The sequence below is a fragment of the Aeromonas sp. Marseille-Q5825 genome, from assembly GCF_946892685.1.
GTDB lineage: Bacteria > Pseudomonadota > Gammaproteobacteria > Enterobacterales > Aeromonadaceae > Aeromonas > Aeromonas rivipollensis.
Genome location: NZ_CAMPOU010000001.1, coordinates 230,687 through 458,242 on the forward strand (window position 1 = coordinate 230,687; position 227,556 = coordinate 458,242).

The 227,556-nt window shown below is 62.3% G+C and carries 211 protein-coding genes, 11 tRNA genes and 1 pseudogene (2 of these 223 only partly in view); 109 read left to right on the forward strand and 114 right to left on the reverse strand.

The window, feature by feature from the left end:
- On the reverse strand, positions 1-181 hold the 5' end (the start) of the coding sequence (locus tag OC537_RS01065; protein WP_163136389.1) for a PilZ domain-containing protein. Its footprint begins 413 nt before the window's first position; the window shows 181 of its 594 coding nt (coding positions 1-181); its start codon is at positions 179-181; the stop codon falls past the left edge of the window.
- A gap of 105 nt (positions 182-286) precedes the next feature.
- Positions 287-583 carry a ribosome assembly RNA-binding protein YhbY gene (yhbY, locus tag OC537_RS01070; RefSeq protein WP_025326057.1) on the reverse strand — a complete coding sequence of 99 codons (297 nt, stop codon included), beginning with the start codon at positions 581-583 and terminating at the stop codon, positions 287-289.
- Between the two features lie 97 nt (positions 584-680).
- Here yhbY and rlmE point away from each other — a divergent pair, with 97 nt between their 5' ends.
- From rlmE to OC537_RS01150, 16 genes are all read left to right on the forward strand, one after another.
- Positions 681-1,310 carry a 23S rRNA (uridine(2552)-2'-O)-methyltransferase RlmE gene (gene rlmE, locus OC537_RS01075; protein WP_262108602.1) on the forward strand — a complete coding sequence of 210 codons (630 nt, stop codon included), beginning with the start codon at positions 681-683 and terminating at the stop codon, positions 1,308-1,310.
- A gap of 45 nt (positions 1,311-1,355) precedes the next feature.
- A complete protein-coding gene (gene ftsH / locus OC537_RS01080; RefSeq protein ID WP_111910384.1) occupies positions 1,356-3,308 on the forward strand; it encodes an ATP-dependent zinc metalloprotease FtsH in 1,953 nt (650 codons plus the stop codon).
- An 83-nt stretch (positions 3,309-3,391) separates the two neighbouring features.
- The gene (folP, locus tag OC537_RS01085; protein ID WP_262108611.1) at positions 3,392-4,237 is read left to right on the forward strand and encodes a dihydropteroate synthase; all 846 of its coding nucleotides are present in this window, start codon (positions 3,392-3,394) and stop codon (positions 4,235-4,237) included.
- A 17-nt stretch (positions 4,238-4,254) separates the two neighbouring features.
- Positions 4,255-5,589: a phosphoglucosamine mutase gene (gene glmM / locus OC537_RS01090; RefSeq protein WP_262108613.1), complete on the forward strand. Its 1,335-nt coding sequence runs from the start codon at positions 4,255-4,257 to the stop codon at positions 5,587-5,589.
- Between the two features lie 131 nt (positions 5,590-5,720).
- The gene (gene tpiA / locus OC537_RS01095) at positions 5,721-6,485 is read left to right on the forward strand and encodes a triose-phosphate isomerase (RefSeq protein WP_262108614.1); all 765 of its coding nucleotides are present in this window, start codon (positions 5,721-5,723) and stop codon (positions 6,483-6,485) included.
- On the forward strand, positions 6,486-6,812 hold the full coding sequence (gene secG, locus OC537_RS01100) for a preprotein translocase subunit SecG (RefSeq protein ID WP_025326063.1): 327 nt from the start codon (positions 6,486-6,488) through the stop codon (positions 6,810-6,812).
- Positions 6,813-6,821: 9 nt separating this feature from the next.
- Positions 6,822-6,906: transfer RNA gene (locus OC537_RS01105), tRNA-Leu, on the forward strand.
- A 92-nt stretch (positions 6,907-6,998) separates the two neighbouring features.
- A tRNA-Met gene (locus OC537_RS01110) sits at positions 6,999-7,075 on the forward strand.
- Positions 7,076-7,241: 166 nt separating this feature from the next.
- Positions 7,242-7,700, forward strand: coding sequence for a ribosome maturation factor RimP (rimP, locus tag OC537_RS01115; RefSeq protein ID WP_106887615.1), 459 nt, complete (start codon positions 7,242-7,244; stop codon positions 7,698-7,700).
- A 14-nt stretch (positions 7,701-7,714) separates the two neighbouring features.
- Complete coding sequence (gene nusA, locus OC537_RS01120; RefSeq protein ID WP_106887614.1) at positions 7,715-9,217, forward strand: transcription termination factor NusA; 1,503 nt, start codon at positions 7,715-7,717, stop codon at positions 9,215-9,217.
- 20 nt (positions 9,218-9,237) lie between these two features.
- Complete coding sequence (infB, locus tag OC537_RS01125; RefSeq protein ID WP_106887613.1) at positions 9,238-11,934, forward strand: translation initiation factor IF-2; 2,697 nt, start codon at positions 9,238-9,240, stop codon at positions 11,932-11,934.
- A gap of 55 nt (positions 11,935-11,989) precedes the next feature.
- Positions 11,990-12,424 carry a 30S ribosome-binding factor RbfA gene (rbfA, locus tag OC537_RS01130; protein ID WP_005326642.1) on the forward strand — a complete coding sequence of 145 codons (435 nt, stop codon included), beginning with the start codon at positions 11,990-11,992 and terminating at the stop codon, positions 12,422-12,424.
- Between the two features lies 1 nt (position 12,425).
- Positions 12,426-13,385 (forward strand): tRNA pseudouridine(55) synthase TruB, encoded by a 960-nt coding sequence (truB, locus tag OC537_RS01135; protein ID WP_262108626.1) that lies wholly within the window; start codon positions 12,426-12,428, stop codon positions 13,383-13,385.
- A 160-nt stretch (positions 13,386-13,545) separates the two neighbouring features.
- Positions 13,546-13,815: a 30S ribosomal protein S15 gene (gene rpsO / locus OC537_RS01140; protein ID WP_005326646.1), complete on the forward strand. Its 270-nt coding sequence runs from the start codon at positions 13,546-13,548 to the stop codon at positions 13,813-13,815.
- 180 nt (positions 13,816-13,995) lie between these two features.
- Complete coding sequence (pnp, locus tag OC537_RS01145; RefSeq protein ID WP_106887611.1) at positions 13,996-16,137, forward strand: polyribonucleotide nucleotidyltransferase; 2,142 nt, start codon at positions 13,996-13,998, stop codon at positions 16,135-16,137.
- 147 nt (positions 16,138-16,284) lie between these two features.
- The gene (locus tag OC537_RS01150; protein WP_262108633.1) at positions 16,285-17,496 is read left to right on the forward strand and encodes an MDR family MFS transporter; all 1,212 of its coding nucleotides are present in this window, start codon (positions 16,285-16,287) and stop codon (positions 17,494-17,496) included.
- A 3-nt stretch (positions 17,497-17,499) separates the two neighbouring features.
- On the opposite strand, the gene OC537_RS01155 is transcribed toward OC537_RS01150, so the two are convergent.
- Positions 17,500-17,853 (reverse strand): DsrE/DsrF/TusD sulfur relay family protein, encoded by a 354-nt coding sequence (locus tag OC537_RS01155; protein ID WP_106887609.1) that lies wholly within the window; start codon positions 17,851-17,853, stop codon positions 17,500-17,502.
- A gap of 159 nt (positions 17,854-18,012) precedes the next feature.
- On the opposite strand from OC537_RS01155, the gene OC537_RS01160 reads away from it, so the two are divergent.
- The gene (locus tag OC537_RS01160; RefSeq protein ID WP_171275619.1) at positions 18,013-18,405 is read left to right on the forward strand and encodes a DUF1090 domain-containing protein; all 393 of its coding nucleotides are present in this window, start codon (positions 18,013-18,015) and stop codon (positions 18,403-18,405) included.
- 294 nt (positions 18,406-18,699) lie between these two features.
- On the opposite strand, the gene OC537_RS01165 is transcribed toward OC537_RS01160, so the two are convergent.
- Both OC537_RS01165 and yegQ read right to left on the reverse strand, forming a co-directional pair.
- Entirely contained in the window at positions 18,700-18,948 is a 249-nt protein-coding gene (locus tag OC537_RS01165; RefSeq protein WP_139745512.1) for a YfhL family 4Fe-4S dicluster ferredoxin, read from the reverse strand.
- 1 nt (position 18,949) lies between these two features.
- Entirely contained in the window at positions 18,950-20,311 is a 1,362-nt protein-coding gene (yegQ, locus tag OC537_RS01170; RefSeq protein ID WP_033130937.1) for a tRNA 5-hydroxyuridine modification protein YegQ, read from the reverse strand.
- A gap of 456 nt (positions 20,312-20,767) precedes the next feature.
- Between yegQ and OC537_RS01175 the strand changes: the two genes are divergently transcribed.
- Positions 20,768-21,694, forward strand: coding sequence for a L,D-transpeptidase family protein (locus OC537_RS01175; RefSeq protein ID WP_005326662.1), 927 nt, complete (start codon positions 20,768-20,770; stop codon positions 21,692-21,694).
- 66 nt (positions 21,695-21,760) lie between these two features.
- Here OC537_RS01175 and OC537_RS01180 read toward each other — a convergent pair whose 3' ends face one another.
- The 5 genes from OC537_RS01180 to fldB all read right to left on the reverse strand — a co-directional run bounded on the left by OC537_RS01180 (position 21,761) and on the right by fldB (position 26,189).
- Positions 21,761-22,156, reverse strand: coding sequence for a VOC family protein (locus OC537_RS01180; protein ID WP_162519240.1), 396 nt, complete (start codon positions 22,154-22,156; stop codon positions 21,761-21,763).
- A 350-nt stretch (positions 22,157-22,506) separates the two neighbouring features.
- A complete protein-coding gene (locus OC537_RS01185; protein WP_262108642.1) occupies positions 22,507-23,847 on the reverse strand; it encodes a TldD/PmbA family protein in 1,341 nt (446 codons plus the stop codon).
- Positions 23,847-25,247, reverse strand: coding sequence for a TldD/PmbA family protein (locus OC537_RS01190; RefSeq protein WP_262108644.1), 1,401 nt, complete (start codon positions 25,245-25,247; stop codon positions 23,847-23,849). Before OC537_RS01190 ends, OC537_RS01185 begins: the two co-directional genes overlap by 1 nt.
- A gap of 258 nt (positions 25,248-25,505) precedes the next feature.
- On the reverse strand, positions 25,506-25,637 hold the full coding sequence (locus tag OC537_RS01195) for a hypothetical protein (RefSeq protein ID WP_392418334.1): 132 nt from the start codon (positions 25,635-25,637) through the stop codon (positions 25,506-25,508).
- A 33-nt stretch (positions 25,638-25,670) separates the two neighbouring features.
- On the reverse strand, positions 25,671-26,189 hold the full coding sequence (fldB, locus tag OC537_RS01200; protein ID WP_025326077.1) for a flavodoxin FldB: 519 nt from the start codon (positions 26,187-26,189) through the stop codon (positions 25,671-25,673).
- Positions 26,190-26,386: 197 nt separating this feature from the next.
- Between fldB and xerD the strand changes: the two genes are divergently transcribed.
- Complete coding sequence (gene xerD / locus OC537_RS01205) at positions 26,387-27,298, forward strand: site-specific tyrosine recombinase XerD (RefSeq protein WP_262108646.1); 912 nt, start codon at positions 26,387-26,389, stop codon at positions 27,296-27,298.
- A 69-nt stretch (positions 27,299-27,367) separates the two neighbouring features.
- Here the strand turns inward: xerD and mscL are convergent, their stop codons facing one another.
- Positions 27,368-27,778: a large-conductance mechanosensitive channel protein MscL gene (gene mscL / locus OC537_RS01210; protein ID WP_025326079.1), complete on the reverse strand. Its 411-nt coding sequence runs from the start codon at positions 27,776-27,778 to the stop codon at positions 27,368-27,370.
- Positions 27,779-28,038: 260 nt separating this feature from the next.
- Here mscL and OC537_RS01215 point away from each other — a divergent pair, with 260 nt between their 5' ends.
- The 4 genes from OC537_RS01215 to nqrE all read left to right on the forward strand — a co-directional run bounded on the left by OC537_RS01215 (position 28,039) and on the right by nqrE (position 31,932).
- A complete protein-coding gene (locus OC537_RS01215; RefSeq protein ID WP_262108649.1) occupies positions 28,039-28,755 on the forward strand; it encodes a disulfide isomerase DsbC N-terminal domain-containing protein in 717 nt (238 codons plus the stop codon).
- On the forward strand, positions 28,721-30,451 hold the full coding sequence (recJ, locus tag OC537_RS01220) for a single-stranded-DNA-specific exonuclease RecJ (RefSeq protein ID WP_262108651.1): 1,731 nt from the start codon (positions 28,721-28,723) through the stop codon (positions 30,449-30,451). The genes OC537_RS01215 and recJ overlap by 35 nt, the downstream gene beginning before the upstream one ends.
- Before the next feature lie 310 nt (positions 30,452-30,761).
- Positions 30,762-31,154: a hypothetical protein gene (locus OC537_RS01225; RefSeq protein WP_262108653.1), complete on the forward strand. Its 393-nt coding sequence runs from the start codon at positions 30,762-30,764 to the stop codon at positions 31,152-31,154.
- A gap of 178 nt (positions 31,155-31,332) precedes the next feature.
- Positions 31,333-31,932 carry an NADH:ubiquinone reductase (Na(+)-transporting) subunit E gene (gene nqrE, locus OC537_RS01230; RefSeq protein WP_042649628.1) on the forward strand — a complete coding sequence of 200 codons (600 nt, stop codon included), beginning with the start codon at positions 31,333-31,335 and terminating at the stop codon, positions 31,930-31,932.
- 48 nt (positions 31,933-31,980) lie between these two features.
- On the opposite strand, the gene OC537_RS01235 is transcribed toward nqrE, so the two are convergent.
- The 16 genes from OC537_RS01235 to leuS form a co-directional block, all read right to left on the reverse strand.
- Positions 31,981-32,487 carry a GNAT family N-acetyltransferase gene (locus OC537_RS01235; protein ID WP_262108657.1) on the reverse strand — a complete coding sequence of 169 codons (507 nt, stop codon included), beginning with the start codon at positions 32,485-32,487 and terminating at the stop codon, positions 31,981-31,983.
- Between the two features lie 191 nt (positions 32,488-32,678).
- Entirely contained in the window at positions 32,679-33,644 is a 966-nt protein-coding gene (lipA, locus tag OC537_RS01240; RefSeq protein ID WP_025326085.1) for a lipoyl synthase, read from the reverse strand.
- An 85-nt stretch (positions 33,645-33,729) separates the two neighbouring features.
- Entirely contained in the window at positions 33,730-34,407 is a 678-nt protein-coding gene (gene lipB / locus OC537_RS01245; RefSeq protein WP_262108659.1) for a lipoyl(octanoyl) transferase LipB, read from the reverse strand.
- 82 nt (positions 34,408-34,489) lie between these two features.
- Entirely contained in the window at positions 34,490-34,753 is a 264-nt protein-coding gene (gene ybeD, locus OC537_RS01250; RefSeq protein WP_025326087.1) for a DUF493 family protein YbeD, read from the reverse strand.
- Positions 34,754-35,041: 288 nt separating this feature from the next.
- The gene (locus OC537_RS01255; protein WP_106887597.1) at positions 35,042-36,271 is read right to left on the reverse strand and encodes a D-alanyl-D-alanine carboxypeptidase family protein; all 1,230 of its coding nucleotides are present in this window, start codon (positions 36,269-36,271) and stop codon (positions 35,042-35,044) included.
- Between the two features lie 192 nt (positions 36,272-36,463).
- On the reverse strand, positions 36,464-37,396 hold the full coding sequence (locus OC537_RS01260) for a septal ring lytic transglycosylase RlpA family protein (protein ID WP_262108661.1): 933 nt from the start codon (positions 37,394-37,396) through the stop codon (positions 36,464-36,466).
- Positions 37,338-38,336, reverse strand: coding sequence for a lytic murein transglycosylase B (mltB, locus tag OC537_RS01265; RefSeq protein WP_262108663.1), 999 nt, complete (start codon positions 38,334-38,336; stop codon positions 37,338-37,340). Before mltB ends, OC537_RS01260 begins: the two co-directional genes overlap by 59 nt.
- Positions 38,336-38,473 (reverse strand): FtsW/RodA/SpoVE family cell cycle protein, encoded by a 138-nt coding sequence (locus OC537_RS01270; RefSeq protein ID WP_234675939.1) that lies wholly within the window; start codon positions 38,471-38,473, stop codon positions 38,336-38,338. The genes mltB and OC537_RS01270 overlap by 1 nt, the downstream gene beginning before the upstream one ends.
- On the reverse strand, positions 38,470-39,573 hold the full coding sequence (rodA, locus tag OC537_RS01275; protein WP_025326091.1) for a rod shape-determining protein RodA: 1,104 nt from the start codon (positions 39,571-39,573) through the stop codon (positions 38,470-38,472). Before rodA ends, OC537_RS01270 begins: the two co-directional genes overlap by 4 nt.
- A 68-nt stretch (positions 39,574-39,641) precedes the next feature.
- The gene (gene mrdA, locus OC537_RS01280) at positions 39,642-41,570 is read right to left on the reverse strand and encodes a penicillin-binding protein 2 (protein ID WP_262108667.1); all 1,929 of its coding nucleotides are present in this window, start codon (positions 41,568-41,570) and stop codon (positions 39,642-39,644) included.
- A gap of 101 nt (positions 41,571-41,671) precedes the next feature.
- Positions 41,672-42,139: a 23S rRNA (pseudouridine(1915)-N(3))-methyltransferase RlmH gene (gene rlmH / locus OC537_RS01285; protein WP_005329815.1), complete on the reverse strand. Its 468-nt coding sequence runs from the start codon at positions 42,137-42,139 to the stop codon at positions 41,672-41,674.
- A 6-nt stretch (positions 42,140-42,145) separates the two neighbouring features.
- Positions 42,146-42,481 (reverse strand): ribosome silencing factor, encoded by a 336-nt coding sequence (gene rsfS, locus OC537_RS01290; protein ID WP_025326094.1) that lies wholly within the window; start codon positions 42,479-42,481, stop codon positions 42,146-42,148.
- A gap of 213 nt (positions 42,482-42,694) precedes the next feature.
- Positions 42,695-43,348: a nicotinate-nucleotide adenylyltransferase gene (gene nadD / locus OC537_RS01295; protein WP_262108677.1), complete on the reverse strand. Its 654-nt coding sequence runs from the start codon at positions 43,346-43,348 to the stop codon at positions 42,695-42,697.
- A gap of 64 nt (positions 43,349-43,412) precedes the next feature.
- Entirely contained in the window at positions 43,413-44,447 is a 1,035-nt protein-coding gene (gene holA, locus OC537_RS01300) for a DNA polymerase III subunit delta (protein ID WP_139744187.1), read from the reverse strand.
- 135 nt (positions 44,448-44,582) lie between these two features.
- Complete coding sequence (lptE, locus tag OC537_RS01305; RefSeq protein WP_106887591.1) at positions 44,583-45,065, reverse strand: LPS assembly lipoprotein LptE; 483 nt, start codon at positions 45,063-45,065, stop codon at positions 44,583-44,585.
- 120 nt (positions 45,066-45,185) lie between these two features.
- Entirely contained in the window at positions 45,186-47,762 is a 2,577-nt protein-coding gene (leuS, locus tag OC537_RS01310; protein WP_262108682.1) for a leucine--tRNA ligase, read from the reverse strand.
- Between the two features lie 234 nt (positions 47,763-47,996).
- On the opposite strand from leuS, the gene OC537_RS01315 reads away from it, so the two are divergent.
- Positions 47,997-48,479: a zinc ribbon-containing protein gene (locus tag OC537_RS01315; protein ID WP_043129079.1), complete on the forward strand. Its 483-nt coding sequence runs from the start codon at positions 47,997-47,999 to the stop codon at positions 48,477-48,479.
- 214 nt (positions 48,480-48,693) lie between these two features.
- On the opposite strand, the gene lnt is transcribed toward OC537_RS01315, so the two are convergent.
- The 5 genes from lnt to miaB form a co-directional block, all read right to left on the reverse strand.
- Entirely contained in the window at positions 48,694-50,223 is a 1,530-nt protein-coding gene (gene lnt, locus OC537_RS01320; RefSeq protein ID WP_234675942.1) for an apolipoprotein N-acyltransferase, read from the reverse strand.
- Positions 50,224-50,421: 198 nt separating this feature from the next.
- Positions 50,422-51,303, reverse strand: coding sequence for a CNNM family magnesium/cobalt transport protein CorC (gene corC / locus OC537_RS01325; protein WP_005329827.1), 882 nt, complete (start codon positions 51,301-51,303; stop codon positions 50,422-50,424).
- 200 nt (positions 51,304-51,503) lie between these two features.
- Positions 51,504-51,974 (reverse strand): rRNA maturation RNase YbeY, encoded by a 471-nt coding sequence (gene ybeY, locus OC537_RS01330; RefSeq protein WP_111910363.1) that lies wholly within the window; start codon positions 51,972-51,974, stop codon positions 51,504-51,506.
- Positions 51,971-53,029: a PhoH family protein gene (locus tag OC537_RS01335; protein WP_106887586.1), complete on the reverse strand. Its 1,059-nt coding sequence runs from the start codon at positions 53,027-53,029 to the stop codon at positions 51,971-51,973. Before OC537_RS01335 ends, ybeY begins: the two co-directional genes overlap by 4 nt.
- Positions 53,030-53,078: 49 nt before the next feature.
- Entirely contained in the window at positions 53,079-54,512 is a 1,434-nt protein-coding gene (gene miaB, locus OC537_RS01340; RefSeq protein WP_106887585.1) for a tRNA (N6-isopentenyl adenosine(37)-C2)-methylthiotransferase MiaB, read from the reverse strand.
- A 225-nt stretch (positions 54,513-54,737) separates the two neighbouring features.
- Here miaB and OC537_RS01345 point away from each other — a divergent pair, with 225 nt between their 5' ends.
- Positions 54,738-55,901 carry an FAD-dependent monooxygenase gene (locus OC537_RS01345; RefSeq protein WP_168234543.1) on the forward strand — a complete coding sequence of 388 codons (1,164 nt, stop codon included), beginning with the start codon at positions 54,738-54,740 and terminating at the stop codon, positions 55,899-55,901.
- A gap of 33 nt (positions 55,902-55,934) precedes the next feature.
- The gene (locus OC537_RS01350; RefSeq protein ID WP_262108697.1) at positions 55,935-56,513 is read left to right on the forward strand and encodes a cysteine hydrolase family protein; all 579 of its coding nucleotides are present in this window, start codon (positions 55,935-55,937) and stop codon (positions 56,511-56,513) included.
- Between the two features lie 98 nt (positions 56,514-56,611).
- Here OC537_RS01350 and OC537_RS01355 read toward each other — a convergent pair whose 3' ends face one another.
- Positions 56,612-57,502 (reverse strand): LysR family transcriptional regulator, encoded by an 891-nt coding sequence (locus tag OC537_RS01355; protein ID WP_163136340.1) that lies wholly within the window; start codon positions 57,500-57,502, stop codon positions 56,612-56,614.
- Between the two features lie 113 nt (positions 57,503-57,615).
- On the opposite strand from OC537_RS01355, the gene OC537_RS01360 reads away from it, so the two are divergent.
- Both OC537_RS01360 and OC537_RS01365 read left to right on the forward strand, forming a co-directional pair.
- On the forward strand, positions 57,616-57,840 hold the full coding sequence (locus OC537_RS01360; RefSeq protein ID WP_262108699.1) for a hypothetical protein: 225 nt from the start codon (positions 57,616-57,618) through the stop codon (positions 57,838-57,840).
- The gene (locus OC537_RS01365) at positions 57,837-58,529 is read left to right on the forward strand and encodes an HAD-IA family hydrolase (RefSeq protein WP_262108701.1); all 693 of its coding nucleotides are present in this window, start codon (positions 57,837-57,839) and stop codon (positions 58,527-58,529) included. The genes OC537_RS01360 and OC537_RS01365 overlap by 4 nt, the downstream gene beginning before the upstream one ends.
- An 18-nt stretch (positions 58,530-58,547) precedes the next feature.
- Here the strand turns inward: OC537_RS01365 and OC537_RS01370 are convergent, their stop codons facing one another.
- Positions 58,548-59,150, reverse strand: a complete 603-nt coding sequence (locus OC537_RS01370) for a nitroreductase family protein (RefSeq protein ID WP_111910358.1) — start codon at positions 59,148-59,150, stop codon at positions 58,548-58,550.
- 281 nt (positions 59,151-59,431) lie between these two features.
- On the opposite strand from OC537_RS01370, the gene OC537_RS01375 reads away from it, so the two are divergent.
- A complete protein-coding gene (locus OC537_RS01375; RefSeq protein ID WP_262108704.1) occupies positions 59,432-60,979 on the forward strand; it encodes a sensor domain-containing diguanylate cyclase in 1,548 nt (515 codons plus the stop codon).
- A gap of 244 nt (positions 60,980-61,223) precedes the next feature.
- Positions 61,224-61,718, forward strand: a complete 495-nt coding sequence (locus OC537_RS01380) for a glycine zipper domain-containing protein (protein ID WP_025326112.1) — start codon at positions 61,224-61,226, stop codon at positions 61,716-61,718.
- A 56-nt stretch (positions 61,719-61,774) separates the two neighbouring features.
- On the opposite strand, the gene OC537_RS01385 is transcribed toward OC537_RS01380, so the two are convergent.
- The 7 genes from OC537_RS01385 to OC537_RS01415 form a co-directional block, all read right to left on the reverse strand.
- Positions 61,775-62,731, reverse strand: a complete 957-nt coding sequence (locus tag OC537_RS01385; RefSeq protein ID WP_025326113.1) for a D-2-hydroxyacid dehydrogenase — start codon at positions 62,729-62,731, stop codon at positions 61,775-61,777.
- 121 nt (positions 62,732-62,852) lie between these two features.
- On the reverse strand, positions 62,853-63,605 hold the full coding sequence (locus OC537_RS01390) for an alpha/beta hydrolase family protein (RefSeq protein WP_262108708.1): 753 nt from the start codon (positions 63,603-63,605) through the stop codon (positions 62,853-62,855).
- Between the two features lie 107 nt (positions 63,606-63,712).
- Complete coding sequence (locus OC537_RS01395) at positions 63,713-64,324, reverse strand: DUF2238 domain-containing protein (protein ID WP_262108710.1); 612 nt, start codon at positions 64,322-64,324, stop codon at positions 63,713-63,715.
- 198 nt (positions 64,325-64,522) lie between these two features.
- The gene (gene efp, locus OC537_RS01400; protein WP_011707002.1) at positions 64,523-65,089 is read right to left on the reverse strand and encodes an elongation factor P; all 567 of its coding nucleotides are present in this window, start codon (positions 65,087-65,089) and stop codon (positions 64,523-64,525) included.
- A gap of 43 nt (positions 65,090-65,132) precedes the next feature.
- Positions 65,133-66,308, reverse strand: a complete 1,176-nt coding sequence (earP, locus tag OC537_RS01405; RefSeq protein ID WP_262108713.1) for an elongation factor P maturation arginine rhamnosyltransferase EarP — start codon at positions 66,306-66,308, stop codon at positions 65,133-65,135.
- 96 nt (positions 66,309-66,404) lie between these two features.
- Positions 66,405-67,448 carry a GMP reductase gene (locus OC537_RS01410; protein ID WP_262108715.1) on the reverse strand — a complete coding sequence of 348 codons (1,044 nt, stop codon included), beginning with the start codon at positions 67,446-67,448 and terminating at the stop codon, positions 66,405-66,407.
- 10 nt (positions 67,449-67,458) lie between these two features.
- Positions 67,459-67,704, reverse strand: a complete 246-nt coding sequence (locus OC537_RS01415) for a hypothetical protein (RefSeq protein ID WP_262108717.1) — start codon at positions 67,702-67,704, stop codon at positions 67,459-67,461.
- A gap of 143 nt (positions 67,705-67,847) precedes the next feature.
- Here OC537_RS01415 and OC537_RS01420 point away from each other — a divergent pair, with 143 nt between their 5' ends.
- A complete protein-coding gene (locus OC537_RS01420; protein ID WP_410050452.1) occupies positions 67,848-68,348 on the forward strand; it encodes an ATP-dependent zinc protease in 501 nt (166 codons plus the stop codon).
- 77 nt (positions 68,349-68,425) lie between these two features.
- On the opposite strand, the gene OC537_RS01425 is transcribed toward OC537_RS01420, so the two are convergent.
- The 7 genes from OC537_RS01425 to OC537_RS01455 all read right to left on the reverse strand — a co-directional run bounded on the left by OC537_RS01425 (position 68,426) and on the right by OC537_RS01455 (position 74,953).
- A complete protein-coding gene (locus OC537_RS01425) occupies positions 68,426-69,868 on the reverse strand; it encodes an ATP-binding protein (protein WP_111910351.1) in 1,443 nt (480 codons plus the stop codon).
- Positions 69,865-70,557: a response regulator gene (locus tag OC537_RS01430; protein ID WP_106887569.1), complete on the reverse strand. Its 693-nt coding sequence runs from the start codon at positions 70,555-70,557 to the stop codon at positions 69,865-69,867. The genes OC537_RS01425 and OC537_RS01430 overlap by 4 nt, the downstream gene beginning before the upstream one ends.
- 81 nt (positions 70,558-70,638) lie before the next feature.
- Complete coding sequence (locus tag OC537_RS01435) at positions 70,639-71,286, reverse strand: tetratricopeptide repeat protein (protein ID WP_262108721.1); 648 nt, start codon at positions 71,284-71,286, stop codon at positions 70,639-70,641.
- Between the two features lies 1 nt (position 71,287).
- A complete protein-coding gene (locus tag OC537_RS01440; protein WP_106887567.1) occupies positions 71,288-72,136 on the reverse strand; it encodes an SDR family oxidoreductase in 849 nt (282 codons plus the stop codon).
- Positions 72,133-72,789, reverse strand: coding sequence for a TenA family transcriptional regulator (locus tag OC537_RS01445; protein ID WP_139744263.1), 657 nt, complete (start codon positions 72,787-72,789; stop codon positions 72,133-72,135). Before OC537_RS01445 ends, OC537_RS01440 begins: the two co-directional genes overlap by 4 nt.
- The gene (locus tag OC537_RS01450; protein ID WP_262108724.1) at positions 72,786-74,291 is read right to left on the reverse strand and encodes an AMP-dependent synthetase/ligase; all 1,506 of its coding nucleotides are present in this window, start codon (positions 74,289-74,291) and stop codon (positions 72,786-72,788) included. Before OC537_RS01450 ends, OC537_RS01445 begins: the two co-directional genes overlap by 4 nt.
- A complete protein-coding gene (locus tag OC537_RS01455) occupies positions 74,288-74,953 on the reverse strand; it encodes a thermostable hemolysin (RefSeq protein ID WP_262108726.1) in 666 nt (221 codons plus the stop codon). Before OC537_RS01455 ends, OC537_RS01450 begins: the two co-directional genes overlap by 4 nt.
- Before the next feature lie 130 nt (positions 74,954-75,083).
- Between OC537_RS01455 and OC537_RS01460 the strand changes: the two genes are divergently transcribed.
- Both OC537_RS01460 and OC537_RS01465 read left to right on the forward strand, forming a co-directional pair.
- Positions 75,084-75,725, forward strand: coding sequence for a class I SAM-dependent methyltransferase (locus OC537_RS01460; RefSeq protein WP_262108728.1), 642 nt, complete (start codon positions 75,084-75,086; stop codon positions 75,723-75,725).
- A 74-nt stretch (positions 75,726-75,799) separates the two neighbouring features.
- A complete protein-coding gene (locus OC537_RS01465; RefSeq protein WP_262108730.1) occupies positions 75,800-77,020 on the forward strand; it encodes a winged helix-turn-helix domain-containing protein in 1,221 nt (406 codons plus the stop codon).
- Between the two features lie 77 nt (positions 77,021-77,097).
- Here OC537_RS01465 and frdD read toward each other — a convergent pair whose 3' ends face one another.
- The 7 genes from frdD to mscM form a co-directional block, all read right to left on the reverse strand.
- Positions 77,098-77,454 (reverse strand): fumarate reductase subunit FrdD, encoded by a 357-nt coding sequence (gene frdD / locus OC537_RS01470; protein ID WP_033130989.1) that lies wholly within the window; start codon positions 77,452-77,454, stop codon positions 77,098-77,100.
- A gap of 11 nt (positions 77,455-77,465) precedes the next feature.
- Entirely contained in the window at positions 77,466-77,864 is a 399-nt protein-coding gene (locus OC537_RS01475) for a fumarate reductase subunit C (RefSeq protein ID WP_106887562.1), read from the reverse strand.
- Between the two features lie 16 nt (positions 77,865-77,880).
- Positions 77,881-78,615, reverse strand: coding sequence for a succinate dehydrogenase/fumarate reductase iron-sulfur subunit (locus OC537_RS01480; RefSeq protein WP_025326130.1), 735 nt, complete (start codon positions 78,613-78,615; stop codon positions 77,881-77,883).
- Positions 78,608-80,392: a fumarate reductase (quinol) flavoprotein subunit gene (gene frdA / locus OC537_RS01485; RefSeq protein WP_262108733.1), complete on the reverse strand. Its 1,785-nt coding sequence runs from the start codon at positions 80,390-80,392 to the stop codon at positions 78,608-78,610. The genes OC537_RS01480 and frdA overlap by 8 nt, the downstream gene beginning before the upstream one ends.
- 515 nt (positions 80,393-80,907) lie before the next feature.
- Entirely contained in the window at positions 80,908-82,785 is a 1,878-nt protein-coding gene (locus tag OC537_RS01490) for a methyl-accepting chemotaxis protein (RefSeq protein ID WP_106887561.1), read from the reverse strand.
- Positions 82,786-82,944: 159 nt separating this feature from the next.
- Positions 82,945-83,622 (reverse strand): glycerophosphodiester phosphodiesterase, encoded by a 678-nt coding sequence (locus OC537_RS01495; protein ID WP_262108736.1) that lies wholly within the window; start codon positions 83,620-83,622, stop codon positions 82,945-82,947.
- A 67-nt stretch (positions 83,623-83,689) separates the two neighbouring features.
- Entirely contained in the window at positions 83,690-86,965 is a 3,276-nt protein-coding gene (mscM, locus tag OC537_RS01500; RefSeq protein WP_262108738.1) for a miniconductance mechanosensitive channel MscM, read from the reverse strand.
- Positions 86,966-87,118: 153 nt separating this feature from the next.
- Here mscM and OC537_RS01505 point away from each other — a divergent pair, with 153 nt between their 5' ends.
- Positions 87,119-88,456, forward strand: coding sequence for an MATE family efflux transporter (locus OC537_RS01505; RefSeq protein WP_262108740.1), 1,338 nt, complete (start codon positions 87,119-87,121; stop codon positions 88,454-88,456).
- Between the two features lie 67 nt (positions 88,457-88,523).
- On the opposite strand, the gene OC537_RS01510 is transcribed toward OC537_RS01505, so the two are convergent.
- Positions 88,524-89,351 carry a peptidoglycan DD-metalloendopeptidase family protein gene (locus tag OC537_RS01510; protein ID WP_262108742.1) on the reverse strand — a complete coding sequence of 276 codons (828 nt, stop codon included), beginning with the start codon at positions 89,349-89,351 and terminating at the stop codon, positions 88,524-88,526.
- A gap of 249 nt (positions 89,352-89,600) precedes the next feature.
- Here OC537_RS01510 and OC537_RS01515 point away from each other — a divergent pair, with 249 nt between their 5' ends.
- The 6 genes from OC537_RS01515 to OC537_RS01540 all read left to right on the forward strand — a co-directional run bounded on the left by OC537_RS01515 (position 89,601) and on the right by OC537_RS01540 (position 96,158).
- Complete coding sequence (locus tag OC537_RS01515; RefSeq protein WP_025326137.1) at positions 89,601-90,140, forward strand: fimbrial protein; 540 nt, start codon at positions 89,601-89,603, stop codon at positions 90,138-90,140.
- Between the two features lie 58 nt (positions 90,141-90,198).
- Positions 90,199-90,912, forward strand: a complete 714-nt coding sequence (locus OC537_RS01520; RefSeq protein ID WP_262108746.1) for a fimbria/pilus periplasmic chaperone — start codon at positions 90,199-90,201, stop codon at positions 90,910-90,912.
- Positions 90,913-90,989: 77 nt separating this feature from the next.
- Complete coding sequence (locus tag OC537_RS01525; RefSeq protein WP_262108748.1) at positions 90,990-93,542, forward strand: fimbria/pilus outer membrane usher protein; 2,553 nt, start codon at positions 90,990-90,992, stop codon at positions 93,540-93,542.
- Positions 93,539-94,306: a molecular chaperone gene (locus OC537_RS01530; RefSeq protein ID WP_262108750.1), complete on the forward strand. Its 768-nt coding sequence runs from the start codon at positions 93,539-93,541 to the stop codon at positions 94,304-94,306. Before OC537_RS01525 ends, OC537_RS01530 begins: the two co-directional genes overlap by 4 nt.
- Complete coding sequence (locus OC537_RS01535; protein ID WP_262108752.1) at positions 94,299-95,336, forward strand: fimbrial protein; 1,038 nt, start codon at positions 94,299-94,301, stop codon at positions 95,334-95,336. Before OC537_RS01530 ends, OC537_RS01535 begins: the two co-directional genes overlap by 8 nt.
- Positions 95,337-95,375: 39 nt before the next feature.
- A complete protein-coding gene (locus OC537_RS01540; RefSeq protein WP_106887556.1) occupies positions 95,376-96,158 on the forward strand; it encodes a BPSS1780 family membrane protein in 783 nt (260 codons plus the stop codon).
- 48 nt (positions 96,159-96,206) lie between these two features.
- On the opposite strand, the gene OC537_RS01545 is transcribed toward OC537_RS01540, so the two are convergent.
- A complete protein-coding gene (locus OC537_RS01545; RefSeq protein WP_171275653.1) occupies positions 96,207-97,109 on the reverse strand; it encodes a LysR family transcriptional regulator in 903 nt (300 codons plus the stop codon).
- Between the two features lie 121 nt (positions 97,110-97,230).
- Between OC537_RS01545 and OC537_RS01550 the strand changes: the two genes are divergently transcribed.
- The 3 genes from OC537_RS01550 (at position 97,231) to oxyR (ending at position 99,867) form a co-directional block, all read left to right on the forward strand.
- A complete protein-coding gene (locus OC537_RS01550) occupies positions 97,231-98,088 on the forward strand; it encodes a Vmh family MBL fold metallo-hydrolase (RefSeq protein ID WP_262108756.1) in 858 nt (285 codons plus the stop codon).
- An 80-nt stretch (positions 98,089-98,168) separates the two neighbouring features.
- Positions 98,169-98,804 carry a DsbA family protein gene (locus OC537_RS01555; RefSeq protein ID WP_262108758.1) on the forward strand — a complete coding sequence of 212 codons (636 nt, stop codon included), beginning with the start codon at positions 98,169-98,171 and terminating at the stop codon, positions 98,802-98,804.
- Between the two features lie 166 nt (positions 98,805-98,970).
- Positions 98,971-99,867: a DNA-binding transcriptional regulator OxyR gene (gene oxyR / locus OC537_RS01560; protein ID WP_262108763.1), complete on the forward strand. Its 897-nt coding sequence runs from the start codon at positions 98,971-98,973 to the stop codon at positions 99,865-99,867.
- 57 nt (positions 99,868-99,924) lie between these two features.
- Here oxyR and OC537_RS01565 read toward each other — a convergent pair whose 3' ends face one another.
- Complete coding sequence (locus tag OC537_RS01565) at positions 99,925-102,414, reverse strand: penicillin-binding protein 1A (RefSeq protein ID WP_262108765.1); 2,490 nt, start codon at positions 102,412-102,414, stop codon at positions 99,925-99,927.
- 297 nt (positions 102,415-102,711) lie between these two features.
- Here OC537_RS01565 and tapM point away from each other — a divergent pair, with 297 nt between their 5' ends.
- From tapM to OC537_RS01660, 19 genes are all read left to right on the forward strand, one after another.
- Positions 102,712-103,773: a PilM family type IVa pilus assembly protein TapM gene (tapM, locus tag OC537_RS01570; protein WP_316044139.1), complete on the forward strand. Its 1,062-nt coding sequence runs from the start codon at positions 102,712-102,714 to the stop codon at positions 103,771-103,773.
- Positions 103,761-104,330, forward strand: a complete 570-nt coding sequence (gene tapN, locus OC537_RS01575; RefSeq protein ID WP_106887549.1) for a PilN family type IV pilus biogenesis protein TapN — start codon at positions 103,761-103,763, stop codon at positions 104,328-104,330. Before tapM ends, tapN begins: the two co-directional genes overlap by 13 nt.
- Positions 104,327-104,926: a PilO family type IV pilus biogenesis protein TapO gene (gene tapO, locus OC537_RS01580; RefSeq protein ID WP_163157433.1), complete on the forward strand. Its 600-nt coding sequence runs from the start codon at positions 104,327-104,329 to the stop codon at positions 104,924-104,926. Before tapN ends, tapO begins: the two co-directional genes overlap by 4 nt.
- A gap of 2 nt (positions 104,927-104,928) precedes the next feature.
- Positions 104,929-105,456: a pilus assembly protein PilP gene (locus OC537_RS01585; protein ID WP_025326151.1), complete on the forward strand. Its 528-nt coding sequence runs from the start codon at positions 104,929-104,931 to the stop codon at positions 105,454-105,456.
- Between the two features lie 16 nt (positions 105,457-105,472).
- Positions 105,473-107,692, forward strand: coding sequence for a type IV pilus secretin PilQ (locus OC537_RS01590; protein WP_262108771.1), 2,220 nt, complete (start codon positions 105,473-105,475; stop codon positions 107,690-107,692).
- 191 nt (positions 107,693-107,883) lie between these two features.
- Positions 107,884-108,402 carry a shikimate kinase AroK gene (aroK, locus tag OC537_RS01595; RefSeq protein WP_005329951.1) on the forward strand — a complete coding sequence of 173 codons (519 nt, stop codon included), beginning with the start codon at positions 107,884-107,886 and terminating at the stop codon, positions 108,400-108,402.
- A 16-nt stretch (positions 108,403-108,418) separates the two neighbouring features.
- Positions 108,419-109,501, forward strand: coding sequence for a 3-dehydroquinate synthase (aroB, locus tag OC537_RS01600; protein ID WP_139745816.1), 1,083 nt, complete (start codon positions 108,419-108,421; stop codon positions 109,499-109,501).
- On the forward strand, positions 109,491-111,020 hold the full coding sequence (locus OC537_RS01605) for an SPOR domain-containing protein (RefSeq protein WP_262108777.1): 1,530 nt from the start codon (positions 109,491-109,493) through the stop codon (positions 111,018-111,020). The genes aroB and OC537_RS01605 overlap by 11 nt, the downstream gene beginning before the upstream one ends.
- 70 nt (positions 111,021-111,090) lie before the next feature.
- Complete coding sequence (locus OC537_RS01610; RefSeq protein ID WP_139745818.1) at positions 111,091-111,963, forward strand: Dam family site-specific DNA-(adenine-N6)-methyltransferase; 873 nt, start codon at positions 111,091-111,093, stop codon at positions 111,961-111,963.
- 247 nt (positions 111,964-112,210) lie between these two features.
- Complete coding sequence (gene rpe / locus OC537_RS01615) at positions 112,211-112,882, forward strand: ribulose-phosphate 3-epimerase (protein WP_106887543.1); 672 nt, start codon at positions 112,211-112,213, stop codon at positions 112,880-112,882.
- A complete protein-coding gene (locus OC537_RS01620; protein WP_111910328.1) occupies positions 112,872-113,537 on the forward strand; it encodes a phosphoglycolate phosphatase in 666 nt (221 codons plus the stop codon). The genes rpe and OC537_RS01620 overlap by 11 nt, the downstream gene beginning before the upstream one ends.
- Positions 113,538-113,554: 17 nt before the next feature.
- On the forward strand, positions 113,555-114,559 hold the full coding sequence (gene trpS / locus OC537_RS01625) for a tryptophan--tRNA ligase (protein WP_025326158.1): 1,005 nt from the start codon (positions 113,555-113,557) through the stop codon (positions 114,557-114,559).
- A gap of 123 nt (positions 114,560-114,682) precedes the next feature.
- Positions 114,683-114,898 (forward strand): hypothetical protein, encoded by a 216-nt coding sequence (locus OC537_RS01630; RefSeq protein WP_106887541.1) that lies wholly within the window; start codon positions 114,683-114,685, stop codon positions 114,896-114,898.
- Between the two features lie 351 nt (positions 114,899-115,249).
- The gene (locus OC537_RS01635) at positions 115,250-115,831 is read left to right on the forward strand and encodes an aminodeoxychorismate synthase component II (protein WP_171268669.1); all 582 of its coding nucleotides are present in this window, start codon (positions 115,250-115,252) and stop codon (positions 115,829-115,831) included.
- 278 nt (positions 115,832-116,109) lie between these two features.
- Complete coding sequence (locus OC537_RS01640) at positions 116,110-117,327, forward strand: aspartate aminotransferase family protein (protein ID WP_163147804.1); 1,218 nt, start codon at positions 116,110-116,112, stop codon at positions 117,325-117,327.
- 75 nt (positions 117,328-117,402) lie between these two features.
- Entirely contained in the window at positions 117,403-118,422 is a 1,020-nt protein-coding gene (astA, locus tag OC537_RS01645; RefSeq protein WP_025326162.1) for an arginine N-succinyltransferase, read from the forward strand.
- Positions 118,423-118,487: 65 nt separating this feature from the next.
- Positions 118,488-119,957: a succinylglutamate-semialdehyde dehydrogenase gene (gene astD / locus OC537_RS01650; RefSeq protein WP_262108790.1), complete on the forward strand. Its 1,470-nt coding sequence runs from the start codon at positions 118,488-118,490 to the stop codon at positions 119,955-119,957.
- Between the two features lie 58 nt (positions 119,958-120,015).
- Entirely contained in the window at positions 120,016-120,813 is a 798-nt protein-coding gene (locus tag OC537_RS01655) for a DUF1338 domain-containing protein (RefSeq protein ID WP_262108791.1), read from the forward strand.
- Positions 120,814-120,923: 110 nt separating this feature from the next.
- Entirely contained in the window at positions 120,924-121,886 is a 963-nt protein-coding gene (locus tag OC537_RS01660) for an IS1595 family transposase (protein ID WP_262108792.1), read from the forward strand.
- A gap of 226 nt (positions 121,887-122,112) precedes the next feature.
- Here the strand turns inward: OC537_RS01660 and OC537_RS01665 are convergent, their stop codons facing one another.
- The gene (locus tag OC537_RS01665) at positions 122,113-122,709 is read right to left on the reverse strand and encodes an HAD family hydrolase (RefSeq protein WP_262108794.1); all 597 of its coding nucleotides are present in this window, start codon (positions 122,707-122,709) and stop codon (positions 122,113-122,115) included.
- A 171-nt stretch (positions 122,710-122,880) separates the two neighbouring features.
- Between OC537_RS01665 and OC537_RS01670 the strand changes: the two genes are divergently transcribed.
- Complete coding sequence (locus tag OC537_RS01670; protein WP_262108796.1) at positions 122,881-124,245, forward strand: MDR family MFS transporter; 1,365 nt, start codon at positions 122,881-122,883, stop codon at positions 124,243-124,245.
- Between the two features lie 70 nt (positions 124,246-124,315).
- Here the strand turns inward: OC537_RS01670 and OC537_RS01675 are convergent, their stop codons facing one another.
- The 6 genes from OC537_RS01675 to yqfB form a co-directional block, all read right to left on the reverse strand.
- Positions 124,316-125,455, reverse strand: coding sequence for an MFS transporter (locus OC537_RS01675; protein ID WP_262108798.1), 1,140 nt, complete (start codon positions 125,453-125,455; stop codon positions 124,316-124,318).
- A 10-nt stretch (positions 125,456-125,465) separates the two neighbouring features.
- Positions 125,466-127,025, reverse strand: coding sequence for an ABC-F family ATP-binding cassette domain-containing protein (locus tag OC537_RS01680; protein ID WP_262108800.1), 1,560 nt, complete (start codon positions 127,023-127,025; stop codon positions 125,466-125,468).
- Between the two features lie 337 nt (positions 127,026-127,362).
- Positions 127,363-128,997 carry an alpha-glucosidase gene (locus OC537_RS01685; protein WP_410050453.1) on the reverse strand — a complete coding sequence of 545 codons (1,635 nt, stop codon included), beginning with the start codon at positions 128,995-128,997 and terminating at the stop codon, positions 127,363-127,365.
- 249 nt (positions 128,998-129,246) lie between these two features.
- Complete coding sequence (locus tag OC537_RS01690; protein WP_234569260.1) at positions 129,247-129,627, reverse strand: DUF1622 domain-containing protein; 381 nt, start codon at positions 129,625-129,627, stop codon at positions 129,247-129,249.
- 61 nt (positions 129,628-129,688) lie between these two features.
- The gene (locus OC537_RS01695; protein ID WP_262108805.1) at positions 129,689-130,609 is read right to left on the reverse strand and encodes an alpha/beta hydrolase; all 921 of its coding nucleotides are present in this window, start codon (positions 130,607-130,609) and stop codon (positions 129,689-129,691) included.
- Positions 130,610-130,696: 87 nt separating this feature from the next.
- Complete coding sequence (yqfB, locus tag OC537_RS01700) at positions 130,697-131,029, reverse strand: N(4)-acetylcytidine aminohydrolase (protein WP_262108807.1); 333 nt, start codon at positions 131,027-131,029, stop codon at positions 130,697-130,699.
- 280 nt (positions 131,030-131,309) lie between these two features.
- Here yqfB and OC537_RS01705 point away from each other — a divergent pair, with 280 nt between their 5' ends.
- On the forward strand, positions 131,310-133,142 hold the full coding sequence (locus tag OC537_RS01705) for an SLC13 family permease (protein ID WP_262108810.1): 1,833 nt from the start codon (positions 131,310-131,312) through the stop codon (positions 133,140-133,142).
- Positions 133,143-133,339: 197 nt separating this feature from the next.
- On the opposite strand, the gene OC537_RS01710 is transcribed toward OC537_RS01705, so the two are convergent.
- From OC537_RS01710 to lolB, 15 genes are all read right to left on the reverse strand, one after another.
- A tRNA-Leu gene (locus tag OC537_RS01710) sits at positions 133,340-133,423 on the reverse strand.
- Between the two features lie 8 nt (positions 133,424-133,431).
- Positions 133,432-133,508 (reverse strand) — tRNA-Met (locus tag OC537_RS01715).
- 132 nt (positions 133,509-133,640) lie between these two features.
- Positions 133,641-133,715, reverse strand: a tRNA-Gln gene (locus OC537_RS01720).
- Between the two features lie 47 nt (positions 133,716-133,762).
- Positions 133,763-133,837 (reverse strand) — tRNA-Gln (locus OC537_RS01725).
- Positions 133,838-133,854: 17 nt separating this feature from the next.
- A tRNA-Met gene (locus OC537_RS01730) sits at positions 133,855-133,931 on the reverse strand.
- 35 nt (positions 133,932-133,966) lie between these two features.
- Positions 133,967-134,041, reverse strand: a tRNA-Gln gene (locus tag OC537_RS01735).
- 40 nt (positions 134,042-134,081) lie between these two features.
- Positions 134,082-134,156: transfer RNA gene (locus OC537_RS01740), tRNA-Gln, on the reverse strand.
- A gap of 13 nt (positions 134,157-134,169) precedes the next feature.
- Positions 134,170-134,246 (reverse strand) — tRNA-Met (locus OC537_RS01745).
- A gap of 235 nt (positions 134,247-134,481) precedes the next feature.
- Positions 134,482-135,573, reverse strand: a complete 1,092-nt coding sequence (gene ychF, locus OC537_RS01750) for a redox-regulated ATPase YchF (protein ID WP_213345072.1) — start codon at positions 135,571-135,573, stop codon at positions 134,482-134,484.
- A 94-nt stretch (positions 135,574-135,667) separates the two neighbouring features.
- The gene (gene pth, locus OC537_RS01755) at positions 135,668-136,264 is read right to left on the reverse strand and encodes an aminoacyl-tRNA hydrolase (RefSeq protein WP_025326175.1); all 597 of its coding nucleotides are present in this window, start codon (positions 136,262-136,264) and stop codon (positions 135,668-135,670) included.
- Positions 136,265-136,446: 182 nt separating this feature from the next.
- On the reverse strand, positions 136,447-138,465 hold the full coding sequence (locus tag OC537_RS01760; RefSeq protein WP_262108817.1) for a bifunctional metallophosphatase/5'-nucleotidase: 2,019 nt from the start codon (positions 138,463-138,465) through the stop codon (positions 136,447-136,449).
- Between the two features lie 96 nt (positions 138,466-138,561).
- Positions 138,562-139,509: a ribose-phosphate pyrophosphokinase gene (locus OC537_RS01765; RefSeq protein WP_025326177.1), complete on the reverse strand. Its 948-nt coding sequence runs from the start codon at positions 139,507-139,509 to the stop codon at positions 138,562-138,564.
- A gap of 172 nt (positions 139,510-139,681) precedes the next feature.
- Positions 139,682-139,756, reverse strand: a tRNA-Gln gene (locus OC537_RS01770).
- Entirely contained in the window at positions 139,736-140,626 is an 891-nt protein-coding gene (gene ispE / locus OC537_RS01775) for a 4-(cytidine 5'-diphospho)-2-C-methyl-D-erythritol kinase (RefSeq protein ID WP_262108820.1), read from the reverse strand. The genes OC537_RS01770 and ispE overlap by 21 nt, the downstream gene beginning before the upstream one ends.
- Positions 140,623-141,201 carry a lipoprotein insertase outer membrane protein LolB gene (gene lolB, locus OC537_RS01780; RefSeq protein WP_162520188.1) on the reverse strand — a complete coding sequence of 193 codons (579 nt, stop codon included), beginning with the start codon at positions 141,199-141,201 and terminating at the stop codon, positions 140,623-140,625. The genes ispE and lolB overlap by 4 nt, the downstream gene beginning before the upstream one ends.
- A gap of 125 nt (positions 141,202-141,326) precedes the next feature.
- On the opposite strand from lolB, the gene hemA reads away from it, so the two are divergent.
- The 7 genes from hemA to OC537_RS01815 all read left to right on the forward strand — a co-directional run bounded on the left by hemA (position 141,327) and on the right by OC537_RS01815 (position 148,284).
- Positions 141,327-142,586: a glutamyl-tRNA reductase gene (gene hemA, locus OC537_RS01785; protein WP_106887525.1), complete on the forward strand. Its 1,260-nt coding sequence runs from the start codon at positions 141,327-141,329 to the stop codon at positions 142,584-142,586.
- A 51-nt stretch (positions 142,587-142,637) separates the two neighbouring features.
- The gene (gene prfA, locus OC537_RS01790; protein WP_041205238.1) at positions 142,638-143,726 is read left to right on the forward strand and encodes a peptide chain release factor 1; all 1,089 of its coding nucleotides are present in this window, start codon (positions 142,638-142,640) and stop codon (positions 143,724-143,726) included.
- A 5-nt stretch (positions 143,727-143,731) separates the two neighbouring features.
- Positions 143,732-144,565: a peptide chain release factor N(5)-glutamine methyltransferase gene (prmC, locus tag OC537_RS01795; RefSeq protein ID WP_262110539.1), complete on the forward strand. Its 834-nt coding sequence runs from the start codon at positions 143,732-143,734 to the stop codon at positions 144,563-144,565.
- Between the two features lie 42 nt (positions 144,566-144,607).
- Positions 144,608-144,991 (forward strand): SirB2 family protein, encoded by a 384-nt coding sequence (locus tag OC537_RS01800; protein WP_043133018.1) that lies wholly within the window; start codon positions 144,608-144,610, stop codon positions 144,989-144,991.
- Between the two features lie 11 nt (positions 144,992-145,002).
- Positions 145,003-145,803, forward strand: coding sequence for a SirB1 family protein (locus tag OC537_RS01805; RefSeq protein ID WP_234678165.1), 801 nt, complete (start codon positions 145,003-145,005; stop codon positions 145,801-145,803).
- Positions 145,804-145,841: 38 nt separating this feature from the next.
- Complete coding sequence (kdsA, locus tag OC537_RS01810; RefSeq protein ID WP_106887521.1) at positions 145,842-146,696, forward strand: 3-deoxy-8-phosphooctulonate synthase; 855 nt, start codon at positions 145,842-145,844, stop codon at positions 146,694-146,696.
- 304 nt (positions 146,697-147,000) lie between these two features.
- Positions 147,001-148,284, forward strand: a complete 1,284-nt coding sequence (locus tag OC537_RS01815; RefSeq protein WP_111910312.1) for a dicarboxylate/amino acid:cation symporter — start codon at positions 147,001-147,003, stop codon at positions 148,282-148,284.
- A 106-nt stretch (positions 148,285-148,390) separates the two neighbouring features.
- Here the strand turns inward: OC537_RS01815 and grcA are convergent, their stop codons facing one another.
- The gene (gene grcA, locus OC537_RS01820; RefSeq protein ID WP_025326187.1) at positions 148,391-148,771 is read right to left on the reverse strand and encodes an autonomous glycyl radical cofactor GrcA; all 381 of its coding nucleotides are present in this window, start codon (positions 148,769-148,771) and stop codon (positions 148,391-148,393) included.
- A 597-nt stretch (positions 148,772-149,368) separates the two neighbouring features.
- On the opposite strand from grcA, the gene ung reads away from it, so the two are divergent.
- Complete coding sequence (gene ung, locus OC537_RS01825) at positions 149,369-150,055, forward strand: uracil-DNA glycosylase (RefSeq protein ID WP_262108832.1); 687 nt, start codon at positions 149,369-149,371, stop codon at positions 150,053-150,055.
- 165 nt (positions 150,056-150,220) lie between these two features.
- Positions 150,221-150,769 carry a hemerythrin domain-containing protein gene (locus tag OC537_RS01830; protein WP_106887518.1) on the forward strand — a complete coding sequence of 183 codons (549 nt, stop codon included), beginning with the start codon at positions 150,221-150,223 and terminating at the stop codon, positions 150,767-150,769.
- A gap of 98 nt (positions 150,770-150,867) precedes the next feature.
- Here the strand turns inward: OC537_RS01830 and OC537_RS01835 are convergent, their stop codons facing one another.
- On the reverse strand, positions 150,868-151,047 hold the full coding sequence (locus OC537_RS01835) for a DUF3545 family protein (RefSeq protein ID WP_043762059.1): 180 nt from the start codon (positions 151,045-151,047) through the stop codon (positions 150,868-150,870).
- 193 nt (positions 151,048-151,240) lie between these two features.
- Entirely contained in the window at positions 151,241-152,191 is a 951-nt protein-coding gene (gene tal / locus OC537_RS01840; RefSeq protein WP_139745836.1) for a transaldolase, read from the reverse strand.
- Positions 152,192-152,915: 724 nt separating this feature from the next.
- Here tal and OC537_RS01845 point away from each other — a divergent pair.
- The 4 genes from OC537_RS01845 (at position 152,916) to yidZ (ending at position 158,242) form a co-directional block, all read left to right on the forward strand.
- The gene (locus OC537_RS01845; RefSeq protein WP_106887516.1) at positions 152,916-154,355 is read left to right on the forward strand and encodes an alanine/glycine:cation symporter family protein; all 1,440 of its coding nucleotides are present in this window, start codon (positions 152,916-152,918) and stop codon (positions 154,353-154,355) included.
- A 248-nt stretch (positions 154,356-154,603) separates the two neighbouring features.
- Positions 154,604-155,761 carry an FOX/MOX family class C beta-lactamase gene (gene ampC, locus OC537_RS01850; RefSeq protein WP_262110540.1) on the forward strand — a complete coding sequence of 386 codons (1,158 nt, stop codon included), beginning with the start codon at positions 154,604-154,606 and terminating at the stop codon, positions 155,759-155,761.
- A gap of 273 nt (positions 155,762-156,034) precedes the next feature.
- Entirely contained in the window at positions 156,035-157,204 is a 1,170-nt protein-coding gene (locus tag OC537_RS01855; RefSeq protein WP_262108843.1) for an MdtL family multidrug efflux MFS transporter, read from the forward strand.
- Positions 157,205-157,222: 18 nt separating this feature from the next.
- Positions 157,223-158,242, forward strand: a complete 1,020-nt coding sequence (gene yidZ / locus OC537_RS01860; RefSeq protein ID WP_262110542.1) for an HTH-type transcriptional regulator YidZ — start codon at positions 157,223-157,225, stop codon at positions 158,240-158,242.
- 30 nt (positions 158,243-158,272) lie between these two features.
- Here the strand turns inward: yidZ and ruvX are convergent, their stop codons facing one another.
- From ruvX to metK, 7 genes are all read right to left on the reverse strand, one after another.
- Positions 158,273-158,695 (reverse strand): Holliday junction resolvase RuvX, encoded by a 423-nt coding sequence (gene ruvX, locus OC537_RS01865; protein ID WP_025326196.1) that lies wholly within the window; start codon positions 158,693-158,695, stop codon positions 158,273-158,275.
- Positions 158,696-158,939: 244 nt separating this feature from the next.
- Positions 158,940-159,494 carry a YqgE/AlgH family protein gene (locus tag OC537_RS01870; protein WP_163147787.1) on the reverse strand — a complete coding sequence of 185 codons (555 nt, stop codon included), beginning with the start codon at positions 159,492-159,494 and terminating at the stop codon, positions 158,940-158,942.
- A gap of 195 nt (positions 159,495-159,689) precedes the next feature.
- Positions 159,690-160,640, reverse strand: a complete 951-nt coding sequence (gshB, locus tag OC537_RS01875; RefSeq protein WP_025326198.1) for a glutathione synthase — start codon at positions 160,638-160,640, stop codon at positions 159,690-159,692.
- A 138-nt stretch (positions 160,641-160,778) separates the two neighbouring features.
- Positions 160,779-161,510 (reverse strand): 16S rRNA (uracil(1498)-N(3))-methyltransferase, encoded by a 732-nt coding sequence (gene rsmE, locus OC537_RS01880; protein WP_163155550.1) that lies wholly within the window; start codon positions 161,508-161,510, stop codon positions 160,779-160,781.
- A 72-nt stretch (positions 161,511-161,582) separates the two neighbouring features.
- Complete coding sequence (locus OC537_RS01885; protein ID WP_111910305.1) at positions 161,583-162,281, reverse strand: endonuclease; 699 nt, start codon at positions 162,279-162,281, stop codon at positions 161,583-161,585.
- Between the two features lie 73 nt (positions 162,282-162,354).
- On the reverse strand, positions 162,355-162,894 hold the full coding sequence (locus tag OC537_RS01890; protein WP_163136242.1) for a SprT family zinc-dependent metalloprotease: 540 nt from the start codon (positions 162,892-162,894) through the stop codon (positions 162,355-162,357).
- Positions 162,895-162,962: 68 nt separating this feature from the next.
- Positions 162,963-164,114 (reverse strand): methionine adenosyltransferase, encoded by a 1,152-nt coding sequence (gene metK, locus OC537_RS01895; RefSeq protein ID WP_025326202.1) that lies wholly within the window; start codon positions 164,112-164,114, stop codon positions 162,963-162,965.
- A gap of 341 nt (positions 164,115-164,455) precedes the next feature.
- Between metK and tkt the strand changes: the two genes are divergently transcribed.
- Complete coding sequence (tkt, locus tag OC537_RS01900) at positions 164,456-166,447, forward strand: transketolase (RefSeq protein WP_171275680.1); 1,992 nt, start codon at positions 164,456-164,458, stop codon at positions 166,445-166,447.
- A gap of 580 nt (positions 166,448-167,027) precedes the next feature.
- Positions 167,028-167,231 (forward strand): hypothetical protein, encoded by a 204-nt coding sequence (locus OC537_RS01905; protein ID WP_234677077.1) that lies wholly within the window; start codon positions 167,028-167,030, stop codon positions 167,229-167,231.
- Between the two features lie 94 nt (positions 167,232-167,325).
- Here the strand turns inward: OC537_RS01905 and OC537_RS01910 are convergent, their stop codons facing one another.
- Positions 167,326-168,591, reverse strand: coding sequence for a RidA family protein (locus OC537_RS01910; protein WP_262108860.1), 1,266 nt, complete (start codon positions 168,589-168,591; stop codon positions 167,326-167,328).
- Between the two features lie 502 nt (positions 168,592-169,093).
- On the opposite strand from OC537_RS01910, the gene OC537_RS01915 reads away from it, so the two are divergent.
- The 3 genes from OC537_RS01915 (at position 169,094) to OC537_RS01925 (ending at position 170,316) form a co-directional block, all read left to right on the forward strand.
- Entirely contained in the window at positions 169,094-169,294 is a 201-nt protein-coding gene (locus OC537_RS01915) for a hypothetical protein (RefSeq protein WP_163147780.1), read from the forward strand.
- Between the two features lie 92 nt (positions 169,295-169,386).
- On the forward strand, positions 169,387-169,866 hold the full coding sequence (locus OC537_RS01920; RefSeq protein ID WP_262108863.1) for a GNAT family N-acetyltransferase: 480 nt from the start codon (positions 169,387-169,389) through the stop codon (positions 169,864-169,866).
- A 54-nt stretch (positions 169,867-169,920) separates the two neighbouring features.
- Complete coding sequence (locus OC537_RS01925) at positions 169,921-170,316, forward strand: nuclear transport factor 2 family protein (RefSeq protein ID WP_262108865.1); 396 nt, start codon at positions 169,921-169,923, stop codon at positions 170,314-170,316.
- A gap of 97 nt (positions 170,317-170,413) precedes the next feature.
- Here the strand turns inward: OC537_RS01925 and OC537_RS01930 are convergent, their stop codons facing one another.
- Complete coding sequence (locus OC537_RS01930) at positions 170,414-171,523, reverse strand: anhydro-N-acetylmuramic acid kinase (protein ID WP_262108867.1); 1,110 nt, start codon at positions 171,521-171,523, stop codon at positions 170,414-170,416.
- 375 nt (positions 171,524-171,898) lie between these two features.
- Positions 171,899-173,218: a peptidoglycan DD-metalloendopeptidase family protein gene (locus OC537_RS01935; RefSeq protein ID WP_025326208.1), complete on the reverse strand. Its 1,320-nt coding sequence runs from the start codon at positions 173,216-173,218 to the stop codon at positions 171,899-171,901.
- Between the two features lie 114 nt (positions 173,219-173,332).
- On the opposite strand from OC537_RS01935, the gene tyrS reads away from it, so the two are divergent.
- Positions 173,333-174,532: a tyrosine--tRNA ligase gene (gene tyrS, locus OC537_RS01940; RefSeq protein WP_139744202.1), complete on the forward strand. Its 1,200-nt coding sequence runs from the start codon at positions 173,333-173,335 to the stop codon at positions 174,530-174,532.
- 68 nt (positions 174,533-174,600) lie between these two features.
- Here tyrS and ygjK read toward each other — a convergent pair whose 3' ends face one another.
- From ygjK to OC537_RS01960, 4 genes are all read right to left on the reverse strand, one after another.
- A complete protein-coding gene (ygjK, locus tag OC537_RS01945) occupies positions 174,601-177,081 on the reverse strand; it encodes an alpha-glucosidase (protein WP_262108872.1) in 2,481 nt (826 codons plus the stop codon).
- 183 nt (positions 177,082-177,264) lie between these two features.
- On the reverse strand, positions 177,265-178,068 hold the full coding sequence (locus OC537_RS01950; protein ID WP_262108875.1) for a helix-turn-helix transcriptional regulator: 804 nt from the start codon (positions 178,066-178,068) through the stop codon (positions 177,265-177,267).
- An 11-nt stretch (positions 178,069-178,079) separates the two neighbouring features.
- Positions 178,080-178,616, reverse strand: coding sequence for a YbhB/YbcL family Raf kinase inhibitor-like protein (locus OC537_RS01955; protein ID WP_262108877.1), 537 nt, complete (start codon positions 178,614-178,616; stop codon positions 178,080-178,082).
- 270 nt (positions 178,617-178,886) lie between these two features.
- A complete protein-coding gene (locus OC537_RS01960) occupies positions 178,887-180,143 on the reverse strand; it encodes an adenylosuccinate synthetase (RefSeq protein ID WP_025326213.1) in 1,257 nt (418 codons plus the stop codon).
- A gap of 170 nt (positions 180,144-180,313) precedes the next feature.
- On the opposite strand from OC537_RS01960, the gene OC537_RS01965 reads away from it, so the two are divergent.
- Complete coding sequence (locus OC537_RS01965; protein WP_106887999.1) at positions 180,314-181,222, forward strand: LysR family transcriptional regulator; 909 nt, start codon at positions 180,314-180,316, stop codon at positions 181,220-181,222.
- A gap of 78 nt (positions 181,223-181,300) precedes the next feature.
- Here OC537_RS01965 and OC537_RS01970 read toward each other — a convergent pair whose 3' ends face one another.
- Together OC537_RS01970 and OC537_RS01975 are read right to left on the reverse strand one after the other, a co-directional pair.
- Positions 181,301-182,623 (reverse strand): TAXI family TRAP transporter solute-binding subunit, encoded by a 1,323-nt coding sequence (locus OC537_RS01970; protein WP_111910293.1) that lies wholly within the window; start codon positions 182,621-182,623, stop codon positions 181,301-181,303.
- Positions 182,624-182,785: 162 nt separating this feature from the next.
- Positions 182,786-183,928 (reverse strand): MalY/PatB family protein, encoded by a 1,143-nt coding sequence (locus OC537_RS01975; protein WP_262108883.1) that lies wholly within the window; start codon positions 183,926-183,928, stop codon positions 182,786-182,788.
- Between the two features lie 162 nt (positions 183,929-184,090).
- Here OC537_RS01975 and OC537_RS01980 point away from each other — a divergent pair, with 162 nt between their 5' ends.
- Positions 184,091-185,263 (forward strand): MFS transporter, encoded by a 1,173-nt coding sequence (locus OC537_RS01980; RefSeq protein ID WP_025326217.1) that lies wholly within the window; start codon positions 184,091-184,093, stop codon positions 185,261-185,263.
- A 74-nt stretch (positions 185,264-185,337) separates the two neighbouring features.
- On the opposite strand, the gene OC537_RS01985 is transcribed toward OC537_RS01980, so the two are convergent.
- Positions 185,338-186,222: a LysR family transcriptional regulator gene (locus OC537_RS01985; RefSeq protein ID WP_111910290.1), complete on the reverse strand. Its 885-nt coding sequence runs from the start codon at positions 186,220-186,222 to the stop codon at positions 185,338-185,340.
- A gap of 87 nt (positions 186,223-186,309) precedes the next feature.
- Positions 186,310-187,065, reverse strand: coding sequence for a YciK family oxidoreductase (locus OC537_RS01990; RefSeq protein ID WP_262108886.1), 756 nt, complete (start codon positions 187,063-187,065; stop codon positions 186,310-186,312).
- Between the two features lie 224 nt (positions 187,066-187,289).
- Between OC537_RS01990 and sohB the strand changes: the two genes are divergently transcribed.
- Positions 187,290-188,297: a protease SohB gene (gene sohB, locus OC537_RS01995; protein WP_262108888.1), complete on the forward strand. Its 1,008-nt coding sequence runs from the start codon at positions 187,290-187,292 to the stop codon at positions 188,295-188,297.
- Positions 188,298-188,386: 89 nt separating this feature from the next.
- Here the strand turns inward: sohB and astB are convergent, their stop codons facing one another.
- On the reverse strand, positions 188,387-189,724 hold the full coding sequence (gene astB, locus OC537_RS02000) for an N-succinylarginine dihydrolase (RefSeq protein ID WP_262108890.1): 1,338 nt from the start codon (positions 189,722-189,724) through the stop codon (positions 188,387-188,389).
- Between the two features lie 360 nt (positions 189,725-190,084).
- On the opposite strand from astB, the gene topA reads away from it, so the two are divergent.
- Positions 190,085-192,706 carry a type I DNA topoisomerase gene (topA, locus tag OC537_RS02005; protein WP_262108893.1) on the forward strand — a complete coding sequence of 874 codons (2,622 nt, stop codon included), beginning with the start codon at positions 190,085-190,087 and terminating at the stop codon, positions 192,704-192,706.
- Positions 192,707-192,822: 116 nt separating this feature from the next.
- Complete coding sequence (locus OC537_RS02010) at positions 192,823-192,993, forward strand: hypothetical protein (protein WP_162852227.1); 171 nt, start codon at positions 192,823-192,825, stop codon at positions 192,991-192,993.
- A gap of 21 nt (positions 192,994-193,014) precedes the next feature.
- Here the strand turns inward: OC537_RS02010 and OC537_RS02015 are convergent, their stop codons facing one another.
- The 11 genes and pseudogenes from OC537_RS02015 to OC537_RS02065 all read right to left on the reverse strand — a co-directional run.
- Entirely contained in the window at positions 193,015-193,371 is a 357-nt protein-coding gene (locus OC537_RS02015; RefSeq protein ID WP_106887491.1) for an MGMT family protein, read from the reverse strand.
- Positions 193,372-193,448: 77 nt separating this feature from the next.
- Complete coding sequence (locus OC537_RS02020; RefSeq protein ID WP_111910285.1) at positions 193,449-195,002, reverse strand: methyl-accepting chemotaxis protein; 1,554 nt, start codon at positions 195,000-195,002, stop codon at positions 193,449-193,451.
- 200 nt (positions 195,003-195,202) lie between these two features.
- Positions 195,203-197,068: a beta-N-acetylhexosaminidase gene (locus OC537_RS02025; RefSeq protein ID WP_262108899.1), complete on the reverse strand. Its 1,866-nt coding sequence runs from the start codon at positions 197,066-197,068 to the stop codon at positions 195,203-195,205.
- A gap of 157 nt (positions 197,069-197,225) precedes the next feature.
- A complete protein-coding gene (locus OC537_RS02030) occupies positions 197,226-198,098 on the reverse strand; it encodes a BadF/BadG/BcrA/BcrD ATPase family protein (protein ID WP_262108902.1) in 873 nt (290 codons plus the stop codon).
- A 236-nt stretch (positions 198,099-198,334) separates the two neighbouring features.
- Positions 198,335-200,050, reverse strand: coding sequence for a glycoside hydrolase family 9 protein (locus OC537_RS02035; protein WP_262108904.1), 1,716 nt, complete (start codon positions 200,048-200,050; stop codon positions 198,335-198,337).
- Between the two features lie 102 nt (positions 200,051-200,152).
- Positions 200,153-201,145, reverse strand: a complete 993-nt coding sequence (locus OC537_RS02040; protein WP_111910281.1) for an ABC transporter ATP-binding protein — start codon at positions 201,143-201,145, stop codon at positions 200,153-200,155.
- An 11-nt stretch (positions 201,146-201,156) separates the two neighbouring features.
- Positions 201,157-202,179: an ABC transporter ATP-binding protein gene (locus OC537_RS02045; protein WP_262108906.1), complete on the reverse strand. Its 1,023-nt coding sequence runs from the start codon at positions 202,177-202,179 to the stop codon at positions 201,157-201,159.
- Entirely contained in the window at positions 202,176-203,090 is a 915-nt protein-coding gene (locus tag OC537_RS02050) for an ABC transporter permease (RefSeq protein WP_163147766.1), read from the reverse strand. The genes OC537_RS02045 and OC537_RS02050 overlap by 4 nt, the downstream gene beginning before the upstream one ends.
- 1 nt (position 203,091) lies before the next feature.
- On the reverse strand, positions 203,092-204,075 hold the full coding sequence (locus OC537_RS02055) for an ABC transporter permease (protein WP_042648440.1): 984 nt from the start codon (positions 204,073-204,075) through the stop codon (positions 203,092-203,094).
- A 117-nt stretch (positions 204,076-204,192) separates the two neighbouring features.
- On the reverse strand, positions 204,193-205,875 hold the full coding sequence (locus OC537_RS02060; protein ID WP_106887484.1) for an ABC transporter substrate-binding protein: 1,683 nt from the start codon (positions 205,873-205,875) through the stop codon (positions 204,193-204,195).
- Positions 205,876-206,516: 641 nt separating this feature from the next.
- A pseudogene (locus OC537_RS02065) lies at positions 206,517-206,696 on the reverse strand (hypothetical protein); the annotation flags it as partial.
- A 49-nt stretch (positions 206,697-206,745) separates the two neighbouring features.
- Here OC537_RS02065 and OC537_RS02070 point away from each other — a divergent pair.
- Positions 206,746-207,009, forward strand: a complete 264-nt coding sequence (locus tag OC537_RS02070; RefSeq protein ID WP_262108914.1) for a hypothetical protein — start codon at positions 206,746-206,748, stop codon at positions 207,007-207,009.
- 146 nt (positions 207,010-207,155) lie between these two features.
- Positions 207,156-207,623, forward strand: a complete 468-nt coding sequence (locus OC537_RS02075; RefSeq protein WP_111910278.1) for a GNAT family N-acetyltransferase — start codon at positions 207,156-207,158, stop codon at positions 207,621-207,623.
- 162 nt (positions 207,624-207,785) lie between these two features.
- Here the strand turns inward: OC537_RS02075 and rimO are convergent, their stop codons facing one another.
- Positions 207,786-209,114 carry a 30S ribosomal protein S12 methylthiotransferase RimO gene (rimO, locus tag OC537_RS02080; protein WP_171275699.1) on the reverse strand — a complete coding sequence of 443 codons (1,329 nt, stop codon included), beginning with the start codon at positions 209,112-209,114 and terminating at the stop codon, positions 207,786-207,788.
- A 295-nt stretch (positions 209,115-209,409) separates the two neighbouring features.
- Between rimO and OC537_RS02085 the strand changes: the two genes are divergently transcribed.
- The 19 genes from OC537_RS02085 to flhF all read left to right on the forward strand — a co-directional run.
- Positions 209,410-210,186 carry a hypothetical protein gene (locus OC537_RS02085; protein ID WP_106887482.1) on the forward strand — a complete coding sequence of 259 codons (777 nt, stop codon included), beginning with the start codon at positions 209,410-209,412 and terminating at the stop codon, positions 210,184-210,186.
- A gap of 149 nt (positions 210,187-210,335) precedes the next feature.
- Positions 210,336-210,686 (forward strand): hypothetical protein, encoded by a 351-nt coding sequence (locus OC537_RS02090; RefSeq protein ID WP_262108918.1) that lies wholly within the window; start codon positions 210,336-210,338, stop codon positions 210,684-210,686.
- A 126-nt stretch (positions 210,687-210,812) separates the two neighbouring features.
- Positions 210,813-211,130, forward strand: coding sequence for a flagellar hook-basal body complex protein FliE (gene fliE / locus OC537_RS02095; RefSeq protein ID WP_106887480.1), 318 nt, complete (start codon positions 210,813-210,815; stop codon positions 211,128-211,130).
- A 131-nt stretch (positions 211,131-211,261) separates the two neighbouring features.
- Entirely contained in the window at positions 211,262-212,968 is a 1,707-nt protein-coding gene (gene fliF, locus OC537_RS02100; RefSeq protein ID WP_162520110.1) for a flagellar basal-body MS-ring/collar protein FliF, read from the forward strand.
- Positions 212,961-214,022 carry a flagellar motor switch protein FliG gene (gene fliG / locus OC537_RS02105; RefSeq protein WP_025326240.1) on the forward strand — a complete coding sequence of 354 codons (1,062 nt, stop codon included), beginning with the start codon at positions 212,961-212,963 and terminating at the stop codon, positions 214,020-214,022. Before fliF ends, fliG begins: the two co-directional genes overlap by 8 nt.
- A gap of 68 nt (positions 214,023-214,090) precedes the next feature.
- Complete coding sequence (fliH, locus tag OC537_RS02110; RefSeq protein ID WP_168235549.1) at positions 214,091-214,894, forward strand: flagellar assembly protein FliH; 804 nt, start codon at positions 214,091-214,093, stop codon at positions 214,892-214,894.
- Between the two features lie 117 nt (positions 214,895-215,011).
- Positions 215,012-216,343 (forward strand): flagellar protein export ATPase FliI, encoded by a 1,332-nt coding sequence (gene fliI / locus OC537_RS02115; protein WP_025326242.1) that lies wholly within the window; start codon positions 215,012-215,014, stop codon positions 216,341-216,343.
- A gap of 16 nt (positions 216,344-216,359) precedes the next feature.
- A complete protein-coding gene (gene fliJ, locus OC537_RS02120; protein WP_106887478.1) occupies positions 216,360-216,800 on the forward strand; it encodes a flagellar export protein FliJ in 441 nt (146 codons plus the stop codon).
- A gap of 88 nt (positions 216,801-216,888) precedes the next feature.
- Complete coding sequence (locus OC537_RS02125) at positions 216,889-218,691, forward strand: flagellar hook-length control protein FliK (RefSeq protein WP_262108931.1); 1,803 nt, start codon at positions 216,889-216,891, stop codon at positions 218,689-218,691.
- Positions 218,692-218,748: 57 nt separating this feature from the next.
- On the forward strand, positions 218,749-219,255 hold the full coding sequence (gene fliL, locus OC537_RS02130; RefSeq protein ID WP_163148318.1) for a flagellar basal body-associated protein FliL: 507 nt from the start codon (positions 218,749-218,751) through the stop codon (positions 219,253-219,255).
- A gap of 10 nt (positions 219,256-219,265) precedes the next feature.
- A complete protein-coding gene (fliM, locus tag OC537_RS02135; protein ID WP_106887475.1) occupies positions 219,266-220,336 on the forward strand; it encodes a flagellar motor switch protein FliM in 1,071 nt (356 codons plus the stop codon).
- A gap of 50 nt (positions 220,337-220,386) precedes the next feature.
- On the forward strand, positions 220,387-220,782 hold the full coding sequence (fliN, locus tag OC537_RS02140) for a flagellar motor switch protein FliN (protein WP_042650085.1): 396 nt from the start codon (positions 220,387-220,389) through the stop codon (positions 220,780-220,782).
- Positions 220,779-221,162: a flagellar biosynthetic protein FliO gene (gene fliO, locus OC537_RS02145; protein ID WP_106887474.1), complete on the forward strand. Its 384-nt coding sequence runs from the start codon at positions 220,779-220,781 to the stop codon at positions 221,160-221,162. The genes fliN and fliO overlap by 4 nt, the downstream gene beginning before the upstream one ends.
- Positions 221,149-221,916, forward strand: coding sequence for a flagellar type III secretion system pore protein FliP (gene fliP / locus OC537_RS02150; protein WP_262108942.1), 768 nt, complete (start codon positions 221,149-221,151; stop codon positions 221,914-221,916). Before fliO ends, fliP begins: the two co-directional genes overlap by 14 nt.
- Positions 221,917-221,943: 27 nt before the next feature.
- On the forward strand, positions 221,944-222,213 hold the full coding sequence (gene fliQ, locus OC537_RS02155) for a flagellar biosynthesis protein FliQ (RefSeq protein ID WP_010673927.1): 270 nt from the start codon (positions 221,944-221,946) through the stop codon (positions 222,211-222,213).
- A 70-nt stretch (positions 222,214-222,283) separates the two neighbouring features.
- The gene (fliR, locus tag OC537_RS02160) at positions 222,284-223,081 is read left to right on the forward strand and encodes a flagellar biosynthetic protein FliR (protein WP_106887472.1); all 798 of its coding nucleotides are present in this window, start codon (positions 222,284-222,286) and stop codon (positions 223,079-223,081) included.
- 89 nt (positions 223,082-223,170) lie between these two features.
- A complete protein-coding gene (gene flhB, locus OC537_RS02165; RefSeq protein ID WP_106887471.1) occupies positions 223,171-224,301 on the forward strand; it encodes a flagellar biosynthesis protein FlhB in 1,131 nt (376 codons plus the stop codon).
- Between the two features lie 297 nt (positions 224,302-224,598).
- Complete coding sequence (gene flhA / locus OC537_RS02170; protein ID WP_262108946.1) at positions 224,599-226,701, forward strand: flagellar biosynthesis protein FlhA; 2,103 nt, start codon at positions 224,599-224,601, stop codon at positions 226,699-226,701.
- 16 nt (positions 226,702-226,717) lie between these two features.
- On the forward strand, positions 226,718-227,556 hold the 5' portion of the coding sequence (gene flhF / locus OC537_RS02175) for a flagellar biosynthesis protein FlhF (protein ID WP_262108949.1). 664 nt of this gene lie beyond the right edge of the window; 839 of the gene's 1,503 nt are visible here — the first part of the coding sequence; the start codon lies at positions 226,718-226,720; its stop codon lies off the right edge, out of view.

The window sequence follows — 227,556 nt, forward strand, 5'->3', positions numbered from 1 at the left end:
AACGCAGTTGATGGCCGGCGATACGGGCCTCGATCGTCAAGGGGCTGGCCCGTTGCAGCAAGCTCTGTAGGGGAAGACTCAGGTTGCCTCGCAGGAACTGGCCGGCGGCCATGTCCTCTGCGTCTCCCAAGTCCTGCAGCATGGCCAGCTCCTCGTCGGTGAGAATCTGATGCTTGTCCATAGTGGGTGTCCGCAAGTATTCATCGCAGGTTAAGGGCCTGACGACTATTTTGGCAAGCGACTTGGGAAGAAGAGAAATGAAGGAAAGAGCGAACGCTCTTTCCTGTTACTTGCGGGGCAACTGGATCTTGGGTTCTGTGGCCTGACGATAGATGGTCAGTACATGGCCCATGCTCTGTACCTTGATGGCGCCTGTCTCACGGACGATGGCTTCCATCACCAGCTGTTTCATCTCACGATCTTCAGACGACACCTTAACCTTGATCAGCTCGTGGTGGTTCAGCGCCAGATCGATCTCGGCCAGCACCCCTTCGGTCAGGCCGTGTTGTCCCAGCAGGACGACCGGCTTCAGGCTGTGGGCTAGGCCCTTGAGGTACTGTTTCTGTTTATTGTTGAGAATCATGGCAATTTCTTCATAAGTCAGGGTTGAAAGGGGCGTATTCTACCCCCACTTAGCCCTTAATACTAATAACCCTTGTGGTTTTTTAAAGTCGACAATCATGACCCAGAAAAAACATTCCCCCAGTTCAACCCGCTGGTTAAAAGAACATTTTGACGATCATTACGTCAAAAAAGCCCAGAAGTTGGGACTGCGTTCCCGTGCCGTGTTCAAGATCGATGAGATCCAGGGCAAGGACAAACTGCTCAAGCCGGGCATGACGGTGGTGGATCTGGGGGCGGCCCCCGGTGGCTGGTCCCAGTTTGCCATCGATCAGGTGGGTGACAAGGGGCGAGTGATTGCTTGCGATATTCTGCCGATGGATTCCATTGCCGGTGTCGATTTCCTGCAAGGGGACTTTCGGGAGGAAACTGTGCTTGCCACCTTGCTGGCACGAGTTGGCCCGGACAAGGTTGATGTGGTCATGTCTGACATGGCGCCCAACATGAGCGGGACCCAGCAGGTGGATCAGGCTCGCTCCATGTATCTGATCGAGCTGGCGCTGGACATGTGCAATCAGGTCCTGCGCAGTAATGGCAGTTTCGTGGTCAAGGTATTCCAGGGGGAGGGGTTTGATGCCTATCTCAATGAAATTCGTAGACTTTTCTCTGTCGTCAAGATTCGTAAACCAGACTCCTCCCGTGCCCGTTCACGAGAAGTCTACATTGTGGCTACCGGTTTTAAACTGTAGTACCCTAACCCTCATCGTTAACTGTCAGTCTGCGAGGTCATTGATTTGAGTGACATGGCGAAAAACCTAATCCTGTGGCTGGTCATCGCCGTCGTGTTGATGTCGGTGTTCAATAGCTTCAGCCCCAGCGATACCACCAGTCGCCAGCTGGACTATTCCAGCTTCGTGAAAGAAGTGACCCAAGAGCAGATCCGTGAAGTGCGGATGGATGGCAAGGTCATTAATGGCGTCAAGCGCACCGGTGAACGTTTCACCACCATCATCCCTGCGCCGGATCCCCAACTGCTCAACGACATGCTCAACCACAACGTGAAGGTGATGGGTGAGAAGCCGGAAGAGCCGTCTCTGATCACGTCCATCTTCATCTCCTGGTTCCCGATGCTGTTGCTGATCGGTGTCTGGGTCTTCTTCATGCGTCAGATGCAGGGCGGCGGTGGCAAGGGTGCCATGTCGTTCGGCAAGAGCAAGGCTCGCCTGATGAGTGAAGATCAGATCAAGACCACCTTCGTCGACGTGGCGGGTTGTGACGAGGCAAAGGAAGAGGTCAAAGAGCTGGTCGACTATCTGCGTGATCCGACCAAGTTCCAGAAACTGGGCGGCAAGATCCCCACCGGCGTGCTGCTGGTCGGCCCGCCCGGTACAGGTAAGACCCTGCTGGCCAAGGCCATCGCGGGTGAGGCCAAGGTGCCCTTCTTCACCATCTCGGGTTCCGACTTCGTCGAAATGTTCGTGGGTGTCGGTGCCTCCCGGGTGCGCGACATGTTCGAGCAGGCCAAGAAGTCTTCCCCCTGCATCATCTTCATCGATGAAATCGATGCGGTCGGTCGTCAGCGTGGCGCCGGTCTGGGTGGTGGTCACGATGAGCGTGAGCAGACCCTGAACCAGATGCTGGTCGAGATGGATGGCTTCGAAGGCAATGAAGGCGTCATCGTCATCGCCGCGACCAACCGTCCAGACGTGCTGGATCCCGCTCTGCTGCGTCCGGGTCGTTTCGACCGTCAGGTCGTGGTCGGTCTGCCGGATGTCCGCGGTCGTGAGCAGATCCTGAAAGTACACATGCGCAAGGTTCCGTTGGCGGATGACGTCAATGCCGCTGTGATTGCTCGTGGTACCCCGGGCTTCTCCGGCGCCGATCTCGCCAACCTGGTCAACGAAGCCGCCCTGTTCTCCGCCCGTGAGAGCCGTCGTGTGGTCTCCATGCTGGAGTTCGAGAAGGCCAAGGACAAGATCATGATGGGTGCGGAGCGTCGCTCCATGGTGATGAGAGACTCCGAGAAGGAGATGACCGCTTATCATGAAGCCGGTCATGCCATCATCGGCCGTGTAGTACCGGATCATGATCCCGTCTACAAGGTCTCCATCATCCCCCGTGGCCGTGCCCTTGGGGTGACCATGTACCTGCCGGAGCAGGATCGCTGGAGCCACTCCAAGCAGCATCTGGAGTCCATGATCTCCAGCCTGTATGGCGGTCGTCTGGCGGAAGAGCTGATCTACGGTGCCGAGAAGGTATCGACCGGTGCTTCCAACGACATCGAGCGTGCCACCGACATCGCCCGCAAGATGGTCACCCAGTGGGGCATGTCCGAGCGTCTGGGCCCCATGCTCTATGCCGAAGAAGACGGTGAAGTCTTCCTTGGTCGCAGCATGGCCAAGGCCAAGCACATGTCCGACGACACCGCGCGCGTCATCGATGCCGAGGTCAAGCAGGTCATCGATCGCAACTATGCTCGTGCCAAGCAGATCCTGCAGGACAACATGGATGTGCTGCACACCATGAAGGATGCCTTGATGAAGTACGAGACCATAGATGCCAAGCAGATCGACGATCTGATGGCCCGTCGTGAGGTCCGTGCTCCCAGCAACTGGCACGATGAGCACGGTGACACCCCGCAAGGCGGCGCCAGCGTGAGCAGCGAGCCCGAGGTCAAGGCGCAGGCCGATGACAACAGCGCACCGCGCAATGACATCGACAAGGCGAACGATGTGCCGGCCAAATAAGCTTTCATGATCCAGACCCCGGGCTTGCCCGGGGTTTTTCTTTATGCGATACCCAGATTTTCTTGTGACAGGTAGATGTAAAGATGCAACTAATCAGCAAGGGGCGCAGCCTCTCCCTGGATCGTCCCCACGTCATGGGGATCCTCAACGTGACGCCGGACTCCTTCTCCGATGGCGGCCGCTTCAAGCCGCTTGAACTGGCCCTGTCCCATGCCCGCCAGATGATGGAGGAGGGGGCCACCCTCATCGACATCGGCGGCGAGTCGACCCGCCCTGGCGCCCCCGACGTGAGTGAGCAGGAGGAGCTGGACAGGGTCATCCCCGTGGTCGAGCGGATGGTCCAGGAGCTGGATGTGATGATCTCCCTCGATACTTCCAAGGCTGCCGTGATGAGGGCGGGCTGCGCGGCAGGTGCCCACCTCATCAATGACGTGAGGGCCCTGCTCGAGCCCGGTGCCCTGGCTGCCGCGGCAGAGGCTGACGTGCCCGTGTGCCTGATGCACATGCAGGGACAGCCAAGAACCATGCAGGCAGAACCCCATTACGACGACTTGCTGGGGGAGGTGAGGGCCTTCTTCGACGAGCGGATAGCCGCTTGCCTGGATGCCGGGATCCGGCGCCAGCACCTGCTGCTGGATCCGGGTTATGGCTTTGGCAAGACGGTGGCACACAACTATCAGTTGCTGGCCGAGCAGCAGAAGTTGCTGGATTACGGTCTGCCGCTCTTGGTGGGGATGTCGCGAAAGTCTATGATAGGCAATCTGCTTGGCCGCCCCGTTGATGAGCGGCTGGCCGGCAGCCTGGCCTGCGCCCTGATCGGGTTGCAACATGGCGCCAGGATCATTCGGGTGCACGACGTGCGAGCCACCATGGACGCGCTGCGCGTAGGCTGGATGACCATGACGGGACAAGATTTCGTATCCAGATAAAATAACGAGAACAGACAATGACCAGAAAGTACTTCGGCACAGACGGTGTGCGCGGCAAGGTGGGTGAATACCCGATCACTCCGGATTTCGTGATGAAGCTGGGCTGGGCCGCCGGCAAGGTGCTCTCCAAGAAGGGCACCAAGAAGGTGCTGATCGGCAAGGACACCCGGATCTCCGGCTACATGCTGGAATCGGCGCTGGAAGCGGGCCTCTCCGCTGCGGGCCTCAAGGCCATATTGATGGGCCCCATGCCGACGCCGGCGGTGGCCTACCTGACTCGCACCTTCCGTGCCGAGGCTGGCATCGTCATCAGCGCCTCCCACAACCCCTATTACGACAACGGCATCAAGTTCTTCTCCGCCGACGGCACCAAGCTGCCCGATGAGGTGGAGCTGGCCATCGAAGCCGAACTGGATCACGAGCTCAAGTGCGTGGAGTCCGCCGAACTTGGCAAGGCGCAGCGCATCGACGATGCCGCCGGCCGTTACATCGAGTTCTGCAAGAGCACCTTCCCCACCCATCTGAGCCTGGAAGGGGTGAAGATGGTGGTGGATTGCGGCCATGGCGCGACTTATCACATCGCACCCTCAGTGTTCCGCGAGCTGGGCGCCGAGGTGATTGCCATCGGTTGCAGCCCGGATGGCCTCAACATCAACGATGGGGTGGGCTCTACCGCACCTGAGGCGCTGGCCGCCAAGGTGCTGGAGTGCAAGGCCGATCTCGGTGTCGCCTTCGACGGTGACGGCGATCGCCTGGTGATGGTAGACAGCACTGGCTACATCATCGACGGGGACGAGATCCTCTACATCATCGCCCGCGATGCCCTGCGCAACGGTCGCCTCAAGGGCGGCGTAGTCGGTACCCTGATGGCCAACATGGGCCTGGAGCTGGCATTGCAGACGCTCGGTATTCCGTTTGCCCGTGCCAAGGTGGGTGACCGCTATGTGCTCGAGATGATGAACGAGAAGGGCTGGCGCATAGGTGGCGAGAATTCGGGTCACATCATCTGCCTGGATCAGACCACCACAGGGGATGGCATAGTCGCCGCCCTGCAGGTGCTGACGGCGGTGTGCTCTGCGGAGATGCCGCTGGCCAAGCTGCGCTCCGGTATGAGCAAGTTCCCCCAGGTACTGGTGAACGTACGTTTTGCCGAGGGCAAGGATCCGCTGGCGGCCGACGCCGTGCAGCAGGAAGTGGCCAAGGTGGAACAGGAACTGGGTGGCCGTGGCCGTGTCCTGCTGCGCAAATCCGGCACCGAGCCCCTGATCCGGGTGATGGTGGAAGGAGAGCATGAGCAACAGGTGCGTGACATGGCACAACGCATCGCCCAACAGGTCGAATCGGCGTTTTAATGAGCAACCAGGGCGGTTTTTTAACCGCCCTGGTTGTATCTTGTTCAAACGATTCGAAAATTTGAAAATAGCACTTGTCAGCTGATCATCCTCTGGATATTATCAGCCCCGCTTTCGCAAGGGAGTTGCCGATGGGACATCGCAAGCCGTTTGTAGCAGCCAACTGGAAGTTACACGGTAGTAGGTCGCAGTTAGAGCAGTTTACGAGTCAATGCCTGAAGGGTGTTGGTGATCATGTAGATGTTGTTCTCTGTCCTTCCCATGTGCATCTCGACTTTACCGCACGACTGCTCGATGAGCAGAAGGCGATAAGGTTGGGGGCTCAGAATGTGAGCCAGCACCGACAAGGCGCTTATACGGGTGAAATCTCGTGTGAGATGCTGGTCGAGGCAGGGTGCCGATACGTACTGGTTGGGCACTCCGAGCGCAGGCGTCTCTTTGGTGAGACCAGCTTTATCGTCGCAGAGAAGTTTGCGGCAGTCAGAGCGGCAGGTTTGATTCCCATCCTTTGTCTGGGGGAGTCAGGTGCGGCGAGGCAGGCGAGAAGAACCTTCGAGGTGATCGCCGAAGAGCTGGATATCGTCATAGAGAAAAATGGCGCGATGGCTTTCGATAATGCTATCATCGCCTACGAGCCGATTTGGGCTGTAGGTACAGGTAAATGCGCCACACCCGAGCAGGCACAAGAGGTTCATTCCTTTATACGTGGTCGCTTGGCGGAGGATACTCCGGTAATAGGTGAGAAAGTCAGAATCATCTATGGTGGGAGCGTGACGCCGACCAACGCGAGAGATTTGTTTGCCCAGCCCGACATTGATGGCGGACTGATAGGTGGAGCAAGCCTCGATAGCGATGCGTTTTTAGGAATTGTTGAAGCGGCAAAGGGTGCAAGTTAAATGTACGAGATTCTTTTAGTCGTTTATCTGCTGGTGTCACTGGCTCTGATCGGTCTGGTGATGATTCAGCAAGGTAAAGGGGCTGATATGGGCGCCTCCTTCGGCGCAGGGGCATCGAATACTGTATTCGGCTCCGGTGGTTCAGGCAGTTTCCTGACCCGCACAACTGCAATTTTGGCCACTCTGTTCTTTTTGATCAGCCTGGTGCTCGGCTCCATGTCAAGCAACAAGGTAAAACAGGGTAGCGAATGGGAAAATCTGCAACAGACTCAGCAAGTTGAGCAGACCAAAGCGCCAGTAAAGAAAGACACTGACGTTCCCGAGTAAAGAGTTTTTGCCGTGGTGGTGGAATTGGTAGACACGCTATCTTGAGGGGGTAGTGCTCTAGGGTGTGCGGGTTCGAGTCCCGCCCACGGCACCAATTAAGCAGTGAGCCCGGGTAACCGGGTGTATTATAGCCACTCAGTCTTGTATGAAGAGAATGATCTGGCTATAATCTCGCACGATTTCGGACGCGGGGTGGAGCAGCATGGTAGCTCGTCGGGCTCATAACCCGAAGGTCGTCGGTTCAAATCCGGCCCCCGCAACCAAATTTCACGCATTTCCTACGCTCAGGAAGGCGGTCGCTGCGAGGCGACAATCAGGGTAAAGCGCCAAGCCCCGATTTGACATCGGGGCTTTTTGTTATGTGCGATTTACTCTGAATCGATATCTATCTGGGCTATATGCCCTTTTTTTGTTTTTCGGAGGGTGACTTTGGCTACGTTGGAACAACGTTTGACCGATCTGCTCGAGGCTCCGGTCGTTGCCTTGGGTTTTGAACTTTGGGGTGTCGAGTTTATCCGTGCGGGTAAGCACTCGACCTTGCGCGTCTTCATCGACTCAGAGCAAGGCGTGACGGTGGAAGACTGTGCCGAGGTGAGCCGCCAGGTTGGCGCCATCATGGACGTTGAAGATCCCATCACCGAGGAGTATTACCTCGAGGTTTCCTCCCCGGGCCTGGATCGTCCGCTGTTCAAGGTTGCCCAGTTCGAAAAATACGTTGGCCAAGAGGCGGCGGTTTCGCTTCGGATGGCAACAAACAACCGCCGCAAGTTCAAAGGCGTAATCAAAGCTGTGCAGGGGGACATGGTCACCCTGACAGTAGATGGTAAGGACGAGGTGTTGGCTTTCACCAATATCCAAAAAGCGAACATAGTGCCGAACTTTGGTTAACGAGGCTATCGGATATGAATAAAGAGATTTTGCTGGTCGTTGACGCAGTGTCCAACGAGAAGGCTGTCCCCCGCGAGAAGATTTTCCAGGCTCTGGAGACTGCGCTGGCGACTGCGACCAAGAAAAAATACGAAGGCGAGATTGAAGTTCGGGTCGAGATCGATCGCAAGACCGGTGACTACGACACCTATCGCCGTTGGGTCGTGGTGGCCGATCAGGCTTCCATGGAGAACCCGTACGGGGAAATCACCCTCGAAGCCGCTCAGATCGAGCAGCCGGATATCCAGATCGGCGACTATGTTGAAGACCAGATTGACTCTGTGACCTTCGACCGCATCACCACCCAGACCGCCAAGCAGGTCATCGTGCAGAAAGTGCGCGAGGCCGAGCGTTCTCAAGTCGTTGACCAGTTCAAGGACAAGGAAGGCACCATCATCAGCGGCGTGGTCAAGAAGAGCAACCGCGACAACGTGATCCTGGATCTGGGCAGCAATGCCGAGGCCGTGATCTTCCGCGACGACATGCTGCCCCGTGAGACCTTCCGTCCCGGTGACCGCATCCGTGGCCTGCTCTATGCCGTCCGCCCGGAAGCCCGTGGTTCCCAGCTGTTCGTCAGCCGCTCCAGCCCGGACTTCCTGAAAGAGCTGTTCCGCATCGAAGTGCCGGAAATCGGTGAAGAGATGATCGAAATCATGGGCGCCGCCCGTGATCCGGGTTCCCGCGCCAAGATCGCGGTCAAGACCAACGATCGTCGTATCGACCCGATCGGTGCCTGTATCGGCATGCGCGGTGCCCGCGTTCAGGCCGTCTCCGCCGAGCTGAGTGGTGAGCGTGCCGACATCGTGCTGTACGATGACAACCCGGCCCAATACGTGATCAATGCCATGGCGCCTGCCGATGTGGCCTCCATCATCGTTGATGAAGACAACCACACCATGGACATCGCCGTGGAAGCCGCCAACCTGGCCCAGGCCATCGGTCGCAACGGTCAGAACGTGCGTCTGGCCTCCCAGCTGACCGGTTGGGAGCTGAACGTCATGACCGTCGAGGACATGCGTGCCAAGCACCAGGCCGAGAACGATCGCATCCTGACCCTGTTCACCAGCGCCCTGGACATCGACGACGATTTCGCCGGTCTGCTGATGGAAGAAGGTTTCTCCACCCTGGAAGAGATCGCCTTCGTACCCGTCAATGAGCTGCTGGCCATCGACGGTCTGGACGAAGACATGGTGGAAGAGCTGCGCAAGCGTGCCAAGGATGTCCTGACCACCAAGGCCCTGGCCAAAGAAGAATCCTTCGACGGCGTAGAGCCTTCCGAAGAACTGCTCAATCTCAACGGCCTTGGCCGTGAAATGGCGTATGCCCTGGCCGCTCGCGGCGTCGGCACCCTGGAAGATTTGGCAGAGCAAGGTATCGACGACCTTGCCGACATTGAAGAGCTGACCGCTGAGAAAGCCGGTGAGCTGATTATGGCTGCTCGCAATATCTGTTGGTTCGGAGAAGAGCAGTCTGAATAAGATCAAACGGAGGAAAATGAATGGCAGAAGTATCAGTCAAACAACTTGCCACTGACATCGACACGCCGGTTGATCGTCTTCTCCAGCAGTTTGTCGATGCCGGTATCAGCAAGAGCAAGGCCGACGACCTCGTCAGCGAGTCTGAGAAACAGACTCTGCTGGCTCACTTGAAAAAACAGCATGGAGGTGACGAGATCACCGCACCAGCCCGCATGACTTTGCAGCGCAAGACCAAGAGCACCCTGAGTGTTCAAGGGACTGGCGGCAAGAACAAGGAAGTGCAGGTTGAAGTGCGCAAGACTCGCACCTATGTAAAACGCTCGGCGCTGGAAGATGAACAGCGTCAGGCGGAAGCCGAGGAAAAAGCGCGTTTGGAAGCAGAAGAAAAAGCTCGTCACGAGGCCGAAAACAAGGCCCGTCTCGATGCTGAAGAGAAGGCTCGCCGTGAGGCTGAGCAGGCTCGTCGTGAAGCTGAGGAAAAGGCGCGGATCGAGGCACAATCAAAGGCTCGACAGGCTCCACAGCCCGCCAAAGTAGCCGCTAGCACAGCTCAGCAAGAGGCAGAAAAGATGGCCAAGCGCGAAGCAGAAGAACTGAAGCGCCAACAGGAACAAACCGCTTTGCAAAAAGCAGAAGAACTCGCCGCGAAGAAAGCCGAAGAGGCTCGCGTCATGGCGGAACAGAACGGCCCTCGCTGGGCTGAAGAAGAAGCTGCTCGTGCCAAAGAGAGCAGTGACTACCATCTGACCACCAACAAGCATGCGCAAGCCGCAGAAGACGAGTTGGACCGGAAGGAAGAGACCAGTCGTCGCACGGCTGCTGCAGCTGTCAAGGCCCCGAAAAAGGCCACTCGCCGCGAAGACGACCGTGACTCCCGCAACCCCCGTGCTCGCAAAGGCAAGCGCGGCAAGGTCGCCATGCCCAACGCCATGAAGCACGGCTTCAACAAGCCTGCCGCCGTGGTGAACCGTGACGTCGTCATCGGCGAGACCATCACAGTGGCCGAGCTGGCCAACAAGATGGCCGTCAAGGGTGTCGAAGTCATCAAGGCGATGATGAAGATGGGCGCCATGGCGACCATCAACCAGGTGATCGATCAGGAGACCGCTCAGCTGGTCGCCGAGGAGATGGGTCACAAGGTATTGCTGCGTCGTGAGAACGAGCTGGAAGAGGCGGTACTGTCCGATCGTGACGAGACCTCCGAAGCCAAGCCGCGCGCGCCAGTCGTGACCATCATGGGTCACGTCGACCACGGCAAGACCTCGCTGCTGGATTACATCCGTAAAGCCAAGGTTGCCGCTGGCGAAGCCGGTGGTATTACCCAGCACATCGGTGCCTACCACGTCGAGACCGACAGTGGCATGATCACCTTCCTGGATACCCCGGGTCACGCTGCGTTTACCTCCATGCGTGCTCGTGGTGCCAAGTCGACCGATATCGTCGTTCTGGTTGTTGCTGCCGATGACGGCGTCATGCCGCAGACCATCGAAGCCATCCAGCACGCCAAGGCGGCAGAAGTGCCCATCGTGGTTGCGGTCAACAAGATCGACAAGCCTGAAGCGGATCCGGATCGCGTCAAAACCGAGCTGGCCCGTTACAACGTCATGTCCGAAGACTGGGGTGGCGACAGCCAGTTCGTTCACGTCTCCGCCAAGTCTGGCGAAGGCATCGATGACCTGCTGGAAGCCATCCTGATCCAGTCCGAAGTGCTGGAGTTGAAAGCGGTTGTCGATGGCATGGCCAGCGGCGTCGTGATCGAATCCTTCCTGGACAAGGGTCGTGGTCCGGTTGCTACCGTGCTGGTACAAGAAGGTACTCTGCGCCAGGGCGACATCGTACTCTGTGGTCTGGAATACGGTCGTATCCGTGCCATGCGTGACGAGCTGGGTCGCGAAATCAAGGAAGCGGGTCCGTCCCTGCCGGTGGAAATCCTGGGTCTGTCCGGGGTGCCGTCTGCTGGTGATGAAGCCACCGTTGTACGTGACGAGAAGAAGGCCCGTGAAGTGGCACTCTATCGTCAGGGCAAGTTCCGCGACGTCAAGCTGGCTCGCCAGCAGAAGGCCAAGCTGGAAAACATGTTCGCCAACATGACCGAGGGCGAAGTGTCCGAAGTGAACGTGGTGATCAAGGCCGACGTACAGGGTTCGGTGCAAGCTATCTGCGATGCGCTGGTGCAGCTCTCTACCGACGAAGTTAAGGTCAAGATCGTGGGCTCGGGTGTCGGTGGCATCACCGAAACCGATGCTACCCTGGCGGCTGCTTCCAGCGCCATCCTGGTGGGCTTCAACGTCCGTGCCGACGCTTCTGCGCGCAAGGTCATCGAGTCCGAGAGCCTGGATCTGCGTTACTACTCCGTCATCTATGATTTGATCGACGAAGTGAAGCAGGCCATGAGCGGCAAGCTGGCCCCTGAGTATCGTCAGGAGATCATCGGTCTGGCTGAAGTCCGTAGCGTCTTCAAGTCACCGAAGTTCGGCGCCGTTGCCGGCTGTATGGTCACCGAAGGTGTGGTCAAGCGTTCCAACCGTATTCGCGTTCTGCGTGACAACGTGGTTATCTATGAAGGCGAGCTGGAATCCCTGCGTCGCTTCAAGGATGACGTCAACGAGGTCCGCAACGGTTACGAGTGTGGTATCGCGGTCAAGAACTACAACGACGTACGCGAAGGCGACCAGATCGAAGTTTACGAGACCATTGAAATTCAACGGACTCTGTAAGCCGACAGTTAGACAAAATAGGGGGCTGCGGCCCCCTTTTATCGCAGGATAGAATATGGCCAGAGAATTCAGCCGGACCCGTCGGGTCGGGCAGCAGATCCAGCGTGAAATCGCGCTGATCCTGCAGCGCGAGGTGAAAGACCCGCGCATCGGCATGGTGACCGTCTCCGACGTGGAAGTGTCCAAGGACCTCAACTATGCCAAGATTTACGTCACCTTCCTGCAGCTGGAGAATGACGCCGAGCGCATCGCGGAAGGGCTCAAGGGCCTGACCGAGGCGGCCGGTTACATTCGCAGCCTGCTTGGCAGCGCCATGCGTCTGCGGGTGGTGCCTGAGCTGCGTTTCTACTACGACCAGACCCTGGTCGAGGGGATGCGCCTCTCCAACCTGGTGACCAACACTGTGCGTGAAGACAAGCGTCGCATGACCGAAGCCGGTCGTGAAGAAGACGAAGCCGCACCGGATGATACTACTGAGGACAAAGCCTGAGATGTCTCGAAGACGTCGTTTCAAGGGCCGTGACGTACACGGTATCCTGCTGCTGGACAAGCCGACCGGTCTGACTTCCAACGATGTGTTGCAGAAGGTCAAGCGGATATACAACGCGGCCAAGGCCGGCCACACCGGCGCCCTGGATCCCCTGGCGACCGGCATGTTGCCGATCTGCCTCGGTGAGGCCACCAAGTTCTCCCAGTATCTGCTGGAGGCGGACAAGCGCTATGAGGTGACCGCCAAGCTGGGCGAGCGCACCAACACCAGCGACTCCGACGGCGAGGTGGTCTCCACCCGTCCGGTGAACGTGGCCGTGGGTACCCTGATCGAGGCGCTGGACCAGTTCCGTGGCCCCATCATGCAGGTGCCGTCCATGTACTCTGCCCTCAAGCACAACGGTCGTCCGCTCTACGAGTACGCCCGTGAAGGCATCGAGATCGAGCGGGAAGCCCGCCCCATCACCGTATTCGAGCTCAAACTGCTGAGTTTCGAAGGGGATGAGGTGCGCCTCGAGGTGCATTGCAGCAAGGGCACCTACATCCGCTCCCTGGTGGACGATCTCGGCGAAGTGCTGGGCTGTGGCGCCCACGTCACCCAGCTGCGTCGCACCCAGGTGGCCAGCTACCCCTACGAGCGGATGCTGACCCTGGATCAACTCGAGTGTATCTTCGAGCAGGCCAAGGCCGAGAGCATCCCGCCGCGGGAGCAGCTGGATCCCCTGCTGCTGCCGATGGATACCGCAGTGGCGTCCCTGCCCGAGGTGAACATGCTGACGGCCGTGGCCGCCTATGTGAACCAGGGCCAGGCCGTGCAGGTGGCAGGTGCGCCGCAAAGCGGCCAGGTCCGCATGACGGTCGGTCCTGAGCGCGAGTTCATCGGCGTCGGCGAGATCGACGACGAAGGGCGGGTCGCCCCCAAGCGGCTGGTGCGTTATCACGACGATAACAACGAGGAGTGATCCTCTGGCGGTATCGCCCTGGCTCACCGGCCGGGGCGCGTGCAGCTCGTTCCTCTTTATCGTTGCGAAAAGGGGCGGCTGCGATTATGATACCGCCCTCATTTCACGGCTGAATTAGAGATTGGCTGTGAACCTTTAAACACTCTACTGGAGTAATACCATGTCTCTAAATGCTGAGATCAAAGCTTCCATCGTTGCTGACAACGCTCGTTGCGCCAACGACACCGGTTCCCCCGAAGTGCAGGTTGCCCTGCTGACTGCCCAGATCAACCATCTGCAAGGTCACTTCAAGGAGCACTCCAAGGATCACCACGGTCGTCGCGGTCTGCTGCGCATGGTTTCCCAGCGTCGTAAGCTGCTGGACTACCTGAAGCGTAAAGACGTTCAGCGTTACGCTGCTCTGATCGCCAAGCTGGGTCTGCGTCGTTAATCGACCATCAGATTTCGCGAAAAAGGGGAACCGTGAGGTTCCCCTTTTTTATGGATCATTTTTATCGCGCGGCAAACCGTTGCCTGCCTCACAGAATGCGCGCCACCGCTTACCTTTTGATGCGAATCAAGTATACTTGCACGCGAATTTAAAGCGCCAAATTGTAAAAAGGAAATTCACGTGAATCCTATTGTAAAGTCATTCCAGTACGGTCAACACACCGTCACCCTGGAAACCGGTGTGATGGCCCGTCAAGCCACTGCGGCCGTCATGGTCAGCATGGACGATACCTGCGTATTTGTGACCGTCGTCGGCAAGAAAGAGGCCGATCACGGCCGTGATTTCTTCCCGCTGACCGTCAACTACCAGGAGCGTACCTATGCTGCTGGTCGTATCCCGGGTGGTTTCTTCCGTCGTGAAGGCCGTCCGAGCGAAGGTGAGACCCTCATCTCCCGCCTGATCGACCGTCCTATTCGTCCGCTGTTCCCGGAAGGCTTCCTCAATGAGGTTCAGGTGGTTGCCACCGTCATGTCCGTGAACCCGGCCGTGTCCCCCGACATCGTTGCCATGATCGGTGCCTCTGCTGCCCTGGCCATCTCTGGTATCCCGTTCGGCGGCCCGATTGCTGCTGCCCGCGTGGGTTACATGAACGGCCAGTACGTGCTGAACCCGACCACCACCGAACTGCCCCAGAGCGATCTGGATCTGGTGGTTGCCGGTACAGCCAACGCCGTGCTGATGGTGGAATCCGAAGCGGCCATCCTCTCCGAAGAGGTGATGCTGGGCGCCGTGGTCTATGGCCACGAGCAGATGCAGGTGGTGATCAACGCCATCAACGAATTCGCCGCCGACGTGGGTACCCAGCCGTGGGACTGGACCCCGCCTGCCGTCAACGAAGCGCTGAAAGCCAAGGTTGCCGAGCTGGCCACCGCCGAACTGGGTGAAGCCTACCGCATCACCGAGAAGGCCGTGCGTTACGCCGCCATCGGTGCCATCAAGTCCCGTGTGGTCGAGCAGGTCATCGCCTCCGGCGTGGAAGAAGATGCCAAGAAGATCGGCGAAGAGTTCCACAGCCTGGAAAGCCGCATCGTCCGTGGCCGTGTGGTCCGTGGCGAGCCGCGCATCGATGGTCGCGATCCGGAAATGATCCGCGCCCTGTCCGTTGGCACCGGCATCCTGCCCCGTGCTCACGGCTCCGCCCTGTTCACTCGTGGTGAGACTCAGGCCATCGTGGTTGCGACCCTGGGTACCGAGCGTGACGCCCAGAACATCGACGAGCTGGCCGGCCACCGTGCCGACCGCTTCATGCTGCACTACAACTTCCCGCCGTACTGCGTCGGCGAGACCGGCATGATGGGTAGCCCCAAGCGTCGTGAAATCGGTCACGGTCGTCTGGCCAAGCGCGGCGTTGCTGCCGTGATGCCGAGCGCCGCCGAGTTCCCGTACGTGGTGCGCGTGGTGTCTGAAATCACCGAATCCAACGGTTCCTCCTCCATGGCCTCCGTCTGTGGTTCCTCCCTGGCGCTGATGGACGCGGGTGTGCCGATCAAGGCCTCCGTTGCCGGTATCGCCATGGGTCTGGTGAAGGAAGAAGAAGGTTTCGTCGTGCTGTCCGACATCCTGGGTGACGAAGATCACCTGGGCGACATGGACTTCAAGGTAGCCGGTACTACCCAGGGTATCACCGCGCTGCAGATGGACATCAAGATCGAAGGCATCACCAAAGAGATCATGGAGATTGCCCTCAAGCAAGCCCGTGGCGCTCGCCTGCACATCCTGAAAGTGATGGACGAAGCCATCCAGGCGCCCCGTGCCGAGATCTCCGATTTCGCCCCGCGCATCCACACCATCAAGATCAATCCTGAGAAGATCAAGGATGTCATCGGCAAGGGCGGTTCCGTGATCCGTGCCCTGACCGAAGAGACCGGCACCAACATCGAGCTGGATGATGACGGTACAGTCCGCATCTCCGCCGTTGCCAACGAAGCCGCCATGGAAGCCATCCGTCGCATCGAGGCCATCACCGCCGAGATCGAAGTGAACCGCATCTATGAAGGCAAGGTTGTGCGTCTGGCCGATTTCGGCGCCTTCGTCAATATCCTGCCGGGTAAAGACGGTCTGGTACACATCTCCCAGATCACCGATGCCCGCGTGCAGAACGTGGCCGACTTCCTGAAGATCGGTGACGTTGTGAAGGTGAAGGTACTGGAAGTGGACCGTCAGGGCCGCGTGCGTCTCTCCATCAAGGAAGCGAATGCACCGACCGAAGCCGCCGCCCCGGTTGCCGACGTGGCCGTTGCCGAAGAGCCGGCTGCCGAATAAGGCATCCGCTCTGTGAAAAGCCGACCTCAGGGTCGGCTTTTTTGTGCCTGTCTGCCTGAGGGGACCAGGGAGAAGAGGCCTTGTTCCTTTTGGCGCCAGTTGCTATAAGGGACGACTCGCCGTCACGTTGTCAAAAGGAAGTGCAGCATGTCATGGGCCTATCTCAGGCAGTTTCCCCCGCTAGTCTGGATCGTCATCCTGGGCACCTTCATGGTGCGCACCACCTTCTTCATGGTCTGGCCCTTTCTCTCCATCCTGCTCTACCGCGACTATGGCCTCTCGGCGACCCTGATCGGCCTCATCCTGGGGGCCACGGCGGCCCTCTCCACCCTGGTCAGCTTCTACGGCGGCTGGCTGTCGGACAAGTGGGGGAGGCGCAACATACTGCTGTTTGGTTGCCTGGTGTCCGCCCTGAGCGTCGCCCTGCTCGGCCTCTCCCATCAGGTGATCTGGCTGGCGATGGGGGTGATCGGCAGCGGGCTCTCCTACGGGCTCATCGACTCGCCGGGCAAGGCGCTGATGGCCGATAGCCTGGCCGAGCCCAAAGCCCGCGAGTTGGCACTGCACCTGCGCTATTTTCTGCTCAACCTGGGGGCGGCCATAGGTCCCCTGCTCGGGGTCAGCTACGGCCTGAGCGCACGCCAAGAGACCTTCCTGCTGCTCAGTGTCAGCTATCTGCTGCTCGGCTTCATCTTCTTCGTCGGTTTTCGACTGGCCGCCTGTCAGCCAAGCCATGCCGCCGGTCCGGGCATGCGCGCCGTGCTGCGGGTGCTTTGGCAGGACAGGGGCTTCTTGCTGCTGACCCTGGCGAACGTGCTGCTGATGCTGGTCTATGTCCAGTTCGAGTCACCGCTCATCCAGTATCTGACCCGAGCCGGTACCCCTGAGGTGGAGCGGCTCATCGGCTGGCTGGTGAGCATCAATGCGCTGACCATAGTGATACTGCAGTTCCCCTTGCTGCACCTGACGGCCCGCTGGCCCACCAAGCGCCGGCTGCAACTCGGGGTGGCGCTCTTTCTCGGTGCCCAGTTGCTGTTTGCCCTCGGAAACACCGCCATCTGGTGGCACTGGATAGTGGCGGTGATCCTGCTGAGCGTCGGCGAGTGCATCCTGTTCCCCTTGCTCAACGTGCTGATCGATCAGATGGCCCCGAGTCATCTGAAGGGGAGCTATTTCGGGGCGGCCTCCATGTCCGGGCTCGGGGTCGCCATCGGCGCCCTGCTGGGGGGCTGGATCCTGGCCAACTGGGGAGGTGGCTGGCTCTATGCCCTCATGGCTCTGCTCTGCCTGGTGATCCTGATGCTCTATGGCTTGAGCACCCGGATCCCGCGCCCGGCGCTGGCCCGGGCCGAGCCCTGATCCCTAGAAGGTCAGCACCTTGTCGGCCGCCAGGGTCCACTGGGCCAGCAGGGGCAGGGTGCCTATCTCTATGCCCTCGATAAGTGGCAGGGAGCTGATGCCCCGGGCGTCCGTGCAGCTCTTGCAAAGCCGGATGACGGTGCCCTGTGCCAGCAGGATCTCCAGCATCTGGCGCAGGTTGTAACCCTCGGCGGGGGATTGGCCCGCCAGGGCGGCGCCGACGGCATCGGACATCAGGAATATCTTCAGGATGACGCCTTCCTGCTCGTTGAGGGCTATCCCCAGACGCAGGGCATTGAACAGGGACTCGCTGCCATAGGGGGCGCCGTTGGCGATGATGAGGATCTCTTGTTTCATGGGACTCTCCGGGTTGAAAGGGGCATTGTAGCGTCGCCAGCTTGGCGGCGGCATGACCCAGTGCAAACTCTGTCGTAGCCCTTTCCCTGTGCCTTGACCTCGGGAGATGAGTCAGGTTTCATAGGCGGCCATCCAGTATGACAGAGCAAAGAGGTCGTTATGTGGAAGATTGCCGGAATAGGATTATTGCTGTTGGCCGGACAGGCTTATGGCAGTGAAAACGTCGGCTGCAAGGCCAGGCATCAGGCGGTGACCGAGCAGCTGAGCTTCGCCCGGGCGCACGATAACGCGCAGCAGGTGGCGGGCCTGGAGCAGGCCCTGCGCAACATCGAGACCCATTGCACCGATGCCGGGCTCGTCGAGGAGCAGCAAGAGAAGGTCGCCAAGCAGAAGCAAGAGGTGGAGGAGCGCCTGGCGGATCTGCAGAGCGCCCGGGTCTCGGGCAAGCCGGACAAGATCGCCAAGAAGCAGGCCAAGCTGGAGGCATCCCAGGCCGAGCTGCTGGAGGCCCAGCGCGAGCTTGAGGCGCTGCAGAAACTGATCAAGCCCTGACCGGGCTGCAGCGCAATAGAAAAAGCCGGGCATGCCCGGCTTTTTCTATTTCTGGATGACCCGCAGGTCCGGCATTACTGCCTGTGCATCAGCACAAACTTGTCCATCAGCTGCTCTTCGGTCTCCACCATATGGACAGGATCCCGGAGGATACAGTCAGTGAGTCGAAGACGCTGATGCCGGTTTACTGCCTGTGCATCAGCACAAACTTGTCCATCAGCTGCTCTTCGGTCTCCACCATATGGACAGGATCCCGGAGGATACGGTCAGTGAGTCGAAGACGCTGATGCCGGTTTACTGCCTGTGCATCAGCACAAACTTGTCCATCAGTTGCTCTTCGGTCTCCACGTGGGCGGGATCCCAGATGATGCAATCGATGGGGCAGACGCTGATGCAGGTGGGCTTCTCATAGTGGCCGACGCACTCGGTGCAGCGACTGGGATCTATCTCGTAGATCTTGTCCCCCAGGCTGATGGCCTGGTTCGGACACTCGGGATCGCACATGTCACAGTTGATGCACTTGTCGGTGATGAGCAGCGCCATCTCAGGCCGCCGAGTGCGGCTGGCGGGTGTCCTGACGATCGCCCAGATTGCGCAGCAGTATGCCGTAGTTGATGTCGATCTCTTTCGGGACAGGCACATAGACCACGTGGCCGTTGCCCGGCGCCGTGTCGATGAGCTCCCCCTTGCGGTTCTGCATCTGCTCCAGGTTGAAGCTGACATTGCCCTGCGGCGTCATCAGCTCCAGGCTGTTGCCCACCAGGAACTTGTTCTTCACTTCCACTTCCACCATGTCGCCCTGGCGACCGGTGATCTCGCCGACGAACTGCTGGGTGTCGGAGACGGAGTAGCCGTAGTCGTAGTTCTGGTACTCGCTGTGGTTGTGGCGGCGCAGGAAGCCCTCGGTGTAGCCACGGTGGGCCAGGTTCTCGAGGGTGCCCATCAGGGTCGGATCGAACGGGCGACCGGCGACCGCATCGTCGATGGCCTTGCGATAGACCTGGGCGGTGCGGGCGCAGTAGTAGAAGGACTTGGTGCGGCCTTCAATTTTCAGCGAATGCACGCCCATCTTGGTCAGGCGCTCCACGTGCTCGACGGCGCGCAGGTCCTTGGAGTTCATGATGTAGGTGCCGTGCTCGTCCTCGAACGCCGTCATGTACTCGCCGGGACGGTTGGACTCTTCCAGCAGCACCAGGGCATCGCTCGGCTTGCCGAGCCCCAGGGTGTTGTCCGGGCGCACGGCGATGGGCTCCTGACGGTGCACAATCTGGCCCACGTCATCTTCCTTGCCCTCGTGCACCTTGTACTCCCAGCGGCAGGAGTTGGTGCAGGTACCCTGGTTGGGGTCGCGCTTGTTGATGTAGCCGGAGAGCAGGCAGCGGCCCGAGTAGGCCATGCACAGCGCCCCGTGGACGAAGACTTCCAGCTCCATTTCCGGCACCTGCATGCGGATCTCTTCGATCTCGTCTAGAGATAGCTCGCGCGACAGGATGGCGCGGGTCAGGCCCATCTGATGCCAGAACTTCACCGTGGCCCAGTTGACCGCGTTGGCCTGTACCGAGAGGTGGATGGGCATATCCGGGAAGGCTTCGCGCATCATCATGATGAGACCGGGGTCTGACATGATGAGCGCATCCGGCTTCATGTCCACCACGGGGCGCATGTCGCGGATGAAGGTCTTGAGCTTGGAGTTGTGGGGCTGGATGTTGGCCACCACATAGAACTGCTTGCCCAGTGCATGGGCCTCGTTGATGCCGAGCTGCAGATTCTCGTGATCGAATTCATTGTTGCGCACCCGCAGGCTGTAGCGCGGCTGGCCCGCATAGACGGCGTCGGCGCCATAGGCATAGGCGTAACGCATATTCTTGAGGGTCCCGGCGGGGGAGAGCAATTCTGGTCTGAACATGTTGGACTCTTTCTGTCTGATTGCAAATCAGGACGGCGCCACCTGATGGCGCCGTATAGGGTCATCGGCATGGTGCGACCGTACTCGACGCACGGCCACCCGATGAGGTACACCCAGAGCACGAGATGACTCGATACTCCTGATAAAAGGGGTGCGAGATTGTACTCGTGACGGCGCCATCATGCAATTTGGGGCTAGGGTGGCGGGCCGGATGCATGTTCATTTTGCGCTCAGATTGGCGATGTTAGGCTGACAGGCACCCGATACGGTCGATTGTTGGGGGGGAGAATGGATCTTTTCCGCGAAAAAGCCCCCTCTTCAAGTTGAAATTTTGTCCGACTCGGGAAAGAATGCGCGCTCGGTATTGGCCTCGGGCGAGCGCTACTCGTGACAAGGGACAGACCGAGGATGAACCGGCTTCAGGCCAACAGGTACAGGAAACCATACAGGAATTTTATGAATCCCCTTCGCATTGCCGCTTCGGCCCTTTTTTGCACTCTGACCCTGGTCAGCCAGCAGGCCGCCGCCGTTGAATACGCGCTGCCAGCCGCCAACAGCCGTCTGATCGGTGAGAACCAGGAATACGTGGTGCCCGCCGACAACCGTCCGCTGGAGCAGATCGCCGCCGACTTCCAGCTGGGCCTGACCAACATCATGGAAGCGAACCCGGGCGTCGACCCCTATCTGCCAACGCCGGGCAGCAAGCTGACCATTCCGCATCAGCTGATCCTGCCGAATGCACCGCGCGAGGGGATCGTCATCAACGTGGCCGAGATGCGTCTCTACTACTACCCGAAAGGCAAGAACGTGGTGCAGGTGCTGCCCATCGGCATCGGCCAGCTGGGGGTCAACACCCCGGAGAACTGGATCACCAAGGTGGAGCGCAAGCGCGCCAACCCGACCTGGACCCCGACCGAGAACATCCGTCGCCGCTACGCCGCCCAGGGCAAGACACTGCCTGCGGTCTGGCCGGCCGGTCCGGACAACCCCATGGGCCTGCACGCCCTCTATATCGGCAACCTCTATGCCATCCACGGCACCAACGCCACCTTCGGCATAGGTCTGCGGGTGAGCAGCGGTTGCGTGCGTCTGCGCGCCGATGACATCAAGTACCTGTTCGACAACGTGCCGGTCGGTACCCGCGTCCAGTTCGTCAACCAGCCGGTCAAGACCACGGTCGAGCCGGATGGCGGTCGTTACATGGAAGTGCACGAGCCGCTGTCGCGCACCGAGGAGGAGTTCAACTCCACCGCCTCTGTGCCGCTCCCGATGACTCCGGCCACCACCCGCTTCATCGCCCACATGGACAGCGACTCCAATGTGGTCAAGCAGGTGCTGGAACAGCGTACCGGCATGCCGACTCGCCTCAATCCTGAAGCCTGATCGCTTCTGATAGGTGTCAGGTAACAATAACGGCGACCCCAGGGTCGCCGTTATTGTTTATGTGGCTCAAGGGGCGGGCGGGGCATAGAGGGCCAGCCAGTTGCCTTCGGTATCCTCTATGATGACCCGGGAGCCGTGGCCGCTGCCGATGGAGTGCAGGGGTTCGAGCACCCGTCCGCCGAGCCGGGGAACCAGCTGCTCAGCCTCCTGCAACCTGTCACCCAGGGAGAGATAGATGAGGGGACCGGCGCCACCGGGCTGGTGGTATTTGTCCATGGGGCCGAGACAGGCCGCCGCGTTGCTGCCATCGTAGCGCAGCATGGCAAAACGCATCTCCTCCTCCTGTATGGGGGTGACCTGCACATCGAGCAGGGCCGAGTAGAAGTCCATGGCGCGATCCAGATCCCGTGTCGGAATGTCGGCCCAGACCAGGGTGTTGTCCATCTTCGTATTCTCCAGCAATATCCGGCCGATGCGACCGGCGGCTCTTGGAACCAATCTACGATCTTGCTGCGAGACCGTGATCAAGGCTCATGCGCTGCTCGGAATCCTCACGTATATCTATACGCTCCGGTTCCTGCGCTGCTCTTTACCTTGCTGACGGCCTCTCGCGACAGGTCTTAGACAGGTTCTTAGAGGTTAGGAGTGGTCGAACAGGGGCGCCATCAATGAAAAAACGGCGCCTGATGGCGCCGCTTTTGGATGGGGAAGATAACTGCTTTTCCCACTAGATACAGTCACTTGCCTGCGACATTCAAGCCACCGAAACGGATGGATGGAGGAGCATGGCACTCCTTGTCATCCCTTGATTGTCACTTGCCAGCGATATTCAGGCCACCGAAACGGATCAGGGGGGTATAGAAGCCCTTGCCATCGCTGTGGTGCAGCACATTGCCGACCGCTTCCAGCTCCCCGAGCAGGCGGTAGAAGTTACCCGCCACCGTGATGCCGCGCACCGGCTGGAGCCGCACCCCATCGCGGCAGAGGAACCCTGACGCGCCAAAGGAGAAGTCACCGCTCACCGCATCGGCCCCGGAATGCAGGCCGTCGAGCTTGACCAGCTCCAGATAGTCGCCGCTCTGCACCTCGCCCTCGATGTGAGGACCTGTGCCAAACACCAGGTGGCGGGCGGTCACATCGAGGGCGCTGCGGGCACTGCGGGCCGCCGAGCCGTTGCTGGCCAGGCCGAAGTGGTGAGCGGTGGCGCTGTTGTGGAGCAGGGTCTTGAGCTCTCCCTCGCCAATCAGCAACAGATCCGAGGTGGGGGCCCCTTCGCCATCGAACGCCTTGATGTTCATTCCCCCCGGCATATAGGCCCGGCTCTCCAGGGTGAGCCAGCGGGAGGCAACAGACTGACCCACCTTGTCCCGCCAGGGGTTGATACCCTGCTGGGCCCACTTGCCGGACAGTGCCCCCTGGAAGCAGCCAAACAGGCTGGCGAAGCAGTTGGTGCTGAAGAGAACGCTGTAGCGACCGCTCGGTACCGCTTCCCCCGGCAGCAGGTCATGGGCCACGGCATGGATCTGTTCGATAAGGGTCTGGCTATCCAGCTCGTCGAAGCGGCGGCCATACTGCCCTTGCGAGTGCATCGACTGGCGGCCATCCCGCTCCACCAGCGCCGAGGTATAGCAGCCGACGCTGAATTCACTGTGCTGGCAGAGGCTGCCCAGGCTGTTGGCGAGCCAGAGGCGGCTCTCCCCCTCGAAGAAGCTGTTGTAGGGGGCACCGGTCACATCAGGTTGCGCCAGCATATCCGCCTCGAGGCGCAGGGCCAGGGCTATCTTCTCCTCCACCGCCGTGGTATCGGGCTGGTTTATCTCGGCGCAGTCGGTGCTGATCCGGCTGCCCGCCACCGAGATGCGCTGATCCGGGTCCACCTTGGCAAAGCGGCTGGCATCGAGAGCATCCTGCAGCATGGCATCCAGCGCCAGCTCATCGAGGGACTCCGAGTAGGCGATGCCGACCCGACCCTCCTTGATCAGGCGAATGCCGAGCTGCTGGCTGCTGGTGACCTTGTATTCGCCGAGTTCCCCCTTGTCGGCCTTGAGGGAGAAGGCCTTGTCCTGATTGGCGATGATGTCCGCCTCGGCATCGAGGTCGGCGACCTTCTCCAGCAGGCGGCTGAGCAGTTGATTCATATCGAGTGCGCTCATCAGGCGTTCCCTCCTACCAGGATCTTGTCAACTTTCAAGGCGGGTTGGCCGACAGAGGTGGGCACCGAGCCCGAGACTGAGCCGCACATACCTGCGGCCAGGGCCAGATTGCGCCCCACCATGGAGATCTCTTTGAGCACTTGCGGGCCTGTACCGATCAGGGTCGCCGACTTGAGCGGCCGGGTTATCTTGCCATGCTCGATGAGGTAGGCCTCCTGCACGTTGAAGTTGAACTCGCCTGTGCCCGGCTGCACCGAGCCGCCCCCCATCTTCTTGGCGTAGATGCCGTGCTCGACGGTGGCCAGCATATCGTCCAGGCTGTGGCTGCCCGGCTCTATGTAGGTGTTGCGCATGCGGGAGGTGGGGGCGAACTTGTAGGACTCGCGCCTTCCTGAGCCGGTGCGGGCATGGCCGGTCTTGATGGCGCCCATTCTGTCCACCAGGAAGCCGGTCAGCACCCCATCCTTGATGAGCTGGGTGTGCTGGGTCGCCATCCCTTCGTCATCGACGTTGATGGAGCCCCAGGCGTTGCTCTGCAAGCCTTCATCCACGGCGCTGACCGCCGGATTGGCGATGAGCTGCCCCATCTTGTCGTGGAACACCGAGGCCTTCTTGGCCACCGAGGTGGTCTCCAGCAGGTGGCCGCAGGCCTCGTGGAAGATGACGCCGCCAAAGCCGCTCTCCATGATGACCGGCAGGGTGCCGCTCGGACAGGGGGCTGCGCCCAGCTTCACCAGCGCCTGACGGGTGGCGGTGAGGGCCAGCTCCCGCGGGTCTATGCGCTCGGCATGTTCCCAGCCCATCAGGGCGCCGGGGGCCTCGTAGCCCACGCTCTGCTCGCTCCCTTCCACCGCTATGGTCTGGGCCATGATGCGGTTGTAGTGGCGGCGATCGCTCACCTGCAGCCCTTCGCTGTTGAAGATCTCCACCTCCTGCTCCCAGCCCAGCACGTTGCCGGAGAACTGGCTCACCTTGCCGCTCTCGGCGCGGGCCACCGCATCCATGGCATGCAGGTAGGCAATCTTCTGCTCCAGCTGCTTGTCGGCCGAGAGCGGCAGGGCCACCGGATTGCGGTCTGTGATGGGGGTGAAATCGAAGGCAGTGGCGGTGACCACGGGGTCACGCTTGTCCTTGGCCGCCAGCAGGCTGACGATGCGCAGCAGCTCGTCGCGGCTGGCCAGGTTGGTGTAGCCGTAGAGCACCTTGTGGCCGTAGCACAGGCGCACGCCTATGCCAAAATCGAGGCCGCCGCTGATGTTCTCTATCTGGCTGGAGAGCAGGCTGAGCTGGCTGTGGCGCTTGCGCTCCACAAACAGCTCGGCGAAGTCGGCACCCAGCCGCAGGGCGTGATCGAGCACGTCGCGGGCTATGGTGGGGGCCAACAGGGAGAATGAGGTCATAGAATTTCCTTTTCTGGTCTGTTTCCTGTTTGCTTCCGACACCCGTTCTGATTGTGTTATGGGGTGTCGGTTGCATTGTTGCAGACCAGCAGCAAAAAGTCGCTATAGCGTCAGGCGATGATACCGAACGAGAAAATCGGTGCGATAACTGCGCCCGGCAGCCTGTGTGGCCGGCTGCCGGCAGGGGAGATCAACGCCGCTTTCGAGGGGCGATGAGGGAGCCGGTCCGTCGATGCTCTGTGGCGCCGCCAGGCGGGATCACAACAGCTCGTGGATCTCATTCAGGATCTGGTCGACCCACTGCTCGATGCGGGATTCGGTCTGGTCGTACTGGTTGGCGTCATCAAGGGCCAGGCCGACGACAAGATGATGGCCATCGTCACTCCGCATCCAAGGGATCATCGAACATGCAAGCTACCTGGATCACAGCAGCTCGTGGATCTCATTCAGGATCTGATCGACCCACTGCTCGATGCGGGATTCGGTCTGGTCGTACTGGTTGGCGTCATCGAGAGCCAGGCCGACGAAGTGGCGGCCATCGTCGATCAGCGCCTTGGAGGCATCGAACTCGTACCCCTCGTTGGGCCAGTAACCCACCAGCCTGACCCCCTTGGGCACCAGCTGATCGTGCAACAGGCCGAGGGCATCCTGATACCACTCGCCGTACCCCAGCTGATCGCCCATGCCGAACAGGGCGATGATGCGTCCTTCCAGAGGCACATCCTTGATGTCTTCCCAGCGGGATTCCCAATCTTCCTGCAGCTCGCCGAAGTCCCAGGTGGAGATGCCGAGGATCAGGATGTCGTACTCCTGCATGCGGGCCAGGGGCACATCCTTGATGTTGTGGAGATCAACCAGCTCGGGGCCAATGAGGGCGCGGATCTTCTCGGCGGCCATCTCGGTGTAGCAGGTGGTTGAGCCGTAAAACAAACCTATCTTCATCGCTCTTCTCTTGATCGCAGTAGGCAAGGGGGCTCGGGCAACCATGGGGCCCGGCCGCCCGAGTGAGGGCGCCAGTCTAGCAGATTGCCCCTCGCGCTTCACCGCCTGGTATGCCTGCCGGGGAAGCGCAAGCCCCTGATGTGCGCGCCGTCCTGGCAGGCTACAATGGGCCACCGTTTGCCCAAGACCGACACCCCATGACCAAGCCAGCCCCTGCCGTGCACAACCATCCCCTTATCGAGCCCTTCCTCGATGCCCTCTGGCTGGAGCGGGGGCTGTCCGACAATACGGTCAGCTCCTATCGCACGGATCTGGAAAAGTTTGCCCTCTGGCTCGACGGCCAGGGGGGATCCCTGCTGCTGGCGGGGATGGATGACATCCAGCACTACCTCGCCTGGCGGGTGGACAAGCAGTTTGCGGCCAGCAGCACGGCCCGCTTCCTCTCGGCCCTGCGCCGCTTCTATCAGTATCTCAATCGGGAAAAATTGCGCGGCGACGACCCGACAGTGCTGCTGGAGGGCCCCAAGCTGCCCAAGAAGCTGCCCTCGGATCTCAGCGAGGCCGAGGTGGATGCACTGCTGACGGCGCCCCTGGTGGATGACCCGCTGGAGCTGAGGGACAAGGCGATGCTCGAGCTGCTCTATGCCACCGGACTGCGGGTCTCCGAGCTGGTGGGGCTCACCGCCGAGCATGTCAGCCTGCGCCAGGGGCTGGTGCGGGTGGTGGGCAAGGGCAACAAGGAGCGGCTGGTGCCCATGGGGGAGGAGGCGGTCCACTGGCTGGAGCGTTACTACCGGGAGGCCCGCCCCCTGCTGCTGGGAGGCACCAGCTCGGATGTGGTCTTCCCCTCCAAGCAGGCCAGGATGATGACCCGCCAGACCTTCTGGCATCGCATCAAGCTCTATGCCCAGCGGGCCGGGATCCGTGGAGAGCTCTCCCCCCACACCCTGCGCCACGCCTTCGCCACCCATCTGCTCAACCACGGCGCCGATCTGCGGGTGGTGCAGATGCTGCTGGGGCACGCGGATCTCTCCACCACCCAGATCTACACCCACGTGGCCAACGAGCGTCTCAAGGCACTCCATGGGGAGCACCATCCCCGGGCCTGACCCGTGCCGCCGCCAATAAAAAACCGCCAAATGGCGGTTTTTTCATCACTGCACGACAGGAGCTGGCGTCTATTTCCCCTGCTGGGATTTCAGCAAATCGCGGATCTCGGTCAGCAGCTCCTGATCCTTGGTGGGGCCGGCCGGGGCAGGGGCTTCCTCTGCCTGCTTCTTCTGCAGGGTGTTGACTGCCTTGAGCCCCATGAAGATGGCGAAGGCGATGATCAGGAAGTCGATGATGGTCTGGATGAACTTGCCGTAGGCGATGACCACGGCAGGGATGTCACCTTCGGCGGCCTTCAGGGTGACGGCCAGATCGCTGAAGTCCACCCCCCCCAGGATGAGGCCGATGGGCGGCATGATGACGTCGCCCACGAAGGAGGAGACTATCTTGCCGAAGGCGGCACCTATGATGATACCGACCGCCATGTCGATGACGTTGCCTCTGGCCGCAAAGGCCTTGAACTCTTTAATCAGACTCATTTTTCCCCCTAAAAAATGGACAGGATGCGGTGCGACCACATCGCTGTTTGGACGATAAAACATCAATAAAACAGAGGGATGACCATGGTGTCTCCCGTCGTCCTGATTAGCTTGCTGGGCCTTAGCCCAATTGGCAACCTGTCAGATCGGGATTTTTTTGCGATCCACGCTATTAATCAATCGCTAATTAAGAGGTTGGGGCAAGGATGTGCACTGAGTTACCTTATGAATCCATTCAATCATGCCAGGTGAGTCATCAAGTGCGACATTTACTGCTGGGAATGATGCTGCTGTGCACCTTTGCTGCCAGCGCGGGGATGGATCCCCAGCTGTTGAAACAGACCATAGGGCAGCGCCTCGGGGTGCAGGTCTTCCTGGTGGACGAGACCCCGGTGCCCGGGCTCTATCTGCTGGGCACAGCCCAGGGGCTGCTCTATAGCGATGCCAGGGGAAACTATGTGCTGCAGGGCTCCATGCTGGATCTGGCCCACGACATGCAAAACCTCACCCGCCTGAGCCAGCAGCAACAACGTCGGCTGGCGCTGGCGCAGGTAGGCGAGGCGCGACTCTGGCTCAAGGCGCCGAACGAGCGCTACCGGGTTACCCTGTTTACCGATCTCGGCTGTCGCCGCTGTCACGCCGTGCTGGACGATCTGCCCCAGTTGCAGGCCAGGGGGGTGAGCGTGCAGTTGCTGCCCCTGGTGGCCCCCTTCGTCGAGCTGGCCGAGACGCAGGCGCTCTGGTGCGATCCCGCCCTGCTGGGTGAACTCAGTCTCAGTGATCGTTTGCCTGCGGCCGGATGTAATGAGATCCTTGCCCATCATATCGGCCTGAGCCAGTGGCTCGGGATCAAGGCGTCACCGAGCTGGGTCCTGCCAAACGGGGATCTGGTGCGGGGATATCAGAGCCCTGAACAACTGCTCAAGATACTGGATTACATCAATGCCCCTGCAAATCCGTCGTCGTCCGCGAGTTGATGATTCCCATCTGCCCGCCACCCTGCATCCCCTGCTTCGTCAAATCTTCGCCAGTCGCGGCGTGGAGGATCCCGCCCTGCTGGAGCGCAGCGCCAGCCAGCTGCTGCCGCCCCAGCGGCTGTTCGGCATGGAGCAGGCGGTGCCCCTGCTGGCGGATGCCCTGACGGCGCAGCAGCGCATCCTCATCGTCGGCGACTTCGACTGCGACGGCGCCACCAGCTCGGCCCTGTGCGTGCTGGCCCTGCGGGCCATGGGGGGCCATCACGTCGATTTTCTGGTGCCCAACCGCTTCGAGTTCGGCTACGGCCTCACCCCCGAAATCGTCGAGTTGGCGGTGGCCCGGGGCGCCGAGTTTCTCATCACAGTGGATAACGGCATCTCCAGCATTGCCGGGGTGGCGGCGGCCAAGGCGGCCGGGATGCGGGTACTGGTTACCGATCACCACTTGCCGGGCCAGGATCTGCCTGATGCCGATGCGATAGTGAACCCTAACCAGCGTGGCTGCGACTTCCCCTCCAAATCCCTGGCCGGGGTCGGGGTGGCCTTCTATCTGATGGCGGCCCTCAACACCCATCTGCGCCAGAGCGGCTGGTATGAGCGCCAGGGCATTCGCGCCCCCAATGTGGCGGACTATCTCGATCTGGTGGCCCTCGGCACAGTCGCCGACGTGGTGGCGCTGGATGGCAACAACCGCATCCTGGTCCATCAGGGGCTGCAGCGGATCCGGGCCGGTCGCTGCCGTCCCGGCATCCAGGCGCTGGTGGACGTGTCGGGCCGCGACGGTCGCCGCCTGTGCGCCGCCGATCTCGGCTTTGCCCTGGGGCCCCGCCTCAATGCGGTGGGCCGGCTCGATGACATGTCCCTCGGGGTCGCCTGTCTGCTGAGCGATGATCTCAACCTGGCGCGCCAGCTTGCGGCCGAGATGGACAGCCTCAATCAGGAGCGCAAGGAGATAGAGCAGGGGATGCAGCAGGAGGCCCTCGCCACCCTGGAGCAGATCCGGTTTCGCGACGGCGAGGTGCCCTCCGGCATAGTGCTGCACAGAGACGAGTGGCATCAGGGGGTGGTGGGGCTGGTGGCCTCCAAGATCAAGGAGAAGTACTACAGACCCGTGATTGCGTTTGCGCAGAGCAGCGAGACTGAGCTCAAGGGCTCCGGCCGCTCCATCCCCGGGGTGCACCTGCGCGATGCGCTGGAACTGCTCGACACCCGCCACCCCGGCCTGATGGGCAAGTTTGGCGGCCACGCCATGGCGGCGGGGCTGACCCTGCCCAAGGCCAATATCGAAGCCTTCGGCCGGGCCTTCGAGGCGGTCATCAGTGAGCTGGTAACCCCCGAGCTGCTGACTGGGGTGCTGCTCACCGATGGCGAGCTGCTGCCGGACGAGCTCACCCTCGAGCTGGCGGAGCTGATCCGCGCCTCCGGTCCCTGGGGCCAGGCCTTCCCCGAGCCACTGTTCGATGGCGAGTTCGTGCTGGTGCAGCAGCGGCTGGTGGGGGAGAAGCACCTCAAGATGATGCTGACCACCGATTCCGGCCATGCGGTGGATGCCATCGCCTTCGGGGTGGATCTCAAGCGCTGGCCGGATGCCTCGGTGAAACGGGTGCGGCTGGTCTACCGGCTCGACGTCAACGAGTGGCGCGGCAACCGCAGCGTCCAGCTGCTGGTGGAGCATCTGGAGGCCGCCGGTCTCTAGTGCGTCAGGCGCCATGCTCGGCAATGAAAACGGTCACCCTGGGGTGGCCGTTTTTGTTGCAAGAGCGGTAATGCCCCCACTGAATGGGGCTCAAGGGGCGAGGATGGGAGTCGTTCTCCGCTGTTTTCATTGAGGGTGTTAAATGTCCGCTTTGTGGGGAAAGCAGGTTGTTTGTATCGAATTTTTCCGGTTACTGGATGCCAAAATTCAATATAAGGAGGGATTGTGATATATTCGGCCCCGTTCAACCCCTTGCCTTTTCAAGGAGCCTGTCCCCTTGCCACCCCTTGGCCGACCATTGTGCTGGCCGATGGCGCTCGCCGTCGCCTGCCTGCTGTGGCTTGCCGCCTCTGCCGCGGCAGGGCTCGGTGCGCCCGCGCTGTCGGCCCAGGGAACATCGACATCCTCGATGCAGTTGCACGAGCCCCCCGCGCCTGGGTTGGCCGACAACCTCAGTCTGCCCCCGGCCTCCCAGTGGCGGCTCAGCTTCGAGCAGGGGCGGCGGCTGGAAGGGGCCAGGGATCCGGATCTCTACCAGATGCTGCTGGCCTGGTTTCAGCACGAGATCCTCGGTCTGCTCTGCGGCCTGCTGTTCTTCCTGCCCCTCATCTACCTCAGGCAGTGGCCAAACTGTCTCGGTCATCTGCACCAGCGGCAACTGCTCTGTCATCACCTGCAATTTCGCTTCTGCCAGGGCGACTAGTGTCGCTCCCCTCGCCGGGCACACGCCGACGCCGTCTCTGCCGCTGATCCCTGTCTGTTGATCCGCCGACCCCTGTCGTCTGCGTTCGCGCCCGTGCTGACTGTCATCCCGTTCCTGCCGCTGGCCCCTGGTCAGGGGCGGACCCTCTCTTTGCACAATCAAGTGGTGAGCAGCCTTCATGGACTATTACGTCAATTTGTTTATTCAGTCGATCTTTGTGGAAAACCTGGCCCTGGCCTTCTTTCTCGGCATGTGTACCTTCCTCGCGGTGTCGAAGAACATCAACACCGCCTTCGGCCTTGGCATGACGGTGCTGGTGGTCATGGTGATCGCCATTCCCCTCAACAACCTGATCTACCGCCATATACTGCGCCCGGACAGCACCTTCCTCGGGGAATTTGACCTCAGTTTTCTCGATTTCATCATCTACATAGGTGTGCTGGCGGCCCTGGTGCAGGTGATGGAGATGGTGCTGGACAAGCATTTCCCGGCGCTCCACCAGGCCCTGGGGATCTACCTGCCGCTGTTGACTGTGCACTGCGCCATCTTCGGCGGCGTCATGTTCATGGCCCAGCGGGACTACGACTTCATCGAATCCGTGGTCTATGGGGCGGGCTCCGGGCTTGGCTGGCTGCTGGCAATCGTCGCCATTGCCGGCCTGCGCCAGAAGATGAAGTATTCGGACGTGCCAGAGGGGCTGCGCGGTATCGGCATCACCTTCATTGTGGCGGGGCTGATGTCGCTCGGCTTTATGTCGTTTTCCGGCATCTCGCTGTGAGCGTCGGCTCGCCATGGCATGACGGAAGAGGCTTGATGACGGGGGCCATCAAGCCAGCATCTTGGCCATGTTGTAGCCCGTGATGTGAAAGCCGATCTCTTCGTAGAGCGCCCTGGCCCTCGGATTGTCATAGGCGACTCTCAGCTTGATCTGGCTGACGCCAAGGCACTTCAAGTCGGCCTCCAGCACCGCCATGGCGGCCTTGCCATATCCCAGTCCACGATGGGTCGGGAGTGTGTAGAAGTCATAGATAAAGGTGGTGTGGGCGGCGCTGTCGATGCTGTGCCAGAGATAGCCGGCAATGCCCGCCGTCGTCGCGACTGCGCTCCCGACATTGTCACTCACAGGGATGATGCAGAGCAGGCTCTGGCCCGGCGTGGCGGCTCCTTGGGGCAGGTGTTGCAGCAAGGAAGCCTCGGCTTGTTGGCGGGCATTGGCCAGGGTCAGCCCGTGATTGCTGGCAAGATCCTGGGCGTAGTCGTCGATGAAGTAGTCGCGATAGGCGGGGAAAGCCGCCTCATCCATGAGGATCAGACGAACGATAGGGGTTGGCATCGGAGCTTCACTCAAGGAAAGGGAGTCGCCACCTTAACCCCGGAACTAGGTATTAGCCAAGGGGTTGGCCGGGAGTGTCGAGTCCGACATGTTCAACAAGAAGAGCGCCCTTGGGCGCTCTTCTTTTAGCAGGAGAGGTTATCTGACCCCTCTTTCGGGCGAGATCATTTGACCTCTCTTTTCGGGCGAGGTTATTTGACCTCTTCGCCCTTGGCCTGCAGATCCGCGTGGTAGGAGGAGCGCACGAAGGGACCGCAGGCGGCGTGGCTGAAGCCCAGCCCCATGGCGACGTCTTTCAGCTCGTCAAACTCTGCGGGCGGCACGTAGCGCTTCACCGGCAGGTGGTGGCGGCTCGGCTGCAGATACTGACCCAGGGTCAGCATGTTGACGCCGTGCTCGCGCAGATCCTTGAGCACCTGGACTATCTCTTCGTTGGTCTCGCCCAGACCCATCATGACGCCGGACTTGGTCGGCACATGGGGGTGCATCTCCTTGATGCGGCGCAGCAGCTCCAGGGACCACTTGTAGTCGGCACCCGGGCGGGCGACCCGGTACATGCGCGGTGCGGTTTCCAGGTTGTGGTTGAACACATCCGGCGGGGTCTCGCGAAACACCTCCAGCGCCTGCTCCATGCGGCCGCGGAAGTCCGGGGTCAGGATCTCGATGCGGGTCTGGGGGCTGTGCTCGCGGATCTGCTTGATGCAGTCGGCGAAGTGCTGGGCACCGCCGTCGCGCAGATCGTCGCGGTCCACCGAGGTGATGACCACGTATTTCAGCCCCATCTCCTTGATGGTGAGCGCCAGCTTCTTCGGCTCTTCGGGATCCAGTGCCAGCGGGCGGCCGTGGGCCACGTCGCAGAAGGGGCAACGGCGGGTGCAGATGGCGCCCATGATCATGAAGGTGGCCGTGCCGTGGTTGAAGCACTCCGCCAGGTTGGGGCAGGAGGCCTCTTCACAGACCGAGTGCAGCTTGTTCTTGCGCAGGGTGCTCTTGATGTGCTCGATCTTCTGGCTCGACGGCGGCAGCTTGATCCGCATCCAGTCCGGCTTGCGCAGCACTTCCTCGTTGGGATCCGGCATGAATTTCACCGGGATCAGGGCCATCTTGTCGCCATCGCGCAGCTTGACGCCCGGCTCCATACGAACGGGTTTGCTCATGATTCACTCTCGGTGTTTGTTATTGTCTGATTGATAGCCATCAAGGTCCTCTCGGGACCCTCATGGCCACGCGGCATGGGCTTGCTCATGCTGCCTCTTCGGTATTCGTGATCGTTTCATAGCCAATCAGGCTGGCCAGCTCCATCACCAGGATGGATTGCGCCTCGGCCACGCTCTGCGGGCCGCCCAGGGCGCTGGTCTGGGCCATGGCCATGCCTGCATAACCGCACGGATTGATGCGCAGGAAGGGGGTCATGTCCATGTTGATATTGAGGGCCAGTCCGTGGAAGGAGCAGCCCTTGCGGATCCGCAGTCCCAGGGAGGCGAGCTTGGCCTCGATGCCGAGATCGTTCTTCACGTAGACGCCAGGGGCATCGGCCTTGGCATAAGCCTCAATACCGCTCTTCGCCAGGGTATTGATGATGGCGGTTTCCAGACAGGTCACCAGCTCGCGCACCGAGAGCTTGCTGCGGCGCACGTCCACCAGCACATAGAGCACCAGCTGGCCGGGGCCGTGATAGGTCACCTGGCCTCCGCGATCGCTTTGCACCACAGGGATGTCACCGGGGGCGAGCAGATGCTCGGCCTTGCCGGCCTGGCCCTGGGTGTAGACGGGATCGTGCTCCACCACCCAGAACTCGTCAGGCGTCTCGCTGGTGCGGCTGTCGGTGAAGGCCTTCATGGCGTCCCATACCGGCTGGTAGGGGCGACGACCCAGGTGTCTGACGAGCAGTTGTGGCTGGGCGGGGATCTGGGGTGACATCTTTTCCTCACAGGCAGGCGCTTGCGTCGGCAAAACAGAATGGCAAATAATCGCTCGCCCCGATGGCGGGGCGAGAGAGAAATTACAGTACGTATTTCACCAGCTCGATCTTGCCAAGGGCGTGATACATCGCTTCGATGTGCTCTTTGCTCTGGGCAGTCACGGTTACGCGGACCGAGTGGTAGTTGCCCTTGGAGCTGGGCTGAACGGTCGGGCTGTAAGTACCTGGGGCATGTTGCTGCAGCACTTCAACCACTTGATCCGGCAGGGCGGGATCGGCCACCCCAAGCACCTTGAACGGGAACTTGCAGGGGAACTCCAGCAGCTCATCAAACTTGGTATTCATCTCACTCACCTTTAGCGTCGTCACGAAACGACTTCATCTTGCATCTTGTCTGGCCGAAGGACTCGGGCCGCCAGTCGCGTCAACCATGGGCACGGCTCCATCTTATATGGGCATTGCCCGGCACGGGATCAAGGCCCGCCAGGTCGACAGGACGTGGGAATGCTGCTTTTTACCACAAATGGAGCGTCGGCGGAACCTGCAGATTGCAGGGTTATTCACTGCCCCGGCGCGGCAAAGACAGCAGCGGCGCCTGTTGGCGCCGCTGCTTGCTCGGGATTGTGCGGTAGATTACTTGAACCAGCTGGCGACCAGCATCACCAGGTAATCCCACAGACGGCTCATCAGGCCACCTTCCTGCACCTCTTCCAGGGCGACCAGCGGAACCTGCTTGATCTCCTTGTCACCCTGCTTGAGGAACACGGTGCCGACGCGCTGACCCTTGGCCAGCGGGGCCTTCAGCTCGCTCTCGAGCTGGAAGTCCGCCTTCAGGTTGTTGCCCTGGCCACGGGTGACCAGCACGGAGACATCCTGATCGACCCCGAGTTTCACTTCGGACTTGTCGCCCATCCAGATCTTCTGGGTCACCAGCTCGGTACCCGCCTTGTAGGGGGTCAGGCTCTGGAAGAAGCGGAAACCGTAGGTGAGCAGCTTCTTGCTCTCGGCGGCGCGGGAGCCTTCGCTGCTGGCGCCCAGCACCACGGCGATCAGGCGCATGCCCTCGTTGTTGGTGGCGGAGGAGACCAGGTTGTAGCCGACCTGGCTGACGTGGCCTGTCTTGATGCCATCCACTTGCAGGGACTGATCCCACAGCAGGCGGTTGCGGTTGTGCTGGGTGATGCCGTTGAACACGAAGGATTTCTGGGAGTAGATCTTGTACTCCTCAGGCTGATCGTGGATCAGGGCCTGACCCAGGCGGGCCATGTCGCGGGCGGTACTGTAGTGACCTTCCGCATCCAGACCGTGGGGGTTCTTGAACTGGGAGTCTTTCATGCCGAGCTTGGCGGCCCAGGCGTTCATCAGGCTGGCGAAGGAGTCGGTGCTGCCCGCCAGGTGTTCGGCCATGGCGACGCAGGCGTCGTTGCCGGACTGGATGATGATGCCCTTGTTGAGGTCATCGACGGAGACCTGCTTGCCCACCTCGATGAACATCTTGGAGGAGTCGGAGTAGTTCTTGGACCAGGCGTTCTGGCTGATGGTCACCATGTCGGTGCCCTTGATGTTCCCCTTGAGCAGCTCATTGCCGACTATGTAGGAGGTCATCATCTTGGTCAGGCTGGCGGGGGGCAGGCGCTCGTCGGCGTTCTGCTCGGCCAGCACCTGACCGGAGAAGTAGTCGATCAGAATATGGGCTTTGGCGGAGATCTCCGGCGCGGCAGGCACCACCATGGGGGCGCTGTTCAGGGTGGGGACCGGCTGGGCAGTCGGCAGAGCCGAATCCGGCGTCGGTACCGGCTGGTTGGCCTGGGCGGTCGCGCTTAGCAGGGAGGCCAGAATAACGGAACGGGCAAATTTGGACATCTTGAAATTCCTGGTGCCTGGATGGGGATTACCCAAGTTGAAAAAAAGCGGGCTCCACTATACCAGATGTGCCGGTCGGTCATAGTCCGGCGTGCCATCTGGTCTGGTTTTTTATCCATCGGTTGTCGGCGTTACGCCGGGAAACGACGTGACGCCGGGGGAGAGTGACGATTCACTCTGTGAGCCCTGCCATCAGGGAACGATGAAGGCCTGCTCCAGCCCCCCCTGCCGGATCTGTTCCAGCAGGCTTGCCTGTTGATCGGCGGCGACCGGTCCCAGCAGCACCCGGAAGATGGCGTCGTGGGCCACCACCTGGTAGGGCACGCCGTAGCGCTGGGTCATCACCTTGCCCATGGCCTCGGCCCTGGGTTGGGAGCCGCTGGCCAGCACCTGGATCATCTTGCCCTGGCCGCTGGCAGCCTTGGGGGTGGAGAGGGTGCTGGTCGCCGTGGCCGCCGCCGCGGGAGCGGCCTTGGCCGGGGTGACGGTGGTAGCCGCCGCAGGCTGGGCCTCACCCAGGAAGGCGGCCTCCTGGGCAGCCGGCTGCATGGGCGCCATTGGCGTCATGGGCACCATCTCGACCATCTGATCCGGCTGATCGGTGATGAGCTCCAGCCGCACCCTGGCCTCACCCCCGTCGACCATCTCCAGCTGTTTGGCCGCGGCATGGGAGAGATCGATCAGGCGCTCGCTGCCGAAGGGGCCGCGATCGTTGATCCGCACTATGGTCTCCAGCCCGTTGTCCAGGTTGGTGACCCGCACATAGCTTGGCAGCGGCAGGTTGCGGTGGGCGGCGCTGAACAGGGTGCTGTCCTGCACGTCGCCGTTGGCGGTCTTGTTGCCATCGAGATCCTGGGACAGCCAGCTGGCGGTGCCCTCCTCGCTGTAGTGCTTGATGTCGCGCCACACCTCGTACTTCTGCTTGCCGATCCAGTAGTCCCGGTTGCCGCTCTCGCTCATGGGCTCGGGCCGCGGTATGGCACCGGTCGCCTGAGGGATTTCGATCACCTGGGGTTTTTCCGGCTGCACCGGGACCGGCGGCGGGGGCGCCTGCTCAGGTTGGCTGCTACAGGCGGCCAGCAACAAGGTCAGCGTGAGGGGGAGAAGTTTGTGGCTGTAATGCATAAGCGTCCTGGATTGCTTGACTGAGTTGATGCACCGCCATCGCATAGAGAGGGCTGCGGTTGTAGCGGGTGATCACATAAAAATTGTGGCGCGCGACCCAGTATTCCGGTCCATCGGCCTGCTCCAATGCCAGCAGTTTCACCGGCGTGTCCGGTGCCAGCGGGGTGGCTAGTTCAATCCCGGCGGCGGCCAGTTCGGCCCAGCGCTGCTTGAGCTCGGGCTCGGGCCCCAGCAGGGTACCTACTGGCGCCAATCCGATCAAGGCGGGTTCCACCACAGACTCCCCCCAGCGCCAGCTGTGCTCGGCAAAGTAGTTGGCCACGCTGCCGATGGCGTCCGCCGGGTTGGCAAACAGATCCCGCTTGCCATCCCCGTCAAAATCGACGGCGTAGTGGCGATAGCTGGAGGGCATGAACTGGCCCATGCCCATGGCGCCGGCATAGGAGCCCTTGAGAGATGTGAGTGGCCACTTCTCCTCCCGGGCAAGCAGCACCAGTTGGGCGAACTCCTTGGCGAAGAACTCCTCACGGGCGGGGTAGTGGAATCCCAGGGTGTAGAGGCTGTCGAGCACCGGATGGCGGCCCATCTGGCGGCCATAGAAGGTCTCTATGCCTATGATGGCGACGATGAGGGAGGCGGGCACCCGGTAGTGTTGCTCGGCTCTGGCCAGGATGGCGGCGTGGCGTTGCCAGAAGCCGACCCCGTCCCGGACCCGCTCCGGGGTGACGAACAGCGGTCGGTAGCTGTGCCAGGGCTTGGCCTCCCAGGGGCGGCTGATGGTGTCGAGCACCTCCTGACGCAGTCGCGCCTGGGCGGCGGCGGCCTGCAACTCGGCCAGCGGCACCGAGTGTTGCTCGGCAAGCTGGATCAGCCGATCTGGCGCCACTGCGGCGGTGGCCACCGAGGCGACGAGAGAGAGCAGCAATCCAACCCGTCTCATCAGGCGAGCAGTCGTCTGCGAGTCTGGATGGACATCAGTATTCCGAAGCCTGCCATCAGGGTCACCATGGAGGTACCGCCATAGCTCACCAGCGGCAGGGGCACCCCAGCACCGGCAGAATATATCCACCTCATCATGCCAGCAGCCTTCTGTGGGTCTGAATGGACATCAGGATGCCGAAGCCTGCCATCAGGGTCACCATGGAGGTGCCGCCATAGCTCACCAGGGGCAGGGGTACCCCCACCACAGGCAATATGCCGCTCACCATGCCCATGTTGACGAACACATAGACGAAGAAGGTGAGGGTCAGGGCGCCGCCAAGCAGGCGTTCGAAGCTGTTCTGGGCCTGCATGGAGATGAAGAGGCAGCGGCTGATGATGTAGAGATAGATGACCAGCAGCAGGGCCACGCCCACCAGACCGAACTCCTCGCTGAACACCGCAAAGATGAAGTCGGTGTGGCGCTCCGGCAGGAACTCCAGCTGGGACTGGGTGCCCTGCAGCCAACCCTTGCCGAACACGCCGCCGGAGCCGATGGCTATCTTGGACTGGATGATGTGGTAGCCGCGCCCGAGGGGATCCTTCTCAGGATCGAGCAGCATCAGCACCCGCTGGCGCTGGTAGTCGTGCATCAGAAAGAACCAGAGCACCGGCATGAAGGCGCAGATCAGCAAGACCGCCAGCCCGATCAGCCACCAGCTGATCCCCGCCAGGAAGATGACGAAGAAGCCGGAGGCCGCCACCAGGATGGAGGTGCCGAGATCGGGCTGGGCGGCGATCAGCAGGGTGGGCAAGAGCACCATCACCAGGGCGATCAGCACATGGCTGAACTTGGGGGGCAGGGAGTGCCGGCTGAGCCAGGCGGCCACCATGATGGGCATGGAGAGCTTCATCACCTCCGAGGGCTGGAACTTCATAAAGCCGAGATCCAGCCAGCGCTGGGCCCCCTTGCCGATATGGCCGAACACGTCCACCGCGATGAGCAGCAGCACCACCAGGGTGAACAGGGGCACGGACCAGCGCGCATAGAGGGAGGGGGGCAGCTGGGCCAGGCCTATCATCAGGCCGAAGGCGAGGCCGCCACGCACCAGCTGGCGTACTATGGAGTCAAAGTCCTGGCCCGAGGCGGAGTAGAGCACCACCATGGAGAGGGTCATCAGCGCCAGCAGGCCGAGCAGCAGCGGCAGGTCGATGTGCAGCTTGTACCAGATACTCTGCTGACGGGCGGAGTTACTCATGAGAGAAGACCTCGTTCTGCATGGATGGCCTCGGGAGGAGAGGCAAGGTGCGCAGCAGGCGTGCGGCGTTATTCATTGGTCACGGCCTCGCGCTGATCCGGGCCTGGGGTGGACGGCTTGTCGGGCGCCGGCGGCAGCTGGGGCTCTGGCGGCAGCAGGTAGGCATCCAGCATGTGGCGGGCGACCGGCGCCCCCATGGCACTGCCGCCACCGGCGTTTTCCAGCACCAGGGCCACCACGGCCTTGGGGGCCTCGAAGGGGGCGAAGGCGACGAAGAGGGCGTTGTCGCGGTGCTCCACCTTGGTGGTGGCCGCATTGTAGACCTGGTTCTCCTTGAGACCCACTACCTGGGCGGTACCTGATTTGCCCGCTGCCTTGTAGGGAGTGCCCGCAAAGGCGCGGCGTCCCGTCCCCTCATGGCCGTTGATGACGCGCCACATGCCGTCCTTGGCCACCTGCCAGTAGGTGTCGCTCTTGGCGGCGATGGCCACGTTCGGGTTGATGGGGGCGTTGACCACGCCGTCCACCGAGGCGGTGCTCTTGAGCAGGTGCGGCGTCACGTCGTGACCGTTCTGGGTCAGTATGCTGATCGCCTTGGCGAGCTGGATGGGGGTGGAGCTCCAGTAGCCCTGGCCGATGCCGATGGAGATGGTGTCCCCCTGATACCAGGGCTGACGCCAGCGCGCCATCTTCCAGTCGCGGGACGGCATGACCCCCTTGGTCTCTTCATAGAGATCGACGCCACTGTACTGACCGAAGCCGAACTTGGTCATGTAGGCGTGGATCTTGTCGATGCCGACCCGGTAGGCGAGATCGTAGAAGTAGGTGTCCGCCGACACCTCGATGGCGCGATAGACGTCGAGCCAGCCATGGCCCCAGCGGCGCCAGTCACGAAACTTCTTGGTGGTGCCCGGGATGGAGAAGCTGGGACCGCCGAAGTAGCGATAGTTGGGGGTGATGGCCCCCTCGTTCAGCCCCATCACCGCCATCATGGGCTTGACGGTGGAGGCGGGGGCATAGATGCCCTGGGTGGTGCGGTTCACCAGCGGGCGCGCCGGATCGTTGAGCAGCGCCGAGTAGTTGGTATTGGAGATGCCGGTCACGAACAGGTTGGGGTCGTAGCTCGGGCTCGACTCCATGGCCAGGATGGCGCCGGTATTGGGATCCATCATGACGATGGCACCCCGGCGGCCGGCCAGCAGCTCCTGCGCCTTCAACTGCAGGCGGATGTCGATGTTGAGGTAGATGTCCTTGCCGGGCTCCGGCGGCTGGAACTTGAGGGTGCGCACCACCCGGCCGCGGTTGTTGACCTCGACCTCCTGGTAGCCCGCCACGCCGTGCAGCTGATCCTCGTAGAACTTCTCCACCCCCTGCTTGCCGATATCCTTGGTGGCGGCATAGTTGGCTAGCTTGTCCTCCTTGTCGAGGCGCTCCACGTCACGGGTGTTGATCTTGGCCACATAGCCCAGCGCATGGGTCAGGGTATCGCCAAAGGGGTAGTAGCGCTTGAGATAGGCCTCTATGCTGGCGCCCGGGTAGTTGTGCTGGTTGACCGAGAAGAGGGCGACCTGGTACTCGGTCAGCTTCTCGAACAGGGGCACCGGCTTGAAGCGGCGCTGGCGTTTCACCTCGGCCAGGAACCGCTCCTTGGTCCCCTCCGGCAGGGCCAGCAGGGTGATCAGCTCGTCGGCCGTCTTCTCCAGATCCTCGGTCTCTTCCGGCACTATCTCCAGGCTGTAGACGGGGCGGTTCTCCGCCAGCAGCACGCCGTTGGCGTCATAGATGAGGCCCCGTGGCGGTGCCACCGGCACGACCCGGATCCGGTTGTCGTTGGAACGGGTCTGATAGGTTTCGTAAGACTCTACCTGCAGATAGTAGAGATTACCCAGCAGCACCAGCATGAGGACGACCATGCCGATGTAGGCTACCAGGGTGCGCCGGAAGAACAGACGTCCCTCGGCACTGTGATCGCGCATTTCGATGCGATTCTTCAGCATGCCGTTACCTTATGGCTGACGGGGAGCAAGGGCGGGTACCACATGGACTATTCCCTGTGGCACTGGGTGTATGAGGGAGTGATGTTCCAAGGGGTCATGGCTCATTCCCTGTGATACGGATGATTGGTGGTAATGCTCCAGGCGCGGTAGAGGCTCTCGGCCACCAGCACCCGCACCAGCGGATGGGGCAGGGTCAGGGGTGACAGGGACCAGCTCTGTTCGGCGGCGGCCTTGCACTCGGGGGACAAGCCTTCAGGCCCGCCCACCAGCAGCGCCACATCCCGGCCATCGAGCTTCCAGGCCTCCAGCGACACGGCGAGTTGCTCCGTGGTCCAGGGCTTGCCGGGAATGTCCAGGGTGACGATGCGCGAGCGGCCGGCGGCGGCCAGCATGGCTTCCCCCTCCTTTTGCAGGATGCGGGGAATGTCGGCATTCTTGCCCCGTTTGCCCGCGCCTATCTCGACGAGTTCGAACGGCATGTCTTTCGGGAAACGGCGACGGTACTCTTCGAAGCCATGCTCTACCCAGGCAGGCATCTTGGTGCCCACCGCAATCAACTGGATCTTCATCGTTCGTTACGCTTGCACCTGGGTGCCACCCCAGAGTTTCTCCAGTTGGTAGAAGTCGCGGTACTCATCCTGCATCACGTGGACGATGACGGAACCCATGTCCACCAGCACCCATTCACCTGTGAGCTGGCCTTCCACGCTGAGCAGGTCGAGCCCCGCATGGCGGGCCTCACTGGCCAGGTTGTGGGCAATGGCGCTGACGTGGCGATTGGAGTTGCCGGAGCAGATGATCATGGTGTCCGTGATGCTGGATTTGCCGCGTACATCCAGGGTGATGATGTCGCGGCCTTTCATGTCATCGATCTTGTCGACGATAAAGGCGAGCAGTTCTTGGCCTTGCAATGTCTTCTCCTATCTTCCGGCGCCAGAGGGCGGCGGATTATATCATGGTCACTCCCGTTTCCCAGTCTGGCAAAGGGGAATGGAACCGGGGCCGCCACCCATGGGCAAGGCAGGCCCCTGTTGATCACTATAGTGCGCAACCGGGCGGGACAATAGTCAAGCCCGTGCCGGGTGCGCCTCAGGGTGTCGGCTGACAAACCCGCGTGGCGCCGCTCACCGGCTTGGCAATGGCTGATAGAGCCGGTGCCGCCGGATGTAGTCGGCGACCGGGGCCGGCAGCAGGTATCTGGGATCCTGCCCGGCCGCCAGCAGGGCCCGCAGCCGGGTGGCCGACAGCTCTATGGGCAGGTTGTCGGCGATCCAGACATGACCCTGACGGTGTCGATGAAGATCCTGCACATCCCGGGTCTGGTGGCGGGCCAGCAGGCTGGCCACCTCGGCAGGGTAATCCGGTTGCCAGCCCGGGCGCTTGCTCACCACCAGGTGGGCATGTTCGAGCAGCTCCTGCCAGCGATGCCAGCTCGGCAGGCCGAGCAGGGAGTCCATGCCCATCAGGAAACAGACAGGGGTATCCGGCAGCTCCTGCTTGAGCTCGATGAGGGTGTCTATGGTCCAGGAGGGGGTGTCCCGTTGCAGCTCCCGCTCATCTACCACGAAGCCCGGGTTCTCCGCCGCCGCCAGCGCGACCATGGCGAGCCGCTGCTCGCTGGAGCAGAAGGGATTGGCGCGATGGGGCGGGATATGGTTCGGGAGCAGGCGCACCTCGGCCAGGCCCAGGGCGTCGCGGGCCTCGATGGCGGGCCTCAGATGACCTATGTGGATGGGGTCGAAGGTGCCGCCCAGGATGCCGATAGGGGCCTTCAGCATGAGGCTCCCCCTGTCAGATCATGGAGGGGGGCCAAGGGGCCGGCCTGGCGTTCGATGGGGGCGCTCAGCATGGATCCGCCTCCAGCAGGGGCAGCGGCGTGCCATCGCGAAAACCCAGGGCTATGGTCTGCAACATCAGCCAGGCCTGCTCGGTGTCGAACCTGCGCTGGGCGTCATCCAGCCGGGCCATCAGTTGCCACAGCTGCTGTATCTTGCCAACGGGCAGCCGGGTCAGGGCTTGCTGAATGAGCTGCTGGCGGCTCTGCCAGATGCGCAACCGGCTGAAGTGTTCCACCAGCGGCTGACCGGCACGGGCGGCCAGGGCCAGCTCGGTGAGCTGCTCCAGCTCCCGGCACAGGGTCCAGGCCAGCATGCCGGGCTCGGTACCCTCGGCCCGCAGTGCCAGCAGTATGCGCTGGGCCCGGTTCACCTTGCCCTCCAGCAGGGTATCGACGAGCTGGAAGGGGGTAAAGTGGGCGTGGCGTATGATGGTCTCTTGCAGATAGGCGACGCTGATGGGCTGGGGCGGGCCGAGCAGGGTCAGCTTCTCTATCTCCTGGCTTGCGGCCAGCAGGTTGCCCTCAAAGGCGTGACACATGAAGTTGACCGCATCCGGCAGCGCCTTGAGGCCGAAGCGTTGAAACCTTGCACTCATCCAGCGCGGGAAGAAGCGGGGTTCGGGGTGATTGACCGGCACATAGGTGCCGCTCTGGCTCAGCTTGTCGAACCAGGCTGCCTTCATCTGGGTCTGATTGAGGCGCCCCCCCGAGAGCACCAGCAGCAGGTCGGGATGCAGCTGTTTGCCGATTTCGGTGATGCGGGCGGCCAGATCCTTGTCGACCTTGGCGGGCAGCTCCAACTCGATGATCTGGCGGGCCGAGAAGAGACTCATGGCCTGGCAGGCGTCATAGACCTGGTTCCAGTCCAGCCCGGCTTCCACCACGAAGCTGTGGCGCTCATCGAACCCCTGTTTGCGGGCCACCTGACGCACGGCGTCTATGGCCTCGAGCTTGAGCAGCGGCTCGTCACCAAAAACGAGATAGCAGGGCTTGAGCCCTGCCTTGAGATGGTCCGCAAACTGCTCGGGATAGATCCGCATCAGCACTTGCCCTGGTTGAGTTGGTGTTCCGCAGACTGCTTTGGGCAGACTCGCATCAGAACTTGACCTGGCTCAGGTTGATGGATCACCAGGTCGGCGACCTGCTCGGGGTAGGTTCTCATCAGGATACCCGCATCAGAACTTGACCTGGCTCAGCTGGCGGATCACCAGGTTTGCGGCCTGCTCCTGCATCTCCTTGCCAAGCTGTTCCTGCTCGCGGGAGGAGGCCAGCGCCGCATCCGGCTTGTTCAGGAAGCTGCGGTTGAAGGTGATGGGGAAGACCTGGGTCGGCTTGCCCGGCATGGAGACGGTGAACTGGGTGCTGTAACCCAGCAGGTACTCGCGGTCCTGGCCGATGGAGTCGACGGAGGCAACCTGGCTGCTGCTGCTCACCCCGGACAGGGTCAGCACCGGAATGCCCTCCTTGTCCGCCAGGGTCACCCCGGAGGCCTTGAGGCGGGTGGTCACCAGCCGATAGAAGTCGCTCTTGTTGTCACCGACCACCTTCATGGTCATCAGCTCGGGGGGGATGGCGGTTCCCCTCATCTGAAAACCGCAGGCCTGCAGCAGCAGGCCCGTCAGCATGATGGCAATCCAGCGAGTGAGGGACATGCCCATGTGAATTCCTCTTTGCATCAAGTGAAGAACGGCGGGCGCTTGCCCGCCGTTACATATGGATTCAGACTCCTGCAGCTCTCCTCCCCCGACAGGGGAGGAGGCCGGGAGTGCTGGTTATCCTCAGTTTGCGACTATGTTGAGCAGCTTGCCCGGTACATAGACCACCTTGCGCACTGTCAGGCCTTCGGTGAACTTCTGCACCGAGGCATCGGCCATGGCCAGCTTCTCGACGTCGGCCTGGCTTATCTCGGCCGGCACTGTCAGCTTGCCGCGCATCTTGCCGTTGATCTGTACCACCACCAGCTTCTCGGTCTCGACCATGGCGGCTTCATCGGCCACCGGCCAGCTGGCTACGTCTATGTCCCCTTCCTTGCCCAGCATCTTCCACAGCTCGAAGCCGATGTGCGGGGTGATGGGGTAGAGCATGACGACGACGGCTTCCAGCGCTTCCTGCATCAGGGCGCGGTCCTGCTCGTCAGAGCCCAGCTTGGCCAGGTTGTTCATCAGCTCCATGATGGCGGCGATGGCGGTGTTGAAGGTCTGACGGCGACCCACGTCGTCGCTCACCTTGGCGATGGTCTTGTGCAACTCGCGGCGCACCGCCTTCTGCTCGTTGGAGAGGGCGGCCACATCCAGCGCGGCAACGGCGCCACCGGAGACGTGCTCGAAGGTGGTGCGCCACAGGCGACGCAGGAAGCGCTGGGCCCCCTCTACGCCGGAGTCGGACCACTCCAGGGTCATGTCGGCCGGGGAGGCGAACATCATGAACAGACGGACGGTATCGGCGCCGTAACGCTCCACCATCAGTTGAGGGTCTATGCCGTTGTTCTTGGACTTGGACATCTTGGTCATGCCGGAGTGGATCACCTCGCGGCCCTCAAGATCCACGGCCTTGGTGATGCGCCCCTTGTCGTCACGCTCTACCTTGACGTCGGTCGGGCTGACCCAGACGTTGCCACCCTTCTCGTCCTTGTAGTAGAAAGCGTCGGCCAGCACCATGCCCTGGCAGAGCAGGCGCTTGAACGGCTCGTCGCTGTTGACCAGACCGGCGTCACGCAGCAGCTTGTGGAAGAAGCGGGCGTAGAGCAGGTGCATACAGGCGTGCTCTATGCCGCCGATGTATTGGTCGACCGGCAGCCAGTGGTTGGCAGCAGCCGGGTCCAGCATGCCCTTGTCGTAGTCTGGGGAGCAGTAGCGGGCGTAGTACCAGGAAGACTCCATGAAGGTGTCGAAGGTATCGGTCTCGCGGAAGGCTTCCTGGCCGTTGTAAGTGGTCTTGGCCCACTCGGGATCGGCCTTGATCGGGCTCTGGATGCCGTCCATCACCACATCTTCCGGCAGCAGCACCGGCAGTTGATCTTCCGGGGTCGGCACCACAGTGCCGTCAGCCAGGGTCAGCATGGGGATGGGGGCACCCCAGTAACGCTGACGGGAGACGCCCCAGTCACGCAGACGGAAGTTGACAGTACGCTTGCCGTGGCCGAGGGCTTCCAGCTTGTTGGCGATGGCGTCGAAGGCGCCCTGGAAGTCGAGACCGTCAAACTCGCCGGAGTTGAACAGTACGCCCTTCTCGGTGTAGGCGGCTTCGCTCACGTCCACTTCACCATCGGCTGGCTTGATCACCGCCTTGATGTCGAGGCCATATTTGGTGGCGAATTCGAAGTCACGCTGATCGTGACCCGGCACCGCCATCACTGCGCCGGTGCCGTAGTTCATCAGCACGAAGTTGGCGACCCAGACCGGCACCTTGCGGCCATTGAGCGGGTGAATGGCGTAGAGGCCGGTGGCCATGCCCTTCTTCTCCATGGTCGCCATGTCAGCCTCGGCGACCTTGGTGTGCTTGCACTCCTCGATAAAGGCAGCAAGCTCGGGATTGGTTGCGGCAGCCTGGGCGGCCAGCGGGTGACCGGCGGCAATGCCCACATAGGTCACGCCCATGAAGGTATCAGGACGGGTGGTGTAGACCTCCAGCTGCTCATCCTGACCGTCGATATTGAAGCTGATGTTGACCCCTTCGGAGCGACCAATCCAGTTGCGCTGCATGGTCTTGACCATCTCCGGCCAGCCTTCCAGATTGTCGATGTCGTTGAGCAGCTCTTCGGCATAGTCGGTGATCTTGATGAACCACTGGGGGATCTCTTTCTGCTCCACCGGGGTGTCACAGCGCCAGCAGCAGTTGTCGATCACCTGCTCGTTTGCCAGCACCGTCATGTCGTTCGGGCACCAGTTGACGGAGGAGGTCTTCTTGTAGACCAGACCCTTCTCGTAGAGCTTGGTGAAGAACCACTGCTCCCAGCGGTAGTAATCCGGCTTGCAGGTGGCCAGCTCTCTGTCCCAGTCATAACCCAGACCCAGCATCTTGAGCTGGTTCTTCATGTATTCGATGTTTTCGTAGGTCCAGGGGGCCGGTGCCGTGCTGTTCTTGATGGCGGCGTTTTCCGCCGGCAGACCGAAGGCATCCCAGCCGATGGGTTGCAGCACATTCTTGCCATTGAGCCGTTGATAACGGGAGATCACATCACCTATGGTGTAGTTACGCACGTGCCCCATGTGTAGACGACCAGACGGATAAGGGAACATGGAGAGGCAGTAGAACTTTTCCTTGTCTACTTTCTCCACGGCCTTGAAGGTTTTCTTGGCATCCCAGTGCTTTTGCACTGCTGGTTCTATGGATTGGGGAACGTATTGCTCTTGCATTGGTTACATCCGGATCTGTGAAATGAATAGATAAATCAGCTGGGAAATCCCGATAGAATACCCATATCCTGCGGCGGCAACAACCGCCAGCATCCGCCCAGTCTCAGGCCGACCCGGGCAGCATCGAGGTTTCGCGGAGCAGCAAGGGTGACAGAGGGCGGCAACCACCGCCAGCACGGCTCAGTCTCTGGCTCAGGCCGGGCACGATCAGGGTTCAGCAAAGGAGTAATGGCCATGGACAAACGTCGACAAGGGTATGAAGCCTTCATCGCCCAGCTCAAGAAGCAGTGGGAGGAGACCGAAGAGTTTCAGGGGGAACGCCTCAACCGGATGATCGCCAAGGTACAGGCCTATCTGGAGGCGGCCGGCGATCTGACCCAGGACGAGCTGGCGCTGATCGCAGAATACGTGAAGCGGGATCTCGGCAACTATGACGAGAGTCGCGCCGAGGTGCCCGAGTCCGCCTTTATGCTGGCATTGAAAGACACAGTGTGGTCCTGGCTGGCGGACGTGACAGACCGCGCCCAGGTGGAGTGGAGCGAGCTGGCGGACGAGCTGGAACACAAGGGGGTCTATCGGGCCGGCGACTGGGTGGGGCTGGGGGTGCTGGTGTGCGATCACTGCGAGTGGCGCCACACTGTGCTGCACCCGCAGCAGCTTGGCACCTGCCCGGAGTGTGGGGCCGACGAGTATCACCGGGAGCCGCTCTCCCCTTGAGAACCTGCCCACGATCTTACTGCGAGGCCGTGATCAAGGCTCATGTGCTGCTCAGAATCCTCATGTATTCACATACACTCCGGTTCCTGCGCTGCTCTTTACCTTGCTGACGACCTCTCGTCACAGCTCGTGAACAGATTCGGAGAGAGTGTCAGATCGCTATATTGAGAAGAGGCGCCCCATGGGGCGCCTCTTTTATATGAGCCAGGCTGGCTTAACGCTGGCGAGCCCAGGGGTGGGCGCGGGGCCGCAGCACCAGTGCCAGCCCAAGCAGCAGGGCGGCCAGCGCGTACATGGGCCAGCTGCCAAAACGCAGATAGGGGGTCGAGCCGTGGGCAGGGCGCACCTCGGCACGCAATACCCCGGCCTCGAACTGGGGGATCTGGCCTATGATGCTGCCGTCTATCTCGGTGACTATGGTGATGCCGGTGTTGGTGTCGCGCAGCAGCGGGCGAGCCAGCTCCAGGGCGCGCATCCGGGCAATTTCCATGTGCTGCCAGGGGCCGATACTGGTGCCGAACCAGGCGTCGTTGGAGACCGTCAGCAGGAAGTCGGTGTCCGGCTGCACGTTGCGGCGCACCTCGTCCGGGAAGATGATCTCGTAGCAGATGGCGGCGGCAAACTTGAGCCCCTTGGCGATCAGGTTCGGCTGCACCTCGTCACCCCGGCTGAAGGAGGACATGGGCAGGTTGAAGAAGGGGGCTATGGGGCGCAGCAGATCTTCAAAGGGCACGAACTCGCCGATGGGCAGCAGGTGGTACTTGTAGTAGCGGTTCTTGTGCTCGTAGTGATAGGACTCCTTGCCGTCCAGATCCTGCACCCCCATGCCGAGCACTGTATTGTAGAAGCGCTGCTGCTTCAGATCGTAATGGATGATCCCCGCCAGCAGGCCGGTGTCGTTCACCTTCATCGCCTTGTCCAGGCTCTCCAGATAGGTGCCCATCTCCTTCTCTATGGCCGGGATCGCCGATTCCGGCCAGATGATGATGTCGGCGTCCTGGTTCTCGCGACTGAGATCCTGATAGGTGCGCACCGTGGGGATCAGGGCCTCGGGATCCCATTTGAGGGACTGGGCTATGTTGCCCTGCACCAGGGCCACCTTGACCGGCTCACCCCGGGTCACCCAGTTGAGCTGCATCAGCCCCTGGGCGGCGCCGACCAGCACGACCGGCAGCAGCAGCCAGGCCGGTTTGCGACTCTGCCAGGTGAGCCAGAGGGCGGAGGTGGTGAGCAGCAGGGCGAGGGTGATGCCCTGCACCCCGAGAATGGGAGCGAAGCCCTTGAGCGGGCCGTCTATCTGGGTGTAGCCAAACCAGAGCCAGGGATAACCGGTCATCACCCAGCCCCGCAGCCAGTCGGCCATCAGCCAGAGTGCCGGGAAGGCGAGCAGCCAGCGGCTCCAGTGGCGACCGCCAAAGAAGCGGGCGAAGGCCCAGCAGGCCAGGGTCGGATAGAGGGAGAGATAGGCGCAGAGGCCGGCCAGCAGCACGAAGGCGGCGGGCAGCGGAATGCCGCCAAACTCCGTCATGCTGACATGGATCCACCACTGTCCCGGCAAAAACAGCCCCATGGCATAGCCGAAGCCGCGCCAGGCCGCCTGCTTGGGGTTGGCCTTCTCCAGCAGGGCATAGAGGCCGAGCAGGGAGAGGATCACCAGAGGCCAGTAGCCGAAAGGGGAGAAGGCCAGCACGGCGATGGCGCCAGAGGCCAGGGCGAACAGGCTTGTCAGAAGTTTCGATTTCACGGGGGATCGGGGCTCGAATTGGGCTGAATAAAAGTGGAATGGCCGACATCTTAACCGCAAACAGCGCTAACGGCGAGCCTCCCGGCCAGCCGGATGTCGAAGGGGGGCGCAGCAGGGGAATGGGAAGGCGCGGGGGCGGCAGAATGACAAACGCCCCTGAAAGCAGGGGCGTTGATTGACGGCGTGGGGAGCGCGGGATCAGGACTCGGGCTGGGCCGCCGCGTGATTCTCCGGGATCTTCACCTGCAGTTGCTGCAGGCGGCGACGGTCCGCGTGCATCACCTTGAACAGGTAGCCGTCCAGCTCTATCTCCTCGCCCTTCTTGGGCAGGTGGCTGAAGGCATGCATCACCAGGCCGCCCACGGTATCCACCTCTTCATCGCTGAACTGGGTGCCGAAGAAGTCGTTGAAGTCCTCGATCTCGGTCAGCGCGCTGACGGAGAAGACCCGTTTGCTGATGCGGCGGATCTCTTCCGGCTCATCCTCGATGTCGTCAAACTCGTCGTCTATCTCGCCAACAATCAGTTCGAGTATGTCTTCTATGGTCACCAGACCGGAGACGCCGCCGAACTCGTCCACCACTATGGCCATGTGGTAGCGCTCTTCGCGGAACTCCTTGAGCAGGCGATCGACCCGCTTGCTCTCCGGCACTATCACGGTGGGGCGCAGGATCTTCTCGAGCTGCAGCGGCTCGCTGGCGTGATGGCCGCCGAAACCGAACGGCAGCAGATCCTTGGCGAGCAAGATGCCCTCCACGTGATCCTTGTCTTCGTTGATCACCGGGAAGCGGGAGTGGCCGGATTCGATGATGACGGGCAGGAAGTCGTCCACAGGCTGGGACTTCTCTATGGTCACCATCTGGGAGCGGGGGATCATGATGTCACGCACGCGCAGCTCGGCAATTTCGAGCACGCCCTCGATCATGTCCTTGGTGTCCTGATCGATGAGGTCGCGTTCTTCCGCATCGGCGATGACTTCCACCAGATCATTGCGGTCTTTTGGCTCGCCCTGGAAGAGTTGGCTGAGCTTGTCGAGCCAGGTTTTCTTCGGCGAGCCGGTACTAGGGTGATCGTCGGTCATTTTCTCTCTTGGTTACTCGTGTGAACATTCGGGATGTTGTCTTGCCGATATAAGGATGGCGGCTGTCTGTTTCAAGACGGTGACCCCCTTACCGGCCTGTCACTCTTCTACGTCGTCGTCGAGGTAGGGATCCGCAAAGCCGAGTTCCTGCATGATGTCGCGCTTTGGAACTGCACCATCTCCTCGGCTTCTCATTCACCTTATCCTTCGACTTCGTCGTCGAGGTAGGGATCCGCAAAGCCGAGCTCCTGCATGATGTCGCGTTCGAGCTGCTCCATCTCCTCGGCCTCCTCGTCCTCGATATGGTCATAACCTAGCAGATGCAGACTGCCGTGCACAACCATGTGAGCCCAGTGGGCCTCGAGGGGTTTGTTCTGCTCGAGGGCCTCGGCCTCGACCACCTGGCGACAGATCACCAGATCCCCGAGCAGGGGGAGTTCCATGCCGGGAGGAGCTTCGAACGGGAAGGATAGCACGTTGGTGGGCTTGTCCTTGCCGCGGTAGGTGAGGTTGAGCTCGCGGCTCTCCGCCTCGTCCACCAGGCGCACCGTCACCTCGGCCTCCTCCTGGAAACCCAGAATGGTGCCATCGAGCCAGCCTTGCAGCTGGGCTTCGGTCGGCAGGCCGTCGGTGCTGGCGCAGGCCAGCTGCAGATCCAGGGTCACGCTCATTGGGCACTCTCTTTGCTGGTGTTCTCGTTGCGGGTATTGGGGGGGCTCTTCTCGCTCGCCTGCCGGGCGTCGAACGCCTCGTAGGCCTGCACTATGCGGGCCACCACGGGGTGGCGCACCACGTCCTTGGATTCGAAGAAGTTGAACGACAGGCCATCGACCCCCTGCAGCACTTCCAGGGCGTGGCGCAGACCGGACTTGGTGCTGCGCGGCAAGTCCACCTGGGTGATGTCGCCGGTCACCACCGCCTTGGAGTTGAAGCCGATGCGGGTCAGGAACATCTTCATCTGCTCCGTGGTGGTGTTCTGGGCCTCATCCAGGATGATAAAGGCGTCATTCAAGGTTCTTCCGCGCATATAGGCGAGGGGCGCCACCTCTATGATGTTGCGCTCCATCAGCTTCTCGACGCGCTCGAAGCCCAGCATCTCGAACAGGGCGTCGTAGAGGGGGCGCAGGTAGGGATCCACCTTCTGGGAGAGATCCCCGGGCAGGAAGCCGAGTTTCTCACCGGCTTCCACCGCCGGGCGGGTCAGCAGGATGCGGCGGATCTCCTGGCGCTCCAGGGCATCCACGGCGGCGGCCACCGCCAGATAGGTCTTGCCGGTACCGGCCGGGCCTATGCCGAAGCTGATGTCGTGGCGCACTATGTTGCTGATGTACTGGGCCTGGTTCGGGCTGCGGGGCTTGATGAGACCGCGCTTGGTCTTGACCGTCACCTCCTTGCCATAGGGCTGGCTCGGCGCCTCGTCGTCGTCCTGCTCCAGCACCCGGGACTCCTGCACCGTCAGGTGCACCATCTCGGGGGTGATGTCGGTCACCTTGCCCCCCTTGAGGGGCTGGGTCTCCACATAGAGGTGCTTGAGGATGGCGGCCGCCGCATCTATCTGGGCCTGCTTGCCGAGCAGCTGAAAGTGGTTGTCACGGTAGCTGATCTCGATGCCGAGACGGCGCTCCAGCTGCTTGAGGTTGTCGTCAAAGGGGCCGCACAGGCTGGCGAGACGCAGGTTGTCGGCGGGTTCCAGGTGCAGGTTCAGGGTCGAGATGTGTCGGCTCAAGGTGTCCTCGTATCGGCTGTTCCCCCCGCCCTCGGGAGGGGGGAGAAAATTAATGGGGTCTGAAGGCCGCCACCCCGAGATCATCGGGGACGTTGTCCGGGCGGCGAGCCAGAATTTCGCTCGGCGCCGTGGCGATGCGCAGATTCATTTCGTCCTCGCCGCGGATGAAGCGGCCACGCAGGGAGTAGGGGCGCACGTCGGTGATCTCCACGTCGGCGAAGCCGCCGATGAGGCGGTGCGGCCCTTCGAAGTTGACCACCCGGTTGTTCTCGGTGCGGCCACTGAGCTGCATGGGATCCATCTTGGAGGGACCCTCCACCAGGATGCGCTGCACCGAGCCCAGCATGGCGCGGCCGATGAGCATGGACTGGTGATTTATCTGGTTCTGCAGGCGGGTGAGTCGTGCCTTCTTCACCTCCATGTCGACATCGTCCGGCAGATCGGCGGCCGGGGTGCCGGGGCGCGGGCTGTAGATGAAGCTGAAACTCATGTCGAAGTTGATCTCCTCGATGAGCTTCATGGTGGCCTCGAAATCCTCGTCCGTCTCGTTCGGGAAGCCGACGATGAAGTCGGAACTCATGGTGATGTCGGGACGGGCGGCGCGCAGGCGGCGGATCTTGGACTTGTACTCCAGCACAGTGTGCGGGCGTTTCATCATGGTCAGGATGCGATCCGAGCCGCTCTGCACCGGCAGATGCAGGAAGCTGACCACTTCCGGCGTGTCTTTGTAGACCTCGATGATGTCGTCGGTGAACTCGATGGGATGGCTGGTGGTGTAGCGAATGCGGTCGATGCCGTCGATGGCGGCCACCAGGCGCAGCAGCTCGGCGAAGGTGCAGTCATTGCCATCGAAGGTCGGGCCGCGGTAGGCGTTGACGTTCTGACCGAGCAGGTTCACCTCGCGGACCCCCTGCTGGGCGAGCTGGGCGATTTCGTAGAGCACGTCGTCGAGCGGTCGGCTCACCTCCTCGCCGCGGGTGTAGGGCACCACGCAGAAGGAGCAGTATTTGGAGCAGCCTTCCATGATGGAGACGAAGGCGGTGACCCCCTCGGCACGGGGCTCCGGCAGGTTGTCGAACTTCTCGATCTCGGGGAAGGCGATGTCCACCTGGGCACCGCGCCCCTCCTGGACCTGCTTGATCATGGCGGGCAGGCGGTGCAGGGTCTGGGGGCCGAAGACGATGTCCACATAGGGCGCACGTTGGCGCAGGGCTTCCCCTTCCTGGGAGGCGACGCAGCCACCCACCCCTATCACCAGTCCCGGTTTTTTCAGCTTGAGCTTCTTCCAGCGACCGAGCTGGTGGAACACCTTCTCCTGGGCCTTTTCACGGATGGAGCAGGTATTGAGCAGCAGGACGTCTGCCTCCTCGGGCTCTTCGGTCAGCGTGTAGCCATTGCTGGCGTCCAACAGGTCGGCCATCTTGGACGAGTCGTACTCGTTCATCTGGCAGCCCCAGGTCTTGATATGAAGTTTCTTGCTCATTGCTACTCTTGACTGTGTTTAAGATCGGCAGGGTCAAAGGACCGGCCATTTTACTCCGCAATCCCGGTGCTGACCAGTCTGGGGCCGCGCCGCCGCCAGATGGCCTGGCCCGTCGCGGCAATTGCCCGCCTGACTCACTGTTTATCCGGTCTCCTTGCGTTATCATGCCCCATTCGGTTCGCCCCTCTCTCCTTGTCCGGGGCGACCCCTTGCAGGAATCAAGTTATGGAACAGTGTGATATCGCCATCGTCGGCGCCGGCATGGTGGGCGCCGCCACCGCCTGCCTGCTGGCGGCAGAGGGTCTCAACGTGCGGGTCATCGAGACCCGGTTGCCGGAACATTACGCCCCGGATCAGCCGCTGGATCTGCGGGTCTCCGCCATCAGCCAGGCCTCGGTGGCGCTGCTGGACAAGGCCGGCGCCTGGTCGCACCTGCAGCAGATGCGGCTGTGCCCCTACCGCCGGCTGGAGACCTGGGAGCTGGACGGCTTCGCCACCCGCTTCGACTCGGCGGATCTGGGGCTGCCCCAGCTCGGCTACATCATAGAGAACCGGCTGGTGCAGCTCGCCCTGCTGAGGCGAATGGAAGATTTTCCCAATATCCAGACCCACACCCCGGCGGCGGTCAAGAGTCTGCGCCAGAGCGCGGACGAGGCGGTGTTGACGCTGGATGACGGCACCGAGCTGCAGGCGCGCTGGGTGCTGGCCTGCGATGGCGCCGAGTCGCTCACCCGCCGCCTCGCCGGGATCGGGGTGTCGCGCTTCGAGTACCGCCAGCACTGCATGCTGATCAACATAGATACCGAGTTCGAGCAGGAAGACATCACCTGGCAGCAATTCACCCCGAGTGGTCCGCGCGCCTTCCTGCCCCTGCCCGGCCGGCACGGCTCCCTGGTGTGGTATGACAGCCCGGCCCGCATCCGGGCCCTGGCCGCCATGGGCAATGAGGCCCTGGCCGCCGAGGTGCGCCGCCACTTCCCGGCCCGGCTCGGCGGTTTTCAGGTGACCGGCAAGGGGAGCTTCCCCCTGGTGCGCCGCCACGCCAACCATTACCACGCCGGCCGGGTGGTGCTGCTCGGTGACGCCGCCCACACCATCAACCCGCTGGCGGGGCAGGGGGTCAACCTCGGCTTCAAGGACGTGGCCTGCTGGGCCGAGCTACTCGGCAAGGCGGGGGCTGACTGGCACGACATCACCCTGGCCAGCCGCTACGAGCGCCGTCGCCGCCCAGACAACCTGCTGATGCAGTCGGGGATGGATCTCTTCTACGGGGTGTTCAGCAACGACATAGGGCCGCTACGCCTGACCCGCAATCTGGCCCTGACCCTGGCGGACAAGGCGGGCCCCCTCAAGGAGATGGCGCTGCGCTACGCCCTGGGGCTGGTGTAGGCAGCAGGACATTGACGACGAGGAGGCAGAAGCATGAACAAGGCATTGATGGTGATCGACTTTATCAACGACATCGCCCACCCGGACGGGCGCATCGCCGCCTCGGCGGCCCATGTGCAGGAGCAGGATGCCATCCTCCATGCCAACCAGGCGCTGGCCCATGCCCGTGCCAGGGGCTGGCTGGTGGTGCTCATCAAGGTCGGCTTCGATGGCGGCTATCTGCTGCAACCCAAGGGCTCCCCCATGTTTGGCCGGGCTCACCAGCTCGGCGCCCTCTCCCTGGACGATAGCGGCACCGACTTCCACCCCGAGCTGGATGTCGCACCCGGGGATCTGGTGCTGACCAAGCCCAGGGTCAGCCCCTTCTACGGCACGGCGCTGGAGCCTGCACTGCGGGCCAATCGGATCGATCACCTCTATCTGTGCGGGGTGAGCACCGGCTGGGCCATTCAGGCCGCCGCCCGGGATGGCCACGATCGGGACTACGCCATCACCATACTGGAAGATGCCTGCGCCGCCGCCGATGCCAATGAGCACCATGCCTCCCTGCGCCAGCTCGGTCGCATCGCCGAGGTGATCAAGGTGGCCCAGCTGCTGTCAGATCCCGGCTGAGGCCTTGAGGACGCGCACATCAGATGGGTGCGTGTCCCTGCTCCCACTCTTCCTGCTAGCACGAGAGATCATGGTCATCCCTTTGGTTTGCAGCCGTTTTATTCGGCCTCCGGGTGCATGGCCCTGACCAGGGTCAGAAAGCGATCGCGGATGGGATCCGCAAAGTCGGGGTTCCACACCAGGCTTATCTCCCACTCGGACCAGGGGCCGGACAGGGGGTAGAGGGTCACGTCCTTGCCCGCGATGAAGCCGACGCTGCGGGGCAGTATGGCGTTGCCTATGCCGGCGGCCACCAGGGCCACCAGGGTCTGGATGTCTTCCGCCTCCTGGATCATGCCGGTCAGCCGGTTGGCGCCGAGGAAGCGGGCAATCTGCTGGCTGAGGCCGGGGCAGCGGTGGCCCACCATCTGCAACAGCGGCTGAGTGGTCAGCGCCCGCTCCACGTCGAACGCAGCCGGATCCGGCCCCGTCATCTGGCTCGGCACGGCCAGCACCAGCCGGTCGGTCAGCAATCTGTGTTCCCTCAGCTGTGGCGCCTCTGGCCTGCGCATAAAGCCTATCTGCAGCCGCCCCGCCAGCAGCAGATCGTGCTGGACGGCGGAGGTCATGTCCTGCAGGTGCACCATCACATCGGGGGCCTGCTGCTTGAAGCGGGCCACCAGGGAGGGGGCCAGTGCGAAGCTCGACAGCCCGAACCCTATCTTGAGGCGCCCGGCGGCGCCACTCGCCAGCGCCAGGGCGTGGTGCTCGAATCCCTTGCCGTGTTCCACCAGGGCGCGGGCCTGGGGCAGCAACTGGGTGCCGATGGCGGTCAGCTCGGCGCCGTGGCGGCCCCGGTTGAACAGGGTGCTGCCGAGCGCCAGCTCCAGCCCCTGGATCTGCTTGGTCAGCGCCGGTTGCGTGATGAAGAGCCGACTGGCGGCCTCCCGGTAGTTGGCGGTCTCGGCCAGCATGACGAAGGCCTGAAGTTGCCTTAAGTCGAATTTCATTCCATTTGGTTATTCAATGTGGCGATTTATTGATTATAAATTATCTAACTGCCTTGTTCTAATGGTCTCGAAACGGGCCTTTGGCCCTCTGACCAGCCACAAGGAGTCATGTCATGTCGAGCGAACGTTATCTGTTCTTGATCAAGGGAAGCCTGGTAATGGCCCAGCCACTGACGGCGCCGGAGACGGGTGAGCTGTTGACCAGCCTGTTGCAGCAGGGATTTGCCGTCGGGCCCCTGTCGGTGTGGGCGAGCAATACCGAACAGGCGCTCGCCTGCTATGAGCAGTCGGCCCAGCGGCAGGCCTTCGTCGACGTGCTGGCGGGGAGAACCGCATGACCATGCTCACCCTGAGGGCCAAGGCCCTGCTGCTGGATATGGATGGCACCCTGGTGCACTCCACCACCGAGGTGGAGACCGTCTGGCGGCTCTGGTGCCAGGGCCATCGGCTGGATCCCGCGCCTGTGCTGGCCATGTGCCACGGGGTGCGCTCGCGGGAGGTGATCCGCGCGCTGGCGCCACAGCTGGATCTGGCCCGGGAGGTGGCGCTGCTCGACGAGCTGGAGATCCAGCATGCGGGGGTGGCCGAGGCTGTCGCCGGGGCCCGCACTCTGCTGGCGGCCTTGGCGCCGGATCGCTGGGCGCTGGTGACCTCCGCCAGCCAGCGGGTGGCGCGGCACCGCCTGACCAGTGCCGGGTTGCCGTTGCCAAAACTATTGATTGGGGCAGAGGAGGTGGAGCGGGGCAAGCCGGATCCCGAGCCTTATCTGCTCGCCGCGCGCCGGCTGGGTCTTGCTCCCGCCGACTGCCTGGTGTTCGAGGATGCCCCGGCGGGGATACTCAGCGCCCTGCAGGCCGGTTGCCCCGTGGTGCAGATCGGGGGCGACAGGCGGCTCGACCCGGCAGTCGTGGCGGTGATCCCCGATTGGAGTCAGGTGACTGTGGTCGCGAAGGAAGCTGGCCCCTTGCTGGTAACGCTGCCGACCCGAGAGACGGGCAACAAAAGCCCCCGGCGAACGAGGGCTTGAGCGGGCGAAGCCCCGGGACTATTTGAAGACCCGGAAGCGGACCTCGTCGTCCATGAAGGTCTTGTCACCGGCCGGTTGCTCTATGCTGCCAAAGGGCATCTGGGCACGCAGCAGCCAGCTGGCGGGCAGGTCCCACTCCTTGCGAACCGCTTCGTCGATCAGCGGGTTGTAGTGCTGCAAGGAGGCGCCTATGCCTTCCTGGGCCAGGGTGGTCCAGACCGCAAACTGGGCGATCCCGGTGGCATGTTCGGACCAGATGGGGAAGTTGTCGGCATAGAGGGCGAATTTCTGCTGCAGATCCTTGATGACGGCGGTGTCTTCGAAGAACAGCACAGTCCCGAAACCGGCGCGGAAGCTGCCGTTTACCTTGGCTTCGCTCTGGGGATAGGCCTCTGGCGGCACAATCTTTTTCAATTCAGCTTTGACGATGTCCCACAGCTTGTGGTGCTGCTCGCCAAACAGGATGACGGCACGGGAGCTCTGGGAGTTGAAGGAGGAGGGGCTGTGCTTGATGGCATCCTTGATGAGGGCCGTCAGCTGGGCCTCGGAATGGGTCACTTGGTCACCCAGGGCATAGATGGTACGACGTACTTTGATCTGTTCGATAAACGGACTGCTCATAACATCTCCTTGGTTGATGAATCGTTGCTGCCAGCGTTGCCGACAAAGGTCATCTGGCTCCGATTTCTCGAGTCATGGACTATAACACCTTCTGTGCAAGAAACCGTCAACGCTGGGTGATGACTGTTTCTACTTTTTATGGATATTCAGATGACGAAACCGGGTATGGCCCCTTGATGTCTTTATTGTCATTAACCTTGGATGTTAATGACTTCAATCAATATAACGGCGGTGTTTTCCACTATAAAATGCATGTTACGTGACATTTTATAGAGGGTGGCATGCCTGCAACTATCATCAAGGAACGCTACTACATACTGACGCCGCTGTCGTTCCTGCTCGGTGCCCTGGTGCTGATTGCCACCCTGTTGCTGGCCGCGGCCAGCTACCTGCGCAGCATAGACAAGACCCTGGCGGGCTATGACCACATGCTCACCTCCATAGACGCCACTCTGATCCACGAGATGGTGCTGGCCAATCGGCGCCAGCTCGGCGTGCTGGAGGCCTCCCTGGACAAGCAGGCCATCGCGAGGGGCGACTCGGCCATCAACGGGATCTGGGCCATAGCCCACCAGTTCAAGCACGACGCCCACTTCCTCTACTTCTACAACGCCCGCTTCGACCGTCTCGACAGCTATCCCGACTGGCCGGTACCGACCGACTATCAGGCGCAGAGGCGCCCCTGGTATCAGGCCCTGGCCAGCGACAGCGACGAGCTCATCTGGTTTGGTCCCTACCAGGGGTTCGGCAGCGACGCAGAGGTCCTGACCCTGATCAAGCGGGTCAAGGATGACGAGGGGCAACTGCTGGGCCTGCTGATGGTCGACATGTCGTTCAACTCGCTGCAGGCGGCGCTGCAACGGGCGATGGGCAGCGACCAGGCCGCCCTCTACATCACAGAGCGCAAGGATGGGCGGTTGGTGGTGGGACACAACCTGTCACTGCTGCCGGCGGTCTCCGGTGCCTCTAGCCAGGGAGCCGGGCTGAGCGTGATCCGCAAAGGCTGTCACCTGAGGTTGCCGCTGTCGGATATCGACTGGGATCTCAACATCTATCTGCCCCCCGCCCACTTTCGCGGCAACCTGCAAGATACCCTGCTGATGGTGGTGCTGCCCGCGCTGGCGCTGCTCGCCATCTGGCTGTGCAGCCTGCTGTTTCTGGTGCGGATCTTTCGCCAGGAGCAGACCCTGGTGCAGCGCTCCCTCTGTGGCCTCGTTCAGGATGAGGCGCTGATGGAGATCCAGCTGCGCCAGCGCACCTGGTTCGTGCACGGCAGCCTGGGGGAGATCCATCAGGTGAGAAACAGCCTGCAGCAGGGGCAGGATGCCCTGCTGCACGATCCCCTCACCGGCATCATGAACCGACGGGCCTTCGAGCAGGACAGGGCCAGGCTGGCGCAGGAGGAGAGACCCCACTGGCTGGTGCTGTTTGATGTGGATAGCTTCAAGCGCGTCAATGACAGCTGGGGACACGGGGTAGGGGATGGGGTGCTGTTCCGGGTGGCCACCATAATGGCAAGAACCCTGGGAGAGGCTCAGGTCTACCGCATCGGGGGGGACGAGTTTGCGGCCCTGCTGCCCTGGGAGCAGGAAGAGGTCGAGGATCGCCTGACTCATCTGCTGGCCCGGGTGCGGGCGCTGAAGTGGCGCGAGTTTGAGGAGTGCATCACCCTGAGTGCGGGCGGGGCACGTTACCCGGATGACGCCGCTGCCCTGCTCGATCGGGCGGATGAGTGCCTGTACCAGAGCAAGCGGCAGGGACGGGACTGCTGGCATCTGTCAGCCACTTCGCCTCCCTCCAAAGGGGCTGTAGTGACAGTATCTGTCTGACCGTCATCAGGAGAAAAAGGGCCTGAATGGCCGAGAAAGGGGTCACAGTGGGAATAATTTCCCATGTGACCTTTTTTTTTAATTCATTTTCAGTCGGTTAGCCCATGTGACTGTGCCATGTCGCGAAGCAGAGACAGTCAGCCTGTCGGCGAAGAGGTCGTAATCCCAGTAGCGGAGTCAGGGGCGCTTTGTATAGTGCAGGGAAAAATAATCAATCAGACATCAGGTTTGACAGGAGTACCCCATGGAGATGAACAAATACGGCATGAGCGCAGTGGCGCTGCTGGGCGCGCTGCTGTTGGGCAATGGTCAGGCGCAGGCGTCCGAGACCGTCAACACCATACTCGGTGGTGGCGTCGGCGGCGTCGCGGGCACCATGATAGGCAAGCAGCTGGGGGGCGACACCGGCGCCCTGGTGGGAGCCGCAGTCGGCGGTGCGGCGGGTGGTGCGGCCACGGCTGACAGGGGCAACAAGAATGAGGCGGCCCTGGGGGGCGCCGTCGGTGCCCTGGGTGGTGCCGCCATCGGCAAGAGCGTGGGTGGCAACACGGGCCAGCTGATCGGCGCCGGTATCGGCGGGGCCGGTGGCTCGGCTATCGGCGCTCGCACCGGTGACGGTCACGAGTCCAACAACGACTACCGGGGAGGTCACCGCTACCGGGGTGACAACGGCTACCACAATGGCCACCACAAGCATCACAAGAAGTACAAGAAGCGCAGATGGCACGACGATGACTGATGTCATCCCGAGCATAATGAAAAGGGGGCCAGGGGCCCCTTTTTCGTGTCCGTCGTCTAGACCAGCCGGTGCTGGCGCCTGCCGAGGGCGAAGGCGTTGATGTTGTCGATAAGCTGATCCGCGAGGCGCTGCATCGACTCCTCGCTGGCCCAGGCCACATGGGGCGTCAGGATGAAGTTGGGGTAACGCAGCGCCTGCATCAGGGGGTGGTCGGGGGGCGGCGGTTCGACACTTGCCACATCGAACCCGGCGCCGCCGAGGCGACCGTTGCCGAGTGCCTCCAGCAGAGCCTGCTCGTCCACCAGGCCGCCGCGGCCCACGTTGATCAGCAGGGCCCCCGGTTTCATCATGGCCAGCTCCCGCTCCCCGATGAGGTGGCGGGTGTAGGGGGTGAGCGGGCAGTGCAGGCTGATCACATCCGAACTCTGCAGCAGGGCCTCCAGGGGCAATCTGTCTTCATCCCCGGGGGCGCCGACCTGGCTCTGGGCATAGAAGACCTCCATGCCGATGGCGCTGGCTCTCTGCCCCAGGGCCTGACCCAGGGTGCCCTTGCCTATGATGCCGAGCCGCTTGCCGTGCAGATCCATGATGGGGTGATCGAAGAAACAAAACTGACCGCTCTGCTGCCAGCGCCCCTCCAGCAGGGACTGGCGCCAGGCGAACAGGTTGCGTGACAGGGCCAGCATCAGGGCCATGGCGTGTTCGGGAACCGAGGGGCCCGAATAGTTGCGGATGTTGCACACGGCGACATTGGCGGCGCGGCACGCCTCCAGATCCAGGTTGTCGCTGCCGGTGGCCGCCAGGGCGATCAGGCGCAGCTCCGGCAACTGGGCCAGCTCGTCCTTGCCGATGCGGATCTTGTTGATGATGGCGATGCTGGCGCACCTGAGCCGCTCCACCACCTGTTCCGGTCTCGTCTCGGGATAGCTTTGCCAGTGATGGGGGAAATCGGGGCGACGCAGATTGATGCCGGCGTCCAGGGTGTCACTGTCGAGAAACACGATTTGCTGCATGTAGCCTCCTGCCGTTCGCTGCCGCGTGGGAGTCGCCATGATGCCAAAGATGGGGGGGGGCTGACCAGCCCGGATGCAGACAGGCCGGATGGCCCAATTTCATACTCTCTATCAGCTCGGGTCAGATCCAGCCCAGATGGGTCAGCCAACCCTGGATGCGCCCCGGCGTTTCGTCCAGCTCCATCAGGGCATAGGGACGGTAGTTGAGCTTGTGGCTGCGGCGGCTCTCGCTCTTGCGGGCCTCGGCGGCCAGCAGGGGCCAGTGCCCCCCGTCTTCCTGATAGAGATCCAGGGTGGGAATGCTGGCCTGGGCCACCTGCTTGGCCAGGGTCTGGTTGCTCAGCTGGTTGGGAAAGAAACCGTCGAGCAGCACCAGGGCATCGGGGGCGGGCAACTGCTCGCTGGTGATGAGGTTGGCGGCCCAGGCCGCGCTGGTGCCTTGCGCCAGCAGCAGCTTGAAGCCACCCTCCTGCAGCTTGGCGTCACCGAGCTTGACGATGCGCTCGGCAAATTGCTGGCGAAACGCCTCTAGGGTCTCCTGCTTCTTCTCGGAGGCTGGATCCAGCTCGGTCTGCTGGGGGGAGGGGAGCAGCAGCAGGGTGTCGAAGCCGAGTCGCCCCAGCTCCCTAGTCAGCTGCCACAGCTGGCCACTGCGCTGCCAGTCCGGCAGCAGTATGGCGAGCCCCAGGTAGCTGTCGCCGTCGTGCTTGGCGAAGAGCACCCTCTGCTTGTCAATCCGGGTGCTGTCAGGCACCCCCTTCCAGTCGCTCTCCTGCCAGTGATCGAGGGGGGCTGGGGGCGAGATCTCGTTGGCCGGCAAGGTGGTGCTTGCCAGCAGGGTCAAAAACAGCAGTGGTAAGGATAATCTGGCCATGATGCGCTCCCCGGTTGACTGGGTTAGCGGCGGCGCGCCGGATTTCTGAAGGGGGCCCGGAGGATCCGGGAGAAAGAGGGAAGGGACAAGCCCTTCCCTAGACGGACTCAGGGCCTGGCAAGCCTGCCGAGCTGGCGGTCGTGCAGGGGGGAGAGCAGCAACAGGGCGCTGACGGCCCCCACCAGGGCACAGAAGATGTCGGACTGGGTATCCCAGGGATCCCCCTGGGTGCCGAGGAACTCGTCGGCGCCCTGACCCAGTGCCAGTGCGGCGCCCCACTCGATGAGCTCATAGCTGGCGCTGACGGCGAGCACCACGCAGATCACCAGAAACACCAGCATCTTCTTGCCCTGCACATGGTGGCCGCGCAGCAGTATCTCGCGGCAGGCCAGGGCGGGCACGAAGCCCTGGAAGAAGTGGCCAATCTTGTCATAGGGGTTGCGGCTGAGCTCGAACCACTGCTGCAGATCGAAACCGAGCGGCACCCGGGCATAGGTGTAAGCGCCCCCCAGCATCAGCACGGCCCCGTGCAGGAAGATGCACAAATAGAGCAGGCTGGTGAGGGGGTAGCTGCGCTGGCTCAGCAGCAGCAACGGCACGACGATCAGCACGGGGGCGACTTCCAGCAGCCAGGTGACCCTGTCATAGGGTTGCCAGCCGGAGAGCACCAGCAGTACCAGGGTGAGCAGCAACAGCAGGAGTTTTTGATGAGATGTCATAGGGAGCCTGTGGAGAAGGAGGAACCTGACTTCATGGTGTAGCCCCAATCGGCGCGAGACGAAAGGGGGCAGGGGAATTCTCCCTCAATGGACGGCCCGCTGTCACTGACCGGGGCTGAATGATCGCAGGGCGGATCCCCATAAAGAAAAAGCGAGCCTGGGGCTCGCTTTTTTCAACACGGGCGTGAAGCCGTCAAATCAGTTGACGCGACGCTTGAACTCGCCGGTGCGGGTGTCGATTTCGATCTTGTCGCCGATCTCTACGAAGGCGGCAACGGCCAGCTCGTAGGTGGTGCCCTTCAGGCGGGCCGGCTTGGTCACTTTACCGGAGGTGTCGCCACGGGCGGCCGGCTCGGTGTACTCGACTTCGCGAACGATGGTGGTCGGCAGTTCGACGGAGATGGCTTTCTCGTTGTAGAAAGTCACTTCGCAGATGTCTTCCATGCCGTCAACCATGTAGTTCAGGGCGTCACCCAGGTTGTCTTTCTCGACGTCGTACTGGTTGTACTCGGTGTCCATGAAGACATACAGGGGGTCGGAGAAGTAAGAGTAGGTGCACTCTTTACGCTCCAGCTGAACGACTTCCAGCTTGTCGTCGGCCTTGAATACGGTCTCGGTGGCGCTGCCGTTCAGCAGGCCTTTCAGCTTCATCTTGACCACGGCGGAGTTACGGCCGGATTTGTTGAATTCGGCTTTCTGGACCACCATCGGCTCGGTACCGATCATGACGACGTTACCAGCGCGGATTTCCTGTGCGGTTTTCATGTAAAAATTCCTGTTCGTATACGGGCAGATAAAAACTGCCAGATTATATACGGCTTTCTAAAAATTTCACCAGCCGAGTGACGAGATCCCCTTCCCGCAGCAACTTCTGTGACCAGCTTCGCGCATGTTGTTGCCAAAGTGTGCCGTGGATCGGCCATTGGGCCCAGAGTTCGCTGCAATCTTCCCCTCTGTTGAGGGCCAGGTTGAGCTCGCGCAGCCACTGGCCGTCATCGGCGGGCAAGGCCTCCAGATAGTGGTCGAGGAAGTGCGCCAGCTTGACGAGGTGGGCCTCCTCTTCCTGCTGGTAGATGTGCCACAGGAAGGGCCTTGCCGCCCACTGGGCCCGCACGAAGGAATCTTCGCCGCGCACCAGGTTGAGATCGCAGCTCCACAGCAGCCGATCGTAGCCCGCCTGATCAGTCATCGGCAGCAGCTTGATGGTGAGCTGGCCCGCCTGCAGCAGATCCCCCGCCCGGGCCGTGCCGATGGCACTCTCAAGACCGGCGCCGCAGAGCACGTCGGGAAGGGCGCGCCCCATGGGCAGCAACAGGGTGATCGGGGTGGCGCCCTGGCTCCAGCTTGCGACCAGGCTTTTCAGCGCCTCGCTCTCGTAGGTGAAGAGGCTTATCCGCAGCTCGTCTTGCGCCTTGGGCGGCAGCCCCAGGCTGGCCCAGTAGGCGGCAAGGCCAGCCTCATCCTGCTGCCAGCGATCCCGCTCTGCCACCAGCCCCTGCTCGCACAGCAGGCCACCGGTTCTGGGGGTGAAGCCCGGGAAGAAGAAGTACTTATTGAGGCTCAGCTTGCCCACCCGCTGGGGGGAGGCGAGGCCGTGGCAATCCTCGACCCAGGCTTCGGCACTGAGGTATTCCAGATTGATCCAGCAGGGGGGCGGGCTCTGCTCGGCCATGCGTTCGATGAAGGGGGCGGGCAGCTCGCAGGCAAATGCCTCTATGACCACGCTAGCCGGGATGGCATCCGCTGGCAGGGGGCCCTGCCAGCGCTGGATGTGGATCCCCTCAACCCACTGACGATCCCGCACGGGATCCAGCCCAGGACAGATGCGGGCGAAGCTCGCCAGATCGTCCACCCAGAGCCGCACCTGTCCATGGCCCCCCCGCTCCAGCTGGCGGGCCAGCCGCCAGGTGACGCCTATGTCGCCGAAGTTGTCCACCACGGTGCAGAAGATGTCCCAGTCAAAGGGGGGCAGGGGGCTTGTCATGGCTCGGGGTTCCAGATGCAAAAAAACCGGTGCGCAGGGTAGCACACCGGTGGATTGGCTTCTAACCGTCAGCGAGTGATGGCGGTCTGCGGCAAGTTACTCCTTGCCGTAGACGTTATTCTCTTGCTCGCGTACCCGGATAAAGGTGGTGCGCTTGGTGAGCTCTTTCAGCTGGCTGGCGCCGACGTAGGTGCAGGTGGAGCGCACGCCGCCCAGGATGTCGCGCACTGCGTTCTCGACCGGGCCGCGGTAGGGCAGCAGCACCGTCTTGCCTTCGGAGGCACGGTACTCGGCGACGCCGCCGGCGTGCTTGTCCATGGCGCTCGACGAGCTCATACCGTAGAACTTCATGAAGGGGGCGCCATCGACGTCCACCACCTCGCCACCGCACTCCTCGTGGGCCGCCAGCATGCCCCCCAGCATCACGAAGTCGGCGCCGCCGCCAAACGCCTTGGCCACGTCGCCCGGGCAGGTGCAGCCGCCGTCACCGACGATCTGGCCGCCGAGTCCGTGGGCCGCATCGGCGCACTCTATGATGGCGGAGAGCTGGGGATAGCCCACCCCTGTCTTGACTCTGGTGGTGCAGACCGAGCCCGGGCCTATGCCCACCTTGACGATGTCGGCGCCGGAGAGGATCAGCTCCTCCACCATCTCGCCGGTGACCACGTTGCCCGCCAGGATGACGTGGTTGGGGCAGGCTTCACGAGTCTTGCGCAGGAACTCGACGAAGTGCTGGGAGTAGCCGTTGGCCACGTCCACGCAGATGAAGCGCAGCGCCTCGGACATGGCGAGGATCTGGCGGGTCTTGTTGAAGTCCTCCTCCGAGGTGCCGGTGGAGACCATCACATGGCCGAGCAGGGCCGGGTCTGTCTCGTTCACGAAGGCTTGCCACTGGGCGAGGCTGTAGTGCTTGTGTACCGCCGTCATCATCTCGAAGCCCGCCAGGGTGCGCGCCATGGCGAAGGTGCCGACGGTGTCCATGTTGGCGGCGATGACGGGCACCCCCTGCCACTGGGTCTGGGTGTGCTTGAAGGTGAACTGACGGGTCAGGCTGACTTGGGAACGGCTCTTGAGGGTAGAGCGCTTGGGACGAAACAGTACATCCTTGAAACCCAGCTTCAAGTCTTCTTCGATACGCATTGCAAATTCCTTATTGAGCCTTGTGAAAGTCACTGTTGCAGTGGGCAAAATTTTCGGCAGGCACAAAAAAACCGCAGGTTTTCAAGGCCTCCGGTTTACAACAGTCTAGGGAAAAATCCCGCCAGAACAAGACTGATAATTCACTCATCATTGTGTTAGCCTTTGGCGTCACAACCTGAGGTTGACCACCAGCTTCATCCAGCACCTCGCCACGACCTCTCTCTTCCCTCTTTTTTGCCCCTTGAATCACGGTCAACTGCTGTCGGATCCCCCATGCCGTGAACGCCATAGGCCGGGGTTTGGGGCCCCTGCGCCCCTTTTGCCAGTTGACAGTGGCCTGCCTGCTGCCCACTCTGGCGCAGAGGGCCAGCGTGGGCCCGCTTCGACGAGGAGAACACATTGTCCGCATCATACAAAGCCGGCTGGTTGCTGTTGGCCAGCCTCTGCCTCTCATCGGGCGCCTGGGCCGCCCCTACCGTCTATGGCTGGATCGAGAAGGGCGTGCTCATGCCAGGTGGGGTGGCGGTCAAGATGAAGCTGGATACAGGCGCTCTCACGTCGTCTCTCGATGCTCGAGAGCTGCACCACTTCAAGCGTGACGGCAAGCCCTGGGTGCGCTTCACCCTGGTGCTGACCGATGCCAACACCGACAAGGAGGTGCGCCAGACCCTGGAGCGCCCGGTGGAGCGCAGCGTGACGGTGCGCGGCGCCGGTGGCATGGAGGAGCGTCCCACTGTGACCATGTCTGTCTGTGTCGGTGACAAGCTCTACAAGGAGTGGTTCACCCTGCGGGATCGCAGCGACATGATCTATCCCGTGCTGCTCGGTCGTCGCCTGCTGGCGGAGCTGGGGCCGGTGGACTCTTCCCGCACCTTCACTGTGCAGCCGAGCTGTGGCTAGGAAGGCCGCTTTGGGATCACAAATGGTGCGCGGGGGCTTTGGCCCCCGCGCTTTTTTTACCCTGAGGCCTGCACCGCCTATGCCGGGCGCGGCGGGGCGGGCAGCAGCACGCTCACTTCCAGCCCCCCCTCGGGCCTGTTGTGGATGTCGAGATCCGCGCCGTGCAGCTGCACTATGCGCTGCACTATGGCCATGCCAAGGCCCACCCCGTCCCCCTGCTGGGGATTGACCCGGAAGAAGCGCTCGCACAGGCGCGACAGGGCGGCGGTGGGGATGCCGGGGCCGTTGTCCCGCACATCCACCCTGACCCTGTTGCCCTCCTGGGTGATCACCACGGCGACCTCGCCGCCCACCTGGGTGTAGCGCAGCGCGTTGTCGATGAGGTTGCCAAACATCAGATCCAGCAACATGGCCTGCCCCATCACCTGCAGATGCTCGTCTCCCTCCAGGGAGAGCTGCAGATCCTTCCTCAGGGCTATGGGGGCCAGGGTGGCCAGGGTGCCCTGCAACAGCAGGCTCAGATCCAGCTTGCCGAGCGCCGGGGCCTGCTGGTTGTCGATGCGGGCCTGGGTCAGCAGCTGGCGGATCAGCCGGTCGCTGCGATCGAGGGCCAGCAGCATCTTGCGCAGCGCCTGCTCGCGGCTGGCGTCATCCTCGGCGGCCAGCGCATTTTCACTGTGGATGCGCAGCACCGCCAGCGGGGTGCGCAGTTCGTGGGCGGCCTCGTTGGTGAATTGCTTCTCCCGCTCTATGGTGTCCGCCAGGGTGTGCATCAGGCGATTGATCTCCGACACCAGCGGCGTCAGCTCCTCGGCCTTGATGGCCAGGTTGAGCGGGCTCAGGTTGGCGGGATGGCGCTCGCCGATGGCCTGGGTGAGTTGATTCAGCGGGGCCAGCCCCCGGGTGACCAGCCACCACAGCAGGCCGAGCAGGAAGGGCAGGGTGATGAAGAGCGGCAGCATGGTCAGGGTAGCCATCTTGCTGGCCAGCTCCCCCCGCTCGTCATCCCGCTCCGCGACGATGAGCCAGGTCTGCTCATCCTCGTTGTAGAGGGTGAAGGTGCGCCACTCGTGGTGATCCTTGGTCTCGCTGTTGAAGCCGCGCTCCAGGGTGGTCAGGGGCTGCTCCGGCGCATTGGGTGAGCGCAGCAGTATGGTGCCTTGCTCGTTGAGCAGCTGGAAGTAGAGGTTGTGCTCGAACTCGTGGCCATAGGGGGTGAACTCGTTGTCCCGCCCCAGCTGGCTGAAGCTGCGCTTCTCCTGATGGGGGTCGGCGGGCACGGCCTGCTCCCACTCCTGGTAGACGGCACCGTTGCTGGGCAGCTCGCCGCGCTGCTTCAGATAACGGCTGAGCAGCTGGTTGGTGATGCGGGCGGACTGGGCGAGACGGGCATCAAACAGCTCTTCCATCTCGTGGTTGGCTTCCAGGTAGCCGATGAGGCCGCTGACGGCCAGGCTGAGGCTGACCAGGGCCAGGATGCCGGAGAGCAGGAAGCGGCGAATGGAGCGGACGCGACTCATCGGGCGGGCATCCCTCTGCTGCCCGGGGTATCTGGCTGCGGCACTATGTAGCCGACGCCGCGGATGTTGCGGATGAGCTCGGGGAAGAACTTCTTGCGCAGGTGGTGAATGTGCACCTCCACCGCATTGCTCTCTGCCCCCTCGTCCCAGCCATAGAGGCTCTGCTGCAGCTGATCGCGGCTCAGCACCCGGCCGCTCTGGCTGATGAGCTCCTGCAGCAGCTTGTACTCGTGGGGGGTCAGCTTGACCGCCTCTCCCTGATAGGTGACCTGCTGGGATTCGGGGTAGATGAGGATGTCGCCATACTCCAGCACCGCCTGGGCCTGGCCCTTGCTGCGGCGCACCAGGGCGCGCAGGCGGGCGTTGAGCTCCTGCAGGGCGAAGGGCTTGACCATGTAGTCATCGGAGCCCGCATCCAGCCCCAGCACCCGATCGTCCAGGGCATCCCGGGCGGTGAGGATGAGCACCGGCAGCGTCTGTCCCTCCCGGCGCAGCTTGCGCAGCAGGCTGATGCCGTCGATATCCGGCAGATTGAGATCCAGGATGAGGGCGGCGAACTCCTCGCTCTTGAGCGCCGACAGGGCGGGCAACCCCTGCTGCAGCCAGTCCACTGTGTAACCGCTGCTGCGCAGGGCATCCACCATGCCATCCCCCAGCATGATGTCATCTTCTACCAACAGGACTCGCATTGTTCTCTCCCTCAAATGACGCTGCCCACCAGTATGCAAGTTGGTGGGCAGAGTTTAAATAGCGCACTGATCTGCTTGTGTTTATAGCTTGGCGAGACGTTCGCGGATTTCCGTCCTGCGGCCTTCGTCCGCCGCCTCGCGGCCCGGTCTGGCCGGGGCGGCCAGGGCCTTGTCCAGATAGATCTTCGCCTGGGCCTTGTCCCCCTGATCCAGCAGGAAGTCGCCGTAGAAGAAGTTGGGATCTATGCCGGTGGGGTTGATGGCGAGCGCCTGCTTGAGCAACTGCTCGGCCTTGTCGTCATCCCCGAAGCCGACCGGCCAGCCCGGCACCTGGTAGTAGAGGGAGCCCAGACTGGTGTAGGCGGAGCCCTCCAGCGCCTTGGGATCCTGCTTGATGGCGATCTCCAGCTTGGCCTTGGCCTCCTTCACCAGGCTGAGGGCCCCGAGGCCGCCCTTGGCGCCGGCCCAGGTGCTCTTGACGATGGCGGACCAGATCAGCAGATCGGTGCGAAAGGCCTCCTTGGCACTGGCCTGCTCCGCCTGGGCGCTCAGGGTCTCCAGACAGCTCTCCTTGGCCTTGCCGGTCTCTTGATACTGACAGTGGGCCCACTGCTGCTGAATGGTGGGCAGGGCATCGGCGGCCTGAACCAGGCTGCTTGTCAACGTGCCTCCTAGGGCGAGCAGCAGGACACTGTGACCAAATCGGGGGCGGAAAGTGGCGTGTTTCATCTCAATGTTCCTTCTCGTGTGTGGCACAGGCGGGGTTGTCCCCGTGATCTGTGGCCAGGGGGACAGGGTGGCGGGCATGGCGTTCGATGATGGGCAGTTGTCTGGCCAGCGCCTTGTCGACCAGGGCGGGCAGCAGGGCATTGAGTCGCACGAACAGCTTCTCCGGCCAGCCGAGCCAGCTGCGGCGCGTCTCGTTGCACAGGGCGATGACGGCCTCCTCGGCCACGTCCTGGGGGCTGTCGGTCCGGGTGCCGAGCTCGGCATTCATGGCGTAGGCCGCCTGGGAGTTGAGGTGAGTGCGGGTGGCGCGGGGGGCAAAGTGCAGCACCTTGATGCCGGTGCCCTCCAGCTCACGCCCCAGAGACTCGCTAAAGCCCCGCAGGGCGAACTTGCTGGCGCAATAGACGCTGTAACCGGCATAGCCGATGGCCCCGAGGCTGGAGCCTATGTTCATGATGACGGCGGGCTTGCGCAGCCGGGGCAGCAGGGCGCGGGTGAGCTGGATGGGCGCCTCTATGTTGAGCAGCAGCTGGCGCGTCACCTGCTCGCCGCTCTGATCCTCCAGCCAGGCAAACTGGTTGCAGCCCGCGCTGTTGATGAGCACATCCAGCCCCTGCTCCAGCGCCGGGTGCTGCAACAGCCTGGCCCGCTCCTGGGGCGAGCCCAGATCGGCGGTCACCGTCTGGTGGCGTTCGGAATGAGGCAGCTCCTTGCGCAGGCGCTCCAGGGCGCTGGCCCGGCGTCCGTGCAGCAGCAGGTGCGCCCCCTGGGCCGCCAGCTCCATGGCCAGGGCTTCCCCTATGCCGCCGCTGGCGCCGGTGAGCAGTATGCGTTTACCTTCAAGCTTCATTGGCAGGATCCCGTGAGCTGATGGAGCATGTCGCCATAGAGGCGGTAGACCACCTTGGCCGAATGAATGATGGCGGCCTGATCCGCCGGGTCTTCCACCCGGTTCATCAGGGACTCGAAGAACTTGAGGTGCTCCTGATCCAGGGCGCCGTGGGAGCTCAGGTAGCTCATCGCCTGGGGCGGCAGGCCCAGACCGCTCTTGAGCTGGTCCGCCACCGTCAGGGCGATGGCGACGCTGGTGCCTTCCAGCACCTGCACCATGCCGAAGAAGCCCATGGGGTTGCCGCGCTGGATCTGGTCGTAGAGGAAGGCCACCATCAGCTCTATGGGCAGACCCGGCTGGCCGTGGCGCACCGCCTCGGCGTCACCGCCGCAGGCGCGGATGTCGTTCAGGATCCACTCCTGATGACCGTACTCCTCGTCTATGTACTCCCGGATGGCGCCGCGCACCCACTCATACTCCTGTCCCAGCTTGCCGCCGGTGGCCATCAGCAGCGGCACAGTGTGGCGCACGTGGTAGTAAGCCTCTGCCAGGAAGGCGAGGTAGGTCTCCCGGCTGATGTCGCCGCGGCGGCAGGCCTCGATGATGGGGGCATTGAACAGGTGCTCGCGCTCGGAGGCGGTGGCGTGTTGCAGGGTCTGGTAGAAGCTCATGAGGTCTCTCCTGTGAGGCCTTGGGTCAGGCATTGGTCGATCTGCCGGGAAAAGTGGTGATAAATCTCGTTGCGACGGGGGCGGCCGTTGGCCGTCAGCAGGCCGGGGTGCTGATCCAGCGCCACCGGCAGCCAGTGGTGGATGCGGGCGTAATCGGGCAATTGCTGGTTGAGCCGGGCAATCTGCTCGGGTAATTGGGACTGGCTGCCCGGCAGCGGCTGGATCAGGGCGACGTTGGCGGGCTGGCCGTCACCGAAGATCACGATGCGGGCGATGGCCGGACAGAGCTGGGCCTGGGCTTCCACCCACTCCGGTGAAAAGTTGCGGCCAAAGGCGGTGATCTGGACGTTCTTCTTGCGCCCCGTGATATGCAGGTAGCCATCTGCGTCCAGGTGACCCAGATCCCCGGTGGCGATCTGCAGGTCCGCAGGCTCCCCTGCGGTGCTCTCTTCCCCCAGATAGCCGAGCATGGCGCTGCCGCTCACCATGACTTCGCCATCGGCGGCCAGGGTGACCTGGCAGTGGGGCAGGGGGCGGCCGACGCTGCCCATCAGGTCGGCGTCCGGGCCGTTGAGCGCCACGACAGAGCCGCATTCCGACAGGCCATAGCCCTCATAGACAGGGAGCCCCAGGGCGCGGGCATGGCGGATGAGATCGGGGGCGACCTTGCCGCCACCGACGGCGACGAAGCGCAGCCCCTTGAGCCGTTCGGCCAGGGCCTGGGTGTTGGCGCACAGCGCCAGCAGCAGGCGCAACAGCTCGGGCACCAGCACCAGGCTGTGGCTGGGCCAGCGTGCCAGGGCCCGGCCCAGCATGGCCGGGTTGAGGGTGCTGGATCCGGTGAAGCCCAGCTCGCCGAGGGAGGGGATGCGGCTGCAGGCGCCGGTGAGCAGCGGCACGTACAGACCGGTCAGGTTCTCCAGCAGGGTGGCCAGGGGCAGCAGGGTCAGGTGCTGTTCGACCCCGGCCGGCGCGACCCGCAGGGCCAGGGACTCGCAGACCGCCGTCATCTGGGCAAGGGACAGGCAGACCCCCTTGGGCTGGCCCGTGGTGCCCGAGGTATAGGTGATCTTGGCGGTGCCCAGGGGCAGGGCCGGGGGGGCGACCGGGGTACGCCGCCACAGGGGCAGCGCCTGTTCATCGGCGGCCCCCGTCATCAGGATGAGGGGGGCCGCGGCCTGCCAGCCCTCATGCTCGGGGCCCACCAGGGCATCGGCCCCGCTGCTCTCTAGCAGCCACGCCTGCTGGGCCGGGCTGAAGAAGTGGGGCACGGGAATGACCACTATCCCGGCCCGGGTGCAGGCCAGATCGATCAGCGCCCAGGGCAGGCCGTTGTCGAGCTGCAGGGCCAGGCGGCGAATGCCGGCTTGCTGCAAGCGGTCGGCCAGGTGCTGGATCTGCTGCCACAGGGTCTGGTAATCCAGCTCTCCCTGGCTGCCTTGCAGTGCCAGTTGTTGCGGCGTCAGGCTGGCGTGGCGGGCGATGGCGTCGAACAGGCTCATTGGGCGCACCTCTTGTCATGGCCGGCATGGTTAAAAAGCATGGGCATGGGCCCCAGCAGATTGAGCAGCAGGCTGCTCTGGGCGAGCACCTCGCGCCCCTGGTTGATGTCCCCGGCCATCACCTTGGGCTGGCAGCGGTAGTATTCCCCCCAGGCACTGGCGTCTTCCCCCACCTGATGGGCCTGGGCAGGGGCCAGCTCCACCGGGTTGAGGCGCAGCCGGGCAAAGCTGTTGCGCAGCTTGGCGGTGCCGGTGAACACCACGTAGTCGAGGGCGTTGTCACACAGCAACCGGCACAGGGCGGCAAACATCAGGCGGGCATTGCCCGGCTCGCTGCAGGCGAGGTTGCCCACTTCGATGATGCGGCAGCGGGCCGGACGTACCCCGAGGCGGGTTTCGATGGCGGCCTCGATGGGCTGCTCCAGATACTGTTCCAGATAGAGGGGCTGCTCACGCTCCCCCGTGCTGGCGTGGTTGAGGCCACAGGCGCCGACCAGCACCCCATCGGCCCGGTAGAGCCCGAGCAGGCAGGGCAGAAAATGGGGGATGCGGGCGTTGAATTCGAGGGTGTAGGCGGCCTGGATATAGGCTTGCAGCGCCATGACCTGCTGCGGGGACTGTGCCAGCAGCAATCTGTAGGGGGCTTGGATCTCTATGGTCATGGTTGGCTCCTTCTCTTGGGATGGCTTGAGAGTAAAAGGGCAAACTTAAGAAACCCTTAAGGAGTAAAAAAAGTTGTCAGCAAGGCGGCGGGCAGGCAATCTGCGCGGCTGTCACCCAGGAGGATCCGTCATGTCATCAAGCGCCAGCTGCCCCCTCTGCTCGGCTCGTCACAGCTACCCCCTGCCGTTGGCGGGCAAGCGCTATCACCGTTGCCTGGCGTGCGAGCTGGTCTGGCTGGATGAGGCGGATCACCTGGACGATCAGGCCGAGAAGGCGGTCTATGACGGGCACCACAACCAGGTGGACGATCCCCGTTATCGCGGCTTTCTGATGCGGGCCTTCGGCGAGGTGCTCTCCCGGGTGAGCCCTCCTGCCAGCGGCCTCGATTTTGGCTGCGGCCCCGGGCCTGCCCTCATCGCCATGGGACGGGAGGCGGGCTTTGAGATGGCGGGTTACGACAAGTTCTACGCCGACCAGCCCGAACTGCTCACCCGTCGCTACGATTTCATCACCAGCACCGAGGTGATAGAGCACCTGGCCGCCCCCCGCGCCGTGCTGGACGGGCTCTGGGCCTGCCTCAACCCCGGCGGGGTGCTGGTGTTGCAGACCCAGCGGGTGCTGGGTGACGAGCGCTTCAAGACGTGGCGCTACCGTCACGATCCGACCCACATCGTCTTCTTCGCCGAGGCCTCGTTTCGCGCCCTGGCGGCCCGCTGGCAGGCGGAGCTCTGCTTCCCCCACGCCGATGTAGCCGTGTTCACCAAACCCTGAACGGGGCGTTTTCATTTGGCGGCGGCTTGGGCATGCTGGTGGTCTGACACCCAGGAACGGATGCCCTTATCTTCATGTCGATCCCCCATTTGTCATTGCAAGACGCCCGCCACCTGCAACTCGCAGCCCAGGGGCTGCTGACCCCGCGCCGCGCCAAGGCTGCTCCCTCCGATCTGCTGGCCTGCATAAGGCGCATGGCGCTGCTGCAGATAGACACCATCTCTGTGGTGGCCCGCAGCCCCTATCTGGTGCTGTTCAGCCGGCTCGGCCACTACGATCCGCGCTGGCTGGAGCAGCTGCTGTCCGATGGCGAGATCTATGAATACTGGGCCCACGAGGCCTGCTTCGTCCCTCGCGAGGATTACCGGCTGCTGCGCCATCGGATGCTGGATCCCGCCGCCATGGGCTGGAAGTTCTCCGCCCAGTGGCTCAAGACCCACGGCGGCGAGATAGAGCAGATAGTCGAGCGCATTCGCCGGGATGGGCCGGTGCGGGCCGCCGACTTTGAGCGCAAGGAGGGCAAGGGCAACGGCTGGTGGGACTGGAAGCCCGAGAAGCGCCACCTGGAGGTGCTGTTCACCGCAGGGCGCCTGATGGTGCGCGAGCGGCGCAACTTCCAGCGGGTCTACGATCTCGCCGAGCGGGTCATGCCCGAGTGGGACGATGGGCGGCATCTGCCGAGCCCTGAGCTCGCCCAGCGAGACATGGTGCACGCCAGCTGCCGAGCGCTGGGGCTGGTCAAGACCGGCTGGGTGGCGGATTACTACCGCCTGCGGCGCGGCAAATACGATGCCCTGCTCCATCAGCTGGCGGACGAGGGGGAGCTGTTGCCGGTGCGGGTGGAGGGGTGGCAGCACGGCGCTTTCGTGCACGCATCGCTCTCCGATGAGCTGGCTCGGGCCCAGGCTGGCAGCCTCAAGGCGACCCACACCGCCGTGCTCTCGCCCTTCGATCCCCTGGTGTGGGATCGCAAGCGGGCCAGCGAACTCTTTGGCTTTGATTATCGCATCGAGTGCTACACCCCGGCCCCCAAGCGCCAGTACGGCTACTTCGTGCTGCCGTTGCTGCGTCGGGGCCAGCTGGTGGGGCGTCTGGATGCCAAGGCCCATCGCAAGGAGGGGGTGTTCGAGGTCAAGAGCCTCTATCTGGAGCAGGGGGTCAGGGTGAGCGCCAGCCTGGCGCAGGATCTGGAGAAGGCGCTGCAAAAACTGGCCGACTGGCACCAGACGCCGTCTCTGCACGTCGCTGCCATGCCAGCCTCCCTGCGGACCCTGTGGCCGGAGCCGCGTCCTTAGCCCGCAGGCTAAACGACAGCCAAACAAAAACCGGGCACTGGGCCCGGTTTTATCATCTGTTGCTGGCAACCTAAGGATTACTGGAGTACCAGCACCATCAGCAGACCGACCGTGATGGCGGACACCAGGAAGGCGAAGCCATAGAACACATAGTGGTGCAGCTTGGTGGTGTGGATCCCAAGGTCATGCAGGCCGTGGTAGATGCGGTGCATGCCGTGCCAGATGGGCAGGGCTATGATGACCAGCAGTATGCAGGCACCCCACCAGGAGCTGGCGAAGGCGTGCACGCGCTCAAAGCTCATGGTCTCCACGTCCATGATGCCCATGGGCACCAGCAGACCGGTAATGAGGACAATCACCGGCAGCAGCATGGCAACCACCATGCCACCGGCACCAAAGAGTCCCCAGTAAATGGGTTCGTCAGAACGTCTCATCATTAATCTCCTCAAGCCACGATGATCAGGATCAGCAGGGATACCGCCGCCAGCGCCACATATTGAGCGATGACGATCGGCTTCTCCGGCACCAGGTCTTCGCCACGGAAGATGCGCATGGCCTTGGGAGCCAGGGCAAACCAGGTCTTGGCGTGGAACAGGCAGGCTGCCAGCGCGATGACGTGGAACAGGATGGCAACCGGGCTCTGCAGGGATTCCAGCCAGCCGTTGAACGCCTCCTGGCCCTGCACCAGACGTAGCAGACCCCACATCAGCACCACGGCATAGATGGAGACGAAGATGCTGGTGCCTTCGCGGATCATGTAACCGGTGTAGAAGGCATTCTTCAGCCACCAGTCTTTCTTCATCTCGCGCACGTAGGGCTTACGTTTGCTTTGGGTGTTGTTCATGGTCTCACTCCTGGTCTCAATCCGGCTTGAACATGGCGATCATGTAGTCCTTGGCGCTCTCGACCTTGCCAAGCTGGATGGCTGCGGCCGGGTCTACGCCTTTCGGGCACACGTCAGAGCAGTAACCCACGAAGGTACAGCCCCAGACGCCTTCGTCCTGGCTGATGATCTTCATCCGCTCCTTGGACGCGCTGTCGCGGTTGTCGGCGTTGTAGCGATAAGCCAGCGCCAGGGCCGCGGGACCGGTGAACTTCTTGTTGATGCCGTACTGCGGGCAGGCGGCGTAGCAGAGGCCACAGTTGATGCACATGGAGAACTGGTGATACTTCGCCATGTCAGCCGGGGTCTGGGTGTACTCGCCGTCGCACAGGTTGCGCGGCTCGGACGGGATGATGTAGGGCTTGATGCTCTCCAGCTTCTCGATGAAATCGGACATGTCGACCACCAGGTCGCGTTCGATCGGGAAGTTGTTGAGGGGCTCTATGGTCATCTTGCCTGGCAGGTAGTCCCGCAGGAAGGTCTTGCAACCCAGCTTCGGAATGCCGTTGACCATCATGCCGCAGGAGCCGCAGATCGCCATCCGGCAGGACCAGCGGAAGCTCAGGGTGGAGTCCAGCTGATCCTTGATGTATTGCAGGGCATCCAGCAGGGACATCTCTTTCAGGTAAGGCACCTGGAAGGTCTGCATCCAGGGCTCGTTATCCTGCTCGGGACGGTAGCGCAGGATTTCAATTTCGATCATCTCAGCCATTCTTCTTAGCCTCGTCTTGTTTCTCACCCTCGGAACCGTACACACGTTTTGCCGGTTGGGATTTAGTGATCTTCACATCGGAGTAATCGATGGTCGGGGCGCCTTCCTGGTTGTAGAAGGAGAGGGAGTGCTTGAGGTAGTTCACGTCATCCCGCTCTTCGTAACCGTCCAGACGCTGGTGGGAACCACGAGACTCTTTGCGGTTGATGGCGGAATGGGCCATGGCTTCGGCCACGTCCAGCATGTAGCCCAGTTCGATGGCGTACAGCAGGTCGGTGTTGAAGACAGAGGACTTGTCGTTGATCTTGACCTTCTTGTAACGGGCCTTCAGCTCGTTGATCTTGTCGATGGTGCCCTGCATCAGCTCTTCGGTACGGTAGATACCGACGCCGGCTTCCATGGACATGCCCAGTTCGTTGCGGATATCCGCCGGGTTTTCGGTCCCGTCGATGTCGAGCAGGGAGAGGTGCTGCTTGATGAGCGCCTCGGCCTTGGCGGCCAGTGCTTCGGTGTTGCCGTGCTGCTGGGTCGCCGCGAATTCGGCTGCCTGCTCACCGGCCACCTTGCCGAAGACCACTATCTCGGACAGGGAGTTGGAGCCCAGACGGTTGGCGCCGTGCAGACCGACGGAGGCACACTCGCCAGCGGCGTAGAGGCCTGGCATGCGGGTGGCGCACTTGCCGTCAGTTTCGATGCCGCCCATGGTGTAGTGGGCAGTAGGACGGACCGGGATCGGCTCTTTCACCGGATCCACACCCACGTAGGCCTTGGCCAGTTCGCAGATGAAGGGCAGACGCTCTTTCAGGTACTTCTCGCCGAGGTGGCGCAGATCGAGGTGAACCACGTCGCCCATGGGGCCCTGGATCACGCGGCCTTTCTGCTGCTCTTGCCAGAATGCCTGGGAGAGACGGTCACGGGGACCCAGCTCCATGTGCTTGTTCTTCGGCTGGCCGACCGGGGTTTCCGGGCCCAGACCGTAGTCTTGCAGGTAGCGGTAGCCATCCTTGTTGAGCAGGATGCCACCCTCACCACGACAACCTTCGGTCATCAGTATGCCGGTGCCCGGCAGACCGGTCGGGTGATACTGGACGAACTCCATGTCACGCAGCGGCACGCCGTGACGGTAGGCCAGCGCCATGCCGTCGCCGGTGACTATGCCGCCATTGGTGTTGTAGCGGTAAACGCGACCGGCACCGCCGGTGGCCAGCACCACTGACTTGGCCTGGATGAAACGGGTGATGCCGTTCTGGATGTCGAAGGTCAGTACGCCCTGGACGCGGCCATCTTCCACGATGAGATCCAGACAGAAGTGCTCGTCATAGCGCTTGATGGTCGGGTACTTGATGGAGGTCTGGAACAGGGTGTGCAGAATGTGGAAACCGGACTTGTCTGCGGCGAACCAGGTACGCGGGATCTTCATCCCGCCGAAGCGGCGGACGTTGGCCTTGCCATCCGGCTTGCGGCTCCAGGGGCAGCCCCAGTGATCCAGCTGGATCATCTCGTTGGTGGCGTTGTTGACGAAGTACTCGACCACGTCCTGCTCACACAACCAGTCGCCACCGGAGACGGTGTCGTTGAAGTGGTTTTCGAGGGAGTCGTCATCACGGACGACGCCTGCGGCGCCACCTTCGGCGGCCACTGTGTGGCTGCGCATCGGATAGACCTTGGAAATCAGGGCGATTTCCAGCTCCGGGTGGGCTTCTGCAATGGCGATTGCGGCACGCAGGCCACCGCCACCGGCACCGATGATGGCAACATCGGTCTTGATAATATCCACATCTGCCTCCTTAGGGATAGATTTGCTGGGCACGATTTTGCTCTATGAAAAAAATTCAGGCTTGATGCAAGTCAAACTGCTTTGTTTTAGTGCTTGGCAACGGTGGTTTTTATTACAACCACCCCATTCCTTGGATGAAAATGCCGTCATTATCGCCATCCATCAGTGATCTGGATCAGCCGTACTCGCTACTCTGGTGATTTTAACCCCAAGATTGTACGTAGTTTTCTTTCAAAAAAATGAGAAATGCCTCTCTTTTTAGGTATTACCCCTAAAGTTTTTAAGTTTTTTATCAGAAATGTTTAGTGATAACTATTATCACCTTGGGGGCTGCCGAAAAACATCGAAAAAAGTAATGCGAATATAGTCAGGGCAGACATCAGCTGCGTCAGAAGGATACTCGAATGGAGAAGCGGATCACAGAGTGTCCGGTGTCGAAGGGGAATTATAACCATTGAAACGAAAAGGGTTTATATAAAAAAAGGGGCCTGGACGGCCCCTTTTCATTGAGTCGATCAGATGCGGAACATGCCGACCTGATTGTTGAGCTCACCTGAAATATTTTTAAGTTGAGCCGAGAGATTGCGGGAGCTGTCCGCATCCACCGCCAGCTCGTCCGAGACGTCCTTGACCGCCTGGATATTGCGGCTGACCTCGTCGGTCACCGCCCGCTGCTCCTCGGCGGCACTGGAGATCTGGGTCGCCATGTCGGAGATCTGGTTGATGGAGGTGGTGATCTGCTCCAGGGCCTGGGTGGCATCGTTCGCGTCTTCCACGCTGTTCTGGGCCAGCAGCTGGCCCTCGTGCATGGTGCTGACGGCTCCCTGGGTGTTGCGCTGCAGCGTCTCTATCATGCTGCGGATCTCGACGGTGGAGCTGTGGGTGCGTTGTGACAGCACCCGCACCTCGTCGGCGACCACGGCGAAGCCGCGACCCTGCTCACCGGCCCGGGCGGCCTCGATGGCGGCGTTGAGTGCCAGCAGGTTGGTCTGCTCGGCGATGCCCTGGATGGTGGATAGTATGGTGTTGATCTCCTGGGCGTTCTTCTCCAGCTCCTGGATGATGCCGGAGGCCTGCTTGACCTGGGTGGCGAGATCCGTGATGGAGCGCTGGTTGCGGGCGATCACCTGCTTGCCGTGCTCGCAACTGCTGGAGGAGCTGCGGGCTGCCTCCGCGGTCTGCTCGGCATTGCTGGCGACCTCGACGGCGGTGGCGGACATCTCGTGCACCGCTGTGGCTATCTGGGAGATCTCGTTCTGCTGGCGCGCCAGACCCTGGTTGGATTTCTCCGCCATGTCGTGGGAGGACCTGGCCTGCTGGTTGAGCTGCCCGGAGGAGTTGGAGATGTCCTGCACCATGACGTGGATGCGTTCGATGAAGGTGTTGACGTGCTTGGCGACTGTGCCGACCTCGTCTTCCCGCTCGATCTTGATGCGGCGGGTCAGGTCACCGTTGCCGCGGGAGAGATCCGCAATCGCCTCGCCGAGGGTCTTCAGCGGGGCCAGGGAGCTGTTGATGGCCACGTAGGAGAAGCCCGCGACTATGAGGATGGTCAGCAGACCTTGCAGCAGGGCTGAGGTGACCATGCGGGAGACGGACTGGTAGGCGACCGCCTTGTCCACCACTATGCCGAAATACCAGTTGGTGTTGGGGATCTCGGTGAGGTCGAACACGCTGGCCTTGCCGCTGATATCCATCTCGGAGATGGTGTTGTCATGGGCCAGTTCGTTGACCTTGGCCGCCGTCAGCTCGGGGGAGAGGGCGGTGGCGGGCTTGAGGGTCAGCGCCTTGTCCGGGTGGGCTATGATGGTGCCGTTGCTGTCCACCAGGATGGCGTAGGTGCCTTCCGAGTTGATGGCCAGCACGTCGCGCACCAGGCCGTCGATGGAAACGTCACCTGCGATGACGCCGTCTGTGTTGCCACGGCTGAAGGGCTCGGCGATGGTGATGATGAGGTTGCCAGAAGAGGCATCGGCATAGGGGGCCGTGATGGCGAGCTTGCCGGCCGCCATGGCGTCCTTGTACCAGGGACGCTGGCGCGGATCATAGCCAGCGGGCAGGTTGGTCTGCTTGCTCTGGATCATCCGGCCATCCTTGGTGCCCACATAGACGAGGTCGAAGTTGCCTGCGTTCATGGACTGGGCCAGGTGGCTGAGGGGCTCATCCTCCTTGGTGAAGGCTTCCTTGGTGGCGGTGACCAGGCCGATGCGCGCATCGAGCCAGCGGGAGATACCCTTGACGTTGGCGATGGAGCTGTCGTCGATGAAGCTCCAGATCAGCCGCTGGGTTTCGCTGCGCAGCTGGGTGGTGTTGTACCAGACCTGCAGGCTGGAGATGACCAGGATAATGGCCCCGATGGCGAGGACCAGCTTGTTCTTGATGGATAGATTCATGTTTACATCCTTGTGAGCGTCAGTCTGAGATCCGTGTGGTGTTTGTTATTGTTATGAGCCAACTCTGTATCGGCTGAAAGTGGACTTTATGTATCCCGTTGCACAGGAAATTTTCGATCTTTTTTCACCTCCTGATGGGCCGCCAGGCCGCGCCGATACTCAGCTGAATCGATCTGGTCGGTTGGTAAAGATGCCATCGACACCCATGGTCGCCAATGCAGCCCCATCACTCAACTCGTCGACCGTGTAGACCAGGATCTTGAGCCCACGACTATGGGCATCCGCCACCAGCCCGGCGTCGACAAAATCCACGTCGCAATTGAGCGACCAGGCACCCAGCTCTTCGGCGAAGCGGGCACCGTGCAGCGGCAGGCTGGCGGTCAGGGCCCCGAGGCGTAGATCCGGCCGCAGCCGGGCGAAGTGCGCCAGCTCGGGATGGTGAAAGGAGGAGACGACCCAGTGGGCCGGGGTGAAGCCAAGCTCCGCCTCGGCCCGCCGGGTCAGGGCCGCCACCGGCTCGGCGGTGTGCGCCCCCTTGAGCTCTATATGCAGCTCGCAGCGCCCGGCAATCAGGTTCATTACCTGCCACAGGGTCGGGATCCGCTCCCCGTCACCCGCATCCAGGCTCGCCAGATAGTCCCTGGACTGCTCGGTCAGCACCCCGTGGCCGTCGGTGCAACGCTCCAGCCGCCGGTCGTGGAAGACCCAGAGCTCGCCGTCTGCCTGCTGCACGTCGAGCTCGATGGCGCCGACTCCGAGTGCGATGGCTATCTCCATCGCCTTGAGGGTGTTCTCCGGCGCCAGCTTGCTGGCACCGCGATGGGCAATGATCTGCATGATTGGCTCCTGTTGTCATAACAACCCCTCCCTCGCCCTCACTAAGGGGGAGGCGGGAGGGGGTCTGTCAGCCCCTGCTCATCCGAATGTCGATCTGTTGGTGGGGCAGATGCATGCCGAGCTGGTTGAGTTTCTCCAGGATCAGCGAATGGACTTCATGGGTGATCGGCATACGGTGATCCATGTTGTTTACATAGAGCCGGATCTCGTAGATGAGGGCCGAGTCGGTGAACTCGATCAGGAACACCTCGGGGGTGGGGGTATCCAGCACCAGGGTGGACTCCTGCACGCACTGCTCCAGCAGCTGCTGCACCCGCTTGGGCTCCTGAGTCAGGCCGATGCGGATGCGCAGCTTGACCCGGGTGATGGCATCGGACAGGGACCAGTTGATGAACTGCTCGGTAATGAAGGCCTTGTTGGGGACAATGATCTCCTTCCTGTCCCAGTCCACGATAGTGGTGGCACGGGTCTTGATCTTGGTGACTGTGCCGGTCAGATCACGAATGGTGACGGTATCGCCGAGCCGGATCGGCTTCTCGAAAAGGATGATGAGGCCGGAGACGAAGTTCGCGAAGATCTCCTGCAGACCGAAGCCCAGGCCCACCGAGAGCGCCGCCACCAGCCACTGGGTCTTGGACCAGTCGATGCCGAGCATGGAGAAGCCGGTGAGGGCGCCGATGAGGATCACCAGATACTTGCTGACCGTGGTCAGGGCGAAGCCGGTGCCGGGGGAGAGGCTCAGGTGCTGGAGCAGGGTGAGCTCCATCAGCCCCGGCAGGTTGCGGGCGGTGACCACCGTCAGGATGAAGGCGAAGGCGGTCAGCATCAGATCCTGCAAGGTGATGGCGGAGAGCTGCTCTATGCCGGCCACCTTGCTGCTCACCTGCCACACCTCGATGCTGCTGAGGAAGCTGAAGGCCGAGTTGAGATCCGACCATTGCACCACCACCAGCATGGTGAAGCCCAGCATCAGCAGGGTGCGCACCAGCCCCAGCGACTGGGCGCTGATGGTGTCCAGATCCAGCTCGGGCTCCTCCACCACGTCCGGGATCTCGGAGCTGAGATCGTCCTCGTCACGCTCCCGCTGGGCCAGGATCTCGGCCCGTTTGCTCTTGGCGCGATCGAAGGCGAGGCGGCGGCGCTGGATCAGCATCCAGCGATGGGCCAGGTAGTAGACCAGCAGACAGCCGAGTCCCGCCAGCAGACTCAGCTCCAGCTGGCGCAGCAGGATGCGGGAGGTGTAGAAGTAGCCAAACAGGGAGCCCAGCACCGCCAGCAAGGGGGCCAGCATCAGGCTGTTCCAGATGAAGTGGTGCAGAAGATGGGGCTTGGTCATGTCCGCCTGGCCCCAGGTGAGCGGCAGCTTCTCCCGGTTGAGGCGGGCGAAGAAGAGCAGCAGCCAGAGGGCGCCGACGATGAAGGCGAGGCGACCCAGGGAGTCGTAGAAGGCGTGCTCCTGATAGCTGTTGGCCATGCCCTGCACGAAGAAGCTGGGGATCAGCACCAGCAGCAGGGTGCGGAACTGGCCCCAGACCCGCTGCACCGGCTCTTTCGGCCAGCGGAAATGGAGGATCAGGATCCCCTTCTCCAGGGTCAGATGGCGGGCGACCAGCAGCGCCAGCAGCAGGAACCAGATCTCGCCAAGGCCCCGGGCCACGGCCACCGCGAAGGGGTATTGCCAGGCGCCGTCCAGCAGGCCGCGCATCATCAGCACCATGGCGGGCAGCGGCAGGGCCGCGAGCAGAGAGCGCACCAACAGCCGGCTGGTGAGGCTGAACTTGTCCTGGGTCACCTTGCCGATGCGCGGGGCTATGTAGTGGCTGTACTGCACCAGGTGGCGCCCCAGCTTGGCCCAGCACCAGGCCAGCACCAGCAGGCCGAGCCCCGCCAGGGTCAGGGTCATGGGGTTGTTCTCCACTATGGCCCTGGGCAGTTGCAGCCAGTTGACGGGATCGAGCAGCAGGCTCAGCGCGGTGGGCACGCCGAGCAGGACGGCCGGGGTGAGCGGGCGCACGTCCGGCATCCAGAACAGGTGGCTGGCACTGATCTCGCGGATCTCGTCGATCTTGCTGTTCTGGCGGCTATAGAGCAGCTTGAGCCGGGTCTGCTCCTGAATGAGGGTATCTGAGGCGTCGTTGAGCCGGGTCAGCAGTTGCCGTCTGGCCTTGAGCAGGTTGTCGAGCACGGCCTGCTGGGCCCTGTCCAGGGTGATCTCATCCCCGCTGAGCAGGTTGTTGCGGATCTGCACTGTATCCTTGAGGGCATCCTGCTCTGTCTCGTACTGGTACTTCGCCATGCGCGCCTTGACGATGTCGGACTCCAGCTTCTCCAGGGGGAAGTAGTTGGGCAGATCGGCCAGCTTGCTGCGCAGGTTTTCGCCGTAGGCGTTGCTTATCTGCAGCCATTCCAGTTGCTCGCGCACCGAGTTGACCAGATCGTTCAGTCCTGACAGTGAGGTGTCGATGCCGCGCTGCTCGTCCTGTACCCGCTCTATCTGATCTTCCAGGGCGCCGAGTTGCAGGGAGAGCGCCTGGTTCTGCTGTTGCTGCTCCTGCAGCAGGGGCAGATCCGAGGTGAGCTGCCGGCGCAGCCGCTCGCTTTCCGCCAGCGCCTGCTCCGTTTTTTCCCGCCGCAGCTGGTTTTGCTGGTTGAGCAGGCTGTTCTGCCACTCATCTTCGTCTGTGATGGCGAGGTTGAGCTCCTGCAGCTTGAGTTTGCCGAGATCGTTGCGCTGCTGGGCGGAGAGCTGCTCCAGCTCCAGCATCTGGATCCGGTCAGAGAGGCTCTGCTCCTTGAGGCGGGTGGCCAGTTGCTGGGCCTCCTGCAGGCGATCCGACTCGTTGCTGAAGCTCAAGCGATCGAGCTGGGAGCGGGTCTGCAGCAACTGCTTGCGCAGCTCATCGACCCGCACATGGTACTCCTGGCCCGTGCTCTCCAGCTGGTTGAGGCTGTCGGTCACCGCCTGGCGCTCCTTGCGCAGGTTGATCTGGCGGTTGCTGCTCAGGCCAATGGCCTGGCGCAGTGCCTCTTCTTTGAGGGAGGAGAGGGGCGGGCGGGACTGGGGCTGATAGTTGTGCAGGCTCTCCTTGAGACGGGCCGACTCCTTGGGGTAGTCGATGAGGATCTGCTGATAGGCCTTGCCCTGCTCCCGATAGCGCTGGGCATCCCGGGCATACTGCAGCGCCTGCTGATAGCTCTCCCGCAGTTGCTGGTTCTCGGGGGTGTCGGTCTTGGGGACGCTTTGCAGCAACTCTTCCACCTGAGTGACGGCATCATCGGCCTGGGCAGCGGAGAAGGGGAGCAGGCTGAGACAGAGCATCAGGCAGAGCAGGCGTTGCAACATGGCGCACGTTTCCGTTCATGAGAAGTCGCCTTAGCCTAAAGCAGGGGCAGGGGTGGGTAAAGCCTTCCACATTAATGATCTACAACATAAATAACGGGTGATCCGGGTCTTGTTTGGCTATTATTCTGGCCGTTCCCCTCCCTTGAGCAATTTATGTCCACTGTCGATCTGGGCACGGCCCCCCTCTCTCGCCTCTTCCTGCGTTACGTCACCCCGACGGTGGCCGCCATGCTGGTCACCGGCGTCTATGTCACCATAGACGGCATCTTCGTCGGCCATATCCTGGGCCAGGACGGCCTGGCGGGCATGATGCTGGCCTATCCCATCTGCGCCGTGCTCTATGCGGTGGGGGCGCTGATCGGCATGGGCTCCTCGTCACTCGCCTCGTTTTATCTGGGCAAGGTGGAGCAGGCAAAGGCGCGCCACATAGTCGGCAATGCGCTGGTGATGGTGCTCATCGCCTCCGCCGTGCTCGCCTTCATCGGCATCCGGTACGGCAAGGAGATGCTGACCTGGATGGGGGCCGAGGGGGTCATCTTCGACGCCGGTTTCGCCTACCTGCAGTGGTACGCCTGGCTCGGGGTCTTTGCCGTGCTCTCCATGGCGTTCACCGCCCTGCTGCGCAACGACGGGCGACCCGGCCTCACCACCTGGATCCTGGTGGGGGGCGGCGTGCTCAACGTACTGCTCGATTACCTCTTGATGGCGGTGATCCCCTGGGGGCTGGCGGGGGCGGCCATCGCCACCATGCTCTCCCAGGCGGTGACCGGGGGCCTGTGCCTGTGGCACTTCTTCACCCCGCGCAGCCAGCTGCGCATCCGCCTGGATACCCTGGTGCCGGACTGGCGGCTGATGCGGGAGACCCTGCGACTCGGGGTGTCGAGCTTCCTGATGTACCTCTATCTGTCTGTGGTGCTGGCGCTGCACAACAAGGCGCTGCTGTCGGTCGGCAGCTCCCTGCACGTGGCCGCCTACGGGGTCATCAGCTACAGCGAGGCCTTCTTCTATCTCATCTTCGAGGGGATCGCCATGGGTATCCAGCCCATCGCCAGCTTCAACGCCGGGGCGGGCAACTGGCAGCGGGTGCTGCGGGTGCGCAACCTGGCGTTGGGGGTGACCCTGGTGGTGGCGCTGTGCGGCATGATACCGCTCTACCTCTGGCCGGAAGGGGTAGTCTATCTGTTCGCCGGTGACAACGCGGCCCTCTTGCCGGTGGCCAGCCTCGGCATCTGGCTCTACTTCTGGGGTCTGCCCATGGAGGGGCTGCTGCTGGTGGGGGCGACCTACTTCCAGGCCATCAACCGGGCCCGCATCGCCTCCCTGCTCACCGGGGGCAAGCTGGTGCTGATCGGCGGCTTCCTGTGGGGCTTCTCCTCCCTGTGGGGAGTGGCCGGAGTCTGGCTGGCGCTGCCTACTTGCAGCACCTTGCTGGTACTGGTGATGTGGCGGGCCATGGGCAAGGAGGCCGGGCAGCATGCCGCAGCCCCGTGATTAACGCCCTCTCTCCATGAACGACAAAGGCAGCCCAGGCTGCCTTTGTCGTTTCGTGCTGCCCGGATCAGGGCTTGAAGGCGCCGATGAAGATGGCGGGGTCGACGCGGGCGTCGTTGAGGCTGACGTTCCAGTGCATGTGGGGACCTGTGGCGCGGCCGGTGGCGCCGACCCGGCCGACGATGCCGCCGCGGGGCAGGCTCTGGCCCAGGGTCACGTCGATCTTGGACATGTGGCAGAACATGCTGATGAGCCCCTGACCGTGATCGACAAAGACAGTATTGCCGTTGAAGAAGTAGTTGCCGATCAGGATCACCTTGCCGGCGGCCGGTGCCTTGATGGGGGTGCCGGCGCCGACCGCGAAGTCGAGGCCTGAGTGGGGATTGCGCTCCTCGCCGTTGAAGAAGCGGCGCAGCCCGAAGGGGCTGGAGAGGGGGCCGTTGACCGGCTTGTCGAACAGCAGGTTGCTGGGCTGAATAGGACTGAAGGTCTGGTAGGCCTTGTTTTGTTCGGCCAGCTCCCGGTTGATGCGCGCCATGTCCTCGGCCAGCGGATTGACCTGGCGGCTGTTCTTCAGCTTGATGTGCTGCTCGCGATAGTGCTTGCTGCCGACGGTGAAATTCAAGGTACGGCCATCGCTCACCTGCAGCTGATGGGGGCCCGCCTGACTCTTGAGCGGAATGCCGACGATGGCAATCCAGTGCCGCCCCTCTTCGCGCACCACCAGCACAGGCTTGTCCAGATAGCGAGCGACGGGCGCCTTGGGCCCATCCCCCAGCGGCACCACGGCCACGCCCCCTGGTACCGGGTGGTTGAGCAGGCGGCTGATGAAGCCGGGTTCGGCATGAAGGGAGGCGCTGCCGAGCAGCAGAAGGAGGAAGAGCAGGCGGCGCATGGTGGCTCCATCGAATAAGGCGGTGAGATCAAAAGGGGGAAAATGATGCCACATTCTTGCCCGGCTGTCCGTCACCTCGGGCCATGGCGCCGGAAAGGGAGTCGTGCGGCGGCGGGATTGAGAATCCTGTGCTATTTACTAATGTGTCACTAAAGGTGTCTTTGAATGGCACCTATGGCGGCAAGGCAGCAAGGCACTGGCAGGAGAAAAGCAGTCGCCAGCGACATCCAGGGACAGGTGGAGGTTGTGATGAAGACGAAGGCTCTCTTGATACTCGGACTCACCATGGGGATGTCGGCACCCGTTGCCGCCTTCAACGGGGTCATTACCATCAATGGCGAGGTGACCGCCGGGACCTGTGCCATCGCGGTCAACGGTGGTACGGCGTCGGCAACCGTGACCCTGCCGACCGTCAGCACCAATGCGCTCGGCAGCATAGGCCAGACCGCAGGGGCGACAGGCTTCAACCTCGCCCTCACCAGCTGCCCGACCACGGGGTCGGTGCGGGCCTACTTCGAAAACATCGGGGTGGAGCAGACCACGGGCAACCTCAGCAACAAGGCCGTCGCCTCGGGCGGCAAGAACCCGGCCCAGAACGTGGAGGTGCAGATCCTCTCGGCCAACAGCACCCCCATCGATCTGAGAACCAACACAGGCAACAACGTGCTGGTCAACTTCAGTGCCACCGGGGGGGCCACCCTCTACTACAGCGCCCAGTACATAGCCACAGGTGCCGTCGGCGCCGGTCTGGTCTCGGCGGATCTCATCTACTCCCTGGACTACCACTGAGCGCTCAGTCATGAAGGCGCTTCGTATCCATAGGCCCCGCAGGGCGGGGCTGAGCCTCATGCTCTGGTGCTTGCTGCTCCTGCCCTGGCAGACCTGGGGTCATGTCCAGATCTCGGGCACCCGGGTCATCTACCCGGCCAACGCCCGTGAGGTCACCCTGGAGCTGACCAACAAGGGGAGCAGCCCCTCGCTGGTACAGGTGTGGATAGATGCGGGGGATCGCCGCATCCGGCCGGGCGCCGAGGCGCTCCCCTTCCTGGTAACCCCTCCCATCACCCGCATCGAGGCCCAGCGTGGCCAGTCCCTGCGTCTGGCCTACGTGGGGCAGGGGTTGCCCCAGGATCGCGAATCGGTGTTCTGGCTGAACGTGCTGGAGGTGCCGCCGAGCGTGAAGTCGACCCAGGCGGGTCAGAATCTGGTGCAGCTCGCCTTCCGCTCCCGGATCAAGATGTTCTACCGGCCATCCGGGCTGCCTGGCAATGTCGAACGCTCCGCCCGGCAGTTGAGCTGGCGCCTGATCCGGCAGGGGGACGGTTACGCACTGCGTGCCAGCAACCCCAGCCTCTATCACGTCAGCATCAGCAATCTGGAGCTGCAGGCGACGGCGTCATCGAAGCGCTACAGCAACTCAAGTGGCGGCATGGTGGCGCCGGGGGGCAGCTTCGATTTTCCCCTTGAGCAACTGTCCGGGGCCGTCGATGCCAAGGCCGTGACCTTCTATTGGCTCAACGACTATGGTGCCCGCGAGGTGGGCCAATTCGTCTTCAATTGATTCCGGAAGATGCCGGAGCTGGACCCAGGGTTCGGCGCTCCCGGTGCACAGGCCGGCGCTGAGGGGGGAGCTATACAGTGACAGCCAGAATGCCCCTCTCTTGCTGCCTTCATGCCACCGCCCTCTGGTACGCCGGTTGCTGTCTCTCCCTGTTGCTCTGGTGCCCCCTTGCCATGGGGGATGAGGTGGCCGGGCAAGCGATCAGTCCACCCGCCGACATCGAGTTTGACAGCCGCCTGCTCGACAGCCTGGGGGTCAACATCGACCTGGCCCGCTTCTCCCGTGCCGACTTCATCCCCCCCGGGCGCTACCAGCTCGACATCACCATCAATGGCAAGGAGAGAATAAGTCAGCAGGTGGAGGTGAGAGCGGGGCAGGATCCCGGGACGCCCCTGTTCTGCTTTCATCCGGATCAGCTGACGCAGTGGGGGCTCTTGGTCGACAAGCTGCCCGATCAGGGGTCGGTGCAGCAGCAACTCCAGGGCGACTGCATAGAAGTGGGAGCCCTGGTGCCGGGGGCCAGCTTCACCTTCGATCTGGCCAGCCTGAGCGGGGCACTCAGCCTGCCCCAGGCTTATCTCGGTCAGATCAGACGTGACTATGTGGGGCCTGAGCAGTGGGTGCAGGGGATCAATGCGGCCTTCGTCGGCTATAACGCCAACCTCTATTACAGCGAACAGGAGAGCATAGGGGAGCCATTGAGCAGCAGCATCAACCTCAACACCGGCATCAACCTAGGTGCCTGGCGCCTGCGTCACAACGGCTCCTGGCAGGGCAACCAGGGGGGCGGCTATCAGCCCCTCAACAGCTATGCGCAGCGAGATGTCACCTCCCGCAAAGCCCAGCTGACGCTGGGGGAGTACTTCACCCCGGGTGACAGCTTCGACAGCGTGCCCTTCACCGGCGTGCAGCTCGCCAGCGACGACGCCATGCTGCCGGATTTCGAGCGGGGCTTTGCCCCCGTGGTGCGCGGGGTGGCCCAGAGCAATGCCAGAGTCAGCATCCGCCAGGGCACTGCCCTCATCTATGAAACCCAGGTCGCCCCCGGCGCCTTTGCCATCGACGATCTCTATGCCACCAGCTTTGCCGGTGATCTGGATGTGACCATCACGGAGGCGGATGGCAGCGAGCGCAGCTTCACCCTACCGTTCTCCTCCGTGGTGCAGATGTTGCGAGACGACACTTCCCGCTTCAGCCTGACCCTGGGACGCTATCGCAATGATGCGGGGCCCGATGGCCCGAATTTTCTGCAAGGCACCTACAGGCGTGGCTTCTCGGATGCCCTGACCCTCTATGGCGGAACCATAGCCGCCGAGGATTACGGCGCCCTGCTGGGAGGCGCGGCCATGGGCTCGGACTACGGCGCCCTGGCTCTGGATGTGACCGGCTCCTGGGCGCGGGCGTTGCCCGCCAGCGCGAACCTACCGGATTCCCTCGCCGGTCAGAGCTATCGCCTCACTTACAGCAAGCAGATGGAGAGGACCCAGACCTACTTCACCCTGGCCGCCTATCGCTTCTCCAGCGAAGGCTATCTCGACCTCAACGACGTGGCGGCGATACAGACCCAGGCGCTGGACAGGTTGCAGCGGGAGCGCAATCGCTTCCAGCTCAACATCAACCAGCCGGTAGGGGAGTGGGGGGACCTCTACTTCAACGGCATTCGCCGCGACTACTGGGGTGGCCAGGGGGAGAGCAGCAGCTTCCAGCTCGGCTACAACCGGGGGTTTGACTGGGGCAGTCTGACCCTGTCGGCCAGCCACTCGTTGGAGGAGGGGGTGGGGGATCAATACGTGCTGAGCCTCAGCATCCCCATAGGGGACAAACTGGGGGCGCCGCGTCTTGGCAGCACCCTCTCCTATCAGGAGGGGCAGGGGGCCAGCGCCAGGCTGGATCTCAACGGGGGCTCCCGGGATGGGCGTTTCTATTACGGTGTCTATGGCAATCAGAGTCGGGGGAGTGGCAACTCGGCCCTGAGCTATGGTGCCAACCTGCAGTATCAGACGGCGGCCACCCAGCTGGGGTTGAGCACCAGCCAGGGGGAGGGTTACGCCCAGTATGTGGCCTCGGCCAAGGGAACCCTGCTGGTCCATGAGGAGGGCTGGGTGCTGGGGCAGACGCAAGGGGAGACTATGGCGCTGGTGGAAGCCAAGGGCGCCCAGGGGGCCAGGGTCAGCCACGGGATCGGCAGCGAGGTGGATGGGGATGGCTATGCCGTGCTGGCCGGGCTCAACCCCTATCGCACCAACATCATAGGCCTGGATCCCGGCGGCTTGCCGCTGGATGTGGAGATAGATGGCAGCGCCCAGATGGTGGCCCCGCGTCGGGGGGCCATCGTCAAGCTGGCGTATGAGACCCATGTCGGCCAGCCTTTGCTGCTCAAGGCCGTGCGTCAGGATGGCAGTGCGCCGCCCTTTGGTGCCGAGGTGGTCGATGGTCGCGGCGACGCCGTGGCCGTGGTCGGCCAGGGGGGGCTCATCTTCGTGCGTGGCGAGCAGGGGACCCTCCATGTTCAGTGGGGCAAGGAGGAGGATGAGCGGTGCCGGCTCGACTATCGGGTCCCTCGGCCGGATCCTGCTATGCCCTATCAGCAGGTCGCCGCCCGCTGCCTCACTCCGGGAGCAAGTTCATGAGAGACCCCATTGGTTGGCATGGCTGGTGCCGGGCCCTGGAAGGGTACGCCGTGCTGTCATGGCTGGCGCTGGGCTCCCTGTTGTGGTGCTCAAGCAGCGAGGCCGCCCTGAACCTGATGCGTACCCGGGTGATCTATGAGGGGGGCACCGAGGCCAGTCTGATGGTACGCAACGACGGCAGCGAGCCCAGTCTGCTGCAGGCCTGGGTCGATGGCGGCAATGAGCAGCAGGGACCGGCCGATGTCTCGACCCCCTTTCTGGTGGTGCCGCCCATGATGCGGCTGGGGCCGCAGAGGGGGCAGGTGCTGCGCATCCTGGGCGCGGATCTGAGCCGGCTCCCCCGGGACAGGGAGTCCCTGTTCTGGCTCAATGTCCTTGGACTGCCCCCCAAGACGCAAGCCTCGCAGGCGAGCGTACAACTGGCTTATCGCACCCGCATCAAGCTGTTCTACCGGCCGGCCGGATTGGCGGGTTCCCCGGCCGAGGTGGTTAGCCGGCTTGGCTGGCAGGGGCTGGCGGGGGGCGGACTCAGGGTCAGCAATCCGGGCCCCTTTCACATCAGCCTGAGCGAGGTGTTGCTGAGCGGGCAGCATCTCGCCTGGCGCGAGGGCGGGGTGCTGCCGCCTTACGGTTCCCTCTCTCTTCCCATGGCGGGCGCCGTACCGGCGGGGGCCCGCGGGCGGCTGCGCTGGATAGACGACGATGGCAATTATCATGAGCAGGAATTTGTTCTGGGCAGGCATGGAGGAGAGCGGGATGAGTGACGGCGTCGGAAACCTGGGCCTGTCTTTCTTGCTGTTGGCGGCACTCCTGCTGGTGGCGGCTTCATGGCCAGGCGAGGTGCAGGCCGTCAATGGCCAGTGCACCAGCCCCTTCGTGGCGACCGGCGCCATCACCGCCGATAGCGGTCTCTATCAGCCCGGTGGGACCAGTGGTCCCACCTCCTTCTCGACCACGGGCACGGCCACCTGTAATTGCACCGGGATCTCGGTGGGGCTGCTGATGACAGTCTATTACCAGGGAACCACCAGCCTGCCTACCGTCTCCGATCCTCTGGGGACCCTTATCAAGCTCAACCCCTATTTCGGCCTCAAGGTCGAGTTCAATGCGGCAGGGGGATATCAGGAAGTTCCATTCAGCGCCACCACCAGTGGGCTGCTAAGCGTCTGTGTCGGCGGGCTGCTGAATGTCTCACTGCTGGGGGGGATCAACGTGAACGGCGGCCGTTATACCCTGAAACTGCTCAAGGGGGTCACGGGTACCCAGACCTTCAGCGGCACTGTCGCCCACCTCTTCGTGCGCCGAGCCAATGCACCGGACACCAGCCCGGTCAATGCCTTCAGCACCCTGGCGATGAACATCAGCGTCACCTCGACGCCGACCTGCCAGTTCCCCGCCGGCACCAGCATTCCCATCGATCTCGGCGCCGTGGCGCAGAGTGCCTTCGTCGAGGGGGAGATCCCGAGGGGCTATGCCCCGCGCAGCGTCAATGTGAGCGTGACCTGCAGCCAGATCCCGAGTGACTACCTGGTGCCGCTGCAATACAGCTTCGGGGGGGCGCTCAGCAGCCAGAATCGCTTCGTCACCACCAGCCTGGCCGGGGTCGGGGTGGGCATGGTCGAGCAGGATACGCTGACCCCTATTCCATTTGATACTGCCATCGCGGTACCCTACTCGGCGGCCAGCCACAACACCCAATATCAGGTGAGGCTGTATCCGACCCGGTTGCCGGGTCAGGTGGTGCGCCCCGGTGCTTACACGGGCACCATAATGGTCACGGTGAGCGTGCCCTGATGACAGGGTTTTCTGCCCCTATTTTCGACGAGGTCAATGATGAACAGTGACAGCGCCCTGCGCCGCGAACCCAGACGCCACACCATAGGGCAGGGTTGGATCTGGATCCGCACCGGGTTCGACATCTTCAACAAGGGCATGGGCGCCAGCGTGGCCATGATAGTGATCTGGTTCCTGGTGGGCATGTTGCTGGAACAGCTGCCGGCGGGGGGCTTCATCTCCCAGTTGCTCTACATGGTGTGGGGGGCCGGTTGGGTCGCGGTGGCCCGCCGGGGCTATGAGGGTCACCCCCTGCAGTTTGCCGACTTCTTCGCCGGTTTTCGTCATCGGCTGACCCCGTTGATGCTGGGGGGGCTGATGGTGCTCGCCCTGTTCATGGGGATACTGCTCATCTGCGCCTTCATGCTGCATCAGTGGGGCCTGACCGGCCTGCTCTCCCAGGATCCGGAAACCCTGACCCTGACGCCCGAACAGGCGCAGGGGTTCCTGCTCTGCCTGTTGCTTGGGCTGGCCTTGCTGGTGCCCGTGCTGATGGCCATCACCTTCGCCCCCGCCCTCATCTTCTTCCATGGCGTGGGAGCCTGGCAGGCGGCCCGGCTCAGTTTCAAGGGCTGTATGTGCAACATGTGGCCCTTCCTCTGGTGGGGGCTGCTGGGGGCCGTGCTGATTTTCTTTGGTGCGCTTTTGATGCTGGTGGGTCTGCTGGTGGTGCTGCCAGCCATCAACTACTCCATCTACGCCGCCTATCGCGACATCTATGTGGACGAGGAGGCTGCCGACGACGGCGAGTCGCCGGTCAAGGCATTTGGCTTCGAGGCATAAGCCGACACAGGGATGACAGGGGCCGACAGGCCCCTTTTTCATGGGCCTTCAGCGGGCTTGCCACAGGGGATCATCCGCCATGCGTGCGATCAGGAAGTCGAGGAAGCTGCGCAGCAGGGGGGACATCTGCTTGCGGGTGCCATAGACGGCATAGACGCCGAGCTGCTTGGGCTGCCACTGGGTCAGCAGAGGCACCAGGGCGCCACTCTCCAGGTGGGTCTGCACCGAGTAGGCTGGCTGCAGGCTGATCCCCGCCCCATCCAGGGTCGCCGCCAGCAGCAGGTTGGAGATGTTGGCGCTGAGGTTGCCGCTCACCGGCACGGATTCGGGGCCATCGGGCCCCTGAAATTCCCACAGGCTCTTGCCGAAATAGGTGTAGGTGAGGCAGTTGTGCAGGGCCAGATCCTGCACCTGCTGCAAAGGCGCATGACGGGCCAGATAGGCGGGGCTGGCACAGACCACCGAGTGGCAGGTGCCAAGCCTGCGCGCCACCAGGTTGGGATCCAGATCGTTGGTGATGCGCACCGCGAGATCGATGCGCTCCTCCACCAGGTTGACGGTTCTGTCCAGCAGCAGGATGTCGATGGCCGTACCGGGGTAGCGAGCCAGGTAGTCGTCCGCCGCCTGGACCAGCAGGGCTTCGGACAGGGAGTAGCTGCTGGTGATGCGCAGTTGCCCTTTGGGGGCCTCGTCACTGCGAATGGCCAGGTGCTCCATCTCTTCCCCCAGCGCCAGCATGGCCCTGGCCCGGTTCAGTGCCTCTTCCCCCGGCCCGGTCAGGCTGAGCCGGCGGGTGGTGCGGTGCAGCAATCTGGCCCCCATCCAGCGCTCCAGCTCGGCCAGATAGCGCGAGACCATGGCGCGGGACATCTCCAGTTTCTCTCCGGCGCCGCTCAGGCTGCCCTGTTCAACCACGCAGACGAAGACCCGCAATGCGGTCAGTCGATCCATGCTCAGCACCTCTATATGCTCGATTTGTGCAACAGTGATGTGCTTATTATGCGGTATTTGCGCTGAAAAGTTTGCAATAAACTGTGTCCATTCGATGACCACTTACCCACGAGGCATACCCATGAACACAGTACTTCGCACCTTGACCCTGGCCACCACCCTGCTCGGTGGCGCCGCCCTGGCGAGCCCCCTGACAGTGACCGTTTACAACCCCGGCGACAAGGCCATCTTCCCCGTCTCCTCCGAGCTGGTGACCGGCGACAAGGAGGCCATCCTCATCGACGCCCAGTTCGGGGTCAATGACGGCAAGGCGCTGGTGGATCTGATCAAGCAGAGCGGCAAGCGACTGACCACCGTCTACATCAGCGGCGGGGATCCCGACTTCTACTTCGGGCTGGAACCCATCAAGGCGGCCTTCCCCGACGTCAAGATCCTGGCCAGCCAGCACGTGGTCGATCACATCAAGCAGACCAAGGATGCCAAGCTGGCCTATTGGGGCCCCATCCTCGCCGAGCAGGCACCCAAGACCCTGATAGTGCCGCAGGTGATGACGGCCTCCCACCTGACCCTGGATGGCGAGAAGATCGAGATCAAGGAGATGAACACGCCGAGTGCCTATCTCTGGGCTCCCTCCATCAAGACGGCGTTTGGCGGTGTGCCGGTATACAGCGGAGTGCACGTCTGGATGGCGGACAGCCAGACCAAGGCGGCGCGGGCACAGTGGATGCAGGCCCTCGACGGCATGCTGGCCCTCCAGCCTGAGCGGGTCATTCCGGGGCATTTCCTGGGGACAGAGCCCAAGGGCACCCAGGCCGTGACCTTTACCCGTGACTACGTCCAGCGCTTCGAGCAGGCGCTGGCCACCGCCAAGCACAGCGATCAGCTGATCGACGGCCTGAAGAAGGCGTTCCCGTTCCTGCCGGTGGACGATGGCCTGGCCATAGGTGCCAAGGTCAACATGGGCGAGATGAAGTGGTAATGGCCTGAGTCCTTTTCCCTGTGTTTTTTTGCCGGGCATTCATTGCCCGGTTTTTTGATCAATTGCCGAGGAGCACGCAGATGAACGACACCACACTGCACTATGTATATGACCCCCTCTGTGGCTGGTGCTATGGCGCCGCCCCCCTGCTCGAGGCCGCGGCCAGGATCCCGGATTTGCAGATAGCGCTGCATGCGGGTGGCCTCTGGCTGGGCCCGCGCCGCCAGCAGATGGGCCAGGCCCTGCGGGACCATGTCCGCCCCCATGACGAGCGGATCCAGGCCCTGACCGGCCAGCCTTTCGGTGAGCGCTACTTCAACGAGCTCTTGCTCAGCGACGGTCTCTTCCTCGACTCCGAGCCCCCCATCCGGGCCATCTTGGCGGTCACCGAACTGGGGGGCGATGGTTTGAGCCTGCTGCATCGCATTCAGCAGTCCCATTACCTTGACGGTCAGTGGGTTGGCGACCAGGCCCGTCTCGCGCTGCTGGCGCAGGAGCAGGGCATCACGGCGGAGGCGTTCGCCCAGACCTGCCAGAAGGTGGATCTCGCCGGGCATCTGGCCCAAAGCCAGGGCTGGCTGCGCCGGTTCGGCGGGCAGGGATTCCCGACCCTCGGACTGATGCGGGGGGGAAGCCTCATCCCGCTGCCCATCTCCTCATTCTTGGGGGAGCCGCAAGCCTTCGCGAGCCATCTCGCCGCCCTGATGGCGGCCTGATCCTGGCCATGCCCGGGTTTGCCGCATCGGCCTCTGGGGTCAGGGCAGCGGGGTAGACCGGGTTAGCGGGGTGGGGGAGGTCACTCCTCGTTTTGGGCTTCCCTTGTCCCCCGCACCGTTCTTGGGCATGCTAACGGCCTCTTTAGATTGGCAGGATGCAGTACCTATGAACCTTCGCGATCTCGAGTACCTGGTAGCGCTGGAAGAGGAGAAACATTTTCGCAAGGCGGCGGAGCGCTGCTTCGTCAGCCAGCCGACCCTGAGCGGCCAGCTGCGCAAGCTGGAAGATGAGCTGGGGGTGATCCTGATCGAGCGCACCTCCCGCAAGGTGTTGTTTACCCCGGCCGGCGATGCCATGGCCCTGCAGGCCCGCAAGGTGCTCAAAGAGGTGCGCGAGCTCAAGAGCATAGGCCAGCACTTCGCCGAGCCCATGTCCGGCGAGATCCACATCGGCTTCATTCCCACCGTGGGCCCCTATCTCTTGCCCCACATCATTCAGGATCTGCGGGAGCACTTCCCCAAGCTGGAGTTCTATCTCTACGAGGAGCAGACCCAGGTGCTGCTCAAGCGGCTGGAGGAGGGGGAGCTGGATTGCTTGGTGCTCGCCGAGCTGGAGGGCATGGAGGGCTTTGGCTCCATCCCTCTCTATCAGGAGCCCATGTGGCTGGCGGTGCCCCAGCATCATCCGGAAGCCAGTGCCAGGGCGGTGCCGCTTGGCAATCTCAAGGGCAAGAAGTTGCTGATGCTGGCCGACGGCCACTGCCTGCGGGATCAGGCTATGGGCTTCTGTTTTGCCGCCGGTATAGGCGAGGATCAGCGCTTCAAGGGCACCAGTCTCGAGACCCTGCGCAACATGGTGGCGGCCGGCAGCGGCATGACGCTGGTGCCCAGGCTGGCGGTGCCCGCCAACGCCGAGGAGGGGGGCGTCAGCTATCGCCCTGTGATAGACCCTGTGCCGGGGCGCACCATCTCCCTGCTCTATCGCCACTACTCGGTGCGCCGCCCCTGCTTCAATGAACTGGCCTCCCGCATCTCAGCCCTGATGAAGGGGCTGCTCGGCTGAGGGGCAGATAAAAAAAACCGGCGCCAGGGCGCCGGTTTTTTTGCCGCTACGGGCAGCTTAGAATATGTCGTCGGTGGAGACGGGGCCATCGCTGCTGGATCCATCGCCGCCGTAGACCTCATTGCCATCGGAGAGCTGGCTCGCATAGCGGGTCGGTTCAGTCCCTTCCTTGAAGAACTCCTCCATGCTGGCGCCATCGGAGCGGTTGGTCAGCAGACCTGTCTCCCGATCGATGCGTACCTGCATGATCCCTTCGGGGACCGGCATCTTGCGCTCGGGCACTTGCTGCAGGGCCGTCTTCATGAAGTCGATCCAGATGGGCTGGGCGGCGCCGCCACCGAATTCGGCCCGGCCGAGACCGCGCTGGTGGTTGTCAAACCCTATCCAGGAGGTGGCCACCAGATTCGGGGTGTAACCGGAGAACCAGGCATCCCTCGATTCGTTGGTGGTCCCCGTCTTGCCCGAGATGTCGTGACGCTTGAGGTCACGGGCCGCGCGCCAGCCGGTACCACGCCAGCCATTGCCACCCCAGATGGCGGTGGTCAGGGTGTCGGTGATCAGGAAGGCGCTCTGGGCACTGATGGTCTGGGGCGCCATGTTGTTGGGCACCACGGGATCAATCGGGCACTGGGCCTTCCAGTCAGGGACGGTATTGGCGTAGGCATTGGCGCTGTCGAGCCCGGCGGCGGCCAGTACACCGCAGTCGCGGCAGGCGGCGGCCGGATTGGCCTGATACAGGGGAGTGCCAAAGCTGTCGGTCACTTCGGTGATGAAGTAAGGGGTCACCTGGAAGCCGCCATTGGCCAGCACCGAGTAGCCGCGCACCACTTCCAGCGGGGTGAACTCGGCGGCCCCCAGGGCCAGGGATTCGTTGGCGGAGATGTGCTCGCGGGCGAAGCCGAAGCGGGTCAGGCCATCGATATAGGTATCCAGCCCGATGGCGCGCATCAGCCGGACCGACATCACGTTCTTGGACTTGGCAAGACCGAGCCGCAGTGTGGTCGGGCCCTCATAGATGGCCGGCGAGTTCTTGGGCTGCCACATGGGGCCCTTGGCGGGATCCCACTGGTTGATCGGGGCGTCGTTGATGAGGGACGCCAGGGTATAGCCCTGCTCCAGCGCGGTGGCATAGAGGAAGGGCTTGATGTTGGAGCCGACCTGGCGGCGAGCCTGATCGACCCGGTTGAACTTGGAGAGCTCGAAGCTGAAGCCGCCGACCAGGGCCTCGATGGCACCGTCCTGCGGGTTCATGGCAACCAGGGCGGCGTTGACGTCAGGGATCTGGGAGAGCAGCAGCTCTTCCCCTTTCTCCCGCACCCAGATCTGGGCGCCGACTTTCAGCACATCCCGTGCCGATTTAGGTGGATAGGTCTGGCGATCGTCGGTGATGAAGGTTCGGGCCCACTTGATGCCGTTCCAGCCGAGTTCGGCCTGCTTGCCATTCTTCAGCACCAGGGTGGCGCTCTTGTCACCGACCTTGGTGACCACGGCGGCCATCAGGGGTTGGTAGGTCGGTTGCTTGGCCAGGTGAGCCATTATCTGGTCGTAGTCCCAGGCCGTTTCCCCGGCCTTCCACAGCAGGGCGGTCGGGCCGCGATAGCCGTGGCGGGTGTCGTAGTCGAAGACGCCGTCCAGCAGCGCCTGGTGGGCGGCGCGCTGGCGCTTGGCGGTGACAGTGGTGTAGACGTGCAGCCCCATGGTGTAGGCATCTTCACCAAACTGCTCCACCATCTTCTGGCGCACCATCTCGCTCAGGTAAGGGGCATTGAGGGTCGTCTCGGCACCGTGATAACGGGCCTTGACCGGCATCTTGGAGGCCTCGTCAAACTGGGCCTGGGTGATCTTGCCGGTCTCCAGCATGCGGCCCAGGACTACGTTGCGGCGCGCAAAGGCGCGCTCCGGCGAACGTATGGGGTTCAGCATGGAGGGGGCTTTTGGCAGCCCGGCTATGATGGCGATCTCGTCCAGGGTCAGATCCTTGACGTCTTTGCCGAAGTAGACCTGGGCGGCGGCGCCGACCCCGAATGCCCGGTAACCCAGGGGGATCTTGTTGAGATAAAGGGTGAGGATTTCATCCTTGGAGAGATTCTGCTCGATGCGCCAGGCCAGGAAGACTTCCTTTATCTTGCGCACCAGTGTCTTCTCGTTGCTCAGGAAGAAGTTGCGCGCAACCTGCTGGGTGATGGTACTGGCGCCCTGGCGGGCCTGGCCGGAGACGGCCCAGACGGTGGCGGCCCGGATGATGCCGATGGGGTCTATGCCCGGGTGCTCATAGAAGCGGGCATCTTCGGTGGCGAGCACGGCATCTATCATGGACTGGGGAATTTCATCCAGCCGCAACGGGATACGACGAATTTCGCCGAACTGGGAGATCAGTTCCCCATCCCGGCTGTACACCTTCATCGGGGTGGCCAGTTTGACATCGCGCAGGGCGCTCACATCCGGCAACTGGGGCTTGATGTAGAAGTAGATGCCGATGAGGCTGGCAACACCCAGCACTGCACCCAGCATCATGACAATAAACAGGCGAACGAGCCATTTCAGCATGGAAGAACTACCAATCGTCTTAAAATTAGCCAACGGGCGCAGAGTATAGCCTTTTTACCCTCGCGGATTCGAGGTTTTCCTGTCCGGAGACATCGACCTCGAGAAGAGGCGGGAGGGTAGCATTCCAGGACGCAATTACCAAGGGGGCCGCAATCAAGGCCGAAAGGAGAGCAGCGTCAACTTTTGACATAAACTTTATGACATTGATAGATAGAGCATTATATTGAGTTAAGTCATCACCTCGTGATGCGCTGTCCTACAATAAGTCCTAAAACCCAATAACGCATGGATGTGTATATGTTTGGGCTATTAAGTAAGGGATCCCTCCTCTCCTTGGCGGGCATTGATTTTGGCAGTCAAACCATCAAGGCCGTCACCCTCAGCGGACGTCCTGGCAAGGTGCATCTCGAATCGGTTGCCGAGATCCCCATGCCCAAGGGCACCCTGGTCGATTATCAACTGCAGGACATTGAACGGGTCAGCCAGTCCCTCAAGTCGCTCAAGCGGCTCATGCAAGGGGATTGCCAGCAGGTGGCCACGGCCGTGACAGGCTCCAATGTCATCACCAAGGTTATTCAGGTTGATGCCAACATCAACGAGAACGAGCTGGAGAACCAGGTTCACCTGGAGGCAGAACAGCTCATTCCCTTCCCCCTCGATGAGGTCAGCCTGGATTTCGAGATCCTCGGTCTGACGGCCGACGAGAGCCGCCAGGAGGTGCTGCTGAGCGCGGCGCGCACCGAGAGCGTCAACGGCCGGGTCAGTGCGCTGACGGAGGCTGGCATGAATACCATGGTGGTGGACGTGGGGGCCCATGCGCTGGGGCGTGCCGTGCTGGCCTGTCTGCCCGAGCTGCAATCCTGGGACAAGCCGGTCGGCATCGTCGACATAGGCGCCAGTGCCATGACCTTTGCCGCCCTGCTCAGGGGGGAGGTCGTCTATTCCCGCCTGCAGAACTTCGGTGGCGATCAATACAGCCAGGCCCTGGCCTCTTTTTACAGCATGAGCCTGGAAGAGGCGGAGCTTGCCAAGGTTCAGGGCAGCTTGCCTGCCGACCATGAGGTGGATGTGTTGCTGCCCCACCTCAGCACGCTGGTGTTGCAGGTCAGGCGCAATGTGCAGCTCTTTTGCAGCTCGTCCGGCAACAAGGAGTTGTCAAAACTGGTGCTGACGGGAGGGGGCAGTCTGCTGCCGGGTCTCGTCGGGCAGCTAGGCAGCGAGCTCAACTGTGAAGTGCTGCATCCCGACCCCTTCGCCTTGTTTGGCAAGCCCAGGGGGGAAGGGGGCCTCATCCATGGGGCCAAATACATGGCGGCATTCGGTCTGGCACTGCGGAGCTTCACACCATGTCAAATATAAACCTCCTGCCCTGGCGGCTGGCCAGGGCCCAGCGCCAGAAGAAGCAGTTTGGCATCATGATCGGCCTTTTTCTGGCGGCCACCGCCTCCCTTGCCTTTGCCGTCGACTGGCTGGTGCAGCAGCAGATCGGGTATCAACAGCAGCGCAACCAGCGTCTGCAGCAGGAGATGGCCACACTCGATACCCAGCTCGGCGAGATCCGGCTGCTCAAGGAGCGCCGAAAGGAGCTGATCGATCGGATGCAGCTTATCGAGCAGTTGCAGACAAGGCGCAACATACCGGTACGCCTGTTCAATCAGTTACCCGTGCTGGTGCCCAATGGGGTCTATCTCAATACCCTGGCCTTGCAGGCCAACAGAATCGATGTCAACGGCAAGGCCGAAGCCTATGGCCGGGTTGCCAGCATGATGAGGCGCATCGATGGGTCTGGCTGGCTGGGACAGTCTCAGCTCAGCACCATCTTCACGGCAGACGTGGCGCCCGTGGCCCTCAGCCAGTTCTCCATGATGTTCCAGATTGCCGGCGTCGCTCCGGTCGCGACTAAGGGGCAACAATGAACCTGCAACAACTCAATGACCTGGATCTCAATGACATCGCGCGCTGGCCAAAAGTCGCCAAGGGGATCTTCATCCTGTTTTGCTGTGCCCTGCTGGGTGGCGCCATTTACTACTATGTGATTGCCAACTCCCTGACGGCCTTGCGGCAGGAGGCCGCTAAAGAACAGGATCTGAAGGCCCAATTCGAGAGCAAGGCCATGCTGGCCGCCAACCTGGAGGCATACAGGAAGCAGATGGTGCAGCTTGAACATTTGGTGGATACCCAGCTCAAGCAGTTGCCCAATACCCATGAGGTGGCGGGGTTGCTGGATGACATCAGCTTCATTGCCACCGATAACGGGCTCAAATTGAACAGGATCAACTGGGAGGCAGAGGTCAAACACGAATTCTCGACCGAACTGCCCATGCGCATCGAGGTGGTGGGCACCTATCACGAGCTCGGCAAGTTCACGGCAGACATGGCCGCGTTGCCGCGCATCGTGATCCTAGATTCGTTTCAGCTCAATCAAGGCCGGGGCCAGGACGAGTTGATAGGCATGTCGATGCAGGCCAAGACCTACAAGTACAACGGTAAAACCCTGGAGCAGAAGCCATGAGCATGAGAGTGATCGGACTCCTCTTGCCGGTGCTGTTGTTGACGGCCTGTGGCGGACAGGAGGACATGGACGAGTACGTACAACAAACCAAGGCGAGGAAACCCATCCCGATCGAGCCCTTGCCGGAGATAAAGCCCTTCTCCCCCATGGCCTATCAGCGCAGTGATCAACGCAGCCCCTTCATTGAACCGCAACCAGAGACCAGCTCCAGGGTGGATGCCAAGACCAAGCCGGACTGCGCCCAGATAGTGGCCAGTCGGGAGAAGGAGGTGCTGGAGCGCTACTCGCTGGCCAGTTTGAGCATGAAGGGATCCATCGGCAAACAGGGACAGTTGTGGGCACTGATCAGGACCCCGGACGGGCAAGCCGTGCGTGTGGGGCTCAATCAGTACATGGGGCTGGATCAGGGCAGAGTCATCAAGATAACGAATACCCATGTTGACTTGATGGAAACGGTACCGGATGGCAAAGGATGCTGGGTCACCCGAGAAACTCAGCTGGCCATGGCCAATCTCGACGCAAAACTATGATCAGGGATGAGCAGAGATGAGAACAACAATAAGAAGGATGAGGGGTGTGGCGCTGCTGTGGCTGGGCGTATGCACTCAGGTGTGGGCGGTGCCGGCGTTGCAGGAGGTCAAGGTGAATCCGCTGCTGGCCGATCAACTCTTGCTGGAGCTGAGCTTCAGCGAGCCAGTGAGCGGATTTACCGACAGACTGTCGTATGAACCCAATCAGCTCCTGTTGCACGTGCCCGGCGCCATAGGGGCGCTGACGGTCAACCCGCTGCCCATCAAGCAGCAGGGGGTGGACAACCTCAAGGTGGAGGGCAAGGGAGAGGGGCTGGATATCAAGATAGCACTCGATCAGCTGACCCCTTATCAGGTCCATCAACAGGGCAATAAATTGCTGGTGTCATTGGGAGAGAAGGCCGGTCAGCCGGTGGTTGCGACGACGGTCTCCCCTGCTGCCAGCCCGTCGGCCCTTGTCAGGAGCCAGCCTGTGACCCAGTCTGCACTGATTGATACCCAGCGGGTCGCCCAGAACCAGTCTCAGTACCAGCCCGCGGCTGTCTCCTCTCCCGTGGCGGCTCCCGCCCCTGTTGCTGCCAGCAAACCTGTGTTGTCCGTCTCGCAGGCGAATACAGGCGGTGCTTATTTCAACTCGGTCAAGGGTGTGGATTTTCGCCGTGGCAAGGAGGGGCAGGGGGAGTTTCTCGTGACCCTGGACAACAGCTCGGCGGCGGTGGATGTGAGCAGCCGCGGCCAGAAGGTGCTCGCCAAGTTTCACGGTACCCGGATCCCGGATGATCAGCTGAATCTTATCAATGTGCAGGATTTTGCGACCCCTGTCTCCCAGGTGGAGGTGTTCCGCCAGGGCAATGACACCCTGTTTGAGCTCTCGGTCAACGGCCAGTTTGATTATCGCTACGACCAGGCCGACAAGATGTTCATCATAGAGGTGAAGAAGCGGGTCGCGACCACGACAGCGAAACAATATCAGGGCAAGCCAATCTCGTTGAACTTCCAGGATATTCCTGTTCGGACAGTGCTGCAGATCATCGCCGACTTCAACAACCTCAATCTGGTGACCACTGATTCCGTCTCCGGCAATATCACCCTGCGTCTCGATGGTGTGCCCTGGGAGCAGGCGCTCGACATCATCCTCAAGGTCAGAGGGCTCGACAAGCGACTGGACAACAACATACTGCTGGTGGCCCCGGCGGACGAGATTGCCGCACGAGAGAAACAGCAGCTGGAGAGCCGCAATCAGGTAGCCGACCTCGCGCCGCTCTACACCGAGTATCTGCAGATCAATTATGCCAAGGCATCCGAAGTGGCGGCCCTGCTCTCCTCCGATAGCACCAAGCTGCTCTCTCCCAGAGGGGCGGTGAGCGTGGATGAACGCACCAACGTGCTGGTGGTCAAGGACACGGCGGATGTCATCAGCAACGTCAAGCGGATGCTGGATATCCTCGATATCCCGGTGAAGCAGGTGGTGATCGAGGCGCGCATGGTGACCATAGACGACGGCTTCGACGAGGCCCTGGGGGTACGTTGGGGGGTGACCAAGACGGATGGTCATGGCAATGGCACCTCGGGCACCATAGAGGGCAATGATGGCGCCGGTAATAATGACGGCAGCTCCACCATCACGCGCCCCGGCGTGGAAGACAGGCTCAACGTCAACCTGCCGGTGACCAATGCCGCCGGTACCCTGGCCTTCCAGGTCGCCCGTCTGGCCAATGGCACTCTGCTGGATCTCGAACTCTCCGCCCTGGAGAAGGAGAGCAAGGCCGAGATCATCGCAAGCCCCAGGGTGACCACCGCCAACCAGAAGCCGGCCCTGATCGAGCAGGGGACAGAGATCCCCTATGTGGAGTCTTCATCCAGCGGGGCGACCTCGGTCACCTTCAAGAAGGCTGTGCTGAGTCTCAAGGTCACGCCACAGATCACCCCGGACAACAGGGTCATCCTGGATTTGACCGTGACCCAGGATACCAAGGGGGAAACCGTCCCGACCGGTACCGGGGATGCGGTCTCCATCAACGCCCAGTCCATCACCACCCAGGTGCTGGTCAACAACGGCGAGACCCTGGTGCTGGGCGGCATCTATCAGCAGACCATCAAGAGCGACGTCAGCAAGGTGCCGCTGCTGGGGGATATTCCCGGTCTGGGTTACCTGTTCAAGAAAACCACCAGCGAGAACAAGAAGCGTGAACTGCTGATCTTCGTGACCCCGAGGATAGTCACCGACGCCCTCTGAAAACTTTACATGTGAGGGTAAAACACATATAACCTTACGCCCCGATGAGGCTGGGGCGTAAGGGCTGCGGTTGCCAGTCCTGGTTTCTATTGAGATAATCCCCCTCCTGATCCATCGCAAGATAAGGTTCATAGGTACCCCGGTCGAGTAGTTACCGGGGCCATACAGTTTGTAATTACTAACGAAAAGACATGGCTGAGAAACGCAATATTTTCCTGATAGGTCCCATGGGTGCGGGCAAGAGCACCATAGGTAGACATCTGGCAGAACAACTGCACATGGAGTTTTTCGACTCAGATCATGAGATTGAGCGCCGCAGTGGTGCCGATATCGGCTGGGTGTTCGATGTTGAAGGCGAAGAGGGTTTCCGGATCCGCGAAGAGAAGGTGATCGGTGAACTCGCCGAGCAGCAGGGTATCGTGCTGGCAACGGGCGGCGGCGCCATCAAGAGCCGTGAAACCCGCAACAAACTCTCTGCGCGCGGCATCGTGGTCTACCTCGAAACCACCATTGAAAAGCAACTGGCGCGTACCCAGAGAGACAAGCGTCGCCCCTTGTTGCAAACCGAAGAGCCGCCCCGCGAAGTGCTGGAGCGTCTGGCCCTCGAGCGCAACGCCCTGTATGAAGAAGTCGCAGACTTTGTCATCCAGACTGATGATCAAAGTGCAAAAGTTGTAGCTAATCAAATCGTTAAGTTGATTGGTATGTAATCAATAGAGGACGTCCATGGAAAGGTTGAAGGTCGAACTGGGTGAGCGCAGCTACCCGATTGAGATAGCTGCTGGTCTGTTGCAACGCCCCGAGGTGCTGGCGCAGACGATCAAGGGCAAGCGGGTCATGATAGTGACCAACACAGTCGTCGCCCCCTTGTATCTTGAGCAGATCATTCAGTTGCTGCCCGGTTTTCAGGTTGAACACCTGATACTGCCGGATGGCGAGGCCTACAAGACCCTGGCTACCTTCGAGCGGATCATGTCTGCTCTGCTGGAAACCAGTCATGGTCGTGACACCACCCTCATCGCCCTGGGGGGCGGCGTGATAGGCGACGTTGTCGGCTTTGCTGCGGCAAGCTATCAACGAGGCATTCCGTTCATTCAGGTGCCTACCACACTGCTTTCCCAGGTTGACTCCTCCGTCGGCGGCAAGACCGCCGTCAACCACCCTCTTGGCAAAAACATGGTGGGCGCCTTCTATCAGCCCAAGCATGTGATCATCGACACCGACTGCCTCAAGACCCTGCCTGCGCGGGAATTTGCCGCCGGCATGGCAGAGGTGATCAAGTACGGCATCATCTGGGATGCGGCCTTCTTCTCCTGGCTCGAAGTCAACATGGCACGGCTGCAACGCCTTGACGCCGAAGCCCTTTCTTACGCCATTCGCCGTTGCTGTGAAATCAAGGCCGACGTGGTCGGTCAGGATGAGACCGAGCATGGCGTGCGCGCCCTGCTGAACCTGGGTCACACCTTCGGCCATGCCATCGAGGCCGAGAAAGGTTATGGCAACTGGCTCCATGGGGAAGCGGTGGCGGCAGGCATGATGCTGGCGGCCGAAACGGCCCTGGCCCGTGGTGACATGACGGCGCAAGAGGTTGCACGAGTCCGCGACCTGCTGCTGGCGGCGGACCTGCCGGTGCTGGCGCCGCCCGAGATGGACTTTGCCGCCTTCATTCGCCATATGCGCCGTGACAAGAAGGTGCTGGAAGGCAAGCTGCGGCTGGTGTTGCCGGTCGGGATCGGGCAGGCCCAGGTGGTGGCCGATGTGACGGATGCGCAGCTAATGGCGGTGATCGAGTCTGGTCGTGACCAATAACAAATTGCTGAAATTGCCTTCCCAGCGGCAGCTGGTTGACCGGCTGCTGCACCTGATTGAGTTCAATCACCCCTATATTTTTCTCTCAGGCAAGCCCGGCAGCGGCCGTGGCACCCTGTGTGAATCCCTGCTTGCCCAACTGCCTGACACTGTTCGGGTGGTGAGCCTCATTGGCAGCCCGGCCATGAAGATGGCGGACGTGCGCCAGTTGCTGCTTCAGCAGGTGGTGGCTCGCCCCCTGTTCAATGCGCAGGATGCGCTGGCCGACAGCTTCTTCCGCATGCTGGAGGGCAAGCCTTCCACCCTGCTGCTCATGATCGAGCGTGCCGACACCCTGCCCGCCGAACTGGTGGGGGAGCTGTGGGCGCTCTGTCGCCATAACGATACCCTGGCCTCTCCCCATAAACTGGCCATCCTGCTCTCGGGCAGTGACGTCTGGTGTCGCGATCAGAAGAGTGCCCTCAAGGGGCGGGCCATGCCCGCGCTCGAGCTGGAAGTCGCGCCACTGAGCGCGCCTGAGCAACGCATCTTCCTGTATGAGAAGGCCAAGGAGCTGAAGATCCCGGCGGCCCTCTTGCCCAAGCCGAAAGTGGAAGAGATCCTGAAGGGGGCGGGGGGACACCCGTCCGCCATCATGCAGTCATTGGAGGATGTCATGACCGACAGAAGGCCCAAGAAACGTCAGGCCGAGTGGCCCGTCAAGAAGATTGCGACCGTGCTGGCCCTGGCGGCCGCCGGTTTGCTGGCCCTGAGCTATCTCCCTCTGTTCGAGGAGGCAGGCAAGGAGCAGGCCCCTGCCTCGTCCCGGGGGATGGCATTGCCCGACCCCGTCGCCACCGATCCGCTGAATGTCGGTGCGGCGAGCGGGGCCCAGGGGAGCAGTGGCGCCGATGCCAGCTCTTCAAGCAACCAGGTTGCCCGGGATTGGCAACCCGATGCCAAGACCTTGCCCAAGAAGGTCGAGAGCGAGACGGTCACCACTGAGTCGAGCAATTACGAGGGGCGCCGTGTCGTCATCTCAGACGAAGTGGTTGAGAAACTGATGACACAGCCCAACGTCAGCGGTGCCCTGCCGACGGCTGTGGTGGACGAGCTGGTCGGCGGGAGTTCCCGTGCGGCCCCGACCGGGGCGGCGGCACAGACACAGAGCACGGCGCCTGTTGCCAAGGTGACGCCCACTCCTGCCGCGACTGTGCCCGCCGCGGCACCGGCGCCCAAGGTGGCCCTGACGCCGGTGGCGACCCTCAACAAGAAGGCGAGTAACCACTACAGCATCCAGCTGATGGGGGCGAGCAACACCCAGGCGGTCGACAGCTTCGTGGCCGAGCATGGGCTGGCGGGCAAGGTCTGGGTCTACAAGACCCGCTTCCGTGGCAGTCCCTGGTACGTGGTGGTGCAGGGCGACTATGCCAACAGCACCCAGGCCAAGGCGGCGATCCGCAAGCTCTCCCCCGCCTTGCTCAAGGGACAGCCCTGGCCCAAGTCGTTTGCCCAGATACAAAAAGAATTGAAGCAATAGCCAGTCGCCCGGGGAAGGGGGTAGAATCGTCCCCCTTTTTTGGGCATTGCCTTCTTAACACCGGACTTCCATGAAAAAAACACGCGCGTTTTTAAAATGGGCCGGGGGAAAATACTCCCTGGTCGAAGAGATTGCCGAGCGCTTGCCGGCCGGGCGTGTGTTGCTGGAGCCCTTCGTCGGAGCGGGCTCGGTGTTTCTCAACACGGATTACGATGCCTATGTGCTCAACGACATCAATCCGGATCTGATCGGTCTCTACAATCACCTCAAGCGACAGCCGGACAACTTCATCCACGAGGCGCGCAAGCTGTTTGTGGCCGAGCACAACCACAAGACTGCCTATTATCGGCTGCGCACCCAGTTCAACCAGACCGAGGCTGGCTTTGAGCGGGCCCAGTTGTTCCTGTTTCTGAATCGCCACGGGTTCAACGGCCTGTGCCGCTACAACAAGAAGGGCGGCTTCAACGTGCCGTTCGGTTCGTACAAGAAGCCCTATTTCCCGGAGAAAGAGCTGTGGGCCTTCGCCGAGAAGGCCCAGAAGGCGACCTTCATCTGCGAGAGTTATGCCGATGCCATGGCCAGGGCGGAGGAAGACTGGGTGATCTACTGCGATCCCCCCTATGCGCCGCTCTCCACCACGGCGAGCTTCACCAGCTATTCGGCCGGTGGCTTCACCCTGGATGACCAGGCCCTGCTGGCCAGGCTGGCCCGACATACCGCCGCCCACAAGGGGGTGCCCGTGCTCATCAGCAACCACGACATCGAGCTGACCCGGGAACTCTATCGCGGGGCCCGGCTGGACGAGATCCTGGTCAAGCGCACCATCAGCCGCAACGGTGGCAGCCGCAACAAGGTGGCCGAGCTGCTGGCGCTCTACCCGCCTGGCATAGCCCCCGAGCAGGGCCATTACCCCGGCGAGGCCGAGCTGGTCTCTGTCGGTTGAGTCATGAACGGTCCCAGCGGGGACCGTTGTCGTTTCTGCCCGGGCAGTCACCTGTCTGGTGGGGCAAGTGCAAGGCCCGCGTCTTCTGCAGGTGCGGTTCGTTTTCATCCCGCCTTTGCGGCGAGACTCGCGGCCCGCGTCTTCTGCAACTGCGGTCCGCATTCCCTGTACGTGCGGGTCGTTTTCATCGCCCATTTGCGATAAAATTGCGCCGCTTTTTCTGCCACGCTGCCAATGGATGACGCTGATGAAAGACTTTCTGATTGCCCCCTCTATCCTCTCTGCCGACTTTGCCCGCCTGGGCGAGGATGTGGCCAAGGTGCTGGCCGCCGGGGCCGACGTGGTGCACTTCGACGTGATGGACAACCACTATGTCCCCAACCTGACCATAGGCCCCATGGTCTGTCAGGCCCTGCGTGACTACGGCATCGAGGCCCTCATCGATGTGCACCTGATGGTCAAGCCGGTGGATCGCATCGTCCCCGATTTCGCCAAGGCGGGTGCCAACCTGATCACCTTCCACCCGGAAGCCTCCGATCACGTGGACCGTACCCTGGGCCTCATCAAGGAGCAGGGTTGCCAGGCCGGTCTGGTGCTGAACCCGGCCACACCGCTCACCTGCCTCGAGTACGTGATGGACAAGCTGGACGTGATCCTGCTGATGTCGGTCAACCCGGGCTTTGGTGGTCAGAGCTTCATCCCTGGCACCCTCGACAAGCTGCGTCAGGTGCGTCGCCTGATCGACGAGAGCGGCCGTGACATTCGCCTCGAGATCGACGGTGGCGTCAAGGTGGAGAACATCCGCGAGATCGCCGCCGCCGGGGCTGACATGTTCGTGGCGGGCTCCGCCATCTTCGGCAAGCCGGATTACAAGGCGGTGATCGACCAGATGCGGGCGGAGCTGGCTCATGTCCGTTGAACGTCCCTTCGATCTGGTGCTGTTCGATCTGGATGGCACCCTGATTGACAGCGCCTCCCAACTGGCGCTGGCGGTCAACCGCACCCTGACCGATCTGGGGCTGCCCGAGGCCGACGAGGCCGTGGTGCGCACCTGGGTCGGCAATGGCGCCGACAAGCTGATCCAGCGCGCGCTGGACTATCGCGAGGCGCCCGAGCAATTTGCCAAGGCCCGCCCCCTGTTTGACCAGCACTATCAGGCCTGCCTGCTGCAAGGGCTGGCCATGTATGACGGGGTGGAGCAGAGCCTGCGCCGCCTGCAGGCGCTCGGTTACCGCCAGGCCGTGGTGACCAACAAGCCGAGTCACTTCGTGCAGCCCATTCTGGATGCCCTCGGCATCGGCGACTGCTTCGCGCTCTGGCTGGGGGGCAATTGCGTGCCCGTCAAGAAGCCGAGCCCGGATCCGCTGCTGCACGCCTGCCACGAGCTGGGGGTCAGCCCGTCCCGTACCCTGATGGTGGGAGACTCCGAAAATGATGTGCTGGCCGCCCAGGCTGCCGGCATGAAGGTGGTAGGGCTCACCTACGGCTACAACTATGGCCGTCCCATCGCAGATTCCCGCCCTGACTGGGTATGCGAGCAGTTTGCAGAGCTCGATGCCCTCTTGGCTGAATAACAAGGATCAACACATTCATGGCTAAACCAATCGTATTGAGCGGGGCCCAACCCTCGGGCCAGCTGACCATAGGCAACTACATGGGCGCCTTGCGTCAGTGGGTCAACATGCAGGATGACTTCGACTGCCTCTACTGCATCGTCGATCTGCACGCCATCACCACCCGCCAGGAGCCTGCCGCCCTGCGCAAGGCCTGCCTGGATGCCGCCGCCCTCTATCTGGCGGTCGGCATAGATCCGGCCAAGAGCACCGTCTTCATCCAGTCCCACGTGCCCCAGCACGCCGAGCTCGGCTGGATCCTGAACTGCTACACCCAGATGGGCGAGCTGTCGCGCATGACCCAGTTCAAGGACAAGTCCGCCCGTTTCGAGAACAACGTCAACGTCGGCCTGTTCGGCTATCCGGTGCTGATGGCGGCGGACATCCTGCTCTATCAGGCCAACCAGGTGCCGGTCGGCAACGACCAGAAGCAGCATCTGGAGCTGACCCGCGACATCTGCACCCGGTTCAACAACCTCTACGGTGAGGTCTTCACCCTGCCTGAGCCCTTCATCCCGACCGACGGTGCCCGGGTGATGAGCCTGCAGGATCCCACCAAGAAGATGTCCAAGTCCGACGACAACGAGGCGAACTTCATCGGCCTGCTGGAAGATCCCAAGCAGATCGTCAAGAAGATCAAGCGGGCGATGACCGACTCCGACGAGCCGGCCGTGGTGCGCTTCGATCCCGAGAACAAGCCGGGGGTCTCCAACCTGCTGACCCTGATGTCCGGGGTGACTGGTCGCTCCATCCCTGAACTCGAGCAGCACTTCGAGGGCAAGATGTACGGCCACCTCAAGAGCGAGACGGCCGATGCCGTGGTCGCCCTGCTGGAGCCCATTCAGGCCCGCTTCCGCGAGTTGCGTCAGGATGAGACTCATCTGCAGGCAATTTTGGCGGCTGGCGCACAAAAGGCGCGGGAAAGGGCTGAAAAAACCCTGATCAGCGTATATGATGTCGTCGGCTTCGTTCCTCGAGCCTGACATACTGGGAAGGTGTAGTTGTAGAGAGCTGGGTATTTGCCTGGCTTTCTTTGTTTTACCCGACCCCTGGTTCGTCATCTCCTCTTCCAATGTCAAACGCGGGCGCTTGCCCCAAGAGAAAGCATGTCTGTCGAATCAAATACAGTGATTGAAGAACTGAGTGACAAGGGCCACTGGCTGCGCAAGTTTCGCAAGGCCAAGAACCTCAACACCCTGCAGTTGATGGTCTCCAATGCCATCGACAAGCACCACAAGACCCCGGCCATTGCCGCCGCCATCTATCTGGCCGAATGCCAGCGCGAGCGCGAGCTGGAGCAGGGGCGTTATCTGGATCGCTAGGCGCTCCCGGGCTCTGCCCATCTGCCGATGGGCCGCCATTTCACACCCCGCTTTCGGCCCTTGCGCCTTGCTCCGTCTTTTTCCCTGTTCCCCTGCCCAGTCATGGACTATCCGGCCTCTTCTGCCTGCGCTCGTTCGCCTCCCCGCTAAAGGGCATGAGTTGCATGGGGCAATGCCATCGAGCTGGCAGAGAGTGGGTCTTGCAGAAATGAGGCTGCCATCCATACCCGCGCATAGCCCCTCAGCGGTTTATTAACGGGGGCAGACATGCCAGAATGCGCGGCGTTTGTCCGTGGACGGCCGGCATGGGCAGTCCGATCACCGTCTCTGTTCTATTCCCAGGGCTCTCTCATGCTGCTACTCATCGACAACTACGACTCCTTTACCTGGAACCTGGTGCAATATTTTGGCGCCCTGGGTCAGGAGGTGCAGGTCAGGCGCAACGACGAGCTCAGCCTGGACGAGATAATCAGGCTTGCCCCCCGCCATCTGGTGATCTCTCCCGGCCCCTGCACGCCGAACGAGGCGGGCATCTCGCTGGCCGCCATCCGCCGCTTCGCGGGGGAGATCCCCATCCTCGGCGTCTGCCTCGGCCATCAGTCCCTGGCCCAGGCGTTTGGTGCCCGTGTGGTCCGTGCCCGTCAGGTGATGCACGGCAAGACCTCCCTCATCCGCCATCGGGGGGAGGGGGTGTTCAAGGGGCTCAAGGATCCGCTGCGGGTCACCCGCTACCATTCGCTCATCGTGGAGCGCGAGACCCTGCCCGATTGCTTCGAAATCACCGCCTGGAGCGAGCACGCCGATGGCTCCATGGACGAGATCATGGGGCTGCGGCATAAAACACTGGCGCTGGAGGGGGTTCAGTTCCACCCGGAAAGCATCTTGAGCGAGCAGGGACACCAGTTGCTGGCCAACTTTTTGGCCGTTTCCTGAAAAAATCGTGATCCTCGTCTCATAATCGAAATGAGGCCAAAAAAATTTTCCCTGACACTTTATTCACCCTGCTTCCTGCCCAAATTATCTCTTGCCAACACCCCCTGAGCCGTTATGCAATGCGGTTGCCTAAAATCTCACAGGCAATCGAACATTGTTCCTCATTGGCGGTTAAGTTACAGACTTTTTACTTTTTTTCTGTGATAATTCCGCCACGTTTACACGGATTTAACTTTTGGGCGGTGGATTATTCTGCCGCGATATAGCAGGAGAGCAATATGTCAGAGTTGTTGGCAGTGACACGTGAAGTGTTTGATGAAGTGATGGTTCCCAACTATGCGCCGGCCAAGATCATTCCGGTGCGCGGTGAGGGATCACGTGTCTGGGATCAGGAAGGCCGCGAGTATGTCGACTTCGCGGGCGGGATCGCGGTCAATGGTCTGGGCCATTGCCATCCCAAGCTGGTCGAAGCCCTGAAAACCCAGGGCGAGAAGCTGTGGCACCTCTCCAACGTGATGACCAACGAGCCGGCCCTGCGCCTGGCCAAGAAGCTGGTCGCCGCCACCTTTGCCGATAAGGTCTATTTCTGCAACTCCGGCGCCGAAGCGAACGAAGCCGCCCTCAAGCTGGCCCGTCGTTACGCCATCGACAAGTTCGGTGCCCACAAGACCCAGATCATCGCCTTCCACCAGGGCTTCCACGGTCGCACCTTCTTCACCGTGAGCGTCGGCGGCCAGGCGGCCTACTCCGATGGTTTCGGTCCGAAACCCGCCGACATTACCCACGTGACCTACAACGATCTGGCCGAGTTGGCCTCCGTCATCTCCGACAATACCTGCGCCGTGGTGATGGAGCCGCTGCAAGGTGAGGGTGGCATCATCAGCCCCACCGACGAGTTTGCCAAGGGCGTGCGTGAGCTGTGCGACAAGCACAATGCCCTGCTGATCTATGACGAGGTGCAATCCGGGGTCGGTCGTACCGGCGAGCTGTTCGCCTACATGGGCCTTGGCGTCACGCCGGACATCCTCACCAGCGCCAAGGCGCTCGGCGGCGGCTTCCCCATCGGCGCCATGCTGACCACCACCGAGATAGCTTCCCACCTGAAAGTGGGCACTCACGGCTCCACCTACGGCGGCAACCCGCTGGCGTGCGCCGTGGCCGAAGCCGTGCTTGACGTGGTCAACACCCCAGAAGTGCTGAGCGGCATCAAGCAGCGCGAGCAGCTGTTCCGCGACGGTCTCGCCGCCATCAACGCCAAGTACCACTGCTTCAGCGAAGTGCGTGGCCAGGGCCTGCTGCTCGGCGCCGTGCTCAATGATGACTTCAAGGGACGCTCCCGCGACTTCCTGCTGGCCTCCATCGACCAAGGATTGATGGCACTGGTGGCAGGCACCAACGTGGTGCGCTTCGCACCCTCACTGGTTATTCCGGAAGCGGACATCAAGGAAGGGTTGGCACGGTTCGAAAAAGCGGTCGCTCAGGTGGTTAACGCCTGATCCAAGTTGAGGTGGGGAGCCCTCCCGGCAGGAGCCGGGACCCCACCTGTCGTCAATGAAAGGGAGTTGTCATTTATGTTGGTTATCCGTCCTATCGAGCAGCGCGACTTCGCCGGCCTCAAGACCTGTGCCATTGAGTCCGGCACCGGCATGACCTCGTTGCCGGTCAACGATGAACTGCTGCAACGCAAGATCGATGCCTCGACCCAGACCTTCCTGGACAAGCCCGCCGGCAAAGGCGATTGCCTCTACTTCTTCGTGGCCGAAGACCTGGAGACCGGCGAGATGGTCGGTACCTGCGCCATAGACGCGGCGGTCGGCCTGTCCCAGCCGTTTTACAACTACCACATCGGCAAGGTGGTGCACTCTTCCCCCAAGCTCGGCATCTACAACGTGGTCGAGACGCTCACCCTCTCCAACGACTACACTGGCAACTCCGAGCTCTGCACCCTGTTTCTGCGCGAATGTGCCCGCGAGGGGCTCAATGGCCGTCTGCTCTCCAAGCACCGCTTCCTGTTCATGGCCGAGCACCCCGAGCTGTTTGACAAGACCGTCTTCGCCGAGATGCGCGGCGTCTCCGATGAGAACGGTCACAGCCCCTTCTACGAGTGGCTGCAAAAGCATTTCTTCTCGATGGACTTTCCCACCGTCGACTACCTCACCGGCATCGGCAAGAAGCGCTTCATCGCCGAGCTGATGCCCAAGTACCCGATTTACGTCAATCTGCTGAGCAACGAGGCGCGCGCCGTCATCGGCCAGACCCACGAGAAGACCCGCCCGGCCATCAAGATGCTGCAGGACGAGGGTTTCGTGAACCGGGGCTACGTCGACATCTTCGATGCCGGCCCCACAGTCGAGTGCGACGTGAAGCACATCCGCAGCGTGCGCCGCAGCCAGAAGCTGGCGGTGCTGGTGGGTGAGCCCATCGGCGGTCACACCTACCTCGTCTGCAACGCCAGGTTCGAGCAATACCGCGCCTGCTACGGCAACATCCGGGTCGATCTGGACAAGCACGAAGCCATCATTCCGCCCAAGATGGCGGCCGCCCTCAAGGTCGAGAGTGGCGACATGGTTCGGGTCGTCGATCTGGAATAACGGGTCCATATCACCGCATTGAAACAGGCTGCCGAGGCGGCCTGTGCACCACAGGGAGTGAATTGATGATGTCTTTAGTCCAGTTTATCGATGGCCAGTGGCTGGCCGGTGAAGGCAAGCCGTTCGAGTCAAAGGACCCGGCCAGGAACGAAGTGATCTGGCAGGGGGAGGCGGCGAGCGCAGCTCAGGTGGATGCCGCCGTCAAGGCGGCCCGCACGGCCTTCTACCATTGGTCCGACCTGGCCCTCGAGGATCGTCTGGCCATAGTGCGCCGCTATGCCGATCTGCTCGGCGAGCACAAGGAGGCGCTGGCCCTGACCATAGCGCGGGAAACCGGCAAGCCGCTGTGGGAGACCCGCACCGAAGTGGCGGCCATGCAGGGCAAGATCGCCATCTCCATCCGCGCCCATGACGAGCGCACCGGCACGGTCGAGAACCCCATGCCCGGTGCCAAGGCGTTTGTGCGTCACAAGCCCCACGGCGTGGTCGCCGTGTTCGGCCCCTACAACTTCCCGGGCCACCTGCCCAACGGTCACATAGTGCCTGCGCTTATCGCGGGTAACGCCGTGGTATTCAAGCCCTCAGAGCTGACCCCCATGGTGGCCGAGGCCATGCTGAAGATCTGGCAGGAGGCTGGGCTGCCCAAGGGCGTGCTCAACCTGGTTCAAGGCGAAGTGGAGACCGGCAAGGCGCTGGCGGGCAATCCGGACATCGACGGCCTCTTCTTCACCGGCTCGTCCCGCACCGGCCACTTCCTGCACCAGCAGTTTGCCGGTCAGCCCGGCAAGATCCTGGCCCTGGAGATGGGTGGCAACAACCCGCTGATCGTGAAAGACGTGAGCGACATCGACGGTGCCGTCCATGCCATAGTCCAGTCTGCCTTTATCACCTCCGGCCAGCGCTGCACCTGCTCCCGCCGCCTGTTCGTGGAGCGCGGCACTAAGGGGGATGCCCTGGTGAAACGCCTGGTGGAGGTGGTCGGCCAGATCAGGGTCGGCCTCTATGACGCCGCCGAACAACCCTTTATGGGCGCCATGATAAGCGAGAAGGCGGCGCTGGGCATGGTCGAGGCCCAGGCCAGGCTGCAACAGCTGGGGGGCGAGAGCCTGCTCAGCCTCAAGCACCTGGAAGCGGGAACCGGTTTTGTTTCTCCTGGCATCATAGATGTGACCGCTGTTGCAGCACTGCCTGACGAAGAGTACTTCGGCCCGCTGCTGCAGCTCATTCGTTACGACGACTTCGATGCCGCCATCGATCAGGGCAACGCCACCAGCTTCGGCCTCTCGGCCGGCCTGCTCGGCGACAGCGAAGCGGACTGGCAGCACTTCTTCAAGCGGATCCGCGCCGGCATAGTCAACTGGAACAAGCCCATCACCGGTGCCTCCAGCGCCGCGCCCTTCGGCGGCATAGGTGCCTCCGGCAACCACAGGGCGAGCGCCTACTACGCCGCCGACTACTGTGCGTACCCGGTCGCCTCGGTGGAAGACAGCAAGGCCGCCATGCCGGATCAGCTGTCCCCCGGTCTGACCTTCTAATAACAAAGGGGCACTGAACAGGTGCCCTTGTCTGTACCCGCAATCAAAGGAAAGAGAGATGCAAAAGGATATCGAGACCCTGTTTGGCCATCTGTGGGACAACTACATTCAAGTCACCCCCAGTGCCCACAAGGTTCACCAACTGCTGGGGGGCGGTGCTCCCATCATCAACGATCACGTGGCGTTTCGGACCTACAACCTGCCCAAGCTCGGTCTCGAGAAACTGGCGGCCCACTTCCGTGCCTTGGGGTATGAGGAGAAGGGCGAGTATGTGTTCAAGGCCAAGAAGCTCTATGCCAAACACTTCGAGCACTCAGACCCGGACGCCCCCAAGGTGTTCATCAGCGAGCTGAAGGTGGAAGAGCTCTCCGCAGGCGCCCAGGCCATTATCCACAAGCTGGTGGATCAGGTGCCCGATCACCTGACCGATACCCCGGCCTTCCTCTACACAGGGGCGCCCTGGCAGGTCTCCTGGAGCGATTACCAGACCCTGCTGGCGGAGAGCGAGTACGCAGCCTGGATGGCTGCCTGGGGTTATCGTGCCAACCACTTCACGGTCAATATCAACCGCCTGAGGGATTTTGAGACCATAGAAGAGGTCAACTCGGCCCTGAAGGCGGCGGGTTTCGTGCTCAATACCGTGGGCGGCGAGGTGAAAGGGGACCCGCAGGTGATGCTGGAGCAGTCCTCCACCATGGCGGACAAGGCCGAGGTTGCCTTCAGCGACGGCGTGCGCGCCATACCGAGCTGCTTCTACGAGTTTGCCCGGCGCTACCCGCAGCCGGACGGTGTGCTCTACCCGGGCTTCGTCGAGGCCTCGGCCGACAAGATCTTCGAATCCACCAACGCCATGTAACGGCGGTGGTTGGTAGAAACGCCCCGGACGGGGCGTTTTTTTAGGCGCTGTCCCAGTTATATGTTGAAAGGCTAACCTTGAAGTAGGTCATCACCTTGAGGGCCTCCATCATGGATACCCAAGCCTTTCAACATCTACTGTCTCTTTTCCCACAGCTCACATTGCGCCAGCGTCGCCTCGCGCAACATGAACTCACCACCCCTCACCCAATCACCTCTTTAGCCACCCAACTCCCCCCTTGCCAATGTTGTCCTCACTGCCAGGCCGAGGCCGCGCAGTTGGCTCCCTGGGGCTGGAGTCGAGGACTGCGTCGCTATCGCTGCAAGCAGTGTCTGCGTACCAGCTCCGTTCTCACCAAGACGCCGCTGGCCCGACTTCGCAAGGCACAGTGCTGGGAAGACTATGCCCAGGCCCTCATCGACGGGCTGACCGTGCGACAGGCTGCCGTCCGCTGCGGGGTCTGTAAAAACACCGCCTTTTTGTGGTGTCACCGCTTCCTGAAGGCCATGGCGAGCCACCAGGCGGCACGGGAAGAGGGTATCGTCGAGGTCGATGAGACCTTCTTCCTGGAGTCGTTTAAAGGGCAACGTGGTTTGCCCCGCCCGGTTCGCCATCGTGGGGGCAAAGGCCGTACCCGAGGCACAGGGTCGGATTACATCCCGGTGATGGTGGTTCAGGACCGGGCTGGCCACCATGCGGATTTTCAGTTGGAGAAAATGGATGCCGAGACGGTGATAGCGGTTTTGGCACCCCTTGTCTCGCCAGATGCGGTGTTGTGTAGCGATGGCGCCGGGGTGTATGCCAGTTTCAGCAAAGCGCAGGGAGTGACCCATCAGGTCGTGCGTAATCGTCAAGGCGAGCGCGTGGTTGGCGCGTACCACATCCAGCATGTGAACGGGTACCACAGGCGTTTGAAAGAGTGGATGGAGCGGTTCCATGGGGTAGCGACCCACTATCTGAGGAATTATCTGGGTTGGCGAAGGATGCTGGAACGCTATGGACGGGAAGTGACTATCCCACGTTGCTTGTATGAGGCGCTGGGGCGCCCCATGCAACATGTAATTGGGACATAGCCTTTTTTTATGGCGTTCTGTGCCGGATTCTGGTGCCTCTGCGCCGTCCTTGCCCCCCGAAACCGCCCTTTGTCGCTGGCATGCTCCCACCCAAGCCGCTGCGCGGTATCCAGATCGAGGCCGACCGCCCCCCTGTCGGTGGATGGCAGTGAAGAGAAGGGGGCAGCGCCGACCGATCAGGGCAGGATAGGCCTCCCCCCTCTGGGTGAGCCGGGAGGCGTGCCTGTCAAACCAGCTGCAGTTCACCCTCGGTGGCGAGCACAGTCGCCATGCCGCCGGCCTTGCCTGCCTCTATGCCGATGGGGGTGTCTTCGAATACCAGACAGTTGGCCGGGTTGGCGCCGAGCAGCTCGGCCACTTTGAGGAAGGTGTCCGGGTGGGGTTTGTGGTTGGTCACGTCGTCGGCACTCACCAGCACGGGGATGAAGGCATCGAGCCCGGTCTGGCGCAGGATGTGCGCCGCATGTTCCCGGGTTGAGCCTGTGCCTATGCCCATGGGCACCTTGCCGTGGCAGCGCTTGACCAGTTCCCACATGGCGGGGAAGACGCGGACCTTGTCTATCCGCTCCAGATAGAGCGCGACCTTGCGGCGGGCGAAGGCCTCCACATCGATCTCCAGCCCGTGCTGCTCGGCCAGCATGGCCACTATCTTGCGGGTGGGAATGCCGCCGTACTCGTTGAGCTGTGCCCGATCAAAGGGGAGTCCGAACTCGGCGCTGGTGATCTCCCAGGCATCCAGGTGCAGGGGCATGGAGTCCACCAGGGTGCCGTCCATATCGAAGATCAGGGCGTCGTATTGCTCAAACTGGAACTGCTCGGACATGGGGTACTTCCTCCTCGGCTAAAAGAGCACACTACCAGATCCGCTCCCCGCATGCCGCGACCGCCGTCATGGCCTGGGCAGGCAGCGGGTTTGACCATGGGCTGCTGATTTATGAGACACTAATGCGCTCTGCGCCTCGGGTGCCGGCATCTCACAGTAGCGAGCCTCTTTATGTCCCCAAAAACCGTTTTCTCAAGCGTGGCCCTGGTGATCGCCCTGGGCTCGTTGGAAAAGAGCATAGTCACCACCCCCTTGCCCATTATAGGGGCCGAGCTGAACGCCGGCGCCGCCCTCACCTGGGTGGTCACCGCCTACCTGCTGGCGGCCACCGCGGCCCTGCCCATCTACGGCAAGCTGAGCGATCTGTTCGGCCGGGTGCGGATGCTGAACATCGGCATAGGCCTGTTTCTGGCGGGATCCGTGGCCTGCGGTCTGGCCCAGGATCTGCCCACCCTGCTGGCGGCCCGCGTGCTGCAAGGGCTGGGGGGCGGGGGGCTGATCGCGCTGGCCTTCACCGTCATCGCCGACTGCATTCCCCCGCGGGAGGTGGGCAAGTATCAGGGGTATATCTCGGCCGTCTATGCGGTTTCCAGCATCGCCGGGCCCCTGCTCGGTGGCTACTTCACCGAGCAGCTCAGCTGGCGCTGGATCTTCTGGATCAACCTGCCCCTCGGGGCGCTCGCGCTCTGGCTGGTGAACCGCAACCTGGGCCACCTCAATGTGCGCCGCCACAGTCGCTTCGACTGGAAGGGGGCGGGGCTGCTGATTACCGTCACCACGCTGAGCTTGCTGCTGCTCTCGCCGGAGACGGCGCTCCCCGCCATCTGGCTGGCGGCTGGGCTGGTACTGGCCCTGCTGCTGCTCATCCTGGTGGAGCGACGCGCCCAGGATCCCATACTGCCCGCCCATCTGGCCCACTTGCCCGGTTATCTGGTGAGTGTGCTGCTGGCGCTGGCCTCGCAGTTGCTGATGTTCGCCGTGCTGGTCTACCTGCCGCTTCAGATGCAGTGGCAGAAGGGGATGGGGGCCAGCGAGAGCGGCCTCTACATGGTGATCTTCATGGTCTGCATCACGGCGGGGGCCTTCGTCGGCGGCAAGCTCATAGGTCGCACCGGTCACTACAAGCGCTTCGTGGTGGCGGGCTTCGCCCTGGCGGCGCTGGCCCTGTGGCAAATTCACTTCGATCTCTTTGCCAATCTGGGGCTGGGCTTCGCCGGTCTGGGGCTCGGGCTGGTGCTGCCAGCGCTCTCTGTGGTGGTGCAAAACGCCCTGCCGCGGGAAGATCGCGGCATCGGCATGTCCCTGTTCAACTTCGGCCGCGAGCTGGGGGGCGCGGTCGGGGTGGCCATCTGCGCCGTGCTGTTCCACGGGGCCCTGCCGGCCGGGACCAGCCACAACCTGGCGAGCCTGAGCCCCGCCGAGCTGGCCCCGGGTTTCAGCGCCACCTATGTGGGCATGGCAATGATCGCCAGCGCCGCCTTCCTCATCACGCTGCTGGCATTGAAGCGCCACGAGCTGGCCAGCATCCCGGCCTGATGCGCTTCCTTGGCACAAAAAAGGGCTCCCGAGGGAGCCCTTGTTGCGTGTGAGCGTGGGGAGCTGCCCATCAGATCCTGAGGCTGACGGGGCGCAGGGCGGCGATAGCCCCGCCAAAGAGCGCCATGGCCAGCAGCGCCAGGGCCACAGGCCCCGCACTGTAGGCAACCCCGGCGACGGCGGACCAGAGCGCCACCCCGAGGTGCATCATGGTCATCGCCAGCGACATCAGCATGCCCCTGTGGGCCGACGAGAGCCCGGCAATGTGGCCCTGCAGGGCGGGGGATCCTATGCCGCCCGCCAGCGCCCACAGCCCGAGCGGCAGCAGCAGGGCAGGCAGTGAGGCGGGAGAGAGATAGAAGCCGACGCTGGCCGGCACGCAGACCACCAGGGCCAGGCGCATCAGGACGCGCCCGCTCTCGACCCGGCCAGACAAGCGGGGCATCAGCAGGTTGCCGATGACGCTGATGATACCGAGGGCCCCATAGAGGAGCCCCACAGACCCTAGCGACAGGCCCTGGGTGTCGCGCAGGTGCTGGCCGACCAGGTTGAAGAGGCCAATGCCGCCCCCCAGGCCCAGGCACATGGCCAGCAGGGCGCCGACCGCACCCGGGATGGCCAGCAGGCGAACACCCTTCTCCTCCTGCTGCGCCGCCGATGTATCTGCCAAAGACCTGCCGGCGGGCAGCAGGGCCAGGGCCGCCGCCACCCCCCAGGCACAGAGGCCGAGCAGAATAAAGGCGGCGCGCCAGGAGTGCCACTGCGCGAGCAGAGCCCCCAGCGCCGGGCTCGCTATCATGCCCAGCGTCAGGCCGGACTGCACCCAGGCAATGCGCTTCATGGCATCTTTCCCCGTGCCGTCTGCCGCCATGGCAAAGGCGATGGGCAGCATGCCGGCACTGGCGAGACCGGTGAGCACCCGGCTTGCCAACCCCCACTCGAAGCTATCGACCAGGCCGGTGGCGATGGAGGCGGCCCCGAACAGCAAGGCGGCGGGCAGCATGACCCTCACCCTGCCGAGGCGATCCGAGAGGCTGCCGAGCAGGGGGGCGATCATCGCCAGCGCCAGGCTGTAGGCGGTGATGAACAGCGTTACCCGCTCGGGTTGCACCCCCAGCTCCCGGCCTATGGGGGTCAGCAGGGGGCCCAGCATCAGCTCATCGGCACCCACCAGAAACGCAATAAAAAAGAGCAATACTTTCAATAACATGATGTTCACCTTAAACATGTGATACCGAGCCGGTGGCCGCGAGGGAGTGAATGTCCAGCACCCGATCCGGCCAGCCGGCCACGAAGGCCTGCTCGTGGCAGACCACCAGCACAGTCCCGGCATAGTCCTGCAAGGCCTGTTGCAGGGCCGCCTTGACGGTGGCATCCAGGTGGGTGGTCGGTTCGTCCAGGATCAGCAGGTTGCTGGGTTGCAGGGCCAGTCGGCACAGTTTCACCTTGGTCTGCTCCCCGCCACTCAGGGCGGCGATCGGTTGCAGTGCCAGCTTGCCCCTGATGCCGACCCGGGCCAGATGCAGCCTGGCGCCCTTGTCATCGAGGGCGGGGCACGCGGTTTTCACCAGGGCCAGTGGGGTGGCATCCGGATGGGGCCAGTGCAGCGCCTGTTCGAAGTAGCCCGCCTTGACCCCGGGGGAGAGACTGAGTCGACCGCGTAGGGGGGCCAGCTCGCCCGCCAGTGTCTTGAGCAGGGTGGACTTGCCGACGCCGTTGAAACCGGCGATCACCACCTTCTCCCCCCGGCTCAGGGTCAGGGTCAGGGGCGCCAGCAGCGCGCTATCATGGCCTATGACCAGTTCAGAGGCGGCGAGTACCTGTTGGCAGCCGCCCCCGGCGCTGCGAAACGCGAGGGAGACCCCCTTGTCCCGCTCCGGGTTGGCCAGGCGCTCGATGCGCGCCAGCTGCTTCTTGCGGCCGTTGGCTATGCTGGCGTTGACCCCGGCGCCGTTCTTGGCGATGAACAGCTCCAGCTTGTCGATCTGCCTCTGCTGCGCCTGGTATTGCCGGGCGTGAGCGGCATCATTCGCGGCCTTCTGGGCCATGGCCTTGTCGAGGTTGCCCTGGTATTTGCGAAGCTGCAGGCGATCGATATCGCAGATGCCGGTGGCGATGCGGTTCACGAAATCCCTGTCGTGGGAGACCACCAGGAAGGCGCCCGCGAAGCCGTCCAGGTAGCTTGCCAGCCAGGCCACGTGGGCGCTGTCCAGGTAGTTGGTCGGCTCATCGAGCAGCAGCAGATCCGGCGAGCGCAGCAGCAAGCCGGCCAGCATCACCTTGTGGCGCTGGCCGCCGCTCAGATTGGCCAGGCGGGTCTGCATGCCAAGCTGGGTGAGGCCAAGGCCGGCGGCCACCTCGTCGATCCGGCTCTCTATCTGGTAGAACGACTGGCTCTCCAAGGTGGTCTGGAGACTGGCGGCCAGTGCCAGCTGATGGGGCTGGGCACAGCGCGCCGGGCTGGCATAGATGGCCATCATCTCCGCCTCGGCCCGATAGAGGGGGGCAAAGGCCGTTTGCAGATATGCCCGTATCGTCAGTTGTCCGTCCAGCTCGGCATGCTGGTCGAGGTAACCCCGGTCAAGACCGGGCTGCCAGAGGATATCCCCGGCGTCAGGCTGGCGCTCCCCCTGGAGCAGCTTGAGCAGGGTGCTTTTGCCGACGCCGTTCCTGCCGGTGATGCAGATATGTTCGCGGGGAAGCAGGGTGAAGCTGGCGTCCTGATACAGTGTCTTGTCACCGAGGTGACAGGTCAGATGGTGAATGTTGAGCAGACTCATGGTGCTTTATCCATAAAAAACGGGGGCGGTACTTGGCGTACCGGCCCCCGTTTCAAGCAATATTGAAACTTTGTCCTGAAGATCAGAAACAAAAAGGCCGGCGATGAAGCATCTCGCCGGCCTTTCTCCTGTTCATCAGATGCGGGGTCGCCTCCCTCTATGGAGGGCGCCAGCGCTATCTGATGAAGATTCAGAAGAGATGTGGCTCCGGGCAACACTTCATCGTGTTAGTGCACGGAGCACAGCCTCCTGACAGAGCATTTGAACAGGATGTACAACATTGCAGAGCAGTCCAACATGAAATCTGGACGCAAAATACGCAGATTCCGGGGGACAGTCAACCCGCTCGCCCCTGAACTGGCCTGCTCCGGTCGGTTCTATGCGTGTCTGGCGCGAGCGCCATGGCGGGCTCCACAAGAAGCCAGACCGCCGTCTGGTAGGGGGCAAAGCAGGGCTCTGGCTGGTCGGGGTAGTTGCCCATCAGCAAGCTGGCGTCGCTGGCTAGCTTGTCGAAATGGGGCATGGGCAGGGGGGCTGCGGTGAGATTGGCGAGCAGCAGCAGAGTCTGCGTCTGGCCGGTGGCCGGATCCCGCCAGCGGCGGCGGTAACTGATGCGCAGGGGATCGTCCTCATCCAGCAGTTCGAAGTCGCCATGGCGAATGACGGGGTGGGCCTTGCGCAGGGCGATGAGCTGGCGATAGCAGTGAAACAGGGAGTCGGGGCGGGCCAGCTGCTCGGCGGCGTTGATCTCCATATAGTTGTCATTGAGCGCGATCCAGGGCTCTGCCGTGCTGAAACCGGCCCGGGGGCTCGAGTCCCACTGCATAGGCGTGCGGGCGTTGTCGCGGCCGATGGCATCGAGGCGGCGGGCGAGCTCGGCGGGGGCCAGGTCTGGGTGGCTGGCGCTGTAGTTGATGGCCTCCACATCGCGCAGCTCCTCTGGCTGCCAGCGGCGGTTGGTCATGCCAAGCTCCTCCCCCTGATAGATGAAGGGAGTGCCCTGCATCATGTGCAGCACCAGGGCCCACTGCTTGGCACTCAGCTCGCGCCACTCGGGGCTGTCGTCGCCGAAGCGGGAGACGGCGCGGGGCAGGTCGTGGTTACCCAGAAACAGGCTGTTCCAGCCTTGGCCGTGCAGCCCGCTCTGGTGGCGGGCCATGGCGCCTTTGAAGGTGAGGGGGTCAAAGCGGGAGGTCCATTTATCGCGCCCCAGCCCCAGGTGCTCGAAGTTGAACACCATGCTGAACTCGCTGTCATCCGGGTTCGAATAGTGCCGCATCTGGGCCAGATCTGCCCCCCAGGTCTCACCGACAGTGATGATCCCCTTGCCGCCGAAGCTGGCGCCACTCAGCTCGCGGATATAGTCGTGCAGGCGGGGGCCGTTGCTCATGGCAAGCGGTGACCACTCCTTGCTCACCATGTCGATCACATCGAAGCGAAGCCCCTTGATGCCCCTGGCCAACCAGAAGTTGATCACCTCCGCCATCTCGGCGCGCACCGCCGGGTTGTCCCAGTCCAGATCGGCCTGGCTCGCATCGAAGTTGTGCAGGTAGTAGCTGCCAAGCGTCGGCACATATTCCCAGGCGCTGCCGCCGAAGATGGAGTCCAGCGGGTGGGCATCGACGAAGGTCTGGTCCCGAAAGACGTAATAGGCCTGATAGCGGGGATCCCCGGCCAACGCCTGCCTGAACCACGCATGTTCGGTGGAGGTGTGGTTGGCGACTATGTCCATCATGATGCCCATGCCGTGAGCGGCCGCCTCTGCTATCAGCAGGTCCATCTCGGCCAGGGTGCCGAAGGCGGGATCTATGGCGCTGTAGTCCGCCACGTCGTAGCCGTTGTCCCGCCTGGGGGAGCGGTAGACGGGGGTGAGCCAGAGCAGGTCGACCCCGAGCGTCGCCAGGTAGTCGAGACGCTGGCGGATGCCCTTGATGTCCCCCATGCCATCGCCGTCGCTGTCCTGAAAGCTCATGGGGTAGATCTGGTAGATAACGCACTGATCGAGAGTGAGAACGGGGTGAGGATGCATCAGCGTGGCCGGTGGCGAAGTGGTCCTGCCATGTTACGCAGAGGGGGCCGGGGTCGACAGGGTGAGGTGGGCCTTGAAAAGGGTTCCATTGTTGGCCGATTGCCAAAACTGCGGGCAGGGTCACAAAGGCGCCATCCCGAACCAGGGGGCGGTCGGGATGGCGGCGTACTCACATACCCGCCGGCGTGGCCCTTATCGGGTCGCCTCGGGCTGCTTGGCGCCGAGTGCCTGCTGGCGTTCGGCCTGGGCGTCCAGCTCCTTGCCGAGGAAGTAGTTCAGGAAGGTGCGGATCACCGCGATGATGGCGAGGCGGATCAGCTCCTCCTTGCTCGGCGCGACCGTGGTGGCCAGGATATCGGCGGCGAGCTGGAACTCCAGCGCCAGGATGAGCCAGCTGCCGAAGCAGAGGCGAATGCGCGGAAAGCCGGGCTCGTGATCCCGCACCCGCGCCGCCAGCCAGAGGGTCTTGCCAAGCCCTATCACCACGCAGGCGATGGAGATGATCTCCAGCAGCAGCTGGAACAGCTCGACCCCGTGCATCATGCCCTCTTTCAGGCTCGCTATCTCAAACACTAGAATCACCTCCCTGATTCAAAAGAGACACTTTTAACACAGCATGGGGGCCGGATCCAACTCAGAGCCCCTTGAGCAGCATGGCGATCTGCGCAATGGCATGACGGGCCGCAGGGCTGATGCCCGCCAGCTGGAAGAAGCCGTGGATCACCCCGAGCTGCCGCTGACAGCTGGCGGCAACACCGGCTTGTAGCAGTTTGCCATAGAGGGCTTCTCCCTCGTCACGCAGGGGATCGTACTCGGCCGTGAGGATGTGGGTGGGCGGCAGCCCCGCAAGATCAGGATGGTGCAGCGGGCTCGCCTCGGGATGGCTGGCGGGCAGCCTGCCCAGATAGGCCTGAAACCCGCTGAGCAGCATGTCGCGGGTGATGAGGTAGTCGTCGCCAAGGTCGCCATAGCTCTGGCTCTCTCCCAGGGCATCGAGCATGGGATAGATGAGGATCTGGGCGGCGGGCAGTGCCGATCCAGCTTCCTTGAGCCGCAAGCTGGTGATCAGGGCAAGATGGCCACCGGCACTGTCGCCTGCGAGTGCAACCCGTTCGGGATCGCCGCGCCACTGCGGCAGCGCGGCCATGATGGCGAGGGTCGCTGCCAGCGCATCGTCATGGGCGGCAGGATAGGTATGCTCGGGGGCTAGGCGGGTGTGGACGGCAAACACCAGGGCATTGGCACTGTTGCACAGCATCCGCATCTGGCGATCGTGGGTCTCGAAATCCCCGCTGACGAAACAGCCGCCGTGGAAATAGATCAACGCCGGATAAGCGGGATCCGGCATGTCCACGGGTTGGTAGCGGCGGATGGCGTAGTGATCGGCCTGCCACTCTTCGATGGTGCCCACCTCTTCCCGCTCACCGCCCAGTACGGCAGAGGCAAGGTAGCCCTCCCGCCGCGCCTGCCAGCTCATCTCGCTGGCCCTGGGTCTGCCAGCGGCAACAAATTCCGCCACCATGGCGGCGATTGCGGGTTCGAGTCCTGTGTTCATGCTGCCCCATTGACTGTATATAAAAACAGGCATTGTGCGCTTTTGGTCCAAGAGCGCAACCGGCGTTAGTTGAGGCAGCTCACAAAATCAGGCTTCAATCAGTTTGAATTCAATCACATAGAGCGGTGGCAGCGCGGGGTAGATGTCCCGGATGACGGCTTTGAGCTCGGTGAGGGTCATGTTCTCCTGGCGGGCGTGCTCATCGGTCAGGTCATCGAAGGCCAGGGGCGTGACCGAGAGCACCTCCATGGTGCCAAAGGGCTGGTGCTCCGGATTGGTGAAGAGCGCGAGCCGCTGGCCGGGCTGCCAGTTGGCTTCGCTCTCGTCGCGTATGGTGATGGTCTTGCGGCCGGACTGGATGTCGGCGACGAAGCGGCCGAAGAAGGTGAATTCCGGGTAGGTTGGGGTGTGAACTGACATTTTCTCTCCGAAGGACAAGGGGTGGCAGGGGGCGGATCACGCCGCAGCGGGCCCATTTTAGGAGTGCCGGGGAGGGCGCGCAGCACTTTTCGCCCGGACGTGCGGGTGGCGTGAGTTGGCGCACTTGCTCTGCCCTGCAAAGTGGCTGCAAGTGAACCCGAATGTGCGATGATGTGGGCTCCCCTTTCTTGATATGTAACAAAATGGAGGGGGACTGGCTGTGGTCTGATGGCGTCTGGCGCGGTTCCCCGCCCGGCGGACATGAACGAAAGGAGCGAGTGTGAATTCCGAGTTGATCTGGGTGCTCAGCATGCTGGTGGGCGCCATCTTCCTGTTTATTACCAACAGGGTGCGCATGGATGTGGTGGCCTTGTTGATCATCATCCTGTTCGTGTTGAGCGGCACCCTGACTCTGCCGGAGGCGCTGGCGGGGTTCAGCGATCCCAACGTCATCCTGATCGCTGCCCTGTTCGTGGTGGGGGAGGGGTTGGTGCGCACCGGCATCGCCTATCAGGTGGGGGATGCCCTGGTGAAGGTGGCAGGCAGCAGCGAGACCCGGCTGCTGGTGCTGCTGATGGTGGCGGTGGCGACCCTGGGGGCCGTGATGAGCAGCACAGGGGTGGTGGCCATCTTCATCCCCGTGGTACTGAGCGTGGCGAACCGGATGGGGATACCGGCGGGACGGCTGATGATGCCGCTGGGCTTTGCCGGTCTCATCAGCGGCATGATGACGCTGGTGGCCACGCCGCCCAACATGGTGGTGAACAGCGAGCTGATGCGCCACGGCATCCAGGGCTTCGGCTTCTTCGGTTTCACCCCCATGGGGGTGCTGATCCTCGGGCTGGGGGTGCTCTACATGCTGCTGATGCGTAACCGTCTGGTGCGCGAGGGGGAAGAGGGTAAGGGCAAGCAGGCGGGGCGCAGCACCATGCGCGACCTCATCCGCGATTATCGCCTGGCCGGCCGGGCGCGCCGCCTGGCGATCCGTCCCGATTCTCCCCTGATAGGCCAGACCCTGGACGAGCTGCAACTGCGTGCCCGCTTTGGGGCCAACGTCATCGGGCTGGAGCGTTGGCGCAAGTTTCGGCGGGTGATGGTCACCGTCTCCGGCGTCACCGAGTTCCAGGCGAAAGACGTGCTGCTCATCGACATGTCCGACCCCGAGGTGGATGTGCGGGAGTTTTGCAGCGAGGCGCGGCTCGAACCCATGATATTGCGCGGGGAGTACTTCTCGGATCAGGCGCGGGAGGTGGGCATGGCCGAGGTGTCCCTCATTCCGGAGTCCCGTCTGCTTGGCAAGAGCATTCGCGAGGTGGCGTTTCGCTCCCGCTACGGCCTGAGCGTGGTCGGGATCCGCCGCAACGGTGAGGCGCTCACCGGCAAGCTGGTGGATGAGCCGCTGCTGATGGGAGACAGCCTGCTGGTGGTGGGCAACTGGAGCCTCATTCGCCAGTTGCAGACCCACCACAGGGACTTCCTGCTGCTCGGCCTGCCCGCCGAGGTGGACGAAATGGCGCCGGCTCGCAGCCAGGCCATTCACGCCCTGATCGCCCTCGCAGTCATGATAGGGCTGATGGTGACGGAGCCCGTGCCCAACGTCATAGCGGCGCTCATCGCCTGCCTGCTGATGGGCAAGTTCCGCTGCATCGACATGGAGAGCGCCTACAAGTCCATCCACTGGCCGACCCTGATCCTGATCGTCGGCATGCTGCCCTTTGCCCTGGCGTTGCAGAAGACCGGCGGGGTGGATCTCATCGTCGGCGGGCTGATCTCGGCGGTGGGGGAGATGGGGCCCCGTGTCATGCTGGCCAGCCTGTTCGTGCTCTGCGCGGCCATCGGGCTCTTTATCTCCAACACCGCCACCGCCGTGCTGATGGCGCCCATTGCGCTCGGTACGGCCCAGCAGATGGGGGTCTCTCCCTATCCCTTCGCCATGACTATCGCCATCGCCGCCTCGGCGGCCTTCATGACGCCGGTCTCCTCACCGGTCAATACCCTGGTGCTCGGGCCCGGCAACTACAAGTTCATGGATTTCATCCGCATCGGCGTGCCCTTTACCTTGCTGGTGATGGTGGTGAGCGTCATCGCCATTCCCTGGTTCTTCCCGTTCTGAGCGCGCTCGAGGGGGACAAAGAGTGCAAGCGGCCTACGGGCCGCTTTTTATTGGCCATTAATCCTGACACTGTGGGATAAGGTCCTGGGCTGACAAGCCAGTGAGCAGGGAGAACGGCAGGGAAGGAGAGGAGACAAGGGCCGAAATCCAGGCACAAAAAAACCAGCATGAGCTGGTCTGTTTGGTACTGCTATTAATGGTGCGGAAGGAGAGACTCGAACTCTCACGCCTAGGGCGCCAGAACCTAAATCTGGTGCGTCTACCAATTTCGCCACTTCCGCAATATTAATGGTGGCTATGACGGGATTCGAACCTGTGACCCCCGCATTATGAGTGCGATGCTCTAACCAACTGAGCTACATAGCCGTCTTGTATCCGACATTGTCGTGTACAAGTAAAATGGCTGGGTACTAGGGTTTGGACCTAGGCACGTTGACGAGATCAAGACCTCTCACGTTTACCACAGCGATCACCGACAAGGTCGATGAAAGGCAATAATGGCTGGGGTACTAGGATTCGAACCTAGGGATGGCGAGATCAAAACCCGCTGCCTTACCGCTTGGCGATACCCCAACAGCGTTCCTCAACCGTCAATAATGGCGGGCAAAGAACTTTAAAAATGGCTGGGGTACTAGGATTCGAACCTAGGGATGGCGAGATCAAAACCCGCTGCCTTACCGCTTGGCGATACCCCAACTGAACAACTTGTAAATGGTGGCTATGACGGGATTCGAACCTGTGACCCTCGCATTATGAGTGCGATGCTCTAACCAACTGAGCTACATAGCCGTCTTGTATCCGACATTGTCGTGTACAAGTAAAAATGGCTGGGGTACTAGGATTCGAACCTAGGGATGGCGAGATCAAAACCCGCTGCCTTACCGCTTGGCGATACCCCAACAGCGATGACTGACAGAAACTGTCAAACATCTTTAAAAATGGCTGGGGTACTAGGATTCGAACCTAGGGATGGCGAGATCAAAACCCGCTGCCTTACCGCTTGGCGATACCCCAACTGAATGATTAATGGTGGCTATGACGGGATTCGAACCTGTGACCCTCGCATTATGAGTGCGATGCTCTAACCAACTGAGCTACATAGCCAACCGTGCTTCCAGTGAGTCGTTGCCTCATCACTGTGCGGCCGGAATTATGCGTATCTGGCTCTGGGGCGTCAACCCTTTTTTTGCCAGAAAAACCGAATTTGGGTGCGTTTGGCGAGTTATTGGACGCTGTCGCGCAAAAGCCCAACAATCTGGTTTTTTTTGCGACATTTGGCAGCAGATCCGCAACCTGTGCCCATAACAAAGAGGCCAGCAAATGCTGGCCTCTCATGGGGTTAGACGTTGAACAGGAAGTTCATGATATCGCCATCCTTGACGATGTAGTCTTTCCCTTCGGCGCGCATCTTGCCCGCTTCCTTGGCGCCTTGCTCACCCTTGTAGGTGATAAAGTCGTCGAAGGCGATGGTCTGGGCGCGAATAAAGCCTTTTTCAAAGTCGGTGTGGATCTTGCCCGCCGCCTGCGGGGCGGTGGCGCCGACCGGAATGGTCCAGGCGCGTACTTCCTTCACCCCTGCGGTGAAGTAGGTCTGCAGGTTGAGCAGCTCGTAACCTGAGCGGATCACCCGGTTCAGACCCGGCTCTTCGATCCCCAGATCGGCCATGAACTCGGCGCGATCTTCGTCGTCCAGCTCGGCGATGTCTGCCTCGATGGCGCAGCAGACCACGACCACAACGGCGTTCTCGGCGGCGGCGATTTCACGCACCTTGTCGAGGAAGGGGTTGTTGTCGAAGCCATCTTCCGCCACGTTGGCGATGTACATGGTTGGCTTCAAGGTCAGGAAGTTGAGGTGGCTGACGGCCGCCAGCTCTTCCTTGTCCAGCTTCATGCCGCGGATCATCTGGCCGTTTTCCAGGGCAACCCGAATCTTTTCCAGGGTTTCCACTTCCAGCTTGGCATCCTTGTCGCCGCCCTTGGCGCGCTTGGACTGACGGTGGATGGCGCGCTCGCAGGCGTCCAGATCCGACAGGGCCAATTCGGTATTGATCACCTCGATGTCATCGGCCGGGGAGACCTTGCCCGCCACGTGGATGATGTTCTCGTCCTCGAAGCAGCGCACCACGTGACCTATGGCTTCGGTCTCGCGGATGTTGGCCAGGAACTGGTTGCCCAGGCCTTCACCCTTGGAGGCGCCCGCTACCAGGCCTGCGATGTCCACGAACTCCATGGTGGTCGGCACCACGCGCTGGGGGTTGATGATGGCCGCCAGCTGATCGAGGCGGGGATCCGGCATGGGGACCACACCCGTGTTCGGCTCAATGGTGCAGAACGGGAAGTTGGCGGCTTCGATGCCGGCCTTGGTCAGCGCATTGAACAGGGTGGATTTGCCTACATTGGGCAGGCCCACGATACCGCATTTAAAACCCATGAATTGTTACCTTACGTGATGGATGCTGTGTGAGGGGGCCACGCGGGCAGCCCTGTCATATTGTGCGAGCCTGACCCAGGTCAGGCATCTGTATTCAGACTTTCTCGGCCTTGAAGCTGTGCAGCCGGTTCATGGCCTTGGTCATGTCCTGCTTGAACAGGATGTCGGTGGCGCGCAAGGACTCATCCAGTGCGGCCTCGATCAGGCTCTGTTCACTGCTGGGTGCCTTGGTCAGCACGAAGCCGGCGACCAGCTCCTTGGCACCGGGATGACCGATCCCGAGGCGCAGCCGGAAGAAGTTATTGTTGTTGCCCATCCTGGCGATGATGTCCTTGAGGCCGTTGTGGCCGCCGTGGCCACCGCCCTGCTTGAACTTGGCGATGCCGGGGGGCAGATCCAGTTCGTCGTGGGCCACCAGTATCTCTTCGGGGACTATCTGGTAGAAGCGTGCCAGGGCCGCCACCGCCTTGCCGGAGAGGTTCATATAGGTGTTCGGGATGAGCAGCCGCACATCCTGCCCCTCCACCAGGATGCGGGCGGTGTGGCCGAAGAACTTGGGCTCTTCGCGCAGGCTGACATTGTGCCAGCGGGCTAGCTGCTCCACATACCAGGCCCCCGCGTTGTGGCGGGTCTTGGCGTATTCGGGGCCGGGATTACCCAGCCCGACAATCAGTTTGATTTGATGCGTCACGCTTGATGTCTTCACTCGCTACTTGCCATGAGCGGATGGCCCGGGGCAATGGGACGCAATATTCTAGCCGCCGACTGGCGATCACTCAACCAAAGCTCGGCAAGCCGGAGGGAATAACCCGGGAACCGGGTGCCAACTGCCGCAAAAAACGGCCTCGCCCTGGCCCGTTTTGGCGCAGCGGCTCAGGGGACGTCGGCTTGACCGGCACGCAGCAGGGTCACCGTCTCTTCATCCAGGGCGGTCACCAGGGGGCGTGCATAGCGCACATAGTCCACGAACGAGGCCGCATCTGTGCCGCAATCCACGTTGGCAGCCTTGCAGTCGAGGGCCTTGCCCGGCCCATAGACGGCGCTGAGCTGCTCGCCGCGCTTTGCCACTGCCAGCACCGGGAAGGCGGTCAGCTGGCCCGCCACCCAGGCGAGATCCACGCGCTCGGCACTCTGGCTGTCGGCACTCTGACGCTGCGCCCGTGCCAGGGCCTGCCAGCCGTCGTTGCCGTTGGCGCTGTAGGCGTTGGTCACCACCCGGTAGCGCCGTCCATTCACCAGATCCTGCCACTGACCCTCGGCCGTCTGCCACTGCAACCGGGTCAGATGGCCCGCCTTGCCAGCTTCGGTCTCCTTGAAGGTGTAACGCAGATGGCCGCCATAGGGGAACTTGCCCGCATGAGCGCTGGCGGGCAGGGTGGCCGTGATGGTCTCGGTCAGCAGGGCCCGCACCTCGGCGCCGGAGAGGGTCAGTACGCTGAGCGGGTTCTTGAACGGCAGCAGGCTGAGAGCCGCCTCCCCCTGCCGCAGTTCACCGGCGGGCAAGTCGGCGCGCACGCCTCCCACCGCCAGCAGGGCGAAGTCGACAGGGCCGCCGGTCAGTGCCTGCACCTGCGGGGTGTTGGCCCAATAATATTGGCCTTCCGCCACCAGGGGCGCGACGTCGGAGCCGTGGCTGTCGCTGCCGTTGTCGCCGGGGCGGCGGGCATTTTGCAATGGCGCGGGAAGGGTGCCGATGACGGGGCCGTAGGCCTGCTCCAGCGCCGGTTTGTAGTGGCTGTCGATGATGCCGCGCAGGCGCGGATCTTCATCCACCGTCACCAGGTTGGGCTGGGCGTCGATGAACTTGCCAGCCTGCTGGCTGCGAGTCTTGTCCAGCCTCTGCTGGCGGGCTGGATCGGCGAAGAAGTCGCGGCTGGCCAGCAGCTGGTTCTGACCCTTGCAGGCGATGACCCGGCCCTGGGCGTCGAAGCTGACCCGGGCCAGACCGATGGCCTGGGCGTAGGATCCCGCCTGCACCACGCAGGTCAGGCCCACACCGTCCGGATTGGTGACCAGCGCTGCGTATTCCCCCGTCTTGCCCCAGCCGACGTTGCTAAAGTCACCGAGCAGGCTGTGGGAATGGCCGCCGACGATGGCATCGAGGCCGTTCACCTTGGCCGCCAGCGCCAGATCCCGGGCGTTGCCGATGTGGGTGAGGGCCACTATCCGGTTGATCCCCCTGGCCTGCAGCAGGTCAACCGTGGCCTGGGCCGAGGCCACCTCCTTGGCAAAGCGCAGCTTGCCGACGTTGGGGGAGATGTTGGCCATGTCCTCCAGCACCAGCCCGATGACGGCGACCAGCTGCTTGTCTGCGGGCAGGTGGGCGAGATCGGTGACCGGGCTCTTCTGGTTTCCATCGAAGGCATAGACCACGAAGGGCTTGAGGTTGCTGGCCTGACTCAGGTCCGGATCGTCGCGGCTGTCCAGGTTGGCGGCCAGCACCGGGAAGTTCACCCCCTGGATGAAGCGGGCCAGCTTCTGGTTGTCGAGATCGAACTCGTGGTTGCCAAGGGCCATGGCATCGAAGCCGAACTGGCTCAGCAGTTCGGCATTGGCCATCCCCTCGTTGAGCTTGAAGTAGCCGCTGCCCTGCCAGGCATCGCCGCCGTGCAGCAGCAACAGTGGCTGGTTCTTGGCGAGCGCCTCGGCCTGGTAGACTTTCGTCATGGTGAGCAGGCGGGGATAGCCGCCGAGGCGGGTGTAGAGGGTGTCGGTTGCCCCCTGCTTGCCGAAGAGGGGCCCCTTCAGCTCGGCATTGACCGGATCGAACTGGGAGTGGGTGTCGTTCATGTGTGCCAGGGTCAGGGTGAAGGGCGGATCCTGCTGGCCGGTCAGGCAGGCAGAGAGCAGGGCGCACAGCGGGAGGAGAGTGAGGAGACGCAAGCACTTCATGGGGACATCCTTAACCTGCGGGGGCAGGGCATTACTTTGACCAGGCTTGAAAAAACAAAAACCGCCAGTTGGCGGTTTTTGTCACAACGGGGTCTATCAATGCTCAAACATGGCAGAGATGGACTCTTCGTTGCTGATACGACGGATGGCTTCGGCCAGCACGGAGGAGAGCGTCAGCTGCTTGACCTTGCCGATCGCCTTCATCTCCGCGGTGAGCGGGATGGAGTCGGTGATGATCAGCTCGTCGATGACCGAGTTCTTGATGTTTTCCACGGCGGTGCCGGAGAAGACCGGGTGGGTCGCATAGGCGAACACGCGCTTGGCGCCACGCTCTTTCAACGCTTCGGCCGCCTTGCACAGGGTGCCGCCGGTATCGATCATGTCGTCGACGATGACGCAGTCACGGCCGGCCACGTCGCCGATCAGGTGCATGACCTGGGAGACGTTCGGGCGGGGACGACGCTTGTCGATGATGGCGATGTCGGTGTCGTCCAGCAGCTTGGCGATGGCACGGGCACGGACCACGCCGCCGATGTCCGGCGATACGACAACAGGAGACTCGAGGTTCTTGGACAGCATGTCTTCCAGCAACACAGGGCTGCCGAACACGTTGTCTACGGGGACATCGAAGAAGCCCTGGATTTGCTCGGCATGCAGGTCAACGGTCAGCACGCGATCCACACCCACGCTGGAGAGGAAGTCGGCGACTACCTTGGCGGTGATGGGCACACGGGCGGAGCGGACGCGGCGGTCCTGACGGGCATAACCAAAGTAGGGAATAACGGCAGTGATACGGCCAGCTGAAGCACGACGCAGTGCATCCACCATGACGATCAATTCCATCAAATTGTCGTTGGTCGGGGCACAGGTGGATTGAATGATGAAGATATCGCCACCGCGTACATTCTCATTGATCTGTACGCTGATCTCGCCGTCGCTAAAGCGACCTACGGCAGCATTGCCGAGTTTGATAAACAGGCGATCTGCGATCTTCTGGGCTAGTTCCGGCGTTGCGTTACCAGCAAACAGCTTCATGTCAGGCACGGTTTGAAACCTCGGGGTTGCATCCAGTATGTGGGGAGTCTGATTCAGACCCGTATCGTTTGGGGGCAAACGATTTATCAAGATAACGGACAAGGTCTCTGGAAGTTCATGGTGGCGCCAGATTACCCGGCTGGACAGCAGAGCCGTCACCTTCGGCACCATTATGCCAGATTGGCTGGGGTACTAGGATTCGAACCTAGGAATGGCGAGATCAAAACCCGCTGCCTTACCGCTTGGCGATACCCCAATCACTGACTTGTTGCAAAGTGGCGAAGAGTGGTGATATGTTCTCGCCCTTGGCGACAAACCCATCCCAGCCTTCCGGCACCCTTGCCAACACCTTCCGAGCAGCCACTTCGTCTTCAAATTGAGCAAAGACGCAGGCGCCAGTGCCCGTCATTCTTGACGGCGCGTATTCTAGCAACCAGCCGAGCGCATTGGCAACCTCGGGGTGGCGCTTTTTCACCAGCAATTCGCAATCGTTTTTCCACACCCCTTCCAGCAGGTTGTGCAATGTCATCCTGGGGGTGTTGCGAGGCAGCTCGGGATCCTGAAAAACCGCCGCCGTTGCCACATGACAATCGGGTTTGAGCACCAGATACCAGGCGCTCGGCACCTCGACCGGTTGCAGCTTCTCGCCAACCCCTTCCGCAAAGGCGGCCCGGCCGCGCACGAACACGGGCACGTCGGCCCCCAGCTGCACCCCGAGTTCCGCCAGCTCGTCTTCGCCGAGCCCTGCCTGCCAGAGATGATTCAGCGCCACCAGGGTGGTGGCGGCGTCAGACGAGCCGCCGCCGATGCCGCCTCCCATGGGCAATACCTTCTCCAGCCGGATATGGGCCCCCATCGGGCTTGGCAGCCTCCCCTGCAACAGGCGGGCGGCACGGATGATGAGATTCTGTTCATCCGGCACCCCGGGGATGGCAGGACTCAGGGTGAGCAGGCTGGTTCCCGGCAGGGGGTCAAACTCCAGCCAGTCGCCGTGGTCCAGGAAGATGAACAGGGTCTGCAGCTCGTGATAGCCGTCGGGACGGCGGCCGTTGACGTGCAGGAAGAGGTTGAGCTTGGCCGGCGCCGGCCAGCGGATCGGCGCCTGCCGGATGGTATCCTGCATCATGGCGCCAGGGTCCATTGGTTGATCTGCAACTTGAGGCGGCTGCCCTGGCCCGTCATGGTCAGCAGGTGCGGCAGCCGGTAGTTGTCCTGATCCCGATAGTCCCCATAGACGATCTGCCACTGGCCGTCGCGCACTGAGGCCAGGCTGGCGTCGGGGTTGAGCTCGAATTCGGCCTCACCCGGCAGCCCCTTGATCCACTCCGGCAGCCCGGTGACCGGAATATTCCAGCCGGTGAGCTGATAGACGAGGGCCTCGGCATCCTGGCTCTGGTGCACCTTGCCTTCGTTGTCGGTCAGGGTGATCTCCCCCTTGCTGCGGGAGAGCTCGAGAATATGGGTGCCGATGAGGCTGGTGAGGTTGAGGCGATAGTCGTCGCCGTTCTGCTGCCAGTTGAGGCGGGCGCTGCCCTTCTGGCGGGCCGTGATGATGGCCATCTTGCCCGACAGCTCCCAGTGGGTCAGCTGTTCGAGACGGGCCCGTTCCTGCTGCCAGTTGACCTGATCCCGCTGGGGTTGAGTGGTGGTACAGCCGGCCAGTACCAGCAGGCAGGCGAGGGAGAAGATACGCAAGAACAAGGTCGTGCTCCGGATAAGAGATTTGCCACAGTATAAGGGGCGGCCGTATCGCTTTTAAAGACTTACCCTTTCTCGTACAATTGTCGGCCTTCATACCCTGTGCACGAAACGATCATCACCCACCCATGAGTCTGCTTGCCCTCGGAATCAACCACAACACCGCCAGTGTCGCCTTGCGGGAACGGGTCGCATTTGGCCCGGACTGCATCGATCGCGCCTTGCGTGAGCTGGTGGAACAGCCCGGTGTCAGCGAGGCGGTGATCGTCTCCACCTGCAATCGAACCGAGCTGTATTGCAGCCTGGAGCAAGGGCAGGGGGAGCAGGTGCTGAGCTGGCTGCAGCGGTTCCACCAGCTGGAGGCGAGCGAGGTGGTCTCCGCCATCTACCGCCACCAGGACGAGGAGGCGGTGCGCCACCTGATGCGGGTCGCCTGCGGGCTCGACTCCCTGGTGCTGGGAGAGCCGCAGATCCTGGGGCAGATCAAGCAGTCCTACGCCCACGCCCAGCAGGCGGAAGCGGTGAAGGGATCCCTGGAGCGCCTGTTCCAGAAATCCTTCTCGGTGGCAAAACGGGTGCGTACCGACACCGAGATCGGCGCCAGCGCCGTGTCGGTGGCCTTCGCCGCCGTGAGCCTGGCCCGCCGCATCTTCTCCGATCTCTCCCAGACCAAGGTGCTGCTGGTGGGGGCGGGCGAAACCATAGAGCTGGTGGCCCGCCACCTGCGCGAGCAAAACGTCACCCAGATGATGGTGGCGAACCGCACCCTGCAGCGGGCCCAGCTGCTGGCCGAGGAGTTCGGCGCCCAGGTGATGACGCTCGAAGAGATCCCGGACTACCTGCACGAGGCGGACATCGTCATCAGCTCCACCGCCAGTCCCCTGCCCATCATCGGCAAGGGCATGGTGGAACGCGCCCTCAAGGCCCGCCGTTTCAGGCCCATGTTCCTGGTGGACATAGCCGTGCCGCGGGACATCGAAGCCGAGGTGGACGAGCTCTCCGACGCCTATCTCTACACTGTGGATGACCTGCAGGGCATCATCGAGCAGAACCTCGAGACCCGCAAGCGGGCGGCCGCCGAGGCCGAGCTCATAGTGCAGGAAGAGCAGGGCGACTTCATGGGCTGGTACCGCAGCCAGCACTCTGTGGACCTCATTCGCGATTATCGCCACCAATCCCAACAGGTGGCAGATGAAGAGTTGCAGCGTGCCCTGCTGGCCCTGCAACAGGGCGAGAATGCCGAGCAGGCCCTCAAGGCCCTGGCTCACCGCCTCACCAACAAGTTGATCCACGCACCGACCCAGGCCCTGCGCCAGGCCGCAGCCCAGGGGGACACCCACAAGCTGTCCCAACTACGTCAGGTGCTGGGATTGTCACAAGAGTCATAATTTTCGGGCAACCTGCCGGTTGTCCCGTCCTCCATCGAGAACACAAGATTTATGAACCCGTCATTGATCAGAAAGCTGGAAGGCCTCATCGAGCGCCACGAAGAAGTACAGGCCCTGCTCGGCGAGCCCGGGGTCGCCTCGGATCAGGACAGATACCGTGCCCTGACCCGGGAATATGCCCAGCTCGAAGACATAGTGCACGCCTTCCAGCGCTTCCGTCAGGCCGAGGAGAACCTCGAGACCACCAAGATGATGCTGGAAGAGGACGACGCCGACCTGCGCGAGATGGCGCAGGAGGAGCTGCCGCTCGCCAAGGCGACCTTCGAGGAGCAGGAGCAGGCGCTGCAGGTGATGCTGCTGCCGCGCGACCCCAAGGATGACAACAACTGCTATCTCGAGATCCGTGCCGGCGCCGGTGGCGACGAGGCGGCCATCTTCGCAGGGGATCTGTTCCGCATGTACTCCCGATACGCCGAACGCCAGGGCTGGCGCGTCTCCATCGTCAGCTGCAACGACGGCGAGCACGGTGGCTACAAGGAGGTGATCGCCAAGGTGGACGGCGAGCACGTCTACGGCCGCCTCAAGTTCGAGTCCGGCGGTCACCGGGTGCAGCGGGTACCCGAGACCGAATCCCAGGGCCGGGTGCACACCTCCGCCTGTACCGTGGCCGTGCTGCCGGAAGTGCCGGAAGCCGAACAGATCGAGATCAACCCCTCCGAGCTGAAGATCGACACCTTCCGCGCCTCCGGGGCCGGTGGTCAGCACGTCAACAAGACCGACTCCGCCATCCGCATCACCCACCTGCCCACCGGCCTGGTGGTGGAGTGCCAGGACGAGCGCTCCCAGCACAAGAACCGCGCCAAGGCGATGTCTGTGCTCTCCGCCCGCCTGCAGGCGGCCGAGGACGAGCGTCACCGCGCCGCCGAGCAGAGCACCCGCCGCAACCTGGTGGGCTCAGGCGATCGCTCCGAGCGTATCCGCACCTACAACTACCCCCAGGGTCGCCTCTCCGAGCACCGCATCAACCTCACTCTCTATCGGCTGGGGGAGATCCTCGAAGGGGATCTGGATTGCGTCATCACGCCCCTGGTGCAGGAATACCAGGCGGATCAGCTTGCCTCCCTGGCCGAGAGCAACTAATGCCCATGCAGATCCAGCAGGCTCGTGCCCACATCATGGCGACCCTGGCCTTTGGGGAATCCCCCCGTGCCGACGCCGATGCGCTGCTCTGCCATCTGCTGGGTTGCCGGCGTAGCTACCTGATGACCTGGCCGGAGCGCGAGCTCGATGCCGCCCAGCAGGCCACCCTGCAAGGGTGGCTTGACCGTCGGCTGGCCGGTGAACCCATCGCCCACCTCATCGGCGAGCGGGAGTTCTGGTCCCTGCCGCTGAAGGTGAGCCCGGCCACCCTGATCCCGCGCCCCGACACCGAGGTGCTGGTGGAGCAGGCGCTGGCGCGCCTGCCTGCCGGCCCCTGTGCCCTGCTGGATCTGGGCACCGGCACCGGCGCCATCGCGCTGGCGCTCAAGTCCGAGCGACCCGATGCCGATGTATGGGCGGTGGACAGGATGCCGGACGCCGCCGCCCTGGCCCGCGCCAACAGCACCGCCCTGGGGTTGCCCATAGAAGTGCGGGACGGCAGCTGGTTCGAGCCCCTGTCGGATGCGCCACGTTTTGCGATGATCGTCTCCAATCCGCCCTATATCGACGGGGCGGATCCCCATCTGGAGGAGGGGGACGTGCGCTTCGAGCCCCGCTCCGCCCTGGTGGCGGACGAGCAGGGGCTGGCGGACATTCGCCTGATAGTGGCCGGTGCCCCCGCCCATCTGTGCCAGGGGGGCTGGCTCTTGCTGGAGCACGGTTGGGAGCAGGGGGCATTGGTGCGTCAGCTTCTGCTGCAACAGGGCTACTGCCAGGTGGAAACCGTGCGGGATTATGGGGATAACGAGCGGGTGACCCTGGGTCGTCTGGCGCCGTGATGATGACGGGCGGAACTGTCCGCCCCTGTGCAAGGAAACCATATGTATGTTGTTCTCAAACATCTGCACCTTACCCTGATTGTCGGGGCCGTGCTGATGTTCATGCTGCGCTTTTACTGGGCCCAAACCGGCTCCATTCATGCCCGTAACGGCCGGGTGCTGCAGGCCAGCGGCTGGCTCAATGGCCTGGTGGTGCTCTCCGGCGTGCTGCTGTGCATGGTGCTGGATCTCAATCCCCTCAACAATGGGATCCCCTGGCTCAGCGAGAAGCTGAGCGCCGTGCTGGCGGTGGCCTTCCTCGGCATGATGGCGCTGCGCCTGGCGCGCAGCAACAGCATCCGCTGGTTTGCCTTCCTGGGGGCCCTGGGGTGGATCTTCTTTATCGCCAAGCTGGCGGTGCAAAAGCAGGCCAACCTGTTCGGTTAGGGATGACGACGATGATACGTGTGGATGAGTGGACCGACTTCGAGGCCCACGACCTGGCCGAACTGGCACTGTCGGTGAGCGATGAGATCCTGGGCCATGGCGGCGCGGGAGAGGCCGAGCTGGCCCGTCTCGATAGCTGGCTGGACGAGGCCATAGTCGAAGGGGACTGTGACGAGGTGCGCCGTCAGCTGTTGCAGGGGTTCTACCAGACCTTAGGGTTTCGGGGCGACTGGCAGGATTATTTCTCTGCCGCCAACTGCGACCTGAACCAGGTGCTGGTACAACGCAAGGGCATACCGGTGAGCCTTGGCATCCTCATCATCCAGCTGGGTCGCAAGATTGGTCTGGATGTGGAGGGGATCTGCTTCCCGGGCCACTTCCTGGTGAGCTTCGCCGGCCTGGAGGGGGAGGTCTATGTGGACCCCTTCAACGGTGACGAACTGAGCCTGCACCGCATCGAGCTGCTGCTGCGCGGCGCCCTCGGCAACCTGGCGACCTTAAGCGATGACCATCTGCAGCCCTGCGGGCAGTGGGAGATCATCGAACGCCTGCTCAACGTCAGCAAGGGGGCCCTGCTGAGGGAGGAGCGCATGACAGAAGCATTGCGCTGCAGCGAGCTGCTGCTGCGCATGAAGCCCGGAGATCCGCTGGAGACGCGGGATAGGGGCTTCATCTACGAGCAGCTCGACTGCCCCCGTTTCGCCGCCGACGATTTTGAATACTTTATTGAACAATGCCCGGACGATCCTGTGGCCGACGTGCTGAAAACCCAGCTGGCCAGTCTGGATCTTAGCCCCAAGCCCCTCCATTGAGGGGGTCTGGGGAAGCCTCTTCACTTAAGGATGCTGAGATGGAACAGAAGAATATCAAGATCAACGCGATCGACGTCGCCAACGACAAGCCCTTCGTGCTGTTTGGCGGCATGAACGTGCTGGAATCCCGCGACATGGCGATGGCGGTGTGCGAGAAGTACGTGGAAGTGACCAGCAAGCTGGGCATACCATTCGTGTTCAAGGCGAGCTGGGACAAGGCGAACCGCTCCTCCATCCACTCCTACCGCGGCCCGGGCCTGGAAGAGGGGATGAAGATCTTCCAGGAGCTCAAGGCGACCTTCGGCATGCCGGTCATCTCCGATCTGCATGAAGTGCATCAGGCCAAGCCGGTTGCCGAGGTAGTGGATGTCATCCAGCTGCCCGCCTTCCTGGCGCGCCAGACCGATCTGGTGGAGGCCATGGCCCGCACCGGCAACGTCATCAACATCAAGAAGCCGCAGTTCCTGAGCCCGAGCCAGATGAAGAACATCACCGACAAGTTCGAGGAGTGCGGCAACGATCGCCTGATCCTGTGCGAGCGCGGTGCCAACTTCGGTTACGACAACCTGGTGGTGGACATGCTGGGCCTGGGCGTAATGAAGAAGAGCACCGGCGGCTACCCCGTCATCTTCGACGTGACCCATTCATTGCAGTGTCGCGATCCCCTGGGGGCCGCCTCCGGTGGTCGTCGGGATCAGGTGACCGAGCTGGCCCGTGCCGGCATGGCGGTCGGCTTGGCGGGTCTGTTTATCGAATCCCACCCGGACCCGAAAGTGGCCCGTTGCGACGGCCCGAGTGCCCTGCCGCTGGACAAGCTGGAAGGCTTCCTCAAGCAGATGAAGGCCATCGACGATCTCATCAAGGGCTTCGAGCCACTGGATACCTCCGCCTGATCCAGCACGGCGCTTTAGTGATGCCAGGTGCCCCGCCATGCGGGGCATTTTTTTATTCGGAGAGTTTTCAATAGGGTCTCAAATACATCGTTGACCAACTATATCTCGGTTGCCGTGGTGTTAATGATGTTAAATATGTTGTGTGATTAATGTCTCTTAATTGCTTCTTATAACGTGTGAAAGTGGCGCCGTTGCGATGATGAAATAGCATGACGCCGGCGAGAGAAGGATATTTTCTCGTGACGGCTCCCTGCATGCCTATTTCTGCCATATGAGATGTCAATTAATTAACAGGACGTTAATCATGCACAAGAAAGTATTCAGCAGCCTTTATTTCCAGGTGCTGCTTGCGATCACCCTGGGGGTATTTCTGGGACATGTCTATCCCGACCTCGGGGCTGATATGAAGCCATTGGGTGATGGCTTCGTGAAATTAATCAAGATGATCATTGCCCCCGTTATTTTCTGCACCGTAGTGACCGGCATCGCCGGCATGGAGAGCATGAAGGCGGTGGGGAAAACCGGTGCCATAGCGCTGCTCTACTTTGAAGTGGTGAGCACCATAGCCCTGGTCATCGGGCTGTGCGTGGTGAACCTGCTGCAACCCGGGGTCGGCATGAACGTGGATCCCGCCACGCTGGATGCCAGCTCCATCTCGGCCTATGCCGAGCAAGCCAAGTCGCAGGGCATCATCGCCTTCCTGCTTGACGTGATCCCGGGCAGCGTGATCGGCGCCTTTGCCAGCGGCAACATTCTTCAGGTGTTGCTGTTTGCGGTGCTGTTTGGCTTCTCCCTGCACCATATCGGCGAGAAGGGGAAATTAGTCTTCAATATGATCGACAGCTTCTCCCAGGTTATTTTCGGCATCATCAACATGATCATGAAATTGGCACCGGTTGGCGCCTTTGGTGCCATGGCCTTTACCATAGGGAAATATGGGATCGGCTCTCTGGTCCAGCTCGGTCAGTTAATTGCCTGCTTCTATGTGACCTGCCTGCTATTCATCTTCATGGTGCTGGGCAGCATTGCCAGGGCAAATGGCTTCAGCATAGTGCGCTTTATTTCCTACATCCGGGAAGAGCTGCTGATCGTGCTAGGCACCTCCTCTTCCGAATCCGTATTGCCGCGCATGCTGGTGAAGATGGAGGCGCTCGGCTGCAAGAAGTCGGTGGTGGGCCTGGTGATCCCGACCGGTTACTCCTTCAACCTGGATGGTACCTCCATCTACCTGACCATGGCGGCCGTCTTCATCGCCCAGGCGACCAATACGCCGCTGGATCTGTTCCAGCAGCTCACCCTGCTGGTGGTGTTGCTCATCTCCTCCAAGGGGGCCGCCGGGGTCACCGGCAGCGGCTTCATCGTGCTGGCGGCCACCATCTCGGCGGTGGGGCACCTGCCACTCGCCGGGCTGGCGCTGATCCTGGGGATAGATCGCTTCATGTCGGAGGCGCGGGCCCTGACCAACCTCATTGGCAACGGCGTGGCGACTCTGGTGGTGGCGCGTTATTGCGATCAGCTCGACGAGCAGAAGATGAACGAGGTGCTTGCCAACCCGGTCGCCGTGCAGAAGGTCGACCAGCACGGATAGCCGGCAGGCGCGGTCTGCAAGGAGAGATGGGCAGGCACTGTGGCTTGCCCATAAAAAAACGGCCCGAGTGGGCCGTTTTTCATGGTGCAGATGACCGCAGAGGGAATTACAGGCTCTGGGTGAAGGTGCGGGTGACCACATCACGCTGCTGTTCCGGGGTCAGGGCGTTGAAACGCACTGCGTAGCCAGACACGCGGATGGTCAGCTGCGGGTATTTCTCCGGATTGGCGATGGCGTCTTCCAGGGTCTCGCGGCGCAGCACGTTGACGTTCAGGTGTTGACCACCCTCGACCACGGGTTCGGTCTGGACCGGCAGTTCACGGTATTCGAACTGGCCCAGATCGGACAGTGCGACTTCCTGATCGGCGACGAAGCTGTCGCCCTTGGCGCAGATGCAGCGAGCCTGCTGCTTCTCTTCATCCAGCAGCCAGAAAGAGTTCAGCAGTGCGGCGTTGGCGGACTGGGTGATTTGGATGCCCTTGATCATGGTATGACTCCTCATAGGAAAGCGGATTCAACGGTAAGCACATTACCCTGATGTTTTTAAACCACCTTGATGACGGGATGATTTAACGGGGCCTTGCCTTACACCTTTACTTCGTTGGGGTCATATATACCACGATGGTAATAATACGAAAATTGATCTAAATCAATAAAAGCACATTTTGCGCGCGAGGAAAGGGATTAATTCATTGAGATTAATCAAAAATAGATCATTTTTATGATTTTGTAAGATATATGAATTATGCATTTTTTATTGGGTATATCTAGTAATTTAACTACATCTTTAGCCGTTATTCTCTTTATAAGGTCAGGGTCGGGCGTCTTACAAGATCAGGGCAGGACCTCGCTGGGTGGCCAGGTGCGCGGCCGCCAAGGCGCTGATGGCTGCGGCCATCGACCATCATCCCGATAGGCAGGGGGCCAGGGTTTTGGCGGACACAGGGGCGCAGGGGTGGCCATCCCCCAGAGCCGAGTCGCGGTTGCGTCTTGCTGCCCGGCCCCCTATCCTGAGCCCCTTGCGGCATTCATCGAGGATATTGGGGTGCCAGAGGTAGCGGATTCACAGAGAGAGGAGACTGGCGTGCTGACCTGGAAGGATGTGATCGGTTCTGAGAAAGAGCAGGACTATTTCAAGGCAACCCTGGCGACCGTCAGGGAGGAGCGGGAAGCGGGCAAGGTGATTTACCCCCCGGCCACCGAGGTGTTCAATGCCTTCAAGCTGACCGAGCTGGATCAGGTCAAGGTGGTGATCCTGGGGCAAGACCCCTACCACGGGCCGAGCCAGGCCCACGGCCTCTGCTTCTCCGTGCTGCCCGGGGTACGCACGCCTCCCTCCCTGGTCAACATCTACAAGGAGATGCAGCGGGATCTGCCGGGCTTCGTCACCCCCAGCCACGGTTTCCTGGAGTCCTGGGCCACCCAGGGGGTGCTGCTGCTCAATACGGTGCTGACGGTGCAGGCGGGCATGGCCCACTCCCATGCCCACCTGGGCTGGGAGACCTTCACCGACAGGGTCATAGAGCGGATCAACTCCCACTGTCAGGGGGTGGTCTTCCTGCTGTGGGGAGCCCATGCTCAGAAGAAGGGACGCTTCATCGACCGGTCGCGTCACCATGTGCTGACGGCTCCCCATCCCAGCCCATTGTCCGCTCACCGCGGCTTCATCGGCTGTGGTCACTTCTCGGAGGCAAACCGCCTGCTGGTGCAGCAGGGGATGAGCCCCATCGACTGGCTCTCGGTCTGCCATCACCAGCCGGTGCCGGCCTGACCCTCTTCCCGCCTCTGGGCAGGCAAGGGCGCCCAAAGTTGTCAGGTCGCTTGCGTCGCCGGGGCGGGGATTGTCTGCAGCTGACTTGATTGAGTGCAAAGTTCGGGTAAAAAATGACCGTATACTCGAGACAGTCTCTTTTTCAATTCAGCGCAAGGAGTGCTCATGTTATCCAGTCTCCATAAGGACCACCTCAACATCGCCAGGCTGCTGACGCTGCTCAAGCACAAGCTGGCAGCCATCCGCAATGAGCAGCCGGTGAGCTATTTCCTGCTCCGGGACGTGGTGGACTACTTGCGGGAGGTCTCCGACAAGTTCCATCACCCCAAGGAAGACATGATCTATGACTACTACCTGAAATACAGGGTGGTGGAGGGGGAGGTCGCCAACCGGCTGCATGAGGAGCACGCCCGCCTGCTGGTGGCCGGCACCGAACTCAAGGAGATGGTGGAGATGATACTGATGGACGCCGTCATTCCGCTTGAGCAGTTCACCGCCAAGCTGGAGCAGTTCATCGAGCAGCAGGAGGCCCACATGAACTACGAGGAGGGGGTGATCTTCCCTCATCTGCGTGATTCCCTGACCGAAGATGACTGGCGTCAGCTCGAGCAGCTCTGGCAGAACAGGGCCATCAATGATCCCCTGTTCGGGGCCGAGGTGAGCCAGCACTTCCAGGCGCTGGCCAAGCAGCTCTCGTTGCCCCCCTCATCCTGAAATGGCAGGCGGGCCAAAAAACGACGCCCCGGCTTGGCCGGGGCGTTTTGTTTTACTGTGTCAGTGGGTCTGTGCCGCCACGGGCGACGCCGGTGACACTACAGCTCCAGTTCGTCCGAACCTTCGTAGGCGATGTCGATGGCTTGCAGCTCCTTTTGCAGGCGGTGCTTGTCTTTAAGCGCCTCTATCTCACGCCATTTACGTTTCTTTCCCGTTGTCCCGCGGCTACGTGAACCCAGCTCAACGACCTCGTCAAAATCGAAGTTGAACATGTCCATGGCTCCCTCCTTGGTTTTATGGTTTTCACCATTCGTATAACACGACGCATTTGAAAATAAAACGTTTTTATGACCAAGTTGTGACAATCGGGAAGGTGGATAAAAAAAACCGGGCTGCCCTTGCGGGAGCCCGGTTTTATCGGCGCAACACCTCCTGTGGAGGGAGTTGGCCGAGATGGCCTCGGCCCGTCTTTTACAGACGGCTGGCCAGCATGGTTTCCAGCTTGCCCTGATCGACGGCGAACATGCGAATGCCTTCGGCCAGCTTCTCGACCGCCATGGCGTCCTGGTTCAGCTCCCAGCGGAACTGTGCTTCTGTCATGGGGGTCGGTTTTGCCTTGCGCTCGCCGGTGTAGTTCAGCTTGCGCACCACGGCGCCTTCGGTCTTGCTCAGCTCTTCCAGCAGGGCAGGGCCTATGGTCAGGCGATCGCAACCGGCCAGCTCCAGGATCTCGCCGGTGTTGCGGAAGCTCGCACCCATCACCACTGTCTGGTAGTCGTGCTGCTTGTAGTAGTCGTAGATGGCGGTGACTGAGACCACGCCCGGATCTTCGCTCGCGGTGTAGTCACGGTTGTGCTTGGCCTTGTACCAGTCGAGGATGCGGCCCACGAACGGGGAGATCAGGAAGGCGCCGGCTTCGGCACAGGCACGGGCCTGGGCGAAGGAGAACAGCAGGGTCAGGTTGCACTGGATGCCCTCTTTCTCCAGGACTTCGGCGGCACGGATGCCTTCCCAGGTGGAGGCCAGCTTGATCAGGATGCGATCGTTGGTGATGCCGGCTTCGTTGTAGAGGCGGATCAGCTTGCGGGCCTTGGCGATGCTGGCGTCGGTGTCGAAGGAGAGACGGGCATCCACCTCGGTGGAGATGCGGCCCGGGACGATTTTCAGTACTTCCAGACCTATGTTGACCGCCAGCTTGTCGCCCGCGTCGATGATTTGCTGTGCCTTGTCCTGGCTCTGGGACTTGGCCCAGTTGATGGCGTCTTCGATCAGCGCCGCGTACTCGGGGATCTCGGATGCCTTCAACACCAGGGAGGGGTTGGTGGTGGCATCGATGGGCTGGTAGCGCTTGATGGCTTCGATGTCGCCGGTGTCGGCAACTACCGTGGTCAGGGCTTTCAGCTGGGTTAATTTATCGGCCATAGCAAATATCATCTCTATATGAGGGAGCAATCCCAGGGGTTGCGGGCGTGAGACGGCCGTTCTGAAATAAAATTACAAAATCCCGGCGACTCAGGCTCAGAAAAGCACGATGGGGGTGGCCCATCGCCACTGCCTGCCTAATTAATACGGATGTGGCGCTTCCTGCAATAGGGAGCCTTGTACGTGAATCACCCAGGTGGTGGGAGAGGGGGGAGCGACAGGCGGAAAGTGTCTGATAAAAAACGACTTTTACTGATTTTTTGGCAACGCCCTGCGACCGGCACAAAAGCAACTTTTTTAGTTGATTCTTCATTTTGTGCAGTGGGTCACACAAATACTCTTGTCAGCTACTTGAAATTTAATTACGTGTAAAACGTTTGGCGTGACAAGCCCCTGGCTGGGCGACATCAGAGGCAAACGCTTGCCTTACCACCGCCGGTGAAGGCATCTGTTTTTACCGTCATGGGAATATCGACAAATGAGCCCCTTTCGGGTCTTATTTATCAACTGTAGAATCGCACATCAAGTTTTGTTGATTATTTGCGTGCTAAATGAAGCTTTTTTGCATCAAATCGCTCGTTTTTTGTCTTTCCAGTGAGCCTAATCACTATTCTGAATTCCCTCCCTATGCTAGATTCCGCCCCTTCGGCGCAATGCTAATTCGGAAATTGACAGAGAGCGGTCAGCGCAGACTGACCATGGATGTGATAACAACGAGAGAATTATGGACACCTTGATTGCAATGATTAACGACCTGATGTGGGGAGCCGTGCTCATTTACCTGCTGATCGGGGTCGGACTCTTCTTTACCTTCCGCCTGGGGTTTATCCAGATCCGTCACTTCGGCCACATGTTCTCGGTACTGCGCAATAGCCGCAAATCCGACAGTGCCGGCATCTCCTCCTTCCAGGCCCTGTGTACCAGCCTGGCCGCCCGTGTGGGCACCGGCAACCTGGCCGGCGTGGCCGTCGCCATCTATCTGGGGGGCCCTGGCGCCATCTTCTGGATGTGGCTGATCGCCTTCATCGGCATGGCCACCGCCTTCGTCGAGAGTACCCTGGCCCAGCTCTACAAGGTCAAGGACGAAGACGGCAACTACCGTGGCGGTCCCGCCTACTACATGGAGCGTGGTCTCGGCATGCGCTGGATGGGGGTGGTCTTCTCCCTCTGTCTGCTGCTGGCATTCGGTCTGGTGTTCAATGCGGTGCAGGCCAACTCCATCAGCCTGGCCATGAACGTCGCCTTCGGCATCCCTGACTGGGTCAGCGGCCTGGCACTGGTGGTGCTGTCCGGTCTCATCATCTTCGGCGGCATCCGCGGCATAGCCCGCTTCGCCGAGCTGGTGGTGCCCTTCATGGCACTGGCCTACATCTTGATGGCGCTGTTCGTGGTGGCCATGAACATCAGCGAGCTGCCCGGGGTCTTTGTTCTCATCATCAAGTCGGCCTTCGGCATCGAGCAGGCGGGTTCCGGCGCCATGGGTTACGCCATCTCCCAGGCGATGATCAACGGCATCAAGCGCGGCCTCTTCTCCAACGAAGCCGGTATGGGCTCTGCCCCGAACGCCGCCGCGACCGCGACCCCCTATCCGCCGCACCCGGCGTCCCAGGGCTATGTGCAGATGCTGGGGGTCTTCCTCGACACCATAGTCATCTGTACCTGTACTGCCGCCATCATACTGATGTCCGGCCAGTTCGAGCCGGGCTCCGGCGTAACCGGGGTCGAGCTGACCCAGCGTGCGCTCTCCTCCCAGGTCGGTGGCGGTGGCAACATCTTCATCGCGGCGGCCATCTTCTTCTTCGCCTTCACCTCCATAGTGGCGAACTACTCCTACGCCGAGACCAACCTGGTGTTCCTGGAGCACAACCACAAGGGCGGCCTGATGCTGTTCCGGATGTTCGTGCTGGGCATGGTGATGTTCGGTTCCGTGGGTGAGCTGCCGACAGTGTGGGCCCTGGCGGATGTGTCCATGGGGATGATGGCCATCGTCAACCTGATCGCCATACTGCTGCTCTCGGGGGTCGCCATCAAGCTGGCCAAGGACTACAACGATCAGCTCAAGCTGGGTCGCGTCCCCACCTTCGACGCCAACAAGTACCCGGAGATCCGCAGCCAGCTGGAAGCGGGGATCTGGGACAACCCGCCCAAGAGCAAGCAGGCCTGAGTCCTGGGTTGATCCGGTCGGATAATGAAAGAGGGGAGCCATGGGCTCCCCTCTTCTATATGGGCCCATGCCCGCCCGGGGCTGTGGCATGGGATGACTGGGCTCACAGGGGGCGGGCTGAATGCCTCCTTGGCAACAGCGACGACACTTCACGCCACTTCACATCCAGCACACCTTGGCCCGTTATGCTGGCCCCATAGCTCGTCGCTGGTGCGGCGATCCCAAGCAACCGAGAGGATAGAATGACCATGCAACAACAGGTGCGGATGACATTGCTGACGGCGGGCACCCTGCTGTGGGCTGGCCTGACTCAGGCCGCTGCGGACACCCAGGGCGATCCCCTGCGCCCCCTGGTGGATGCCAGCATCCGGCCCGTGCTCAAGGAGTACAGGATCCCGGGCATGGCGGTGGCCGTGCTGAAGGATGGCAAGGCCCACTACTTCAACTACGGGGTGGCAAACCGGGAGAGCGGAGCCCCCGTGAGCGAGCAGACCCTGTTCGAGATTGGCTCGGTCAGCAAGACTCTTACGGCAACGATTGGGGCCTACGCCGTGGTCAAGGGCGGCTTCCAGCCCGATGACAAGGTGAGCCAGCACGCCCCCTGGCTCAAAGGCTCCGCCTTCGACGGCATCACCATGGCCGAACTCGCCACCTACAGCGCAGGGGGCCTGCCGCTGCAATTCCCCGACGAAGTGGACTCCACCGACAAGATGCGCGCCTACTATCGCCAGTGGACGCCAGCCTACCCGGCGGGCACCCATCGCCAGTACTCCAACCCCAGCATCGGCCTGTTCGGCCACCTGGCGGCCCATAGCCTGGGGCAACCCTTTGAGCAGCTGATGAGCCAGACCCTGCTGCCCGGGCTCGGCCTGGCCCACACCTATCTCAAAGTGCCCGCCGCTGCCATGGGGAACTACGCCTATGGCTACTCGAAAGAGGACAAGCCCATCCGGGTCAACCAGGGGGTACTGGCGGACGAGGCCTATGGCATCAAGACCAGCTCGGCGGATCTGCTGACCTTCGTCGGTGCCAACATGGCAGGTGGTGGCGACGAGCCGCTGCAGCAGGCGATCGCCATGACCCACACCGGTTTCTACTCGGTGGGAACCATGACCCAGGGGCTCGGCTGGGAGAGCTACCCCTATCCCGTCAGTGAAGCGGCGCTGCTGGCGGGCAACTCCCCGGCGGTGACTTACAATGCCAATCCGGTCAGCCCCGTTGCCGGGTCCCAGAAGACGGGGGAGGCGCGGCTCTACAACAAGACAGGCGCGACCAACGGCTTCGGTGCCTATGTGGCCTTCGTGCCCACCAAGGGCGTCGGCATCGTCATGCTGGCCAATCGGAACTATCCTAATGACGCCCGCGTCAAGGCGGCCCACGCCATTCTGAGCAAGCTGACGGAGTGACAGCTCGGCCCCGTTGATTGAGGTGAGTACGCCGGGATTGCCCGGCGTACTTTTTGGTACCGCCGGCGCGGTTACGCTTCACTGAATGGTCAGAATGGCTCACCACTGACAATTCGATTTCCAAATTGGAATCTACTGATCGCCATCTCGTCACTAGGTGCGAGCGGGCGCCCCTCCTATAGTGCTGCCCATATTCAACCTGTCCCCCATGCTCAGGCCATCGACGCTGGTTAGCATGGTCTGCGTGGGCGGGCCTTTCGCAATGGAGCATCCATGGGCATTTTCCTGCTGTGCACTTTCCTGATGATCATCCTCTACCCGGTCGGGATCGATCTCTATCTGGTGGCCGTGCCCCAGATTGCCGATGCCCTGCAGGCGAGCGAGGCGCAGATCCACACCGCCTTCTCCATCTACCTGTTCGGCATGGCGGCCACTGTGCTGCTGGGGGGGATCATTGCCGATCGCCATGGGCGGCGCTGGGTGGTACTGGGGGGCTCCCTGATTTTTGTCCTCGCCTCCCTGGTGGCGGCCAATGCGGCGGGGATCAGCCAGTTCTATTTCGGCCGCTTCTGGCAGGGGGTCGGGGCGGGGGCGCTCTATATCATGACCTTTACCGTGCTGCGGGATGTGCTGAGCCAGGCGCGGCTGGCGATGGCGCTCTCCATGATCAACGGGGTGATCTGTGTCATCCCTGTGCTGGCACCCGTGCTGGGTTATCTCATCCTGTCGCATTTTGATTGGCGCGGGATCTTCGTGGCGATGGCGCTGGTGGCGGTCGTCAGCGGCCTGGTCAACCTGCTGCTGCTCAGGGAGACTCGCCCGGCCCGCCAGCAGAGTGGCGCACCCCGACCCCTTGCCCTGCTGGGCTCCCCGCGCTTCATGCTGCACTCGCTTCTGACCAGCGCCAGCGTGACCGCCATCCTGGTCTATGTCAGCGTCTCGCCGCTGATCCTGATGCAGGGGCTTGGCTTCACCACTGAGCAGTACTCCCTGGTGATGATGGTGATGGCCGGAGTGAGCATGTCCACTTCCTTCCTGACGCCGCTGCTGCTGCGCTGGCTGGGCAAGGACAGGGTGCTGGCGTTCTCCCATCTGGCCTACCTGCTGGCGGCCTGCCTTCTGCTCGGCAGCTGGCAGTGGGGGGGCAATATACGCTTGCTGCTGCCGGGCTTTGCCCTGGTCTGCATCGGCTTCTCCTGCGGCTTCGGGGTGGCGATGGGGGAGGCGCTGGCGGAGTGTCAGCACCATGCGGCATTCGCCAGCGCCCTGCTCTGCATCATGCAGATCAGCCTCTCCGGCCTCTATATCTGGCTGCTGGGCCAGCTTGGCGTGGCCCCATCCGGGATGCTGATCTGTGCCCTGCTGTTGACCCTGCTCAGTTACCTGGCCGTCAAAGGGCTGTTACCATGGCTCGCGCTGCGCGAAGCGCGGTCGCGGGGATAACGGGAGATGAGAGGGGATATGCGCAACCTGGGTGAACTGGATTTGAACCTGCTGGTGGTCTTCAAGCACCTGATGCAGGAGCGCAGCGTGGCGGGGGCGGCCAAGAAGCTCTGTGTCACCCCCTCGGCGGTGAGCAAGGCGCTCGCCAAGCTGCGGGACTGGTTTGACGATCCTCTCTTTGTGCGGGTGCGACAGGGGTTGCAGCCGACCCAGCTCTCCCTAACCCTGGAAGAGGAGCTCAAGGCCTGGTTCCTGCTGACAGACAGCATCACCTCCCTCAATAGCGAGGCGATCCCCGAGGGGGCCCGCTTCAGCCTGGTGATGGAGTCCCCCTTCTGCACCAGCTTCCTGAGCGAGCTGCCCATGACCATCTACCAGAAGTATCCCCACTCTCTGGTCAGGATGCTGGGGTGGGATCACCACTCCCTCAACGACATAGTCAACGGGGATGCGGATCTTGGCTTCTGTGCCCGGGAGACCCACGGTCGCTCCCAGGCCAGGGTCAACCGGCTGCCCTATTACATCGATCACGAGGTGCTGTTCAGCGACAGGCCCGTGGTGTTCCTGCGTAAAGATCACCCCCTGCTCCAGCAAACCTGGTCCCTGGAGAACTTCCTGGCCTGTCCCCAGGTAAGCGTGGTGTGGGAGGCCAGCGACAGCTGGGCGCTGGACGATCTGCTGGAGGACGAGGGGCAGAGGCGGGAGGTGCCCATCATGGTGGCGAGTTTCGAGCAGGCCCTGCACATCGCCTCCCAGTCGAGCCATGAGCTGATCGCGGTGGCGCCGTCCTATTGCGCTGGTTATGCCGCCAGACACCACGACAACCTGATCGCCATGCCTCTGCCGCTCCCCGAATCACTCTACAAGCAACTTGAGATAGCCTTCATCCTGCTGTGGCACAAGCGCCATAACCAGGATGCCAAGGTGATGTGGCTGCGCAATGAGACGAAACGACTCTATGGCCTGGCGGCGGAGGGACTTGCCCTGTTCCCATGGGGCGGGGGAGAGGCGGCGCTGGCACCGGCGGGAGATGCCTGATGCAGGGGGCCAATGGCTGGCCCCCCTGGCTCAACCGTATTGCTCTTCCATCCAGGCTTCGACGATAAGCTGGGCGGAGACCCCATCCACGCTGCCCTTGTCGAGCGCCTTGTAGCCGCCGCGCTCGAACAGGCGGGCGCGGGCATCCGTGGTGGTGAGCCGCTCGTCCTTGAACTCCACCGGCTTGCCGAAGCGGCCATGGAGGCGGTTGCCGAACTTGCGGGCCCGCACCGTGATCTCCTGATCGGTGCCATCCATGTTCAGCGGCAGGCCGACAATAAGCAGATCCGGCTGCCACTCCTTGAGCAACTTTTCAATCTCGTCCCAATTGGGAATGCCGTCGTTGGCCTTGAGGGAACGAAGGGGTTGGGCCGTGCCCGTGAGCTCCTGGCCGATGGCGACGCCTATGCTCTTGGTGCCGTAGTCAAAGCCCATGATGCTGCGTGATGACATGGATGTCCTCGAAATAGATGAATAAAAAGATGTCGTATCCCCTCACCCTAGCCCTCTCCCGAAGGGAGAGGGAACCTGCCGAGGTTATGCTCGCTCGAATCTGGCTAACTCCGTTTTAGCTGACTGGTTGCCGCAGATATATCCGAAACGTGCCGATTTACCCCCTTCTCCCCTCGCGGGAGAAGGGCTGGGGATGAGGGGCACTAAATGGGAACTGCACCAACTAAAGAGCGTGACAAGGGATCTAACTGTGCCCCACCTGACTGGAGAGGTGCAGAGGATTGACGCCTATGCTGGCGGCGGCCTGCTGCCAGCGCTGGTGAATGGGGGTGTCGAACACCAGCCTGGGGTTGGGGGGGATCACCAGCCAGGCGCCATCCACCAGCTCCTGCTCGAGCTGCCCTGCGCTCCAGCCGGCGTAACCCAGGGCCACCAGCCAGTGGTCCGGCGCCTCGGCGGTGCCCAGGGTCTCGAGGATGTCCTTGGAGGTGGTGACCATCATCTCGTCGCTCACCTGCAGGGTGGAGTTGAAGCCGGGCCTGAAGCTGTGCAGCACGAAGCCGCGATCAGCATGGACCGGGCCGCCCTGCAGCACCGGCTGCTTCATCTCGGCGGTGGCAGGGGGGCTCAGCTTGAGCTTGGTCAGCATGGCGTCCAGGGACATGTCCACCGGGATGTTGACCACCAGTCCCATGGCTCCCTCGCTGCTGTGCTCGCACAGATAGACCAGGGAGCGTTCGAAGTAGACGTCCGTGAGGCTCGGCATGGCGAGCAAAAAGTGGTTTTGCAGTGTTTGCATAGATATCAAAGAGTGCAAAGGTATTTGGGGTGATTATGGCAGTTGACGGCGGCGGGCAAAACCGCTTTTTCGCGCAGAAACCCCGGAAGTCCGGGGGCTGGCTCACATCGTCGCGCAACAGAAAAGAGCAGGGGCCGCGCTGGCCCCTGTGGTATCACTGCCTGGGTGACGGCCTCGAGGGGGCGTCACCTGGGGTTATTTTCCCAGCCGGCGTTCGATGGCATCCATCAGCATGCCGGTGATATGCACCGGGAAGGCCGCCTCGATTTCACGGATGCAGGTCGGGCTGGTGACGTTAATCTCGGTCAGCCGATCGCCTATGATGTCGAGCCCGACGAAGATGAGTCCCTTCTCTTTGAGAGTGGGGCCCACCGCACGGGCGATGGCCCAGTCCGCCTCGCTCAAGGGACGCGCCTCGCCGCGGCCGCCGGCCGCCAGGTTGCCACGGGTCTCTCCCTGGGCCGGAATGCGGGCCAGGCAGTAGGGCACGGGCTCGCCGTCCACCACCAGCACCCGCTTGTCGCCATCCTTGATGGCGGGCAGGAAGGTCTGGGCCATGCAGTACTGGCTGCCGTGGGCGGTGAGGGTCTCGATGATGACCCCCACGTTGGCGTCATCTTCCTTCATGCGGAAGATGGAGGCGCCGCCCATGCCATCCAGGGGCTTCAGGATCACGTCCTTGTGCTCGGCGTGGAAGGCGCGCAGCTTGTCGGCGCGGCGAGTGACCAGGGTGGTCGGGGTGTGCTCGGCAAACCAGGCGGTGTAGAGCTTCTCGTTGGCGTCGCGCAGGCTCTGGGGCTTGTTGACGATGAGGCAACCCTCGTCCTCGGCCCGCTCCAGCATATAGGTGGCGTAGATGAACTCGGTGTCGAAGGGGGGATCCTTGCGCATCAGGATCACGTCCAGGCTGGACAGCGGCTGATCGACCACCTCCCCCAGGCTGAACCAGTGGGCGTAGTCATGCTTGACGGTGAGCGGACGCATGGTGCCGAAGGCGCGCCCCGCCTGCATGTAAAGATCCTTCATCTCCAGATAGAAGAGCTCGTAGCCGCGCTTTTGCGCCTCTTCGAGCATGGCGAAGCTGGAGTCCTTCTTGATGTTGATGGCCGAGATGGGGTCCATCACTATGCCGAGTTTGATGGTCATCCGAGATTCCTTTTGGTGGCTCGATTGCGAGTGAGATTCTTAACACTTGTTCAAGGTCTGTCACTAGAGGTCGTCAGCAAGGTAAAGAGCAGCGCATGAGCCTTGATCATGACCTCGCAGTAAGACATTGGACTGGTTTCAGGCCAGATCGCCGAAGCGGCACTGCAGCGCCGTAATGGCGGTCAGGGCGGCGGTTTCGGTGCGCAGCACCCGCGGCCCCAGCAGCATCTCCTTGAAATCCTCTTGCACGGTACGGGCGATCTCGTCGCTGGACAAGCCCCCTTCCGGGCCGATCAGCAGCCGCACCCCGTGTTCGGGTACCGGCAGTGTGTTGATGCTGTAAGGGGCGCGCGGGTGCAGGTTGAGCTTGAGCTCTTTGGTCTCTTCCGCCAGCCAGGCGTCCAGCTCCATCGGCATACGCACCTCTGGCACCACATTGCGGCCGCACTGCTCGCAGGCGCTGATCACCACCTTCTGCCACTGCTCGCGTTTCTTCTCCAACCGATCGGCGGGCAGCTTGACGCCGCAGCGCTCGGAGAAGAGCGGGGTGATGCAGGTGACGCCCAGCTCCACGGATTTCTGGATGGTGAAGTCCATCTTGTCGCCACGGCTGATCACCTGGCCCAGATGGATGGCGAAGGGTGACTCCACCGAGCGGGCCTCGCAGCTGTCGATGCGCACCTCCACCGACTTCTTGCCGACGCCTGTGATGGTGGCGGCATATTGGTTGCCGTCGCCGTTGAACAGCTCGAGCTGCTGACCCGGCTGCATGCGCAGCACCCGGCCGATGTGGTTGGCACCGTCTTCCGACAGGGCGAGAGTCTGGCCCACCTGCAGGGCGGCCGGTTCATAGATACGTGGAATGCGCATGGCTGATCACAATCTCTTGGCTTGAACGCGTTTCATGATAGGAAGGGGGGGTCCCTTCCCTGTCAAATGGGGCTATTGGCACTGCTTTTCAATGAAGGGGTTGGTATTGCCCTGCAGTTTGCCGATGCGGAGGTTGCGCTCGCACTCCCAGCGGTCGGCCGGGTACTGCCTGTCCCAGGCCTCGAACAGTTTACGCTGTTGGGCGGCCAGGCGCAGCCCATACTGCTGGCCCATGTAGAGGTAGGCGCGGGCTATCTGGCCGCGCACCGGCCCCTTGGGCGGTTGCACCCGGCGATCCTTGAAGTCCACCAGCATCTGGCACTTGCCGTACTGGTTCGGCTTGCCGTTCCAGTCGGAGAAACGGTAGTTGGCTCGATCGCCGTTCACCTCGCCGATGGCGGGGAAAAGGTTGTGCATGTCCCCCTCCATCTTGTTGAACTCGTCGCTCTTGCCGCAGTTCTTGCGCCCGCCCTCTTGCCAGCACTGGAGCTGGTGGCCGAACTCCCATGCGGGGACCACGTGCTCCCACTCGATGCGAGAGGCGCGATTGGCCTGCTTGCGCGGCAGATAGCCGCAGCTCTCCCAGTCGGGGGCCATCTGCTTGCCGCTGAACTTGATGTTGCAGCCGCAATAGAAGGTGGTGGGGTGGCTCTGATAGAGCTTGTTCAGATCCTGCTTGGCGGCGCGAAAGGTCTGGGCCTGCAGGGGCGAGCTGATGAACGGCAGGCTGATGAGCAGGCCGACACTGAGGGTGAGCAGAGAGCGAAACATGAAGATCCTTGGCAATGAAACATTTGGCTGAAGAAGCTGCGCACCCTAACACAGGGGCGCGACACGGGTTGACTCAATCCGCTGGCGAGCCCGGCTGTAACACCAGGGGCTGGCGACAGCGGCGGCAGTGATAGCGGGCCTCGCCGCGCACCACCTTGTTGTGACGGCGCACCGAGAGCCGATGCTGCTGGCAGGCGCACGCATAGGCATGGGTGCGCTGGGCCAGCACCGCGAGATCGAAGCTGTGGGTAGTGTTGGGGGCGAGCGCAAACAGCTCCCGCATCACCGACTGCCATTGGCGGCCGTGGGGCAGCACCCGGGACTTGCCGCGCCCTTCTCCCCAGAGGGCATAGACCAGCAGGTGCGCCACCTCGTGGGGCACCACCTCGGCCAGAAAGGCCTGCTGGTTGGCCTCATAGAGCGCTGGGTTGAAGCGCAGCTCCCAGGTTTGCAGCCGCGCCGACCCCGCCGCCCGGCCGCGCATGTTGCAGTGGATCTGCGGGCGCGGGAAGGAACGGCCGAGGCGCGCCTCCGCCTGCACAAAGCAGGCGTCGACCCGCTGGTGCAGCAGCTGGAGCAGGGAGGTGTCGAGTTGAGCTCTGGTGGCAGACATCGAGGTCTCGTCGGGTAGCGGATAAGCAAAAGGGGAGCCAGGCTCCCCTTTTATCACAACGGCCAGCCTTACAGACCGGCGGCGTCGCGCAGCAGAGCGGCCTTGTCGGTCTTCTCCCAGGGGAACTCGTCACGGCCGAAGTGGCCGTAGGCGGCGGTCGCCTGGTAGATGGGACGCTTGAGATCCAGCATCTCGATGAGGCCGTAGGGACGCAGCTCGAAGAACTCGCGCACCAGCTTGACCAGCAGCTCCTCGGCCACCTTGCCGGTGCCGAAGGTCTCGACGCTGATGGAGGTCGGCTCGGCCACGCCGATGGCGTAGGAGACCTGGACTTCACAGCGGGCAGCCAGACCGGCGGCGACTATGTTCTTGGCGACATAGCGGGCGGCGTAGGCGGCGGAACGGTCAACCTTGGACGGGTCCTTACCGGAGAAGGCGCCACCACCGTGACGGGCCATGCCGCCGTAGGTGTCGACGATGATCTTGCGACCGGTCAGACCGCAGTCACCCATGGGGCCGCCGATGACGAAACGGCCGGTCGGGTTGATGAAGTACTTGGTGTCCTTGGTGATCCACTCGGCCGGCAGCACCGGCTTGATGATCTCCTCGCGCACCGCTTCCACCAGATCCTTGTGGCTGATGGAGTCGCAATGCTGGGTAGAGAGCACCACGGCATCCACACCCAGGATCTTGCCTTCGTTGTCGTAGGCGAAGGTGAGCTGGCTCTTGGCATCCGGGCGCAGCCACGGCAGGGTGCCGTTCTTGCGCACTTCGGCCTGACGCTTCACCAGCAGGTGGGAGTAGGTGATGGGGGCGGGCATCAGCACGTCGGTTTCGTTGGTGGCGTAGCCGAACATCAGGCCCTGGTCACCGGCGCCTTGCTCCAGCGGATCGGTACGATCGACACCCTGGTTGATGTCCGGGGACTGCTTGCCAATGGCGTTCAGCACGGCGCAGGAGTCGGCATCGAAGCCCATGTCGGAGTGGGTGTAACCTATCTCGCGCACTGTGTCGCGCACGATCTGCTCGATGTCGACCCAGGCAGAGGTGGTTACTTCACCGGCCACCATCACCATGCCGGTCTTGACCAGGGTCTCGCAGGCGACGCGCGCCTTGGTGTCTTGCACCAGGATGGCGTCCAGCACCGCATCGGAGATCTGGTCGGCGATTTTATCGGGATGGCCTTCGGAGACCGACTCGGAAGTAAACAGCTTTGCCATGATTGGTTCTCGATTCGTATGGGGTTATCGCCTTGGCCATAACCGGAAAATGACGGTATGTCTGTAGAGGTATCTACATCTGGACGTCTATTTTAATTAGGTCACAGGGTGATTGCCAGCACTATTTGGGGTTGGACCCGCCCGGACCAAGGCTGAGGGGGCAACCACCCCGATGGGGGTAAGGGAGGGGGCGGATTGAATCGTTTTCCCGGGCCAGAAAAGCGATTGTGCTCCCAAAGCCACTTTATTCGCCCAGATAATATTTGCACCGCGCCCGCCCTGCTGGGACAATAACGCGCCTTAATCTTGGCCATCAAATGAAGCAATCGCAGGAGATACAGATGCCTTCTCGTAAAGAGCTTGCCAATGCCATTCGCGCATTGAGTATGGATGCCGTTCAAAAAGCCAACTCCGGTCACCCGGGCGCCCCCATGGGAATGGCAGATATCGCCGAAGTGCTGTGGCGTGGCCACCTCAAGCACAACCCGAACAACCCCAAGTGGGCCGACCGTGACCGCTTCGTGCTGTCCAACGGCCACGGCTCCATGCTGCTGTACTCCCTGCTGCATCTCTCCGGTTACGACCTCTCCATCGATGATCTGAAAAACTTCCGCCAACTGCACTCTCGCACCCCGGGTCACCCGGAGTACGGTTATGCCCCTGGCATCGAAACCACCACTGGTCCCCTGGGTCAGGGCATCACCAATGCCGTGGGCATGGCGATCGCCGAGAAGGCCATGGCCGAGCAGTTCAACCAGCCGGGTCACGACATCGTCGACCACTACACCTACGCCTTCATGGGCGACGGCTGCCTGATGGAAGGTATCTCCCACGAGGCGTGCTCCCTGGCAGGTACCCTGCAACTGGGCAAACTGATCGCCTTCTGGGATGACAACGGCATCTCCATCGACGGTCATGTGGAAGGCTGGTTCACCGACGACACCCCCAAGCGTTTCGAAGCCTACGGCTGGCACGTCATCCCGGCTGTTGACGGTCACAACCCGGAAGCCATCAACGCCGCCATCGAAGCCGCCAAGGCCGAGACCGGCAAACCGACCCTGATCTGCTGCCGCACCATCATCGGTTACGGTTCCCCGAACAAGTCCGGCTCCCACGATTGCCACGGCTCACCGCTGGGCAACGACGAGATCGCCGCCGCCCGTGCCTTCCTGAAGTGGGATCACGCGCCTTTCGTCATCCCGTCCGAGATCGCCGCCGAGTGGAATGCCCAGGAGAAAGGCACCAAGCTCGAATCCGACTGGGCTGCCAAGTTTGCCGCCTATGAAGCCGCGCACCCGACCCTGGCTGCCGAATTCAAGCGCCGCACCGTTGGCGAACTGCCGGCCAACTGGGCCGCTGAATCCGCCAAGATCATCGAGACCCTGCAGGCCAACCCGGCCAAGATCGCGACCCGTAAAGCGTCCCAGAACGCCCTGGAAGCCTTCGGCAAGCTGCTGCCCGAGTTCATGGGTGGTTCCGCCGACCTGGCCCCGTCCAACCTGACCATGTGGTCCGGCTCCAAGTCTCTGACTCCCGAGAGCGCGGCAGGCAACTACATCCACTACGGCGTGCGCGAGTTCGCCATGTCCGCCATCATGAACGGCATCGCCCTGCACGGTGGTTTCATCCCCTACGGCGCCACCTTCCTGATGTTCATGGAGTACGCCCGCAACGCACTGCGCATGGCCGCCCTGATGAAGCAGCGCGCCATCTTCGTCTACACCCACGACTCCATCGGTCTGGGTGAAGATGGCCCGACTCACCAGCCGGTCGAGCAGATCGCCTCCCTGCGTCTGACCCCGAACATGAGCACCTGGCGCCCCTGTGACCAGGTAGAGTCCGCCATCGCCTGGAAGCACGCCATCGAGCGTCATGACGGCCCGACCTCCCTGATCTTCTCCCGTCAGAACCTGCCCCAGATGGACCGCACCGCCCAGCAGCTGGCCGATGTGGCCAAGGGTGGCTACGTGCTGAAGGATTGCGCCGGTACCCCGGAACTGATCCTGATCGCCACCGGTTCCGAAGTGGAGCTGGCCGTGGCCGCCTATGAGCAGTTGACCGCCAAGGGCCGCGCCGTGCGCGTGGTCTCCCTGCCGGCCACCGACGTGTTCGACGCCCAGTCTGCCGAGTACAAGGAGTCCGTCCTGCCGTCCAGCGTCACCAAGCGTGTCGCCATCGAAGCGGGTATCGCCGACTACTGGTACAAGTACGTAGGCTTCGGCGGCAAGATCATCGGTATGACCACCTTCGGTGAGTCCGCACCTGCCGAGCTGCTGTTCAAGGAATTCGGCTTTACCGTGGAAAACGTGGTTGCGACCGCCGAATCCCTGTAATAGCCCCTGTAATAGCTGACCATTGAGCCTCTTTGGCTCAATAGCTGGAACGATAAGACGCCCCCCATCGCAAGATGGGGGGCGTTTTTTATAAGAAAATTTTATTCTTTGGGAGACATGGTCAACCCTGAGTGAATAATTCAGTTTTACAACTTAGTATGTTGGCGACCTCCAATTTCTCGGTATGGCTGCATTTATTTGGTGCCATACGATTCCGTTCATAATATGCTGTGCATCTGAATGGTGATTAATCCGTATTCGTTGCAGTATCGTTTCCAGTGATATAGGGCAGGCGAGTTATTTGTCGTTCGATCATGGTAGTGAGTGATTTTTAAGTAAACCAGTTGATTTACAGCATTTTAAAAAGGATGGGGTATTTACAATGGCTTGTTCTGTATTGATTGATAAGTCAGAGGGAAAGCTGAAGATAAATTCTGATTCGTATGATTTGAACAGGATCTCTGATGTACAAGTAAAAGTGCTTACATGGAAGGACAAACTAATAAACATGTTATTGTTCGGGTTAATTACATCCAGTATCCTCTTCTACTTTATACCTACTGAAGCGCAGGGTAAGGGTATGACGTTGTTTCTCCCCGCCGTCGCTTTTCTGGCAGGAATGGTGATGGCTATGGTCACCAGTGCAAAATACGTATTCAGACTGGAATTCAAACATGTCGATGAAACCGGCGTACAATGGATCACTGCCGCCAAGAGCAGAAATTCGCAGGAATATGAGGCCTTTAAATTGAAAGAGGTGGAGCTTAAACAATTTATCGGTTAACGAAGGAAAACTTGACGCACAAGGTTGTCAATGTTGACACCCGATAAAAAGACACCGGCTTATGCCGGTGTCTTTTTATCATTTAAGGCAAATCTTACACCTGCGGCGGGGTGCTTTCCGCATTGGACATCACCGCATCCATCTGGATCAGGGCGCCGGCGGGCAACTCGCTCACGCCGATAACGGTGCGGGCGGGCAGATAGCTCGGGAAGTATTTGGTGTAGATGGCGTTTACTGCGTCCAGATCCTCGATGTTCTTCAGCTGGATATTGACCTTGACGATATCGTCCATCACATGGCCGATGCTCTCGACGATGGTCTTGATATGGCCGAGGCACTGGGCGGTCTGCTCACGGATACAGCCGGTCAGCACCTTGCCGGTGGCCATGTCGATCGGCAGCTGGCCGGCGATATGGTTGTAGTGGGAGAAGGCGACGCTCTGGCTATGGAGCGGGCTGCGTGGTGCCTGGTCGGTGTTGCGGGCACGGATCACCAGGTTGTGTCTGTCTTCCACCAGCTGGGGCGGGGTGCCGTCACCGTGGGAGATGACCGCATCCATCTGCACCCGGGCACCGAGCGGCAGGGCAGTTGCGCTGACAACGGAGCGAGCGGGCAGATAAGCCACGGCGCGGGCGATGGCGGAGTCCGGGAAGAAGGTGCGGTAGACCTCGTCGACGGCGCCCTGATCCGCGAGGCTGGTCAGGTAGACGGTCACCTTGACGATGTCGTCAAAGGGCACATCTATGCTCTCCAGCACGTTTTTGATATTGCGCAGGCACTGGGCCGCCTGCTCCTGGATGCCACCGGCAACCAGCTGGCCGGTGGCGGCATCCACCGGCAGCTGGGCGCCGATGTTGTTGTAGTGGGAGAAGGCCACCGTATGGGTCGAGAGGGGGTCGGCCGGCGCCCGGCAGCTGTTTCGGGCGAGCTTGATAAGGGGGCAGGGGGCTTGCGGGAAGGTGCCTTCCCCGTTGGAGAGCAGGGCGTCCATCTGAATGGCTGCGCCAAGCGGCAGACCGGCCACCGCCAGCACGGTTCGGGTTGGCAGGTTGCGGGGGAAGAATTCGCGATAAACGGCGTTGACCGCCTCCAGATCCCCCATGTTCTTGAGGAAGAGGGTCACTTTCACCATGTCGTCCATGACGTGGCCGATGCTCTCGACTATGGCCTGGATATTGGTCAGGCACTGTCTGGCCTGTGCCTGGATATCGCCACTCACCAGCTTGCCTGTCCTGGGATCGACCGGCAGTTGGGCGGTAATATTGTTGTAATGGGAGAAGGCCACGCTCTGGGTGTAGGGGCCCAGATCCTGGGGGGCATGGGGGGTATTTCTTGCAGCCTTGATGATGGTGCCACTCATAGGATATTCCTCTTCTTGCTATTCGTTGTTATCGCAGGGTATGGGCCACCCCATTCGATCGCGCTCCTCCATACCCGACAAGGCAGATCCGGTATGGCAACCGATGGCCCGTGGCCACGTATAGAAGGGCATCGGGTCCTCGGTGATCACTGTCAATCCGCGCCCGAGAGGGAGTGGATAAAGGAGGCTGGAACAGGGTGAAATATCTCAGACAGGGGGATTCTATGAGTGGCCAAGGGGGGAGGGCAAACCGGGATCTCGTTTTTATGCGTTGGCTCAATGCACTGAAATATAGTCCCGTTGCGATTCAATTCAGGTAATAAATGTCCTGCTGATGGTGCAATCAGCCCCATTTTTCGGAGGATCAGCCTGAGACGGGGGCTCACTCCCGCCAGAGGGGGAGCCGGGCTGTGAACCATAGGTTAATCAGTGGTAACGCCGTGCAGTTAATTCAATTGTTCATGCATGGATATGTATTTTATGCACGGATGATGGGGCTATTATGGCGATTGAAAATATGCTAGCCATGTTCGGCGAAAATATGAATGGCGATATGGCTGGCATATCATGCAATATATTTGCATGGGCAAGTCATGCAGGCCATGAAATAGCGCCATGGCGCAATCTCTGGGGTGATTTTTTATCTGGCCTCATAGATCCCGAAGCATGCCATGGCAGCACCGCCACTGCGCCTCTGGGCTGAGGCGGCAGATCCTCAGTCTGGAGTTAGGTGCCCTGATTTGCGATCCGCATCTGGCTGGCGACGGGCCGGCGATGGAGCAAAGGAAGATAAAGATGGAGTACGGAAATATAGCTGCGGCCGAGATCCCCCTCGCCTTGTTGCTGGAGGCGGATCCCTCAGAGAAGCGCATAGGGTCATACCTCCCAGGGGCCTGGTGTTTTGCCGCCCGGGCCCAGGGCATCCTGGTCGGGGTCTGCGTCGTCAGGGCCCTGAGCCCGGGGACGGCCGAAATCTTCAATGTCGCCGTGAGGCCGGATCACCAGCGCCAGGGCATAGGCTCCGGTCTGCTGCGCCATGGGCTGACCGAGCTTGCAGCCTGCGGCATCAGGCGGGTGGAGCTGGGTACGGGCACCTTTGGTTATCTGCTCACCTGTTATCAGCGCCTCGGTTTTAGGGTGGATGCCGTGGTGAAGGATCACTTTCTGCACCACTACCCCGACCCCATTTTCGAGAGCGGCATCCAGCACAAGGACATGCTGCGACTCTCTCTCACCCTTGAGGCTGGCGCTCGGGAGTGGGAGAGTGAGCGCTGACCACAGGGCGAGCCGCCCGACGCTAACCACGCCCGCCAGGGCAGGATGGAATCAATGAGAGTTGAAGCAGAGCAGCTGGAAGCCAAGGGTGTCGCAGCGCAGCAGATAGTGCAGACGCAGCTGGATGCCTATAACAGCAAGGATGTGGTGGCCTGGCTGGCCACCTATGCCGATGATGCTGCCCAGTACAGCCTGGAGGGGGAGATCATCGCCCGGGACAAGGCGCAGATGGCGGCGAACATGGTCTCGCGCTTCGCAGAGCCGGATCTGCATGCGACCCTGCTCTCTCGCCACAGTTACGACAATGTGGTCATCGACCATGAGCGCGTCACCCGCAACTTCCCGGAGGGGCCAGGCACCATAGAGATGCTCTGCATCTACCTCATAGAGCAGGGCCTGATCGCCAGGGCCAGCTTCAAGCTGTTCAACAAGCGGCTCACCCCCCGCTGATCTGCCTTTGCCACCCCAATGCACAAATGCCGCCTTTGGGCGGCATTTGCTTGAGCACGTGACTGCTCAGGGGTTAATGGCGCTGGTACTCAGGCGCTCAGGCGGGGTTGAGGGCGCCGAGCACGGCGGGGCGGCTGGCGCCGGTCACCGCAGGCAGGTTGCCGGGCTGGCGCGTCATAAAACGCTGTGCCAGCCAGGCAAAGGCCGCTCCTTCCACCCAGTCCGGGGCTAGCCCCAGTGCCGCCGTGCTTTCAAGGCGCCAGCGGGGCAGCAGGGCGGCGAGCTCCGCCAGCAGGGGGCCGTTGTGGGCGCCGCCGCCGCAGACGAACAGCTCTGGCCTGGTTTGTGCCTCATCCACCGCAGGCAGCTGGCGGGCTATGCTGTGGCAGCTGAGCGCCTGCAGGGTGCGCTGCACATCCACCGGGGCGTATGCCGTGCCTGCCAGCTCGCCGTCGAGCCACTCCAGGGTGAACATCTCCCGCCCCGTGCTCTTGGGGGCGGTGGCGACGAAGTAGGGATGAGCCAGCAGTTTTTCGAGCAGCGCGGGCACAAGCTGGCCGCTGGCCGCCCATTGGCCATCGGCGTCGTAGCTGCCGCCCTGGGGGTGATGGCGGCGATACCAGCCATCGAGCAGGGTGTTGGCGGGGCCGGTATCGAAGCCATAGACGCCGCTCGCCTTGCCAGGCAGCACAGAGATATTGGCGATGCCGCCGAGGTTCAGCACCACCCGAAGGGCATGGGGTTTGGCAAAAATCGCCTGATGGAAGGCGGGCACTAGGGGCGCCCCCTGACCGCCGAGGGCCATGTCCAGGGTACGAAAATCGGCAATCACATCGATACCCGTGAGGGCAGCCAGCAGGGCCGCATTGCCAATTTGCAGGGTAAAGCCGAGCTGGGGGCGGTGGCGCACTGTCTGGCCGTGGGAGCCGATGGCGCGGATATCCTTGGGCTCAAGCCCCGCCTTGGCAAGTAGCGCCAGGGTGGCGGCGGCAAATTCCTGCGCCACTCGATTGTCGGCCACCCCCATGCGGTCTATCTCGTTCTCCCCCGGGGTGCAGAGGGCGTGGAGCTCGCGCGCCGTTGCCTCTGGCCAGGGGTGGCAGAGGGCCGCTTCGACCCGAAGGGTTTCCCCATCCATAGTGACCAGCACTGCATCGATCCCATCCATGCTGGTGCCCGACATCAATCCGATATAGCGCTCGTTCATGACATGCCCTTCTGTGACGAGAAACCTGACCAAGGAGTGGAGGAGGGCACGGCATCTATCCCATGCCAAGCTCTGGTGCCCGACATCAATCCGATATAGCGCTCGCTCATGACATGCCCTTCTGTGACGAGAAACCTGGCCAAGGAGCAAGACAGAGTAGGGCATCTATCCCATGCCAAGCTCTGGTGCCCGACATCAATCCGATATAGCGCTTGCTCATGACATGCCCTTCTGTGACGAGAAACCTGGCCAAGGAGCAAGACAGAGTAGGGCATCTATCCCATACCAGGCTCTGGTACCCGACTTCAACCCGATATAGCGCTCGCTCATGGCCTCTCCTTGTTCTCTGTTCATTACCGCCAAGTGGGGCGAGCCTTAGCTGCCGTTGCTGTCCCGCTTGTTCTGGGCCAGTTGCAGATCCGTGCTGTCGAGCTTGGCCAGCTGTGGCCTGGCCTCGGCCTTGAAGCTTGCCAACGCCCGCCCGGTGAGGGTCTCGGCCTGGGGCAGGGTGAGGGTGCGCGGGTTCTTGTGCACACCGCCCACCACGAATTCATAGTGCAGGTGCGGGCCTGTGACGCGGCCCGTGCCCCCCAGCAGGCCTATGGTCTGCCCCTGTTTCACCCGCTGGCCCTTGTTCACTGTGCGTTTGGAGAGGTGCAGGTACTTGGTCACGTAGTTGCCGGCGTGCTTGATGAAGACATAGTTGCCGTTGAACTGGTTGTAACCGGCCGCCACCACGCTGCCGGAGCCCGCCGCCATGATGGGGGTGCCCACGGGGGCCACGTAGTCGATGCCGTTGTGGGGGCGCACCTTGCCGGTGACAGGGTGCAGGCGGCGCGGATTGAAGTTGGAACTGATGTATTTGAAGTTGACCGGGGCGCGCAGGAAGCTCTTGCGCATCGCCTTGCCTTCCGGGGTGTAGTAGTTGCCATCCTGGTTCAGCACGGCGCGATAGATGGCTCCCTGGTTGATGAACTCGGCGGCCAGGATGTCGCCGGAGGCCACCCGCTCGTCATCCTGATACTTGTCCTGATAGACCACCCGAAAGCTGTCCCCCGGCTGCAGGTCCTGGGCAAAATCGATGTCCCAGCCGAAGATGGCGGCCAAGTCCATGATCTGATCTTCCGTCATGCCCGCCTCGCTGGCGGCGCCCCAGAAGCTGGATCGGATCTCCCCCTTCGCCACCTGCTCGCGGGTGTCGAGCTCGAGGCGCACCGGTCTGGCCACGAAGCTGTCGTCCTTGCGGCTCACCTTGAGCGCCTGCTCCAGGCTGTGGGGGTAATAGAGGCTGTGCAGCTCGCCCTGTTCGGTGAGCTTGAAGGTGAGCTCCTGTCCCGGCTGCAGCATGCGCAGGGGATCGCTGCCGTCGAGCTGATCGATGAGGTGCAGATCCGTGGTATTGAGCCCGATGCGCTGGAAGATGACCCCCATGTTGTCGCCACGGCGCACCTTCACCTGCTTGGTGATGTAGCGCGGCTTGGGCGGGGTGAGAGGCTGCGCGTCCTCGAGTTCATCGGTGGCGGCGGCCGCGTCGGCGGGCTGGTGCAGGGCAAGTTCGTTGCCGTTGTCATCGACCCGGGTGGCGACGGCCTGTTCGCTTGGCCAGGCTGCCAGCATCATCACCAGGATGCTCAGAATAAGCACCATCTTGCGGTGCCAGGTAGGAAGAGAGTTGAAGGCGTGCCAAATGACCATGAGAAGCTGACGAAGTTGAACCCAGAAGAAGGTCGGAGTTTACCGCCTTTCCAATTGGCCTGCCATTCCAGTAATATGTCTGGCCCTGTGGAATCGTGATTGGAGAGTCAAAAAATGTCCCAGCTCGAGGTGGCGCTAGCCGAGATCAAGCGCGGAGCGGAAGAAATTCTGGTTGAAGAAGAACTTGTCGCCAAGTTGAAGGAAGGGCGCCCGCTGCGCATCAAGCTGGGGATGGACCCGACGGCTCCGGACATTCACCTGGGTCACACAGTGATCCTCAACAAGCTGAAGACCTTCCAGGATCTGGGCCACGAGATCATCCTGCTGATCGGCGACTTCACCGCCATGGTGGGGGATCCCTCCGGCAAGAACAGCACCCGCCCGCCGCTCTCCGAAGAGGCCATCAAGCACAACGCCCTCACCTATGCGGAGCAGGCGTTCAAGATCCTGGATCCTGCCAAGACCCGCATCGAGTACAACTCCAGCTGGCTGGGCGAGCTGGGCGCGACCGGCATGATCAAGCTGGCGGCCAAGCAGACAGTGGCCCGCATGATGGAGCGCGACGACTTCAAGAAGCGCTATTCCGGCGGCCAGTCCATCGCCATTCACGAATTCCTCTATCCGCTGCTGCAAGGCTATGACTCGGTTGCGCTCAAAGCGGACGTCGAGCTCGGCGGTACCGATCAGAAGTTCAACCTGCTGATGGGTCGCGAGCTGCAAAAAGATGCCGGCATGGCCGCCCAGTGTGTGCTGATGATGCCACTGCTGGTGGGTTTGGATGGCGTCAAGAAGATGTCCAAGTCCGCCGCCAACTACATAGGCGTGCACGATGCCCCAGGGGAGATGTTCGGCAAGATCATGTCCATCACCGACACCCTGATGTGGAACTACTACGAGCTGCTCTCCTCCCGCCCGCTGGCGGACATCGAAGGCTTCAAGGCCGGCATCGAAGCCGGGACCCTGAACCCGCGGGATGTGAAGATCTGGCTGGCGAAAGAGATCATCACCCGCTACCACGATGAAGCGGCGGCCGAAGCGGCCCACGAAGACTTCACCCAGCGCTTCTCCAAGAACGCCATCCCGGACGAGATGCCGGAAGTCGAACTGGCCCTGGAAGGGGACGGTCTGGCCATCGCCAACCTGCTCAAAGACGCCGGTCTGGTGGAGACCACCTCCGAAGCGCTGCGGATGATCAAGCAGGGCGCGGTCAAGGTGGATGGTGACAAGCTGGACGATGGCAAGGCGCTGATCGCTGCCGGCACCGCCGTCTATCAGGTCGGCAAGCGCAAGTTTGCCCGGGTGACCGTCAAGTAAGCGCGCTCCCCTGATAGAAAGAAGGCCTCCATCTGGAGGCCTTTTTGTTGGCTGATTACCGCTGAGGGTTAGCCCTCTTTTTTCAGGAAGTTGCGATAGAGCATATAGAGGTGGGCCGAGCTCCAGCTGAAGTTGCTGGCCCCCTGCATGGCGCCGGTTTCCGGGTTGTAGTTCTCGCGGATGGGGCCAGTGCCCGCCAGCCCCTCGGCATTGGCAAACAGCTTGTTGACCAGCATCTGGGCGTCGTCACGATAGCCGTAGTTCTCCAGCCCCTTCACCCCGAAGTAGAACTGATCCAGCCAGACCCGGCCACGCCAGTAGATGTCGGGGTCATAGGCCGGGTTGGTCAGCGCCGCCGTGCCGAGCGGCACCTTGGTGTTGAACTCCTGGCTGCTCAGCATCACCTCGCGCACCCGCGCCGCCTTCTCCTTGTCGGCCACCTCGGCCCAGAGCGGGCTCCAGCCTTCCGGACCACGGCCACGGGCAGTCAGCAACTTGCCGACGCAGCCGTTGGCGTCCGCCACATCCCCCCGGGCAATCTGGCGATCGTAATAGAAGCCGGAGGCCTCATCGAACAGGCAGCTGTTGATGTAGCCGGCGAGCTGGCTTGCCCCCTCGCGGTAGCGGATCCCTTCGTCCGGCTTGCCGAGCAGATCTGCTATGTCCGCCAGGATGCGCTTCTCTTTCGCGAGGAAGGCGTTGAGCTCCACCGACTCCTGATCGATGGAGAAACCGATCAGTTCACCGCCCCCCTCGTGGTTCTCGAAGAAGGCGACGTTCCAGTCCTGACGGGCCTTGTCGATGTCGCCGCCATAGGCCTTGTCGGCGTAACGCTTGAGCTGATCCTGCTCGATGAAGCCGAAGCGGGCGGCGTTGTCCATGCCGGACTCCCAGCCGGCGCCGTGCTGGGCACCTATGTCCATCTCGTCGTAACCGCCAGTGCTCAGCACCTGCTGGTAGAGCGGCATGCCGGCGCAGCCGTACCAGCCATCCCCCTCGTCGGTGCAGCGCGCGAGATCCAGCACGGCGGGTACGCCGTTCCCATATCGCACCTTGAAGGTGATGTTGCCGAACTCGTCGTTGTGCTCGACGTGGCGGGTGGCACCGTACTCTATGATGCCGTTGCTGTTGTTGTCCCGCGCCTTGTACCACCAGTCGTGATAGGCCTGGATCTTCGGATACATCTCGGCGATGAAGGCCTTGTCCTGGGTGGCACTGTAGATCTCCCAGATGGCCCAGGCGGAGAGGGGCGGCTTGGTGTCCCGCTCGTTCCAGTTGCCGCCATCGCCGCCGCGATCGGCGAGCTTGTTGTAGAAGACGGCGTCTATCACCATGCCGGCGTCTTGCGGGCGCACCGGATCATCGGGCTGGACCTGGTAGTCATACATGGCGCGCACATTGTTCTTGGCGACGTCGGGGTTGAAGTGAGCCATGGCATAGGCGTGCTTCCAGCTATCCCAGGCCCAGACGCCGTCGAACCAGCGGGCCGTGTTGGAGGGGGTCACGCCGTCGTGCTTTATGGCGCCTGCCGGCGAGCGCCAGTTGCCGTTGAGAGTCTCCATCGCCTTGACCGCGATGCGGCGCTCCGACTCGGGGATGCCCTGGTTGGAGAGGCCGCGCTCGAGGTAGCCCTCCCAGCGGCGGATGGAGGCATCGAAGGCGTCTGCCGGGTTGGCCAGCAGGGTCTGGCGGCTCTGCTGGTAGCGGCTTGCCTCCTCGGCGGAGTGGACATAGCTCTGCAGGGTGTAGATATCCTGCTGACCCTTGGCGGCCAGGGTGAGGCTGGCCTCGCTCACATAGCCGAGCCCCTTCTCATCCAGGGTGGTGCGGCTTGGCAGGGTGCGGTCGATGCGATAGCTGGCGCTGCCGCTTTGCATTATGTTCCAGGTGCTGCGCAGTTCGCCAAATTGGAACTCGATCCCCTGCTCGCTCTGGCGGAGGGTGCGGGTCCAGTCCGGATACTGCTCGGCGACCGTCTTCTTGGCATCCCACTGCTGGAGCAGCTCACCCTGCCAGTTGAGGGTCAGGGTGAGGGGGGCATCCTGATTGTTCACCAGACGGGTGCGGACAAGGGCGGTGCGGGCATCGCCGTAGCGCAGCTCCAGCTCCAGGGTGAAGGGCTCGAATTCGAAGCGCTGTACCAGGGCGCCGGGGATGGCGTAGATCTCATGCTTGCTGGCGCTGGTGAGGGGGTGCTGGCGGCCGCTCTCATCGCTCAGGGTCAGCTTGTCCAATTCCCTTGCGAAGAAGAGGCTGTACTCTTCGGCGATCACCATGGGACCGGTGAAGCCGCCCCACTCGCTGTCGCTTTTGGGCAGCAGGAAGCCGTGCCAGGCCCCGAGATCGAGCAGGGGGTTGTATTTGAGGTTGGAGTAGCTGTCAAAGTCACGGAACTGGAGCGGGGTACCGGTGCGATCTATCACGTTCCTGTACTGGTTCGCCAGGGTGGCGTCGGGCTGGGTCGGTGCGCTTGAGTCATTGCCGTTGCAGGCGGCCAGACCAAACAGGGCGACACCCAGGGCGACGGAAAGTAAATTTTTACGAAACATATCTCGCTCCAATGACGATTTTGTAGGTTAAGGAAGGTGCTTTTTTGTGTTTATTTTAGTAAAAACGTTTTCAAGGCCATTCTAGGGGAAAGAAAGCGGAAAGGTTGGCGCTACATCACAGTACGGACGGGGAGAGGTGTGATCGGGATCACCGGGTTACATGAGGTTACACAGGAGCTGTTTTTAGTAACTGTTTACTTGGCGTTGCGGGGCCGTTGAGGGGCAGGTGCGCAGATATTGGTGGGGGGTCAGACCGAACTCCTGCTTGAAGCGGGCGGCGAAGCGGCTGGGGGAGTCGTAACCGCAGGCGAGGGCCGTCTCCAGCGGGCTCAGTCCCTGTTGCAGCAGGGTGAGGGCGTGACTCATGCGCACCTGGGCCAGCAGCTGGCGAAAGCTGCGCCCCTCGGCGGCCAGCTTGCGCACCAGGGAGGCGCGGCTCATGGCAAAGTGTGGGGCCAGGGTCTCGAGTGTATGGTCGGCGCCTGGCTCCACCCCGAGGTAGCGGGCCAGCCGCTCCCCGAGCGTCATTGTGCTGGCGGGAAACAGCAGGTCGAGGGCATGGGCGGCGTGTAGCTCGGCATAGAAAGCGTGCAGCAGCTGGATCTGGGTCGCCTCGCTCAGCGTGCGGCCGGCCATGGAGCAGACCAGATCGAAGCAGAACGCCAGCGCCGGGCTTATCTCAAGGCGCGGCTCCCTCTGTGGGGTGGTCGGGGCGCCGGTCAGCCACTCGGCGGGGGGCGGGGCCAGCAGGGTCAGGGCATAGGAGCTGAACTTGCCCTGCTCGGGCTGGTTGACGAAGGTGAGCTGGTGGCCTGCCGGGATCAGCAGCCAGCTCCCCTTGTCAAAGGACAGACGCCTCTCCTGCCACCACAGCTGTTTGTGGCCCTGCTGCACCCAGATGAGGGTCGGCGCATAGATGAGCACCCTGTGCAGGGGCTGCTGGCGGATCCCGAAATAGTGATTCAGTTGCAGCAGGGGAGTGCTCATCCGGCGGGCTCCTAGGGGGTGACGAAGGTGGCGGTCAGGGTGGCTTTGCCCAGCGCCATGGCATTGAGCATGTAGCCTACCATGGCAGGCGGGGTATCTGCCTTCACCTCGAGATCCTGGGGCAGGGCCCAGGCGGTGAACTGGTAACGGTGCATGCCATGCCCGGCCGGGGGGCAGGGGCCGCCGTAACCCTGGCTGCCGAAATCGGTTCTAAGCTCCAGCCCCTGCTTGAGCTTGCCGGAGGCGTTGCTGGCCAGCGCGCTCTGGTTGGCGGGCAGGTTCACCACCAGCCAGTGCCACCAGCCGCTGCCGCTGGGTGCATCGGGATCATAGGCCGTGATGGCGACGCTCTTGGTGCCGGCCGGCAGGTCCTGCCAGCTCAGCTGGGGGGAGTGGTTCTCCCCCTTGCAGCCGAAGCCGTTGAAGCTCAATGCCTTGTCCATCAGCTGGCCTTCCTGGATGTCCGTGCTCTTCAAGGTCATGGCGGCGGCGGGCAGGGCCGCCAGGCACAGCAGGGAGAGCAGGGCGGAACTCAGGGGTAATTTCATGGTGGTGCTCCTTTATGAATGAGGGGATCCCCATGGGGAGATCCTGATGACGGGATCAGTCTAGCGGCGGGGGACAAGCCAGATTCAACCATGCTGCTCAATATTGGATTTAAAGATGCCTATTTTGAGCCTAACTGCACTATGCGGGGAAAGGAGAGGGGTTGAGAGAGGGTTGGGGACGCCGCTGCGGTTAGTGGTGGGCGGCCATAAAAAAAACCGGCCTCATGGAGACCGGTTTTTATCTGCCTTAGCGGCAGCGATGCGAGCGGCTTAGCGCAGTATCATCTGCTCGCGGCCCGGGCCGACGGAGACCATGGGAACCGGCACACCCAGCAGGGCTTCGATGCGCAGCACATAGTGCTGGGCAGCCTTGGGCAAGTCTTCGAACTTGCGGATGTGGGAGATGTCTTCGCTCCAGGCTTCCATGGACTCGTACACCGGCTTGAGACCAGCGGTCTGCGGCCAGATCGGGTTCTCGGTGTTGGCACCTTCGTAGGCCACGCAGATCTTCAGATCCGGCATGCCGGAGAGGCAGTCCAGCTTGGTCAGAGCGATTTCGTTGGCGGCCTGGATCTCCAGACCTTGCTTGGTGGCAACGGCGTCGAAGTAGCCGATGTCACGGGGACGGCCAGTGGTGGCGCCGAACTCGTTGGCGAACTTGCGGAACTCTTCCTGGTTCTCCATGGCGGTGATCAGGGTGCCGGTACCGACAGAGGTACTGAACGCCTTGGCCACGGCAATCACGCGCTCGGGGCGCAGGGCCGGCAGGCCGCCACCGATACCGGCGTAGGCGCCGGAGACGTGGGAAGAGGTCACCCAGGGGTACTCGCCGTAGATGAGGTCACGGCCGGCGCCCAGCTGGGCTTCGAACAGCAGGGTACCGTTCTGGGCCTGGATGGCCTTGAGCGGCTCGCTGACGTTGCAGACGGCGTCGATCCAGGGGGCAGACACTTCCAGCAGCCAGTCGGCCATTTCCTGGGCGGTCTGGCTGAACTCGAAGCTCGGGTAGAGGGCCTTGAGCTGCGGCAGTTTCCAGTCGAGGAAGAACTGGATGCGTTCGACCAGCACTTCCGGCTGTTTCAGCCAGCCGACCAGGATCGCCTTTTTCATGACTCGATCACCGTAAGCCGGGGCAATGCCCTGACGGGTGGAGCCATAGGCGCCATCACCCAGACGAACTTCTTCCAGAGTATCTTCCAGGGCGTGGATCGGCAGGCAGAAGGTGGCGCGGTCGGAGATGGCGAGCTTGGGAGTCACGCCGGCGGCTTTCACTTCAGCCAGTTCCTTGGTCAGCGGCTCCGGGCTGATGACCATGCCAGGGCCGAGGACAACCAGGCAATCCGGGTTGAAGACGCCGCTTGGCAGCTGGTGCAGCTTGAAGGTGCCAAGATCGTTGACCACGGTGTGGCCGGCGTTGTTGCCGCCCTGGAAACGGATGCTGGCGGCGGACTGGCCTGCCAGATAATCGACGATGCGGCCTTTGCCTTCATCACCCCAGTTAGCACCTACGACTACGATAGACGACATGACTCTTTCTCCTAAGACGTTAGGCGTCCATCCTAGGAGCCCTCTGCGGATTAGAAAAATTAATTATCTTTATAATTCCAATAAGAAAACCATATAATTGTGGCCAATTTATCGGCACACAACGTGTCATGGTGCGCCAAGCCGCGCCAGCGCTGGATGAGAACGTCGTCATGCTGGATATTCACTGGTTAAATACCTTCGTCACCCTGGCCCGCCTGCAGCACTTCGGCCAGACCGCTACCGAACTGCACATGACCCAGCCCAACGTCAGCCTGCACCTCAAGAACCTGGAGCAGGCCACCCGGGTCAAGCTCATCGAGCGCAGTCCGTTTCGGCTGACCCAGGCGGGGGAGCGATTGCTGCAAAGTGCCGAGCGCGCCATCAACGAGCTGCAGCTCTGCCAGTCCGATCTCAACGCCCTCAGCCAGTTGAGCCAGGGGACGCTCGCCATCGCCGCCAGCGACATCATCTCGCGGCTGCTGCTGATCCAGCCGTTCCAGCGCTTCAAGCAGGCCTTTCCCGGCATCGATCTCACCCTGTTCAACACCACCTCGGATCAGGCGGCGGATCTGGTCAGGGCGGGCAAGGCGGATCTCGGCTTCGTGATGGCGCAAAAGCGCAGCGAGCCGCTCTTCTACACAGAATTGCAGCAGGTGACCTGGTGTGCTCTGGGGCAGGGGCTCAGCCGCTGGCAGGCCCGTGCCAAGGCCGGGGAGAGCGATCCCCTCGACGAGCCCACTCTCATCTTGCTGGGGCACGACACCCGCACCCGGGCGCTGATAGACCCCTCCTTGCCCCTGCTCGGGCTGCCGAGTTGCCGCATCATGGAGGTGGGCAGCGTGGATGCCCAGCTCGACTGGGCGGAGGCGGGGTTCGGGGTGGCCATAGTGCCGGACTTTTCGCTCCACCCGCGCCTCAAGCTCACCGCTCCCGTGACCCGGCTGACCGACTTCCCCGGTACCAGCCTGGGGTATGTGGTGCGCCAGAACCAGGTGCTGTCGCGGGCCATCAAGCAGTTGCTGCACTGGGTGGAGGAGGAGATCCTGAGCCCGGACTCGTTGCCGCTTCCCAAGGGATAAGCCCGGCGCCGCTCGTCGGCGCACATCCGGATGACAAGAGGCCACCCTGGGGTGGCCTCTTGCATTGTGCTCTGCCCGTCATTGGGCGGGGGCGGGCGTATCGCCGGTGACCGGCGAGGCGCCGCTTGGGCTGACCGGTGCGAGCGTCGCGGTCGGCGCTGTGCTCTTCGCTGCCGAGGGGGTGGCGACCCCGGCCGCGTCCGGCTGGTTGCCCTGCGTTATCGCGGCCTCTGCCTGTGTCGGGAGCGTGGTCAGCGCCGGGGCTTGCTCTGTCGTCACCGCATCCGGACTGGCCGGCAGGGTGGCGCCTGCGGGTTGCTCCGGCAGCACCTCTGCCCCTTCCAGCGGGGTGGCCGCACTGGTGGGGGCGGACGGCGCCGTGGGGAGCGCCCCCGAGGTGGCCTCGGCCCCGGAGGGGGCGTCGGGCAACAGGGTGGGCGCGGCATCCAGCATGCCGGGGTGGAGCGGGAGTATGTCCCCCGCCTGCATGGATTCCGGGGTGAGCGTGGTGAGCGCCGGGTGCAGGCGAGTGAACTGCTTGAGATTGCGGCTCAGCACGTCCCGCAGGGTGCGCACCTGATCTTCAGGCAGGCTGGCCTCGGCCACCAGCTCGGCGGTCACCGCAAAGGTGGCGACGGCGCTGGTCTGCCCCGGGTAGAGGTTGGCGCCGATGCGGCTGCGCTCATAGTAGGGATACTGCTTGAGCAGCTTGTCGACCTGCTCCCCCTCGATGGGAATGAGGCGGGCCTGGCAGCGACCGGTCAGATCGCCTATCCCCTGGTTGGGGTGGCCGGCGACCAGGAAGGCGGCATCCAGGGTGCCGTTGCAGAGTCCCTCTAGCCGGTTGCTTGCCGAGGCGACGGGAGGCACGGCGAACTGACTCTCCTGCCAGCCCATGGCGTCGAGCAGTGCCCGGCTGGTGACCCTGTCCCCTGAATTGGGGGCGCCCAGATCGACCCGCTTGCCTTCGATGTCCGCCAGGGTGCTGATGTTGCTGGTGGCGCTGGCGAGCAGGGTCAGGGACTCCTTGTGGAGCCGCAACAGGCTGCGCAGCTGATCGTTCGGGGTCTGGCCCGCGAAGGGGCCGCTGCCGTGGGCCGCATGGTACAAGACATCCGACTGCACCAGCGCCAGCTGGATGTCGCCCTTGGCCAGCGCGGCCAGGTTGGCGATGGAGCCCGAGGTGCTCTGCACCGTGCAGTGCAGCCCGTGGTTGCTGCTGTCGTCGTTGAGCAGACGGCAGATGGCGCCCCCCGTGGGGTAGTAGACGCCGTTGAGCGCCCCCGTGCCTATGGTGACATAGGCGGGGGTGGCAGAGAGAGGCTGTGCCAGCATGGCCGCCAGCCAGGGCAGGGCGGCAAGTGAGAGGCGCAACAGGGGACGCAGGGCTCGTGGGTGCATAGTGAACCGGAACAATGGCTGAAAAAAAGGATGAGCCAGGCTCATCCCGTCATGAGTCACATCTTATCTATATCAGATGTGAACCTGAATGGCTTTCACCATTCCCGTCAAGGGGGCGGCGAAATGGCCGCCGCCCCCTTGCGGTCAGCGGCGCGTTTCTTGTCAGGCGCTGCGCTGGAGGATGGCCTTCTCCATGCGCGACAAGGCTTGGGTGAGACGAGCCCTGGTGCAGCCAAAGTTGAGGCGCACGAACTGGCCATCGCCAAACTGGGCGCCCGGGGAGAGACCGACCCCCGCCTGCTCGAAGAAGGCGACGGGATCATCCAGCCCGAGGGCGCTCACATCGATCCAGGCGAGATAGGTCGCTTGATTCTTTGCCAGCTTGACGCCGGGCCAGCGGGCCACCGCCTGCTCGATCAGGGTCAGGTTGGCCCTCAGATAGTCGAGCTGTTCCCTGAGCCACTGCTCGCCGCCCTCGTAGGCCGCCTCGGCGGCGACGAAGCCCAGCAGGTTGACGTCGGCGCTGATGCCGCGCATCGCCTGTTGCAGCTTGAGCCGCAGGCGGGCGTTGGGGATCACGGCGAAGGAGCAGCACAGGCCGGCGATGTTGAAGGTCTTGCTCGGCGCCATCATGACGGCAGAGCGTTCGGCGGCCGACGGGCTCAGGGCACCGTAGGGAATGTGGCGGGCCTCTTTATCCAGCAGCAGATCACAGTGGATCTCGTCCGAGCAGACAACCAGATTGTGGCGCTCGGCGATGGCGTCGATGGCGAGCAGCTCCTCGCGGGTGAAGACGGTACCCCCCGGATTCTGCGGGTTGCACAGCAGCAGCAGGTCGGCGGAGGGAGCCTGGCGCTCCAGCTCGGCCAGATCCAGCACCCAGCGTCCGGCCTCCTCCATCATGGGGACTGTCAGCAGGGGGCGATCGTTGAAGCCCGGCGCCTGCAGGAAGGGGTAATAGACCGGCTTGGGAGTGATGATGCCACGGCCGTGCTGGCTCCAGGCCTTGCAGGCGAGGTTCAGACCGGGCACCACCCCCGGCAGGAAGACCAGCCACTCGGGGGATATGGTCCAGCCATAGCGCTGCTGCAGACGGGTGATGATGAGTTCGATCAGCCGGGGGGAGGGGCGGGAATAGCCGAAGATGCCGTGGGCCACCCGCGCGGTGAGGGCCTCGATGACGGCGGGAGGAGAGGCGAAGTCGGTGTCGGCTACCCACATGGGCAGTACATCCTGACCCTTGTACTTGTCCCACTTCAGGCTCATGGTGCCGCTGCGATCTATCTCCCGATCAAAATCAAACATGTGAAATCCTTGTACTGGCCAGAGGGTTTACCAATGTACGGACTTGGACCTGGCCTCGCAAGCCTTGAGGTGGCTGTTGATAATCGCATAAAATAATCGCCGTCATACTGTACATCCGCCGGCTTCTGGCTTCCTTTTCTCTTCCATATCAATGGTATCTCTATGAGTTTGCTGAGTGCTGCCCGCAAGAGGCCGGATCCCGTCTCTCTCTCTTTCCTCGCCGTGACCTTCATGACCGGGGTGGCGGTGGCACTCCAGGTGCCCACCCTGAGCCTGTTTCTGGCCGAAGAGGTGCAGGTACGCCCCTTCCTGGTCGGGCTCTTCTACACCGTCAATGCGGTGATCGGCATCCTCATCAGCCAGTGGCTCGGCCATCGCTCCGACAACGGGGGGGATCGCAAGCAGCTGATCCTGCGCTGCTGCGTCGCCGGCATAGTGCTCTCCCTGCTGTTTGCCTGGAACCGGCAATACTGGCTGCTGGTGAGCCTGGGGGTGGTGCTGGCGAGCCTGACCGCCACCGCCAGCCCCCAGCTGTTTGCCCTGGCGCGCGAATACGCCGACAGCCGTAACAAGCGGGCGGACATGTTCAGCTCTGTGCTGCGGGCCCAGTTCTCCCTGGCCTGGGTGATAGGGCCGCCGGCCGCCTTCGCGCTCGCCATCGGCTACGGCTTCGAGGTGATGTATCTGGCTTCCGCCCTGGCTTATCTGGTCTGCGCCCTGGTGGTCTGGCGCTGGCTGCCCTCCCTGCCGCTGCCGAGCAGCCATGGCGGGGGGGAGCGGGTCAGCAGCTGGCGAGATCCCTCGGTACGGGCGCTCTTCATCGCCTCCACCCTGATGTGGACCTGCAACAGCATGTACCTCATCAACATGCCGCTCTACATCACCCGCGAGCTGGGGCTGGAGGAGAAGCTGGCCGGTATCTTGATGGGCACGGCGGCGGCCCTGGAGATCCCCTTCATGCTGCTGGCGGGTTACTACACCCGGCGCTTCGGCAAGCGGCCCATGATGCTGCTGGCGGTGCTGGCCGGGGTGGGGTTCTACGCCGGCCTGGTGACACTGTCGAGCCAGGGAGCCCTCATCGCGCTGCAACTGCTCAACGCCATCTTCATCGGCATTGTCGCCGGGATCGGCATGTCCTACTTCCAGGATCTGATGCCGGGTCGGGCCGGGGTCGCGACTACCCTGTTTGCCAACAGCATCCGCACCGGCTCCATCATGGCGGGCGCCATCGCGGGGACTGTGGCGGAGATCTGGAGTTTTCACGGGGTATTCATGGTGGCCACCGCATTGGCGCTGGCCGCACTGGCCGCCTGCTGGCGGGTGCCCAATGTGTGAGACGCCCATGGCGGGCGCCACGGCATTGACGCTGGGAGGATAAGCAGGGGCCGACCGCTGTGGTCGGCGGCGCATTACTTGCCGCTGTCGGCCTGGTATTCGTTGCGCAGGCAGCGCAGCAGCAGCTCGGCCGCCGGGCCCAGGGCATCGGTGGAGGGGGTAAGCAGGTAGGTGTAGAGGTAGCGCTCGCTGCCGCCGGCCAGATCGAGCTGCACCAGGGCGCCGCTGGCGAGCTCCTCCCGCACCAGGTGGCCAGGTACCCAGGCGTAGCCGAGGCCGAGGCGCACCATGCTGAGCACCTCGTGATAGTGGGTCGCCTTCCAGCCGGTGTCGTCCGCATCGTTCCAGTCCACCGAGCGGTGGATCGGCGGGTGCAGGCTTATCTGGTTATGGCTGGCGAGCAGCTCGGCCGTGATGGGCTCCTCCTGCCCGGCGAGGGGATGCTCGGCCGCGCACAGCGGCAACAGGCAGACCTCGTCCAGCGGCAGGCCGGTGCGATCGTGGGGCAGGTGTTCTGAGAGCATCAGGTCCCCCACCTGGAGCGCATTGAAGTGGCAATGGATCCGCTCGTGCAGATTGATGCGGCAACCCCGGCTGCGGGGATGGAAGTGCGCCAGCGCCCGGTAGAGCCGCTCCCTGGGTTGCAGCGCCGAGACATAGAGGTTGATCTGCGGCTCCCACTGGCGCTCCAGATTGTTGGCCAGGTTTTCCAGCTCTTCCACCTGCTGGCTGAGCTGACGGGCCCGTTTGAGGAAGATCTCCCCCGCCGGTGTCAGCACCGCCTTGCGTCCCCTCACCTCCAGCAGGGCCAGCCCCAGGCTCTGTTGCAGCTTGGCGACCGCATGATTGAGGGAGGATTGGCTCTTGTTCAGCGCCTCTGCGGCCTGGGCGTAACCGCCACAGTCCACCACGGCCTGGAAGATCCGCCATTGCTCAAACGTGCTCTTTGGACGAAACATAGTGCAACCTGTCAGGGGCCGATGGGATTCAACAGGGCGCGACTGGCGCCCCTCTTCACTTTAACCCCACCTGGTTAGTTTGTTGATTTATTTGGGCTGGGCCACGAAGGTCTGGCCTGTCTTGCCACGGCTGTCCGGTCCCATCAGATAGAGATAGAGCGGCATCAGATCGGCCGGGGTCTTCAGCAACTGGGGGTCTTCCGCCGGGAAGGCGCTGGCCCGCATCCTGGTGCGGGTGCCGCCCGGGTTCAGGCTGTTGACCCGTACCCCGGTATTCTCCAGCTCGTCCGCCAGCACCTCCATCATGCCTTCGACGGCGAACTTGGAGATGGCATAGGTGCCCCAGTAGGCGCGCCCTTTTCGGCCCACGCTGGAGGAGGTGTAGACGATGGAGGACTCGCCGTGCTCCTTGGCGGTCTGGCGGATCAGGGGCAGCAGGGCCTGGGTCAGCAGGAATTCGGATTTGACGTTGACCTGCATCACCTCGTCCCACTCCTTCTCCTGGATGTGCTCGAAGGGGGAGAGGGTGCCGAGCAGACCGGCATTGAACAGCACGCCGTCGAGGCGGCCAAACTGCTGGGCGAAGGTCTCGGCCATGCCGCGGTAGTGAGCGGCGGTGGCCCCTTTCAGATCGACAGGGACTATGGCGGGCAGGGGGTGACCGGCCGCCTCTATCTGGTCGTAGACCGCCTCGAGCTTGGCGCTGGTGCGACCGAGCAGCACGACTGTAGCGCCGTGGGCGGCATAGGTGAGCGCCGCTTCGCGGCCGATGCCGTCACCGGCACCCGTTACCAGAATGACCTTGTCCTTGAGCAGATCCCGGGGGGCCTGATAATCGAGCATGTGCACTCCTGTTAACAAATCCGTGACGGATGGGCGCGACCATAGAGGAGGCAAGTGTACTGATCCGGCCCTGCCGTTGACCAGTATGAGACGGCAAAAATGTGAAGAAAACAGGGCGGTAGCGTGAATTGGCGCTGTCTGACCCTGGCCCATGGCAGAGTTTTTGCACCATACCGTCAAACTCCTTACTATGTGAAAAAACCGAACATAGCGCGGAGTATCAAGTGGCATTTTTGACCGAATACGGCCTGTTTCTGGCCAAGACCCTCACCTTACTGCTGGCCATAGGCGCCGTCGTCCTGATGGTGGTGAGCAGCCGTCAGCCCAGGGCCCGCAAGGGGGAGCTGGTGGTGACGGATCTCTCCCGGGAGTTGGAGCAGGGGCGTCATCAGCTGCAATCGGCCCTGGCCGGCAAGGCCGAGCGCAAGCAGATGGACAAGGCGCGCAAGGCCGAAGAGAAGGCGCGCGCCAAGAGCGAGGACGAGCGCAGCCGGCTCTTTGTGCTCGACTTTCACGGCAGCATGGACGCCAGGGAGGTGGCCTCCCTGCGGGAAGAGGTGAGCGCCGTGATAGGGGTCGCCCGGCCCGGGGACGAGGTGCTGCTGCGCCTCGAGTCCGGCGGCGGCGTGGTGCACGGCTATGGCCTGGCGGCCTCCCAGCTGCAGCGCCTGCGCGACAAGGACATCACACTGACGGTGGCCATCGACAAGGTGGCGGCGAGCGGCGGTTACATGATGGCCTGCGTGGCGGACAAGATACTGGCGGCGCCCTTTGCCATCGTCGGCTCCATAGGCGTCATTGCCCAGTTGCCGAACTTCAACAAACTCCTGAAAAAGCATGACATCGAGTTCGAGATGCACACCGCGGGCCAGTACAAGCGCACCATCACCATGTTCGGCGAGAACGACGATCTGGGGCGGGAGAAGTTTCGCGAGGAGCTGGGGGCCATCCACGAGCGCTTCAAGGGATTCGTGGCCGAGCACAGACCCGGTCTCGACATCGACCAGGTCACCACGGGGGAGCACTGGCTGGCGAGCCAGGCCAAGCAGCTCGGTCTGGTGGATGCGCTCTGCACCAGCGATGACTACCTGCTGGCCCAGGCCAGCCAACACAAGGTGGTCGGCATCAGCTACCGCAAGCCCAAGAGCCTGACCCAGCGGCTGGGTCAACAGGGGGCCCAGGCGCTGGAAGGCGCCCTCGGCCGCCTCTGGCAGCAGAGTCCCTGGCGCTGAGTCACAGTTCAATGGGTTGAAACAAGAGAGCCGGGCATTGCCCGGCTCTCTGTTTATGCTGATGTCGCGGCTTCGCTGCGAGCGTGTGCTCAGCGCTGGAAGGGGTAGACGGATCCCAGTTTCAGGATCTGGGTCAGCTCGTCCAGGGCGGTGCGGGTCTCCAGCACCAGGGAAGGATCGCGCAGATCGTCCAGCGACAGGCTGTCGCGGTAGTGGCGCTCGACCCAGTTGTCCAGACGGACAAACTGGCTGTCGTTGATGAGGCAGGCCGGGTTGACCGCCGCCAGCTCGGCGTCGTTCATGGCAACCCGCAGTCGCAGGCAGGCGGGGCCGCCGCCGTTGCGCATACTCTGCTTCACATCCATGAAGTGCACCCCCTTGATGGGCGTGCCCAGGGTCACCAGCTTGGCCAGATAGGCGGATACCGCCGGATTGTCACGGCACTCGGTGGGGGCGATGATCGCCATCTCGCCGCTCGGCAGGGTCAGGATCTGGGTGTTGAACAGATAGGATTTCACCGCATCCTGCACCGACACCTCATTGGTCGGCACCTCGATGAAGTGCAGCTCCCCCTCGCCGAACTTGGTGCGCACCTCGGTCAGGGCCGCCTCGGTATGGAGGAAGGCCTGCTGGTGGAAGAAGAGCACGTTCTGGTTGCCCACCGCTATCACGTCGTTATGGAACACCCCCTGATCGATCACGTCCGGGTTCTGCTGGATGAAGACGGCGCTCTCTTCCCCGAGTCCATGCAGGCGGGCAATGGCCTGGCTCGCCTCCAGGGTCTGGCGGGCCGGGTAGCGCTTGGGGGCGGGCTGGGAGACGTCGAAGGCGCTGCGGCCATAGACGAACAGCTCGACCCCGGCCTCGCCGTAGGCGCGACACAGACGGGTGTGGTTGGCGGCCCCCTCGTCACCGAAGTGATCGTTCTGTGGCAGGTGCTGGTGGTGGCTGAAGTGACGATCGTTGTTGAACACGGCGCGCAGGATGCGGCCAGTCACTTCGGGCTCCAGGGAGCGGTGGAACTTGTTGGTCAGGTTGGCGGGGGTGAAATGGATGCGGCCATCCTGGGTGTCGGCGCTCGGCGAGACGGTGGCGGCGTTGGCGGTCCACATGCTGGAGGCGGAGTAACAGGCGGCCAGCACGGCAGGGGCCTGTTTCGCGGCCTGGGCCAGCACGCTGGCATCGTTGCCGGTGAAGCCGAGGCGGCGCAGGGTAGCGAGATCCGGCCGCTCCTGGGGCGCCAGTACCCCTTGCGTCATGCCAAGCTCGGTCAGCGCCTTCATCTTGCGCAGCCCCTGCTTGGCGGCCTCCTTCGGATTGGACGCTTCCTTGGCGTTGCTTTGGGACGCCACATTGCCATAGGAGAGGCCGGCATAGTTGTGGGTGGGGCCGACCAGGCCGTCGAAGTTGACCTCGAAGTGCTTCATGACTACATCCTTTCGATTTTTATATGGGGAGCGGTTCCTTCCGCGCACAAAGCTGCGGCGTGCGGCCATTATAAAGAGATTTCATCCTTTGTAACAAGCTGATAACCAAGGTGGTTTTTTATGTGACGGGGGTGGCTGGATATGTCATTTCCAATCTAAAAAAGGGGGTGATATAGCATAAAAACAAAAAAGCGGTTGCTTCCCGCGCGTCCCCTTCGCATTAATAAATAAAGAAGCAAGGCGGTTCGGGCTGCATGGCAAATTTGTTCACAAGATTGCTTTTTCCCGTCAAATCTCTTATACAGCCCCACAAAACCGCACGCCAACCCCGTCGGGTGCAATGAGGATAATAGTTACAGCATGGGCAAATCACTGGTCATAGTGGAGTCTCCGGCCAAGGCCAAGACCATCAACAAATATTTGGGCAAGGACTACGTGGTGAAATCCAGCGTCGGTCACGTGCGCGATCTGCCGACCAGCGGCAGCGCCAGCACAGAGCCCAAAAAACCTGTCATTCGCGGCATCAAGCTCAGCGAATCCGAGAAGGCGGCCAAGGATCGCAACGCCCTGTTCTCCAGGATGGGGATCAACCCGACCGCAGGCTGGCAGGCCAACTACCAGATTTTGCCCGGCAAGGAGAAAGTGGTCAGCGAGTTGCAGAGTCTGGCCGAGAAGGCCGACACCATCTATCTCGCAACCGACTTGGACAGAGAAGGAGAGGCGATCGCCTGGCACCTGCGCGAGATCATCGGCGGTGATGACAGCCGCTACAAGCGGGTGGTGTTTAACGAGATCACCAAGACCGCCATCCAGGAGGCCTTTGCCCAGCCGTCCGATCTGAACATCCATCGCGTCAACGCCCAGCAGGCTCGTCGCTTCCTCGACCGAGTGGTGGGCTACATGGTCTCCCCGCTCTTGTGGAAGAAGCTGGCCCGCGGTCTCTCCGCCGGTCGTGTGCAGTCCGTCGCGGTGCGCCTCATCGTCGATAAAGAGCGTGAGATCAAGGCCTTCGTGCCGGTAGAGTTCTGGGATCTCAACGCCGACCTGCTGACCGGTGACAAGGCCGATCTGCGGATGGAAGTGGTCAGCCGCAACGGCGTCGACTTCAAGCCGGTGACCCAGGCCGAGACCTTCGCCGCCGTGGCCGCCCTGGAAGGGGTCGACTACAAGGTGGTGAACCGGGAAGACAAGCCGACCGGCTCCAAGCCGTCCGCCCCCTTCATCACCTCCACCCTGCAGCAGGCGGCCTCTACCCGACTGAGCTTCGGGGTCAAGAAGACCATGATGATGGCCCAGCGTCTCTACGAAGCGGGTTACATCACTTACATGCGTACCGACTCCACCAACCTCAGCAAAGAGGCGGTCGAGGCGGTGCGCGAATATATCGGCGAGCAGTATGGCGCCGCCTACCTGCCGGCCGAGCCGACTCTCTATGGTTCCAAGGCTGGCGCCCAGGAGGCCCACGAGGCGATCCGTCCCTCCAGCGTGCTGGTGACTGCCGAGATGCTGGAAGGGATGGAGCCGGACGCCATGCGGCTCTATGACCTCATCTGGCGCCAGTTTGTGGCGTGCCAGATGACCCCGGCCCAGTACGATTCCTCTACCCTGACCGTCAAGGCGGGCGAGTTCGAGCTCAAGGCCCGCGGTCGCACCCTGCGCTTCGCCGGTTGGACCAAGGCCTTGCCGCCCATGGGCCGCAAGGGGGAAGACAGCCAGCTGCCGGCGGTGACTGTGGGCGAGATCCTGAAGCTGGTCAAGCTGGATCCCCGTCAGCACTTCACCAAGCCGCCCGCCCGCTTCACCGAAGCGGCCCTGGTGCGCGAGCTGGAAAAACGCGGCATAGGCCGCCCGTCCACCTACGCCTCCATCATCTCCACCATCGTCGATCGCGGCTATGTACGGGTCGAGAGCCGCCGCTTCTTCGCCGAGAAGATGGGCGAGATCGTCACCGACCGTCTGGTGGAGAACTTCGTCGAGCTGATGAACTACGAGTTCACCGCCAAGATGGAAGACAAGCTCGATGGCATCGCCGAAGGCAGCCTGGAGTGGAAGAAGGTGCTGGACGCCTTCTACGCCGAGTTTACCCAGGAGCTGGAGCAGGCCGACAAGCCGGCGGAAGAGGGAGGCATGCGTGCCAACCAGATGGTGCTGACCGATATCGACTGCCCGGACTGCGGCCGCAAGATGGGCATTCGCACCGCCACCACAGGGGTCTTCCTCGGCTGCTCCGGCTATGCGCTGCCGCCGAAAGAGCGCTGCAAGAAGACCATCAATCTGGTCAGTGCGGACGAGTTCGTCTCCGCCACCGACGGTGACGAGGCCGAGACCGAGGCGCTGCGCGCCAAGCACCGCTGCGGCGTCTGCGGCACCGCCATGGATGCCTACATCATCGACGACAGCCGCAAGCTGCACGTCTGTGGTCGCAACCCGGACTGCGACGGTTACGAAATCGAGCAGGGCCAGTTCAAGCTCAAGGGCTATGAAGGGCCGAGCATCGAGTGCGATCGCTGCGGCTCCGAGATGCAGCTCAAGAACGGCCGCTTCGGCAAGTACATGGGTTGCACCAACGAGACCTGCAAGAACACCCGCAAGATCCTGAAAAATGGTGACATAGCGCCGCCGAAGGAAGATCCGGTGCCGCTGCCCGAGCTCAAGTGCACCCAGTCCGACGCCCACTTCGTGCTGCGTGACGGGGCGGCCGGTCTCTTCCTCGCCGCCAGCAACTTCCCGAAATCCCGTGAGACTCGTGCGCCACTGGTGGAGGAGCTCAAGCGCTTCCGTGACCGGCTGTCGCCCAAGCATCAGTACCTGGCCGACGCCCCGGCGTCAGATCCTGACGGTAACGCATCCGTGGTGCGCTTCAGCCGCAAGAGCAAGGAGCAGTACGTGATGACGGAGGTGAACGGCAAGGCAACGGGCTGGACCGCCCATTACGACAATGGGAAGTGGCAGGAGAGCCTGGCTAAGGCGAAGAAGTCCTGATCGCGTCACCGCTCACATCATGATGAAAGAGGCCCCTTGCGAGGGGCCTTTTTATTGGGAGATGGCGGTATACTGAGAGGGCTGCATGGATGGCAGCACAAGACAGGGAGGTTGTCATGGAGATACATGAAATCCGGCCAGGCATGACCTGCCTGACGCGGGAAGGAACGGCCTATGTGCTGGAAGTGGACAGGCAGAGTCTGCTGGTATTGCTGCAGCGGGAAGACGAGACCATACCGGTGCAGGTGCGTTGCGACGACATCCTGGGCCCCCTTGCCAGCGACTAGTGACGGCGCCCCTGACAGGCGCTAGAACGGGATCAGAAAGAGCAGCTCGGCGAGGTCGGGCTGCCACTGCCACTCCCGCATCCTGACCCGCCCCTTGATCACCGGCACCCCCTCTTCCTGCAATCTTCCTATCTGTTCATCGAAACCCGCCGAGCCCTTGGGCAAGGAGATGGTACCGCCTGCGCCCAGCACGCGATGCCAGGGCAGCGTCTTGTCCGTCTCCCGCAGCACTTTTCCCACCAGCCGCGCCCGCCCGGGCAGGCCCGCCAGATCGGCGACCTGGCCATAGCTCACCACGCGACCGGCCGGGATCAGGGCCAGGATAGCCTCGATGCGTGCCACCTTGTTCAAGGGGGAAGGGGGAGGGGTCATCATCATGGGGCGTTACTCGGCGTGAAACAAAAGCGCCACCATTGTGGCGCTTCCGTGGTCTGGGGGGCAACAGGGGATCCTGCTCAGCCGAAGGTCTGGCTCAGCCCCCTGAGCTCGCTGGCGCGCTTGAGCAGCTCCTGGCTGGAGTTGTCCACCGCCTGGATCTTCTGGCTGTTGGCGCGGGAGTACTGGGAGATCTGGTGGATGTTGCGGCTGATTTCCTCCACCACCGCCTGCTGCTGTTCGGCCGCGGCGGCTATCTGGGTGGAGAACTCGGTCACCTGATCTATCTCCCCCAGCACCAGATGCAGGTTGCCGGACCCCTGGCGGGTCATCAGGGCGCATTCGCGGGTCTGGGCCAGGTTGTCCTGCATCATCCCCTGCCAGCGGCCCAGGGTCTGCTGGATCTGGCGGATGCTGCCCTGGATCTGCTCGGTCGCCTTGTGGGTGCGGGTGGACAGGGTGCGCACCTCGTCCGCCACCACCGCAAAGCCGCGTCCCTGCTCGCCGGCTCTGGCCGCCTCGATGGCGGCGTTGAGGGCCAGCAGGTTGGTCTGCTCGGCGATGCCCTGGATCTCGCCCATGACGCTGCCGATCCGCTCGGATTCGTTCGCCAGCTCGACGGCGGAGTGGAAGGCATGCTCCGCCTGCCTGGCCAGCAGCTCCATCTGTTGCTCGGTCTGATCCAGCTGCTGCACCGTATGCTGGCAACTGCTGCGTGCCTCTGTCACCTGGCTGTTGGTGTCCTGGATGTTGCGCGCTATCTCGTGGGCAGTGCTGGCCATCTGGGTCATGGCGGCGGCCATCTGCTGGGTCTGGGCGTCCTGCTCGTTGATGTCGAGGAAGGCTTGATGGGAAGAGTCCTGCAGGTCGGTCGCCAGGGTCTGCAGGGGATGGGTGGCGTCGTTGACCCGACCCAGCACGGTGCGGATGCGGGCCTGCAGCATCTTCAAATGAAAATCGGCGATGGCGCCGGGGGCGTCCCCCGAGTAGACCAGCCGGGTCAGGCTGTCATATTGCTGGCCGAGCCGCTTGAGGTAGCGTGGCAGCGAGATGAGCTCGCGCCAGTAAGCGCCGGCGACGGCCAGCAGGGGCAGCAGCATCAGCAGCACAGTCAGGGCTCCCTGAGAGAAGGCCGCCCAGCCAAAGAGCCCCAGCATCAGCAGGCCGAGCAGCAGGGGTCTGGCACTGTGCAGGGAGGGTAGCTTGCTGGCACCGCCCTGTTCGGCCTTGAGCAGGGCCTGATAGGCCTGGGCGGCAACCTGCTTGAGCTGGGGTTCGGGCTTGCAGCGCACCGACTGGTAGCCGCTTATCTTGCCGTTCTCGTAGATGGGGGTCACATAGGCATCGACCCAGTAATAGCGGCCATCCTTGCAGCGGTTCTTGACCATGCCACGCCAGGGGTTGCCCTCCTTGAGGCGATCCCAGAGGTCGGCGAAGGCGGCCTTGGGCATGTCGGGGTGACGCACCAGGTTGTGGTTGTGTCCGACCAGTTCATCGACATGGTAGCCGGCGATGCGGCAGAAGGCGGGGTTGGCGTAGGTGATGACGCCGCGCAGATCCGTGGTGGAGACGAGTTGCACGTCGGCGGGGAACTCAACTTCACTGTCCTGGATCTGGACGTGTTTGCGGGCCATAAGGATAAGCTCCGATGCGTTGCTGGTTGTTATTGTGGTTGAACCGGATGCAGGCCCGGGCGCAGTGCGTCTTGCCCGGCCTCATCGGGGGCCTTATTTTGCCAACAAAGGCGGAGTAAAAGTAGGGGCCAGGTTGGATTTTTGTTGTTTGGTGGTAAAAAAATGGCGACCAAAAGGTCGCCAAAAAGAGAAAGATAACACTACCTCTGTGGCACCCGGTAACGCACCTGTAACTGATCGAGGATCTGCAGCTGGCCGGGCAGGCGGGCGGCGAAGTGATCCCAGGCCTTGCGGGCGGGGTCGCTCCAGGCCACCTCGGCCGTGGCGAGCATGCGCGGGAACAACATGTAGTCGAGACGATCGCGAGAGGTGATCAGTTCCGACCACAAGGGGCTCAGCACCCCCAGGATGTTATCGTTGGCATGGAAATCGGCCGGTGCAGGATCGCATAGATAGACCTGCTCCAGATTGAGGGTGCCCGCCCAGTAGAGCCCGGGTTCATGAACATCCGGGCTCCAGGCGAGATCCAGATAGAGAGACTGGGCCGGGGCCATCACCACGGGGTAGCCCGCGGAGGCGGCATCCAGCCCCGCCTGGAAGCTGGTCCAGGCGAAGATGGTGGCGTCCCGGCTCACCTTGTCCCCGTGCAGTATCTCCTCCCAGCCCAGCATCTGCTTGCCCCTGGCCGCCAGGTATTGCTGGCAGTGGCGCAGCAGGTGGCCCTGCAGCTCCCGGCAATCGGTATAGCCCTGCTCTGCCATCAACTGCTGACAGGCGGGGCTGTCGGTCCAGACCCCGGTCGGCACCTCGTCCCCCCCCATGTGCACCTGAGTGCCGGGGAAGAGCGCGCACACCTCGTCGATCACCGCCTCCAGGAAGCGATAGGTGCCGGGCAGGGCCGGGTTGAGCACGTTGTCGTCAAAATATTGCACCGAGAGGTAGCGGGAGCTGTCCGCCTCTTCCTGCAGCAGCTCGGGCAGCGCCTTGATGGCCGCGTGGCAGTGACCCGGGATGTCTATCTCCGGGATGATGGTGATGCCGAGCCCGGCGGCATAGGCCACCAGCTCGCGCACCTCGCTCTGGGTGTAGTAACCGCCATAAGGATCGGGGCCGCCGCTGAGCTGGGGGCCGACCGCCAGGCCATGTCCCCGCCAGGCCGCCACTTCGGTCAGCCGGGGGAAGGCCTTGATCTCGAGGCGCCAGCCCTCGTCATCGGTCAGGTGCCAGTGGAAGCGGTTGAACTTGTAGAGGCTCATCTGCTTGAGCAGGCGCTTGAGGGTGGCGATGGAGTGGAAGTGGCGGGCGCAGTCGAGGAAGATGCCGCGAAAACCGAACCTGGGCGCGTCCTCCACCTCGAGGCAGGGCAGGCTCTCCCCGTGTTGCAGGGCCCACTGGGCCAGGGTCACCAGACCGTGGCGCCAGCCCGCCTCGCCGGCAGCCCGGATGCGGATCTCCTCTGTGGTGATGACGAGCTGGTAAGCCTCCTGGGGGAGCTGTGCCTCGACCAGGTGGATCTCGGCGTCGTGATCCTGGGTCAGGGCGAGCCCCGTCAGCTCGTTGAAATGGGCCAGCAGGGGGGCCAGGGAGACAGGGCCGCTGACATGGGCCCGCTCGGCCAGGCGGAAGTTGCCCTCCGGCAGCCGCAGCTGAGCCGGCTGGGGCACTATGCCGTTGGCGGGCTCCACCTCGGGCAGGTCGGGGGCCGCCGCCGGGCTCGGCGGCAGACCGAGCTCCTGGCCCGCCTGCACCAGGGGTTGCAGCTGCGGCTGGGCGCCTTCGTCCGTCAGGCTGAGGAAGAAGCCCTGGGGCAGATCGGAGTAGCGCTTGATGGGGGTGTTGCGGCAGCAAAAACGCAGCTCGCTGACCCCCTCATGGGGCACCAGCACCTTGTAGCTGCCGCTCTGGCGCGCCAGGGAACCTCCCTCCACCGACAGGGAGTCTATGTGGCGGGCCAGGCAGAAGTGCAGCTTCCAGGGGCTGGCCGGGAGCTGGCTCAGGGTGAAGCGGAACCAGACGTCTTCACCGTCGCGACGGTCGATCTGGGTATGGATCAGGGGTGCAGACATGGGTATTCCTCTGATTGGGCGAACAGTGTGGTGCCCTCTTTGGCGCAGGCTTCACGCCAGGCAGGGCTCAAGGATGCAGGCATGGGTAGGTCTTTGACTGGGCGAACAGGGCTCAGGGATGCAGGCATGGATAGGCGTCCGACTGGGCGAACAGTGCTCAGGGGTGCAGGCATGGATAGGCCTCCGACTGGGCGAACAGGATGGCGCCTTCCAGCGCATCGGCTTGCGGGGGCACCAGGTTGAGGTGTCCCAGGCGAGGGGCCAGGCGCATGCCGACGCCGCCCAGCAGGGCGATGCGGTCGGCTCCCAGCAGCCCCATACCCTCCAGCAGGGTCTGCAACTGGGCGCAGGTTTCGTCCAGCAGCTGGTTGGCGAGCTCATCCCCGTCGCTGGCGGCGTCGAACACCCAGGGGGCGAAGCGGCCATAGTCGGCGGGAATGGCGCGGGCGGCCCAGCGCACCACCTCGGCCTGATCCCGCTTGAAGTGATCGAGCAGGCGCACGGCGAGCAGGCTGGGGGGCAGGATGCCGTCGTGGCAGAGCAGGGATTGCTGAATGGCGCGCAGCCCCAGCCAGGCGCCGCTGCCCAGATCCGAGATGGGGAAGCCGCGCCCCGAGCAGCTATGGAGCTGACCATGGCGGTAGATGAGCCCGGCAGACCCTGTGCCTGCAATGAGGATGGCCCCCTCCCGGCCACCAAAGGCGCCGAGGCAGGCGCCGAAGGCGTCGGAGGTGAGCCGCACGCTCGCGAAGGGGAAGGGCATCTCGAGAAGGGCCTGGTAGCAGTCGGCCAGTTCGGCGGAGGCCAGCGCCAGCCCAACCCCCATCCGCTGTTCGCACTCGATGCCAAGCCCGGCGGCCAGCCGGGCGCTGGCGATGGCTGCCAGCACATTGGCGTGAGCAACCTCTATGCCGAGCTCCAGGTTGGAGCCCGCGGCGCGCCCCTCTCCCAGCACTCTGCCCGCCTTGTCCCGAATGCGGGCGCGGGTGTGGGTGCCGCCGCCATCGACCCCGACCCAGAACTCAATCATGACGAGCCTCCGGCGCACTCTGCCAACTGATGGCCAGGGCAAACCAGTCGCACTGCATGGAGGATCCACTGCTCTCCCCAGTGCCCGTTATGATCGAACCGATCCTTGTGCGTCTCAATCATGACGAGCCTCCGGTACACATTGCCAGCTGATGGCCAGGGCAAACCAGGCTGAATGATTGGAGGAGCCACTGCTCTCTCCTGCGCCAATGATGTCCGAGCCGATCCTTGTGCGTCTCAATCATGACGAGCCTCCGGCGTACTCTGCCAGCTGATGGCCAGGGCGAACCAGGCTGCGTGGGGGATCCACTGCTCCCCCCAGCGCCAGTTCTGATCCAGCCGATCCCTGTACTCCTCGGGAATGAAGGCCACCTCAGCCTCGTCATCGAACCCGGCGGTGATGCCGTTGCAGATGCCGCCGAGGGCATTGGGATAACCGGCTGTATAGCTCGGATTGTTGATGCCGTGCCCCGCCAGCATGCAGGCGTTGAAGGGGTTTTGCCCGAGGATCCAGTCGAGCTGGCGCTGACCGAACGTCATCAGAAGTGGGCTCTGCTGGGGGAAGTGGAGGGCCGCGGCGAAGGCCATGGCGGCCAGGGAGGCCAGCCGGGCATTCTCCCCCTGCCACCAGTAACCGGACTCGTTGTGGTGGGGCATAAAGAAGCTGATGCGAGGGTCTTCGTCGACCCCTTTCACATACTGGCGGGCGAGGACGAAGGGGTTGCCCGCCCGGGCGGCGAGGGCCAGCTCGGCGGCCAGCGCCTGCTGCACCACGGCATTCACCCGGGCGCGGCGCTCCTGATCCGGCTCGACTCCAAGGTATTCCAGCAGAGCCAGCACCGGCAGACCTGCCTCGGCGGCGTGGTAGTAGGGGCGCGAGCCGTCGTCGTTGGCACTCCAGTAGTGGCCGAGCTCGGGGTGGGGGCGCTGGCGGGCGCAGAGCCTGCCGGCCCTCTCCCTTGCCTCCCCGAGCCAGTCGCTGCCAAGGGTCTGGGTCAGCTCGACCGCCGCCAGCAGGGCGCAATAGTCGTCGATGATGTTCTCGAGGCCGTCGTCCAGGTAGGCGAGGTTGTGCTCGCGCAGGTGCAGGTAGCCGCGCCTGGCCGCCTCGGCATAGTGGCTGGTATCGAAGTCGCCGCCGGTCTGCTCGCGGGCGGCCCGGGCCAGGGCGGCGATGGCCATGCCGCCCCCCTGGCGAAAGCCCGCCTGCCAGTTGGCTGACTTGAGTCCCTGCTGGGTGGCGTAGGCGCACAGCTCGCGCTGCTCGGGATCCTTGCTCCACTTGTCGAACAGCGTCATGTAGAAGAAGCCGCTCTCATCTTGCATCCGGCAGAGAAAATCCGCCCCGTGCAGCCCCTCGTCACTGAGCCGCTTGCAGAGGTTCAGCCCGTCGATGTCGCGGCGCGTCGCCAGGAGCGCCCGGCTCTTGAGCAGGCTCCACACCACCAGGGGGGTCTGCTGGGGATTGAGGTAGTTGGCGTAGGAGAGGTGGCTCAGGTATTTGCTCATGTCGCCGCTGGCATCGAACCAGCCGCCGTGCACATCCTTGCGCTGGTCGGTGCCAAACAGTCGGGCGCTGCGGTCGGCTCTATCGAAGGCGCCGCTGGCACGCTGGCCCTTGAAGTAGTGAATGACATCGGAGAGGCAGCGGCTGGTCAGCAGATCCTGACCTATGGCGAAGCGGGTGGAGCGGACTATGCCCTGTGCTGTGATCGCCTCCAGCCGGTAGTGGCCGGACTCCTTGAAGGCGCTGAAGTCGGCACGCCAGTAGGCGCGTCCCTGCCAGCCGGGCACCTGGCCTGCGGCCTGGAGAGGAACCTCCAGCAGCAGGCGGTCATCATGCAGGCGCCGCAGTCGCACCAGGCCGCTTATCTCCACGTCGGCGTCGGTCTGCAGCAGGGCAATCTTGTGTCCGTCACAATCGTAACCCACTTGATTGATCAAGAGTTCCATCCAGCTTTACTCCCTGGTCTGGGGCAATGAAGGGGCCTCGCTAGGAGGCCCGGGTGAAGGTGTCGCGGGCCGGTAAAGCCGCCCCCGGCGTGGGGGGCTGGATTATTCGTGCAGGTAGCAGCGCACGAAGTGGTTGTCGGCAAGCTTGGTCACCGGCGGCAGGCTCTCCTTGCAGCGAGCCATTGCCTGATGGCAGCGACCGGCGAAGGGGCAGCCCCGGGATTCCGGGGTCCAGAGCGGGATTTCCCCCTTGCGGCCCCCCTCCAGCTCGGCATGGATGCTCTTCTCGGGATCCGGCACCGCCGAGATGAGCAACTGGGTATAGGGGTGCTGGGGGTGGTGCAGTATCTCGTCCACCTCGCCCCACTCCACCATGTGCCCCACGTACATCACCGCGAGATCTTCCGCCACGTAGCGGGCGGTGGCGATGTCGTGGGTGATGTAGAGCATGGAGACGCCGAGCTCGTTCTTCATCTGCTCCATCAGGTTGAGGATGCCGATGCGAATGGAGACGTCGAGCATGGAGGTGGGCTCGTCCGCCAGCACCACTTCCGCCTCCACCGCCAGGTTGCGGGCTATGTTGACCCGCTGGCGCTGGCCGCCGGAGAGCTGGTGCGGATACTTGGCCGCCGTCGCCTTGGCCGGGGTCAGCCCCACTTTTTCCAGCAGGGCATAGACCATGTCCGGCAGATCTTTCTTGTCGAGCACCTTGCTGTGCAGCAGCAGGGGGCGGGCTATGTGGTGGTAGATGGTGTGGGTCGGATTGAGCGAACCGAACGGGTCTTGCCATACCATCTGCACGCTCTGGCGATAGTCCAGCAGGGCAGTGCCCTTGTTGAACTCCTCCAGATCCCGGCCGCGGTAGAGGATGCGGCCGTTGGAGAGCTTGTACATCTTGGCGATGATCTTGGCGATGGTGCTCTTGCCGGAGCCCGACTCCCCCACCACCGCCAGGGCGCGGCCCCGGTGCAGGTTGAAGGTGATGTCGGAGAGGGCCCGCATCTTGCCGCTCTTGATGGCATTGGAGTTGACGGCGAAGTCCTTGTAGAGATGCTGGACCTCGATGATGGGCGCGTCGGTTTGGGCGATTTGCATGACAGACATCCTTAACAGCCAGCGGCCTTGTCCAGATAGATGGGGTGGTCCAGTTGTTCCTCGGCCGAGTCATAGAGGTGGCAGGCGGCCTGCTGCCCGGGCCGGATCTCGGCGAGGGCGGTATATTCCTGACGGCAGCGATCGTGCACCTTGCCGCAGCGGGCCTGGAAGCGGCAGCCGACCGGCACCTCCAGCAGGTTGAGCGGGGTGCCGGGGATCCCCTCCAGCACGGTTTTCGGGCCGTGCAGGGGCGGGAAGGAGTTGCCGAGCCCCTTGGTATAGGGGTGCAGGGGCGCAGTCAGTATCGCCTTGGCCGGCGCCACCTCCACCAGTTCGCCGGCATACATGATGCCGATGCGATCGCAGAACTCGACCATGAGCGAGAGGTCGTGGGTGATGAAGAGAATGGAGAAGTTGAACTTCGCCTTGAGGGCGTAGACCTTCTGCAGTATCTCCCGCTGCACCACCACATCCAGCGCCGTGGTGGGCTCATCCATGATCAAGAGCTCGGGGTTGAGGGCCATGGCGATGGCGATCACCAGCCGCTGGCGCATGCCGCCGGAGAACTGGTGCGGGTAGTCCTTGAGCCGGCTCGGGTGGATGTCGACTATCTCCAGCAGCTCCTGGGCGCGCTTGATCGCCTCGTAGCGGGCCATGCCGGGGTTGTGGGCCAGCAGCACGTCGCAGAACTGCTCCTCCATGCGCAGCACCGGGTTCAAGGCATTCATGGCGGACTGGAACACCACGCTCGCCTGGCGCCAGCGGTAGCTGCGCAGCCGCTCGTCGTCGAAACCGAGGATGTTCTCCCCCTTGAACAGGATCTCGCCGCCGCTGATGTAGGCGGGCGGCTTGTGCAGCCGGGCTACCGAGAAGGCGACCGTGGACTTGCCGCAGCCGGACTCGCCGGCGAGGCCGAAGACTTCGCCTGGGGCTATGTCAAAGCTGACCGAGTTGACGGCGCGCACGTCGCCGCTCTCTGTGATGTAGTCGACGCAGAGCTGGCGCACCGACAGCAGGGGTTGTTGCGAGCTCATGCTGTCTTCTCCTGGGCTGCGATGGGGGTGACGGGGGTGGCGAGCTGTTTCCAGCGGCGCAGACCCTTGTGAGAGCGCAGTTGCGGGTTGGCGATTTCGTCGATGGCGAAGTTGAGCATGGCCAGACCCGCCCCCAGGGTGGCGATGGCGAAGCAGGGGGCCAGGATCTCCCACCAGGCGCCTACCAGGATGGCGCTGGAGGTCTGGGCGTTGTAGAGCATGATGCCCCAGCTGACCACGGTCGGATCGCCGAGCCCCAGGAACTCCAGGGTCGCCTCGGTGACGATGGCGTAGATGATGGAGCCGATGAAGCTCACCCCTATGATGGAGATGAGGTTGGGCAGTATCTCCACCAGTATGATGCGCCAGGCCGGCTCCCCCAGCACTTCGGCGGCGATGACGAACTCTTTCTCCCGCAGCGCCAGGGTCTGGGCACGGATGACCCGGGCGCCATAGGCCCAGGAGGTAAAGCCTATGATGAGCGCAATCACCGTCGGTGACGCCTCCCCGATAAAGCTTGCCAATACCAGCAGCAGAGGGAGGTTGGGGATCACCAGCACCACGTTCATCAGGAAGGTGAGGCACTCATCCACCACGCCGCCGAAGTAACCGGCTGTGATGCCGATGCCGATGGCGAGGGCGCAGACCAGCAGGCCTGCCCCGAAGCCCACCATGAGGGAGATGCGGGCGCCACTGGTGAACTGGGCCCAGAGATCGTGGCCCATGCGGTTGGAGCCCATCACCAGCTCCACGCTGGGGGGCTGGTGCGGGCGGGCGACCCGCTTGGTGGGCTCGTTGCTGGCGAGCAGCGGGGCAAAGAGGGCCATCAGCACGAAGGTGACCACGATGGCGAGGCCGAAGGCGGCCTTCTTGTTGCCCAGCAGGATTTTTAAAATAGTCGGCATACGCATCTTATTTGCCTCCTGTACGCAGACGGGGATCCAGGAAGACATAGAGCACGTCCGCCAGGAAGTTGAAGCTGAGCATGGTGATGGTCATGATGAGCAGTTGCCCCTGAATGAGCGGGTAGTCGCGGGCCAGTATGCCCTGGTAGAGGGTGAGCCCGAGGCCCGGGTAGTTGAAGATCACCTCTGTGATGAGGGAGCCGCCGATGACGAAGCCGAGCGCCATGGAGAGGGCGGTGACGCTGGGCAGCACGGCGTTGCGGGCGCCGTAGTTGAAGATGACCCTGTTGCTGGAGAGCCCCTTGGCCTTGGCCATGGTGATGTAGTCCTCCCCCAAGAGGTTAATCATGTTGTTGCGCATGGTGATGAGGAAGCCCCCCACCTGCACCATGGCCAGGGTACCCACCGGCATGATGGCGTGCAGCATGATGCTCTTGATGTGTTCCCAGCCGAAATCGGCGGGGATCTCCGGGCTGTAGGCGTAGCCGATGGGCAGCCAGCCGAGACTGACCCCGAACAGGAAGAGGGCGAGCAGGGAGACCACCACGGGCGGAATGGCCTGCATCACCAGGGTGAGCGGGGAGAGGATGCTGTCCATGCGTCCCCCCCGGTACCAGGCGGCGAAGATGCCGACGATGGAGCCGATGGAGAAGCTCAGTATGGTGGAGGTGCCCACCAGGAACAGGGTCCAGCCGATGGCGCGGCCGAGCACGTCGGCGACCGGTTGGGGGTAGTAGCGCACCGAGGTGCCGAGATCCCAGGTGAAGACACTCTTCACATAGGCGAGAAACTGGGTGGTAATGGGACCGTCAACGAACCCGAAGGTGGCCTTGAGGGCCTCGAGGGCGGCAGGTTCCATCATGGCGCCGGCCCGGGCGAACATGACGGAGACGGGATCTCCGGGCATGGCTCTGGGCAGCAGGAAGTTGATGGTGGCGGCCACCAGGAAGGCGACCAGATAGAAGGAGAAGCGTCTTAGTATAAATCCCATGGTGATACCTTTTACTGCAAGCCTGCCCCGCGCCGGGCAAAGCTCCCCCAACCCCGTAGGATTCGGGGGATGGAAGACATGGCGGGGAAAAAGGCCCCCCGCAGGGGGCCGAGGTGATTAGCTGTTTGGCTTGAGTGACAACACGTGCAGCAGACGTTCCGGGGTGTCCGGGTGTACCTGCGGCTTGGCGACCGGGTTGTCGGCACTGAACCAGCCATTGAAGCGCTTGGTGCTGTATTCGTACCAGGTCGGGTTGTTGAACACCGGGATTATGGTCTGGTTGGCACCGACGCGTTCCTGGATGGCAAACATGATCTCCTTCTGCTTGGCCGCATCGGCGGTCTGGGTGAAGTCATCGATCAGCTTGTCGAGCTCGGGATCCTTGTAACGGGGCGCCGCGAAGCGGTTGCCGCGCTCACCCATGTTGCGGGAGTGGAAGGCGGTCTCGAAGTACTTGTGCGGGTTGGCACCGGCAAAGTAACCCTGCAGGGCGACGTCGAAGTCACCTGTGATCAGGTTCTCGGTCCAGACGGTGGCTTCCGGGGTGGAGGTCTTGGCGTTCAGGCCCAGCGCCTGCAGCCCTTCCACACCGATCTGGACTGTGTTGACCCAGTCGGTCCAGCCGTTCGGTACCAGCACCTTGAACTCGATCTTCTTGCAGCTCGGGGTGTCGAGGAACTTGTCGCCGTCACAGTCCTTGTAGCCCGCTTCCTTCAGCAGAGCCTTGGCACCTTCCAGGTCGAACTTGTTGTATTTGCCGTATTTCTTCTCGACGTCCGGGTTGTCCCAGGAGGCGAATGCCTTGCCAAGGCCCGACGGATATTCGTTGACGGTCGGGTAGCCGTAGCCTGCAATGTCCACCATGGACTGGCGGTCCATCGCCATGGAGAAGGCGCGGCGGAAGTTGATGTCGTTGAAGGCTTCGTTATTGCCCGGGTTCTTGCTCTGGAAGTTGACGTTGAACGCCACTGTGCCGGAGGCGGGGAACCAGTACTTGTTGTTCTTGGGATCGTTGCCGACGTAGAGGCGCTCGATGTCCGGCACAAAGGATCCGAACCAGTCCACGTCACCCTTCATCACAGCAGCCAGTACCTGGTCGTTGGTGGCCATCTGCGGCATGCGCAGGCAGTCGATGGCGAGGTTGGCGTTGTCCCAGTAGTGCGGGTTGCGGCACTGGGTATAGAGCTGGGCGGAGAAGTTGTCCACTTCGGTGAAGGGACCTGTGCCGACCGGCTTGTCGTTGGTGAAGGCAACCGGGTCTTTTACCGACTTCCACTGATGCTCGGGGACTATGGGCACTAGCACCAGGTCGTTCACCACGTTGGTGTTGACCTCGGCCAGGTCGAATTTGACCTTGTGCTCACCCAGCTTCTCGACACCCTTGATCTGAGTCCAGATGGAGCGCTCATCCAGCGCCTTGTTGGCCTTGACCAGGTTGAAGGAGAAGAGGATGTCGTCGGCGGTGAAGGCTTCACCATCGGACCACTTGACCCCTTCGCGCAGGTCAAAGGTGACCGACTTCAGGTCATCGCTGAAGGCGTAGTTGGTGGCCAGACGATAGACGGGTTTGCCACCCTGCATATCGTTGAAGATCACCAGCGGCTCATAGATGAAGTGACGGGTGGTGTGCAGCAGACCGGCCTGCAGGAAGGGGTTGAAGTTCTTGACCCATGCGGTCTCCTGTTGCGCGACCAGGGTCAGCACCGTCTTGTTCTCGGCGGCCATGGCGGTGCCGGCGGCACCGAGCATCAGGGTTCCCAGCATGACTGAGGTAGCGATTTTGGATACTTTGGCAAGCATATTTTTTCCTTTCTTATTGGTCTTCCATGGTTTTGGAATGGAGCACCGGATCCCATGCTTGGATGCCGGCCCTCAATGTTGGTCAGGTTTTGCACCCTTGTAGTTGTGTCATCCAACGCCCTTAGAAAAGCAGAGTTAACAGGAAAACAACAACTCTTCATTTCGTCGATATCGTAAAAACTCGGACTCTCTCGTCATTATCGTCAAACTCTATTTTTAATCCTTTTAAATTATACGCTTGCATTAATTCTCACAAAGTACGAAGTCACCCTTTATGACAATTCAAAGACGATAGTGTGAAGTGGATCGTGCTCGTTTTTGCTCCCCTTCAGTGGCTTTTTTTTGAGCTTGAAACAAGCGAACCGAGGGGCTGGGCAGAACTGTGCGCTGGCTCACTAAGGGGCATCTCCCGGTGAGTCGGGTGATGATGGGTGGCGTCCTATTTGCGCAAGGACCCGGCGCCGGCTGCCGAGGGGTTTTCGTGTCGGTTGATTAGGGGCAATAAAAAAGCCAGTCAGCATTCACTGACTGGCTTTTGACTGGCTTTTGACTGGCTTTTGGCGGGCGCCACATCCGTTAGCGGATTACTTGACCAGGCTGGCCCAGAGGTCGTACTCGTCCGCCTCGTCGATGCGGACCTCGTCCACGCCGTAGGCGGAGGTGTCCTGGGAGATGACCAGGATCTCCTTCACGCCGGCCTCTTTCAGGCGCTTGGCCTCGGCCAGTACCTCGCCGATGGCTTCCAGCGACTCCTGTACCGCACTGTCGATGAAGCCGCAGGTGTTGACCACCACCAGCTCCGCATCGTCATAGCTGGGTACCTCTGAGCCGGGTGGGCCAGGCCAACGAGAGCTGGTCTTCAGCTTTGCCGTGGTCGGTCAGGGGGCCGACATCCATGTCACCACGGGCAACTGGAATTTCGTGTTCGGTGACAATATCCAGGCGATCCTGGACACCAATCTGGGCTCCCTATTCGGGATCCTGACCCAGGAGTTCACCTCGACCGGGCAGGCCAAGACCGCCTTTACCTTCACCCCGGCCGATCTGCCGCGCCAGCTGCAGAACCGGTTGCTGGGTCATGGCGGGAAAGTACGCCTTGGCTCCCGATCCCTTCCACTCCCCGGCTGGTTATGATATCCATTCGATAACCTTGTCTAGAGCATGCCGGTCTCGGAGCCTCGCTGCTGGCGAGGCCGCCGCTCGCGGGTGCGACCCTGGGTTTCGCCTCGCCGTGTTCATCCTTCCCCAGCCGGTCAGGGGTTATACGAAAAAGAGGCTTTATGGAGTTGTTGTTACTGGCGGATGCGCCATCTGCCGCAGTCGTGGTTGCCTCATGGTATTTTGACGAATGGTGCCGCGACAGTGGTCGCTTTACTCAAGATCAGGTGCTGGCCAAGGTCATGGCGGCCACCCAGGTTGACCGGGCTCCGCTGATCGTACTGGCCCGTCAGGCCGGTGAATGGGTGGGGGCTGCCGAGCTCAAGATCCGTGAAATGGCGATATTTCCCGAGTACGAATATTGGTTAGGTGGGGTATATGTCGTTGAAAAAGCGCGCGGGCAGGGGGTCGCCTCCTTGCTGGTAACAGAGATCCTCAGCCGCGCTCGCAGGGCGGGGATCAGCAAGCTGTACTTGCAAACCGAAAACCTGACCGGTGGCGTTTATTGCCGTCATGGTTTCAAGGCCGTTGAGGAGGTCAATGATAAAGGCGTTCATGTTCTGGTGATGGTGGCGGATACCGGCATCTAATCCTCGTCAGAAGCGCTGATCTGGTGACACCTGGCGCAGCAGCTTGCGGCCTGCTTCAGCGCGCATAACCATTTCGTACTATCAATAAAAAAAGCCGGTCAGGGTCACTGACTGGCTTTTTTATTGGCGCCTGCCGGACAGGCGCCGTCATGAATTGCGGACTTAGCCTACCAGGCTGGCCCACAGATCGTACTCGTCCGCCTCGTCGATGCGGACCTTGACCAGATCGCCGGGCTTCAGATCGGTTTCGCCGTTCAGGTAGACCAGGCCGTCGATCTCGGGGGCGTCGGCGAAGGAGCGGCCAGTGGCGCCCTCTTCGTCCACTTCGTCGATCAGCACTGTCATCTCCTGGCCGACCTTGCGGGCCAGCTTGCGAACGGAGACCTGCTGTTGCAGCTCCATGAAGCGCTGGAAGCGCTCTTCCTGGACGTCTTCTGGCACAGGATCCGGCAGCTCGTTGGCCTTGGCGCCTTCGACTGGGCTGTATTTGAAGCAGCCAACCCTGTCCAGCTCCGCCTTGTCGATGAAGTCCAGCAGCATCTGGAACTCTTCTTCGGTCTCGCCGGGGAAGCCGACGATGAAGGTGGAGCGCAGGGTGATCTCGGGGCAGATCTCGCGCCACTTCTGGATGCGCTCCAGGGTGCGCTCGACGGTACCCGGGCGCTTCATCAGCTTCAGGATGCGCGGGCTGGCGTGTTGCAGCGGTATGTCCAGGTAGGGCAGTACCTTGCCATCGCGCATCAGCGGGATGACGTCATCCACGTGGGGATAGGGGTAGACGTAGTGCAGGCGCACCCAGATGTCGAGCTTGGCCAGCTCTTCGCACAGGGCGACCATGCTGGTCTTGACCGGCATGCCGTCGTAGAAACCGGTGCGGTGCTTGACGTCCACGCCGTAGGCGGAGGTGTCCTGGGAGATGACCAGGATCTCCTTCACGCCGGCTTCTTTCAGGCGCTTGGCCTCGGCCAGTACCTCGCCGATGGGACGGCTCACCAGATCCCCGCGCATGGAGGGGATGATGCAGAAGGTGCAGCGGTGGTTGCAGCCCTCGGAGATCTTGAGGTAGGCGTAGTGACGGGGGGTCAGCTTGACGCCGTGGGCCGGCACCAGGCTGGTGAAGGGGTTGTGGGTCGGCTTCGCCACGTACTTGTGGACGTGGCCCAGCACCTCTTCATAGGCGTGGGGGCCGGTGATCTCGAGCACCTTGGGGTGGATCTCGCGGATCTGGTTCTCTTTGGCGCCGAGGCAGCCGGTGACTATCACCTTGCCGTTTTCGGCCAGGGCCTCGCCGATGGCTTCCAGCGACTCCTGAACCGCGCTGTCGATGAAGCCGCAGGTGTTGACCACCACCAGCTCCGCATCGTCATAGCTGGGCACCACATCGTACCCTTCGGTACGCAGCTGGGTCAGGATACGCTCGGAATCGACCAGATTTTTGGGGCAACCCAAGGAGACGAATCCTACTTTGGGGGCCTGTTTTGTGTTGGACATCGCTCAATCACTCTTAGGTGGCTCTTATTCAAGGGCGCGGATTTTACCGGAATGGCTAACCAAAAACTATACAACCGAGGTTGTCAGGCCGAACAATATTTACGGTCAGCTTCTGTCCCTTGTCGTCAGGGAGGCTGTGCCCGCTCACGAGGGCGGCCACCGCCGTCCCCTCGCCGCCGGGGAAGCCTGGCCCTGGTTGACCCGGGTGGAGGGGGCAAGCACACAGGACTTCTTTGAGTTGGCTTAAATCTGATAGGGTGGCATGTCCGCTGATGGGATATTCAAGGAGCACACAATGAAGAGCCGATCCTGGTTGATTGCCGCCATCCTGGCACTTGCATCTGGCCCCAGCCATGCCGACTGGGCGAAATTGAAGGAGGCGGCCTCCGAGCTTGGCACCGCGGTGAGCGACACCAGCAAGGAAGCCTGGCAGGGGATCACCGACTTCTCCAAGGCGACCTGGGAGTCTGTCTCCAGCTGGGGAGCCGATGCCTACAACAAGGCGGGTGCCTGGTCGGAAGAGAGCGCCGCCACCGGCAAGGAGTGGTTGACGGCCGCCGACAAGAAGCTCGACACCATGCTCGAACCCAAGACCCCCGCTGAGGCCAGAACCGCCCTGGATACCATGGCCGATACCGCCCTGGTGCGGCTGTTCAATGAGCAACCCTCCGCCAAGCTGCTGTTTGACCAGGCCTACGGCTATGCGGTGTTCGACTCGCGCAAGTTCTCCCTGATGGTGCACACCAACCAGGGATCCGGGGTTGCCATCAATCGCAAGACGGGTAAACACACCTATATGAAGATGTTTGGCGCCGGGCTGGCCGCCGGCATGGGGGGCAAGTTCTACCAGCAGGTGGTGCTGTTTGAAGACAAAGCCAGGTTCGATGCCTTCGTCAACAAGGGCTGGGAGGCCACCTCCGAAGTGGGGGCCGTGGCCGGCAAGGAGAGCGCCGAGCTGACAGCCAAGTACAATGGCGGCATGGCCATCTACCAGATAGGGGAGAAGGGACTGCTGCTCGATGCCAATATCTCGGGTTCCAAATACTGGCTGGATGACGATCTGAACAAGTGACGGTGGTCGCTGGCAGCGATCCGGTATTTTTCTTTTATCATGTTGAAATACTGCCTGTTTAAATGACCTGACTTGCAGTAAAAAGGGGGCCTTCGGCCCTCTTTTTCATGGGCGAAAGCAAGACACAGTCGTTAAACAAGGAGAGTGGTATGACCCAGGCATCTGAATCTGCCGTGGACTGGCGCCGGGAGTGGGAGCGGCAGAGCATCTATCTGCGGCTGCAGGAGGGCAGCCCCATGGTCCTCTGGGTCAATGGCGATGAGGTCGAGCCCCTGACGGAAGGGGCGGCAAAGGGGGTCGCCTTCGGCTGGGGACGGGCGGACGAGGGGACAATGGCGCTGGCGCTCGCCATCGTCGCCAGGCTGGTGGAGGTGGGTCTGGTGGCTCCTGCGCAGGCCACCGAGAAGGCGCACTTCCTGCACGACGAGGTGCTGGTCAAGCTGCCAGCGGACGAGCACCGAGATCTGCATCTCGGTTATCTGAAGCTGGTGCTGGGGTGACATGAGCCGGGGCCAGAGCGCCCGCTTGTGGCTGCCCCTTGGCGCCGGCGGCCTGCCCCCTCTTCCCGGTTGGCACTCTAATTGCTTAAGGCTTGCCAGTGTCAATGATTTGTCTGGGAAGGGAAGATGGAAATAAGCGCAAGCAGCCTGATGCAAGAGATGCAGGCACTCAAGGTAGAAGCCGGTGCCACGCCGCTGACCCAGCCCGGTCGTCCGGTCAACTCGGATTTCGGTCAGATGCTGCAGCAGGCCCTCGACAACGTCAACGAATTGCAGGGCAGCGCCAATGATCTGCGCACCCGGTTCGATATGGGCGACAAGTCGGTGGACCTGTCCGAGGTGATGATCGCCGGGCAGAAATCCTCCATCGCCTTCGAGGCGACGGTGCAGGTGCGTAACAAGATGGTCGATGCCTACAAGACCATCATGAACATGCCGGTATAAGCGATCTCAATCAATCACGGCGACTGAACATCGTGAAGATGTCGGCAATAAGAGATCTCAATAAATTTTGACGACAGATCATCATGAAGATGTCAGCAATGATGAGCATGTCAGCAATAAGGACCTGAAGAGTGGCTAACGATCCAAACGGCGATCTGCTGATGAACAACGAGGGGGCTGCCGCCCTCGATGAGCACGAGCAGAAGAGCTCGGCCCTGGGCTTTTTGTCCAACACCGATGTGTTGCGGCAGATCACCCTGATCCTGGGGTTGACCATCTGCCTGGCCATCGCCGTCTTCATCCTGCTGTGGGGCAAGGAGCCGGAGATGCGTCCCCTCGGCACCTTCAACACCCAGGAGCTGGTTTCCACCCTGGATTACCTGGATCAGCAGAAGATCCCCTATCAGGTCGATGGTAAGAGCGTGCTGGTCAGCGCCGAGAATTATGCGGACATCCGGCTGCGCCTGACCCGCGCCGGCCTCGCCAGCAGCAGCGAGGCCAGCAACGATGGGGAAGCCATACTGCTCAAGGACTCCAGCTTCGGGGTCAGCCAGCGCATGGAGAGCGAGCGTCTGAAACTGAGCCGCGAGCGCCAGCTGGCGAGCGCCATCGAGCAGTTCCAGAACGTCGCCAAGGCCCAGGTGCTGCTGGCCATTCCCAAGGACAACGTGTTCGCCCGCAACGAACGCAAGCCGAGCGCCACAGTGGTGCTGAGCCTGAAAGGGGCTGCGCTGGGTCAGGGAGAGGTGGACTCCATCGTCGACATGGTCGCCTCCGCCGTGCACGGCCTGGAGCCGACCCGCGTCACTGTGACCGATCAGAACGGTCGCCTGCTCAACTCCGGCTCCCAAGACCCGCTCTCTGCCCAGACTCGCAAGGAGTTTGCGATGCAGCAGAAGCAGGAGCTCGAATACAAACAAAAAATTGACGCCATCCTGATCCCCGTCCTTGGGGCTGACAACTATACGGCGGAGGTGGATCTCTCCCTCGACTTCTCCCAGCAGGAGCAGACCCGCAAGACCTACAATCCGGACCTGCCGGCTGTGCGCTCCGAGATGACGGTGGAAGAGAACAGCGCCAATGGCAACAATGGCGGCGTGCCAGGCGCGCTCACCAATCAGCCGCCCGCCGCATCCAGCATTCCCGAGCAGGCCGCCGGCGCGGAAGGGGGAACCGGTTCTTCCGGCCGCTCCCGCAAGGAGGCGACCCGCAACTTCGAACTGGACACCACGGTCAGCCACATCCGGCGCCAGCAGGGCGGCATCCGCCGCATGACGGTGTCGGTGGCGGTGGATTACAAGGCCACTCCCGGCGCCGACGGTGCCGTCACCCGGGAAGCCCGCAGCCAGGCCGAGCTCGATACCTTGCGCCGTCTGCTCAGCGGCGGCCTCGGCTTTGACGTGACCCGGGGAGACACCCTGGAGGTGGTCGCCATTCCGTTCAACCGCCCCGAGCTGGAAGCCGTGGCCGATATGCCCATCTACGAGCAGCCCTGGTTCTGGCGCGCGGTGCGCATCGCCGCCTCGGTGCTGGTCATCATAGTGCTCATCGTCACAGTGGTGCGGCCCATGCTCAAGCGCCTGCTCTACCCGGATGCCAAGCCGGAAGGGGAGCTGGACTTCGACAACCACACAGTGCTGGGTGGGGACGACGAGCTGAGCCTGCTGGCGGCCCAGGCCGAGGCCGAGCCGGTGTTCGGCCTGCGGGATGGCCAGCTCAAGCTGCCTGACTTGCACCGTGACGAGGACCTGCTCAAGGCCGTGCGTGCCTTGGTAGCGAATGAACCAGACCTGGCCGCTCAGGTCATCAAAGAATGGGTAACGAACCGAGATGCCTGAAGAGAAGAAAAACCAAGTCACCGGTAACGAGATTACCGACAACCAGCGCCAGATCCTCGACCAGATGGCCGGGATGGAGATGGCGGCGGTCTTGATGCTGAGCCTCAACGAGGAGGATGCCGCCCAGATCTTCCGTCATCTCGAGCCCAAGCAGGTGCAGCGGCTCGGCATGTCCATGGCCTCCATGTCGGATTTCAGTCACGACCGGGTGGCGGCGGTGCATCGTCAATTTATCGACGACATCCAGAAATACACCAACATCGGCATCGGCAGTGAAGACTTCGTGCGCAAGGCCCTGGTGGCGGCGCTCGGGGAGGACAAGGCCAGCAACCTGGTGGATCAGATCATCCTGGGGTCCGGCGCCCGCGGCCTCGACTCCCTCAAGTGGATGGATGCCCGCCAGGTGGCCAGCATCATCCAGAATGAGCACCCGCAGATCCAGACCATAGTCCTCTCCTATCTGGAGCCGGAGCAGTCCGCCGAGATACTGAGCCAGTTCCCGGAGCAGGTGCGCCTGGATCTGGTGATGCGTATCGCCAACCTCGAAGAGGTGCAACCGGCGGCGCTGCAAGAGCTCAACGACATCATGGAGAAGCAGTTCGCCGGCGCGGCCGGGGCTCAGGCGGCCAAGATGGGGGGCCTCAAGGCCGCCGCCAACATAATGAACTACCTGGACACCAACATCGAAGGCCAGCTGATGGACTCCATCCGCGAGTCGGACGAGGAGATGAGCCAGCAGATCCAGGACTTGATGTTCGTGTTCGAGAACCTCATCGACGTGGACGATCGGGGCATCCAGACCTTGCTGCGGGAAGTGCCGGGGGATCTGCTGCAACGGGCCCTCAAGGGCTCGGACGACCAGATGCGCGAGAAGGTCTTCAAGAACATGTCCAAGCGGGCCGCCGAGATGCTGGCGGACGATCTCGAAGCCATGGGGCCGATCCGGGTCTCAGAGGTGGAAGCCGCCCAGAAGGAGATCCTCTCCACCGCACGCCGTCTGGCGGACGCGGGCGAGATCATGCTGGGGGCTGGCGGTGGCGAAGAGTTCCTCTAAGCCATGGGCAATGGAATGTGCGATGATGTCGCCCCCTTCGTCCGGCACCCTAGGAGTGTCTTTCGCACATGAATAACAAGAACAGCAAGCTGCGGGGCTATGTCAGGCCCGAGGCGGACGAGACCCGGGTGGAAGCCTGGGGCTGGCCCGAGATGGAGGTCGAATCCGAGATCCAGAGCAATGCCCTGGGGCTCGGCCCTGACTGGTATCGCCAGGAGCAGGCGGACGAGATGCCGCCACAAGAGCAGCCGGAGGAGCCGACCCCCAGCATCACGGCCGAAGAGGTGGAAGCAATCCGCCAGGCCGCTTGGGAAGAGGGACTGGCCGAGGGGCGAGAGGCCGGCTTTGCCAAGGGGCTGGAGGAGGGCAAGTTGGAAGGCTTGCAGCAGGGTCATCAGGCGGGTCTGGAGCAGGGCCGCGAAGAGGGGCTTGCCCTGGGCCGCGACCAGGTGGAGCAGGAGATTGCCCACTGGCAGGGGCTAGTCTCCCGCCTCGCCAATCCCCTGAGCGAGCAGGACAGCGCCGTGGAGCAGCAGCTCATCGCCCTGGTCCAGCAGCTCGCCCGCGCCCTCATCCGCCACGAGGCCGAGACCTCCCCAAAACTGTTGCTCGAGGCCCTCAAGCAGGGTCTTGCCCTGCTGCCCGCTGCCGAGCAGGGGGTCACCCTGATGCTGCACCCGGATGACGTGGCCAGGGTCGAGCAGGCCTTCGGCACCGAGGAGTGTGCCCGGCGTCACTGGCGGCTGCAAAGCGATCCCACCCTATCCCCGGGGGATCTGCAGCTGGCTACCGAACTTTCCAGCATCGATCTGACCCTCTCGGGGCGCATCGATCAACTGCTTCGCAACTTCCTTCGTGACAATGCCGACTGACACCCTGTTCCGCTCTGGCACAGGGAAGCCAGGCTGCTGCGCACTGTCTCCCGGCCTGGTGACAATGGCGGCAGGCTCCTTGTCTCTGCCTCTTTCCCCTTTCTCACTGGAGGCGCGATGACAGCATCCCTGCTCAGTCGACTGCAAGGCTACCGGGTCCGCGATCTCGCCCCCATACCGCCGGTGGCGGGCAAACTCACCCGAGTGGTGGGGCTGACCCTGGAAGCCATCGGCTGCCGCGCCGCCATTGGGGCCCTCTGCCGCATCGACACCCAGGATGGCATGCTGGAGGCCGAAGTGGTGGGCTTCTCCGGCGATCGGCTGTTTCTGATGCCGAGCGAGCAGCTCAAGGGGATCATTCCCGGCGCCCGTGTGGTGCCCATCACCGAGGATCACGGCATCCCGGTGGGCATGAATCTGCTCGGCCGTGTCATAGACGGCATAGGCCAGCCCCTGGACGGGCTGGGCCCCATCATCTCCTCCCAGACGGTGCAGTTCGCCCAGCATCGCATCAACCCGCTGGCTCGTCGTCCCATCCATGAGCCCATGGATGTAGGGGTGCGCGCCATCAACGCCGTGCTCACCGTGGGGCGGGGCCAGCGCATGGGGCTGTTCGCCGGCTCCGGGGTCGGCAAGTCGGTGCTGCTCGGCATGATGACCCGCGGCTCTGTGGCTGATGTGGTAGTGGTGGGCCTCATCGGCGAGCGGGGCCGGGAGGTGAAGGAGTTCATCGAGGAGATCCTCGGTGCCGAGGGGCGCGAGCGCGCCGTGGTGGTGGCGGCACCGGCCGATGCCTCGCCGCTGATGCGCCTCAAGGGGTGCGAGACCGCGCTCGCCATCGCCGAGTATTTCCGCGAGCAGGGGCTCAATGTGCTGCTGCTGATGGACTCCCTCACCCGCTACGCCCAGGCCCAGCGCGAGATCGCCCTGGCGGTGGGTGAGCCGCCGGCCACCAAGGGTTATCCACCCTCGGTGTTTGCCAAATTGCCGGCACTGGTGGAGCGGGCCGGCAACGGCAGCGACGGCCAGGGCTCCATCACGGCCTTTTTCACCGTGCTGACGGAGGGGGACGATCTGCAGGATCCCATCGCCGACGCGGCGCGGGCCATCCTGGATGGTCACATAGTGCTGGCGCGGGAGCTGGCGGATGCGGGTCACTACCCTGCCATCGACATCGAAAAATCCATCAGCCGGGTCATGCCCATGGTGACCTCCCCGGAGCACATGGAGCTGGCGCGCGCCTTCAAGCAGTTCTATTCCCTCTATCAGCAGAACCGGGATCTCATCACCATAGGCGCCTACAGCCAGGGATCGGATCCGCGCATCGACAGGGCCATCATCCAGAAACCCTATCTGGATCAGTTCTTGCAGCAGAAAATGCGCGAGGTGGTTCCCTATGACGAGGGCCTGCAATCCCTGCACATGGTGGCCATGCCGCTGATGCGTTAACCGGTGGAGTGTCGTGATGAGTAAAGGATTGACGTTGCTGGCGGGCCGACTGCTGGAGGCCGAACAGCAGGCCGCCATGGCGCTGGCCAAGGCTCAGCAGGATCTCAAGCTGTTCATGGATCAGCAGAATGCACTTAACCAGTACCGCCAGATCTATCACCAGCAGTGGACGGATCGCGGCCTGCAGGGGATCACGCCCCAGCAGAACAGCCAGTATCACGCCTTCATCAACAAGCTGGAAAATGCGGCGACCCAGCAGTATGAAGGGGTGTTGCAGGTGCGCGAGGCGCTGGCCCAATGTCGTACCCAGTGGCTCGAAGCCCAGCAGCGGCGCAAGGCCGTCGAGCTGCTGCTCGAGAAGCAGGCGGGACGAGCCCAGCTGAAGGCCCAGCGTCAGGAGCAGAAGATGCTGGACGATTACGCCATACTGCGACGCTATCACCATTCTGGCCTGTAACTTGCTTTCTATTGCCAACACAGGCTAAGACGCCGCCTCCGCCCCCCGGATGTGCGGTCATCACCGGATTGTCGTCAGGGATCCCAGCATGATAGAGACCAAGTTGAACCTAGCGCCCAGCCAGGCAATCCCTGCCGAAGGCGCCCTGTCGCCCTCGCTCCTCGCCGGGGGGGAAGGAAAGGATCTGTCGCTGGCGGACGGCAAGGCCGCATTTGCCGATGCCATGGCCAGGGCTCAGCTGCTGGGCCAGGAGCCATTGGCCAGTCAAGGGGGTGACGAGGCCCAGGCTGCGGCCACTTTGGATGCCAAATCTTTGGCGTCTGCCGAGGCAACTGGCGATCAGGAGCTGCCCACCAAGACGCCATCTGAGGAGACCGAGCTTCCCCCCGAGGATTTTCTGCAGCAGCTGCAGGCCTCCCTCAGGCAGGATGTCAGCCTGGTGGTGCCCCCAGCCTTGCCCCCCCAGGAGGTGACGGCGACCGTCGACGGCAATGACTTGCCGCCCGAGTCGCATCCTGTGTCACAGGCTGCGAGGCCTGTGACGGCGGGGGCTGCACCTGCCTCGCCGGTGGTCGCCGATGGGCAGGGCGCAGAGGCGCTCCCCCTTGACGATGAAGAGGGCGGGCTCGCCGCTGGCAAGGCCCCCGTTGCCGCAGGCAAGGGCCAGCCCTCGGAGCCGCAAGAGAGCGAGCAGGCCACTGCCGAAGACAAGCCAGCGGCGCCCAAGGCCGGTCAGCCGGCAGCTGCGGTTGCGACTGAACCCTTGTCTGGCGAGGCGCGGGCGGCCCTGCTTGCCAAGGTGGTGGCCGGTGAGGCCGCCCCTGCGCCGGCGAGCCAGGGGCCTGTGGCGGGCACGAAGCCGTCCGAGCCAGTTTTCCATGATGAACAGATCAGCGCGGCCTCTGCGACCACAGCCAGGGCCTTCGACGCTGGCGTGGTCAGGGTGGAGCCCCAGGGTGGGGCTCAGGTCACACCAGAACCTGGCTCTGCCGGTGGCGAGGGCGACAAGGCGAGCCCGGCAGGCGACGCCCGGGAGGCCAAGCCAAGCGCGGCCCCTACCCCCAAAGCCGAGACGACGGCCAGTGGCACCACTCCCCAGCCCGCCCCATTCAGCCCGGATCCCGTGCTGACCGCGCCTCAGCAGACGCTGGCGCGTCACGAGTCCCAGGGGCCGCAAGCCTCGCTGACGGCGCTCTCGGCCGGCATCCAGCAGATGGAGGCCGAACCCGCGGTGGCCGTCGGAGCCGCCGCGGAACTCAAGCCGGCGGCGCAGAAATCCAAGCTCGATGAGCTGGGCAAGCAGCTCGGGGTCGAGGCCAAGGGCACAGAGCCGAGCGAGGGAAGCCAGCCGCTACAGCATGCCCAGAGCAGCGATGGCAAACCGGCTGCCGAGGTGAGTGCGCGGCGGGAGCCCCAGAGCCTGCCGCATCTCAAGCTGGCCACCCCGGAGGCGCCGGCCCAGTTGCACCAGAAGGTGAACCTGATGCTGGCGGACAAGCTGCAGCAGGCGGAGATCCAGCTAGACCCCCTGGGCCTTGGCAAGATGAAGATCCAAATCCAGATGGATGCCTCCAGCCAGGCCAACGTCCACTTCGTGGTGCAGCATGGCCAGACCCGGGAGATGCTGGAGCAGGCCATGCCCAGGCTGCGGGACATGCTGGCGGGGCAGGGGATCCAGCTCGGTCAGACAGTGGTGCAACAACAGGCACAGCAGCAGGGGCAACAGCAGCAGGGACAGCCGCCATCGCAGGGCCAGTCTGGCTTCGGCGGTCAGGGTCAGCAAGGGGGAGGCTTTGCCGGTGGCGACCAGTCGGAGGGGGAGGGCAGGGCCCGCACCCTGAGTCTGCTGGTGGAATCGACAAACGATGCCGGAATTGATTTCTATGCTTGATGCCTGCCCGAGTAAGTTTATGATACCGAACAAGTTTGAGACTAGGGTGGACAAGGGATGGCAGACGATAACGAACTGACGCTGAAGGACCCGGCGGCGGCCAAGAAAAAGAAGCTGATCATGATAGTCGCCCTGGTCGTCATCCTCCTGGGTGGCGGCGGGGCCGGTGCCTGGTTCATGTTTGCCGGTTCGGACGAACCGGCGGTCGACACGGCCGAGACCAAGCCCGAAGCCAGTGCGCCCCAGCCCTCCCTCTATGTGGGCATGCCGCGCCCCTTCGTGTTCAATGTGGCGGGCGGGCAGCGGGATCGGCTGGTGCAGATCAAGATCCAGCTGATGGTGCGCGGGGCCGCTGACGAGACCCTGGCCAAACAGAATATTCCCCTGATCGAAGGGACCCTGCTGCGGGTCTTCAGCGCGGCCACCGCCGAGCAGCTGATGACCTTCGAGGGCAAGGAGAAGCTGCGTCAGGATTCATTGGAAGAGTGTCGCCGGGTCCTGAAGGATCTGGTCTCTTCCCCCGTAATAGAACAAGTGCTGTTTACCGGCTTTGTCATGCAATGAAAGGTGAAGCGTGAGCGATCTGTTAAGTCAGGACGAAATTGATGCCCTGCTGCACGGTGTCGATGATGTCGAAGAGGAAGAGCTAGGGGCGGCCGGGGATCCCGGTATCGCCCAGTTTGACTTCTCCTCCCAGGACCGCATCGTCCGTGGCCGCATGCCGACCCTGGAGCTGGTGAACGAGCGGTTCGCCCGTCACATGCGCATCAGCCTGTTCAACATGATGCGGCGCACCGCCGAGGTGTCGATCAACGGCGTGCAGATGCTCAAGTTCGGCGAATACGTGCACACCCTGTTCGTGCCGACCAGCCTGAACATGGTGCGCTTCCGCCCCCTCAAGGGGACGGCACTCATCACCATGGAGGCGCGTCTCGTCTTCATCCTGGTGGAGAACTTCTTCGGCGGCGACGGCCGCTACCACGCCAAGATCGAGGGGCGCGAGTTCACTCCCACCGAGCGGCGCATCATCCAGATGCTGCTCAAGCTGGTGTTCGAGGACTACAAGGATGCCTGGGCGCCCGTGATGGACGTCGGCTTCGAATACCTCGACTCGGAAGTGAACCCGGCCATGGCGAACATCGTCAGCCCCACCGAGGTGATAGTGGTGAGCTCCTTCCACATCGAGCTGGATGGCGGCGGCGGCGACTTCCACGTGGCCATGCCCTACTCCATGCTCGAACCCATCCGCGAGCTGCTGGATGCGGGGGTGCAGAGTGACAAGGGCGACACAGATGTGCGCTGGAGCAAGGCCCTGCGCGACGAGATCATGGACGTCAAGGTGGAGCTCAAGGCCAAGCTGCTGGAGACAGAGCTCTCCCTGCGCGAGCTGATGGAGCTGCAACCCGGCGACATCATACCGGTGGAGATGCCGGAGAACCTGCTGGTCTTCGTGGAGGACCTGCCCACCTTCCACGCCAAGATGGGGCGCACCAAGGAGAACGTGGCGCTCAAGATAGTGGACAAAATCAAGCGCCCTGACGGAGTCAAGACAGAGATGCATCTGGTGACCCGGGGGGGCGTGCGCATCGATGGCGAGGCCGAGCTGGAAGAGCTCGAACGCAGCATCGCCGATAAACAGCCCTAATAGACCCGTCGCCTGCGATCTGGGTCACGAAGCAGCATGAGGAATTGAAGATGAGCGGAACCGATGACGAGCAGGATCTGATGGCTGACGCCTGGGCTGCCGCGCTGGAAGAGCAGGTAACGGCCGAGGCCAAGCCCGCCCCCCTGGAGGAGCTGAGAGACGACGCCCCCATCAGTGCCGAGGAGCGGCGCAAGCTGGACACCATTCTGGATATTCCGGTGACCATCGCCATGGAAGTGGGACGCAGCCAGATCAGCATTCGCAACCTGCTGCAGCTGAATCAGGGCTCTGTCGTGGAGCTGGATCGGGTGGCGGGCGAGCCCCTGGACGTGCTGGTCAACGGCACCCTGATTGCCCACGGCGAGGTGGTGGTGGTGAACGACAAGTTCGGCATCCGTTTGACCGATGTCATCAGCCAGATAGAACGGATCAAGAAGCTCAAATGATCCGTGCCATCGCCCTGTTGTTGTTCGCCGTCCCCGCACTGGCCAACCCGGGGGCTGGCGTTACTCCCCCCAGCATCACCTCCTGGCTGCTCTCCAGCCTGATGGTGATCGGCCTCATCCTGGTGCTGGGCTTCCTGCTCAAGAAGAGCAAGCTCACCCAGGTGATGGGGGGCGGCCAGATGAAGGTCATCGCCACCCTGCCGCTCGGGTACAAGGAGAAGCTGATGGTGGTCAAGGTGGGCGAGCAACAGCTGCTCATCGGGGTGACGCCGCAGCAGGTCAACTTCCTCTATCGCCTGGAAGAGCCCCTGGACGAGCGCCAGCCCCAGGCCTTCTCCCAGCAGCTCGGCAAATTGATGGGCAAGCATGAAAAAAGTTAACTGGATCGGGTGCCTGGGCCTGCTGTCCGTGCTGCTGTCCGTGCTGCTGTCGCCCCTGGCGATGGCTCAGGACGGCATGTCGGCGCTGACCGTCAAGACCATGGCGGATGGCAGTCAGGAGTACAGCCTGACCCTGCAGGTGCTGGCGCTGATGACCGCGCTCTCCTTCCTGCCGGCCATTGTCATCATGATGACCTCCTTCACCCGGATCATAGTGGTGCTCGGGATCCTCAGACAGGCCATAGGCCTGCAGCAGAGCCCGTCCAACCAGGTGCTGATCGGCATCGCCCTCTTCATGTCCTTCTTCATCATGTCCCCTGTGCTGGATCGCATCAACGAGGAGGCGTTGCAGCCCTATCTGGCGGAGACCATAGGGCCCAAGGAGGCGCTGGAGAAGGCCGAGCTGCCCATCCACCAGTTCATGCTGGCCCAGACCCGGATCAAGGATCTCAACACCTTCATGGAGATAGCGAACGTGCAGGTGGCCGAGCCGGCGGATGTGCCGCTGCGGGTGCTGATCCCGGCCTTCGTCACCAGCGAGCTCAAAACCGCCTTCCAGATAGGCTTCATGCTGTTTCTGCCCTTCCTGGTCATAGATCTGGTGGTGGCGAGCATACTGATGGCCATGGGTATGATGATGCTTTCTCCCATGCTGGTCTCCCTGCCGTTCAAGCTGATGCTGTTCGTCATGGTGGACGGCTGGAACCTGATCCTGGGGTCGCTCGCGACCAGTTTCGGGCTGGGGGCGGGGTAAGCCGCTCAATGGAAAGGAGCCGATAAGATGAGTCCGGAAACCTTCGTCGACGTATTCCGTGAGGCGCTCTGGCTGGTGACCATCATGGTGTGTGCCGTGATCCTGCCGAGCCTGATGGTGGGGCTGGTCGTCGCCATCTTCCAGGCCGCCACCTCCATCAACGAACAGACCCTGAGCTTCCTGCCCCGTCTCGTGGTCACCCTGCTGGCCCTGGGGGCCGGCGCCCACTGGGGCCTGCAGAGCCTGATGGACTTCTTCCAGCTGATGGTGAGCCAGATCCCCGAGGTGGTCGGCTGATGCCCGTGTCGGCATTAGCGACCATCAGGCTGCCGATGACCACCAGTCCCACGGCTTCGGTAGCGGCGGCATGAGCTATACCACTGCGGTGATCATGGAGTGGCTGGCGTCCGTGCTCTGGCCCCTTGCCCGGGTGAGCAGCCTGCTGATGGTGATGGCGGTGTTCGGCAGCCGGCTGGCTCCTGCGAACGTTCGCATGGGGCTGGCGCTCGCCATCACCTTCATCATCGCCCCCCTGCTGCCCCCCATGCCCAAGGTGGAGCTGTTCTCCGTCGGCAGCTTCCTGGTGCTGGGGCAGCAGCTGCTCATCGGCATAGCGCTCGGCCTCATGACCCAGTTTCTGCTGGAAAGCTTCGTGATGGCGGGCCAGATCATCGCCATGCAGACCAGCCTGGGCTTCGCCACCCTGGTGGATCCCATGAACGGCCAGTCGGCCCCCGTGGTGGGTCAGTTCTATCTGATGCTGGCGACCCTGGTGTTCCTGGCGGTGGACGGCCACCTCCTGATGATCAGGATGGTGGTGCTGAGCTTCGAGACCCTGCCGGTCTCGGACAGCGGGCTCAGTCTGCCCGCCATCCGCAGCCTGGTAAGCTTCCTCGGGGTCATGTACCAGGCCTCCCTGGTGATGGCGCTGTCGGCCATCATAGCCCTGCTGCTCATCAACTTCGCGTTCGGGGTCATGACCCGGGCGGCCCCCCAGCTCAACATCTTCAGCATCGGCTTTGCGGTCAGCATGATGTCGGGCCTGTTTATCCTCTGGCTCACCATAGGCGGCTTCATGGGACACTTCGACTCCCTCTGGGAGCGGGTGCAGGAGACCAGCTGCGAGCTTATCCAGGTCCAGTGCCTGGGGGGGCAGAATGGTTGATACCGGGCTGAAAAGTACTGATTATCTCCCCGCCTGCTGCGCGTGGGGGTTAGCTCGCCATGGCGACTTGATGTGCCTGAGAGGCCAGCATGGCTGATACCGATCAGGAACGCACAGAACAACCCACGGGCAAACGACTGCAACAGGCCCGGGAAAAAGGGCAGATTGCACGTTCCAAGGAGCTGGGTACCGCCAGCGTCCTGCTGGCGACCGTGTTTGGCTTGTTGATGATCAAGGAGAGCCTGGCGGGCGCCATGGTCAAGGTGCTCACCATGGGCTTTACCCTGGACCGGGATCAGGCTTTCGATCCCAATGCCATGGGAGTCATGCTGCCCACCCTGCTGTGGGAGTTGCTGCAGCCCCTCGGCCTGCTGTTCCTGCTGGTGACCATAGCCGCCTTTGTGGGCAACACCCTGCTCGGCGGGATGAACTTCTCCTCCGAGGCCATGCTGCCCAAGTGGAGCAAGCTGAGCCCCTTGAGTGGGTTGAAGAGGATGTTCGGGGTGCAGTCCCTGGTGGAGCTCGTCAAGTCCATCGCCAAGGTGGTGTTCATCAGCCTGTTCGCCTGGTGGATGCTGTCGAGCCAGTTCAATCACCTGCTCAATCTCTCCCTCGAGGGCTTCCCCGGCGGCATCATAGATGCCCTGGATCTGCTGCTGTGGATGCTGATCATCCTCTGCTGCGCCCTGATCCCCATAGTCGCCATAGACGTGCCCTTCCAGACCTGGAACCACAATCGCCAGCTCAAGATGACCAAGCAGGAGATCAAGGACGAGTTCAGGGACAGCGAGGGCAAGCCCGAGGTAAAGGGCAAGATCCGCCAGTTGCAGATGCAGATGGCGATGCGCCGCATGATGGGGGATGTGCCCAAGGCGGACGTCATCATCACCAACCCGACCCACTACTCCGTGGCCCTGAAGTACGACGCGGGCAAGCCAGGCGCCGCCCCCAAGGTGCTGGCCAAGGGGGTGGACGAGGTGGCGATGAAGATCAGGGAGATAGCGCGGGAGTACGACATTCCGGTGATGTCCTCGCCGCCTCTGACCCGGGCCATCTACCACGCCACCGAGATTGGCCAGGAGATCCCCGAGGGGCTCTTTGCCGCCGTGGCCCAGGTGCTGGCCTATGTCTATCAGCTCAAGAAGTTCCGCCGTGGCCGTGGCCGCCGCCCGACCCCGGTCGCCAGGGATCTGCCCATTCCACCGGAATATCGCAAGTAGCCCGGTGTTTTGGGAGGCGTTGGCCGTCTCCGCCGCCAAGGTCTGTCCACTATGCCGCCGGACTATTGCAAGCAGTCTGTGCTCTGAGGCGTTGGCTGTCTCCGCCTATCCACCATGTTCCGCCGGAATATCCTAAGTACCCCCGCACTCCGCCCTGTTTGCCATCAAGCTACCCGAACGTGTCCTCCGACGGACTTCTGACAGCATCAAAATAAAATCCCAATAGATCAATGAGTTGAGTAATTGGCTTGATATTTGCTTTCATTCGGCATCGGCAGTTGTAAATCGAGAAGAACGATGGGATTCAAGGCTGGATTGAGCCGTTTCAAAGAGTACAGATGGTTGCTCAGCAAGGGGATAGGGACCCCGCTGCTGGTGCTCGCCTCTCTCGGCATGGTGGTACTCCCCATACCGCCCCTGATGCTGGATATCCTCTTCTCCTTCAACATCGCCCTCTCCATAGTGGTGCTGCTGGTGGCCGTCTATACCCGTCGGCCGCTGGAGTTTGCCGCCTTCCCCACAGTCCTGCTGATAGCGACCCTGCTGCGGCTCGCCCTCAACGTCGCCTCTACCCGGGTGGTGCTGCTGGAAGGCCACAACGGCAGCGCGGCGGCGGGCCATGTGATCGAGGCCTTCGGCAACGTGGTGATCGGCGGCAATTATGCGGTGGGCATCATCGTCTTCATGATCCTGGTGATCATCAACTTCGTGGTGGTCACCAAGGGTGCGGGCCGGATCTCGGAGGTGAGCGCCCGCTTCACCCTGGATGCCATGCCCGGCAAGCAGATGGCCATAGATGCGGACCTGAACGCCGGTCTCATCAACCAGGAAGAGGCCAAGAAGCGCCGTCAGGACGTGACCCAGGAAGCCGACTTTTACGGCTCCATGGACGGTGCCTCCAAATTCGTGAAGGGGGATGCCGTCGCCGGCATCATGATCCTCTTCATCAACATCATCGGCGGCTTCATCATCGGCATGATGCAGCACCAGCTCAGCTTCGGTGAAGCGGCCGAGATCTACACCCTGCTCGCCATAGGTGACGGTCTGGTGGCCCAGATACCCTCACTGCTGCTCTCCATCGCCGCCGCCATCATAGTCACCCGTCAAAATACCGATCAGGACATGGGCACGGCCGTGCTCGGCCAGCTGTTCGAGAACCCCAAGGCGCTGGTGATCTCCGCCGGCATACTACTGATGATGGGCAGTGTGCCCGGCATGCCGCACCTGGCCTTCCTGAGTCTGGGAGCCGTGGCGGCGGTCGGGGCCTGGTGGCTGCTGCGCCGGGAGAAACTGAACAAGGCCAGGGTGGCGAGCGGTGAACTCTTGCCGGCCCAGGGCGATGCCCCGGTGGAGCAGAAGGACCTGAGCTGGGACGACGTCATGCCGGTGGACATCATCGGTCTGGAGGTGGGCTATCAGCTCATCCCGCTGGTGGACAAGAACCAGGGTGGCGAGCTGCTCAACCGTATCAAGGGGGTGCGCAAGAAGCTCTCCCAGGAGTTCGGCTTCCTGGTGCCTGCGGTGCATATCCGCGACAACCTGGATCTCGCCCCCAATCAGTATCGCATCACCCTGATGGGGGTGAGCACCGGCGAGGCCACCGTCTATCACGACAAGGAGATGGCCATCAACCCGGGTCAGGTGTTCGGCCAGATCCAGGGCATAGCGACCCAGGATCCCGCGTTCGGACTGGAAGCTGTCTGGGTCGCCAAGGAGCAGGTCTCCCAGGCCCAGACCCTCGGCTATACAGTGGTGGACGCGGCCACCGTCGTGGCCACCCACCTGAGCCAGATCCTCTCCAACCATGCCGCCCTGCTGCTGGGTCACGACGAGGTGCAGCAACTGCTGGACATGATAGGGAAGCATCAGAGCAAGCTGGTGGAAGGGCTGGTTCCCGAGGTGATCAGCATGGGCAACCTGGTCAAGGTATTGCAAAATCTCCTCAATGAAGGCGTGCCAATTCGCGATATGCGCACTATCCTGCAGACCCTCGTGGAATATGCGCCACGCAGCCCGGACCCGGAAGTGCTGACCGCCGCCTGCCGTATCGCCCTGCGCAGGTTGATAGTGCAGGAGATTGCCGGCCCCGAGCCCGAGCTGCCGGTGATCACCCTTTCACCAGAACTGGAACGCATATTGCATCAATCCCTGCAAGCAGGTGGGGGAGATGGCGCCGGTATAGAACCGGGACTGGCGGAGCGGATGCAGCGCTCCCTGGTGGAAGCCACTCAACGACAAGAACTGGAAGGCCAGCCGGCCGTGCTTCTGACATCGGGGATATTGCGCAATACCCTGGCGAAATTTGTCAAGAATGCCATTCCTGGATTACGCGTCCTGTCTTATCAGGAAGTGCCTGATGACAAGCAGATCCGCATCGTCAGTGCGGTGGGACAGGGCTAGTTAGCGGAGATGACGGGTGAAGATTAAGCGGTTTTTTGCCAAAGACATGCGAACGGCGCTGGCCGAGGTCAAGGAGACGCTCGGGCCGGATGCCGTCATCATGTCCAACAAAAAGGTCACCGGTGGGGTGGAGATAGTCGCGGCCGTCGATTATCAGTCCCAGGTGCCTGGACCTAAAGATGCGCCGGTTCGCCGTCAGTTGAACGATGAGAGCGTCAATATCTCGTCTGCGGGCAAGCAGATGACGCGCTCCGCTCCCCTCAAGGAGCAGAACGAATACTATGCCGATACCCTGGCGGCCCTGCTGGCGCGCCAGCAGAAGCTCAACCCTGCCAATCCGGCGGGCGGCAACGCCGCTCAGGGTTCATGGCCTGCGAATGCGGCGGGCAACGGCACCCCATCTCCGGCATCATGGTCCGGGAATGGGGCCGCTGGCGGCAATCAGTCCGCGGGACTGGCGTCCGCCAACGGCGCACCCAGGACGCTGGCCGAACAGGGCCAGTGGGGCGCGGCCCCCGAGCCAGCCAAGCCGAAGGCACGTCCTGCCCCCGGCCCCCGTGCAGCGCAACCTGCCCCGCGGGATCAGGAGATGGAGGGGATGCGCAAGGAGATGGCCAGCATCCGCAAGCTGCTGGAGCACCAGATCTCCGGTCTGATGTGGCAGGAGGTGGAGCGCCGCGAGCCGATGCGGGCGCTGCTCATCAAGGAACTCAAGAAGATGGGGTTCGATGATGCCTTCGCCGATCAGCTCGCTGGGCTTATCCCGGAAGACATGCCCATCCATCAGGCCATGGCCCAGCTGGCCGAGGTACTGACGGCCCAGCTCAAGATCAGCGAAGACGACATCTTGCGCCA

Bases quoted from the DNA above. Each gene is read 5' to 3' on its own strand.
- yhbY (WP_025326057.1), bottom strand. From the start codon at position 583: ATGATTCTCAACAATAAACAGAAACAGTACCTCAAGGGCCTAGCCCAC.
- rlmE (WP_262108602.1), top strand. From the start codon at position 681: ATGACCCAGAAAAAACATTCCCCCAGTTCAACCCGCTGGTTAAAAGAA.
- folP (WP_262108611.1), top strand. From the start codon at position 3,392: ATGCAACTAATCAGCAAGGGGCGCAGCCTCTCCCTGGATCGTCCCCAC.
- glmM (WP_262108613.1), top strand. From the start codon at position 4,255: ATGACCAGAAAGTACTTCGGCACAGACGGTGTGCGCGGCAAGGTGGGT.
- tpiA (WP_262108614.1), top strand. From the start codon at position 5,721: ATGGGACATCGCAAGCCGTTTGTAGCAGCCAACTGGAAGTTACACGGT.
- secG (WP_025326063.1), top strand. From the start codon at position 6,486: ATGTACGAGATTCTTTTAGTCGTTTATCTGCTGGTGTCACTGGCTCTG.
- nusA (WP_106887614.1), top strand. From the start codon at position 7,715: ATGAATAAAGAGATTTTGCTGGTCGTTGACGCAGTGTCCAACGAGAAG.
- infB (WP_106887613.1), top strand. From the start codon at position 9,238: ATGGCAGAAGTATCAGTCAAACAACTTGCCACTGACATCGACACGCCG.
- rbfA (WP_005326642.1), top strand. From the start codon at position 11,990: ATGGCCAGAGAATTCAGCCGGACCCGTCGGGTCGGGCAGCAGATCCAG.
- truB (WP_262108626.1), top strand. From the start codon at position 12,426: ATGTCTCGAAGACGTCGTTTCAAGGGCCGTGACGTACACGGTATCCTG.
- rpsO (WP_005326646.1), top strand. From the start codon at position 13,546: ATGTCTCTAAATGCTGAGATCAAAGCTTCCATCGTTGCTGACAACGCT.
- OC537_RS01150 (WP_262108633.1), top strand. From the start codon at position 16,285: ATGTCATGGGCCTATCTCAGGCAGTTTCCCCCGCTAGTCTGGATCGTC.
- OC537_RS01155 (WP_106887609.1), bottom strand. From the start codon at position 17,853: ATGAAACAAGAGATCCTCATCATCGCCAACGGCGCCCCCTATGGCAGC.
- OC537_RS01160 (WP_171275619.1), top strand. From the start codon at position 18,013: ATGTGGAAGATTGCCGGAATAGGATTATTGCTGTTGGCCGGACAGGCT.
- OC537_RS01165 (WP_139745512.1), bottom strand. From the start codon at position 18,948: ATGGCGCTGCTCATCACCGACAAGTGCATCAACTGTGACATGTGCGAT.
- yegQ (WP_033130937.1), bottom strand. From the start codon at position 20,311: ATGTTCAGACCAGAATTGCTCTCCCCCGCCGGGACCCTCAAGAATATG.
- OC537_RS01175 (WP_005326662.1), top strand. From the start codon at position 20,768: ATGAATCCCCTTCGCATTGCCGCTTCGGCCCTTTTTTGCACTCTGACC.
- OC537_RS01185 (WP_262108642.1), bottom strand. From the start codon at position 23,847: ATGAGCGCACTCGATATGAATCAACTGCTCAGCCGCCTGCTGGAGAAG.
- OC537_RS01190 (WP_262108644.1), bottom strand. From the start codon at position 25,247: ATGACCTCATTCTCCCTGTTGGCCCCCACCATAGCCCGCGACGTGCTC.
- OC537_RS01195 (WP_392418334.1), bottom strand. From the start codon at position 25,637: ATGCGGAGTGACGATGGCCATCATCTTGTCGTCGGCCTGGCCCTTGAT.
- fldB (WP_025326077.1), bottom strand. From the start codon at position 26,189: ATGAAGATAGGTTTGTTTTACGGCTCAACCACCTGCTACACCGAGATG.
- xerD (WP_262108646.1), top strand. From the start codon at position 26,387: ATGACCAAGCCAGCCCCTGCCGTGCACAACCATCCCCTTATCGAGCCC.
- mscL (WP_025326079.1), bottom strand. From the start codon at position 27,778: ATGAGTCTGATTAAAGAGTTCAAGGCCTTTGCGGCCAGAGGCAACGTC.
- recJ (WP_262108651.1), top strand. From the start codon at position 28,721: ATGCCCCTGCAAATCCGTCGTCGTCCGCGAGTTGATGATTCCCATCTG.
- OC537_RS01225 (WP_262108653.1), top strand. From the start codon at position 30,762: ATGGCGCTCGCCGTCGCCTGCCTGCTGTGGCTTGCCGCCTCTGCCGCG.
- nqrE (WP_042649628.1), top strand. From the start codon at position 31,333: ATGGACTATTACGTCAATTTGTTTATTCAGTCGATCTTTGTGGAAAAC.
- OC537_RS01235 (WP_262108657.1), bottom strand. From the start codon at position 32,487: ATGCCAACCCCTATCGTTCGTCTGATCCTCATGGATGAGGCGGCTTTC.
- lipA (WP_025326085.1), bottom strand. From the start codon at position 33,644: ATGAGCAAACCCGTTCGTATGGAGCCGGGCGTCAAGCTGCGCGATGGC.
- lipB (WP_262108659.1), bottom strand. From the start codon at position 34,407: ATGTCACCCCAGATCCCCGCCCAGCCACAACTGCTCGTCAGACACCTG.
- ybeD (WP_025326087.1), bottom strand. From the start codon at position 34,753: ATGAATACCAAGTTTGATGAGCTGCTGGAGTTCCCCTGCAAGTTCCCG.
- OC537_RS01255 (WP_106887597.1), bottom strand. From the start codon at position 36,271: ATGTCCAAATTTGCCCGTTCCGTTATTCTGGCCTCCCTGCTAAGCGCG.
- OC537_RS01260 (WP_262108661.1), bottom strand. From the start codon at position 37,396: ATGCATTACAGCCACAAACTTCTCCCCCTCACGCTGACCTTGTTGCTG.
- mltB (WP_262108663.1), bottom strand. From the start codon at position 38,336: ATGAGACGGGTTGGATTGCTGCTCTCTCTCGTCGCCTCGGTGGCCACC.
- OC537_RS01270 (WP_234675939.1), bottom strand. From the start codon at position 38,473: ATGATGAGGTGGATATATTCTGCCGGTGCTGGGGTGCCCCTGCCGCTG.
- rodA (WP_025326091.1), bottom strand. From the start codon at position 39,573: ATGAGTAACTCCGCCCGTCAGCAGAGTATCTGGTACAAGCTGCACATC.
- mrdA (WP_262108667.1), bottom strand. From the start codon at position 41,570: ATGCTGAAGAATCGCATCGAAATGCGCGATCACAGTGCCGAGGGACGT.
- rlmH (WP_005329815.1), bottom strand. From the start codon at position 42,139: ATGAAGATCCAGTTGATTGCGGTGGGCACCAAGATGCCTGCCTGGGTA.
- nadD (WP_262108677.1), bottom strand. From the start codon at position 43,348: ATGCTGAAGGCCCCTATCGGCATCCTGGGCGGCACCTTCGACCCCATC.
- holA (WP_139744187.1), bottom strand. From the start codon at position 44,447: ATGCGGATCTATCCCGAGCAGTTTGCGGACCATCTCAAGGCAGGGCTC.
- lptE (WP_106887591.1), bottom strand. From the start codon at position 45,065: ATGGGCATGTCCCTCACTCGCTGGATTGCCATCATGCTGACGGGCCTG.
- leuS (WP_262108682.1), bottom strand. From the start codon at position 47,762: ATGCAAGAGCAATACGTTCCCCAATCCATAGAACCAGCAGTGCAAAAG.
- OC537_RS01315 (WP_043129079.1), top strand. From the start codon at position 47,997: ATGGACAAACGTCGACAAGGGTATGAAGCCTTCATCGCCCAGCTCAAG.
- corC (WP_005329827.1), bottom strand. From the start codon at position 51,303: ATGACCGACGATCACCCTAGTACCGGCTCGCCGAAGAAAACCTGGCTC.
- ybeY (WP_111910363.1), bottom strand. From the start codon at position 51,974: ATGAGCGTGACCCTGGATCTGCAGCTGGCCTGCGCCAGCACCGACGGC.
- miaB (WP_106887585.1), bottom strand. From the start codon at position 54,512: ATGAGCAAGAAACTTCATATCAAGACCTGGGGCTGCCAGATGAACGAG.
- OC537_RS01345 (WP_168234543.1), top strand. From the start codon at position 54,738: ATGGAACAGTGTGATATCGCCATCGTCGGCGCCGGCATGGTGGGCGCC.
- OC537_RS01350 (WP_262108697.1), top strand. From the start codon at position 55,935: ATGAACAAGGCATTGATGGTGATCGACTTTATCAACGACATCGCCCAC.
- OC537_RS01355 (WP_163136340.1), bottom strand. From the start codon at position 57,502: ATGAAATTCGACTTAAGGCAACTTCAGGCCTTCGTCATGCTGGCCGAG.
- OC537_RS01360 (WP_262108699.1), top strand. From the start codon at position 57,616: ATGTCGAGCGAACGTTATCTGTTCTTGATCAAGGGAAGCCTGGTAATG.
- OC537_RS01365 (WP_262108701.1), top strand. From the start codon at position 57,837: ATGACCATGCTCACCCTGAGGGCCAAGGCCCTGCTGCTGGATATGGAT.
- OC537_RS01370 (WP_111910358.1), bottom strand. From the start codon at position 59,150: ATGAGCAGTCCGTTTATCGAACAGATCAAAGTACGTCGTACCATCTAT.
- OC537_RS01375 (WP_262108704.1), top strand. From the start codon at position 59,432: ATGCCTGCAACTATCATCAAGGAACGCTACTACATACTGACGCCGCTG.
- OC537_RS01380 (WP_025326112.1), top strand. From the start codon at position 61,224: ATGGAGATGAACAAATACGGCATGAGCGCAGTGGCGCTGCTGGGCGCG.
- OC537_RS01385 (WP_025326113.1), bottom strand. From the start codon at position 62,731: ATGCAGCAAATCGTGTTTCTCGACAGTGACACCCTGGACGCCGGCATC.
- OC537_RS01390 (WP_262108708.1), bottom strand. From the start codon at position 63,605: ATGGCCAGATTATCCTTACCACTGCTGTTTTTGACCCTGCTGGCAAGC.
- OC537_RS01395 (WP_262108710.1), bottom strand. From the start codon at position 64,324: ATGACATCTCATCAAAAACTCCTGCTGTTGCTGCTCACCCTGGTACTG.
- efp (WP_011707002.1), bottom strand. From the start codon at position 65,089: ATGAAAACCGCACAGGAAATCCGCGCTGGTAACGTCGTCATGATCGGT.
- earP (WP_262108713.1), bottom strand. From the start codon at position 66,308: ATGACAAGCCCCCTGCCCCCCTTTGACTGGGACATCTTCTGCACCGTG.
- OC537_RS01410 (WP_262108715.1), bottom strand. From the start codon at position 67,448: ATGCGTATCGAAGAAGACTTGAAGCTGGGTTTCAAGGATGTACTGTTT.
- OC537_RS01425 (WP_111910351.1), bottom strand. From the start codon at position 69,868: ATGAGTCGCGTCCGCTCCATTCGCCGCTTCCTGCTCTCCGGCATCCTG.
- OC537_RS01430 (WP_106887569.1), bottom strand. From the start codon at position 70,557: ATGCGAGTCCTGTTGGTAGAAGATGACATCATGCTGGGGGATGGCATG.
- OC537_RS01435 (WP_262108721.1), bottom strand. From the start codon at position 71,286: ATGAAACACGCCACTTTCCGCCCCCGATTTGGTCACAGTGTCCTGCTG.
- OC537_RS01440 (WP_106887567.1), bottom strand. From the start codon at position 72,136: ATGAAGCTTGAAGGTAAACGCATACTGCTCACCGGCGCCAGCGGCGGC.
- OC537_RS01445 (WP_139744263.1), bottom strand. From the start codon at position 72,789: ATGAGCTTCTACCAGACCCTGCAACACGCCACCGCCTCCGAGCGCGAG.
- OC537_RS01450 (WP_262108724.1), bottom strand. From the start codon at position 74,291: ATGAGCCTGTTCGACGCCATCGCCCGCCACGCCAGCCTGACGCCGCAA.
- OC537_RS01455 (WP_262108726.1), bottom strand. From the start codon at position 74,953: ATGACCATAGAGATCCAAGCCCCCTACAGATTGCTGCTGGCACAGTCC.
- OC537_RS01460 (WP_262108728.1), top strand. From the start codon at position 75,084: ATGTCATCAAGCGCCAGCTGCCCCCTCTGCTCGGCTCGTCACAGCTAC.
- OC537_RS01465 (WP_262108730.1), top strand. From the start codon at position 75,800: ATGTCGATCCCCCATTTGTCATTGCAAGACGCCCGCCACCTGCAACTC.
- frdD (WP_033130989.1), bottom strand. From the start codon at position 77,454: ATGAGACGTTCTGACGAACCCATTTACTGGGGACTCTTTGGTGCCGGT.
- OC537_RS01475 (WP_106887562.1), bottom strand. From the start codon at position 77,864: ATGAACAACACCCAAAGCAAACGTAAGCCCTACGTGCGCGAGATGAAG.
- OC537_RS01480 (WP_025326130.1), bottom strand. From the start codon at position 78,615: ATGGCTGAGATGATCGAAATTGAAATCCTGCGCTACCGTCCCGAGCAG.
- OC537_RS01490 (WP_106887561.1), bottom strand. From the start codon at position 82,785: ATGAATCTATCCATCAAGAACAAGCTGGTCCTCGCCATCGGGGCCATT.
- OC537_RS01495 (WP_262108736.1), bottom strand. From the start codon at position 83,622: ATGCAGATCATTGCCCATCGCGGTGCCAGCAAGCTGGCGCCGGAGAAC.
- mscM (WP_262108738.1), bottom strand. From the start codon at position 86,965: ATGTTGCAACGCCTGCTCTGCCTGATGCTCTGTCTCAGCCTGCTCCCC.
- OC537_RS01505 (WP_262108740.1), top strand. From the start codon at position 87,119: ATGTCCACTGTCGATCTGGGCACGGCCCCCCTCTCTCGCCTCTTCCTG.
- OC537_RS01510 (WP_262108742.1), bottom strand. From the start codon at position 89,351: ATGCGCCGCCTGCTCTTCCTCCTTCTGCTGCTCGGCAGCGCCTCCCTT.
- OC537_RS01515 (WP_025326137.1), top strand. From the start codon at position 89,601: ATGAAGACGAAGGCTCTCTTGATACTCGGACTCACCATGGGGATGTCG.
- OC537_RS01520 (WP_262108746.1), top strand. From the start codon at position 90,199: ATGCTCTGGTGCTTGCTGCTCCTGCCCTGGCAGACCTGGGGTCATGTC.
- OC537_RS01530 (WP_262108750.1), top strand. From the start codon at position 93,539: ATGAGAGACCCCATTGGTTGGCATGGCTGGTGCCGGGCCCTGGAAGGG.
- OC537_RS01535 (WP_262108752.1), top strand. From the start codon at position 94,299: ATGAGTGACGGCGTCGGAAACCTGGGCCTGTCTTTCTTGCTGTTGGCG.
- OC537_RS01540 (WP_106887556.1), top strand. From the start codon at position 95,376: ATGAACAGTGACAGCGCCCTGCGCCGCGAACCCAGACGCCACACCATA.
- OC537_RS01545 (WP_171275653.1), bottom strand. From the start codon at position 97,109: ATGGATCGACTGACCGCATTGCGGGTCTTCGTCTGCGTGGTTGAACAG.
- OC537_RS01550 (WP_262108756.1), top strand. From the start codon at position 97,231: ATGAACACAGTACTTCGCACCTTGACCCTGGCCACCACCCTGCTCGGT.
- OC537_RS01555 (WP_262108758.1), top strand. From the start codon at position 98,169: ATGAACGACACCACACTGCACTATGTATATGACCCCCTCTGTGGCTGG.
- oxyR (WP_262108763.1), top strand. From the start codon at position 98,971: ATGAACCTTCGCGATCTCGAGTACCTGGTAGCGCTGGAAGAGGAGAAA.
- OC537_RS01565 (WP_262108765.1), bottom strand. From the start codon at position 102,414: ATGCTGAAATGGCTCGTTCGCCTGTTTATTGTCATGATGCTGGGTGCA.
- tapM (WP_316044139.1), top strand. From the start codon at position 102,712: ATGTTTGGGCTATTAAGTAAGGGATCCCTCCTCTCCTTGGCGGGCATT.
- tapN (WP_106887549.1), top strand. From the start codon at position 103,761: ATGTCAAATATAAACCTCCTGCCCTGGCGGCTGGCCAGGGCCCAGCGC.
- tapO (WP_163157433.1), top strand. From the start codon at position 104,327: ATGAACCTGCAACAACTCAATGACCTGGATCTCAATGACATCGCGCGC.
- OC537_RS01585 (WP_025326151.1), top strand. From the start codon at position 104,929: ATGAGAGTGATCGGACTCCTCTTGCCGGTGCTGTTGTTGACGGCCTGT.
- OC537_RS01590 (WP_262108771.1), top strand. From the start codon at position 105,473: ATGAGAACAACAATAAGAAGGATGAGGGGTGTGGCGCTGCTGTGGCTG.
- aroK (WP_005329951.1), top strand. From the start codon at position 107,884: ATGGCTGAGAAACGCAATATTTTCCTGATAGGTCCCATGGGTGCGGGC.
- aroB (WP_139745816.1), top strand. From the start codon at position 108,419: ATGGAAAGGTTGAAGGTCGAACTGGGTGAGCGCAGCTACCCGATTGAG.
- OC537_RS01610 (WP_139745818.1), top strand. From the start codon at position 111,091: ATGAAAAAAACACGCGCGTTTTTAAAATGGGCCGGGGGAAAATACTCC.
- rpe (WP_106887543.1), top strand. From the start codon at position 112,211: ATGAAAGACTTTCTGATTGCCCCCTCTATCCTCTCTGCCGACTTTGCC.
- OC537_RS01620 (WP_111910328.1), top strand. From the start codon at position 112,872: ATGTCCGTTGAACGTCCCTTCGATCTGGTGCTGTTCGATCTGGATGGC.
- trpS (WP_025326158.1), top strand. From the start codon at position 113,555: ATGGCTAAACCAATCGTATTGAGCGGGGCCCAACCCTCGGGCCAGCTG.
- OC537_RS01630 (WP_106887541.1), top strand. From the start codon at position 114,683: ATGTCTGTCGAATCAAATACAGTGATTGAAGAACTGAGTGACAAGGGC.
- OC537_RS01635 (WP_171268669.1), top strand. From the start codon at position 115,250: ATGCTGCTACTCATCGACAACTACGACTCCTTTACCTGGAACCTGGTG.
- OC537_RS01640 (WP_163147804.1), top strand. From the start codon at position 116,110: ATGTCAGAGTTGTTGGCAGTGACACGTGAAGTGTTTGATGAAGTGATG.
- astA (WP_025326162.1), top strand. From the start codon at position 117,403: ATGTTGGTTATCCGTCCTATCGAGCAGCGCGACTTCGCCGGCCTCAAG.
- astD (WP_262108790.1), top strand. From the start codon at position 118,488: ATGATGTCTTTAGTCCAGTTTATCGATGGCCAGTGGCTGGCCGGTGAA.
- OC537_RS01655 (WP_262108791.1), top strand. From the start codon at position 120,016: ATGCAAAAGGATATCGAGACCCTGTTTGGCCATCTGTGGGACAACTAC.
- OC537_RS01660 (WP_262108792.1), top strand. From the start codon at position 120,924: ATGGATACCCAAGCCTTTCAACATCTACTGTCTCTTTTCCCACAGCTC.
- OC537_RS01665 (WP_262108794.1), bottom strand. From the start codon at position 122,709: ATGTCCGAGCAGTTCCAGTTTGAGCAATACGACGCCCTGATCTTCGAT.
- OC537_RS01670 (WP_262108796.1), top strand. From the start codon at position 122,881: ATGTCCCCAAAAACCGTTTTCTCAAGCGTGGCCCTGGTGATCGCCCTG.
- OC537_RS01675 (WP_262108798.1), bottom strand. From the start codon at position 125,455: ATGTTATTGAAAGTATTGCTCTTTTTTATTGCGTTTCTGGTGGGTGCC.
- OC537_RS01680 (WP_262108800.1), bottom strand. From the start codon at position 127,025: ATGAGTCTGCTCAACATTCACCATCTGACCTGTCACCTCGGTGACAAG.
- OC537_RS01685 (WP_410050453.1), bottom strand. From the start codon at position 128,997: ATGAGCTTTCAGGACAGCGACGGCGATGGCATGGGGGACATCAAGGGC.
- OC537_RS01695 (WP_262108805.1), bottom strand. From the start codon at position 130,609: ATGAACACAGGACTCGAACCCGCAATCGCCGCCATGGTGGCGGAATTT.
- yqfB (WP_262108807.1), bottom strand. From the start codon at position 131,029: ATGTCAGTTCACACCCCAACCTACCCGGAATTCACCTTCTTCGGCCGC.
- ychF (WP_213345072.1), bottom strand. From the start codon at position 135,573: ATGGGTTTTAAATGCGGTATCGTGGGCCTGCCCAATGTAGGCAAATCC.
- OC537_RS01760 (WP_262108817.1), bottom strand. From the start codon at position 138,465: ATGAAGTGCTTGCGTCTCCTCACTCTCCTCCCGCTGTGCGCCCTGCTC.
- ispE (WP_262108820.1), bottom strand. From the start codon at position 140,626: ATGATGCAGGATACCATCCGGCAGGCGCCGATCCGCTGGCCGGCGCCG.
- hemA (WP_106887525.1), top strand. From the start codon at position 141,327: ATGAGTCTGCTTGCCCTCGGAATCAACCACAACACCGCCAGTGTCGCC.
- prfA (WP_041205238.1), top strand. From the start codon at position 142,638: ATGAACCCGTCATTGATCAGAAAGCTGGAAGGCCTCATCGAGCGCCAC.
- prmC (WP_262110539.1), top strand. From the start codon at position 143,732: ATGCAGATCCAGCAGGCTCGTGCCCACATCATGGCGACCCTGGCCTTT.
- OC537_RS01800 (WP_043133018.1), top strand. From the start codon at position 144,608: ATGTATGTTGTTCTCAAACATCTGCACCTTACCCTGATTGTCGGGGCC.
- OC537_RS01805 (WP_234678165.1), top strand. From the start codon at position 145,003: ATGATACGTGTGGATGAGTGGACCGACTTCGAGGCCCACGACCTGGCC.
- kdsA (WP_106887521.1), top strand. From the start codon at position 145,842: ATGGAACAGAAGAATATCAAGATCAACGCGATCGACGTCGCCAACGAC.
- OC537_RS01815 (WP_111910312.1), top strand. From the start codon at position 147,001: ATGCACAAGAAAGTATTCAGCAGCCTTTATTTCCAGGTGCTGCTTGCG.
- grcA (WP_025326187.1), bottom strand. From the start codon at position 148,771: ATGATCAAGGGCATCCAAATCACCCAGTCCGCCAACGCCGCACTGCTG.
- OC537_RS01830 (WP_106887518.1), top strand. From the start codon at position 150,221: ATGTTATCCAGTCTCCATAAGGACCACCTCAACATCGCCAGGCTGCTG.
- OC537_RS01835 (WP_043762059.1), bottom strand. From the start codon at position 151,047: ATGGACATGTTCAACTTCGATTTTGACGAGGTCGTTGAGCTGGGTTCA.
- tal (WP_139745836.1), bottom strand. From the start codon at position 152,191: ATGGCCGATAAATTAACCCAGCTGAAAGCCCTGACCACGGTAGTTGCC.
- OC537_RS01845 (WP_106887516.1), top strand. From the start codon at position 152,916: ATGGACACCTTGATTGCAATGATTAACGACCTGATGTGGGGAGCCGTG.
- ampC (WP_262110540.1), top strand. From the start codon at position 154,604: ATGCAACAACAGGTGCGGATGACATTGCTGACGGCGGGCACCCTGCTG.
- OC537_RS01855 (WP_262108843.1), top strand. From the start codon at position 156,035: ATGGGCATTTTCCTGCTGTGCACTTTCCTGATGATCATCCTCTACCCG.
- yidZ (WP_262110542.1), top strand. From the start codon at position 157,223: ATGCGCAACCTGGGTGAACTGGATTTGAACCTGCTGGTGGTCTTCAAG.
- ruvX (WP_025326196.1), bottom strand. From the start codon at position 158,695: ATGTCATCACGCAGCATCATGGGCTTTGACTACGGCACCAAGAGCATA.
- OC537_RS01870 (WP_163147787.1), bottom strand. From the start codon at position 159,494: ATGCAAACACTGCAAAACCACTTTTTGCTCGCCATGCCGAGCCTCACG.
- gshB (WP_025326198.1), bottom strand. From the start codon at position 160,640: ATGACCATCAAACTCGGCATAGTGATGGACCCCATCTCGGCCATCAAC.
- rsmE (WP_163155550.1), bottom strand. From the start codon at position 161,510: ATGCGCATTCCACGTATCTATGAACCGGCCGCCCTGCAGGTGGGCCAG.
- OC537_RS01885 (WP_111910305.1), bottom strand. From the start codon at position 162,281: ATGTTTCGCTCTCTGCTCACCCTCAGTGTCGGCCTGCTCATCAGCCTG.
- OC537_RS01890 (WP_163136242.1), bottom strand. From the start codon at position 162,894: ATGTCTGCCACCAGAGCTCAACTCGACACCTCCCTGCTCCAGCTGCTG.
- metK (WP_025326202.1), bottom strand. From the start codon at position 164,114: ATGGCAAAGCTGTTTACTTCCGAGTCGGTCTCCGAAGGCCATCCCGAT.
- tkt (WP_171275680.1), top strand. From the start codon at position 164,456: ATGCCTTCTCGTAAAGAGCTTGCCAATGCCATTCGCGCATTGAGTATG.
- OC537_RS01905 (WP_234677077.1), top strand. From the start codon at position 167,028: ATGACGTTGTTTCTCCCCGCCGTCGCTTTTCTGGCAGGAATGGTGATG.
- OC537_RS01910 (WP_262108860.1), bottom strand. From the start codon at position 168,591: ATGAGTGGCACCATCATCAAGGCTGCAAGAAATACCCCCCATGCCCCC.
- OC537_RS01915 (WP_163147780.1), top strand. From the start codon at position 169,094: ATGGCGATTGAAAATATGCTAGCCATGTTCGGCGAAAATATGAATGGC.
- OC537_RS01920 (WP_262108863.1), top strand. From the start codon at position 169,387: ATGGAGTACGGAAATATAGCTGCGGCCGAGATCCCCCTCGCCTTGTTG.
- OC537_RS01925 (WP_262108865.1), top strand. From the start codon at position 169,921: ATGAGAGTTGAAGCAGAGCAGCTGGAAGCCAAGGGTGTCGCAGCGCAG.
- OC537_RS01930 (WP_262108867.1), bottom strand. From the start codon at position 171,523: ATGAACGAGCGCTATATCGGATTGATGTCGGGCACCAGCATGGATGGG.
- OC537_RS01935 (WP_025326208.1), bottom strand. From the start codon at position 173,218: ATGGTCATTTGGCACGCCTTCAACTCTCTTCCTACCTGGCACCGCAAG.
- tyrS (WP_139744202.1), top strand. From the start codon at position 173,333: ATGTCCCAGCTCGAGGTGGCGCTAGCCGAGATCAAGCGCGGAGCGGAA.
- ygjK (WP_262108872.1), bottom strand. From the start codon at position 177,081: ATGTTTCGTAAAAATTTACTTTCCGTCGCCCTGGGTGTCGCCCTGTTT.
- OC537_RS01950 (WP_262108875.1), bottom strand. From the start codon at position 178,068: ATGAGCACTCCCCTGCTGCAACTGAATCACTATTTCGGGATCCGCCAG.
- OC537_RS01955 (WP_262108877.1), bottom strand. From the start codon at position 178,616: ATGAAATTACCCCTGAGTTCCGCCCTGCTCTCCCTGCTGTGCCTGGCG.
- OC537_RS01960 (WP_025326213.1), bottom strand. From the start codon at position 180,143: ATGTCGTCTATCGTAGTCGTAGGTGCTAACTGGGGTGATGAAGGCAAA.
- OC537_RS01965 (WP_106887999.1), top strand. From the start codon at position 180,314: ATGCTGGATATTCACTGGTTAAATACCTTCGTCACCCTGGCCCGCCTG.
- OC537_RS01970 (WP_111910293.1), bottom strand. From the start codon at position 182,623: ATGCACCCACGAGCCCTGCGTCCCCTGTTGCGCCTCTCACTTGCCGCC.
- OC537_RS01975 (WP_262108883.1), bottom strand. From the start codon at position 183,928: ATGTTTGATTTTGATCGGGAGATAGATCGCAGCGGCACCATGAGCCTG.
- OC537_RS01980 (WP_025326217.1), top strand. From the start codon at position 184,091: ATGAGTTTGCTGAGTGCTGCCCGCAAGAGGCCGGATCCCGTCTCTCTC.
- OC537_RS01985 (WP_111910290.1), bottom strand. From the start codon at position 186,222: ATGTTTCGTCCAAAGAGCACGTTTGAGCAATGGCGGATCTTCCAGGCC.
- OC537_RS01990 (WP_262108886.1), bottom strand. From the start codon at position 187,065: ATGCTCGATTATCAGGCCCCCCGGGATCTGCTCAAGGACAAGGTCATT.
- astB (WP_262108890.1), bottom strand. From the start codon at position 189,724: ATGAAGCACTTCGAGGTCAACTTCGACGGCCTGGTCGGCCCCACCCAC.
- topA (WP_262108893.1), top strand. From the start codon at position 190,085: ATGGGCAAATCACTGGTCATAGTGGAGTCTCCGGCCAAGGCCAAGACC.
- OC537_RS02010 (WP_162852227.1), top strand. From the start codon at position 192,823: ATGGAGATACATGAAATCCGGCCAGGCATGACCTGCCTGACGCGGGAA.
- OC537_RS02015 (WP_106887491.1), bottom strand. From the start codon at position 193,371: ATGATGATGACCCCTCCCCCTTCCCCCTTGAACAAGGTGGCACGCATC.
- OC537_RS02020 (WP_111910285.1), bottom strand. From the start codon at position 195,002: ATGGCCCGCAAACACGTCCAGATCCAGGACAGTGAAGTTGAGTTCCCC.
- OC537_RS02025 (WP_262108899.1), bottom strand. From the start codon at position 197,068: ATGTCTGCACCCCTGATCCATACCCAGATCGACCGTCGCGACGGTGAA.
- OC537_RS02030 (WP_262108902.1), bottom strand. From the start codon at position 198,098: ATGATTGAGTTCTGGGTCGGGGTCGATGGCGGCGGCACCCACACCCGC.
- OC537_RS02035 (WP_262108904.1), bottom strand. From the start codon at position 200,050: ATGGAACTCTTGATCAATCAAGTGGGTTACGATTGTGACGGACACAAG.
- OC537_RS02040 (WP_111910281.1), bottom strand. From the start codon at position 201,145: ATGCAAATCGCCCAAACCGACGCGCCCATCATCGAGGTCCAGCATCTC.
- OC537_RS02045 (WP_262108906.1), bottom strand. From the start codon at position 202,179: ATGAGCTCGCAACAACCCCTGCTGTCGGTGCGCCAGCTCTGCGTCGAC.
- OC537_RS02050 (WP_163147766.1), bottom strand. From the start codon at position 203,090: ATGCGTATGCCGACTATTTTAAAAATCCTGCTGGGCAACAAGAAGGCC.
- OC537_RS02055 (WP_042648440.1), bottom strand. From the start codon at position 204,075: ATGGGATTTATACTAAGACGCTTCTCCTTCTATCTGGTCGCCTTCCTG.
- OC537_RS02060 (WP_106887484.1), bottom strand. From the start codon at position 205,875: ATGCTTGCCAAAGTATCCAAAATCGCTACCTCAGTCATGCTGGGAACC.
- OC537_RS02075 (WP_111910278.1), top strand. From the start codon at position 207,156: ATGGAGTTGTTGTTACTGGCGGATGCGCCATCTGCCGCAGTCGTGGTT.
- rimO (WP_171275699.1), bottom strand. From the start codon at position 209,114: ATGTCCAACACAAAACAGGCCCCCAAAGTAGGATTCGTCTCCTTGGGT.
- OC537_RS02085 (WP_106887482.1), top strand. From the start codon at position 209,410: ATGAAGAGCCGATCCTGGTTGATTGCCGCCATCCTGGCACTTGCATCT.
- OC537_RS02090 (WP_262108918.1), top strand. From the start codon at position 210,336: ATGACCCAGGCATCTGAATCTGCCGTGGACTGGCGCCGGGAGTGGGAG.
- fliE (WP_106887480.1), top strand. From the start codon at position 210,813: ATGGAAATAAGCGCAAGCAGCCTGATGCAAGAGATGCAGGCACTCAAG.
- fliG (WP_025326240.1), top strand. From the start codon at position 212,961: ATGCCTGAAGAGAAGAAAAACCAAGTCACCGGTAACGAGATTACCGAC.
- fliH (WP_168235549.1), top strand. From the start codon at position 214,091: ATGAATAACAAGAACAGCAAGCTGCGGGGCTATGTCAGGCCCGAGGCG.
- fliI (WP_025326242.1), top strand. From the start codon at position 215,012: ATGACAGCATCCCTGCTCAGTCGACTGCAAGGCTACCGGGTCCGCGAT.
- fliJ (WP_106887478.1), top strand. From the start codon at position 216,360: ATGAGTAAAGGATTGACGTTGCTGGCGGGCCGACTGCTGGAGGCCGAA.
- OC537_RS02125 (WP_262108931.1), top strand. From the start codon at position 216,889: ATGATAGAGACCAAGTTGAACCTAGCGCCCAGCCAGGCAATCCCTGCC.
- fliL (WP_163148318.1), top strand. From the start codon at position 218,749: ATGGCAGACGATAACGAACTGACGCTGAAGGACCCGGCGGCGGCCAAG.
- fliN (WP_042650085.1), top strand. From the start codon at position 220,387: ATGAGCGGAACCGATGACGAGCAGGATCTGATGGCTGACGCCTGGGCT.
- fliO (WP_106887474.1), top strand. From the start codon at position 220,779: ATGATCCGTGCCATCGCCCTGTTGTTGTTCGCCGTCCCCGCACTGGCC.
- fliP (WP_262108942.1), top strand. From the start codon at position 221,149: ATGAAAAAAGTTAACTGGATCGGGTGCCTGGGCCTGCTGTCCGTGCTG.
- fliQ (WP_010673927.1), top strand. From the start codon at position 221,944: ATGAGTCCGGAAACCTTCGTCGACGTATTCCGTGAGGCGCTCTGGCTG.
- fliR (WP_106887472.1), top strand. From the start codon at position 222,284: ATGAGCTATACCACTGCGGTGATCATGGAGTGGCTGGCGTCCGTGCTC.
- flhB (WP_106887471.1), top strand. From the start codon at position 223,171: ATGGCTGATACCGATCAGGAACGCACAGAACAACCCACGGGCAAACGA.
- flhA (WP_262108946.1), top strand. From the start codon at position 224,599: ATGGGATTCAAGGCTGGATTGAGCCGTTTCAAAGAGTACAGATGGTTG.